Annotated in this window: 203 protein-coding genes, 2 tRNA genes and 1 other annotated feature; of the genes, 98 read left to right on the plus strand and 107 right to left on the minus strand. The window is 58.5% G+C overall.

The genetic code is table 11. The features are described 5' to 3' along the window. Window positions 1–211 precede the first annotated feature (211 nt). The 7 genes from ACP39K_RS12465 (at window position 212) to ACP39K_RS12495 (ending at window position 7,286) form a co-directional block, all read left to right on the plus strand. Window positions 212–1,741: a 3-hydroxyacyl-CoA dehydrogenase NAD-binding domain-containing protein gene (locus tag ACP39K_RS12465; RefSeq protein ID WP_497008546.1), complete on the plus strand. Its 1,530-nt coding sequence runs from the start codon at window positions 212–214 to the stop codon at window positions 1,739–1,741. A 9-nt stretch (window positions 1,742–1,750) separates the two neighbouring features. Further along, window positions 1,751–2,962: an acetyl-CoA C-acyltransferase gene (locus ACP39K_RS12470; protein WP_060444297.1), complete on the plus strand. Its 1,212-nt coding sequence runs from the start codon at window positions 1,751–1,753 to the stop codon at window positions 2,960–2,962. 15 nt (window positions 2,963–2,977) lie between these two features. Next, window positions 2,978–4,189 (plus strand): 5-aminolevulinate synthase, encoded by a 1,212-nt coding sequence (hemA, locus tag ACP39K_RS12475; RefSeq protein WP_015377390.1) that lies wholly within the window; start codon window positions 2,978–2,980, stop codon window positions 4,187–4,189. Continuing rightward, window positions 4,186–5,358 carry an MFS transporter gene (locus ACP39K_RS12480; RefSeq protein ID WP_261267224.1) on the plus strand — a complete coding sequence of 391 codons (1,173 nt, stop codon included), beginning with the start codon at window positions 4,186–4,188 and terminating at the stop codon, window positions 5,356–5,358. Before hemA ends, ACP39K_RS12480 begins: the two co-directional genes overlap by 4 nt. Further along, entirely contained in the window at window positions 5,351–6,070 is a 720-nt protein-coding gene (locus tag ACP39K_RS12485; RefSeq protein ID WP_016928259.1) for an enoyl-CoA hydratase-related protein, read from the plus strand. Before ACP39K_RS12480 ends, ACP39K_RS12485 begins: the two co-directional genes overlap by 8 nt. A gap of 123 nt (window positions 6,071–6,193) precedes the next feature. Then, the gene (locus tag ACP39K_RS12490; RefSeq protein ID WP_060444295.1) at window positions 6,194–6,760 is read left to right on the plus strand and encodes a GNAT family N-acetyltransferase; all 567 of its coding nucleotides are present in this window, start codon (window positions 6,194–6,196) and stop codon (window positions 6,758–6,760) included. After that, a complete protein-coding gene (locus ACP39K_RS12495) occupies window positions 6,744–7,286 on the plus strand; it encodes a hypothetical protein (RefSeq protein WP_115116610.1) in 543 nt (180 codons plus the stop codon). The genes ACP39K_RS12490 and ACP39K_RS12495 overlap by 17 nt, the downstream gene beginning before the upstream one ends. Before the next feature lie 127 nt (window positions 7,287–7,413). On the opposite strand, the gene ACP39K_RS12500 is transcribed toward ACP39K_RS12495, so the two are convergent. After that, the gene (locus ACP39K_RS12500; protein ID WP_048794581.1) at window positions 7,414–7,716 is read right to left on the minus strand and encodes a putative quinol monooxygenase; all 303 of its coding nucleotides are present in this window, start codon (window positions 7,714–7,716) and stop codon (window positions 7,414–7,416) included. Window positions 7,717–8,167: 451 nt separating this feature from the next. On the opposite strand from ACP39K_RS12500, the gene ACP39K_RS12505 reads away from it, so the two are divergent. Together ACP39K_RS12505 and ACP39K_RS12510 are read left to right on the plus strand one after the other, a co-directional pair. Beyond that, window positions 8,168–9,406, plus strand: coding sequence for an MFS transporter (locus ACP39K_RS12505; protein WP_405050733.1), 1,239 nt, complete (start codon window positions 8,168–8,170; stop codon window positions 9,404–9,406). A 74-nt stretch (window positions 9,407–9,480) separates the two neighbouring features. Next, window positions 9,481–9,990, plus strand: coding sequence for a DedA family protein (locus tag ACP39K_RS12510; protein ID WP_048794578.1), 510 nt, complete (start codon window positions 9,481–9,483; stop codon window positions 9,988–9,990). Window positions 9,991–10,205: 215 nt separating this feature from the next. Here ACP39K_RS12510 and ACP39K_RS12515 read toward each other — a convergent pair. Next, window positions 10,206–10,281: transfer RNA gene (locus tag ACP39K_RS12515), tRNA-Lys, on the minus strand. 349 nt (window positions 10,282–10,630) lie between these two features. Here ACP39K_RS12515 and cycA point away from each other — a divergent pair. Then, window positions 10,631–12,031 (plus strand): D-serine/D-alanine/glycine transporter, encoded by a 1,401-nt coding sequence (gene cycA, locus ACP39K_RS12520; RefSeq protein WP_028128006.1) that lies wholly within the window; start codon window positions 10,631–10,633, stop codon window positions 12,029–12,031. A 48-nt stretch (window positions 12,032–12,079) separates the two neighbouring features. Here the strand turns inward: cycA and ACP39K_RS12525 are convergent, their stop codons facing one another. After that, window positions 12,080–13,003 carry a DMT family transporter gene (locus ACP39K_RS12525; RefSeq protein WP_016928266.1) on the minus strand — a complete coding sequence of 308 codons (924 nt, stop codon included), beginning with the start codon at window positions 13,001–13,003 and terminating at the stop codon, window positions 12,080–12,082. Between the two features lie 67 nt (window positions 13,004–13,070). Here ACP39K_RS12525 and ACP39K_RS12530 point away from each other — a divergent pair, with 67 nt between their 5' ends. Continuing rightward, the gene (locus ACP39K_RS12530) at window positions 13,071–13,646 is read left to right on the plus strand and encodes a helix-turn-helix domain-containing protein (RefSeq protein ID WP_497008547.1); all 576 of its coding nucleotides are present in this window, start codon (window positions 13,071–13,073) and stop codon (window positions 13,644–13,646) included. A 117-nt stretch (window positions 13,647–13,763) separates the two neighbouring features. After that, the gene (locus tag ACP39K_RS12535; RefSeq protein WP_161544583.1) at window positions 13,764–14,234 is read left to right on the plus strand and encodes a helix-turn-helix domain-containing protein; all 471 of its coding nucleotides are present in this window, start codon (window positions 13,764–13,766) and stop codon (window positions 14,232–14,234) included. Here ACP39K_RS12535 and ACP39K_RS12540 read toward each other — a convergent pair. Beyond that, complete coding sequence (locus ACP39K_RS12540) at window positions 14,218–15,141, minus strand: LysR family transcriptional regulator (protein ID WP_033640781.1); 924 nt, start codon at window positions 15,139–15,141, stop codon at window positions 14,218–14,220. The genes ACP39K_RS12535 and ACP39K_RS12540 overlap by 17 nt on opposite strands. Before the next feature lie 68 nt (window positions 15,142–15,209). Here ACP39K_RS12540 and ACP39K_RS12545 point away from each other — a divergent pair, with 68 nt between their 5' ends. The 4 genes from ACP39K_RS12545 to ACP39K_RS12560 all read left to right on the plus strand — a co-directional run bounded on the left by ACP39K_RS12545 (window position 15,210) and on the right by ACP39K_RS12560 (window position 18,037). Then, window positions 15,210–15,827 (plus strand): LysE family translocator, encoded by a 618-nt coding sequence (locus ACP39K_RS12545; RefSeq protein ID WP_212562315.1) that lies wholly within the window; start codon window positions 15,210–15,212, stop codon window positions 15,825–15,827. A 70-nt stretch (window positions 15,828–15,897) separates the two neighbouring features. Further along, complete coding sequence (gene wrbA, locus ACP39K_RS12550; RefSeq protein WP_004928045.1) at window positions 15,898–16,497, plus strand: NAD(P)H:quinone oxidoreductase; 600 nt, start codon at window positions 15,898–15,900, stop codon at window positions 16,495–16,497. A 235-nt stretch (window positions 16,498–16,732) separates the two neighbouring features. Then, window positions 16,733–17,047 carry a hypothetical protein gene (locus tag ACP39K_RS12555; RefSeq protein WP_016928271.1) on the plus strand — a complete coding sequence of 105 codons (315 nt, stop codon included), beginning with the start codon at window positions 16,733–16,735 and terminating at the stop codon, window positions 17,045–17,047. 189 nt (window positions 17,048–17,236) lie between these two features. Beyond that, window positions 17,237–18,037: a DNA/RNA non-specific endonuclease gene (locus ACP39K_RS12560; protein ID WP_015377376.1), complete on the plus strand. Its 801-nt coding sequence runs from the start codon at window positions 17,237–17,239 to the stop codon at window positions 18,035–18,037. Between the two features lie 49 nt (window positions 18,038–18,086). Here ACP39K_RS12560 and ACP39K_RS12565 read toward each other — a convergent pair whose 3' ends face one another. Together ACP39K_RS12565 and ACP39K_RS12570 are read right to left on the minus strand one after the other, a co-directional pair. Continuing rightward, window positions 18,087–21,167 (minus strand): MexW/MexI family multidrug efflux RND transporter permease subunit, encoded by a 3,081-nt coding sequence (locus ACP39K_RS12565; RefSeq protein WP_048795981.1) that lies wholly within the window; start codon window positions 21,165–21,167, stop codon window positions 18,087–18,089. 10 nt (window positions 21,168–21,177) lie between these two features. After that, on the minus strand, window positions 21,178–22,263 hold the full coding sequence (locus ACP39K_RS12570; protein ID WP_048795980.1) for an efflux RND transporter periplasmic adaptor subunit: 1,086 nt from the start codon (window positions 22,261–22,263) through the stop codon (window positions 21,178–21,180). Between the two features lie 145 nt (window positions 22,264–22,408). Here ACP39K_RS12570 and soxR point away from each other — a divergent pair, with 145 nt between their 5' ends. Beyond that, window positions 22,409–22,882: a redox-sensitive transcriptional activator SoxR gene (soxR, locus tag ACP39K_RS12575; RefSeq protein ID WP_016928275.1), complete on the plus strand. Its 474-nt coding sequence runs from the start codon at window positions 22,409–22,411 to the stop codon at window positions 22,880–22,882. 35 nt (window positions 22,883–22,917) lie between these two features. Here soxR and ACP39K_RS12580 read toward each other — a convergent pair whose 3' ends face one another. From ACP39K_RS12580 to ACP39K_RS12595, 4 genes are all read right to left on the minus strand, one after another. Further along, window positions 22,918–23,421 (minus strand): fimbrial protein, encoded by a 504-nt coding sequence (locus tag ACP39K_RS12580; protein WP_228988414.1) that lies wholly within the window; start codon window positions 23,419–23,421, stop codon window positions 22,918–22,920. 31 nt (window positions 23,422–23,452) lie between these two features. Further along, entirely contained in the window at window positions 23,453–23,668 is a 216-nt protein-coding gene (locus ACP39K_RS12585) for a hypothetical protein (RefSeq protein ID WP_016928277.1), read from the minus strand. Window positions 23,669–23,896: 228 nt separating this feature from the next. After that, a tRNA-Ser gene (locus tag ACP39K_RS12590) sits at window positions 23,897–23,984 on the minus strand. Window positions 23,985–24,037: 53 nt separating this feature from the next. Beyond that, window positions 24,038–24,211: a hypothetical protein gene (locus ACP39K_RS12595; protein ID WP_154213934.1), complete on the minus strand. Its 174-nt coding sequence runs from the start codon at window positions 24,209–24,211 to the stop codon at window positions 24,038–24,040. Between the two features lies 1 nt (window position 24,212). On the opposite strand from ACP39K_RS12595, the gene yccA reads away from it, so the two are divergent. Both yccA and tusE read left to right on the plus strand, forming a co-directional pair. Continuing rightward, entirely contained in the window at window positions 24,213–24,872 is a 660-nt protein-coding gene (yccA, locus tag ACP39K_RS12600) for an FtsH protease modulator YccA (protein ID WP_004928091.1), read from the plus strand. Window positions 24,873–24,983: 111 nt separating this feature from the next. Then, window positions 24,984–25,313, plus strand: coding sequence for a sulfurtransferase TusE (gene tusE, locus ACP39K_RS12605; protein WP_004928095.1), 330 nt, complete (start codon window positions 24,984–24,986; stop codon window positions 25,311–25,313). Window positions 25,314–25,347: 34 nt separating this feature from the next. Here the strand turns inward: tusE and yccX are convergent, their stop codons facing one another. From yccX to ACP39K_RS12620, 3 genes are all read right to left on the minus strand, one after another. Next, window positions 25,348–25,626 (minus strand): acylphosphatase, encoded by a 279-nt coding sequence (gene yccX / locus ACP39K_RS12610; protein ID WP_004928098.1) that lies wholly within the window; start codon window positions 25,624–25,626, stop codon window positions 25,348–25,350. 158 nt (window positions 25,627–25,784) lie between these two features. Next, window positions 25,785–26,747 carry an acyltransferase family protein gene (locus ACP39K_RS12615; RefSeq protein WP_497008550.1) on the minus strand — a complete coding sequence of 321 codons (963 nt, stop codon included), beginning with the start codon at window positions 26,745–26,747 and terminating at the stop codon, window positions 25,785–25,787. Between the two features lie 371 nt (window positions 26,748–27,118). After that, window positions 27,119–27,496: a hypothetical protein gene (locus tag ACP39K_RS12620; protein ID WP_115115945.1), complete on the minus strand. Its 378-nt coding sequence runs from the start codon at window positions 27,494–27,496 to the stop codon at window positions 27,119–27,121. Between the two features lie 379 nt (window positions 27,497–27,875). On the opposite strand from ACP39K_RS12620, the gene rlmI reads away from it, so the two are divergent. After that, on the plus strand, window positions 27,876–29,060 hold the full coding sequence (gene rlmI, locus ACP39K_RS12625) for a 23S rRNA (cytosine(1962)-C(5))-methyltransferase RlmI (RefSeq protein ID WP_497008552.1): 1,185 nt from the start codon (window positions 27,876–27,878) through the stop codon (window positions 29,058–29,060). A 60-nt stretch (window positions 29,061–29,120) separates the two neighbouring features. Continuing rightward, complete coding sequence (hspQ, locus tag ACP39K_RS12630) at window positions 29,121–29,438, plus strand: heat shock protein HspQ (RefSeq protein ID WP_004928104.1); 318 nt, start codon at window positions 29,121–29,123, stop codon at window positions 29,436–29,438. 59 nt (window positions 29,439–29,497) lie between these two features. Here the strand turns inward: hspQ and ACP39K_RS12635 are convergent, their stop codons facing one another. Continuing rightward, window positions 29,498–29,911 (minus strand): CoA-binding protein, encoded by a 414-nt coding sequence (locus ACP39K_RS12635; RefSeq protein WP_033640793.1) that lies wholly within the window; start codon window positions 29,909–29,911, stop codon window positions 29,498–29,500. Window positions 29,912–30,166: 255 nt separating this feature from the next. On the opposite strand from ACP39K_RS12635, the gene ACP39K_RS12640 reads away from it, so the two are divergent. Next, complete coding sequence (locus ACP39K_RS12640; RefSeq protein ID WP_016928283.1) at window positions 30,167–30,832, plus strand: DUF2057 family protein; 666 nt, start codon at window positions 30,167–30,169, stop codon at window positions 30,830–30,832. Window positions 30,833–30,956: 124 nt separating this feature from the next. Beyond that, the gene (locus tag ACP39K_RS12645; RefSeq protein ID WP_016928284.1) at window positions 30,957–31,415 is read left to right on the plus strand and encodes a methylglyoxal synthase; all 459 of its coding nucleotides are present in this window, start codon (window positions 30,957–30,959) and stop codon (window positions 31,413–31,415) included. A 32-nt stretch (window positions 31,416–31,447) separates the two neighbouring features. Here the strand turns inward: ACP39K_RS12645 and helD are convergent, their stop codons facing one another. Next, entirely contained in the window at window positions 31,448–33,502 is a 2,055-nt protein-coding gene (gene helD / locus ACP39K_RS12650; protein WP_197817860.1) for a DNA helicase IV, read from the minus strand. A 166-nt stretch (window positions 33,503–33,668) separates the two neighbouring features. Between helD and ACP39K_RS12655 the strand changes: the two genes are divergently transcribed. Both ACP39K_RS12655 and yccS read left to right on the plus strand, forming a co-directional pair. Next, window positions 33,669–34,121 carry a YccF domain-containing protein gene (locus ACP39K_RS12655; protein WP_004928120.1) on the plus strand — a complete coding sequence of 151 codons (453 nt, stop codon included), beginning with the start codon at window positions 33,669–33,671 and terminating at the stop codon, window positions 34,119–34,121. Window positions 34,122–34,147: 26 nt separating this feature from the next. Continuing rightward, a complete protein-coding gene (gene yccS, locus ACP39K_RS12660; protein WP_089184431.1) occupies window positions 34,148–36,283 on the plus strand; it encodes a YccS family putative transporter in 2,136 nt (711 codons plus the stop codon). 4 nt (window positions 36,284–36,287) lie between these two features. Here yccS and ACP39K_RS12665 read toward each other — a convergent pair whose 3' ends face one another. Then, window positions 36,288–36,944 carry a TfoX/Sxy family DNA transformation protein gene (locus ACP39K_RS12665; protein WP_028128001.1) on the minus strand — a complete coding sequence of 219 codons (657 nt, stop codon included), beginning with the start codon at window positions 36,942–36,944 and terminating at the stop codon, window positions 36,288–36,290. A gap of 229 nt (window positions 36,945–37,173) precedes the next feature. On the opposite strand from ACP39K_RS12665, the gene sulA reads away from it, so the two are divergent. Next, on the plus strand, window positions 37,174–37,680 hold the full coding sequence (gene sulA, locus ACP39K_RS12670; RefSeq protein ID WP_015377359.1) for an SOS-induced cell division inhibitor SulA: 507 nt from the start codon (window positions 37,174–37,176) through the stop codon (window positions 37,678–37,680). A gap of 356 nt (window positions 37,681–38,036) precedes the next feature. After that, window positions 38,037–39,116, plus strand: coding sequence for a porin OmpA (gene ompA / locus ACP39K_RS12675; RefSeq protein WP_004928134.1), 1,080 nt, complete (start codon window positions 38,037–38,039; stop codon window positions 39,114–39,116). A 102-nt stretch (window positions 39,117–39,218) separates the two neighbouring features. Here the strand turns inward: ompA and matP are convergent, their stop codons facing one another. Next, on the minus strand, window positions 39,219–39,677 hold the full coding sequence (gene matP / locus ACP39K_RS12680; RefSeq protein ID WP_004928138.1) for a macrodomain Ter protein MatP: 459 nt from the start codon (window positions 39,675–39,677) through the stop codon (window positions 39,219–39,221). A gap of 210 nt (window positions 39,678–39,887) precedes the next feature. On the opposite strand from matP, the gene ACP39K_RS12685 reads away from it, so the two are divergent. From ACP39K_RS12685 to fabF, 4 genes are all read left to right on the plus strand, one after another. Beyond that, on the plus strand, window positions 39,888–41,636 hold the full coding sequence (locus tag ACP39K_RS12685; protein ID WP_033640797.1) for an AAA family ATPase: 1,749 nt from the start codon (window positions 39,888–39,890) through the stop codon (window positions 41,634–41,636). Window positions 41,637–41,704: 68 nt separating this feature from the next. Beyond that, window positions 41,705–42,223, plus strand: coding sequence for a bifunctional 3-hydroxydecanoyl-ACP dehydratase/trans-2-decenoyl-ACP isomerase (gene fabA / locus ACP39K_RS12690; RefSeq protein WP_004928144.1), 519 nt, complete (start codon window positions 41,705–41,707; stop codon window positions 42,221–42,223). 316 nt (window positions 42,224–42,539) lie between these two features. Then, entirely contained in the window at window positions 42,540–43,067 is a 528-nt protein-coding gene (locus ACP39K_RS12695) for a winged helix-turn-helix transcriptional regulator (RefSeq protein WP_028127999.1), read from the plus strand. Next, window positions 43,064–44,341 carry a beta-ketoacyl-ACP synthase II gene (gene fabF / locus ACP39K_RS12700; protein WP_497008553.1) on the plus strand — a complete coding sequence of 426 codons (1,278 nt, stop codon included), beginning with the start codon at window positions 43,064–43,066 and terminating at the stop codon, window positions 44,339–44,341. Before ACP39K_RS12695 ends, fabF begins: the two co-directional genes overlap by 4 nt. Before the next feature lie 63 nt (window positions 44,342–44,404). On the opposite strand, the gene rmf is transcribed toward fabF, so the two are convergent. The 6 genes from rmf to rlmKL form a co-directional block, all read right to left on the minus strand. Then, a complete protein-coding gene (gene rmf, locus ACP39K_RS12705; protein ID WP_004928150.1) occupies window positions 44,405–44,575 on the minus strand; it encodes a ribosome modulation factor in 171 nt (56 codons plus the stop codon). A 270-nt stretch (window positions 44,576–44,845) separates the two neighbouring features. Further along, window positions 44,846–45,406, minus strand: a complete 561-nt coding sequence (gene pqiC, locus ACP39K_RS12710; RefSeq protein WP_016928294.1) for a membrane integrity-associated transporter subunit PqiC — start codon at window positions 45,404–45,406, stop codon at window positions 44,846–44,848. Continuing rightward, window positions 45,403–47,049 carry an intermembrane transport protein PqiB gene (gene pqiB / locus ACP39K_RS12715; protein WP_016928295.1) on the minus strand — a complete coding sequence of 549 codons (1,647 nt, stop codon included), beginning with the start codon at window positions 47,047–47,049 and terminating at the stop codon, window positions 45,403–45,405. The genes pqiC and pqiB overlap by 4 nt, the downstream gene beginning before the upstream one ends. After that, the gene (gene pqiA / locus ACP39K_RS12720) at window positions 47,036–48,349 is read right to left on the minus strand and encodes a membrane integrity-associated transporter subunit PqiA (protein ID WP_373978911.1); all 1,314 of its coding nucleotides are present in this window, start codon (window positions 48,347–48,349) and stop codon (window positions 47,036–47,038) included. Before pqiA ends, pqiB begins: the two co-directional genes overlap by 14 nt. A gap of 76 nt (window positions 48,350–48,425) precedes the next feature. Further along, window positions 48,426–50,330 (minus strand): ABC transporter ATP-binding protein, encoded by a 1,905-nt coding sequence (locus ACP39K_RS12725; RefSeq protein WP_089184429.1) that lies wholly within the window; start codon window positions 50,328–50,330, stop codon window positions 48,426–48,428. A 5-nt stretch (window positions 50,331–50,335) separates the two neighbouring features. After that, complete coding sequence (gene rlmKL / locus ACP39K_RS12730) at window positions 50,336–52,462, minus strand: bifunctional 23S rRNA (guanine(2069)-N(7))-methyltransferase RlmK/23S rRNA (guanine(2445)-N(2))-methyltransferase RlmL (RefSeq protein WP_497008555.1); 2,127 nt, start codon at window positions 52,460–52,462, stop codon at window positions 50,336–50,338. 103 nt (window positions 52,463–52,565) lie between these two features. Between rlmKL and ACP39K_RS12735 the strand changes: the two genes are divergently transcribed. After that, on the plus strand, window positions 52,566–53,669 hold the full coding sequence (locus ACP39K_RS12735) for a YcbX family protein (protein ID WP_016928298.1): 1,104 nt from the start codon (window positions 52,566–52,568) through the stop codon (window positions 53,667–53,669). Window positions 53,670–53,675: 6 nt separating this feature from the next. Here ACP39K_RS12735 and ACP39K_RS12740 read toward each other — a convergent pair whose 3' ends face one another. Further along, complete coding sequence (locus tag ACP39K_RS12740; RefSeq protein WP_004928171.1) at window positions 53,676–54,224, minus strand: cell division protein ZapC; 549 nt, start codon at window positions 54,222–54,224, stop codon at window positions 53,676–53,678. Between the two features lie 176 nt (window positions 54,225–54,400). Further along, the gene (gene pyrD, locus ACP39K_RS12745) at window positions 54,401–55,411 is read right to left on the minus strand and encodes a quinone-dependent dihydroorotate dehydrogenase (protein ID WP_019454516.1); all 1,011 of its coding nucleotides are present in this window, start codon (window positions 55,409–55,411) and stop codon (window positions 54,401–54,403) included. A gap of 258 nt (window positions 55,412–55,669) precedes the next feature. Between pyrD and ssuE the strand changes: the two genes are divergently transcribed. Genes ssuE through ssuB form a run of 5 tightly spaced genes read left to right on the plus strand, consistent with a single transcriptional unit; the run spans window position 55,670 to window position 59,982 of the window. Continuing rightward, on the plus strand, window positions 55,670–56,248 hold the full coding sequence (ssuE, locus tag ACP39K_RS12750) for an NADPH-dependent FMN reductase (RefSeq protein ID WP_033640802.1): 579 nt from the start codon (window positions 55,670–55,672) through the stop codon (window positions 56,246–56,248). 24 nt (window positions 56,249–56,272) lie between these two features. Then, complete coding sequence (locus ACP39K_RS12755) at window positions 56,273–57,238, plus strand: sulfonate ABC transporter substrate-binding protein (RefSeq protein WP_015377347.1); 966 nt, start codon at window positions 56,273–56,275, stop codon at window positions 57,236–57,238. Between the two features lie 19 nt (window positions 57,239–57,257). Next, a complete protein-coding gene (gene ssuD, locus ACP39K_RS12760; RefSeq protein ID WP_016928301.1) occupies window positions 57,258–58,406 on the plus strand; it encodes an FMNH2-dependent alkanesulfonate monooxygenase in 1,149 nt (382 codons plus the stop codon). Window positions 58,407–58,417: 11 nt separating this feature from the next. Beyond that, complete coding sequence (gene ssuC / locus ACP39K_RS12765) at window positions 58,418–59,212, plus strand: aliphatic sulfonate ABC transporter permease SsuC (RefSeq protein ID WP_033640803.1); 795 nt, start codon at window positions 58,418–58,420, stop codon at window positions 59,210–59,212. Beyond that, window positions 59,209–59,982, plus strand: a complete 774-nt coding sequence (ssuB, locus tag ACP39K_RS12770; RefSeq protein ID WP_016928303.1) for an aliphatic sulfonates ABC transporter ATP-binding protein — start codon at window positions 59,209–59,211, stop codon at window positions 59,980–59,982. Before ssuC ends, ssuB begins: the two co-directional genes overlap by 4 nt. Before the next feature lie 57 nt (window positions 59,983–60,039). Here the strand turns inward: ssuB and pepN are convergent, their stop codons facing one another. Beyond that, window positions 60,040–62,658 (minus strand): aminopeptidase N, encoded by a 2,619-nt coding sequence (gene pepN / locus ACP39K_RS12775; protein WP_048796531.1) that lies wholly within the window; start codon window positions 62,656–62,658, stop codon window positions 60,040–60,042. Window positions 62,659–62,995: 337 nt separating this feature from the next. On the opposite strand from pepN, the gene ACP39K_RS12780 reads away from it, so the two are divergent. The 5 genes from ACP39K_RS12780 to ACP39K_RS12800 all read left to right on the plus strand — a co-directional run bounded on the left by ACP39K_RS12780 (window position 62,996) and on the right by ACP39K_RS12800 (window position 70,638). Continuing rightward, complete coding sequence (locus ACP39K_RS12780) at window positions 62,996–64,696, plus strand: GGDEF domain-containing protein (protein ID WP_033640805.1); 1,701 nt, start codon at window positions 62,996–62,998, stop codon at window positions 64,694–64,696. Window positions 64,697–64,951: 255 nt separating this feature from the next. Next, a complete protein-coding gene (pncB, locus tag ACP39K_RS12785; protein ID WP_028127363.1) occupies window positions 64,952–66,157 on the plus strand; it encodes a nicotinate phosphoribosyltransferase in 1,206 nt (401 codons plus the stop codon). Between the two features lie 215 nt (window positions 66,158–66,372). After that, window positions 66,373–67,773 (plus strand): asparagine--tRNA ligase, encoded by a 1,401-nt coding sequence (asnS, locus tag ACP39K_RS12790; RefSeq protein WP_004928205.1) that lies wholly within the window; start codon window positions 66,373–66,375, stop codon window positions 67,771–67,773. 301 nt (window positions 67,774–68,074) lie between these two features. Then, window positions 68,075–69,202, plus strand: coding sequence for a porin OmpC (ompC, locus tag ACP39K_RS12795; protein WP_015377340.1), 1,128 nt, complete (start codon window positions 68,075–68,077; stop codon window positions 69,200–69,202). 245 nt (window positions 69,203–69,447) lie between these two features. After that, window positions 69,448–70,638, plus strand: a complete 1,191-nt coding sequence (locus tag ACP39K_RS12800; RefSeq protein WP_033640808.1) for an amino acid aminotransferase — start codon at window positions 69,448–69,450, stop codon at window positions 70,636–70,638. A 76-nt stretch (window positions 70,639–70,714) separates the two neighbouring features. Here ACP39K_RS12800 and ACP39K_RS12805 read toward each other — a convergent pair whose 3' ends face one another. The 7 genes from ACP39K_RS12805 to cmoM all read right to left on the minus strand — a co-directional run bounded on the left by ACP39K_RS12805 (window position 70,715) and on the right by cmoM (window position 81,443). Further along, window positions 70,715–71,362: an MBL fold metallo-hydrolase gene (locus tag ACP39K_RS12805; RefSeq protein WP_048796528.1), complete on the minus strand. Its 648-nt coding sequence runs from the start codon at window positions 71,360–71,362 to the stop codon at window positions 70,715–70,717. A 64-nt stretch (window positions 71,363–71,426) separates the two neighbouring features. Next, window positions 71,427–71,975 (minus strand): peptidoglycan L,D-endopeptidase MepK, encoded by a 549-nt coding sequence (gene mepK / locus ACP39K_RS12810; protein WP_004928217.1) that lies wholly within the window; start codon window positions 71,973–71,975, stop codon window positions 71,427–71,429. 180 nt (window positions 71,976–72,155) lie between these two features. After that, window positions 72,156–73,964, minus strand: coding sequence for a L,D-transpeptidase (gene ldtD, locus ACP39K_RS12815; RefSeq protein ID WP_497008556.1), 1,809 nt, complete (start codon window positions 73,962–73,964; stop codon window positions 72,156–72,158). A 220-nt stretch (window positions 73,965–74,184) separates the two neighbouring features. Beyond that, on the minus strand, window positions 74,185–78,633 hold the full coding sequence (gene mukB / locus ACP39K_RS12820; protein ID WP_016928310.1) for a chromosome partition protein MukB: 4,449 nt from the start codon (window positions 78,631–78,633) through the stop codon (window positions 74,185–74,187). After that, window positions 78,630–79,358, minus strand: coding sequence for a chromosome partition protein MukE (mukE, locus tag ACP39K_RS12825; protein ID WP_004928226.1), 729 nt, complete (start codon window positions 79,356–79,358; stop codon window positions 78,630–78,632). The genes mukB and mukE overlap by 4 nt, the downstream gene beginning before the upstream one ends. Continuing rightward, window positions 79,339–80,661 carry a chromosome partition protein MukF gene (gene mukF, locus ACP39K_RS12830; RefSeq protein WP_004928228.1) on the minus strand — a complete coding sequence of 441 codons (1,323 nt, stop codon included), beginning with the start codon at window positions 80,659–80,661 and terminating at the stop codon, window positions 79,339–79,341. Before mukF ends, mukE begins: the two co-directional genes overlap by 20 nt. Next, window positions 80,658–81,443: a tRNA uridine 5-oxyacetic acid(34) methyltransferase CmoM gene (gene cmoM, locus ACP39K_RS12835; protein ID WP_015377334.1), complete on the minus strand. Its 786-nt coding sequence runs from the start codon at window positions 81,441–81,443 to the stop codon at window positions 80,658–80,660. Before cmoM ends, mukF begins: the two co-directional genes overlap by 4 nt. Window positions 81,444–81,595: 152 nt before the next feature. Between cmoM and elyC the strand changes: the two genes are divergently transcribed. Beyond that, window positions 81,596–82,369, plus strand: a complete 774-nt coding sequence (gene elyC / locus ACP39K_RS12840; RefSeq protein WP_497008557.1) for an envelope biogenesis factor ElyC — start codon at window positions 81,596–81,598, stop codon at window positions 82,367–82,369. A 7-nt stretch (window positions 82,370–82,376) separates the two neighbouring features. Here elyC and ACP39K_RS12845 read toward each other — a convergent pair whose 3' ends face one another. The 6 genes from ACP39K_RS12845 to cspE form a co-directional block, all read right to left on the minus strand. Then, window positions 82,377–83,273 (minus strand): YcbJ family phosphotransferase, encoded by an 897-nt coding sequence (locus tag ACP39K_RS12845; RefSeq protein ID WP_060444287.1) that lies wholly within the window; start codon window positions 83,271–83,273, stop codon window positions 82,377–82,379. 150 nt (window positions 83,274–83,423) lie between these two features. After that, entirely contained in the window at window positions 83,424–84,173 is a 750-nt protein-coding gene (gene kdsB, locus ACP39K_RS12850) for a 3-deoxy-manno-octulosonate cytidylyltransferase (RefSeq protein WP_497008558.1), read from the minus strand. Next, window positions 84,170–84,352 (minus strand): Trm112 family protein, encoded by a 183-nt coding sequence (locus tag ACP39K_RS12855; RefSeq protein ID WP_004928237.1) that lies wholly within the window; start codon window positions 84,350–84,352, stop codon window positions 84,170–84,172. Before ACP39K_RS12855 ends, kdsB begins: the two co-directional genes overlap by 4 nt. A gap of 296 nt (window positions 84,353–84,648) precedes the next feature. Continuing rightward, a complete protein-coding gene (locus tag ACP39K_RS12860; RefSeq protein WP_049300510.1) occupies window positions 84,649–85,875 on the minus strand; it encodes a winged helix-turn-helix domain-containing protein in 1,227 nt (408 codons plus the stop codon). Between the two features lie 113 nt (window positions 85,876–85,988). Beyond that, a complete protein-coding gene (locus ACP39K_RS12865) occupies window positions 85,989–86,210 on the minus strand; it encodes a cold-shock protein (protein ID WP_004928241.1) in 222 nt (73 codons plus the stop codon). Window positions 86,211–86,433: 223 nt separating this feature from the next. Further along, window positions 86,434–86,643, minus strand: coding sequence for a transcription antiterminator/RNA stability regulator CspE (cspE, locus tag ACP39K_RS12870; RefSeq protein WP_004928244.1), 210 nt, complete (start codon window positions 86,641–86,643; stop codon window positions 86,434–86,436). Between the two features lie 525 nt (window positions 86,644–87,168). Between cspE and hglS the strand changes: the two genes are divergently transcribed. Next, complete coding sequence (gene hglS / locus ACP39K_RS12875; protein ID WP_016928315.1) at window positions 87,169–88,575, plus strand: 2-oxoadipate dioxygenase/decarboxylase HglS; 1,407 nt, start codon at window positions 87,169–87,171, stop codon at window positions 88,573–88,575. 2 nt (window positions 88,576–88,577) lie between these two features. On the opposite strand, the gene lpxK is transcribed toward hglS, so the two are convergent. The 9 genes from lpxK to ansB form a co-directional block, all read right to left on the minus strand. Further along, entirely contained in the window at window positions 88,578–89,558 is a 981-nt protein-coding gene (gene lpxK / locus ACP39K_RS12880; RefSeq protein ID WP_016928316.1) for a tetraacyldisaccharide 4'-kinase, read from the minus strand. Next, on the minus strand, window positions 89,558–91,306 hold the full coding sequence (gene msbA, locus ACP39K_RS12885; protein WP_161544577.1) for a lipid A ABC transporter ATP-binding protein/permease MsbA: 1,749 nt from the start codon (window positions 91,304–91,306) through the stop codon (window positions 89,558–89,560). Before msbA ends, lpxK begins: the two co-directional genes overlap by 1 nt. Window positions 91,307–91,341: 35 nt before the next feature. After that, on the minus strand, window positions 91,342–93,612 hold the full coding sequence (locus tag ACP39K_RS12890) for a ComEC family protein (protein ID WP_082172236.1): 2,271 nt from the start codon (window positions 93,610–93,612) through the stop codon (window positions 91,342–91,344). Window positions 93,613–93,889: 277 nt separating this feature from the next. After that, entirely contained in the window at window positions 93,890–94,174 is a 285-nt protein-coding gene (gene ihfB / locus ACP39K_RS12895; RefSeq protein WP_004928264.1) for an integration host factor subunit beta, read from the minus strand. Window positions 94,175–94,236: 62 nt separating this feature from the next. Beyond that, on the minus strand, window positions 94,237–95,910 hold the full coding sequence (gene rpsA, locus ACP39K_RS12900) for a 30S ribosomal protein S1 (protein ID WP_004928267.1): 1,674 nt from the start codon (window positions 95,908–95,910) through the stop codon (window positions 94,237–94,239). Window positions 95,911–96,094: 184 nt separating this feature from the next. After that, entirely contained in the window at window positions 96,095–96,784 is a 690-nt protein-coding gene (cmk, locus tag ACP39K_RS12905; RefSeq protein ID WP_028127992.1) for a (d)CMP kinase, read from the minus strand. 262 nt (window positions 96,785–97,046) lie between these two features. Beyond that, window positions 97,047–98,333, minus strand: a complete 1,287-nt coding sequence (gene aroA, locus ACP39K_RS12910; RefSeq protein ID WP_243811095.1) for a 3-phosphoshikimate 1-carboxyvinyltransferase — start codon at window positions 98,331–98,333, stop codon at window positions 97,047–97,049. A gap of 113 nt (window positions 98,334–98,446) precedes the next feature. Then, a complete protein-coding gene (serC, locus tag ACP39K_RS12915) occupies window positions 98,447–99,532 on the minus strand; it encodes a 3-phosphoserine/phosphohydroxythreonine transaminase (protein ID WP_028127991.1) in 1,086 nt (361 codons plus the stop codon). 302 nt (window positions 99,533–99,834) lie between these two features. Continuing rightward, a complete protein-coding gene (ansB, locus tag ACP39K_RS12920) occupies window positions 99,835–100,881 on the minus strand; it encodes an L-asparaginase 2 (protein WP_497008559.1) in 1,047 nt (348 codons plus the stop codon). Window positions 100,882–101,029: 148 nt separating this feature from the next. Between ansB and ycaO the strand changes: the two genes are divergently transcribed. From ycaO to pflA, 4 genes are all read left to right on the plus strand, one after another. Next, complete coding sequence (gene ycaO / locus ACP39K_RS12925) at window positions 101,030–102,793, plus strand: 30S ribosomal protein S12 methylthiotransferase accessory factor YcaO (RefSeq protein WP_497008560.1); 1,764 nt, start codon at window positions 101,030–101,032, stop codon at window positions 102,791–102,793. A 461-nt stretch (window positions 102,794–103,254) separates the two neighbouring features. Then, the gene (focA, locus tag ACP39K_RS12930) at window positions 103,255–104,115 is read left to right on the plus strand and encodes a formate transporter FocA (protein WP_497008561.1); all 861 of its coding nucleotides are present in this window, start codon (window positions 103,255–103,257) and stop codon (window positions 104,113–104,115) included. Window positions 104,116–104,169: 54 nt separating this feature from the next. Then, a complete protein-coding gene (gene pflB / locus ACP39K_RS12935) occupies window positions 104,170–106,452 on the plus strand; it encodes a formate C-acetyltransferase (RefSeq protein ID WP_016928324.1) in 2,283 nt (760 codons plus the stop codon). A 281-nt stretch (window positions 106,453–106,733) separates the two neighbouring features. Then, complete coding sequence (pflA, locus tag ACP39K_RS12940) at window positions 106,734–107,474, plus strand: pyruvate formate lyase 1-activating protein (RefSeq protein ID WP_031299859.1); 741 nt, start codon at window positions 106,734–106,736, stop codon at window positions 107,472–107,474. Window positions 107,475–107,522: 48 nt separating this feature from the next. On the opposite strand, the gene ACP39K_RS12945 is transcribed toward pflA, so the two are convergent. Further along, window positions 107,523–108,674 (minus strand): MFS transporter, encoded by a 1,152-nt coding sequence (locus ACP39K_RS12945; RefSeq protein WP_028127990.1) that lies wholly within the window; start codon window positions 108,672–108,674, stop codon window positions 107,523–107,525. Window positions 108,675–108,837: 163 nt separating this feature from the next. Between ACP39K_RS12945 and ACP39K_RS12950 the strand changes: the two genes are divergently transcribed. Next, a complete protein-coding gene (locus tag ACP39K_RS12950) occupies window positions 108,838–109,203 on the plus strand; it encodes a DUF1801 domain-containing protein (RefSeq protein WP_089184424.1) in 366 nt (121 codons plus the stop codon). A 53-nt stretch (window positions 109,204–109,256) separates the two neighbouring features. Here the strand turns inward: ACP39K_RS12950 and serS are convergent, their stop codons facing one another. The 5 genes from serS to lrp form a co-directional block, all read right to left on the minus strand. Next, the gene (gene serS / locus ACP39K_RS12955; protein WP_016928328.1) at window positions 109,257–110,549 is read right to left on the minus strand and encodes a serine--tRNA ligase; all 1,293 of its coding nucleotides are present in this window, start codon (window positions 110,547–110,549) and stop codon (window positions 109,257–109,259) included. A 109-nt stretch (window positions 110,550–110,658) separates the two neighbouring features. Continuing rightward, window positions 110,659–111,945, minus strand: coding sequence for a replication-associated recombination protein A (locus tag ACP39K_RS12960; protein ID WP_048796507.1), 1,287 nt, complete (start codon window positions 111,943–111,945; stop codon window positions 110,659–110,661). Between the two features lie 67 nt (window positions 111,946–112,012). Beyond that, on the minus strand, window positions 112,013–112,624 hold the full coding sequence (gene lolA / locus ACP39K_RS12965) for an outer membrane lipoprotein periplasmic chaperone LolA (RefSeq protein WP_015377319.1): 612 nt from the start codon (window positions 112,622–112,624) through the stop codon (window positions 112,013–112,015). 198 nt (window positions 112,625–112,822) lie between these two features. After that, complete coding sequence (locus tag ACP39K_RS12970) at window positions 112,823–116,521, minus strand: DNA translocase FtsK 4TM domain-containing protein (RefSeq protein WP_342148932.1); 3,699 nt, start codon at window positions 116,519–116,521, stop codon at window positions 112,823–112,825. A gap of 120 nt (window positions 116,522–116,641) precedes the next feature. Beyond that, window positions 116,642–117,136, minus strand: a complete 495-nt coding sequence (gene lrp, locus ACP39K_RS12975) for a leucine-responsive transcriptional regulator Lrp (protein WP_004928318.1) — start codon at window positions 117,134–117,136, stop codon at window positions 116,642–116,644. Between the two features lie 654 nt (window positions 117,137–117,790). Between lrp and trxB the strand changes: the two genes are divergently transcribed. The 5 genes from trxB to infA all read left to right on the plus strand — a co-directional run bounded on the left by trxB (window position 117,791) and on the right by infA (window position 123,587). Beyond that, complete coding sequence (gene trxB, locus ACP39K_RS12980) at window positions 117,791–118,762, plus strand: thioredoxin-disulfide reductase (RefSeq protein ID WP_016928331.1); 972 nt, start codon at window positions 117,791–117,793, stop codon at window positions 118,760–118,762. Between the two features lie 237 nt (window positions 118,763–118,999). Further along, window positions 119,000–120,766: a heme ABC transporter permease/ATP-binding protein CydD gene (gene cydD, locus ACP39K_RS12985; RefSeq protein ID WP_197829191.1), complete on the plus strand. Its 1,767-nt coding sequence runs from the start codon at window positions 119,000–119,002 to the stop codon at window positions 120,764–120,766. A 2-nt stretch (window positions 120,767–120,768) separates the two neighbouring features. Beyond that, a complete protein-coding gene (cydC, locus tag ACP39K_RS12990; RefSeq protein ID WP_033640821.1) occupies window positions 120,769–122,508 on the plus strand; it encodes a heme ABC transporter ATP-binding protein/permease CydC in 1,740 nt (579 codons plus the stop codon). Between the two features lie 29 nt (window positions 122,509–122,537). After that, a complete protein-coding gene (gene aat, locus ACP39K_RS12995; RefSeq protein ID WP_033640822.1) occupies window positions 122,538–123,263 on the plus strand; it encodes a leucyl/phenylalanyl-tRNA--protein transferase in 726 nt (241 codons plus the stop codon). Between the two features lie 105 nt (window positions 123,264–123,368). Continuing rightward, a complete protein-coding gene (gene infA, locus ACP39K_RS13000) occupies window positions 123,369–123,587 on the plus strand; it encodes a translation initiation factor IF-1 (protein ID WP_002211347.1) in 219 nt (72 codons plus the stop codon). A gap of 205 nt (window positions 123,588–123,792) precedes the next feature. On the opposite strand, the gene clpA is transcribed toward infA, so the two are convergent. Together clpA and clpS are read right to left on the minus strand one after the other, a co-directional pair. Then, complete coding sequence (clpA, locus tag ACP39K_RS13005; protein WP_004928343.1) at window positions 123,793–126,072, minus strand: ATP-dependent Clp protease ATP-binding subunit ClpA; 2,280 nt, start codon at window positions 126,070–126,072, stop codon at window positions 123,793–123,795. A gap of 27 nt (window positions 126,073–126,099) precedes the next feature. After that, window positions 126,100–126,420, minus strand: coding sequence for an ATP-dependent Clp protease adapter ClpS (gene clpS, locus ACP39K_RS13010; RefSeq protein ID WP_004928347.1), 321 nt, complete (start codon window positions 126,418–126,420; stop codon window positions 126,100–126,102). Window positions 126,421–126,775: 355 nt separating this feature from the next. Here clpS and cspD point away from each other — a divergent pair, with 355 nt between their 5' ends. Next, window positions 126,776–126,997 carry a cold shock-like protein CspD gene (cspD, locus tag ACP39K_RS13015; RefSeq protein ID WP_004928349.1) on the plus strand — a complete coding sequence of 74 codons (222 nt, stop codon included), beginning with the start codon at window positions 126,776–126,778 and terminating at the stop codon, window positions 126,995–126,997. A gap of 87 nt (window positions 126,998–127,084) precedes the next feature. Here the strand turns inward: cspD and macB are convergent, their stop codons facing one another. Together macB and macA are read right to left on the minus strand one after the other, a co-directional pair. Beyond that, window positions 127,085–129,031, minus strand: coding sequence for a macrolide ABC transporter ATP-binding protein/permease MacB (gene macB / locus ACP39K_RS13020; protein ID WP_497008563.1), 1,947 nt, complete (start codon window positions 129,029–129,031; stop codon window positions 127,085–127,087). After that, on the minus strand, window positions 129,031–130,146 hold the full coding sequence (gene macA, locus ACP39K_RS13025) for a macrolide transporter subunit MacA (RefSeq protein ID WP_028127988.1): 1,116 nt from the start codon (window positions 130,144–130,146) through the stop codon (window positions 129,031–129,033). Before macA ends, macB begins: the two co-directional genes overlap by 1 nt. Before the next feature lie 194 nt (window positions 130,147–130,340). Between macA and ACP39K_RS13030 the strand changes: the two genes are divergently transcribed. Further along, on the plus strand, window positions 130,341–131,294 hold the full coding sequence (locus ACP39K_RS13030; protein WP_016928337.1) for a VirK/YbjX family protein: 954 nt from the start codon (window positions 130,341–130,343) through the stop codon (window positions 131,292–131,294). A gap of 14 nt (window positions 131,295–131,308) precedes the next feature. On the opposite strand, the gene ACP39K_RS13035 is transcribed toward ACP39K_RS13030, so the two are convergent. Then, a complete protein-coding gene (locus ACP39K_RS13035) occupies window positions 131,309–132,967 on the minus strand; it encodes an ATP-dependent endonuclease (protein ID WP_033640824.1) in 1,659 nt (552 codons plus the stop codon). Between the two features lie 187 nt (window positions 132,968–133,154). On the opposite strand from ACP39K_RS13035, the gene ACP39K_RS13040 reads away from it, so the two are divergent. The 5 genes from ACP39K_RS13040 to ltaE all read left to right on the plus strand — a co-directional run bounded on the left by ACP39K_RS13040 (window position 133,155) and on the right by ltaE (window position 139,950). After that, entirely contained in the window at window positions 133,155–134,051 is an 897-nt protein-coding gene (locus ACP39K_RS13040) for a LysO family transporter (protein WP_004928363.1), read from the plus strand. 179 nt (window positions 134,052–134,230) lie between these two features. Further along, the gene (hcp, locus tag ACP39K_RS13045) at window positions 134,231–135,880 is read left to right on the plus strand and encodes a hydroxylamine reductase (protein ID WP_048796500.1); all 1,650 of its coding nucleotides are present in this window, start codon (window positions 134,231–134,233) and stop codon (window positions 135,878–135,880) included. A 56-nt stretch (window positions 135,881–135,936) separates the two neighbouring features. Then, window positions 135,937–136,938: an NADH oxidoreductase gene (gene hcr / locus ACP39K_RS13050; protein ID WP_033640826.1), complete on the plus strand. Its 1,002-nt coding sequence runs from the start codon at window positions 135,937–135,939 to the stop codon at window positions 136,936–136,938. A 198-nt stretch (window positions 136,939–137,136) separates the two neighbouring features. After that, a complete protein-coding gene (poxB, locus tag ACP39K_RS13055) occupies window positions 137,137–138,858 on the plus strand; it encodes a ubiquinone-dependent pyruvate dehydrogenase (RefSeq protein ID WP_016928342.1) in 1,722 nt (573 codons plus the stop codon). A gap of 75 nt (window positions 138,859–138,933) precedes the next feature. After that, a complete protein-coding gene (gene ltaE / locus ACP39K_RS13060; protein WP_016928343.1) occupies window positions 138,934–139,950 on the plus strand; it encodes a low-specificity L-threonine aldolase in 1,017 nt (338 codons plus the stop codon). Window positions 139,951–139,979: 29 nt separating this feature from the next. Here ltaE and ACP39K_RS13065 read toward each other — a convergent pair whose 3' ends face one another. Continuing rightward, complete coding sequence (locus tag ACP39K_RS13065) at window positions 139,980–140,327, minus strand: DUF1294 domain-containing protein (protein WP_497008564.1); 348 nt, start codon at window positions 140,325–140,327, stop codon at window positions 139,980–139,982. 150 nt (window positions 140,328–140,477) lie between these two features. Between ACP39K_RS13065 and ACP39K_RS13070 the strand changes: the two genes are divergently transcribed. Together ACP39K_RS13070 and ACP39K_RS13075 are read left to right on the plus strand one after the other, a co-directional pair. After that, window positions 140,478–141,917, plus strand: a complete 1,440-nt coding sequence (locus ACP39K_RS13070; RefSeq protein WP_497008565.1) for a DUF2867 domain-containing protein — start codon at window positions 140,478–140,480, stop codon at window positions 141,915–141,917. A gap of 158 nt (window positions 141,918–142,075) precedes the next feature. After that, complete coding sequence (locus ACP39K_RS13075; RefSeq protein WP_004928393.1) at window positions 142,076–143,086, plus strand: 3-beta-hydroxysteroid dehydrogenase; 1,011 nt, start codon at window positions 142,076–142,078, stop codon at window positions 143,084–143,086. Here ACP39K_RS13075 and ACP39K_RS13080 read toward each other — a convergent pair whose 3' ends face one another. Next, window positions 143,087–143,923 (minus strand): N-acetylmuramoyl-L-alanine amidase, encoded by an 837-nt coding sequence (locus ACP39K_RS13080; protein ID WP_016928349.1) that lies wholly within the window; start codon window positions 143,921–143,923, stop codon window positions 143,087–143,089. Between the two features lie 187 nt (window positions 143,924–144,110). Here ACP39K_RS13080 and ACP39K_RS13085 point away from each other — a divergent pair, with 187 nt between their 5' ends. Next, window positions 144,111–145,592, plus strand: a complete 1,482-nt coding sequence (locus tag ACP39K_RS13085) for a DUF3300 domain-containing protein (RefSeq protein ID WP_497008566.1) — start codon at window positions 144,111–144,113, stop codon at window positions 145,590–145,592. Between the two features lie 49 nt (window positions 145,593–145,641). On the opposite strand, the gene ACP39K_RS13090 is transcribed toward ACP39K_RS13085, so the two are convergent. Beyond that, window positions 145,642–145,965, minus strand: coding sequence for a heavy metal-binding domain-containing protein (locus ACP39K_RS13090; protein ID WP_004928400.1), 324 nt, complete (start codon window positions 145,963–145,965; stop codon window positions 145,642–145,644). A gap of 159 nt (window positions 145,966–146,124) precedes the next feature. Here ACP39K_RS13090 and ACP39K_RS13095 point away from each other — a divergent pair, with 159 nt between their 5' ends. From ACP39K_RS13095 to artJ (ACP39K_RS13120), 6 genes are all read left to right on the plus strand, one after another. Then, window positions 146,125–146,667: a lipoprotein gene (locus ACP39K_RS13095; protein ID WP_033640830.1), complete on the plus strand. Its 543-nt coding sequence runs from the start codon at window positions 146,125–146,127 to the stop codon at window positions 146,665–146,667. Between the two features lie 262 nt (window positions 146,668–146,929). Next, window positions 146,930–147,658 (plus strand): arginine ABC transporter ATP-binding protein ArtP, encoded by a 729-nt coding sequence (gene artP, locus ACP39K_RS13100; RefSeq protein ID WP_142590589.1) that lies wholly within the window; start codon window positions 146,930–146,932, stop codon window positions 147,656–147,658. Between the two features lie 32 nt (window positions 147,659–147,690). Beyond that, window positions 147,691–148,422, plus strand: coding sequence for an arginine ABC transporter substrate-binding protein (gene artJ, locus ACP39K_RS13105; RefSeq protein ID WP_004928409.1), 732 nt, complete (start codon window positions 147,691–147,693; stop codon window positions 148,420–148,422). 9 nt (window positions 148,423–148,431) lie between these two features. Then, complete coding sequence (gene artQ, locus ACP39K_RS13110; RefSeq protein WP_028127976.1) at window positions 148,432–149,148, plus strand: arginine ABC transporter permease ArtQ; 717 nt, start codon at window positions 148,432–148,434, stop codon at window positions 149,146–149,148. Beyond that, window positions 149,148–149,816 (plus strand): arginine ABC transporter permease ArtM, encoded by a 669-nt coding sequence (gene artM / locus ACP39K_RS13115; RefSeq protein WP_033637817.1) that lies wholly within the window; start codon window positions 149,148–149,150, stop codon window positions 149,814–149,816. The genes artQ and artM overlap by 1 nt, the downstream gene beginning before the upstream one ends. A gap of 199 nt (window positions 149,817–150,015) precedes the next feature. Further along, on the plus strand, window positions 150,016–150,750 hold the full coding sequence (gene artJ, locus ACP39K_RS13120) for an arginine ABC transporter substrate-binding protein (protein ID WP_016928355.1): 735 nt from the start codon (window positions 150,016–150,018) through the stop codon (window positions 150,748–150,750). Between the two features lie 32 nt (window positions 150,751–150,782). Here artJ (ACP39K_RS13120) and rlmC read toward each other — a convergent pair whose 3' ends face one another. From rlmC to ACP39K_RS13165, 9 genes are all read right to left on the minus strand, one after another. Beyond that, a complete protein-coding gene (gene rlmC / locus ACP39K_RS13125; RefSeq protein ID WP_497008567.1) occupies window positions 150,783–151,913 on the minus strand; it encodes a 23S rRNA (uracil(747)-C(5))-methyltransferase RlmC in 1,131 nt (376 codons plus the stop codon). Between the two features lie 69 nt (window positions 151,914–151,982). Next, window positions 151,983–152,462 (minus strand): YbjO family protein, encoded by a 480-nt coding sequence (locus ACP39K_RS13130; protein WP_028127974.1) that lies wholly within the window; start codon window positions 152,460–152,462, stop codon window positions 151,983–151,985. A 104-nt stretch (window positions 152,463–152,566) separates the two neighbouring features. Next, a complete protein-coding gene (potI, locus tag ACP39K_RS13135) occupies window positions 152,567–153,412 on the minus strand; it encodes a putrescine ABC transporter permease PotI (RefSeq protein ID WP_016928360.1) in 846 nt (281 codons plus the stop codon). After that, window positions 153,409–154,371, minus strand: a complete 963-nt coding sequence (potH, locus tag ACP39K_RS13140; protein ID WP_016928361.1) for a putrescine ABC transporter permease PotH — start codon at window positions 154,369–154,371, stop codon at window positions 153,409–153,411. The genes potI and potH overlap by 4 nt, the downstream gene beginning before the upstream one ends. A gap of 24 nt (window positions 154,372–154,395) precedes the next feature. Further along, window positions 154,396–155,529 (minus strand): putrescine ABC transporter ATP-binding subunit PotG, encoded by a 1,134-nt coding sequence (gene potG, locus ACP39K_RS13145; RefSeq protein ID WP_033640832.1) that lies wholly within the window; start codon window positions 155,527–155,529, stop codon window positions 154,396–154,398. 123 nt (window positions 155,530–155,652) lie between these two features. Next, on the minus strand, window positions 155,653–156,762 hold the full coding sequence (gene potF / locus ACP39K_RS13150; RefSeq protein ID WP_015377292.1) for a spermidine/putrescine ABC transporter substrate-binding protein PotF: 1,110 nt from the start codon (window positions 156,760–156,762) through the stop codon (window positions 155,653–155,655). A gap of 404 nt (window positions 156,763–157,166) precedes the next feature. Further along, window positions 157,167–157,646 (minus strand): type III secretion system chaperone family protein, encoded by a 480-nt coding sequence (locus ACP39K_RS13155; protein WP_004938666.1) that lies wholly within the window; start codon window positions 157,644–157,646, stop codon window positions 157,167–157,169. 136 nt (window positions 157,647–157,782) lie between these two features. After that, window positions 157,783–158,685 carry a 30S ribosomal protein S6--L-glutamate ligase gene (gene rimK, locus ACP39K_RS13160; protein WP_016928363.1) on the minus strand — a complete coding sequence of 301 codons (903 nt, stop codon included), beginning with the start codon at window positions 158,683–158,685 and terminating at the stop codon, window positions 157,783–157,785. Between the two features lie 54 nt (window positions 158,686–158,739). Next, window positions 158,740–159,054 (minus strand): YbjC family protein, encoded by a 315-nt coding sequence (locus ACP39K_RS13165; RefSeq protein WP_015377290.1) that lies wholly within the window; start codon window positions 159,052–159,054, stop codon window positions 158,740–158,742. A 230-nt stretch (window positions 159,055–159,284) separates the two neighbouring features. On the opposite strand from ACP39K_RS13165, the gene ACP39K_RS13170 reads away from it, so the two are divergent. After that, complete coding sequence (locus ACP39K_RS13170) at window positions 159,285–159,548, plus strand: GrxA family glutaredoxin (protein ID WP_004938676.1); 264 nt, start codon at window positions 159,285–159,287, stop codon at window positions 159,546–159,548. Between the two features lie 39 nt (window positions 159,549–159,587). Here the strand turns inward: ACP39K_RS13170 and ACP39K_RS13175 are convergent, their stop codons facing one another. Continuing rightward, on the minus strand, window positions 159,588–159,977 hold the full coding sequence (locus tag ACP39K_RS13175) for an inner membrane protein YbjM (protein WP_004938679.1): 390 nt from the start codon (window positions 159,975–159,977) through the stop codon (window positions 159,588–159,590). Between the two features lie 294 nt (window positions 159,978–160,271). On the opposite strand from ACP39K_RS13175, the gene ACP39K_RS13180 reads away from it, so the two are divergent. Continuing rightward, a complete protein-coding gene (locus ACP39K_RS13180; RefSeq protein ID WP_004938680.1) occupies window positions 160,272–161,960 on the plus strand; it encodes an aspartate:alanine antiporter in 1,689 nt (562 codons plus the stop codon). Between the two features lie 456 nt (window positions 161,961–162,416). Here ACP39K_RS13180 and ACP39K_RS13185 read toward each other — a convergent pair whose 3' ends face one another. Then, entirely contained in the window at window positions 162,417–162,785 is a 369-nt protein-coding gene (locus ACP39K_RS13185; RefSeq protein ID WP_071796762.1) for a hypothetical protein, read from the minus strand. A gap of 471 nt (window positions 162,786–163,256) precedes the next feature. Continuing rightward, window positions 163,257–163,769: a serine protease inhibitor ecotin gene (gene eco, locus ACP39K_RS13190; RefSeq protein ID WP_016928367.1), complete on the minus strand. Its 513-nt coding sequence runs from the start codon at window positions 163,767–163,769 to the stop codon at window positions 163,257–163,259. Window positions 163,770–164,050: 281 nt separating this feature from the next. On the opposite strand from eco, the gene ACP39K_RS13195 reads away from it, so the two are divergent. Next, window positions 164,051–164,785 (plus strand): phosphatase PAP2 family protein, encoded by a 735-nt coding sequence (locus tag ACP39K_RS13195; RefSeq protein ID WP_033634209.1) that lies wholly within the window; start codon window positions 164,051–164,053, stop codon window positions 164,783–164,785. A gap of 5 nt (window positions 164,786–164,790) precedes the next feature. Beyond that, entirely contained in the window at window positions 164,791–165,396 is a 606-nt protein-coding gene (gene ybjG / locus ACP39K_RS13200) for an undecaprenyl-diphosphate phosphatase (RefSeq protein ID WP_028127970.1), read from the plus strand. Between the two features lie 36 nt (window positions 165,397–165,432). Here the strand turns inward: ybjG and ACP39K_RS13205 are convergent, their stop codons facing one another. Then, a complete protein-coding gene (locus tag ACP39K_RS13205) occupies window positions 165,433–166,266 on the minus strand; it encodes an aldose epimerase family protein (protein WP_261267188.1) in 834 nt (277 codons plus the stop codon). A 219-nt stretch (window positions 166,267–166,485) separates the two neighbouring features. Between ACP39K_RS13205 and deoC the strand changes: the two genes are divergently transcribed. From deoC to ACP39K_RS13225, 4 genes are all read left to right on the plus strand, one after another. Further along, on the plus strand, window positions 166,486–167,166 hold the full coding sequence (gene deoC / locus ACP39K_RS13210) for a deoxyribose-phosphate aldolase (RefSeq protein WP_016928371.1): 681 nt from the start codon (window positions 166,486–166,488) through the stop codon (window positions 167,164–167,166). Window positions 167,167–167,317: 151 nt separating this feature from the next. Then, window positions 167,318–168,082 carry a DNA-binding transcriptional repressor DeoR gene (gene deoR / locus ACP39K_RS13215; RefSeq protein WP_016928372.1) on the plus strand — a complete coding sequence of 255 codons (765 nt, stop codon included), beginning with the start codon at window positions 167,318–167,320 and terminating at the stop codon, window positions 168,080–168,082. Window positions 168,083–169,061: 979 nt separating this feature from the next. After that, window positions 169,062–170,360 carry an HAAAP family serine/threonine permease gene (locus ACP39K_RS13220; RefSeq protein ID WP_004938697.1) on the plus strand — a complete coding sequence of 433 codons (1,299 nt, stop codon included), beginning with the start codon at window positions 169,062–169,064 and terminating at the stop codon, window positions 170,358–170,360. A 93-nt stretch (window positions 170,361–170,453) separates the two neighbouring features. Continuing rightward, window positions 170,454–171,821 carry an L-serine ammonia-lyase gene (locus ACP39K_RS13225; RefSeq protein WP_048796783.1) on the plus strand — a complete coding sequence of 456 codons (1,368 nt, stop codon included), beginning with the start codon at window positions 170,454–170,456 and terminating at the stop codon, window positions 171,819–171,821. Window positions 171,822–171,838: 17 nt separating this feature from the next. Here the strand turns inward: ACP39K_RS13225 and ACP39K_RS13230 are convergent, their stop codons facing one another. The 9 genes from ACP39K_RS13230 to ACP39K_RS13270 form a co-directional block, all read right to left on the minus strand. Beyond that, window positions 171,839–172,540: a helix-turn-helix domain-containing protein gene (locus ACP39K_RS13230; RefSeq protein ID WP_102025902.1), complete on the minus strand. Its 702-nt coding sequence runs from the start codon at window positions 172,538–172,540 to the stop codon at window positions 171,839–171,841. Beyond that, window positions 172,537–173,925, minus strand: coding sequence for an FKBP-type peptidyl-prolyl cis-trans isomerase N-terminal domain-containing protein (locus ACP39K_RS13235; protein WP_048796784.1), 1,389 nt, complete (start codon window positions 173,923–173,925; stop codon window positions 172,537–172,539). The genes ACP39K_RS13230 and ACP39K_RS13235 overlap by 4 nt, the downstream gene beginning before the upstream one ends. Beyond that, window positions 173,922–174,344 carry a YuaE family lipoprotein gene (locus ACP39K_RS13240; protein WP_016928377.1) on the minus strand — a complete coding sequence of 141 codons (423 nt, stop codon included), beginning with the start codon at window positions 174,342–174,344 and terminating at the stop codon, window positions 173,922–173,924. The genes ACP39K_RS13235 and ACP39K_RS13240 overlap by 4 nt, the downstream gene beginning before the upstream one ends. 24 nt (window positions 174,345–174,368) lie before the next feature. Then, entirely contained in the window at window positions 174,369–174,923 is a 555-nt protein-coding gene (locus tag ACP39K_RS13245) for a fimbrial protein (RefSeq protein ID WP_497008568.1), read from the minus strand. Window positions 174,924–174,973: 50 nt separating this feature from the next. Continuing rightward, window positions 174,974–175,612, minus strand: a complete 639-nt coding sequence (locus ACP39K_RS13250) for a fimbrial protein (RefSeq protein ID WP_033640839.1) — start codon at window positions 175,610–175,612, stop codon at window positions 174,974–174,976. 71 nt (window positions 175,613–175,683) lie between these two features. Next, window positions 175,684–176,448, minus strand: coding sequence for a fimbria/pilus periplasmic chaperone (locus ACP39K_RS13255; RefSeq protein ID WP_079451001.1), 765 nt, complete (start codon window positions 176,446–176,448; stop codon window positions 175,684–175,686). Window positions 176,449–176,529: 81 nt separating this feature from the next. Further along, entirely contained in the window at window positions 176,530–179,064 is a 2,535-nt protein-coding gene (locus tag ACP39K_RS13260) for an outer membrane usher protein (protein ID WP_072270884.1), read from the minus strand. A 46-nt stretch (window positions 179,065–179,110) separates the two neighbouring features. Then, window positions 179,111–179,647, minus strand: a complete 537-nt coding sequence (locus ACP39K_RS13265; protein WP_016928382.1) for a fimbrial protein — start codon at window positions 179,645–179,647, stop codon at window positions 179,111–179,113. A gap of 78 nt (window positions 179,648–179,725) precedes the next feature. Continuing rightward, window positions 179,726–180,247, minus strand: a complete 522-nt coding sequence (locus ACP39K_RS13270) for a fimbrial protein (protein WP_004938731.1) — start codon at window positions 180,245–180,247, stop codon at window positions 179,726–179,728. A 664-nt stretch (window positions 180,248–180,911) separates the two neighbouring features. Between ACP39K_RS13270 and ACP39K_RS13275 the strand changes: the two genes are divergently transcribed. The 3 genes from ACP39K_RS13275 to ACP39K_RS13285 all read left to right on the plus strand — a co-directional run bounded on the left by ACP39K_RS13275 (window position 180,912) and on the right by ACP39K_RS13285 (window position 182,802). Next, entirely contained in the window at window positions 180,912–181,241 is a 330-nt protein-coding gene (locus tag ACP39K_RS13275) for a hypothetical protein (RefSeq protein ID WP_016928383.1), read from the plus strand. A gap of 114 nt (window positions 181,242–181,355) precedes the next feature. Then, window positions 181,356–182,291, plus strand: a complete 936-nt coding sequence (locus ACP39K_RS13280; protein ID WP_072009680.1) for a fimbrial protein — start codon at window positions 181,356–181,358, stop codon at window positions 182,289–182,291. Window positions 182,292–182,310: 19 nt separating this feature from the next. Continuing rightward, a complete protein-coding gene (locus ACP39K_RS13285; RefSeq protein WP_227944624.1) occupies window positions 182,311–182,802 on the plus strand; it encodes a fimbrial protein in 492 nt (163 codons plus the stop codon). Window positions 182,803–182,896: 94 nt separating this feature from the next. On the opposite strand, the gene ACP39K_RS13290 is transcribed toward ACP39K_RS13285, so the two are convergent. Then, entirely contained in the window at window positions 182,897–184,102 is a 1,206-nt protein-coding gene (locus ACP39K_RS13290) for a serine hydrolase (protein ID WP_015377270.1), read from the minus strand. A 467-nt stretch (window positions 184,103–184,569) separates the two neighbouring features. On the opposite strand from ACP39K_RS13290, the gene ACP39K_RS13295 reads away from it, so the two are divergent. After that, entirely contained in the window at window positions 184,570–185,937 is a 1,368-nt protein-coding gene (locus ACP39K_RS13295) for a pyridoxal-phosphate dependent enzyme (protein ID WP_497008569.1), read from the plus strand. 12 nt (window positions 185,938–185,949) lie between these two features. Next, window positions 185,950–187,095: a trans-sulfuration enzyme family protein gene (locus ACP39K_RS13300; protein ID WP_079450998.1), complete on the plus strand. Its 1,146-nt coding sequence runs from the start codon at window positions 185,950–185,952 to the stop codon at window positions 187,093–187,095. 59 nt (window positions 187,096–187,154) lie between these two features. Here ACP39K_RS13300 and ACP39K_RS13305 read toward each other — a convergent pair whose 3' ends face one another. Together ACP39K_RS13305 and ACP39K_RS13310 are read right to left on the minus strand one after the other, a co-directional pair. After that, window positions 187,155–188,177, minus strand: coding sequence for an isopenicillin N synthase family dioxygenase (locus tag ACP39K_RS13305; protein ID WP_497008578.1), 1,023 nt, complete (start codon window positions 188,175–188,177; stop codon window positions 187,155–187,157). Further along, entirely contained in the window at window positions 188,122–188,358 is a 237-nt protein-coding gene (locus tag ACP39K_RS13310; protein ID WP_100225598.1) for a hypothetical protein, read from the minus strand. The genes ACP39K_RS13305 and ACP39K_RS13310 overlap by 56 nt, the downstream gene beginning before the upstream one ends. A gap of 107 nt (window positions 188,359–188,465) precedes the next feature. Here ACP39K_RS13310 and ACP39K_RS13315 point away from each other — a divergent pair, with 107 nt between their 5' ends. Together ACP39K_RS13315 and ACP39K_RS13320 are read left to right on the plus strand one after the other, a co-directional pair. Beyond that, window positions 188,466–189,122, plus strand: a complete 657-nt coding sequence (locus ACP39K_RS13315; RefSeq protein ID WP_048796629.1) for an HAD family hydrolase — start codon at window positions 188,466–188,468, stop codon at window positions 189,120–189,122. Window positions 189,123–189,211: 89 nt separating this feature from the next. After that, the gene (locus ACP39K_RS13320) at window positions 189,212–189,832 is read left to right on the plus strand and encodes a glutathione S-transferase family protein (protein ID WP_033640845.1); all 621 of its coding nucleotides are present in this window, start codon (window positions 189,212–189,214) and stop codon (window positions 189,830–189,832) included. A gap of 13 nt (window positions 189,833–189,845) precedes the next feature. Here ACP39K_RS13320 and ACP39K_RS13325 read toward each other — a convergent pair whose 3' ends face one another. Further along, complete coding sequence (locus ACP39K_RS13325; protein ID WP_243811070.1) at window positions 189,846–190,946, minus strand: PQQ-dependent sugar dehydrogenase; 1,101 nt, start codon at window positions 190,944–190,946, stop codon at window positions 189,846–189,848. Window positions 190,947–191,077: 131 nt separating this feature from the next. On the opposite strand from ACP39K_RS13325, the gene ACP39K_RS13330 reads away from it, so the two are divergent. Beyond that, the gene (locus ACP39K_RS13330; protein ID WP_016928392.1) at window positions 191,078–191,497 is read left to right on the plus strand and encodes a GNAT family N-acetyltransferase; all 420 of its coding nucleotides are present in this window, start codon (window positions 191,078–191,080) and stop codon (window positions 191,495–191,497) included. 11 nt (window positions 191,498–191,508) lie between these two features. Beyond that, window positions 191,509–192,492 carry a magnesium and cobalt transport protein CorA gene (locus ACP39K_RS13335; protein ID WP_033640847.1) on the plus strand — a complete coding sequence of 328 codons (984 nt, stop codon included), beginning with the start codon at window positions 191,509–191,511 and terminating at the stop codon, window positions 192,490–192,492. Window positions 192,493–192,566: 74 nt separating this feature from the next. Here the strand turns inward: ACP39K_RS13335 and ACP39K_RS13340 are convergent, their stop codons facing one another. From ACP39K_RS13340 to speB, 4 genes are all read right to left on the minus strand, one after another. After that, window positions 192,567–193,379, minus strand: a complete 813-nt coding sequence (locus tag ACP39K_RS13340) for a nitrilase-related carbon-nitrogen hydrolase (protein ID WP_089184408.1) — start codon at window positions 193,377–193,379, stop codon at window positions 192,567–192,569. Beyond that, the gene (locus ACP39K_RS13345) at window positions 193,376–194,803 is read right to left on the minus strand and encodes a purine-cytosine permease family protein (protein WP_497008570.1); all 1,428 of its coding nucleotides are present in this window, start codon (window positions 194,801–194,803) and stop codon (window positions 193,376–193,378) included. Before ACP39K_RS13345 ends, ACP39K_RS13340 begins: the two co-directional genes overlap by 4 nt. A 16-nt stretch (window positions 194,804–194,819) precedes the next feature. Then, a complete protein-coding gene (locus tag ACP39K_RS13350) occupies window positions 194,820–196,205 on the minus strand; it encodes a sodium:solute symporter family protein (protein ID WP_033640850.1) in 1,386 nt (461 codons plus the stop codon). A gap of 78 nt (window positions 196,206–196,283) precedes the next feature. Continuing rightward, window positions 196,284–197,216, minus strand: coding sequence for an agmatinase (gene speB, locus ACP39K_RS13355; RefSeq protein WP_033640851.1), 933 nt, complete (start codon window positions 197,214–197,216; stop codon window positions 196,284–196,286). A 249-nt stretch (window positions 197,217–197,465) separates the two neighbouring features. On the opposite strand from speB, the gene ACP39K_RS13360 reads away from it, so the two are divergent. Further along, window positions 197,466–198,371 carry a LysR family transcriptional regulator gene (locus ACP39K_RS13360; protein WP_016928398.1) on the plus strand — a complete coding sequence of 302 codons (906 nt, stop codon included), beginning with the start codon at window positions 197,466–197,468 and terminating at the stop codon, window positions 198,369–198,371. Here the strand turns inward: ACP39K_RS13360 and ACP39K_RS13365 are convergent. Then, on the minus strand, window positions 198,362–199,552 hold the full coding sequence (locus tag ACP39K_RS13365; protein WP_048796634.1) for an MFS transporter: 1,191 nt from the start codon (window positions 199,550–199,552) through the stop codon (window positions 198,362–198,364). The genes ACP39K_RS13360 and ACP39K_RS13365 overlap by 10 nt on opposite strands. Window positions 199,553–199,689: 137 nt before the next feature. Here ACP39K_RS13365 and ACP39K_RS13370 point away from each other — a divergent pair, with 137 nt between their 5' ends. Beyond that, window positions 199,690–200,574 (plus strand): LysR family transcriptional regulator, encoded by an 885-nt coding sequence (locus tag ACP39K_RS13370; RefSeq protein ID WP_016928400.1) that lies wholly within the window; start codon window positions 199,690–199,692, stop codon window positions 200,572–200,574. Window positions 200,575–200,589: 15 nt separating this feature from the next. Here the strand turns inward: ACP39K_RS13370 and ACP39K_RS13375 are convergent, their stop codons facing one another. Next, entirely contained in the window at window positions 200,590–201,414 is an 825-nt protein-coding gene (locus ACP39K_RS13375) for an SDR family oxidoreductase (RefSeq protein ID WP_016928401.1), read from the minus strand. A 229-nt stretch (window positions 201,415–201,643) separates the two neighbouring features. Here ACP39K_RS13375 and hisL point away from each other — a divergent pair, with 229 nt between their 5' ends. The 9 genes from hisL (at window position 201,644) to hisIE (ending at window position 208,930) form a co-directional block, all read left to right on the plus strand. Then, window positions 201,644–201,691, plus strand: coding sequence for a his operon leader peptide (hisL, locus tag ACP39K_RS13380; RefSeq protein WP_100396937.1), 48 nt, complete (start codon window positions 201,644–201,646; stop codon window positions 201,689–201,691). Beyond that, window positions 201,667–201,793 (plus strand) — a sequence feature (His leader region). It overlaps the preceding gene by 25 nt. A gap of 71 nt (window positions 201,794–201,864) precedes the next feature. Beyond that, entirely contained in the window at window positions 201,865–202,764 is a 900-nt protein-coding gene (gene hisG / locus ACP39K_RS13385) for an ATP phosphoribosyltransferase (RefSeq protein ID WP_004938793.1), read from the plus strand. Window positions 202,765–202,768: 4 nt separating this feature from the next. Continuing rightward, window positions 202,769–204,076 (plus strand): histidinol dehydrogenase, encoded by a 1,308-nt coding sequence (hisD, locus tag ACP39K_RS13390; protein WP_033640853.1) that lies wholly within the window; start codon window positions 202,769–202,771, stop codon window positions 204,074–204,076. Then, on the plus strand, window positions 204,073–205,161 hold the full coding sequence (gene hisC / locus ACP39K_RS13395) for a histidinol-phosphate transaminase (RefSeq protein WP_033640854.1): 1,089 nt from the start codon (window positions 204,073–204,075) through the stop codon (window positions 205,159–205,161). Before hisD ends, hisC begins: the two co-directional genes overlap by 4 nt. Next, a complete protein-coding gene (hisB, locus tag ACP39K_RS13400; RefSeq protein ID WP_016928404.1) occupies window positions 205,158–206,225 on the plus strand; it encodes a bifunctional histidinol-phosphatase/imidazoleglycerol-phosphate dehydratase HisB in 1,068 nt (355 codons plus the stop codon). Before hisC ends, hisB begins: the two co-directional genes overlap by 4 nt. Next, window positions 206,225–206,815 carry an imidazole glycerol phosphate synthase subunit HisH gene (gene hisH / locus ACP39K_RS13405; protein ID WP_004938803.1) on the plus strand — a complete coding sequence of 197 codons (591 nt, stop codon included), beginning with the start codon at window positions 206,225–206,227 and terminating at the stop codon, window positions 206,813–206,815. Before hisB ends, hisH begins: the two co-directional genes overlap by 1 nt. Window positions 206,816–206,820: 5 nt before the next feature. After that, entirely contained in the window at window positions 206,821–207,558 is a 738-nt protein-coding gene (hisA, locus tag ACP39K_RS13410; protein ID WP_497008571.1) for a 1-(5-phosphoribosyl)-5-[(5-phosphoribosylamino)methylideneamino]imidazole-4-carboxamide isomerase, read from the plus strand. Beyond that, on the plus strand, window positions 207,540–208,316 hold the full coding sequence (gene hisF / locus ACP39K_RS13415) for an imidazole glycerol phosphate synthase subunit HisF (RefSeq protein ID WP_016928406.1): 777 nt from the start codon (window positions 207,540–207,542) through the stop codon (window positions 208,314–208,316). Before hisA ends, hisF begins: the two co-directional genes overlap by 19 nt. Then, window positions 208,310–208,930, plus strand: coding sequence for a bifunctional phosphoribosyl-AMP cyclohydrolase/phosphoribosyl-ATP diphosphatase HisIE (hisIE, locus tag ACP39K_RS13420; RefSeq protein WP_049299812.1), 621 nt, complete (start codon window positions 208,310–208,312; stop codon window positions 208,928–208,930). Before hisF ends, hisIE begins: the two co-directional genes overlap by 7 nt. Before the next feature lie 72 nt (window positions 208,931–209,002). Here the strand turns inward: hisIE and gnd are convergent, their stop codons facing one another. The 13 genes from gnd to ACP39K_RS13485 form a co-directional block, all read right to left on the minus strand. Next, the gene (gnd, locus tag ACP39K_RS13425) at window positions 209,003–210,409 is read right to left on the minus strand and encodes an NADP-dependent phosphogluconate dehydrogenase (RefSeq protein WP_004938815.1); all 1,407 of its coding nucleotides are present in this window, start codon (window positions 210,407–210,409) and stop codon (window positions 209,003–209,005) included. A 175-nt stretch (window positions 210,410–210,584) separates the two neighbouring features. Next, window positions 210,585–211,700 carry an acyltransferase family protein gene (locus ACP39K_RS13430; RefSeq protein ID WP_158523361.1) on the minus strand — a complete coding sequence of 372 codons (1,116 nt, stop codon included), beginning with the start codon at window positions 211,698–211,700 and terminating at the stop codon, window positions 210,585–210,587. Window positions 211,701–211,808: 108 nt separating this feature from the next. Next, entirely contained in the window at window positions 211,809–212,627 is an 819-nt protein-coding gene (locus ACP39K_RS13435) for a glycosyltransferase family 2 protein (protein WP_075202120.1), read from the minus strand. 304 nt (window positions 212,628–212,931) lie between these two features. Beyond that, the gene (locus tag ACP39K_RS13440; protein ID WP_089184405.1) at window positions 212,932–214,188 is read right to left on the minus strand and encodes a glycosyltransferase; all 1,257 of its coding nucleotides are present in this window, start codon (window positions 214,186–214,188) and stop codon (window positions 212,932–212,934) included. Window positions 214,189–214,195: 7 nt separating this feature from the next. Further along, a complete protein-coding gene (locus ACP39K_RS13445; RefSeq protein WP_048795782.1) occupies window positions 214,196–215,827 on the minus strand; it encodes a glycosyltransferase in 1,632 nt (543 codons plus the stop codon). A gap of 1 nt (window position 215,828) precedes the next feature. Continuing rightward, the gene (locus ACP39K_RS13450; protein ID WP_089184404.1) at window positions 215,829–217,730 is read right to left on the minus strand and encodes a class I SAM-dependent methyltransferase; all 1,902 of its coding nucleotides are present in this window, start codon (window positions 217,728–217,730) and stop codon (window positions 215,829–215,831) included. A 2-nt stretch (window positions 217,731–217,732) separates the two neighbouring features. Beyond that, window positions 217,733–219,088, minus strand: a complete 1,356-nt coding sequence (locus ACP39K_RS13455; RefSeq protein WP_048795785.1) for an ABC transporter ATP-binding protein — start codon at window positions 219,086–219,088, stop codon at window positions 217,733–217,735. Beyond that, window positions 219,078–219,899, minus strand: coding sequence for an ABC transporter permease (locus ACP39K_RS13460; RefSeq protein WP_048795786.1), 822 nt, complete (start codon window positions 219,897–219,899; stop codon window positions 219,078–219,080). The genes ACP39K_RS13455 and ACP39K_RS13460 overlap by 11 nt, the downstream gene beginning before the upstream one ends. Before the next feature lie 54 nt (window positions 219,900–219,953). Then, window positions 219,954–220,838 (minus strand): dTDP-4-dehydrorhamnose reductase, encoded by an 885-nt coding sequence (gene rfbD, locus ACP39K_RS13465; RefSeq protein WP_048795787.1) that lies wholly within the window; start codon window positions 220,836–220,838, stop codon window positions 219,954–219,956. A gap of 64 nt (window positions 220,839–220,902) precedes the next feature. Next, window positions 220,903–221,445, minus strand: coding sequence for a dTDP-4-dehydrorhamnose 3,5-epimerase (gene rfbC / locus ACP39K_RS13470; protein ID WP_089184402.1), 543 nt, complete (start codon window positions 221,443–221,445; stop codon window positions 220,903–220,905). 1,108 nt (window positions 221,446–222,553) lie between these two features. Beyond that, window positions 222,554–222,685: a dTDP-4-dehydrorhamnose 3,5-epimerase family protein gene (locus tag ACP39K_RS13475; RefSeq protein WP_314732675.1), complete on the minus strand. Its 132-nt coding sequence runs from the start codon at window positions 222,683–222,685 to the stop codon at window positions 222,554–222,556. Window positions 222,686–223,243: 558 nt separating this feature from the next. Next, complete coding sequence (galE, locus tag ACP39K_RS13480; RefSeq protein ID WP_049191335.1) at window positions 223,244–224,257, minus strand: UDP-glucose 4-epimerase GalE; 1,014 nt, start codon at window positions 224,255–224,257, stop codon at window positions 223,244–223,246. 457 nt (window positions 224,258–224,714) lie between these two features. Continuing rightward, on the minus strand, window positions 224,715–225,468 hold a 754-nt coding region (locus ACP39K_RS13485; RefSeq protein ID WP_497008572.1), incomplete at its 5' end, for a TolC family outer membrane protein.

Raw genomic sequence — 225,468 nt, forward strand, 5'->3', positions numbered from 1 at the left:
TATTCCCCTTTAAATAAGCCTTTTTATTGCGCCGAACAGGAAAACTACGCGAATAGCATACTCTCCTCGGCACGTAAACCTGTCATTTCTACCGTTAGACAGCCAGGACACCACCAATTACTTTCCAGACAGGCACCCAGTGCCGCCGTAAATCCAAAGAGATAATAAGCATTTGCGAATTTCGCATGGCATACAGTGACGGGGATTTTCTATGGCAGAAAGTAATGCGGCAATTCAATCGGCTGCGATTATCGGCGCGGGAACGATGGGCAGAGGCATCGCTTATCTTTTCGCGCAAAAAGGCATTCGCACGGTGCTTTATAATCGCAACAGCAATACCCTCAATCAGGCTCGCGAATATATCGCGCAAGACCTGAACAAGAAAGTCGAACAGGGCAAGATCGCGCTGCAGGATAAAGGCGCGGTGCTGGCCAATCTAATGTTCACTTCAGTGTTTGAGGCCATCGCCGACAGCGAGCTGGTGATAGAAACCATCGCCGAGCAAGAACAAACCAAACTTGAGGTGCTGGCGGCCATCGCCGCGGTGGTCAAGCCCGACACGCTGATCGCCACCAATACCTCCTCACTGTCGCTTAACAAGCTGGCTACTGCGGTGACGCACAGCGAACGCTTTATCGGTTTGCATTTTTTCAACCCCGCGCCGCTGATGAAGCTGATTGAAATCATTCCGGCCTACTTTACCGCGCACGCCACCACCGAACGCTGCCGCCAACTGGTGGCGGCGTTGGGGAAACACGATGTCGTCTGCCAGGCCACGCCGGGGTTCATCGTCAATCGCATGGCCCGCCCCTACTACCTGGAAGGGTTCCGCCTGTTGGAAGAACACGTGGCGCGCGCGGCGCAGATCGACCGCGCCCTCAAGGCCGGCGGACGCTTCCGCATGGGGCCGCTCGAGCTGACCGATTTTATCGGCCAAGACATCAACTATCAGGTCAGTCGGCAAATCTGGCAGGACATGCAATACGACCCGCGCTATACCCCCGGTCATCTGCAGCGTTCACTGGTCGATGCCGGTCTGTTGGGGAAAAAGAACGGCCGCTCCTATTTTGCCGCCGAAGAAACCGCCCCGCCGGTGACGGCCGCCAGCAATGCAGACGTCGAGACGCTGCGCGTTTACGGCGAGCACCCTTTTTTTACCCTGTTACAGCAGCGAGCCGCGCTTCAGTGGCCACAGCTGCGCGTGGAACAACGGCCGGCATTACCGGGGCTGGGGTCGGCCGTCCAGATCAATGACGCTTTCACCGTCAGCATCACCGATGGCCGCACGGCGAGCCAACTGGCCGAGCAGACGGCAGCGGATGCCTTTGTGGTCGATGTAGCCCTGAACTACGCCGACACGACGTATCTGGCGGCGGCGCACAGCCGCCACGCCTCTGCGGCCAATAAGGCGCTGTTTTTACGCCTGCTGCACACGGCAATCCCGCAGGTTGAATTTATCAAGGACTCTCCGGCGCTTATCGTCGCCCGCGTCCTCAGCAGCCTGATCAATGAGTCGGTGATCATGGTGGAAAGCGGCGTCTGCAGCCGGGAAGACATCGATGTCGCCGCCGTCGCGGGCGTTAACTACGCCGGCGGCATTTTCGACTGGCTCGGCAAACTGGGGGAGAAAAACGTCAGGACAACGCTGAGCAATCTGGCTCAGTTGCTGCACGCGGCGCGCTATGCGCCGCATTACACCCTTCTGCACGCCGCGCAACCGGCGCTGACGACCACGCCTTAAGGATCCATGATGAGCATTAACGATGACGGCGTTTATCTGATCGACGGCACGCGCACGGCGATCGGCGCCTATGGCGGCAGCCTGGCGCATACCCGTCCCGACGACATGGCGGCGACGATCATTCGCGGCCTGCTGCAGCGCCATCCCGCGGCGGAAGCAGATCTGGACGAAGTGGTTCTGGGCTGCGCCAACCAGTCCGGCGAAGACAACCGCAACGTCGCCCGCATGGCGACGCTGCTTTCCGGGTTGGATCCGTCGGTACCGGCCATCACCCTCAACCGCCTTTGCGCCTCCGGGTTGGATGCGGTGATCTACGCCGCGGCGAAAATCCGCAGCGGCCTCAGCGAACTGATTCTGGCCGGCGGTGTGGAAAGCATGAGCCGCGCGCCCTATGTGCTGAGCAAAGGCGAAACGCCGTTCGACAAGGGGGTAAAGCTGTACGACACCACGTTGGGGTGGCGCTTTGTTAACCCGCGGCTGGCGCAGCGCTACGGCAGCGATCCGCTGGGCATCACGGCGGAAAACGTGGCCCAACGGCAACATATCTCACGCGAGGAACAGGATCTGTTCGCGCTGGCCTCGCAGCAGAAGGCCCGCCGGGCGATCGACAGCGGCCGGCTGGCGCGGGAAATCACGCCCGTGGACGTGCCGGCGGATCGTAAAACTACCCGCACATTCGCGCAGGACGAATTCCCCCGGCTCAGCACGCTGCAACAGCTGCAGGCGCTGAAACCGGCGTTCTCCGCCGGCGGTTCGGTCACCGCAGGCAACGCTTCCGGCATCAACGACGGCGCCGCCGCGCTGCTATTAGCCTCCGGTCGCTACGTGAAACGCCAGGGGTGGCAACCGCTGGCGGAGATCGGCGACAGCGCGGCCGCCGGCGTTGAACCGGCGCTGATGGGGCTGGGGCCGATCGCCTCAACCGAGCGCTTGCTGCAGCGCGGCGGCTTCACCTTGAACGACTTCGACATCATCGAGATTAACGAAGCGTTCGCCTCACAGGTTCTGGCGGCGCTGAAACACTGGCGTATCGGCGCCAACGACGCGCGGGTCAACCCGAACGGCGGCGCCATCGCACTCGGTCATCCGCTGGGGATGTCCGGCGCGCGCCTGGTGCTGTCGGCGGCGCTGGAATTACGCGACCAACAGGCGAACAACGCATTGGTGACGATGTGCGTCGGCGTCGGTCAGGGGCTGTCATTAAACCTTAAAGCCGTTTAACACAAGGAACATACGATGAGCGTACTGAACATTCTTGAAGAAAAGCTGGCGGAAACCAAAAAACAGGGGCGTTTTCGCGAGTTCCTCAACCTTGAACGCGGCGTGCAGGACAAACCCTGGGCCACCAGCCACGGCCATCACGGTGAGCGCCGTCTCAACGTCTGGTGCTCGAACGACTATCTGGCGATGAGCCACCACCCCAAAGTGCTGCTGGCCACCACCGACGCGGTTAACCGGGTCGGGCTGGGCACCTGCGGCGCCCGCAGCATTTCCGGCACCTCGGTCTACCACAGCGAGCTGGAAACGCTGCTGGCCAGCGCCTACGGCAAAGAGTCGGCGCTGCTGTTCACCACCGGTTTCGGCGCCAACGACGCCACCTTGTCCACCCTGTGCGACGCCATTCCCGATCTGATCGTGTTCTCCGACGAGCTGAATCACGCCTCGATGATTTACGGGATACGCTACAGCAAGGCGGAGAAAAAAATCTTCCGCCATAACGACGTGGCGCACCTCGCCGAGCTGCTGCAGGCCGCCGATCCAGCGCGGCCAAAGCTGATCGCTTTCGAGTCGCTGTATTCCATGGACGGTGACTTCGCCCCCCTGGCGCAGATCGTGGCGCTGGCGGAGCAGTATCAGGCGCTGACCTATCTCGACGAGATCCACTCCGCCGGCGTCTATGGCGAACGGGGGCTGGGTTACGCCGAACAACTGGGCCTGCTGGATAAAATCACCATTATTCAGGGCGGGTTCGGCAAATCTTACGGTGCGGCGGGCGGCTATATCGCCGCGCCCCGCTCAGTGGTGGAGGCCGTGCGCAGTTGGGCTCCGGCATTCGTCTTCAGCACCTCGTCGCCGGCGCCGGTGGTGGCCGCCGCGCTGGCCAGTTTTAAATACAACCTCGAGCATGACACCCAACGCAAACACCTGCTGGCGATCGTCGATCACCTGAAAACCGGCCTGCGCGCCGCCGGCATCCCGCTGGTGTCGGCTGACAGCCATATCCTGCCGCTGCTGGTCGGCGATCCGCACCGCAACAAACACATCAGTAAAGTGCTGCTCGATGAGCACGATATTTACGTGCAACCGGTCAATGCCCCGACGGTGCCCGCAGGCAGCGAGCGGCTGCGGGTGACGCCGACCTCGGCGCACTCCCATGCCGACGTGGAGACCTTCCTGGCGGCGCTGGGACGAGTCTGGGCGGCGAACGATCTGCGGAGGGCGGGATGAAGTTAGCGGATTATAACGGCCATCTGATCACGCTCTGTCTGATGGCGACCGGTACCTTCGCTATCGGCACCGACGCCTTTATCGTCGCCGGCGTGCTCAGCGACATTTCCGATACCTTTGCCGTCAGCCCCGCGCAAGCGGGGCAATTGATATCGGTATTCGCGCTGGCTTATATGTTGTTCGCCCCCCTCACCGCCTGGCTGCTGGGCAACGTCAACCGCAAGCATATCCTGCAGTTGGCGCTGGTGCTGTTCATCGCCGGCAACCTGGCCTGCGCCTGGGCCACCAGCTACCTGCAGATCTCGTTCGGCAGAGTGCTGGCGGCATTGGGGGCGGCCTGTTACACGCCGCAGGCCGCCGCCGCCGCGGTGGGGCTGGTGGCGGAAAAACGCCGCGGCCTGGCCATTTCCATCGTCTATGGGGGCATGACGTTGGCTATTGCGCTCGGTATTCCGTTCGGCACCTTTCTCGCCAAACTGATCGGCTGGCGTGAAATCTTCCTGTTCATCTCCCTGCTGGGGGCGATTGCGCTGCTGGGCCTGTCGCTGGCGCTGCGGGCCATTGCGCCTCCGGGCAAGCATTCGCTGAAAGAGCGGCTCGCCCCGCTGAGACAAAAGGCGGTGCTGACCACGCTGCTGATCACCTTTTTTGCCGTTTGCTCGGAACACATCGTCTATAGCTACGTCAGCGTGTTGCTGAAAAACACCCAGTTCGGTCCGCAGGCGATCCTGCCCCTCGCGCTGCTGGTGTTCGGCATTGGCGCGGTGATCGGCAATTTTGCCTCCGGCGCGTTAACCGATGCCCTCGGCAGCAAGTTCGTGCTGCTGTTTTCCGTGGCGATCCAGACGCTGTCCCTGTTTCTGCTGGCCTTCTATGTCACTTCCCCCTGGTGGGTGCTGGCCATCTTTCTGGTCTGGGGCATCACCGGCTGGATGTATCTGGTGCCGATCCAGCATCACCTGTTGTCGCTATCGAAACGCTTTGGCGCGCTGACCGTATCGCTCAACAGCTCGGTACTGTACGCCGGCATCGCGGCGGGCGGCATGCTGGGCGGCCTGGCGCTCTACGCGCTGCCGGCCTATTACCTGCCGCTGTTTTCGCTGCCGCTCGGCGCCATCGCCCTGCTGCTGACGCTGATCTTTTTCCACGGGGAGGCCAGCGATGAGTGAATCACCGCCGGTGCTTTACGAACGTTATGGCGCGCAGGTTGCGGTCATCACCCTCAATCGGCCGGAGAAAAAAAACGCCATCAACCTGCAGATGGCCGAGCTGATCCGCACTTACCTGCGGCAGGCGGATAACGATGACTCGGTGCGAGCGATCGTCCTGGCCGGTCAACCGGCGGTATTTTCCGCCGGCATGGATATCAACGCCTTTCATCAGGGTGAACTGCCCATCGTCACGCCGGAGGGGTTTGGCGGGCTGATCCATGCACAGATCGCCAAGGTGATCATCGCCGCCGTTGACGGCATCGCGTTCGGGGGCGGATTTGAGCTGGCGCTGGCGTGCGATCTGATCGTCGCCGGCCAGAACGCGCGCTTCAGCTTCCCCGAAACCGGGCTCGGATTAGTCGCCGCACAAGGCGGGTGCGCGCGCTTGCCGGCGCGTATTTCCCCCTATGTCGCGCTCGACTGGCTGCTGACAGGCAGAACCGTCGGCGCACAGGAGGCGTTGTCACACGGCGCCATTTCTCGCATCAGCGAGGGGGCGGCCCGGGAAGAGGCGCTGCGCATCGCCGAACAGATCGCCGGAAAAGATCTTGCCGCCAGCCAGGCGGTTAAGGCCATTGTGCGCCAGGGGCTGGCACGGCAAGAAGCCCCCTCATTCGATTTTCAACAAGGCCCGGTCGAGCGCCTGCGTCAGGCCGCCGCCCGCCGATAATGCCCCTGCCGGTTCGCCTGAACCGGCATTTCCCGTTTGTCCTCCACCGCTCATTTTACACAGCCCGCCTCTCGGCGCTGGGCTACACTGCCGGTAGCCCTAATGCGCTGATAAGGAAAAACAATGCGCCACTTGCCTCTGCTGACCCCCAGACTGATCCTGCGCCCGTTCACCGCCGACGATCTGCCCCACTTTACCGCCTACCGCAGCCACCCTGACGTGGCGCGCTATCAAAGCTGGAGCGACTACAGCGCCGCCGAGGCACAGGCCTTTTTCGCACAGCAACGGCGGCTCGAATTCAACCGTGACGACAGCTGGTTTCAACTGGCGGTCGAACGCCGCGAGGACGGCGCGTTGCTCGGCGATATCGCGGTGCATTTCTTCGATGAGGGGCGCCAGGCTGAACTGGGCGTGACCTTCGCGCCCAGCCACCAGCGTCAAGGACTGGCGCGCGAAGCGATGACCGCCGTCATCGCTCTGCTGTTCGGGCCGCTGGCGAAGCACCGTATTACTGCGGTGGTGGACGCGCGTAATCTTGCCGCCGCCACGCTGTTCGGCAAACTGGGTTTTCGGCGCGAGGCCTATTGGCGGCAAAACGTGTTTTTCAAAGGCGCATGGGGCGACGAATTCGGTTTCGCCCTGCTGCAAAGTGAATGGCGGGAGAATGCAAGGCATGACGTTGCTGAATAAATACCTTGGGCAATACCAGTTCTCGGAACGGCATGCGATCGCCATCGCCGCGCCGCAGGCGAGGATCCTGGCGGCCGTGGCCGCCTACGATCCCAAGCACGATCGTTTCTTCCGCAGCATGATAGCGCTGCGCGAATTGCCTGCGCGGCTAATGCCGCGCCGAACGCCCACCCCGCCGCCGTTTGGCCTGCATAACTTTTGCCTGCTTGAGCAGGATGACAGCGCGTTGGTCTATGGCCTGATCGGCCGCTTTTGGCAGGCTGAATACGGTCTGGAGCAGGTCGCTGACGGGGCGGGCTTTCTGGCCTTCGCTCAGCCCGGCGTCGCCAAACTGGCGCTGGGTTATGTCGTGAGCCCCCCCGAGGGCGGGCGTTGTCGTCTGGTGACGGAAACGCGCATCTTCTGCCCCGACGACGCCAGCCGGCGGCGGTTTACCCCCTATTGGTATGCTATTCGCCTGGTGAGCGGGTTGATACGGCGCCGTATGTTGCGCGCCATTAAAACCGCCAGCGAAAGCAGGCGGTGAATCATTCACTAGATTGATTAATTTAAGAGCATTCTTAGAGAATGAAAATCATTATCAGCCTATTTTTTAATCACAACAAGATAGTGTGAGAAGCCATTAACCCCGCCCCCTGCGGGGATTTTTTCGCCTATTTATCACCTGTTTCAGGAAATGCCTGCATAAACAGGAAGGTGCAAGGCTTGCGTTGATACTGATTGATCTGCGGCACCAGCCGGGTGAAATGCTCGGTCTGACAATGCGCGTCCAGGGCGGCGCGATCCGGCCAGCTTTCGATAAAAATAAAATGCCCGGGATCCTGCTGGTCGATGCACAGTTCATAACTGATGTTCAGCGGCTCTTGACGGGTTTTCTCCACCAGCTCGCGATACCACGGCATAACGGTGTCAATGTGTTCCGGGTGGATAAAATCTTCAGCGATGACCTTCAGCATGTTGCGCTCCTGCATTCTGTTTTGCCGTGCCTCACCTTATCGCCCTCACTCCCGAGATGAAAGCGCCATACTCCAGGTCTATCGCCGGGTTGCCAATTCGGTGATAGCGCACACAGATCTCGATCAAAGCGCTTGAACGCGCCCTGGCCCTGTGTGAACGTCTGATTAACAAAAAAGCAACACACCATTCACCATGGTGATGTCTGCATTAACCTGCCGACCCGATATGCGGCATTTTTTTCATCCTTAAAGGCCTGACCATTAGACCTTTAAGGCTCACGAAGAAAGTCCGCTGTTACCGTCGTGTTGAGGGCAACGGCGCCAGGACGGTCCTTATGACCGACGCTTGTCATTCTCAGAAGAGAGGTTACCGCCAGTGAATCACGCCACCTATGCCGTTCCTGCGCTCAACGCCGCCATTCGCAAAACCTGGCGCAGACTGGTGCCCTTGATGTTCGCCATGTACTTCATCGCGTTTATCGATAGGGTTAACGTCGGCTTTGCCAAGGACGCGATGGCCATCGATATCGCACTGTCGCAATCCGCCTTTGCACTGGGCGCCGGAATATTTTTTGCCGCCTATGCGCTGTTTGGCATCCCGGCCAACCTGCTGATGAACCGCTGGGGGGCCAAACGCTGGCTCAGCGCCACCACCGCGCTGTGGGGGGCACTGTCGGCCTGCACCGGGCTGGTGACCAATGAACAGCAATTTATCGTTCTGCGGTTTCTGCTGGGGATCGCCGAAGCCGGCTTTTACCCCGGCATCCTGCTGCTGGCGTCGATCTATTTTCCCAATAAGGTGCGCGCCTCGGTTATTGGCATTTTCGTGCTTGGCGTGCCGGCGGCCCTGACGCTCGGCTCACCGCTGTCGGGGGCATTGCTGGAGATGCACGGCGTGTTGGGTAAACCCGGCTGGTTCTGGATGTTCGTGCTGGAAGGGCTGCCGGCCGTCGCCCTCGGCATCTTCGCCTTTTTCTATCTCGACGATAACCCACGGCAGGCCCGCTTTCTGACCGAGGAAGAACGCACGGCGCTGGTGACACAATTGGCCGATGAACAGCAGCAGACCGAAACCAGCAGCGTCAAAGCGGCGATGAGCAGCGGCACCGTTTGGCATCTGGCGTTGATCTACGGCACCCTGCAGATTGGCGTATACGGCCTGATGTTTTTCCTGCCGTCGCAGGTCGCTTCACTGATGGGCACCCATCTCGGCTTCAAGGCCTCGCTGGTGGCCGCCATCCCCTGGGCGTTCTCCGCACTGGGCGTCTATTTCCTGCCGCGCTATGCCGACAGAAACACCGCCAGAAGATTACCGATCGCCGTCGGGTGCATGGTCGCCGCGGCGCTGGGGTTGGTAGTGTCTTCCTATGCCGGCCCTCTGCTCGCCATCGTCGCCCTGAGCTGCTGCGCAGTCAGTTTCCTGGCGGTGCAGCCGATTTTCTGGACGTTTCCCGCGCAGGTGCTCACCGGCCCGGCGCTGGCGGCCGGCATCGGTTTTTGCACCACGCTCGGCGCCGCATTCAGCTTTTTAGCCCCGCTGATCCGCACGGAGGCGGAACAGCGTTTTCACAGCCCGCATGCCGGGCCATTGGTGCTGGCCGCCTTTTCGCTGCTGTGCGCCACGCTGTTGTGGACGCTCAGAAACCGGCGCGCCGACGTGAGCAAGCAAGACGCGGAGATTGCCGGATAGCGGCGCGTTATTTAACCCTTATTGAACCTGCGGATGGGACACTGGCTCTCAGCCCTCTCGCCCGCAGGTGTTAAATGGATGAATTGACGCACATTATCGCCAAATACAGTCCGGAACCGGGGATGTTGCTGCTGCTGATTTTCCTGTTCGCGCTAGGAAAATCCGTGATCGTGGTGTCTTCCGCCCTGCCGCCCGCCTCGGTGACGCTGCTGATGGGCATCGTTGCAGGCAAGCACGCGCTGCCCTTCGGCGCGGTTTGGGCGGCCATCGCCCTCGGCGCCGCGTTGGGCTCGATCCTGTCTTTCCACTGTGGCGCACGGCTGCACGGCCGCGATCTTGGCTGCCGGCTGCCGGCACGCTTTCACGCCCCGCTGCGCAAAGCGCAACGTTCCTTGCAAAAGCGCGGACTACCGCTGCTGTTCGCCTCGCGTTTTCTGGCGGTGATGCGTTACACCGTGCCGCTGATGGCCGGCATGCTGCAACTGCCGGCGCGGCGCGTCTATGCCACCGCCGCGCTCTCGGCCGCCGTCTGGGCGCTGCTTTTGATGTCGGCGGCGCATTTATTCCCCCGCTTCTTGACCTGAAAGATTCTTGGGCAAATGGCTCGCCCCTACGCCGACATTGCGCCAGCGCACAGCCTCTCTTGCCGTATAAACTGCGGTGCGACACCGCAGTTTGCGCCAGATCACCTTTCTGAACATCAGTCGAAAAATGCGAATTTTTTTGCAAAAAGCGCGCTTAAAACGGCGCAATGAGGGAACAAGCAAAGAAAAGCCTGAGCGTAACACGCTGATTTGGTTGGTGGGTGGTACAGGGTTCGAACCTGTGCCTCATTGATTAAGCGTCAACTGCTCTACCGACTGAGCTAATGACCCAACGCGGTAAGTTGCCCTCCTCGTCAGTGCCGCTGTCAAACGCTTCCACTCATTACTTTTTCTCATGCGAATTTTACAACCCTTTGTTTAATCAACGAGATAAGCCGCATAAGGTCTGTTAATCCCATCTTTTGAAGAGTAATCTTCCGCTCCCTGAACGTCCGATTTGCCTCCTCCGTGTAAAGATTGATCGACTTTTATCCCACGTATAAATGTTGTAAACATGTTGCACAAAGGTGGCGTTATTGCACTACCTTACTAAAGCCGGACCAACCGGATAAATGTATAAAAAAGAGCCACTTCAGAGCTCACGACTTCACTAATGACAGGTAAAACAGGACATCATCAGATGGTAGATCACTCTAAAATAGCGACTGACGCGACGCCCGCTTCAGAAGATCATCTACGGCGAAACCTCACTAACCGACATATTCAACTGATCGCCATCGGCGGCGCCATCGGCACCGGTCTGTTTATGGGCTCCGGTAAAACCATCAGCCTGGCCGGCCCTTCGATCATCTTCGTGTACATGATCATCGGCTTTATGCTGTTCTTCGTGATGCGCGCCATGGGCGAGCTGCTGCTGTCCAATCTGGAATACAAATCGTTCAGCGATTTCGCCGCGGATCTGCTCGGCCCGTGGGCCGGTTTCTTCACCGGCTGGACCTACTGGTTCTGCTGGGTGGTCACCGGCATCGCCGACGTCGTGGCGATCACCGCCTACGCCCAGTTCTGGTTCCCCGAGCTGTCGCAGTGGATCGCTTCACTGCTGTGCGTGCTGTTGCTGCTCGGCCTTAATCTGGCGACGGTGAAAATGTTCGGCGAAATGGAGTTTTGGTTTGCGATGATTAAAATCGTCGCCATCGTCGGGCTGATTGTCGCCGGGCTGGTGATGATCGCCATGCAGTTCCAGTCGCCGACCGGCACCGTGGCCTCATTCACCCATCTGTGGAATGACGGCGGCATGTTCCCGAAAGGCATCAGCGGCTTCTTCGCCGGCTTCCAGATCGCGGTATTCGCCTTCGTCGGCATTGAGCTGGTGGGCACCACCGCCGCGGAAACCAAGGATCCGGAGAAGTCGCTGCCGCGCGCCATCAACTCGATTCCGATCCGCATCATCATGTTCTACGTGTTCGCCCTGATCGTCATCATGTCGGTAACGCCGTGGAACTCCGTGGTGCCTGACAAGAGCCCGTTCGTTGAGCTGTTCGTGCTGATCGGCCTGCCGGCCGCGGCCAGCGTAATCAACTTCGTGGTGCTGACCTCCGCCGCCTCTTCCGCCAACAGCGGCGTGTTCTCCACCAGCCGCATGCTGTTCGGGCTGGCGCAGGAAGGCGACGCGCCGAAATCGTTCGCTAACCTGTCCAAGCGCGCAGTGCCGGCCAACGGCCTCACCTTCTCCTGCATCTGCCTGCTGGGCGGAGTGGTGTTGATTTACCTGATCCCGAACGTGATGACGGTCTTCACTCTGGTGACCACCGTATCGGCGATTCTGTTCATGTTCGTCTGGACCATCATCCTGTGCTCGTACCTGGTCTACCGTAAACGGCGCCCGGCGCTGCACCAGAAATCGATCTACAAGATGCCTGCCGGCAAACTGATGTGCTGGGTGTGCATGGCGTTCTTCGTGTTCGTGCTGGTGCTGCTGTCGCTGCGCGAAGACACCCGCCAGGCGTTGATCGTCACCCCGCTGTGGTTCATCGTGCTCGGCCTGTCTTACGTGTTCCTGCGCAAGAAGAAAACCGCGTGATGCAAAAAGGGGCGGATCTCTCCGCCCCTTTCTTTTTATGCCTCTGCGCTAATCCGCTTCCGTCGCCACCGCCGCTTTATCCTTGCGCCGCACGCGCAGCTCGCTGACCACCACCCCAATCACGATCAACGCGCCCCCCAATAACGCCACGCCCGGTAAACGCTCACCGGCGAGCCGCCCGACAATGCCCGCCCAGACCGGTTCACCGGCGTAGATCACCGTAGCGCGCGTGGGTGAAACGCTGCGCTGCGCCCAGTTCATGGTCAGCTGAATCAACGCGCTGGCCAGCCCCAGCCCTATGGCGCTGTACAGCAGGTAATCCGAATACGGCGGCGGCGACTCGCCGGTCGGCACCATCATCAAAAACGAGGCCAGGGAGGCGGTCGCCAGCTGTACTATGGTCACGCGGCGGATATTCACCTTGCCGGCGAAAGCGCCGATGAGGATGATCTCTGCCGCCATGCCCAGCGTGCCGGCCAGCGTCAGCATTTCGCCGAGGCTCAGCGTCATGTCGGTGCTGCTCGGCGCCGCCAGCAGCATCAGGCCGGTAAAAGCCAGCAGAATGCCGATCCACGACATGATGCCGGGGAAGCGCCCCAGCACCAGCCATTGCAACAGCGGCACGATCGGCACGTACATGGCGGTGATGAACGCCGATTGGCTGCTGCTAATCGTCTGCAGACCGACGGTTTGCATGCTGTAGCCGAACATGATCGCCAGCCCGATCAGGACGCCCGCCTTCAGTTCATACAGGGTCAGGCCGCGCAGCACGCGCAGCGAAAACAACGTCAACGCCAGCGTGGCGGTGGCGAAACGCAGGCCGACAAAAAAGAACGGCCCGCTGACTTGCATCGCGTGATGCACCGCCAAAAAGGTGCCGCCCCAGATCATCGTGATGAAAATCAACACCGCTTCCGGCAGCCTGATCTGCGGAACCACGGCGGAAATAAAGGATTTTTTTGCTGCTGACACCGGCTTGCCCTTCCTGCTGAGTGCAATATAATGCACAGATCCTGCCAGTATGAGATAAAGTCCGGCGATGAGCAATACGGCGCATAACGCGAAAACCGATTCCCCCAAAGTGCTGCAGTACCTGAGCAGCAATCTGCGCGGCTACCGCCAACAGGCGGGCCTGAGCCAGATGGCGCTGGCCGAGCTTTCCGGCGTCAGCCGCCGCATGCTGGCGGGCATCGAGGCCGGCGATCGCAACGTCAGCCTGGCGGTGCTCGACAAGATCGCCGCCGCCCTGGCGATTTCCTTTACCGATCTGATTCAGGCACCGGAGGCTCGCGGCAGCCATCTGGTGGGAGAGTTGGCCTGGCAAGGCGCACAGCCGGGCAGCCAGGCGCTGTTCGCCGCCAGCGTGCCGGCGCGCCAACGGGCCGAGCTGTGGGAATGGACGCTGATGCCGGGTGAGCGCTATGACTCGGCGCCGGACGCCGAAGGCTGGAGTGAAATGATCTACGTGATTGCCGGCACCCTGACGTTGGAACTGGAACAAGGCACGCTGACGCTCAGCGCCGGCGCCGCGCAAACCTTCAACAGCGATCAACGTTACGCTTACGCCAACCGCGGCGACCTCCCGCTGCGCTTTATCCGCAACGTTGCCTTCTGACTGCCCGCCGGCCCGCGCCGGCGGCGGATGTCGTGTCGCTGTCGTGCCGCTGTCGTGGCGCCGCCACCCCGCGCCTCCTACACTGGATGACAGTGACAGCGAACTCGGGAGTGCATCATGCTAAAGTACCGCATCAGGCCGTTGCGTCTGGAAAAAGGCTGGTCGCAGGAGCAGTTGGCGACCATAGCCGGCCTCAGCACCCGCACCGTACAGCGGATTGAAAACGGCGAACAGGCCAGCCTGGAAACCTTGACCGCGATCGCCGCCGCGCTGGGCGTGCAGGTCCGCGATCTCAACGCACAGCCGCAACAGACAATGGAGGAGAAGGCGCCTGACGAACAGCGCCTTCGTCGCCAGGTCGCGGCAGAAGGCAAACTGCTGAGCATGGCGGTGCGTTTCGCCGTGATTGGCGTGATGTTGTTCGCCATCAATTGGTTTACCCACCCGCACTATCTCTGGTCGCTGTGGGCGATCGGCGGCATGAGCCTCGCGCTGGTCATGCGGGCGGTGCGCACTCTGCTGCTGCGCAACGTCTTCAGCCGCTGGCAGGAACAGCGGCTGGCGCAAAAACTCAGGCGTCTGCCGTGAGCGTTAGCCACTCGGCCAGCCGGGCCAACGCACTGCCCGGTACGATCGCCTGCGGCGACAGCAGGTAATAGCCACTGCCGTCGGGCGTAAAACCGAACGGCGCGCTCAACAAACCGGCGGCCAGATCGTCTCGCACTTGCAACCACGGGCCGATCGCGATGCCAAGACCGGCGACCGCCGCCTGCAGGCTGAAATAGAAATGATCAAAGCGCTGCTCCGAATGCCCTGCCAACGTCATCCCCTGCTGCTGCGCCCAGTGCCGCCAGGCATCCGGCCGGGTGGCAGAATGCAGCAGTTTAGTGCCGGGCCGCAAACTCCGCAGGCTGCCCTTGGCGATCGTCATCCTTGCCAATGCCTCGGGTTGGCACACCGGCCCAACCTTTTCACTGAACAGCGCCAGGCTATGCACCTGCTTTCCCCAATCGAAGTCATTGCGCCTGATCGCCGCCGTAATGCCGTCATGGAACGAAAACGGCCCGCCACCGGCCACCAGTTGTAAGTTGATATCCGGGTGCGCCTGCTGAAAAGCCGGCAGGCGCGGGATCAGCCAACGCATCAATAAGGTCGGTTCGCAGGACAAGACCAGCGGCGCGTCGAGCGCCTGCTGACGCAGTTCCAGCGCGGTATGATCCAGAATGCCGAAGGCCTGCTGCGTCGCCTGAAACAGCTTGCGGCCCGCCGCCGTGAGCAGTACCCGCCGATGGCGGCGCTCAAACAACGCCACGCCCAGTTCCTCTTCCAGCGCCCGCACAGCCCGGCTGACGGCGCCATGCGTCAAATTCAGCCCCTGCGCCGCCTGCGTAAAACTTTCCAGCCGCGCGGCGGCCTCGAAGCAGCGCAGCCCGCCCAACGGCAACGGCCTGCCGGTTTTGCGTGAGTTTTTCTCACCGATATTGTCACTATTCATCGTTTGTCACCGAGAAAAATTACTCTTATAAATCAGTCACTCTATTGATAAACGCCGCAAGGATAACTATGACTGAACTCATCGCTGTCGTCACCATTACTTTACTCGCCGTGATAAGCCCGGGGCCGGACTTCGCCATGGTCTCGCGTAATAGCCTGTTGCTTTCGCGCCGCGCCGGCGTCTTGACCGCCTGCGGCATTGGCGCCGGGGTGCTGGTCCATGTCAGCTATACGCTGATTGGCGTCGGCGTGTTGATTCAACAGTCGCCCTGGTTGTTTAACCTGCTTAAAGCCATCGGCGCCGCCTACCTGATCTACCTCGGCGTTATGCTGCTGCGCAACGCGGCGCATCATGACGCAGCCCCCAGCACAGCGCCGGCCGCCATCAGCGATTTCGCCGCCTTGAAAACCGGTTTTTTCACCAACGCGTTAAACCCGAAAACCACCATCTTCATCGTCAGCCTGTTCATGCAGGTGGTTTCTCCGCACACCCCGCTCGGCGTGCAAATCGGCTATGGTCTTTTTATCGCCGCCGTCCATATCTTCTGGTTTGCCGCCGTCGCGCTGCTATTTTCCGCACCGGGCGTCAATGCGCGCTTTTTGCGTTTGCGCCGCGGCATCGACCGCACCTTTGGCGGGCTGCTGATCGCCTTTGGCGCCCTGCTGGCGATCGCCGGCATCAAGTAACGCCAAGTTCGCCATTCGCTTCTATGCTTATCAGGGGTTTTTGTTAATCATCTGAGCGGGAGTACGGAACATGACGAAACTGTTGGTGCTTTATTACTCAATGTACGGCCACATCGAACGCCTGGCGCAGGCGGTGGCCGAAGGGGCGAATCGGGTCGATAACGTGGACGTGACGATTAAACGCGTGCCGGAAACCATGACGCCGGAGGCCTTCGCCAAGGCCGGGGGCAAACAACATCAACAGGCGCCGGTCGCCACCCCGCAAGAGCTGGCGGACTATGACGGCATCATCTTCGGTACGCCGACCCGCTTCGGCAATATGGCCGGGCAAATGCGCACCTTCCTCGATCAGACCGGCGGCCTGTGGGCTTCCGGCGCGCTGTACGGCAAGGTAGGCAGCGTCTTCTCCTCCACCGGCACCGGCGGTGGCCAGGAACAGACCATCAGTTCGACCTGGACCACGTTGGCACACCACGGTTTCATCATCGTGCCGATCGGCTATGCGACGCAGGAGCTGTTTGACGTTTCACAGGTGCGCGGCGGCACCCCGTATGGCGCCACCACCATCGCCGGCGCCGACGGTTCGCGGCAGCCAAGCAACGAAGAGCTGACCATTGCCCGTTATCAGGGCGAACACGTGGCCAAAATCACCGCCAAGCTGAAAAGTTAAGCGCCCTCCAGCCTCGTGATCCTAAGGGCCGCGCATTCGCACGGCCCCATCTTGTTGCCGACCCGCCGCAAGGTTAGAATGCCCCTCCCCCGGCCATTCAGCGTCTGAAGGCCAGGCCCGAATTCGTTCTGCCCGTCGCTCATCCGCTTTCAGCCCGAGGACGGGCGTTCTGTTTTTTGCGCACAGCGAAGGGAATAAGTCAGTGTCTAAAGATTTTGATGAACTAATAAGAGACATGGATCTTATTATTGAAAATGTAGACAGCTTCAAGGCTCTGGCTCCGCGCGCGCCCGAGCCGGCTCCGGCCCCGCCGCCGCCGGTTCATCACTACGACTCGTTCTGCGAAAACATCGCGCTGAAAGTCGTCTTGAAGGTGCTGCTGTCTTCGGTGGACAAAATAGTCAAAGTGCAGATCGCCAACAAGGTCGAGCAGGAAATCGCCCAGATCGAACAGCAGGTGGTGCGCGCCGGCGGCGGCCCGGTATCACCGGACGATCTGGCGCAGATGACGCATTACGTTCGCCGCACGGTCAACGACCTGCTGGAATAATCCCCCCTTTGAAACGGCGTCTGTTGGACGCCGTTTTTATTTCCGCCGCATTTCACGTGCGGCGTGGCTGTACCATGACTGACACATTCACAACATGAATATGTTGCATTGTTGTATTCGTTTCACTGCGATAAGTTTAATTTACTGTAAATATATACAGTGTTTTTTTAACTTATTGAGGATATGAATATGCGCTTTAACAACAAGATGTTGGCCCTGGCCGCCCTGCTGTTCGCCGCACAGGCGTCGGCCGACACGCTCGAATCCATCGACAACTGCGCGGTCGGCTGCCCGACCGGCGGCAGCAGCAACGTGTCTATCGTGCGTCATGCTTATACGTTGAACAACAACAGCACCACCAAGTTCGCCAACTGGGTGGCTTATCACATCACCAAAGACACACCGGCCAGCGGCAAGACGCGCAACTGGAAAACCGATCCGGCGCTCAACCCGGCGGACACGTTGGCGCCCGCCGATTACACTGGCGCCAACGCGGCGCTGAAGGTCGATCGCGGTCATCAGGCGCCGCTGGCCTCGCTGGCGGGCGTCTCCGACTGGGAATCGCTGAATTACCTGTCCAACATCACGCCGCAAAAGTCCGATCTTAACCAGGGCGCCTGGGCGCGGCTGGAAGATCAGGAACGCAAGCTGATCGATCGCGCCGATATCTCCTCGGTCTATACCGTAACCGGGCCGCTGTATGAGCGTGATATGGGCAAACTGCCGGGCACCCAGAAAGCGCACACCATCCCCAGCGCCTACTGGAAGGTGATTTTCATCAACAACAGCCCGGCGGTGAACCACTATGCCGCTTTCCTGTTCGATCAAAACACGCCGAAGGGCGCCGATTTCTGCCAATTCCGCGTGACGGTGGACGAGATCGAGAAACGCACCGGCCTGATCATCTGGGCCGGTCTGCCGGACGACGTGCAGGCTTCGCTGAAGAGCAAACCCGGCGTCCTGCCGGAGTTGATGGGCTGCAAAAACTGACGAAAAAACCCGCCGAAGCGGGTTTATTTTTCACGCGGGCGCCGGCGGATTATTCCGTCAGCGCCTTTTGCGCGGCGGCCAACTCACGCTGACGGGGTGAGGCTACCGCGTGATCGCGCGCCAACAGCGTGTACACCGTCGGCAGCACGAACAGGGTAAACAGCGTGCCCACCAGCATGCCGGAGACGATCACCAGCCCCAGGCCGAAGCGGCTGGCAGCCCCGGCGCCGCTGGCGAACAGCAGCGGGATCAAACCGAACACCATCGCCCCGGTGGTCATCAGCACCGGCCGCAGACGAATTTGCGCCGCCTGCAAAATCGCGCCGCGCCGCGTCAGCCCCTGATGCATCTGCAGCTCATTGGCGAACTCCACCATCAGAATGCCGTGCTTGCTGATGAGCCCGATCAGGGTCACCAGCCCGACCTGGGTGTAGATATTCATCGTGGCGTAGCCCAGCGCCAGCGGCAGCAAGGCGCCGCAGATCGACAGCGGCACGGTGATGAGGATAATCAGCGGATCTTTCAGGCTCTCGTACTGCGCCGCCAGCACCAGGTAAATGATCACCAACGCCGCCAGGAATGCGAACGCCAGCGCGCTGCCCTCTTGGGTGTATTGGCGCGAATCCCCCTGCCAGTCGTGGCTAAATTCGGCCGGCAGCGCATTGGCCTGCCGTTCGAGGAAAGCCACCGCTTCGCCCATCGAAACGCCGGGCGCGGGAATGGCCTGCAGGGTGGCGGCGTTCTGCTGGTTGAACTGGGTCAGCTTGTTCGGTTCGACCTTAACGGCCACCGATACCACGGTGGAGAGCGGCACCAGCGTATTGTCCTGGGTGCGGACATATTGCCGCGCCAGCGCCTGCGGCGTCAGCCGTTGTTCGCGCAGGCTTTGCGGGATGACGTCATAAGCGCGCCCGTCCATGCCGAAGCGGTTGAGGTAGTTCTCTCCCACCAGCACCGCCAACGATTCACCGATGTCGCTCATGCGTATCCCCAGACTGTTGGCCTTGGCGCGATCGATGCGCACCTCCGCCAGCGGGTTGTTGTAGTCCAAATCGCTGTCCACCACCATAAACAGGCCGCTGTTTCTGGCGTTCTGCTTCACCTCCTCCAGGGTGCGGTACAGCTGCGGGTAGTCCTGCGGCGTACGCAGCACCATTTGCACCGGCAGCCCCCCGGTGGAGCCTGGCAAGGCGGGCAGCTGGAAGGCGAAAATGCTGGTGCCTTCAACATCGTTCACCGCCCGTTGCAGATCGGCCTGCACCGCCGACGCCGAGCGCTGGCGCGCCTGCCACAGCGTCAGGTTGATGCCGCCGATGCCGGACGCCGTGCCGTCGCTGCCGTTGATGATCCAGCGGCTTTCGGTTTCCGGCATGCGGTTGTAAACCTCATCCAGCTTGTAGGCAAAGCGTTCGACATAGTTCAGGTTGGCGTGCTGCGGCGCCTTGATGGCGGTCAGTACGATGGCCTGATCCTCGGTCGGCGCCAGCTCGCGCTGCGGCATCAGGTACAATAGCGGCAGACTGATCATCACCAGCAACGCCAGCATGCCGGTCACCCAACGGTGGTGCAGCGAGAAATCCAGCGCGCGCGCATAGCGCCGCGTCAGGCCGCCGAAGAACCACTCGGCGGCGTGCGCCACGCGTCCTTCGCTCTGTTTGGCCGGCAGCAGGAGCGAGCTCATCACCGGCGACAGCGTCAGCGCCACCACGCCGGACACCACTACCGCCCCGGCCAGCGTCAGTGCGAATTCGCGAAACAGCGCGCCGGTCAGCCCGCCCATCAGGCCGATCGGCGCATAGACCGCGGCCAGCGTCAGAGTCATGGCGATCACTGGCCCGGCCACCTCACGTGCGCCGATCATCGCCGCCGCCAGCGGCGTTTTCCCCTCTTCGATATGGCGATGCACGTTCTCCACCACCACGATGGCGTCGTCCACCACCAAACCGATCGCCAGGACCATCGCCAGCAGCGTCAGCAAATTGACGCTGAAGCCAAAGGCCAACATCAGCCCGGCAGCGCCAAGTATCGACAGCGGAATGGTCACCACCGGGATCAACACGGTGCGCAGCGACCCCAGACACAGGTAGATCACCGCCACAACGATCGCCAGCGCTTCGAGCAGGGTATGCACCACTTCATCGATCGAGGCCTGAATAAAACGCGCGGTTTCGAACGCCAGCGCCATCTTCACGCCCGGCGGCTGCATCTTGTCGATCGCCGGCATCAGGTGGCGAATGCCGTCGACGATCACCAGCGGGTTGCCGGTCGGCGTAGGGAAGACGCCGAGGAACACCGCCGGTTCGCCATCCATCAGGGCACTGGTTTCCGTGGCTGCGGCGCCCAGCTCCACGGTGCCGACGTCTTTCAGGCGCACCAGACCGTTGCCGTCGTTGCGCACCACCAGATTGCGGAACTCTTCCACGCTGGTGAGATCGGTATTCACCCGCACGTTGGCAACCACATACTGCCCTTTCACCTTGCCCGGCGCCGCCTGGTAGTTGTTGCGCCGCACCGCATCGGCCACATCGGCAGCGGTCAGACCGCGGCCGGCCAGCCGATCGCTGTCCAGCCACAGGCGCATCGCCATTTTTTGCCCGCCGAACACTTCAACCTTGGCGACGCCGTCGATGGTGGTGAACATCGGTTCCACCACCCGCGTCAGGTATTCGCTCAGCGCCGGCGTGGACAGCGTTTTACTGGAAAAACCGACATAGGCCACAGCGGTGGCTTCGCCGGCTGAGCGCTCAATCACCGGATCGTAAGCCTGTTCCGGCAGCTTGTAGCGCACCTGGTTGACCTTGGCCATCACTTCGGTCAGCGCCTGGGTGGAGTCGCGGTTCAGCGCCATGCGCACCGTCACCACGCTGCGCCCCTGCACCGAGGAGGAAGAAAGGTAGTCAACGCCCTCGACGGAGGACACTGCCTGGGCGATCGGCTGCGTAACAAAGCCCTGCATCAGCTCGGACGACGCGCCGGGATAGTCGGTGCTGATGGTGATGGTAGAGTTTTCCAGCAGCGGGTATTGGCGGATCGGCAGTTTGCTGAGCGCCAGCGCGCCGAACAGCAGGATCAGGGTGCTGACCACCAGCGCCAGCACCGGCCGGCGCACGAACAGATCGGTAAATGTCATCGGCCTCTCCTCAGGAACCGGCCGGAGCGGCGTTCAGGGTATCCTGCGCCACCGGCTCGGCCGCCATGCCGTCGCTCAGCTTGAGCTGGCCCGAAGTCACCACCCGATCGCCTTCCTGCAGGCCGCTGACGATCTCGACGCGCCCGTCGTTGCGCTCACCCACGGTGACCGAGGCGCGCTTGACCGTCATGCCCTTTTCACCCTGCTGGGCCAGAAACACGGTATCGCCGTACGCCGTATAGGTCAGCGCCGTTTCCGGCACCGTCAGCACCGCCACGCGTTGCCGCTGCGTGACGCGAATGCTGGCGTACATGCCAGCTTTCAGCAATCCTTGACGGTTGGCCAACGTCGCCTGCACCTGCACGGTGCGGGATTTGCCGATCATCGGGTCGATAGCGGTAATGGCGGCGGGGAAAGCGCGCTCGGGATAGGCCCCGACCTGCACCGACACCGCCTGCCCCAACGCCAGCCCGGCGCTGCTTTGTTCGTCCAGCGAGAAGTTGACGCGCAGCGTATCGGCGTCCACCAGGTTCGCCACCGCCTCGGCGGCGTTGAGGTATTGCCCTTCATGCACGCGGCGAATGCCGATGGTGCCGGAGAACGGCGCGCGGATCGCCTTTTGTGCGATTTTGGCCTGCGTTTCCTGCACCGCCCCGAACGCCATATCCCGTTCGGCCAGCGCATCGTCTAGCTGTTGTCGCGCGGTGGCGTTGAGGTTCATCAGCTTGCGCATGCGCGCCAACAGCAGATCGGCATTGCGCAATTGCGCCTGCAGGCGCACCAGCTCAGCCTGTTCGACCGCATCGTTGAGCTGCACCAGCAGTTGCCCCTGCCGCACCGTTTGGCCGGATTCGAACAGGATGCGCGTGATGCGGCCGCTGGTCTCTGCCGCCACTTCCACCTGGCTGGCCGCCTCCAGCTCGCCCACGCCGGCGTAACTGCGCGCCGCCTGTTCACGCAGTGCGGGCGCCAGCGCCACTTTCACCGGCGGATAGGCCGGCGCGCCTTCGCTTTGCCGCGCGGTGGATCGCATCGCTACCGCAGCGACGGCGAGCGCCGCCAGCAGCGCGGCAATAATGAGGTATCGTTTCATCATGTAACGGTTTCTTCCTGATTTTACAGCCAAAGCCATCCTTCCCCCGACGCAGCGCAGGCAGGTGACGAAAGATGCCGGTTGCCAAGCCCGGCTGGCTGCACTATAAAACCTCAGGTTAACTTGAGGTCAAGCTGAGGAACGTGGAATGGCAAGAAATGAACCGATTAACACCTATCGGCTATTGACCGTTGGAGAAGTGGCGAAGCGCAGCGGCGTAGCGGTATCCGCGTTGCACTTTTACGAAAGCAAGGGGCTGATTCAGGCAACGCGCAACGCCGGTAACCAGCGCCGCTACACGCCGGTGGTGTTGCGCTACATCGCGGTGATCAAGATCGCGCAAAGCGCGGGCATTCCACTGGAGGAGATCCGCGCCACGCTGGGCCGCTTTCCCAGCGGCAGCAAACTGACCTCAGAACAATGGGGGCTTTTGTCCTCCGCCTGGCGCAAAACGCTGGATGAACGTATTCAACGGCTAACGGTGCTGCGCGACCATCTCGACAGCTGCATCGGCTGCGGCTGCCTGTCGCTCGCCGACTGCCCGCTGCGCAACCCAAACGATATTTTGGGCCAACAGGGCGCCGGCGCGCATATTTTCGAACACCCGACGGAACACCGCTGAGCGAAACAGGTTGCGCACCGGTTCTCCCGGGCCTCTCAGGGATAGATGATGTTCAACGTGGCCGAGGTGTTGATTTCCCCCTGCGTCACGCCGTCGCGCTGATAAGGGTAATAATAAGCGCCCATGCCGATGATGAAGTGACTGTTCAGGCTGCCGCCGGCGGCGACGTGAAACAGTGAGGTGGCGCTGCCGCGATCGACGTTGGAAGGCGACAATACCACCGGCGAGCTCGGCATGTCGCGCTTGACCAGGCGCAGCCCCACTCCTTGCGCGCCGCCCGCATTGGCATTGGTCAACACGCTGGCGTCGGAGGCCAGCAGGTTATTGCTGGACAGGAACATCTCAACGGCGCGATCGGCGATGCCTTCCTGCTGCATGTTCTGGCAGCTGATGTTCAGCGAGAACGGCGTGTAGCCGGGTTGATTGTTATTCAGCACCTGCGCCATGCCCATTTTGGGCAACCTGACCGTCAGGCCGGCATTGAGGGAGGAGTAGAAAGACAGCGAAGAAACACAAGGGGGCGTGCTCTTGGCAAACACGCTCCAGATAGCGGTTGGGGAGGCGGGAGGATTATTTTACCGACATATCCGTGCGGACGATGCCATGGTTTTTCATCACCTCTTCCATGGTGAGGTTCTCATCGTACGGCGTATCATCCACCACGACGTCTTGCGGGCGGACATAAGGTTTGGTCGCGCGTTTGAACATCCACCACCATACGAACACCAGAAAAGCGCCGGACTTCAAAAAGATCATCGTCCATAAGGCGACTTGATACCAGTTCATCTCTGTCTCCATAAGAGCATTAAGCGAAATTGATAAGGCGGCGTTGCTTGTCGCACCGGTAACGCCTGGCAACAGCAGGCATCCGAGCGGCCGACCTTGATGGGTGCATAATCTCACCGACGCATGGCCCTTATCAATAGCCGATCGCGTTTCCTGCAGAAGCGCCCCGGTTTATCCGCACGCAAAAGCAAAAAACCCCGTGCTCAGAGAGCACGGGGTCAGAATGTATGGCGGAGGAGCAGAGATTCGAACTCTGGAACGGTTTCCCGTCGACGGTTTTCAAGACCGTTGCCTTCAGCCACTCGGCCACCCCTCCGCAACGACGCGCACTATAAACAGACCTTATTCGCTTGTAAAGCCCAAACGCGTTCAACCGCGCGAAAAATCGCCGCAGGCAAAGCAAGCGGCGATCAAACGAACACCTTCCCCGTTGTTGCCATAATGATAACTAAGGGTAAAGATTGGTAAACAAACTTTAATCAAGCGCTTGCGCTGCCTATCATCGGGATTATTTTGTGATGGCCTGATAAGAGAGAGCATCATTATGGACCGCATTGTCGTCTCATCTTCTTCGCGCGACTCGCTGCTCAGCACGCATAAAGTCCTGCGCAACACCTATTTCCTGTTATCCCTGACCCTGGCTTTCTCAGCCCTGACCGCGACCGCCAGTACGATGTTGGGTCTGCCTGCGCCAGGCTTGCTGCTGATGCTGGTCGGTTTCTACGGCCTGATGTTCCTGACCCATAAACTGGCCAACAGCCCGGCGGGCATTCTGGCGGCTTTCGCGCTGACCGGTTTTATGGGATACGCCCTCGGCCCGATCCTCAGTTCGTTCCTGAACGCCGGCGCGGGCGATCTGATCATGCTGGCGCTGGGCGGCACCGCCGCGGTGTTCTTCTGCTGCTCGGCGTATGTGCTGACCACCCGTAAAGACATGTCGTTCCTGTCCGGCATGATGATGGCCGGTTTTGTGGTGCTGCTGGTGGCGGTGATCGCCAACCTGTTCCTGCAGATCCCTGCTCTGCACCTGGCTATCAGCGCGCTGTTCATCCTGTTCTCCGCCGGCGCGATCCTGTGGGAAACCAGCAACATCATTCACGGCGGCGAGACCAACTACATTCGCGCCACCGTTAGCCTGTACGTGTCGCTCTACAACATGTTCATCAGCCTGTTGAGCATTCTGGGCTTCGCCCGCAGCAACTGATCGCGCGTTACGCATGCCTTCCAGGCCCCGCTCCGGCGGGGCTTTGTTTTTTGCGGCCGAAAAAATTTGCTAAACTGGCGGCCGTTCCGAATTATCCGTTATCGAGGCAGTATGTTGGAGTTTGAAGGTCAGGTTATCGACACTGACGCGCAGGGCTATCTGAAAAACAGCGCCGACTGGCATGAGGGCCTGGCGCCGCTGCTGGCCGCGCAGGAAGAGATCGTGCTCACCGAAGCACACTGGGAAGTGGTGCGCTTCGTGCGCGACTTCTATCAGGAATTCAATACTTCGCCGGCTATTCGCATGCTGGTCAAAGCCATGGCGCAGAAATACGGCGAAGAAAAAGGCAACAGCCGCTATCTGTATCGCCTGTTTCCGAAAGGGCCGGCCAAACAAGCCACCAAAATCGCCGGCTTGCCGAAACCGGTGAAATGCATCTGACCGCTCAGCCCGCAGCGCCGCTGCAGGCGAGCATTCAGTAGCGAATGCCAAACCCGGCGTAATCGGCCACCCCCTGCGGCTCCACCAGCACGCGTTCGACGCGCGCGCTGCGCGGGCCGCCCTGTTTCAACCACTCCACCAGCTTATCCACCTGCGCCTGTGTGCCGCAGGCCACCACCTGAACGCTGCCGTCATCGAGATTGCGCGCATAGCCGGTCACCCCCAACGCCTCGGCCTGCCGCTGAGTGGAATAGCGGAACCCTACCCCCTGCACCACGCCATACACATACGCAGCAATGCAAACTTGTGTCATAATCGCCCCACTGTTGTCTTGTCTAAAGAATAAGGATGTATTGAGTATAGAAACTCAATCAAAAGATAAAGAGACAGGGAGCCATAGGACAACAATTTGTCTAATGGAGGCTTACGTAAAAAGTAGACGGCCGAGTCCCCTCGGCCGGGACAGACGTTCTATTTTTCGGCGGGTAGCCAGTTGGCCCTTTCCCCGTAAAAGAAAGAGTCGATAAATCTGCTTTTGCCACGCAAGCGGATAAATATGATGACCAGGGCGAAAATAATGGCCGTTACGCTGAGATAAAAACCTGACGAATCCTTATCGACCATTGCTCCGACAAGCAAAATGGGTAACACATGCCAAAGATAAATAGGCAGAGATACCTGCCCCATTTTGACCACTAAGCCCTCAATTCTTAGCTTCAGGCGCTTACACAAACTCAGCATCAACAACAACAGCGCAGCATTAAATGCAAACCATGAGGCGGCATCCAGCAGTGCCCCTCTCGGTTCATAATACCCTAATATACCTACGGCCGACGCGATAGCGAACAATGCCAGCGGATTACCGTAAAAATTCTTATCCCCCACCAGGAAGCCTAATAAAAAGAAGGAGTAGTAATAATAGAAACGCTTATCACCAATGAATTTCAGCCAGGCATATTGGTTTTCCAGCGTGTCGGCGTAACAGTACCAGACAATAGACAATATGGCGGAAGTGAACAGAAAGAAACCGAGTAAGAAATTACTCTTGTAAATGACCATAGTATATAGCACAAATATGATCACTGCTGGGATATACCAAAGATGATAGTAGGGGTAGAGAAATAGACCGATGAGTTGCTTTAAGCCTACTTCTTCTGAGAAGTAAAGAGAATAAACACTGTAAACAACGAACGCCAACACATAAGGAATTATCATTCGCCACTGATACTTTTTCAGCACGCTAATCACGCCGCCATCAAGAAAATAGCGCCGAACAAAGTAGCCCGTCACCCCTAGAAAAAGCGGCATATGGAAATAATATATTGCCCCACGTAAACCAACATCAGCACTGCCAGGCAATACATGTCCCACAATGACGAGCAAGATAAGCAACCCTTTCAAAAAATCAAACGATAAGCTTCTTTCTTTAGTCATTTAAGAAAAATCCTAACATCTAAATAATAAATATCAGGTGCTCAATAACAGATTAAGTTAAGATTTTTGTCAATGCGAAAAAACCTAAAAATCACAAAAAACTTACAAAAAACTTACAAACCGTCGCCCGGAGGATAGGCTTTCCTCCGTGAGGCAAACGATAGTCTGAAGTCAATTACTACGACAATAAAATGATATCAATCAATTAATTAACAAATTACCCCCCCTTGAATGATAGGCTCTGCTTGCTCACAAGAAAGCGCACCGTCGACACGCCGTCGTTGTTACACTTACCGTCGGACAACCAAGCGGCAGCGCTATTCCTATTTCGAGTAAAGCCATCTGCTCCATTGACGATTATGTGAGAGGCGTCAATGATTTTTTTTCAAGTTATCGAGGGATGATGTAATATCAGAAAAATCAACCGACTTGCGAACGACTTTCGTTTTAAAACGATCATCATATTCAACCTGAGCATTTTTTACCTTTAATAACCTATCAATCATTCTGTCCGCTTGCTCGCCGTCGAATCCAAAATAACGGTTGCCGTAAAATCGCTCGCCGTTAATCAACACAGCACCTGAGTTTGGGTTCGCAGTGGGTGGAAATGAAATTTTATAATGCCCGGCCTGAACCGAAATCTTTAATACTCCATCACTTATAGTGTTTTCATCACCATGAAAAACCCACTCGTTAGCTAATACTGTGTTAGTCGTCATAAAAAAAATTAAAAACAAAAAAATCCTCACTGGTGCACTCCCTTCAATTCATATCTTAAAAACAATCAGCAACACTCTTAATTAAAATAAAACATTACTATTCAGCCTTATTTCCTATAAAGCATAATGCCTCAGACGAATATCGGCGCCTACAGGTAACGAGGCGCCTTCACACGCTGATCGACGTGCGTTCATCTCTACCTCGCTATAATACACCTATTTAAGCTGTCATTTCTTCAGTTTGAAGGCTGCACTTTCTCTCTCTTCGGTGTGACGTCAGCAGAGATAACGCGATACAATCCGAGCCAACGCGGTAGTGAACACCGTAAGATTCAGCTATGATGACGAACTTATTTTGGCAATTCTTCAAACCCGCCAATTAACCCATTGAATAAAAAGTAGTTTAACCATGCGCTTACATCTCGCCAAAGGACGTGAAAAGTCCTTACTCCGTCGCCACCCTTGGGTGTTCTCCGGCGCCGTTCAACGCGTTGAGGGTAAAGCCCTCTCCGGTGAAACCATCGATATCCTCGACAGCCAGGGCAAGTGGCTGGCGCGCGGCGCCTATTCGCCCGAGTCGCAGATCCGCGCACGCGTCTGGACTTTCCAACAGGATGAAGAGATTAACATCGATTTCTTCATTCGCCGCCTGCTGCAAGCGCAAAGCTGGCGTGATTGGGTCGCGCAGCGTGACGGTCTGGACGGATACCGCCTGATCGCCGGCGAGTCCGACGGCCTGCCGGGCATCACTATCGATCGCTTCCAGAATTTCCTGGTGCTGCAGCTGCTGTCCGCCGGTGCCGAATACCAGCGCCCGGCCCTGCTTTCCGCCCTGCAGCATTGCTACCCGGAATGTTCGATTTACGATCGCTCCGACGTTGCGGTGCGTAAAAAAGAAGGCCTGCCGCTGGCGCAGGGCCCGGTGCTGGGCGATCTGCCGCCGGAACTGCTGCCTATTACCGAGCACGGCATGAAGCTGCTGGTGGACATTCAGCAAGGGCACAAGACCGGTTTCTACCTCGACCAGCGCGACAGTCGCCTGGCGGCGCGGAACTACTCTGCCGGCCGCCGGGTGCTGAACTGCTTCTCCTACACCGGCGCCTTCGCCGTTTCCGCTCTGATGGGCGGCTGCGAGCAAGTGATCAGCGTGGATACCTCACAGGCGGCGCTGGACATCGCAAAACAGAATGTCGAGCTCAACAAGCTGGACCTGAGCAAGGCGGAGTTCGTTCGCGATGACGTGTTCCAACTGCTGCGCAACTACCGCGCTCAAGGCGAAAAATTCGATCTGATCATCATGGATCCGCCTAAGTTCGTCGAGAACAAGAATCAGTTGGCCAGCGCCTGCCGCGGCTACAAAGACATCAACATGCTGGCGCTGCAGTTGCTGAATCCAGGCGGCATTCTACTCAGCTTCTCCTGCTCCGGCCTGATGCCGACCGACCTGTTCCAGAAAATTTTGGCCGATGCCGCTGTCGATGCCGGACGTGATGTACAATTTATAGAGCAGTTCCGCCAGGCTGCCGATCACCCGGTGATCGCCACGTATCCTGAGGGGCTGTATCTGAAAGGCTTCGCTTGTCGGGTGATGTAACTTGAAATGCGCTGCCTTGCCCCCATATATGAGCAAGGCATTGTTTCTCAGGAGGTCATCATGATTGCCAGCAAATTCGGTATCGGACAACAGGTTAGGCATAAACTGCTGGGGTATTTGGGCGTCGTGATCGATATCGACCCGGAATACTCTTTAGAACAACCCAAAGCTGACGAGATAGCGGCGAACGACGAACTGCGTTCCGCCCCTTGGTACCACGTGGTGATGGAAGACGAGGAAGGCCAACCGGTGCACACCTATCTGGCGGAAGCGCAGCTGGATGGCGAGCCCCAGGAAGCGCACCCCGAGCAACCATCGCTGGATGAACTGGCGGAATCCATCCGTCACCAGTTACAGGCGCCACGTTTGCGCAATTGACCGCGCCAAGACCTGAGAAACTCCGAGAGGGCCCGGCATCGCGCCAGGCCCTTTTTTATTTAGCGCTCCAGCCCTAAACGCGGTATTTCTATTTTCGGGCAGCGATCCATCACCACGCGCAGCCCAGCCTGTTGCGCCAGCGCCGCCGCCTGATCGTTAATCACCCCTATCTGCAGCCACAGCGCCCTGGCGCCGATCGCTATCGCCTCTTGCGCCACGCCGTAAGCCGCCTCCGAATTGCGAAACACGTCAACCATATCCACCGGCTGTGGGATAGCGGCCAGCGTAGGGTAAACCGGCTGTCCCAGCAGCGTCTGCCCCGCCAGTTTTGGGCTGACCGGTATCACCTGATACCCTTGTGCCAACAGATACGCCATCACCCCATAGCTGGGCCGCGACGGGTTATCGCTGGCGCCGACCAGCGCGATAGTTTTCACTTGCTGCAACAGCTCAACAATCTCTTGATCTTGCATCTTCAACTCCCGTTTATGACTGCGTCACTTTCCATTTCGAGTGTAACCGATCGGCATTCGCTCAGTTAAACGCAACGCGAGGGAAACTTCACCGCAATCTTATGGTCAGAGGCTGTCGCGGTTCAGCTGCGCACGGTCGTGTCTAATCGCGATAAAATATGTAAAAATGTAAACAAAATGCCAGATTGAAAAATTTTGACACAACCTATGCCGTGTTCAACACTTAGAGCTACGTCACTTTATAAGGAGATAATGATGAAATTTGGTCTGGTGGTTGCGGCGTTGCTCAGCATCAGTATGCCTGCCGCGGCTACGACCCTGAAACTCTCCCCGGACATCGACCTGCTGGTGGTCGACGGCAAGAAAATGACAGGTTCGTTGTTAAAAGGTGCCGACAGCCTTGAACTGGACGGCGGGCAGCACCAGTTGCTGTTTAAAGTGACCAAAACCGTACGCTCCGGCCAGCATACACAGGCCTATACGTCCCTGCCGCTGGTTGCCACCTTCAATACGCAAAAGATCAGCCAAGTGGCGATCGAACTGCCGCGTATCGAGAACGATCGTGATGCGCAACGCTTTGACAGAACGTTAAATTATCTGGTGGTCGATAAAGACGGCAACGCCTTGCCATTCCGGCATGATGCGCTGCATCCCGACAGCGTCACCTTCAATACCGATTTGGAAAAGGTGATGACCGATTACAACCGCCAGAACCGCCCGGCCTCCGTTCCGGCCTTTGTGCAGGCGAACGCAGGCAATCCCTCAACCCTCGCGTTGGCCGGCGCGCCGCTGAATGCCCCGACGGTGACGTTGAAAGGTGAGAACGTGTCGGAACAGATGTTGCAATACTGGTTCCAACAGGCCGACAAGGAAACACAGAAGCGTTTTCTACGCTGGGCCAATAAACAACCGATTCGCTGATCCCTCCCGGCGTCTTTCCCCGCAAAGGCGCCTTTTCTTCGCATTTTCAGGCGCAAACGCTAGGCAGTGAAAAACAGTTTCAGTAATCTGTCGCACATCCCCCTGATTAGCGAAGGACACCGAGATGGAATTGACTACCCGCACTATCGCCGCGCGCAAACATATTGCGCTGGTGGCGCACGATCACCGCAAACAGGCCCTGTTGGAGTGGGTAGAAAGCCACAAGACCATTCTTGCGCAGCATCAGCTTTACGCCACCGGCACGACCGGTAATCTGATCCAGCGCGCCAGCGGCATTCCCGTCACCAGCATGCTGAGTGGCCCGATGGGCGGCGATCAGCAGGTTGGCGCACTGATTGCGGAAGGCAAGATAGACATGCTGATCTTCTTCTGGGATCCGCTGAACGCGGTGCCGCACGATCCGGACGTGAAGGCGCTGCTACGGCTGGCGACCGTATGGAATATTCCGGTGGCCACCAACCGCTCGACCGCAGACTTTCTGATCGACTCTCCGCTGTTCAAAAACGAGGTGGAGATCGCTATTCCCGACTATCAGCGCTACCTGCAAGACCGCCTGAAATAGTCCTCCCGGCCTGGCTGCCGCTAGGCCCGAGCTTACGGTTTTTTCTGCACCGGTACGCCAAGATCCTGCAGGTGTTCAACGAATACCGAAGGGCGTTCACGATCCTGCAACAGCCATACCTGATGTTTAGCTCGAGTTAACGCGACATACAGCAGACGGCGTTCTTCGGCATCCGGGAAATCCTCCGGCCGCGGCAGTAGCACCTCTTCCAACACCGACTCGCGCGCCACGGCGGGGAAGCCGTCACGCCCCTCATGCAAACCGGCAATGATGACGTATTCCGCCTGCTGCCCCTTGCTGGCATGGATGGTCATAAACTCCAGATTCAGTTTAGGCCAACGGGTGGCCGCTTTCGCCAGCGCTTCCGGTTGCAGATGGTGGTAACGCGCCAGCACCAAGATGCGCTCATCCGGCTTGGCATAGCCGCTCAGTTTATCCAGCAAGGGCTCCAGTTGTTCGTGCGGCAGGATCGCCACCGACTTTTTATTGCCCTTGCTCAGGCTGTTGAGCGGTTTTTTCAGCTGGTGCGGGTTTTGCTGCACAAACCGGTTGGCCACCTCGCCGATACGTTCATTGAAGCGATAGGTGGTATCCAGCGCGCACTGCGCGCCTTCGCCGAAGTTCGTGGCGAAGGCCGTGGTTAACGTCAATTCTGCGCCGCTGAAGCGATAAATCGCCTGCCAGTCATCCCCCACCGCAAACAGGCAGGTCTGCTTGTTCTGTCGGCGCAATGCCGCCAGCAACAGTGCACGCTGCGGTGAGATATCCTGAAACTCGTCGACCAGAATATGTTTCCACGGACTGACGAAGCGCCCCTTGTCGAGAATGTTGACTGCCTGATGGATCAGGCCGGAGAAGTCCACCGCCCCTTCCTCTTTCAAGGCGCTTTTCCAGGCTTTCAGCAGCGGCGCCATCAGCCGGATGCGTTTTGAAAACAGATCGCGGATTTCTTCATCCGCCTGCTCAATCATTTCCGCCTGGCTGCCGCCGTGCATGCGCATCAGCCCCAACCAGCGTTCCAACCGGCTTGCCAGGCGATCCGCCAGGCGCTTATCCTGCCAGAAGTCGCCTTCCGGCACTTCCCATTCCAGCTCTTCGGTCAACCATTGACGCCACCCCTTGGCCTGCGCTTTCTTCTCCGCGCACTGTTGGCGCCAATGGGTAATCAGCAGCTCTTTGCGCGCTTTGGCATCGGTTTCCAACCGGCTGATGGCCGGCGCTTTGCGGCTGCCTTGTTGAATGATTTGCAGCGCCAAGGCATGGAAGGTCTTGGCCTGAATGCCGACATCGCCCAAACGTTCTTTGATGCGGTCGTTCATCTCGCCGGCAGCCTGACGGCCGAACGCCAACAGCAAGATTTGCCCCGGTTCCGCCTCCTGACGGCGCAGCAGCCAGCCGGCGCGCGCCACCAGCACCGACGTTTTGCCACTGCCGGCGCCGGCCAACACCAGCACGGAATCCTCGCCATTGACCACCGCGCGGCTCTGGGAGTCATTGAGCGGTGAGCTTTCGACGGTCTGGAAGAAGTCGTGATGTTGCTCCAGCATGCGATCGGTCCACTGCCGGTTGCGTTGTTCAACGCTGCGTTGCCCCTGCTGCAGCCATTGCAGACACAGATGGTAATCGGCCCGGCAGTTATCGAATTCATCCAGGCGCGCTACCGGCATCGGCAGCGCGGAGAAAGCCTCACGGATTTGCTGTTGCAGCTTGCCCAGCTCAGACTTTTTGAACCATTTATCTTGCTGCTCTATGCGCTGAATCTGTGTCACCTGCTGTTGCAACACGCCGGCGCTGACCTCACTCATTTCAGCGCTCCACTGCTGCCACGCCTGCTGCAGATAGTGATAAAAACGCTGCGTTTCCTGCCATTCGGTACCGTGCAGCCGCACCACTTTTTCGTCCGGCAATTCAAATTCCAGCTCGCCCCAGACGATGCCGCGCTTGCACCTGACCTGAATCAGTTGATTGAAGGGGATCAGGTATTCATGTTTTTCCCCGCTCACCTCAACGCCGGCGTGCAGCAACCGCACGCGGTTATAAGGATGCTGAGCCAGGTGTTTCCCCAGCGATGTCGCTTTAAGTTCCATATCGTCGCGCCATGACTATGTTGAGAGTAAATAACGGATATCTGCCAGTTTACCTGCGATAAGCAGTGGCACTCTAGCGCTAAAAAAAGGGTAGAATAGATTTTGCGTTTTTATCGTGAATACGCCCGCATCGCGGTTTGGCTATCATTAGAGCAGAATGACGTCTATGCGTACTGTACTGAATATTCTTAATTTTGTGTTGGGCGGTTTCTTCACCACGCTAGGCTGGCTTATTGCTACGGTGTTCAGCGTGCTGCTGGTCATCACACTGCCGCTTACCCGCTCCTGTTGGGAAATCACCAAGCTGTCGCTGGTGCCGTTCGGCAACGAAGCGATACACGTCGATGAACTGTATCCGGAAAAAAGCAATGCGCTGCTCTCCGCCGGCGGCTCGCTGCTCAACATTATTTGGCTAGTGCTGTTCGGCTGGTGGCTGTGCCTGTCACACATCGCCGCCGGTATCGTGCAATGCGTTTCAATCATCGGCATTCCGGTCGGTATCGCCAATTTCAAAATAGCCGCCATCGCGCTGTGGCCGGTGGGGCGCCGCGTCGTCTCGGTAGAAATGGCTCAGCAAGCGCGTATTGAGAATGCTCGCCGCCACTATCATCAGCGTTAATTTTTTCTCCGTTTGAGGAGTTTTTCGTGCGCTCTTTTGCACCCGCAGTACGTCGTTATACCTACAACAGCAATCTGCTGTATCACCTGCGCATCCTTATTGCGCTGATCGGCACCACCGCCGTTCCCTGGTGGCTGGGCATTCCCAAGCTGACTATCCCGCTGACGCTGGGCGTGGTGGCAGCGGCACTGACCGATTTGGACGACCGCCTGGCCGGCAGGTTACGCAACCTGCTGATCACGCTGGTGTGCTTCTTTGTTGCCTCCGCGTCGATCGAGCTGCTGTTCCCTTATCCCTGGTTGTTCGCCCTTGGCTTAACCACGTCGACCTGCGGTTTTATCTTGCTGGGCGCCTTGGGGCAGCGTTACGCCACCATCGCCTTCGGCGCACTGCTGATCGCGGTTTACACCATGCTCGGCACCTCGATGTACGATGCCTGGTATCAGCAACCGCTGCTGCTGGTGATCGGCGCGCTGTGGTACAACCTGCTGACGCTGGCGGGCCACCTGCTGTTCCCTATCCGGCCGCTGCAAGAGAACCTGGCGCGCTGTTACGATCAACTGGCCAACTATCTGGATGCCAAGGCCAATCTGTTCGATCCCGACGCCGAACGCGCCGCCGACCTGCCATGGATGGATGTCGCGATGGCCAACAGCGCGTTGGTCGCGTTGCTGAACCAGACCAAAGCCTCGCTGCTGACGCGCCTGAAAGGCGATCGCGGCCAGCGCGGCACCCGCCGCACCTTGCACTACTATTTTGTCGCGCAGGATATCCACGAACGCGCCAGCTCTTCCCACGTTCAGTACCACGCGCTCAGCCGGCAATTCCGCCACAGCGATATTTTATTCCGCTTCCAGCGTTTGCTGAGCATGCAGGCGCGCGCCTGCCGCCAGTTGGCACAATCGATCCTGCTGCGGCAAAAATACCAGCACAACCCGCGTTTTGAGCCAGCCTTCAGCCGCATTCAGGAGGCCTTGGCGCGCATAGCCGAAACCCAGGGCAATTCAGAGCAAACCAAAGCGCTGGCGCACCTGCTGAAAAACCTGCATGCGATCGATGCGCAGCTGGCCAATATCGAGTCAGAGCAGACGCTGGCCAGCGGGCAGGCGGAAGAGAACAGCCTGGCCGACGATCGCTTAACCGGCTGGAGCGACATCCGACTGCGCATCAGCCGCCATTTGACGCCGCAGTCGGCCCTGTTCCGCCATGCCATCCGCATGTCGGCAGTGCTGTGCGTGGGTTACGCCTTCATCCAGCTCACCGGCATGCAGCACGGTTACTGGATCCTGTTGACCAGCCTGTTTGTCTGCCAACCGAACTACAACGCGACCCGCCGGCGCCTGGCGCTGCGCATCATCGGCACCCTGGCCGGTATCCTGATCGGCCTGCCAATCCTCTATTTTGTGCCTTCATTGGAAGGACAACTGGTGTTGATCGTCATCACCGGTGTCTTGTTCTTCGCTTTTCGCACCGTACAGTATGCCCATGCAACGATGTTCATCACGCTGCTTGTGTTGCTGTGCTTTAACCTGTTGGGTGAAGGTTTCGAAGTAGCAGCCCCGCGCGTTTACGATACCTTATTGGGTTGCGCCATCGCCTGGGCGGCGGTCAGCTTTATCTGGCCGGACTGGAAGTTCCGCCAACTGCCGGCGGTGGTGGATAAAACGCTGAATGCCAACTGTCGCTATCTGGACGCCATTCTGGTGCAATATCATCAGGGTAAGGATAACGGGCTCGCTTACCGCATCGCGCGGCGAGATGCCCACAACAGCGATGCCGAACTGGCTTCGGTCATCTCCAACATGTCCGCCGATCCCAAGGCCGACAAGGCGTTGCAGGAAGCCGCCTTCCGTCTGCTCTGCCTGAACCATACTCTCCTGAGTTATATCTCGGCGTTGGGGGCGCACCGCGAGCGGTTGAATACCCCTGCCACACTCGATCTGCTCAATGATGCCGTGTGTTACGTGGACGGCGCCTTGCATCAGGAAGAACGGAACAGCCAGCGCATTGCGCAAGCGCTGGAACAGCTGGCGGAGCGTATTCGCAAAGCCGTTCCAGAACCTGAAAGCAAAGAACAGTTGGTCTTGCAGCAGGTGGGGCTAATGCTCGAGCTGCTGCCGGAACTCACCGCACTCCATACCCAAATCAATAAGGCAACCTAATTATTCAGGGCCCGCTTGATGGGCCCTGAACTACTGGCTCATGGCCATGGCGACGCATAGCCATCGTATGATCGAACCAGCGCACCAGTTCGTTGCGCAATTCGGTAGGCAACGCCGCCTGATGATAACCGGCTATCGCGCCGCCCAGCGACAGCAGCACGCGCAGACCCAGATTGGTCTGCTGTTGCAGCAGGCGAAGATAGCTACGTTTAGCGCCATGCAGCCGCAGGTCATAGGCATTGCGAATACCCGCTCGCCATAGCAAGCGCTCCATGTTGACATCTATATTCGGCAACGCCTTCAATCTGCCGTGATCGCCGGCCTTGAGCCGCTGTTCTCGGCGCGCTTCCCTGATAGCCTGCCAGGCCAGCCCTACCAGCTCGTTGCGTTCCCGCCACAGCGACTCGTCAACCCAGTAATAGCGCAAGGTGATGGGCACACCGCGCTTGGAATAGACCATATTGACCATGCCCCGGGCGCGAAAGGCCGGTTCCATGCTCGCCGTAGCCCGCAAGTACAATTCACCTTCCGCTACCACCGCAAACATTACCCCTTCAGCCAGCAGCCCATAGCCGCCAAACTGTGATCGTGTGGTGATGGCGCCCAGCGCCGCAAAGCAATTTTTAGCCTGCGCGATTCTTCTCGTCGACATCCTTTTCATAGCGTTCCTCCTTTTTAGGTTCTGGCCGTATTATTTCTCTCATCAATGAAAAAAGTAACGTGAACAACTAATTAGAAAAATACGCACTATCCGCCCGCCTGCCAATCACAAAAATCGTCGGTACAAAAAATGATCGCAATTATGCGAGCCGCTACGAAAATTTGGGTTGATCTTATCCTAAATCAGGGATACTGTATAAACATACAGTAACACGACGGGCGGGAACTTTATGCGTACTCAATCACTCTACCAACCTCATTTCGGCCATGGCTCTTATACAACGCGCAATGTTGCGAAGAACACGGATATCGGCAAAGAGAATGGCTTGATCAGTGAACTTGTTTACAACGAGCGCCAGCCCGCAGTGGCTCAATTACTGTTGCCCCTGCTGCTGCAATTGGGCAAGCAGTCTCGCTGGCTTCTGTGGCTGACGCCGCAGCAAAAATTAAGCAAGCAATGGCTGCAGCAATCCGGCCTGCCTGTCGATAAAATGGTGCAATTGAGCCAAATCAGCCCGGTGAATACGGTTGAGGCGATGGAAAAAGCGCTGCAAACGGGAAATTACAGCGTGGTTCTCGGCTGGTTGCCCGAGCTAACGGAGGAGGATCGTCTAAAATTAAGACGTGCGGCAGAATTGGGTAATGCCTATGGGTTTATCATGCGCCCTCAACGTGACATTAGCCCGACTCACGGACACTGTTCCACCCTAAAAATTCACTCTTCTTTGTATCATTAAGTAAATTTAGGATTTTTCCCATCATTTTCGCACCCCCTAAGCGGAACCTTTGCGGGGGAAGGCAAAAAGCTAGTCCGGCTGCGGTTTGGCAGGCAAAAACGCGCGATGAATCGCCGTTTTTTTAGGCTGAGAATGTTAGCAAATATGTACGATTCCGCGTTTTTTTTTAGAGCCTTATCACATCACACTTGTAACTTTCGCGCCACGTTGTAGACTTTACATCGCCAAGGTTGCTCTATAACGTCAGAAAAACTGGCGAGTAACAAACGAGGGCTTAAACCTTGGCGAAGGAATTTAACCAAGGGCTTAAACAGCTTTAAAGCTCATTGCCTATTTGGATGATAACGAGGCGCAAAATGAAAAAGACAGCTATCGCATTAGCAGTGGCACTGGCAGGTTTCGCTACCGTAGCGCAAGCCGCTCCAAAAGATAACACCTGGTACACCGGTGCTAAACTGGGCTGGTCCCAGTACCATGACGTTGGCTTCTACGGCAACGGTTACCAGAACGGTATCGGCAACGGCCCAACCCATAAAGATCAGCTGGGTGCCGGCGCGTTCCTGGGCTACCAGGCAAACCAATACCTGGGCTTCGAGCTGGGCTATGACTGGCTCGGCCGCATGCCTTACAAAGGCAGCGTGAACAACGGTGCTTTCAAAGCGCAGGGCGTTCAACTGGCCGCTAAACTGAGCTACCCAATTGCTGACGATCTGGACATCTACACTCGTCTGGGTGGTATGGTATGGCGTGCAGACTCCAAAGCTAACTACGGCCGTACTGGTCAGCGTCTGAGCGACCACGACACCGGCGTTTCTCCGCTGGCTGCTGTTGGTGTTGAATACGCACTGACCAAAAACTGGGCTACCCGTCTGGATTACCAGTTCGTAAGCAACATCGGTGACGCAGGTACCGTTGGCGCACGTCCAGACAACACCATGCTGAGCCTGGGCGTTTCTTACCGCTTCGGTCAGGATGACGTAGTTGCTCCAGCACCAGCTCCGGCTCCAGCTCCAGTTGTTGAAACCAAGCGTTTCACTCTGAAGTCTGACGTGCTGTTCAACTTCAACAAATCTACTCTGAAAGCAGAAGGCCAGCAGGCTCTGGATCAGCTGTACACCCAGCTGAGCTCCATGGATCCTAAAGACGGCTCCGTAGTTGTTCTGGGTTACACCGACGCCGTTGGTTCTGACCAGTACAACCAGAAACTGTCTGAACAACGCGCACAGAGCGTTGTTGACTACCTGGTCTCCAAAGGCATCCCGTCAGACAAAATCTCTGCACGTGGTATGGGTGAAGCAGATGCAGTTACAGGCAACACCTGTGGCTACAAATCTGGCCGCGCTACCAAAGCTCAGATCGCTTGCCTGGCACCAGATCGTCGCGTAGAGATCGAAGTTAAAGGTATCAAAGACGTTGTAACTCAGCCTCAGGGCTAAGTTTACTCGCCTAATAAAAAACCCCGCCAATGCGGGGTTTTTTTTCGTCCTCTTGTTGCCAGAACATTCAATGCCTGGCGCCATAGAGGCGTTCTCACGCGCTTACTTGGGATCTTTGCCCAGAATCGCCTTCAAGTCTTCTTTCAACGACGACATCTGGTTCGCATACTTTTCTTTGCGTTCAGCGTCTTCGATAAGCTGCACGACGGTTTCCGACAGCGTAACGCCACGGCGGCGCGCCAGGGCAGCCAATCGTTGCCAAACCAAAAACTCCAGATCGATAGATTTTTTACGCGTATGCTGATGTTCTGCGTTAAAATGACGTTTGCGGCGGGCGCGGATCGTTTGTTTCATCCGGTTATCCAGTTCCGGATTCATATGAGCGGCAATCCATGCAAGTACCTTGACCGGCTCATTTTCCAGCTTCAGCAGCTCGTTAACCGCCTCCTGAGCAGCGCTGTTTTCAATGTAGCGGGTAATGAGTTCCCCTTCCCGGTGCTTCTTCACCAGGTACTTCCATTTCCAACCGCTCTCCAGATTTTCCAGTTGCTGATATTTCATCTTGAGCTCTTCAGTGACCGCGTAACTTCAAATAAGCATAACAGCTTTGCGCCGAATTTCCCCGGCAATTAAACCGTCTTTTAGACTGTTTTTTGCACAGTCACCGCGCGATGTCAAACTCCCTGATGCCAACTGGCACTCCGCATGTATCAAGCCGCCGTTATTCTTGTATAATCGCCCTTTCCCTTTTTAACGATTGCATCTAACACTTTGACCAATAACCGACTTGAATGGCAATCTTTATTGCCGGACGTAACGCCTTATCAGGCGATATTTGATACCGCCGCTCAGTTGGCACCCGTGCCCTTTTCCGCCATTCAGCCTCGGCTGGAAAATGCCCTGACGCTATTTTGCCACCCCCAATCGCCACCGCGTTTCATGCTGTTGAAAGCGCAAGAAACGCGTGAGTATCTGGAACTGATCGCTCACGCCGTCAAACCACTGCTGCCGAAAAATACGGCATGCCGCGGCAGCCACTATGTCATTCAGGATGGCAAGGTCAGCGTCGAGCCTGCCAGCCGTGGCGATGAACCTTTTGCCGCCGGCGGCGCTTGTCTGTTCCAGGAGTGGATTGAGCCGGAACAGCTGTTTGGCTGCGTACGGATCCACAATGGCGACATTACCCTGCAACCGGGTCTGGTGCACCAGGCCAACGGCGGCATTCTGATTCTGTCGGCGCGGGCGCTGCTTGCTCAGCCGTTGCTGTGGCTGCGGCTGAAACAGATGATCGGCCAGCGTCAGTTCCACTGGGTATCGCCAGACGAAACCCGCCCGCTGCCGGTAGCCATTCCACCGATGCCGCTGGATCTGCGGCTGATTGTAGTCGGCGACCGTCACGGCCTGGCCGATTTTCACGATATCGAGCCGGAACTGAGCGAACAAGCGATCTACGGTGAATTCGAAGACGATCTACAGCTGACTGAAGTTGATGATATGGCGCAGTGGTGCGGTTACGTCAACGGCGTGATTGCCGACCAGCAGTTGCCGATGCTGGCGACCGACGCCTGGCCGCCGCTGATCGTCCAGGCTGTGCGTTACAGTGGCGATCAGGGCATACTGCCACTCTCGCCGGTTTGGATTGGCCAGCAGCTATCCGAAGCCGCACTGTATGCCGAAGAAGATCGCATTACGGCCAAAGCGTTCGAGGCGGCGTTAAATGCCCGAGAATGGCGTGAAAGCTATCTGGCCGAGCGTATGCAGGATGAGATTGAGTTGGGTCAGATCCTGATTGAGACCGAGGGTGAAGTGGTCGGACAGATCAACGGTCTGTCAGTCCTGGATTATCCCGGTCATCCACGCAGCTTTGGCGAACCGTCGCGCATCAGTTGCGTTGTGCATCTCGGCGACGGCGAGTTCACCGACGTCGAGCGCAAAGCTGAACTGGGCGGCAACCTGCATGCTAAAGGCATGATGATCATGCAGGCGTTCCTGATCGCCGAACTGGATCTTGATCAGCAACTGCCCTTCTCCGCTTCCATCGTCTTTGAGCAATCTTATGGTGAAGTGGACGGTGACAGCGCCTCGCTGGCTGAGCTGTGCGCATTGATCAGCGCCCTGTCACAGCAACCGATCACCCAGCAGATCGCCGTCACCGGCTCTGTCGACCAATTCGGCAACGTACAGCCGATAGGTGGCGTTAACGAAAAGATCGAAGGTTTCTTCGAGGTTTGTGTACGCCGCGGTCTGACGGGCAAACAGGGCGTCGTATTGCCCGCGACCAACGTGCGCCACCTGTGCCTGCGCCAGGATATCGTCGACGCGGTACGCGAAGGGCAATTCCATCTGTGGGCGGTAGAGAGCGCGGCGGAAGCCTTGCCTTTGCTCACAGGTTGCCTCTACTCTGACGAACAACAGCCGAATTTGTTGGCGGCCATTCAGGAACGGATTGCGCAGGTGAGCCTGCAGGAACGCCGTCGTCCGTGGCCGCTGCGCTGGCTCAACTGGTTCAACCACGGCTGATCGGACTTGTTCAGCGTACACGTGTTAGCTAACCTGCGTCCTTCATTAAAATAAGGCTTACTGAGAACATGGTAGATAAACGCGATTCCTATACGAAAGAAGACCTCGAAGCATCCGGCCGTGGCGAGCTGTTCGGCGCCGGTGGCCCACCGTTGCCGGCAGGTAACATGTTGATGATGGACCGCGTGGTCAAGATGACCGAAGACGGCGGGACTCACAACAAAGGTTATGTGGAAGCGGAGCTGGATATTAATCCGGACCTATGGTTCTTCGGTTGCCACTTTATCGGCGATCCGGTCATGCCAGGCTGTCTGGGCCTGGATGCGATGTGGCAGTTGGTCGGTTTCTACCTCGGTTGGCTGGGTGGCGAAGGCAAAGGCCGCGCGCTGGGCGTTGGTGAAGTCAAGTTTACCGGCCAGGTGCTGCCAACCGCGAAAAAAGTGACCTACCGTATTAACTTCAAACGCGTCATCACCCGTAAGCTGATCATGGGCGTCGCCGATGGCGAAGTGCTGGTTGACGGTGAAGTGATCTATACCGCCACCGATCTGAAAGTGGGTCTGTTCAAGGATACCACAGCGTTCTAATCACGCAGACAAGAGGGCGGCCATCGTCTTCTTTGCTAATGCTCTTCGCATGCATGCCATCACGCCCAGCGTGATGGCATTTCTTTCTCTTACCGTTTAAAGACTACCCACCTCCTTTAATCGCCCGCTACCGAACCGGTTTATCCCGCATGTCTCTACCGAAACGGTCAAAGCCACAGGCCGCTTGAGCGCCCCCTCCCCACAGCCAGCTATCGACACGATAGCGGTTTTTGCGTCCGGTTATTTTCTTGCCCCTTAAAATCACCTAGTATAACCATCCACGTAACTACAATAAATGTACCGATAAAGGGCCGATATGCAAAAAACCCGCTTTAGCGATGCACCTTGCCCCGTCGCACGTTCATTAGATCGTGTCGGAGAATGGTGGAGCATCCTGATCCTGCGTGATGCCTTTCAGGGGTTGTCCAAATTCGACGAATTCCAACAAAGCCTGGGGATGTCACCGACTCTCCTGGCCCGACGCCTGAAGGATTTGGTGGCACACGGCATTCTGCATAAGCAACGTTATCAAACGCGGCCGGTCCGCTATCAGTATCTGCTCACCGAACGCGGCAACGATTTTCTCCCCGTGCTGGCAGCTCTCTCAGAATGGGGCAATCGCCATTTGATCGACGGTGACATTAGCGCCTTGTTAGTCGACAGCCGCACCGATCGGCCGATCCAGGTCCAGTTGGTCAATATCGATAGCCAACAACCGGTGCCGCCGCAGTTTATTACGCTGGCGCCAGGGCCTGCGGCAAATGAAGGCATACATCAACGCGCCGCACTGATGCGGCAACGGCGCCTCGCCGATTTATCCGAACTTACCAAGGAGTCGTCATGAGCAATCGTCGTATCGTTATTACCGGCATGGGTGCCGTTTCACCGTTAGGGTGCGACGTGGAGACCATCTGGCAACGTTTGTTAAAAGGAGAGTCCGGCATTCGGGCTTTACCTGACGAGATCGTTGCAGATTTACCGATCAAGGTCGGAGGTCAGGTTCCGGCGCTGGCGCAGGATGCTGAAGCGGGCTTCAATCCCGACGCTTCCGTCGCCCCCAAAGACCAAAAGAAAATGGATCGCTTTATCCTGTTTGCCATGGCGGCGGCGGATGAAGCCGTTCGTCAGGCCGGCTGGATAGCCGATACGGAGGAAAAACAAGAGCGCACCGCCACCGTCATCGCCTCGGGCATTGGCGGCTTTCCGGCGATTGCCCAGGCGGTACGCACCACCGACAACCGCGGCGCCAAGCGCCTGTCGCCCTTCACCATCCCCTCTTTCCTGGTCAATCTGGCGGCCGGCCATGTTTCCATCAAGCATCACTTCAAAGGCCCGATTGGCGCACCGGTCACCGCCTGTGCGGCCGGCGTGCAAGCCATTGGCGACGCCGTGCGTCTGATCCGCAATGATGAGGCCGATATCGCGCTGTGCGGCGGTACCGAAGCCGCTATCGACACCGTCAGCCTGGGCGGATTCGCCGCCGCGCGCGCTATGTCCACCGCACCGGCCGAGTTGGCAAGGCAGGCTTCTCGGCCTTTTGACAGCGCGCGAGACGGATTTGTCATGGGGGAAGGCGCCGGCATGCTGGTGATTGAAACGCTGGAACACGCGCGGGCGCGCGGCGCCACACCGCTCGCGGAAATCGTCGGTTATGGCACCAGCGCCGACGCCTACCACATGACCTCCGGTGCCGAAGACGGCAACGGTGCTTATCGGGCGATGAAAACCGCGTTGAAGCAGGCGAACGTCGCCCCAGAAGAGGTTCAGCATTTAAACGCGCACGCGACCTCAACGCCCGTGGGCGATCTGGGTGAAATCAATGCCATCAAACACCTGTTTGGCACGACAGGGAGCGTCGCGGTAACCTCGACAAAATCCGCCACCGGGCACCTACTCGGCGCCGCCGGCGGGCTGGAAACCATCTTTACCGCCTTGGCTCTGCGCGACCAGATCGCCCCGGCGACGCTGAATCTGGACAATCCCGATCCGGCGGCAGCAGGTTTGCACCTGGTCGCGAAACGGGCTGAATCGATGAGCATAACCTACGCCTTATCGAACGGCTTCGGCTTTGGCGGCGTGAATGCGAGTATTCTACTGAAACGCTGGCAGGACGAATAAACGGCACAAACAAAAACCTCCGCCAAGGGCGGAGGTTATTCCTTTTATTTGACAGGGAGCCGCTTAAGCGGTCACAGCCCTGTCTTCCATGGCTTCTCGCCAACCTCCCAGCCATTGAGACCGGGCGTCCACCGATGATTGGTAGGGACAATGTTCCCTGGAACGCCCTAAAATACCTGCCTGATACCCTCTCGAATGCGCCCTTTCCAGACGATCGCGTTTCTGTCTCTTCATGCCTCGTTTCCCTCATTTTGGTCTGGTGGAAAGAAAACAATGGCTGCTTTTTGCGCAGCCACGAGTAATCAATAGCGCTAAAAGAAGAGAAGATCAATGCGCAAAATTCACGCCAATGTCATATTTGTGAGCTACGCCCGAGGAAAATGCTAAGTGGCTGATCTGCCGAGAAAGGGTTTAACTGTTTGAAATAAAATATAAATCCCTGCCAGCGAGAAAAAACGGATTTTCACGCCGACAGGGATTAGACGATTTTAGACCAAATTATGACTAAATGCCGCCCATCTGTGCTGCGATAGCCTGAGCTTCCTGCTGCCATCCCTGCGCCAGGGTGCGCACCAGGGCATCATAGCCGTCTTCACCCTGTTTCAATTCCAGGCTGAAAGGCCGTTTGATCAAGCGCCCCTGGCGATTCAGCACCCACTCGCCGCGAATGATCGCCTTGCCGTCAAAACGGCCGTGGAAGCCGCTGATGGTCACGTTCAGTACATCCTGATCGCTGCTCATCGGCTGCGAAGAGACCACCCAGCCCGGCAGCGCGCTGCTCAGGTTGGTGACCAGCGTTTGCTGCAACTGCTGGTCGAGCGGGCTGGCCCACAGGTTGTTCTGGGCTATCACATACTGTACGTCGTTGGTCTGATACACCACGCCGTTCTGCGCCAGATAATCCGCCACGCTCACGTGTTCCAGCCACAGCTGGCGCGTGGAAGCGCCGCTGCTGCTGGCTGCAGCAGGCGCACCCAGCGCCGGCAACTGATAGTAAGTCTTCTGTGGCGAACTGCTGCAGGCGCTGAGTAACAGCGCCAGGGCTACCGGGATCCATTTCATCATTTCGTGGCCTTCTTCGGCTGAGGGTCAGTGCTGCCGGCGGCTTCAAACACCAGCGCGTTGCTCTTCTCATTCAGGGTGCGCAGCACCGGTTGCAGCTCACGCAATACCTGATCGAGGCGCTGCATGTCGCCCACCATCTTGTTGTAAGCCGGTGAACCAGGCTGGAGCCCTTTCATGCTGCGGTTCAGCTCCAGCAGCGTTTTCTGCATGTCCTGCGGCAGCGCCTGCATCTCTTTGCTGGCGATGATGTCGTTCAGCGACTTCATGGTCTGCTGCGTCGACTTCATGGTTTTCTGACTTTCTGCCAGCGTCTTGGTCGCTTCGTTGATCATCGGATTGATCGGCATCGAATTAATCTTATCCAACGTCTGCATCAGTTTCTGCTGGATCTGCGCCAGACCGCCGCTGGTGGTCGGCATCAGCGGATAACCGAACAGCTCGCGCGGCCCTTTCCACGGTTTTTCCTGCGGATAGAAGTCAAGATCGATGTACAGCGAACCGGTCAGCAGGTTGGCGGACTTCATCGAGGCGCGCATGCCGCGAGACTCCGCATCTTTCAGGTGCCCTTCAATATCGAAGTTGCCGCCCAGCTGTTTCTGGAAGCGATCCGGCTCGATGCGGATCAGCACCGGAATGCGGTAATCGTTATCCAGACGCTGCGCCATGCCGTCTTTATAGAACGGCACCTGCGCCACCGTACCCAGACGGATGCCGCGGAACTCGACCGGCGCGCCCGGCTGCAGGCCGCGTACCGAGTCGGAGAAGAACAGCAGGTAATCCTTATGCACGGTATACAGTGAATCCTGCGTGCTGCGCTGGTTGTCGAACAGCTGGTACTCCGCCTTCTCTTTCGCCTGTTCGCCACGATCCCAGCCGTCCGGCACGTCAAAACTGACCCCGCCGCTGAACAGCGTGGTCAACGAGCCCATCTCCACCCGCATGCCCTGCGCCGACATGTCAAACGCCACGCCGCTGTCTTTCCAGAAACGCACGTTGGTGGTGACCAACTGATCGTAAGGCGCGGTGATGAACAGCTGATAGCGCATAGCGCGTTCTTTAGGATCGAAGTAGCTGGTTTCCACCGACCCGACGCGATAACCGCGGAACAGCACCGGATCGCCGGCGTTGAGCTGGCCTGACTTCTCGCTGTCCAGCACGATGCGCAACCCTTTGGCATCCGGGGAGGCCAGCGGCGGCGCATCGAGCAACTGATAGTTGTCTTTGCCGTCTTTGCCTTTGTTGCCCGGCTGCAGTTCGATATAGGCGCCGGAGAGCAACGTGCCCAGCCCGGAGACGCCTTCACGGCCGATCTGCGGCTTCACCACCCAGAAAGCGGAATCCTGGCGCAGCAATTTTTCCATGCCGGAATTGAGGCGAGCCTGCACCATCACCTTGCTCAGGTCATCGCTCAACGTGACGGTTTCCACCACGCCGACGTCAACGCTGCGGCTTTTGATTTTGGTTTTACCCGCTTCCAGCCCTTCCGCCGTCGAGGTCACCAGCGTCACCACCGGCCCCTGATGGCTGAAGTGGTAAAACAGGATCCAGGCGCCGATCAGCGCGGTCACGATGGGAATGATCCACACCGGCGACCAGCGTTTGATCTTCTCGACGTCCGCGACGCTATGATTATTTTCCGTCACCTTGCGGCTCCTTGTTGATTGTTTCACTTGCGCGATCCCAGGTCAGCCGGGGATCAAATGTCATGGCGGCGAACATGGTGAGGATCACCACCAGCGCGAACAGCACGGCGCCCGTCGCGGGATAAATGCTCATCAACTGCCCCATTCGCACCAGCGCCGACAACACGGCTATCACAAACACGTCGATCATTGACCAACGGCCAACGAATTCGACCACTTCATAAATCAGATGCATACGCTCGCTGTCGGCGCGCGGTTTCTTCCTGCCGTTCGCATCCCAGCACAGCCAGCCGATCGCCAACATTTTCAGCGACGGCACCATGATACTGGCGATGAAAATCACCATCGCCACCGGATAAGAGCCGTCCCCCCACAGCAGGATCACCCCCGCCATGATGGTGGAGTTCATCTTGTTGCCCAACGCCTCGGTCACCATGATCGGCATCAGGTTGGCCGGAATATACAGCATGACAGAGGTCACCAGCAGCGCCAGCGTCCACTGCAGGCTGTGACGACGCCGCACGTAGCCCTTGGTGTGGCAGCGCGGACAGCGCACCTGATCGGCCGGCAAGATCGCCGTGCAGCACGCGCAAGAGCGCACGCCCTGGCGCATGCCGGTGCGCCCCACCGTCAGCGGGCGATTAAGTCGCGGCGCCGGTTCGATATCCTGCCACAACCAGCGCCGATCCACGCACTGGAAGGCGCGCACCTGCAGCAGGCAGAACAGGCAGTAAGGCACGAAGCTGCTGCCGATGCCGATATCGCCGTAGGCCATCAGCTTGACGAAGCTGACCAGCACCCCGGCGAGGAAAATCTCCACCATGCACCAGGTCTTGAACTGGAACAGCACCCGGGCCATCCATTCTTTGAGGCCCAGCGGCAAATGCACTCTGGCGCACAGCAGGATGATCGCCACCATGCAAAACGCCGGGATCAGCTGCACGAACACCATAAACAAGGTGGCCATGCTGGCGTAGTCTTCCGCCACCATGACTTCCGGGATTTGGATCAGCCGGATTTCGTTGCCGAGGCCGGCGACGCGCATGTTGATAAACGGGAAAATGTTGGCCAGCACCAGCATGAACAAGGCGCTGAGCGCGTAACCGATCGGCCGCTTGCGCGGCTCGTCCCAGCGGGCGCTGAGCGTGGTTTTGCAGCGCGGGCATACCGCTTTGCTGCCATAGGCCAGCGGCGGCAGCGCCACCAGCATGTCGCACTGCGGACACAGCATCAGGTTATCCTGTTGCGCCGCCGAGGGTGCGGAATGACTATGCTGCTGATGATTGTTGTGGGAACACACCATATTCCTCCTAAATAACGTTGCTCACCGGCACGTCGATGCCGCCCGCAGCAGCGCGCGGGCGGCATCGCAACGGTCAGCCGTTTTTCATCGCTTCCAGCTCTTCCCAACGGGCGAAGGCCTGCTCGAGCGCCTGCTCGGCGTTAGCCAACGCCGTCAGCACTTCTTGCGTTTCGCTATGCGGCCGCGTGAAGAAATCCGCGTCGCTCATCTGCGCCTGCAGCGCTTCGATTTCCGCTTCCAGCTGTTCGAGCCGCTGCGGCAACTGTTCCAGCTCACGCAGCAGGTTGTAACTCAGCTTGGCCGCCGTTTTCTTCGGCTGTTCGGCCTTTTTCTCCGCCGCCGGTTTGCTCGCGCTCGGCGCCGCCTGACGAATCGGTTTCGCCGTCGCGCGCTGGTGATGCGCATCGTAGTAACCGCCAACGAAGGCATTGATCACGCCGTTGCCTTCGAAGATCCAGCACTCGGTCACCGAGTTGTCGACGAACTGACGATCGTGGCTGACCAGCAGTACGGTACCCTGATAGCCGTCGATCAGCTCTTCCAGCAACTCCAGCGTTTCGACGTCGAGATCGTTGGTTGGTTCATCGAGGATCAGCAGATTGCTCGGTTTAAGAAACAGCTTAGCCAACAGCAGGCGGTTACGCTCACCGCCCGACAGCGCCTTCACCGGCGTCATCGCGCGTTTCGGGTGGAACAGGAAGTCCTGCAGATAGCCCAATACGTGGCGAGGACGGCCGTTGACCATCACTTCCTGCTTGCCTTCCGCCAGATTGTCCATCACCGTGCGTTCCGGATCGAGATCGGCGCGGTGCTGGTCGAAATAGGCCACTTCCAGCTTGGTGCCGCAGTGCACACGGCCGCTGTCGGCTTTCAGCTGACCGAGCATCAGTTTCAGCAGCGTGGTTTTGCCGCAGCCGTTCGGCCCCACCAGCGCAATCTTGTCGCCGCGCTGCACCTGGGCGGAGAAACCGCGCACCAGCACTTTTTCGCCAACCTGATAATTGACGTCTTCCAGCTCGAATACGATTTTGCCGGAGCGGGTCGCCTCTTCCACTTGCATCTTGGCGGTGCCCATCACTTCGCGGCGCTGCGAGCGCTCGACGCGCAGCGCCTTCAGCGCGCGCACGCGGCCCTCATTGCGGGTGCGGCGCGCCTTGATGCCCTGACGGATCCAGACCTCTTCCTGCGCCAGTTTGCGGTCGAACTCGGCGTTTTGCAGCTCTTCCACCCTCAGCGCTTCTTCTTTGCTCTGCAGATACAGATCGTAGTTGCCCGGCCAGGAAACCAGCTTGCCGCGATCCAGATCGACGATGCGCGTCGCCATGTTGCGGATAAACGAACGGTCGTGCGAGATGAAGACGATGCTGCCGTCGAACTCTTTCAGGAAACCTTCCAGCCAGTCGATAGTTTCGATATCCAGGTGGTTGGTCGGTTCGTCGAGCAGCAGCACGCGCGGCGAGCTCACCAGCGCGCGGCCCAGCGCCGCTTTACGCAGCCAGCCGCCGGACAGCGAGGAAAGTTCTGCGTCGCCGTTCAGCCCCAGCTGCAGCAGCACTTCGCTGATGCGGCTGTCGAGCTGCCACAGCCCCTGGTGATCGAGGATCTCCATGATTTGCGCCATGCGCGCCAGATTTTTCTCGCTCGGATCGCTCTCCACCAGGTGGGAAATCGCATGATACGCCTTCAGGTGTTCCGCCTGCTCCGCGACGCCTTCCGCCACAAAGTCGAACACGCTGCCGCCGATATTGCGCGGCGGATCCTGTTGCAGACGCGCCACGATCAGATCCTGTTCGTAGATCACCCGGCCGTCGTCCAGCGGGATCTCTTTGCCGAGGATCTTCAGCAGCGTGGATTTGCCGGCGCCGTTGCGCCCGACCAGACACACGCGCTCGTTGTCTTCGATATGAATTTCGGTGTTGTCTAACAATGGCGCATCGCTGAAAGAGAGCCAGGCGCCGGACATGCTGATTAACGACATAGTAATTATTTTCCTTCGCCGGCGTGAGTCACCAGCCAGCAGTTGTGGATCTGACGGTTACGGGCAAAATCCTGCGACAGCGTCTTGGCGGTGATCTCTTTCGCCTCCAGACCCAGCGCACTCAGCCCTGCCATATCCATTTGGAAACCGCGCTTGTTGTTCGAGAACATGATGGTCCCGTTGCGGCGCAGCAACCGTTTCAAATCTTTCATCAGCGCCAGGTGATCGCGCTGCACGTCAAAGGTGTTCTCCATCCGCTTGGAGTTGGAGAACGTCGGCGGATCGATGAAGATCACGTCGAACTGTTCATTGGCATTGCTCAGCCAAGACAGGCAATCGGCCTGGATCAGCCGATGCTGACGGCCGGTCAGGCCGTTGGCGCGCAGGTTCTTCTCCGCCCATTCCAGGTAAGTACGCGACATGTCCACCGTGGTGGTGCTGCGCGCGCCGCCCAGCCCGGCGTGCACGCTGGCGGTGCCGGTGTAGGCGAACAGGTTGAGGAAATCCTTGCCGCCGCTCATCTCGCCCAGCATACGGCGCGCGATGCGGTGATCGAGGAACAGACCGGTATCGAGATAGTCGGTCAGGTTGACCCACAGTTTGGCGTTATACTCTTCCACCAGCAGGAACTCGCCCTTCTGCGCCAGCTTCTCGTACTGGTTTTTGCCCTTCTGCCGCTCGCGGGTTTTCAGGATCAGCTGATTCGACGGCAGCTCCAGCACCGCCAGCGTCGCGTTGATCACATCGAACAGACGCTGACGTGCTTTCTGCGCATCGACGGTTTTCGGCGGCGCATATTCCTGCACCACCACCTTGCTGCCGTAGCGATCCACCGCAACGTTGTATTCTGGCAGATCGGCATCGTACAGGCGGTAGCATTCAATGCCCTGCTGTTTCGCCCACTTGTCGAGCTTCTTCAAATTCTTGCGCAGACGGTTGGCGAAATCTTCCGCCACCTGCACGCCGCCGGTGGCGCTACCGGCCGGGCTTGCCGCCAGCTGATAATTTTTCTGCACGCACTCCAGCGGGCCGTTCTTCGCCTTGAACTGGCGCTCGGCGCGCAGCTGCAGGCAGCTCAACAGCTCCGGCGAGGCGCTGAACAGCGACAGTTGCCAAGCGCCGAAGGCGCTTTTCATCACGCGGCCCAGCATGTTGTGCAGCGCGATCAGCGCCGGTTCGCTTTCCAGGCGTTCGCCGTACGGCGGGTTGCTGATCACCGTGCCGTGCGGGCCTTCCGGCAGCGGGTTGGTCAAGCGCGCAACGTCGCCGACGTTGAAGGTGATCAGCTCGGCGACGCCGGCGCGGCGGGCGTTGCCGCGCGCCATTTCAATCACCCGGCGATCGATATCGGAACCGAAGAAGCGAGAGGCGGTTTCCTGCAGGCCACGGCGCGCACGCACCTGCGCTTCGGTGGTGACTTCACGCCACAGTTCGGCGTTGTGGCCATTCCAGGCGCTGAAGCCCCAGTGTTGACGGTGCAGGCCTGGCGCGCGATCGGCAGCGATCATCGCCGCTTCGATCAACAGCGTGCCGGAGCCGCACATCGGATCAAGCATCGGCGTGCCCGGCTGCCAGCCGGAACGCAGCACGATGGCGGCCGCCAGGTTTTCCTTCAGCGGCGCCTGGCCGGTGAGATCGCGGTAGCCGCGCTGATGCAGACCTTCGCCGCTCAGATCGAGCGCCACGCTGGCCATATCGCGCTGCAGGAAGACGTTAACGCGAATGTCCGGCTGCTGTTTGGCGACCGTCGGGCGTTGGTCGAGTTTGCGGGTGAAGCTGTCGACGATGGCGTCTTTCACCTTCAGCGCGCCATATTGGCTGTTGCGGATCTCTTCGTTCACGCCGCTAAAATGCACGGCAAAGGTTTTATCCACGCCAAAAATGCTCGGCCAGTCGATCGCCTGCACCCCGAGGTACAGATCCAGATCGCTGTGCACGCGGAATTCGTTCAGCGGCAACAGAATGCGCGAAGCCAGGCGGCTCCACAGCAAGCTTTGGTACAGAAGACGATCGTCACCCTGAAAATGTACCCCGCCCTGCACCACTTTGCAGTCGTGAGCGCCAAGCGCTTCCAGCTCGCTTTTTAACAGTTCTTCCAATCCACGCGCCGTGCTGGCAAACAGAGAGTTCATATCGTACTTATCACCAAAAAGAAAATTGTTGCGCATTATAGCTAATCCGCACCGCTTGTCATAAAGTTGCTCCCTTCTATTTAATCATCGCACGGAGATAAGGGTGATCACGCTTTCCAAACTCTACGTCCATCCGGTTAAATCACTGCGCGGCCTGCAGCTTTCTTACGCCCAGGTCGGCAGCAGCGGTCTGGCCTTCGACCGCAACTTTATGATCACCGAGCCGGACGGCACCTTTATTACCGCGCGCCAATATCCGCAGATGGTGCTGTTCACGCCGGCGCTGCTGCCGGACGGGCTGTTCCTGACCGCGCCGGACGGCGAAAGCGCCGCCATTCGCTTCAGCGACTTCGCCGCCGCGCCGCAGCCGACCGAGGTATGGGGCAACCATTTCACCGCGCTGACTGCGCCAGATGAGATCAACCGTTGGCTGAGCGGCTATTTCCAGCGCGACGTGCAGCTGCGCTGGCTGGGGCCGGAGCTGACCCGCCGGGTCAAGAAGCACCCTGAAATCCCGCTGACGTTTGCCGACGGCTACCCTTATCTGCTGATTAACCAGGCTTCGTTCAACGATCTGCAGCAGCGTTGCCCCGGCAGCATCAAGCTGGAACAGTTCCGCCCCAATCTGGTGGTGAGCGGCGCTACCGCCTGGGCTGAAGACGGCTGGCAGGTGATCCGCGTCGGCGACGTCATGTTCGATCTGGTGAAACCCTGCAGCCGCTGCGTGCTTACCACCGTCAGCACCGAGCGTGGCCGCAAGCACCCGAGCGGCGAACCGCTCAGCACGCTGCAAAAATTCCGCTCCGCCGACAACGGCGACATCGATTTTGGCCAGAATATGATCGCGCGCAACAGCGGCATCATTCGCGTGGGCGATACGGTGGAAGTGCTGTCGACCAAGCCGCCGCGCCCTTATGGCGCCGGGAAAGTGGTGGAGAGCGTGCAGGCGCCACAAGACAGCGCGCACAGCGTCACGATCGAATATGAAGGCAAGGTGTTTACCGGCAATAACCAGCAGATCCTGCTCGAGCAGTTGGAACAGCAAGGCATCCGCGTACCTTACTCCTGCCGCGCCGGGATTTGCGGCAGCTGCCGCATTACGTTGTTGAGCGGTGAAGTCGCGCCCCTGAAGAAAAGCGCGCTGGGCGACAACGGCACCATCCTGTGCTGCAGCTGCATCCCGAAAAGTGATTTGACGTTGGCGTAATCCGCCTTATACCGCCCTGTCGTAAGCCGGGGCGGCGCTTTCATCCTGCGCGCAGGGTTTCAGCCGATCGTGCATCACCTTGATGGCGTCGCCCAATACCATGGTACGGCCGGCGACCGTCAGCTGATTTTGCGCCAGCAGGCACAGGCTGGCGTTATCCCCGGCCTCCACCACCAGCAAGCGCGCTTCCGCGCCGCTCTCCATCACTTTCACCGCCGCCAGCTCCCCGTTTTTCGGCTGCAGCGGGTAATGCTGCTGCGAGAAATGCCAGCTCTTTGGCATCAGCGGTTTCAGGAAGCGATAGGCGACCAGCGCATTCAACACCAGCTCGGCGCGCTGTTCATGGCTCAGCTTGACCTGCTTGCACTGTTCTTCATAGGTGAAATAAAGGGCGGCGTCATCCACGCAAAAAGCGCATTCATCAAAGGCGTCCGGCGTTAACATTTTGGCCGGGAAACGTGAACGAAAGATCATACCATTAGCTAAATCCAGCATTAGCCGATCGTGTTCGGCATCAAAATACCAACGCCAATTATCGTCAGGTTTTATCTTCATTTCGTATCCTTCTCGCTGCCTATGCCAACGCCGCACTCACCCTAAAAGGCGATTTTATCACCGATAAAATAGCTTAAACATCGGATAATTCCGCGAACGATATTTATGCTAACGAACAAAATATAGACGAGCCGGGGGCAGAAATAAACCCCCGGAATAAAATGAGAGGAAAAATATTAGATATGGGTAACGATATCTTTAATCAAACGCGGGCCGTGATAGATAAATCCGGAATAAATTTGCAGCAGGCTCGCGCCGGCCTCCATTTTTTCGCGCGCCGCCGTCAGCGAATCGATGCCGCCTACGCCGATAATCGGCAGGCGCCCCTGCAGTTCGGTGGAGAGACGACGGATCACTTCGGTGCTGCGTGATTGCAACGGACGCCCGCTTAACCCGCCCGCTTGTTCGCAATAATTCAACCCCTGGATCAATTTTCGATCCAACGTGGTATTGGTGGCGATCACGCCATCGATATTATGCCGCACCAGGCTATCGGCAATTTGGATCAATTCTTCTTCTGAAAGATCCGGCGCGATCTTTACCGCCACCGGCACATATTTGTGATGACGCGCATGTAATTCCTGCTGCTTATTTTTAATCGCAGCCAAAAGATCGTCCAGCGCTTCGCCATACTGTAAGGATCGTAACCCCGGCGTATTCGGTGAAGAGATGTTAATCGCGATATATCCGGCATACGGATAAACTTTATCCATGCAGATCAAATAATCGTCTTTGCCCTGCTCGACCGGCGTGTCTTTATTCTTGCCGATATTGATCCCAAGAATGCCGCCGAAATGGGATTTCTTAACGTTTTCAACCAGATTGTCCACGCCATGGTTATTGAACCCCATGCGGTTAATCAGGCCTTCCGCCTCAACCACGCGGAACAAGCGCGGCTTGTCGTTGCCCGGTTGCGGACGCGGCGTCACGGTGCCAACTTCCACATGGCCGAAGCCCATCGCGCCGAACGCATCGATGCATTCGCCGTTTTTATCCAGACCGGCGGCCAACCCCAGCGGGTTTTTAAACGACAGCCCCATGCAGCTGACCGGTTTGGTCGGCACGGACTGACGGACAAGAAACGCTAATGGGGTGCCGGTAATACGGCTGAGCTGACGAAAGGTCACTTCGTGCGCGCGCTCCGGATCGAGCTGGAACAACGCTTTCCTGATGAGGGGGTAGTACATGGACTCTCCTGATTTCCCGGTTGCAAACCGGGGGCGTATTATCCGGTATCCCCCGCCTAATTGGAATTGATTAAAGGCAAAAAAAGCCGTTTTTACGCAATCGTTTTCCCTCTTCGCCGCCAAATCGCTGCCAATCCGCTTTTGCGCATATCCAAATCAAAAAATGAGATTTAAAAAACGCGCCCGGTTACTGGTAGGTTTAAAACACTTCCCATTGATTTTCTAATTAAACCTAACTTTTAGTTATAAGGAGTGGCAATGCGCGTTATATCACTGGCCGGTAGCCCACGCATCCCATCACGTTCCGCCGCGCTGCTCTCGCTGAGTCAGAACTGGCTGCGGCAGCAAGGGGTGGAAGTGACGGCCTATACCCTGCACGACTTTGACGCCGAAGATCTGCTGTACGCCAACTTCAACAGTCCGGCGATCAAGGCGTTTGCCGAGCAGCTGGCGCAGGCCGACGGCCTGCTGATTTCCACGCCGGTTTATAAAGCGTCGTTCTCCGGCGCGCTGAAAACCCTGCTGGATCTGCTGCCGGAACGCGCTCTGGATCATAAGGTGGTGTTGCCGCTGGCGACCGGGGGGTCTGTCGGCCACATGCTGGCGGTGGACTATGCGTTGAAACCGGTGCTGGCGGCGCTGAAAGCGCAAGAGGTGCTGCACGGCGTGTTCGCCGACGACAGCCAGATCCAGTTGACCGACGAAGGCGCCACGCTCACCGACGCCGTGGCCGCCCGGCTGGAAGAGGCACTGGCCAGTTTCTATCTGGCGCTTGGCCGCCGTAAACCGCCTGCGCTGCGCGTCGCCTCGCCACTGGCGGCGCGTCAAACCGCCTGAAACGCCTGGAAAAGGAGAGCCTGAATGAAACAACGCATCGCTTTGCGGCGTTGGCTGAGCGCCGCCGCCTTCACCGGCCTGCTGTCGCTGGTTTGGGCCAACGCCGCCGTCGCTCAGGATCCGGCGCAATTCCGCATCGGCTACCAAAAAGGATCGGTCAGTCTGGTGCTGGCGAAGAGCCACCGGCTGCTGGAGGAACGTTTCCCCGCCACCCGCATCAGTTGGATCGAGTTTCCCGCCGGCCCGCAGATGCTGGAGGCCTTGAACGTCGGCAGCATCGATCTGGGCAGCACCGGCGATATTCCGCCGATCTTCGCGCAGGCCGCCGGGGCGGATCTGCTGTATGTCGGCGTTGAGCCGCCCAAACCGAAGGCGGAAGTGATCCTGGTGCCGGAAAACAGCCCGATCAAAACCGTCGCCGATCTGAAAGGCCATAAGGTCGCGTTCCAGAAAGGATCCAGCTCACATAACCTGCTGCTGCGATCGCTGCAAAAAGCCGGACTGAAATTTACGGATATCCAGCCTGCCTATTTAACGCCCGCTGATGCGCGCGCTGCATTCCAGCAGGGCAACGTCGATGCCTGGGCGATCTGGGATCCTTATTATTCCGCCGCGCTGCTGCAGGGCGGCGTGCGGGTGCTCGGCGACGGCACCGATCTGAATCAGACCGGTTCCTTCTATCTGGCGGCGCGCCCCTATGTCGAAGCTAATGGCGCCTTTATCAGCCAGGTCTTGACGGTGCTGACCCAGGCCGATGCGCTCACCCGCAGCGACCGGGCGCAAAGCGTGACCCTGCTGGCCAACGCCATGGGGCTGCCGGAACCGGTGATCGCCAGCTATCTGGATCACCGCCCTCCGACCGCCATCACACCGCTCGATGCGCATACGATCGCCGCACAGCAGCAAACCGCCGACCTGTTTTACGCCAACCGGTTGGTGCCGGTGAAGGTCGACATCTCGCAACGCATCTGGCGCCCAAGCGCACAATAAATACGGGGGAACATTGACGATGAGCCTGAACGTTTTCTGGTTTTTACCCACCCATGGCGACGGCCACTATCTTGGCAGCGCGCAGGGCGCTCGCAGCGTCGATCACGGTTACTTGCAGCAGATCGCCCAGGCGGCGGATCGGCTGGGATTCGGCGGCGTGCTGATCCCCACCGGTCGCTCTTGCGAAGACTCCTGGCTGGTGGCCGCCTCGCTGATCCCGGTCACCCAGCGGCTGAAATTTTTGGTCGCGTTGCGGCCGGGCATCATCTCCCCTACGCTGGCGGCGCGTCAGGCGGCGACGCTGGATCGCCTGTCCAACGGGCGCGCGCTGTTCAATCTGGTCACCGGCGGCGATCCGGAAGAGCTGGCGGCGGAGGGGTTACATCTCAGTCATGAAGAGCGTTACGAGGCCTCGACCGAGTTCACTCATATCTGGCGCCGGGTGCTGGAAGGGGAAACCGTCGATTTCCACGGCAAGCATATTCAGGTGAAAGGTGCCAAGCTGCTGTTCCCGCCGGTGCAGCAGCCGCGCCCGCCGCTCTATTTCGGCGGATCCTCCGCCGCCGCGCAGGATCTGGCCGCTGAACAGGTAGAAATGTACCTCACCTGGGGAGAGCCGCCGGCGCAGGTCAAAGAGAAGATCGAGGAAGTACGCGCCAAAGCGGCGGCGAAGGGCCGCCAGGTGCGTTTCGGCATCCGTCTGCACGTCATCGTGCGGGAAACCACCGAAGAGGCCTGGCGCGCCGCCGATCGGCTGATCGCGCACCTCGATGAGGAAACCATCGCCAACGCGCAGCAGGCCTTTGCGCGCTTCGACTCCGTCGGCCAACGGCGCATGGCGGCGCTGCACGGCGGCAAAAAGGATAACCTGGAGATCAGCCCGAACCTGTGGGCCGGCATCGGCCTGGTGCGCGGCGGCGCCGGCACCGCGCTGGTGGGCGATGGCCCGACGGTCGCGGCGCGCATGCAGGAATATGCCGATCTGGGCATCGACACCTTTATTCTCTCCGGCTATCCGCATCTGGAAGAGGCCTACCGCGTCGGCGAACTGCTGTTCCCGCACCTCGATCTGGCGCAGGAGGAAACGCCCGCTCGCCTTCAACCGGTGCGCCCGCAGGGCGAAGTGGTGGCCAACATCTATGTTCCGCAAAAAGTATCGCAGAGCTGAGGAGCGCCCCGATGGCAAATAACGTACAACGCATCCTGTATCGGCTGGCTCCCTGGGCGTTGCCGTTGGCGCTGGTGATCATCTGGCAGATCGCCGTCGAAACCGGCTGGCTGTCCAACCGCATTTTGCCGGCGCCGAGTGCGGTGCTGGCCGCCTTCTGGCGCCTGAGCCAAAGCGGCGAACTGTGGCAGCACCTGAGCATCAGCAGCCAGCGCGCGTTGATCGGCTTTGGCATCGGCGGCAGCATCGGACTGATACTCGGCTTTATTACCGGGCTGTCGCGCTGGGGTGAACGCCTGCTGGACAGCTCGGTGCAAATGATCCGCAACGTGCCGCATCTGGCGCTGATCCCGTTGGTGATCCTGTGGTTCGGCATCGATGAATCCGCCAAGATCTTTCTGGTGGCGCTCGGTACGCTGTTTCCGATTTATCTCAACACCTATCACGGCATCAAAAACATCGATCGCGGCCTGTTGGAGATGGCCCGCAGCTACGGCCTGAGCGGTTTCCGCCTGTTTACACAGGTGGTGCTGCCGGGCGCGCTGCCGTCGATTATGGTCGGCGTGCGTTTCGCTCTCGGCTTCATGTGGCTGACGCTGATCGTCGCCGAAACCATCTCGGCCAATTCGGGCATCGGCTACCTGGCGATGAACGCGCGTGAATTTCTGCAAACCGACGTGGTGGTGGTGGCGATCGTGCTGTACGCCCTGCTCGGCAAGCTGGCGGACGTGGGCGCGCAGCTGTTGGAGCGCGTCTGGTTGCGCTGGCATCCGGCCTATCAACTGAAACAGGGAGAAGCGCTATGACCCTTCCCGCTCGCCTTGCGCAAGGCACGCCGGTGACGCTGGAGTCCATCGGCAAACGTTACGGCAACCGCACGGTGCTGGACAATATTCAGCTGCGCATTTCCGCCGGGCAGTTCGTGGCGGTGGTCGGCCGCAGCGGCTGCGGCAAGAGCACCCTGCTGCGCCTGTTGGCCGGCCTGGAACAGGCCAGCAGTGGCGCGCTGCTCAGCGGCAACGCGCCGCTTGCCGCCGCTAAAGAGGATACCCGGTTGATGTTTCAGGATGCGCGCCTGTTGCCGTGGAAAACGGTGATCGACAACGTAGGTCTGGGGCTGCGCGGCCAGTGGCGCGACGCGGCGCTGCAGGCGCTGGACGCGGTCGGTTTGGCGGATCGCGCCCACGATTGGCCGGCGGCGCTGTCCGGTGGACAAAAACAGCGGGTCGCCCTGGCGCGCGCGCTGATCCACCGTCCCCGCCTGCTGCTGCTGGACGAACCGCTCGGAGCGCTGGATGCCCTGACGCGCATCGAGATGCAAGGGCTGATAGAAACGCTGTGGCAACAACACGGTTTTACCGTACTGCTGGTCACACATGACGTCAGCGAAGCCATCGCGCTGGCGGATCGGGTGATCCTGATCGAAGAGGGGCATATCGGGCTGGATCTGGCCATCGATCTGCCGCGGCCGCGCCGCAAAGGCTCGGCCAGGCTGGCGGAACTGGAGGCCGAAGTGCTGGAACGGGTGTTATCGCCGCCGGCCGCAGCGGACAGTACCCGCCGGGCGGTGAACTGAACGGATAAAAAAAGGGACGGCGCAGGCCGTCCCCCTTATCTATTCAGCGCGAAAAGATCAGGCGTCGAGCGCCTTGCTGATCTTCTCATACAGATCGCCGGACAGGTTTTCCAACCCTTTCAGCTGTTCCAACGCCTTGCGCATCAGCGCCTGACGGCCCGCGTCGTAACGCTTCAGGCGAATCAGCGGTTCAATCAGGCGCGCGGCGATCTGCGGGTTGCGCTGGTTGAGATCGCTGAGGATCTCCGCCAGGAACTGATAGCCGCTGCCGTCCGCGGCATGGAACGCCGCCGGGTTGCCGGAAGCGAAGCCGCCGATCAGCGAACGGGTGCGGTTCGGGTTGCTCAGGCTGAACGAACGGTGATGCAACAGTGCGCGCACCTTGCTCAACACATCTGCCGCCGGGCTGCTGCCCTGCAGCACGAACCACTTGTCCATCACCAGGCCATCCTGATGCCAGCGCTCGTCGAACGCCGCCAGCAGCGCATCGCGGCACGGCAGCTGGGCCGCGACCGCAGCAGACAGCGCCGCCAGCGAGTCGGTCATGTTGTCCGCCTGGCGATACTGTTCGCTCACCAGCTGGTCCGCCAGCGCCACATCTTCGCCGAACGCCAGATAGCCCAGGCACACATTACGCAAGGCGCGCTTGGCGATCTCGGCATGCTCCACGCGGTAGCCGTCGGTCTTGTTGGCGTGATACACCGCCAGCCACTCATCGGCCAACTCCCGCGCCAGACAGCGTACGATCGCTTCGTGCACCGCGGCGATCGCTTCCGGATCGATAGTGGCGAACAGCTCGGCGATTTCGTTCTCCGACGGCAGCGTCAGGATCTGCGCCGCCAGCGCCGGATCCAGTTTTTCGTCCAGCAGCACCGCGCGGAACGCATCGGCCACGTGCAGCGGCAGCGACAGCGGCTGCTTCTGCTGGTGCCGCGCCACGTTCAGCTTGATATAGGTCGCCAGCAGGCTCTGTGCCGCATCCCAACGCGCAAATTCATTGCGTGCGTGCTGCATCAGGAAGGTCAGTTGCTGATCGCTGTACGGATAGTCCAGCTTCACCGGCGCGGAGAATTCGCGCAGCAGCGACGGCACCGGCTTGTGCGCCACGCCGTCGAACACGAAAGTTTGCTCCGCTTCGGTGACGTTCAGCACGTTGTTGACCGGCAGGCCGCCTTTTTGCAATGGAATGACATTGCCTTCGCTGTCGTACAGTTCGATATCCAGCGGAATATGCAGCGGCAACTTCTCCGGCTGATCGGCGGTCGGCGCGGTCTTCTGGCTGACATGCAGGCGATACTGTTGGGTTTCCGCGTCGTACTCGTCGCGCACCGTCAACAGCGGCGTGCCGGACTGGCTATACCAACGGCGGAAGCGCGACAGATCGACGTTAGACGCATCCTCCATCGCCTGAACGAAATCGTCGCAGGTAGCGGCGCTGCCGTCGTGGCGTTCGAAATAGAGCTGCATCCCTTTCTGGAAGTTCTCCTCCCCCAACAGGGTATGCATCATGCGGATCACTTCGGAACCCTTTTCATACACCGTGAGGGTGTAGAAGTTGTTCATCTCGATGACTTTGTCCGGGCGGATGGCGTGCGCCATCGGGCTGGCGTCTTCGGCAAATTGCGCGCCGCGCATCACGCGCACATTGTCGATGCGGTTGACTGAACGCGATCCCAGATCGGAACTGAATTCCTGATCGCGGAACACCGTCAGCCCCTCTTTCAGACTGAGCTGGAACCAGTCGCGGCAGGTCACGCGGTTACCGGTCCAGTTGTGGAAGTATTCGTGGCCGATCACCGCTTCGATGTTCAGGTAATCCTTGTCGGTGGCGGTTTCCGCCTTCGCCAGCACATATTTGGAGTTAAAGATATTTAACCCTTTGTTCTCCATCGCGCCCATATTGAAGAAATCGACCGCCACGATCATATAAATGTCGAGATCGTATTCCAGGCCGAAGCGGGTCTCGTCCCACTTCATCGAGTTCTTCAGCGAAGTCATCGCCCAGTCGGCGCGATCCAGGTTGCCGCGATCGACGAACAGCTCCAGTGCGACCTTACGGCCGGAACGGGTGGTGAAGCTGTCGCGCAGCACGTCGAAGTCCCCCGCCACCAGCGCGAACAGGTAGCAAGGTTTCGGGAATGGATCCTGCCATTGCACCCAGTGGCGGCCATCGGCCAATTCGCCCTGGCCAATGCGGTTGCCGTTTGACAGCAGGAACGGATAGCGCGCCTTGTCGGCCACGATGCGGGTGGTAAAGCGCGCCAGCACGTCCGGGCGATCCTGGTAATAGGTAATGTGGTGGAAGCCTTCGGCTTCGCATTGCGTGCACAGCGCATCGCCGGACAGGTACAGCCCTTCCAGCGCGGTGTTCTTCGCCGGGTGAATATCGTTGACAATGGTCAGAGTGAATTGTGCCGGCAACTCTTCGATGATCAGCTGGTTATCCTGCTGACGGTAGGCGCTCCACGGTTGGCCGTCCACCTGAATGCTCACCAGCGTCAAATCTTCGCCATCCAGCACCAGCGGTGCACCGGCCGCCCCCTGACGTTTGATTTTACTGACGGCGGTCACGCGCGTGGTTTCCGCATCCAAACTGAAGTCCAAATCGATATCGGTCGTGGTGTAATCGGGCGCGCGATAATCGTGGCGGTATTTTGCCTGTGGCTGTTGTGTCATAAAAACCCTTAAACGTCTCAGTGAGTTATAGGTGCCAGGCTGCGCTTCTCCTTCGTACCGCAGCCGGTATGTTCCCCTGCGGCGCGCGGTGAGCCTGAATTGTGAATAAACTGTATCACAGCTGACCGAAAAGCCCAGAGCCGCAGGGCGACCAAGAGAGAGAAATCAGAGGCAAATCATAAATCGGCAGGCAGGCGGCAGTGCGGGTGACCAATGGCTAAATAAAAATCAGCATTTAATGCTAAAAAGCCGCCATCGCGGCGCGCCGGCATAGTTGAGGCGACACAGGCGGCATGGTGGTATAATTGCGGCATCAGGCTCAGGGATGACTCGCACTATGAAAATTAAATACGCAATCTATTTTTTTACCCTGTGCCTGATGACTTCCTTCTCTCTGTTCATCGTCGATGAGCTGCTCGAAGCCCATACCGATTACCGCGACAACCAGCTGAACCTGTACAAAATCGATCGCGCCAAAGAAATTTCCGAAGCCTTTCAGGCTGCGTTGCTGGCTCATCGCCTCAAACGATTGAGCCTGATCGATCCGCAAATCACCCGTGCGCAATGTTTAGCCGCCGATCGGGTGGCACGCGAGAGAATCACCCGGATCCGCGAACATCTGGACGATGAGGTCGCCAGACAGCTCGGGGTGCGGCAAAAAATCGCCGCGCTGTCGATGATCGCGTTGATGGAGCAGCTGCTGGATAATGACAACCTGCAGCTTTCGCAGGTCAATAACACCAACGCCAATCTGTTCAACATCAACAGCGCCTATTACATCTCGCAAACCAGCAAGAGTTATTACCGTTACACCTACGATACCCGGATGGTGGATACCGACTCCTTTATGTTTCTCGAGGCCATCCGTCTCAATAACCGGTTAAATATGTCATTGACGGAATTGAGCGATCAGATTATCGACGTCAACGTCAGCCAGCTCGTTCGCAAAGACGCCTATCTGAAGTCCATTCAGCTGACCGGCGTGCTGAACGCGCTGAGCACCCGATTGATCTTCATGAAGATCAACTACGACGATGGACAAATCACCAACATCGTCAATGCGTTGCTCGCCCAGGTGTCCGCTGAGCGCCTCCAGCAGATTACCAATGGGCTGTATACCGCTATCGATACCCATAAGCCCTACCCCACAGCGCTTATTTCTCGCTATGTCGACGATGTGAGCGGGCTTTCGCAGGCGCTGTATCAACGCAGTTTCGAATTGGAAACCCTCGCCTCGCGCCACAAGATTTACGACAGCCAGACGACCATTTACGGCATGATCGCACTCGCCGGCCTGGTGGTTTTGCTGTTCATTTTGCCGGCGTTGGTGTTCTGCACCAGCATCAACCGCTGGTTGACCAAGACCCACAACAATATCGTGCGGCTGTCGCGCGGCGAGATGAATATCGATCGCAACGACGCCTTCTACAGCCAGGAATTGATCGCCATCAGCGACGCCATTCAGCAGCTCAGGCAATACCAGCTGGACAAGGTCTCGCTGGAGAGCGAGAAACAACTGCTGATTAAAGAGCTCGAGGCCTCTTCCTTCCTCGATCCGCTCACCAATATCTACAACCGCCGTAAATTCTTCCTTGAATGTCAACTGCTGGGCAACGCCAGCTACCCGCAGGCCTTTTGCCTGATCGACATCGACAATTTCAAACAACTCAACGACAGCTACGGCCACGACGTGGGTGACCGGGCGCTGGTGGCATTCGGCCACTTGCTGCAACGCGCGTTCCGCGCCAGCGACATCTTCTGCCGCTATGGCGGCGAAGAGTTCGCGGTGCTGCTGGGCAACTGTTCGTTGGACAACGCGCGGGACATCATGGAGCAATTGCGCGCACGTACTCATCGCCTGACGCTAAATCTGGCCGACGGACGGCAAGTGCGTTTCACCACCAGCTGCGGCATCGCGCCGGTCAGCGCGTTCGCCGCGCTGCAGGCGGCAATCAAACAGGCGGACGAAGCGCTCTATTTTTGCAAAAAGAACGGCAAGGATCGGGTCAGCGTGCATACCCAGGCCGGCTTTATCTGATTCGTTGTTTAAAATAATTAACATTATAATTTTTATGACTAATTAGGCTAAGTCATTCACCTTACAGGCATATCTGGCTTTTTTTCCTCCCCGCCGCTATCCGGCCGCCATAAAGGCACGTTTAATCCTCGACCCGCTTCGGTGATTTATGGTGTGATGCAGCTTCAATAACAGGATAATCCGGGTATACTCCACCCCCACTTTTATGATTATCCGGATTTGGACACGCGCCTGACGAGGATGCTGTAACGCGCTATGACTCAATACGCTTCCCCGATTTTGACATCACTGCTTGATACCGATGCTTATAAGCTTCATATGCAGCAAGCAGTGTTCCATCGCTATCCCGCGATCAGCGTGGCGGCGGAATTCCGCTGCCGCGGCGACGAACTGCTGGGCGAATATGCCGACGAGATCCGCGCGCAGGTGGCGCTGATGAGCCGGCTGGCGCTAACCGACGCCGAATTCGCTTATCTTTCGGGCCTGCCCTTCTTCCGTCAAGATTACCTGAACTGGCTGCGAACGTTCCGCTACGATCCGCAGCAGGTCACCATCGACAACCGCGACGGCAAGCTGCACATCCGCATCGCCGGCCCCTGGCGTGAAGTGATCATGTGGGAAGTGCCGTTGCTGGCGGTGATCAGCGAAGTGGTGCACCGCCGGCGCTCGCCGCTGGCGACGCCGGAACAGGCGGTGGCGCATCTGCAAACCAAGCTGGCGCAGTTCAAGACGTTGGCGGGCGATCTGGATCTTTCACGCTTCAAGTTGATGGACTTCGGCACCCGCCGCCGTTTCTCTCAGGGCGTGCAACAGGCCATCGTCAGCACATTGCAGGCCGAATTCCCGTACCTGTCGGGCACCAGCAATTACGATCTGGCGCACCAGCTGGGTCTGGCGCCGGTCGGCACGCAGGCGCATGAGTGGTTCCAGGCGCATCAGCAGATAAGCCCGGTGCTGGCCAACAGCCAGCGCGCCGCATTGCAGGCCTGGCTGGATGAATATCCGGACCAGCTTGGCATAGCGCTCACCGACTGCATCACCATGGATGCCTTCCTGCGCGACTTCGGCCCGCAGTTCGCCGAGCGTTATCAGGGGCTTCGCCACGATTCGGGCGATCCCGTCGAGTGGGGTGAAAAGGCCATTGCCCACTATCAGAAACTGGGCATCGACCCACTGAGCAAAACGCTGGTGTTCTCGGACAACCTGGATCTGGAAAAAGCGCTGGCGCTCTATCGCCATTTCTACCAGCGCATTAATCTCGGCTTCGGCATCGGCACGCGCCTGACCTGCGATATTCCCGGCGTTAAGCCGTTAAATATCGTGATCAAGCTGGTCGAGTGCAAAGGCAAGCCGGTGGCCAAGCTCTCCGACAGCCCCGGCAAGACCATCTGCCAGGACCAGGCGTTCGTCAGGGCTCTGCGCAAGGCCTTCGATCTGCCGCTGGTGAAGAAAGCCAGCTGAGCCTTCTTTATATAAAGAGAGAAAGCCGGCCCGGTTCTCGCGCCGGCTTTTTTGTTTTTATCCCGACCGCCCTCTTTTCAGTCAGCCGCGATAAATGTTGCGCCAATCCGATGATTTCTGCTTGTGCTCTGCACCGCGGCAAGTAACATAGCCATTACCCCCATATTCTTGGGTTGTAAGCTATTTCTAAACCAAATTATTAAAGAGAGAAATCTATGAGCGTAGTGCCTGTAGTCGACGTACTGCAAGGTCGTGCTGCGGTTGACAGTGAAGTCACCGTACGCGGCTGGGTACGTACCCGGAGAGATTCAAAAGCTGGTATCTCCTTCCTGGCCGTCTATGACGGTTCCTGCTTTGATCCGTTACAGGCCGTCGTTAATAATTCTCTGCCGAATTATCAAGATGAAGTGCTGCACCTGACCACCGGCTGTTCGGTCGAAGTTACCGGCAAGGTCGTCGCTTCACCGGGCGAAGGCCAGAGCTTCGAGCTGCAGGCCACCGCGATCAAAGTGGTCGGCTGGGTCGACGATCCGGACACTTACCCGATGGCGGCCAAACGTCACAGCATCGAATACCTGCGCGAAGTGGCTCACCTGCGCCCGCGCACCAACCTGATCGGCGCCGTGGCGCGCGTGCGTCATACGCTGGCGCAGGCGATCCACCGCTTCTTCCATGAAAATGGCTATTTCTGGGTGTCCACCCCGCTGATCACCGCCTCCGACACCGAAGGCGCCGGCGAGATGTTCCGCGTGTCCACGCTGGACCTGGAAAACCTGCCGCGCACCGACAAGGGCGCTGTCGACTTCAGCGAAGACTTCTTCGGTAAGGAAGCCTTCCTTACCGTTTCCGGCCAGCTGAACGGCGAAACCTACGCCTGCGCGCTGTCGAAGGTTTACACCTTCGGCCCAACCTTCCGCGCCGAAAACTCCAACACCAGCCGCCACCTGGCGGAATTCTGGATGATCGAGCCGGAAGTGGCCTTCGCAACGCTGGACGACGTTGCCGGCCTGGCCGAAAGCATGCTGAAGTATGTGTTCCAGGCGGTGCTGGATGAACGCGCCGACGATCTGAAATTCTTCGCCGAGCGCGTGGATAAAGACGCTATCGCTCGTCTGGAGCGTTTCGTTTCTTCCGATTTCGCCCAGGTGGACTACACCGACGCCATTGAGATCCTGCTGGCCTCGGGCCAAACCTTCGAAAACCCGGTTTCCTGGGGTATCGATCTCTCTTCCGAACATGAACGTTACCTGGCGGAGAAACACTTCCAAGCGCCGGTGGTGGTGAAAAACTACCCGAAAGACATCAAGGCGTTCTATATGCGCATGAACGAAGACGGCAAAACCGTCGCGGCCATGGACGTGCTGGCGCCGGGCATCGGCGAAATCATCGGCGGCTCGCAGCGTGAAGAACGCCTCGACGTGCTCGATCAGCGTCTGGAAGAGATGGGTCTGAATAAAGAAGACTACTGGTGGTATCGCGATCTGCGCCGCTACGGCACCGTGCCGCATTCCGGTTTCGGCCTGGGCTTTGAACGTTTAATCGCCTATGTCACCGGCGTGCAAAACGTGCGCGATGTGATTCCATTCCCACGCACGCCACGTAACGCAAGCTTCTAATTTATACGATCACTCGTTTTTTAAACGATTTCGTTACAAAACAAAGGCCAGCCTCGCTGGCCTTTCGCATTTTTTAATATTGACGCACGTCACAAAGTTCCCGAAAAATTACATTTGGTTACACATACTTTCCTTTTGCAACCTCATTGCGACATTGGTATCATTTTCGTCCTAGATTAACCCGCCTGTGAATGGAACACTGCGTTCAGACACAGGACGACACCAATCTATCAACAATAGTTCCCAAGGAATTATTGGCGGCAGTGGCAAAGGTGTCCGAATAACACCAATGAGGGTAATAATGATGAAGCGCAACATTCTTGCAGTGGTTATCCCGGCTCTGTTGGCTGCTGGTGCAGCAAACGCAGCTGAAATCTACAACAAAGACGGCAACAAGCTGGATCTGTACGGCAAAGTTGACGGTCTGCACTACTTCTCCGACGACAAAGGTAACGACGGCGATCAGACCTATGTTCGTTTCGGCTTCAAAGGTGAAACTCAGATTACTGACCAACTGACCGGTTACGGCCAGTGGGAATACAACGTCCAGGCTAACCACTCCGAATCTCAGGGCACCGAAGGCACCAAAACCCGTCTGGGCTTCGCGGGTCTGAAATTCGCTGACTACGGCTCCTTCGACTACGGCCGTAACTACGGCGTACTGTACGACGTGGAAGGCTGGACCGATATGCTGCCAGAGTTCGGTGGCGATACTTACACCTACACCGACAACTTCATGACCGGCCGTACCAACGGCGTTGCGACCTATCGTAACAACAACTTCTTCGGTCTGGTTGACGGTCTGAACTTCGCCGTTCAGTACCAGGGCAAAAACCAGAACGACGGCCGTAACGTCAAGAAACAAAACGGCGACGGCTGGGGCATCTCCTCTACTTATGACATCGGCGAAGGCGTAAGCTTCGGCGCTGCATACGCGTCTTCTAACCGTACCGACGACCAGAAACTGCGTTCCAACGAGCGTGGCGACAAGGCTGACGCATGGACCGTAGGTGCGAAATACGACGCCAACAACGTTTACCTGGCGGCGATGTACGCAGAAACCCGTAACATGACTCCGTTCGGCGGCGGTAACTTCGGTGCAGGCTGTGCAGCTACCGATGACAAGTGCGGCGGCTTCGCGAGCAAAACTCAGAACTTCGAAGTGACTGCTCAGTACCAGTTCGACTTCGGTCTGCGTCCAGAAGTGTCTTACCTGCAATCTAAAGGTAAAAACCTGAACGTTCCTGGCGTGGGTTCTGACCAGGATCTGGTTAAATATGTTTCTGTTGGTACCACTTACTACTTCAACAAGAACATGTCCACCTACGTTGATTACAAAATCAACCTGCTGGATGACAACGAGTTCACCAAAGCAACCGGCACCGCTACCGACGATATCGTAGCTGTTGGTCTGGTATACCAGTTCTAAGTTGTCTCGCTTAACGGCGGTTCACCGTCGGCTAAGTTAAAAAAACAGGGCTTCGGCCCTGTTTTTATTTGTGTCTTCCGGTAACGTTTTATCCTGCAGATTTCCCCTTCCCCCTCATTTTTTCTGTCGAATCCTTCCCGTTCACAAGATCGCGGTGTTTTTATCGCAAACGGTTGGCAAAGCCGATAACTGGCGCTACCCTGATGCTTCTGTCTGCTTAACTCCGAGATTTGGAAGCACCTGACATGTTTGAAAAAATCACCGCCGCACCCGCCGACCCGATCCTGGGCCTGACCGACATTTTCCGCGCCGACGCCCGCCCGAATAAAATCAATTTAGGCATTGGCGTTTATAAAGACGAAACCGGCAAAACCCCGGTGCTGACCAGCGTAAAAAAAGCTGAACAGTATCTGCTGGAAAACGAGACCACCAAAAACTATCTCGGCATTGAAGGCATCCCGGCGTTTGCCAGCTGCACGCAAGAGCTGCTGTTCGGTAAAGAGAGCCCGATCGTCACCAATCGTCGCGCGCGCACCGCGCAGACGCCAGGCGGCACCGGCGGCCTGCGCGTGGCGGCAGACTTTATCGCCAACCAGACCAGCGCCAAGCGCATCTGGATCAGCAACCCAAGCTGGCCGAACCACAAGAACGTCTTTAGCGCCGTTGGCCTGGAAGTGCTGGAGTACGCCTACTACGACGCTGCCAACCACGCGCTGGATTTTGACGGCCTGCTGAACAGCCTGAAACAGGCTCAGGCCGGGGATGTCGTGTTGTTCCACGGCTGCTGCCATAACCCGACCGGTATCGATCCAACGGCGGAACAGTGGGCACAACTGGCTGAGCTTTCCGTCGCCAATGGCTGGCTGCCGCTGTTCGACTTCGCCTACCAGGGCTTCGCCAACGGTCTGGAAGAGGATGCGCAGGGTCTGCGTATTTTCGCCGCCAAACATCAAGAGCTGATCGTCGCCAGCTCCTACTCGAAAAACTTCGGCCTGTACAATGAGCGCGTCGGCGCTTGCACCATTGTAGCTGCCGATGCCGAAACCGCCGATCGCGCCTTCAGCCAAGTGAAGGCGGCCATTCGCGCCAACTACTCCAACCCGCCGTCACACGGCGCGGCCGTTGTCGCCACCATTCTGGGCAACGACGCCCTGCGCGCGATGTGGGAGCAGGAGCTGACCGACATGCGCCAGCGCATTCACCGAATGCGTCAGCTGTTCGTGAACACCCTGCAGGAGAAAGGCGCACAACAGGACTTCAGCTTCATCATCCAGCAGAATGGCATGTTCTCATTCAGCGGCCTGACCAAAGAACAGGTGCTGCGTCTGCGTGAAGAGTTCGGCGTATACGCCGTGAACTCGGGCCGGGTGAACGTGGCCGGCATGACCCCGGACAACATGGCGCCGCTGTGTGAAGCCATCGTCGCCGTGCTCTAAAAGCATCGACGCAGGTCATAAATCATAAAAAAGGGCGCTCTATGCGCCCTTGATTATTTCGGCCGGGAAATAATCGTTACCACACCGCCGGCTCTTCGCGCAGGAACGGGTTGGTCTGGCGCTCGTGGCCAAAGGTCGACATCGGGCCGTGGCCGGGAATAAAGCGCATATCGTCGCCCAATGGCAGCAGCTTGGTGCGAATCGAGGCGATCAACGCCTGATGATCACCGCGCGGGAAGTCGCTGCGCCCCACGCCGCCGTTAAACAGCACGTCGCCCACCAGCGCCAAACGCGCCTGCTCATTGATAAAGACAATGTGGCCTGGCGTGTGCCCGGGGCAGTGCAGCACCTTGAGCGTCATTTCGCCCACCTGCATCTCATCGCCTTCCGACAGCCAACGAGTCGGGGTCAGCGGCGCACACTCCTCCAGCCCGAACATCCGGCTCTGCGCCGGCAAACCATCCAGCCAAAAAGCGTCCTCTTTATCCGGGCCGTAAATCGGCACCTGATAATGGTCCGCCAGCTCCGCCGCCGCGCCGACGTGATCCAAATGGCCGTGCGTCAGCAAAATCTGCGTGATTGTCACACCCTGCTTCGCCACTTCCGCTTTGATTTTTTCCGCTTCGCCGCCGGGATCAACCAACGCCGCCTGCTGCGTGTTTTCACACCAGATCAGGCTGCAGTTCTGGCTAAAGGCGGTAACGGGAATAAGATGGTATTTCATAAGGCTCCAACGACAATAACGCCGCCTCTGCAAGGAGCAGCGTTATTCACTGAGGGCACCGCGATTACCAGCTCCGAACCGGGCCGGTATCGATGTGCACGAAGTTGCTACGTGGGTAATATCCTACACCACCGGCGCGCATTTTTAACGCCGCTTTACGGATATTACTCAATTGGATACCTTCAATGTGGAAATCCATCGCCTGGCCCTTGGTATGGTAGCTGTGCTTGGCCACGCCGCGGCTGTGCGCGCGCAATTCGTTGTTGGTATCTACGGAGCGGTAACCGGAGATCAGCTGCACCGGCTTGCTGGTGCCCAGCAGCCCCTGCAGGCGATAGAGGTGATCAAACAAGCTGGGATCGATCGATTTAACCTTGTTGGCGCGATAATCGCGGAACAGATGATTTAGCCGAACCAACTCTTCTTTATTGTAGCCTTTGCCGTCAAAGAACTCGGCTTTAATAGATTCACCGGTATTCAGGTTATTCAGCACTAAAATACGCGGTCGAGCGGTGGAAAGACTGGCAAATGCCTGCCCTGGAAGCAGCGCTATGCCCATAGCGGCGCCACCTAGCGCCAGCCATTTACGGCGATGATGATCAATTTTGTCCATGACTCTGTTAAACCCGGCAAGAATGTCAAAATAAATGCACAAAGCAGCGCACTGTCCGAACCATAACCGCCTGCGTAAGCTGAGTCAACCCGCGATACGCCTAGGTTTACAGGCCCCCGCCTACGAGGGCCTGCGGTATAGCCAAACATTCTGACCGTTATTTATTTATAATTACTGCATTTACTGCATTAATTTTTTGGCCTGAGCCAAAATTTGTGCGCCCGATCTCACCGTATTATCATAATTGTAAATATCTGTACGGAATTGCGGTTGGCCATCATCCGAAACCCAGGCGGTCAGATAATACAGTTTTACGGGAATACGCTGGCGAATATTCACATAAGTGGTATTGCCTTCTTTCAGCGTGGAGGAAACGCGGCTATTGTTCCAGCCGGCATCCTGCAGCAGCATATTCGCCAAATCGGAAGCCTTGTTCACCCGCACACAGCCGGAGCTGAGCGCGCGGATGTCTTTCTGGAACAGGCTGTGGTTCGGGGTATCGTGCAGGTAGATGGCATCCGAGCTCGGCATATTGAACTTGAAACGCCCCAACGAGTTGGTGGCCCCCGGCGCCTGACGGACGCGATACGGGAAATTGCGCGCGGAAACCATGCTCCAGTCGATCATCGCCGGGTTGATCACTTCCGCATCGTTGCTCCAGCCTGACAGCACGGTATAGCCGTGTTTCTGGAAATAGTTACCGTCGCGCATCGCCTTCGGCACAATATCCTCACGCACCAGAGTGGTCGGCACGTTCCAAGGCGGGTTGACCACCACGTTGTTCAATGCGCTGCTCATCAGCGGCGTCTTACGGCTCGGCCGCCCGACGATAACGCGGGAGGACAACACTTCGTTGCCGTTCTGATAGTAGGTCAGCGAGTAGTTGGGAATGTTCACCATAATGCCGGTGCCGACATGCCCCGGCAAAATGCGCAGGCGCTGGATATTCAGCGCCAACAGCGCGGCGCGGGTTTTCGGTGACACGTTGAGCCACTCGCGGGTGCGCACGCCGATCACGCCGTCCGCCGTCAACCCCTGCCATTTCTGGAAACGCTTGACGCCCTCCACCAGCTCGTTGGTATAGAGGTTGTCGCTCACCACGCTGCCGATCTGCGGCGGCGTCTGTTCCGCGGTCAAGTCCGTCACCGGCGCCGCCGATGGGCTCACCGTCACGCGGCTTTTCTCTTCATCTACCGTCAGCCCGCCGTCGTCGGGTTCATTGCTCTTCGCCGAAACCACCGCCGGTTCCGGCTCCGCTTCCGGCGCCGAGGCGGCCAGCATGCCGGTGCGCGTCAGGATCTCACGCAGCGCCGGGATATCGTTGCTCATTTGGCCAGGGCGCAGGCTCGGGCCACTGCCCACCTGCGGCCAGGGGCGGTTGTCCGCCAGCATGTCACGCAGCGCCTGATGCATCTTGGCATATTGCGGATGCTGCGGCGCGAGCGAATTTACGTAGCTCAGGGTTCGCGCCTGGCGCACCGCCAGCTGCCATTGATTGATCACCGCGGTGGGCGGCAAACCAAGCTTGTAGGGAATATTGCTGTACAGCCAGTTGTTGCCGTTGGCGCCGATGGCGGATACAAACTGCAAATAACCCAGCATCGCATCGGACAGCACCGCATCGCGGCCCGCTTCACTGAGCGCCGGATCGGTCAACATCTTCACCCACTGGGTGAACTGCGGCTGCACGCCGGACATCGCCAGTTCGGCCAGCTGCTGTTGAAACTGCTGAACGGCCTCGCGATCCTGCCACATCGGCTGCATATGATTCGCCGCATACAGCGGCGCCAGCGTGGAAAGGTAGTACAGATCCATACCGCGCGGCAACGCGGCCAGCAGTTCAGAACGACTCTGCGCAACGGACATGCCTGCTGTTGCCACCGGTAACGCCGTTACGGTGGCCAAGGCGGAAAACGACGACACAAGACTACAGGCGATAGCGCCACTCAGCGCCAAACGTCGTAGAGAGTTTCCCTTTTTAAGCAACATCCCTTGCCCCCTGTATGCTCACAAAAAAAACGTCAAAAATTGCATATAGTTTCAGTATACAAACAGAAAGGCCGTTTCGCCCTACGGGCGTCGAATAACTGTTTATCTGATTAAACTAACCGCTTTTCAACGGATAAAAAAGCAGGACTATCATCCACGCGCACAAAAAAATAGCCACCCTGCGGCGGCTATTTTCGGATTTTTAGGGCGTTTTTCTGCGTTATGGCGTTTCAACCGGCGCAGTGCCCAGCGCCGGCGGCTCGCCGGCGAAACCGCGCAGCCCCACCACGTGCACATGCTCGTGGTTCTGGAACACCTTACGCACCAGTTTATAGGTGGTGCCCTTCTCCGGACTGATGTTTTCCGGCGCCGCGATGATCAGCTGCATCTCCAGACGATCGCACAGTTCGAACAGCGTGGCGATCGACTTGGCATCCAGACGCGCCGCTTCATCGAGGAACAGCAGGCGACACGGCGAGATATCTTTACCGCGCAGGCGGCGGGATTCTTCTTCCCAGCTCTGCACCACCATCACCAGGATTGACATCCCGGTACCGATGGCTTCACCGGTAGACAACGCGCCACTTTCCGCACGCAGCCAGCCGTCGGAACCACGGTACACCTCAACTTCCATTTCCAGGTAGTTGCGGTAGTCCAGCAACTCCTCGCCGATGGTCTGCGGCGTGCGCTGCCCCATGTCGATCTGCGGATTCAGGCGCTGATACAGCTTGGCCAGCGCTTCGGAGAAGGTCAGGCGGTTGCTGTTGAACAGATCCTGATGCTGTTCCTGCTGCTCGGAGAGCACATCCAGCAGAGTGGCATGCGCTTCGCGCACATTGACGTTCAGACGGACGCTCTTCACCTGGCCGAAGGCAACGGCCTGCAGACCCTGGTTCAGCATGCGAATGCGGTTCTGTTCGCGCTGAATGGTTTTGCGAATGATGTTGGCCACGCTTTTCGAACTGATCGCCAGCTTCTGCTCGCGCGCGGTCAGCTCTTCGGTCAGACGGCCCAGCTCGATTTCCATCTGCTCGATGGCCTCGACCGGATCGTCGGTGCGGATGATGTCCTGACGGATACGCTCGCGCAGGTGTTGGTACACCGCGATATAGAATTGAATCTTACGCTCCGGCCGCTTCGGATCTTCCGACAGGCGCAGCACGTCGCGCAGGTGTTCGTTATCCGCCACCGCCAGACGCAGCGCGCCGAGCGCCTTATCCGACATCGAGCGCAGCTCGTCGCCATCCATATACGCCAGCTCGCGGCGGTGCAGGCGGCGTTCCACGCCGTTGTCTTTCACCAGGCGCATCACCGCGCACCACCCCGCCTTGGCGGTCACCACCTGCTCGCGCAGCTGATGATAGTCGCGTTCCAGCTTCCGCAGTTTCTTCTGCAGGCCGTCCATTTCGGCTTCGCAGAAGGTCAGCTGTTTCTCCAACTGATTGCGGCGAGCGCGGTTGTTGCTCAGCGCCGCATGCAGCTCGTCGCGACGCGCGCGCGCGCGCGCTTCCGCGTTGGCGTCGGCCTGCACGCCGATATCCACCAGCTCCTGGCTCAGCTCTTTCAGCATGTCGCGCTTGGCGTCATACGAGCTTTTCAGCGAGGCCAGCACCTGGCTGTATTGGGTGAACTGGGTTTGATACTGACGCAGCTGCTCACGGGCGCGGGCGCGTTCGGCTTCCGCCTGCTCCAGACGCTGACGCAGCTTGTCGTTGAGATCGTTGTTGGCATTCTGCATGCCGGCGGAGTCGGTATAGCTGAAGTGCGCGCGACGCTGCACCACTTCTGTCAACGCGAACGCCTGCTGTTTAGCCTGACGCTGCACGCTTTGCGCCTGCGCATAGTCCTGCTGCAGCTGTTCATGCTGCTGCGGATCGCTCTGCAGCACCGACAGCAGCGGCTCCAGTTTGGTTAGTGACACCCCGTGCTGTTGAATGTGGCGCGCGGCGTCCTGCGCTTCTTCCAGCTCTTCGCGGATCTCGTCGACGCGATCCTGGAGCGTTTCATCGTTCAGCAACGACACCAGCGGCATCAGGCGGTTGAGCGCGGAAATGCCCTCTTTGGCCTGGTCGTACTGCTGACGCTGCTGCTGATTCTGCGCTTCGTGATTGTTCAGCGCACGCTCGATCTCGCCACGACGGGCGTTCAGGCCGCGGATCTCCGCTTCCGGATCGGCGTCGAACGCCACCGCCAGATGGGTGCCGATAAAGCGGCTGAAAGCCTGGTGCGAGCGCTGAGTTTTCTGCACGTCGAACGACAGCGTGGCGTAACGCTCCGCCAGCGTTTCACGCTCGGCATGCAGCACCTCCAGCCGGTTTTCGCGCGCCGCACGGCCGAACAACGGCACTTCCGGGTAGCGGGAATAACGCCACTGGCGATCGGCGATCTTCACCACCACCGCTTTGTCCTGTTCTTCGACGGCAAATACGCTGTCATCGAACGACTGCGGATCCCCTTCGATCAGGTAAAGATCTTCCGGGCAATCTTCCAGCCCTTCCAGCATCTCGCGCACCAGCGACAGATCCGGCACCACGATGGCGTGGCGCGAAGGGCCATACAGCGCCGAGAAGTAAGGTGCGTCATCAATGGTGACGTCATCGTAAATTTCCGACAGCAGCACGCCGCCGAAACGTTCGGCCAAGGTGACCAGGCGTTGATCTTCCGCGCCGCCCGGCTGGCTGAGGCGCTCGATCTGCGCTTCCACTTCGCGCTTGCGGGCCGCCACTTCGTCGCGCTCGACGGTAGTTTCACGCTCGCGCTCCAGCAGTTGCTGCATGTATTCGGTCACCTGCTGGCTGTTTTCCAGCGGCTCCCCGCTCTGATCGCTAAGCTGGCTCAGGGCATCCTGCGCCGCCAGCCACACCGGGGCGCGCGCCGTCAGCTCACGGATGCGCTGCTGGATCTGTTCCAGCTCCTGGCGCATCTCCATGCGGCGTTCGCCGGCTTCGCTGACGTTCTGCGACAGCGCTTCCAGGCGCTCTTCCAGCTCCTGCTGCAGCATGTCGAGATCGTCCGGCTGGTACTCTTGGCCATGGCGTTTGCAAAACTCTTGCAGCAGGCGCTCGGCGTCCTGCTGCGAGCGCAAGCGCTGCTCCAGTTCGCTCAGGCGCAGGCGCAGCGGCTGAACGCGCTCGGCTAAGTGCTGCTGCGAAGGCCAGTCGCGCAGCAATTCGCGCGCGCACTGCCAGGCTTCGCTGCGGCTGACCTGACCGGCGATTTTACCCACCAGCTGATAGGCCTGTTCGAACTGGCCGTGCGCGGCGTCGGCCACGCTCAGCTTCTGTTCCAGCATCAGCAGCGCTTCGGTCGCCTCCTGCTCGCGGGCCTGGAAGGTATCCAACCACTGTTCGGCATTATCGGCAGTCAGGTCCGGCAGTTGGCACAGCGCGCGCGCGCGCTCCAGTGCCTGCAGCGCCTGCTGGTACTGAATGGCGCGGGTCTGCTGCACATCGAGCGCCTGCTGGTAGTCGGCCAACTGGCTCTTCAGCTCATCCACTTCCAGCTCGGCCGCTTCGGCGCGCGCTTCGTTTTCGGCCTGTTGCTCGCTCGCCTCGGCCACCACTTCGTTCTGCTCTTCCAGACGGTAGGTCAGCTCTTCCAGATCGGCTTCATAGCGTTCGATCTTCTCCTGCTGACGCATGGCCGTCTGCACCAGATTCAAGTGGTCGCTGGCGGCCTGGTAATCGGTTTCCAGATCGGATTCAGCGCCGCTCTGTTCGCTCAGCTCGCGCGCCATTTCCACATGGCGATACTGTTCGGCGGCCAGCTGCTTGCGGCTGCCCAACAGATCGCTGCGCAGCGCCAGCGCGCCGTCCAGATGGATTCGGCGTTCGTTGGCATGACGCATATAGTCCGCCGCCACATAGGAGGTGGCCTCGGAGATCAGATGCTTGAACAGGTCGCGATCCGACTGGGTGACGCGGATCGCTTCCAGCGTCATGCGGTTTTCGCGCAGCGCCGCTTCCATGTCCTGGAACGCCTTGCGCACGCCGCTGTTTTCCGGCAGCAGGTAATCGCGCAGCGAGCGGGTGATGGCGCTGGAGATACCGCCGTACAGCGACGCCTCAATCAGACGGTAGAACTTGCTGCGATCGGCGGACGAACGCAGACGTTTCGGGATCACGCCCAGATCGAACATCAGCGAGTGGTAATCGGTGATGGAGTTGAACTGCTTGAACTGCACGCCCTCCATCTCTTCCACGCGCTCTTTCAACTCTTGCAGCGACAGCACGCGCGCCTGGCGCTCACCCACGGTCTGGGTCAGCAATTCAGTCGGCTGTACCGCGGTCGGCAACCCCTGAATGGTGAACGGTTTGATATCGACCTTGCGATCGCGCCCCGCCACCTGCTGCAGACGCACGCCAACCACCACACGCTGGTGGCGTGAGTTGACGACGTCAAGGGTGGAGTAACACACGCCGGCGCGCAGCTTGCCGTGCAGGCCTTTGTCGCGTGAGCCGCTGGTGGCGCCCGCTTCGGTGGTGTTACGGAAGTGCAGCAGCGTCAGGTCGGGGATCAGTGCGGTGACGAAGGCCGCCATGGTGGTGGATTTCCCCGCCCCGTTACCGCCGGACAGCGTGGTCACCAGCTCATCCAGATCAAAGGTACGGGCGAAGAAGCCGTTCCAGTTAACCAGCGTCAACGAGCGAAATTTACCGCGTTCAATCATTCCTGTTCATCCTCTGCACCGTCAGGAGCGTTATCAACCTGCTGATCCTCAGCGTCATTCTCATCGTTCAGCGACAGGCTGGTTTCAACCGGCATCGCCTCGCCGTCGCGAATCATGCGCAGCTGCGCTTCACGCGGATCGTCGCCGCTGCGCACGTCGGCGCCGAAGCGGAACACCGCCTCGGTAATGCGGAACTTGCTGCTGTCATTGCCCATGAAATAGACCATGCCGAGGCGGCGCAGGCGGTTCAGGGAAGTGCGCACCTTTTCGTGCAGCTTCTGCCGATCGAGATCCGAACCGGTGGAGCGCTGGTTGACGAACTTCAGCAGCTTGTTCTCATCGGCCAGGCTCAGCAGCTCGTCGTACAGCTCCTGATGACTGAAAATGCCTTCGTGCGCCAGGCGCTCGGGGCTGAGATACAGGTAGCACAAGATCTTACCCACCATCATATCCAGCTCGGACAGCACCGAACGCGGGATCAGCGTGGTGGAGCGCGGGCGCAAATAGAAGAAGCCTTCCGGCGCCCGAATCAGCTCGACGCTGTAACGGTTGTAAAATTCTTCCAGCTCATCCTGGAAATCCATTAAAAAGGCGTGGTTGTCCAGCTCATCGATACCGATGTGACGACCCGCGCGCAGTTGGCTGTCCAACGCCGGAAACAGCGAGTTGGACAGCGCCTTGGCCAGCTTGACTGGCATTACTTGTTCAATATTTGTCGATGACATGGGCCTGGACCTTGGCTCCGTAATCATTGATTGCCTGCCATTCCGCCGGCAACCCTGAGAAATCTGCTTCAGCCACACCGAGGCGCACAGCCTGGTCGACCACTAAACGTGCCACGTCGAAATGACGCGCACGCGGATATTGCGCCAGGTAATCGCGCATCACCGCCGCAAGGTTGAGCGGCATCTGCTGTTCCTGGTACACCTTCAGCGCCTCTTCGATCATCGCCGCCAGCTGTTCGCGAATCTCGCTGAACTCTTCGAATTCCAGATCCGGCGGCAGTTCCCCGGTCACTTCCTCGCTGCGCAGCGCCAGTTCTTCGTCGCGCATGTCCAGCAGACGATCGGCATTGGCATGGGTCAGCGCCCACGGGTGGTCGAAATAGGTTTGCACCGACTGACGCAGGCGCTGGGCGAACACGCGGTTTTTGTCCATATCGATAGCGGTACGGATAAATTTATGCACGTGGCGATCGTAGCCGATCCACAGGTCGATCGCCTGCTGCCCCCAGCTGATGATGCGATCCAGCTTGCTTTGCAGATCGAACACCAGCTTGTCGACGAAACCCAGCTCCACGTTGCCGAGGGTTGCGTCCTGGATGCGCAGCAGGTTGGCCTGCAGCTTATCGCCCGCCGCATCCAGCGTATCCTGCAGCTCGCGCAGGGTGCCCGAGGTTTCCGACAACAGCATCTCGCAGCTGGAGATCGCCGCCCGCCAATCCTTGCTCAGCAGCGCCGCGATGTCGTTCTTCACGCTCTGCTGCTGCTCATCCATCACGCGTTGGGTCATGTCGATGCTGTCGAAGATTTCCGCCACCGAATATTTCAACGGCGCGAACACGTTGCGGTGCCAATGGAAATCGTCGCCGCCCTCGTCAGCGGCATCGGCGGCGCGTTTGAGTTCCTGCGCCACGATCGACAGCTGCATCGACAAACGCAGCGTGGAGAATTCGCGTTGGCGAATATAGTAATCGGTAATGCCGATACCCAGCGGCGTCAGGCGGTAAATCGCGTTGCCGTCCGCCAGCTCGCTGGTAAAACGGTTCAACAGGCGCTGGCGCACCATGTCGTTAATCGCATTGTTGGCGCGCATCGCCACCGTTTCATGCGTCTGTTCAAAACCCTTGCTGACATGGCGAAATGCATCAACCAGCTCACCTTCGCTCATCTCGCCATCCAGTCGTTCGCCGTTCAGGGTGGCGATGGCGAGCAGAAATGCGAGACGCTCCGTAGGGAGCGAAATAGAGAAATCATTTTTCCGTGCCCAGGCGACCAGTTCGGGTACTGTCTGGGAAAATTCACTCATAGTTCGTCCTTCAGGTTTGGTTTATGCGCCATGACGTGAATATAGCGCCCCAAACTCACGTACGGCTCCTGCCGGCAATAGTGCTGTTCAAGCGCCAGTAACTCTTCAAATTTTTGTGTTTGCAGCTGTCTGCTCTGCAGATAGTCGTGGAACACCCGCACGCCGGTTTTGCCGCCGATGCGCATGCCCAGCTGTTCCAACCAACCGTAGACCAATAGCGGATCGTGCGGATATTGCGGCGACAGCGAACGCTTGCGGCGCCGTCTGACCTCGGGATCCACCAGTTGGAAATTACCCAACACCACGTTGCGCATCAAGAGGCCGTTGGCGTTGAAGAACATCAGCGACAGCGCGCCGCCCGGCGTCAGGCAGTCATACAACGCCTGCAGCGCCGCTTCGGGCTCGGCGATCCATTCAAGCACTGCATGAAACAATATCAGATCAACCGGCTGTTCCAAATGTTGAGCGATATCCTGCGCAGAACTTTGTACAAATTGCATGTTCTGGCTCACACCTTTCTGCTCCGCCAGCTGCGCGGCGCGCTGGATCATCTCACCAGAAAGATCGCACAACAACACCTGATGTCCTAATTCTGCCAGTTGGCAGGCCATATGGCCTTCACCGCCCCCAGCGTCGAGAATGCGCAGCGGCCGCTGCGGCAACTGCGCCAGCAGCCCGGTCAGATCCTGCCAAACCACCGCCTGGCGGATTTTTCCTTTCGTGGTGCCGTAAATATTACGCGCAAATTTTTCAGCAATATCGTCAAAATTGCGATCCTGCATGGACAACGGCTCCGCTGATCTCAGTCTTGTCGGCGGCAAAGCGCACGCCCATTCAAACCTGCTATTTTGGCACAGACTGGCTTAGAATGTATCTTCTTGCGGCCTGTTTATACCTGGATGCCGATTTTTCACCCAAAAGGATCTGATTTTCGATGCTGTTCAACCTGAAAAAGTTCTTTGGCGCCCTGCTGATGCCACTGCCGCTGTTGATGCTGCTGATGGGGCTGGCGCTACTGCTGCTGTGGTTCACCCGCTGGCAAAAAAGCGGTAAGACGATTTTCACGCTGAGCTGGCTGTTTTTACTGCTTTTCAGCCTGCAACCGGTGGCCGACCGGCTGCTGCGGCCGATCGAAGCCGAATACCAGACTTATCGCGGTAACGATCCGGTCAGCTACATCGTCGTGTTGGGCGGGGGCTATACCTACAATCCCGATTGGGCGCCCAGTTCAAACCTGCTCGGCAACAGTCTGCCGCGCGTCACGGAAGGCGTGCGGCTCTACCTTGCACATCCCGGCGCCAGGATGGTGTTCACCGGCGCGTCCGCCGGCCCCATGCAAAGCAACGCTGCCACTGCGGCGCTGGTGGCCGAAAGCCTGGGCGTGTCGCGCAGTGATATGGTGATCTTGGGGGAACCGCGCGATACCGAGCAAGAGGCCGCTCAGGTCGCCAAGTTGGTCGGCGAGCAACCGTTCATTCTGGTGACCTCCGCCAACCATCTGCCGCGCGCCATGCGTTTCTTCAAGGCTAAGGGGCTGCACCCGATCCCGGCGCCGGCCAATCAGTTGGCTATCGACTCGCCGCTGAATATCTGGGATCGCGCCACACCGTCGTCAATGTTCCTCGGCCATACCGAGCGCGCCTGGTATGAAACGCTGGGTAGCCTGTGGCAATGGCTGAAGGGCGCAGATAGCGCCGGCGCAGAGTAAAGCCCGTTCAACCGGCCAGCCAGGGCAGCAGCTGTTGCGACGCATAGTCGAACGGCCGCCGCTCCAGCTTGCCGGTATGGATCAAACGCCCTACCGCTTCCCATACCGCATATAGCCAGCGCCGCGCCAGGAAAGCGTCGGCGACCGGCGCCCGCTGCAGATAGTTGAACAACAGCTGGCTGGGCATGCCCGCCTCGCAGAGGCGGAAAAGATCGTATTCGCGCGGCGCCCACAGCACTACGCCGGGGTTGAGCATCGCCAGCAGTTGATCGCTTTTGGGATCTTTCAGCATGCTGCGCAGCGATAAGTTACCGTGCACCAGAACACAGGGATCATCGAAGCCGACGAAGAAATGGGTCAGCGTTTCGCGCGTGCGGTACAGCAAACGCCGATCCGCCATGGTCAACTGCGGGGTGGTGAGATTGACCACCGTCGCCCACAACACTTCGACCCGCTGTTGATACCAGCAAAACCAGTCATTCTCCTGCGTGCTGTCAACGCTGCCGACGCTGCCGTGGCTGTCGATGCGGTGCCAGGCCAATATCCCGTCAACGATCTGCTCCATCAGCATATTCCAGCGATCCGGCGAGCGCGTCGGCGCCTCAGCCGACACGCCGCGCAGGCGCTCGATCAGCAGGATTTCGGTATACGGCGCCTGGTGGGTGCACACCACGCCATACACCGTAGGCAGGCGAATATCCCCGTCGCGCGCCAGCATCGACAGCTTGTACGCCTCCTGCTGGGCGATGCCCCGACAGATAAAGCTTTTCGCCATCAACGGGATCGCGTTGCCCTGCCGATCGTACAGCGAATACATATGCGCATAAGGCTGTTCGCTCACCCGCTCCAGCCGGCTGATGGACTCACCCAGCACAATGCTCAGTTCGGCGCGTAACTGCTCCATAAGGCATTCACCTCAGGCTAATTAGGGGGGATGCGTAACATCATCAAACGGCGAGCGGAAAAATTCTTCAACGCAGATCAACAAAACGGGGATCAATAATGGGGGTGTTGCATCGTCGGCGCGTTGCGCGGCGCGCCGACGAAATCAGGCTCAGGGTTGAATGCTGTCGCGCACGCGCTGGAGGTCTTCCGGCGTATCGACCCCCACGCTCGGGATCGCTTTCGCGACCGCCACGTGGATCTTTTCACCGTACCACAGCACGCGCAGCTGTTCCAACAGCTCGATCTGCTCCAGTTGGCTCGGCGCCCAGCTGACGTAGCGGCGCACGAAACCCGCTCGGTATGCGTATATGCCGATATGACGCAGCAGGCTGTCGCCGATGCTCTCTTTCGACGCGGCGAAACGCTCGCGATCCCACGGAATGGTGGCGCGTGAGAAATAGAGCGCGTAGCCCTGCGCGTCCATCACAACCTTCACCGCGTTGGGGTTGAAAGCCTCTTCGGCGCTCTCGATCGGCACCGCCAGCGTCGCCATGCCGGCCAGGCTGCCCGCCAGGTTCTCCGCCACCTGCCGCACGATCACCGGTGGGATCAGCGGTTCGTCGCCCTGCACGTTAACGATGATCTGATCGTCGGCAAAGCCGTAGTGCGCGATCACTTCCGCCAGACGCTCGGTGCCGGAATGGTGATCCGGGCTGGTCATGCACACTTCGCCGCCGGCGGCTTCCACCGCTTTGGCGACTTCAGGATGATCGGTCGCCACGATGACGCGGCTGGCGCCGGACTCACGGGCACGCTCCATCACGTGCACCACCATCGGCTTGCCGTGAATATCGGCCAGCGGTTTGCCCGGCAAACGGGTTGAGGCGTAGCGGGCGGGAATAATAGCGATAAAACTCATGCGTGCTTCTCATCCAGCGACAGCGCACGCGCTTCATTTTCCAACAGTACCGGAATGCCGTCACGCAGCGGGTAAGCCAACCCGTCCGCTTTGCACACCAGCTCCTGGTTTTCTTTATTGAAATAGAGTTTGCCGTTGCATACCGGGCAGGCAACGATTTCGAGTAAACGGTGGTCCATGCATCCTCCGCTAGGGGATAGGTCATCTGGGAAAGGCAGTGAGGATAGCATAACGCCCGGCCTCAGGTTAATCATCGGCAGCGCCAACCCGCCGATATTTCCTCACTGCGTCGGCGTGACAGCTTGAACTGCGGCGCATCCCGGCGTAGAATTTTGTGATACAAATCACAAAAAGGCAGTGATACGTGATCAAACGTCTGCATAAAATCATCGCTCTGTTCGCTAACTTCAGCCACTGAGCCCCTTTGTAACGAGCGACGCTTCACTTCGTTTTACCCCACCGACGGCGTCGCTCGTTATCCCACTTCCCAGCCGGCACCCCATTCAGCGGCCAACGCCGCCGGAATATCGCCCAGCGCGACCCGTTGCGCACCGTGCCATTTGGCCGTGCGCGCGATGGCCTGCCGGATATCCTGCGTTCGCTGTTTGCCGAAGCGCACCTGCGGCTCCGCATGGAAACTGATGATCTCGAAGATGCCCTGGCGACGGTGCGCCTTGGCGTCAATCCGCCCCACCAGCTCGCCCCGATGCAGCACCGGCAACGTGAAGTAACCGTAGCGGCGTTTTTCTTTCGGCGTGTAACACTCCAGCCGATAGTCAAAGTTGAACAGTTCGAGCGCCCGGCGGCGATCCCACACCACCGGATCAAAAGGCGACAGCAGGCTGGTGACCGTCGATTTCAATTTGCCCTGCTCCGCCAGCGGCAGCAGTTCCGCCAGTGATTCATGCACATAGAACTGCCCTTCCAGCCCCTCTACCTGCACCGGCGAAATTTCCCCCTGCGCCTGCAGCTCTGCCAGCAAGGCTTTTGGCGCCACGCGTTTCAGCCGATAATAATCCGCCAACCATTCGGCGCGAAAAATGCCCAGATAGCGGCAGGTGCGATGCAGCATCTGCCGGCGCGCCCGCTCCGCAGGCAGCGCATGACGCGCATCGTCCCAGGCCGGCAGCAGCCTTTCGGTCAGATCGTAAACCCGGTGGAAGTTGCGACGCTCGGCCACCATCAGCTTGCCGGCGGTAAACAGGATCTCCAGGTGCCGTTTCTCCGGTTTCCAATCCCACCACCCGCTGTTGCCTTTCTTCTCGGCGCTGAAATCGGCGGAACGCACCGGCCCCTGTTGTTCGATGTGCCGCAGCAGGTTGTCCATCGCGGCCTGGTGCTGCTGCACCCAGTCGGCCGAGTATTTCCAGCCCATATCATGCGGCGCCAGCATGCGGTGGCGCAGCAGACCAAAATCTTCGATCGGCAGGAAACAGGCCTCGTGCGCCCAATACTCGAACAGTTTGCGGCCGGCGAGCGCCTGCTCAAGCCACTCCGGCTGATAGGTTCCCAAACGGCTGAACAGCACCAGATACGGGCTGCGAGCGACGACGCTAATGGTATCGATTTGTAACAGCCCCATGCGCTGGATCGCGCTCACGACGTCATCGGGCCGAGCCTGGCGTTTAAGCGGAGAAAGCAGCCCCTGGGCGGCAAGGTGCAACGCGCGAGCGGCGGTAAGGGAAATGGTCGGGGTGGTCATCCTGATATCCGTGGCGAGTAGGCAATGGCCTGATAATAGTGGATATCGCGGGATTTATCTTCGCCAGTGCTTGCGGGTGGCGACACCGGCACTGGCGAGGAAGGAGGATGCGATCAGAACGCGATAACGTCTGCCGCGGACAGCCCATGCGAGCTGCGATAGATCGAGAACTCAACGTTCTGACCTTCGTTCAACGACTTATTTTTGGTGTTGGCGATAGCGTTGCGGTTGACATAGATTTCGTCGCTGCCATCTACCGGTGAAATAAAACCATAGCCTTCGGCCTGATTAAACCATTTCACACGACCCATTTTTAACACAGTATTTTTAAACATAACTTATATCCTTTTACTTGAGCATCCTTGACAACGTCATTTTTTATATTGTCTGGACGCTACCAGCCCATCCTAAAGTTTTTCGTAACAAACCTCTCGTGAGCAAAAAAATAAAAAACCCGCACTAAGGCGGGCTTGTTGAACTTAATATCTTCCGCATGACTCAGCGCTGAAGCGTCACCATGGTTGTATTAAGATCTCTTTATACGCGTTCCCTGTCTTCTTACAGAGCAACTACGTTGGCGGCAGCCGGCCCGCGCGGGCTGTCCTGGATGGTGTACTCGACACGCTGGCCTTCAGCCAGGGTCTTGAAACCGTCGGTCATGATTGCGGAGAAGTGTACAAATACATCTTTGCCGCCGTCGTGCTGCTCAATGAAACCAAAACCTTTGCTTTCGTTGAACCACTTAACTTGACCAGTCTTCTTAGACATTACTTTTACCTTTAAATATATTTACAAAACCTGCCATAAGAGGCAATTGCGGCCATTTCAGAAACATTACTTATGGGAGGTACTTAGAAGGTTCGTCTTTGAAGCGGAATCGGATGATAACGTTTTTGGAGGAACTGCTTAACTCTAAACTCGAACATAAATAGGTCTGGATTACAGGCCGACTTGCATTTACTCATAAAAATGGTGAATGCACAAGAGGTTTATTGCAATAAATTCATCATTACGCCGAATTTATTTTTATCCCCCTGAATATACATGACTTAATTTAACGCTCGCCGCGGCCGATCCACCGCGTTCCTCTCCTCACCGGAGCATCATTTGCCCATCTGAGCGCTGCAAATGAGAGCTAACGCATAAAACTCTAATATGCTTGACGCTGCTATAACAAATCCCAAATCAGATGGCTAAACTTGAGGGGAAAACAAGGCAGACGGCTTTTTCGCCAGCACTTTTGCCGCTAAAAACACGATTTTTCAGATTATGCTGAATCAAGGAGCTATGCGCATGACCGCCCAGCAGTTCGTTTCACCTAATGAAATCCGCGCCAGATTCTCTCACGCGATGTCGGACATGTATCAAAAAGAGGTACCGCTGTACGGCGATCTGCTGGAGCTGGTGGCGGAAACCAACCGACAGGTTCTGCGCGAAGATGCCGCACTGGCTCATCAACTGCAAATCACCGGCGAGATCGAACGCCTGGCCATGGAGCGCCACGGCGCGATCCGAGTCGGTACGGCGGACGAACTGGCCACCCTGCGCCGCCTGTTCCGGGTGATGGGCATGGCGCCGGTCGGTTACTATGACCTATCGGTGGCGGGCGTTCCGGTACACTCCACCGCTTTTCGCGCCATACACGAAGACGCGCTGCAGATCAGTCCTTTCCGCGTGTTCACCTCCCTGCTGCGCCTGGAACTGATAGAAGATCCCGCGCTGCGTGCGCTGGCCGAGCGCTTGCTGGCGCGCCGCCGTATCTTTACCGATCGCGCGCTGGAGCTGATCGCGCTGCAGGAAGCGCAAGGCGGGCTGAATGAAGTGCAGGCGCAAGAATTTGTCGAACAAGCGCTGGAAACCTTCCGCTGGCACAACCAGGCGACGGTCAGCGCCGAAGAATACCGGCAGCTGCACGATCAGCATCGCCTGATCGCCGACGTGGTGGCGTTTAAAGGACCGCATATCAACCACCTGACACCACGCACGCTGGACATCGATCGCGTTCAGCAAGCGATGCCCGGCCGCGGTATTACGCCCAAAGCGGTCATCGAGGGCCCGCCGCGCCGCCGCCGCGCGATCCTGCTCCGCCAAACCAGCTTCAAAGCGCTGGAAGAAAGCGTCGATTTCGTTGAGCACGACGGCCACGCCGTCGCCGGTCACCATACCGCGCGCTTCGGCGAGATCGAACAACGTGGCGTGGCGCTAACGCCTAAAGGACGCGAACTTTACGACCGTTTGCTGCAGGCGACCAACGATGCGTTGCAGGCGCCGCCGAGCGAGAAGAATGCCGAGCGCTACTATCAACTGCTGGAGGAAAACTTCCGGGCGTTTCCGGATGATTACGCCACGCTGCGTGAGCAACAGCTGGCCTGGTTCCGCTATTTCCCGACCGAATGCGGCCTGGCGGCCAAAGAGTCGCTGGATAAGCACAGCACCCTGGAACAACTGATCGAGAAAGAACACGTTCGCTTCCAGCCTCTGGTGTATGAAGATTTTCTGCCGGTCAGCGCGGCGGGGATTTTCCAGTCAAACCTGGGCGACAGCCGCCACGCGCAGTACAACGCCGCTTCCAGCCGGGCAGCGTTTGAACAAGCGTTGGGCAGTGAGGTGATCGACGAGCTGGCGCTGTATCAGCAAACCCAGCAGCGTTCGCTGGAAGCCTGCGCGCAAGCCTTGGGACTTGCCACGCTGGCATCCTGAGATTACTTAGTCAGCAGAGATTCGATATCCTGCAGCAATTGCTCAGCCTGAGCGGAAGGTAGCACCGCATCAACCGGCAAATACCACCAATTAGGCTGGGCAAAGGCGCGACACTTCACCGCGTCCTTCTCCGTCATCAACAGCGTTTGATCGGCTGCAACCAGCGCCGCCAGCTGTTCCTGCTGATATTCCTGATGATCGGCAAACGCCACTTCCTGTACGACTTCGACGTTCAACTTTTCCAACGTCGCGAAGAAACGCGGCGGATGGCCGATGCCGGCCATCGCCACCACGCGCGGCAGCTCAGCCGCCGGGCGACGTTCACCGCTCAGCAGGTTCACCGCATCACGCGCCTGCAGGCGCATGGCAATTTCCCCGGCCTGCGCCACGCCGCCATTGGCGACGCGCGCATCGACGCTGCCAAGCCGCGCGGCACGCTCGCGCATCGGCCCGGCCGGCAACCACCAGCCGTTGCCGAAACGACGCACGCCGTCGATGACCACCAGCTCGAAGTCACGCTGTAAAGCGTAATGCTGCAAACCGTCGTCGGTGATGATCACATCCAGCGGCTGTTGTTGCAGCAGGGCCTGCACCGCCTCGGCTCGCTTGGGCGCGATCGCCACAGGCGCACCGGTACGTTGATAAATCAGCACCGGCTCATCGCCCGCCTCGCGGGTCGACGTATTCTGACCGAGCACCAGCGGATAAACCGCCGACTTGCCGCCGTAGCCGCGTGACACCACGCCAACGCGATAGCCCCGCTGTTGCAGGTGTTCCACCAGCCAAATCACCATCGGCGTTTTGCCGTTGCCGCCGGCGGTGAGGTTACCCACCACCACTACCGGCACCGGCGAACGCCAACTTTTACGCAGTCCGCAGCGGTAACTGAGACGGATCAGCCAGCTGAACAAACCATAGAGCCACGAGAGCGGCAATAGCGCCAGATAAAGCAACGAACCGCCGGACCAGATACGCTCAATCATTATTGACCAAACTGCATGCGGTGCAGCTGCGCATAGGCGCCATGCCGCTCAAGCAACTCGGCGTGTTCACCGCGTTCGACGATGCGGCCGTCCTCCACCACCAGGATCTCGTCCGCCTTCTCAATGGTCGACAGACGGTGCGCGATCACCAGTGAAGTGCGGTCTTTCTGCAGCTCGTCCAGCGCGGCCTGAATGGCACGCTCGGACTCGGTATCCAGCGCAGACGTCGCCTCATCCAAGATCAGGATCGGGCAATCGCGCAGCAAAGCACGCGCGATGGCAATGCGCTGGCGTTGGCCGCCGGACAGCATCACGCCATTTTCACCGATCACCGTATCCAGGCCGTTTTCCATCTTGTTGATGAAGTCCATCGCGTACGCCATTTCCGCCGCTTTCTCAATCTGCTCGCGGCTGTATTCGCTCTCGCGCGCATAGGCGATGTTGTTGGCGATAGTGTCGTTGAACAGGTGCACGTTTTGCGAGACCAAGGCCACCTGATTGCGCAGCGAGGCCAGGGTATATTCACGCAGATCGTGACCATCCATCAGGATTTCACCTTCCTGAATATCGTAGAAGCGCGTCAGCAGGTTGGCGATGGTGGATTTACCCGAACCGGAACGGCCCACCAACGCGACGGTTTTGCCCTCGGCGATTTTCAGGTTGATATCACGCAGCGCCGGCGTTTCTTTGGCCGGGTAGTAGAAGGTGACGTTGCGGAATTCGATATCGCCTTTCGCACGCTTCACTTCGCGGGTGCCGGTGTCTTTTTCCTGTTCCATATCCAAAATGGAGAACAGCGTCTGACAGGCCGCCATCCCTCGCTGGAACTGGGCATTGACGTTGGTCAGCGACTTCAGCGGACGCATCAGCGCGATCATCGACGAGAACACCACGGTAATGGTGCCGGCGGTCAGGGTTTCCATCACGCTTGGGAAGCTGGCGGCAAACAGCACGAACGCCAGGGCCAGCGAAGCAATCAGTTGAATGATCGGATCGGAAATGGAAGACGCGGAGACCAGTTTCATGCCCTGTTGGCGCATGCGGTTGCTCACCGAGTTAAAACGCTCGGTTTCTACCTGCTGGCCACCGAAAATCAGCACTTCTTTATGGCCTTTCAGCATCTGTTCGGCGCTGGTGGTCACCTGCCCCATGGTGTTCTGCATGTTCTTGCTGATGTTGCGGAAACGCTTGGACACCAGGCGAATGGCGATGGAGACGATCGGTGCCAGCACGATCAGGATCACCGACAGCTGCCAGCTGTAGTAGAACATCATGATGAACAGGCCAATGATCGAGGCTCCTTCACGCACCACGGTCACCAGCGCGCTGGAAGAGGAGGAAGCCACCTGCTCGGAATCATAGGTAATGCGCGACAGTAAAGTCCCGGTGGACTGCTGATCGAAGAAGGCCACCGGCATTCTCATCATGTGGCCAAACAGGCGGCGGCGCATTTGCATCACCACCATGCCGGAAACCCAGGAAATGCAGTAGCTTGAAACAAAGCTGGTCACGCCGCGCATCAGCATCAGCGCAATCACCGCCAGCGGCATCCACACCAGCACGCTGCTGTCGGTTTTTCCAAACCCATCGTCCAATAACGGTTTAAGCAGAGACAGCATCAGCGTGTCCCCCGCTGCGTTCATAATCAACGCAATGGCGGCCACAATCAGCCCGGTCTTAAAAGGAGTGATCATCGGCCAGAGTCGACGGAACGTCTGCCAGGTCGAGAGATCTTTATCATTCATCATGCAAATACCAGCATCGGAAGAAATAGCGGCCTATTTTACTCATTATCACCCTCTACGCCAAACCGCTGATGGTACCAACGGGGCATTAATTGTTCGCGAAAGCCTTTAATTTGCCAATCGTTGTCGAAAAAAAGTACCGATAACTGACCGGAGCGCGTCGTATCGCGCCATTGAATGCCATTTGCCCGGTATCTGGCGACCACTTTCCGCGCCGGCAATCGCCATTTGTTGTAACGCGATGCGGACGCCAGCGCCGCTTCGGGATTGACCGCGCGCAGAAACGGCGGCGTAGAAGACGTCTTGCTGCCGTGATGCCCCACCTGCAACACCGTGGCAGCCAAACGATCGCGCCGCAACCGTAACAGCTGCTCCTCCGCCTTCTTTTCCGCATCGCCGGTGAGCAGCAAACTGTATTGCCCATCGTCGATGCGGATCACACAGGAGTCGTCATTGACCGGCCTTTTGCGCGTTTTCGGTGGCCACAGCACCTCGAATTGCAGCGATTGCCAGCGCCAACGCTCACCGGCGACGCAGGGCAAGTGTCCTTCCCCGCGTATCGGGCTGCGCACCGTCGCCTGAGGAAACGCCCGCCGCATCACCGGCAGACCGCCGATATGATCGAGGTGAATATGGCTGATAATGATCTGCTCCAGTTCAATATTCCGCCAGTTCAGCATCGGTAAGATATGCCGTTCGGCGGCGCTGCCCGCGGGCCAACGATCGCCGGTATCGTACAGTATCCCCTTGCCGTTTTGCTCGATAACCACCGCCAACCCGTGCCCGACATCAAGCATATCGACGCGCCAGCGATAGTCCGGCGCTTTGCCACGCCACAACACACAGCATACCGCCACCGCCGCCAGCCCCGGCGCATAGCGCCACCACCAATGAAAACGCCAGCAGATAACGATAAGCCATCCCGCTATGCTGGCCAGCAGCGAGGCGGCTCCCAAATCCACCCAACCGCGTTGCAGGTAATGCAGCGGCACAAACACCCCGCTCAACGTGAAATCTGCCAACCACCAAAGCCCGTAACTTAGCGAGGGGAGGACGCCGCCGATCACCGCCAGCAAAATCAACGGCACCGTCACCAATGAGACGATGGGCACCGCCCAAAGATTGGCGGGCAGCGAGGTCAGCGTCAGACCTAAGAACAGCGCGACCTGCATCGGCACCAGCAACAACGTCATGCCCAGCTGAATATGCAGCCAGCGCACCGGCGCCCAATACCAGGCCGACCGGAATCGCTCACCGAGCGGCGCCCATTCAAACCAAAAAATCAAACACCCCACCGCCAGCACCGACAGCCAGAAACTGTCTGACAAAACCGCCAACGGATCGCACAGCAAAATCAGCCCGATACACCACAACCACACTTGCCAGGAAGAACAATGAACGCCGCGCAAGCGCAGCAGCATCCACAGCGTCATCGCCAACGCGGTACGCACCGCCGGCGGCTGGGCGCCCACCAACCAAACATAGATCAGCGTCGCCACCCAGCCTGCGACCAATGGAAAGCGATAGCCAATCAAATGGGCGGGCAGAAAAAACTGCAGCGCGCGCAACGCGGCCCAGAACAAAATGGCGACCATCGCCACATGCAACCCTGAAATGGCCATCAGATGAGCGATGCCGGTTTTCAGCATCAGCGTGCGCAAAGCCTGCTCCAGCGCGGTTCGTTCCCCAAACGCCAGCGCCAGCAATACCGCCTTGTAACGCAATTCACCGATGTTGGTTTCCGCATGGCTGATGATGCGCTGGCGCAGCCCGCAATCGCCATCCAGCAAACGAGCCTGCCTGACCCGGCCCGTCAACGGCTGGCGCTGGGCGATCGCCCAACGTTGGCTGTCAAATCCGCCTTCATTGAGCTTGCCATGTACCGGCCGCAGGCGCAGTTTCAATTGCCAACGCTGCCCAGCGCATAGCCGCTGCTGTTCGGGAGCCCACGTCGTGGTAAACGCCAGCGCAGGCGCCAACCAATGACCGTCGACCCGCTCGATGCGCATCAGCGTCTGTTTACTGGCGGCGGGCTCCAGCGCGACGCTGCTCACCTGCACCACCGCCGTCACGTCCGGCATGCGAGTTAAGCGATCCATTTGCCCGATCAGGCTGCCGGCGTTGAAAACCGCCCATATGAATCCCAATCCCAGGCAGGCCAAATAGCGGCAGAATGGCCTGCGCGTGCGCAGCAGTAAACAGACAACAAGCACGAGCGGCCACAGCTGCCATTGCTCAGGCAACTGCGGTAAAACCAACAGCGGCAGGATGCCGCAGATAACGGCGAATATCGCCAGATCCAGCGAAATTTTGATCGCTCTTCTCCCATCGGCTCCGCCATGAGCAAAAGCGCATCACGGCAAGCAAGCAGGATCATTCAGGCGACATGTCACCGCCAGCGGGCTTTAACGAAGATGCGGTGAACATGGCAGGATAAGAGAGATCTATGCAGGAGCCACATCGTAAATGCGGCGTAGTACGCAACTCGCGAGCATATCGCGGAGAAGTGCAGGCGAAAAAAAAACGGCGCCTTACAGGCACCGTTTTATATTCTTTTCAAGCAACAACGCTATGATCAGTCAGCGACTAGCCATAGATATTGGCGCGGTCACGCAACTCTTTGCCTGGTTTGAAGTGAGGAACGTATTTGCCGTCCAGCTCTACTTTGTCACCGGTTTTCGGGTTGCGGCCTACACGCGGGGCACGGTAGTGAAGAGAAAAACTGCCGAATCCGCGGATCTCAATGCGTTCGCCCTCGGCCAGCGTTGCGGCCATGTGCTCAAGCATCTCTTTCACTGCATCCTCAACGGCCTTCGCCGGAATATGAGATTGCTGGCCAGCAAGTCTTTCAATAAGTTCAGACTTGGTCATAGTACCTCCAAGCTTTGCAGCTAAACTACCGTATCGGGGCGGTCAGCGACCGCCCCCCGTCATTACTCGCCTTTAGCCGCTTTGAAAGCTTCAGCCATTGCGTTAGAGAAGTTGCCTTCTTCCTGTTTGTTGTTAACAGTTGCGATGGCGTCTTTCTCGTCAGCTTCGTCCTTAGCACGTACGGACAGGCTTACAACGCGGTTCTTACGGTCAACGCCGGTGAATTTAGCTTCAACTTCGTCACCTACGTTCAGAACCAGAGTTGCATCTTCAATGCGGTCGCGAGAGGCTTCAGATGCACGCAGGTAACCTTCTACGCCGCCTGCCAATTCAACTGTAGCACCTTTGGCGTCAACTGCAGTGACTTTACCAGTAACAATAGCACCTTTCTTGTTCATAGACAGGTAGTTATTGAACGGGTCTTCAGCCAGTTGCTTCACGCCCAGGGAGATACGCTCGCGCTCTGCGTCAACTTGCAGAACAACCGCAGCGATTTCGTCGCCTTTCTTGTATTCACGTACTGCTTCTTCGCCTGCAACGTTCCAGGAGATGTCAGACAGGTGAACCAGGCCGTCGATGCCGCCGTCCAGGCCGATGAAGATACCGAAGTCAGTGATAGACTTGATTTTACCTTCAACGCGGTCGCCCTTGTTGTGGGTTTCTGCGAACTGCTGCCATGGGTTGGATTTGCACTGCTTCAGGCCCAGGGAGATACGACGACGTTCTTCATCGATGTCCAGAACCATCACTTCCACTACGTCGCCCACGTTAACAACTTTGGACGGATGGATGTTTTTGTTGGTCCAATCCATTTCAGAAACGTGTACCAGACCTTCAACGCCTTCTTCGATTTCTACGAAGCAGCCGTAATCAGTCAGGTTGGTTACACGGCCAGTCAGCTTGGTGCCTTCTGGGTAACGTTTCGCGATAGCAACCCATGGATCTTCGCCCAGCTGTTTCAGGCCCAGGGATACACGAGTACGCTCGCGGTCGAACTTCAGCACTTTAACAGTGATTTCATCGCCAACATTGACGATTTCGCTTGGGTGCTTAACGCGTTTCCAAGCCATGTCAGTGATGTGCAGCAGGCCGTCTACGCCGCCCAGATCAACGAATGCACCGTAGTCAGTGAGGTTCTTAACGATACCTTTAACTTCCATGCCTTCCTGCAGGTTTTCCAGCAGTTGATCGCGCTCAGCGCTGTTCTCGGATTCGATAACCGCACGGCGAGAAACGACAACGTTGTTGCGCTTCTGATCCAGCTTGATGACTTTGAACTCAAGCTCTTTGCCTTCCAGGTGCAGAGTGTCACGTACCGGACGCACGTCAACCAGGGAACCTGGCAGGAACGCGCGGATGCCGTTCAGCTCGACGGTGAAGCCACCCTTCACTTTGCCGTTGATAACACCGGTTACAGTCTCAGCTTCTTCGTAGGCTTTTTCCAGCGTGATCCAAGCTTCGTGACGCTTAGCTTTCTCACGGGACAGCAGGGTTTCACCGAAGCCGTCTTCAACAGCATCCAGAGCAACGTCAACTTCGTCACCAACCTGGATTTCCAGCTCGCCCTGGGCGTTTTTGAATTGCTCAGCCGGGATGGCAGACTCAGATTTCAGACCGGCGTCAACCAGTACGATATCTTTGTCGATAGCAACAACGACGCCACGAACGATGGAACCCGGGCGGGTTTCGATTTCTTTTAAGGATTCTTCAAAGAGTTGAGCGAAAGATTCAGTCATGTTGTTAATCTTCAGGGTTCTTTAGTTTAACGTCCATTTAGCGTCCCGCCGAATGGGGTTGTTTCACATACCCCGCCATTGGCTCCATGCCGACAGGGTTTAAGGTTACAGGGGTAAAATTTTACCCGATATATTGCGATACCGCTATGACAAATATGACAAAAAGCCAATAGCGCCGCCGCGCTTATTGCTGCGGCAACGCCAACACTTTCTGTGCATACGTCAACGCCTGCTGGATCACTTCCTCTATCGACATGCTGGTAGAATCCAGCACGAGGGCGTCAGAAGCGGGCACCAGAGGCGCGATAGGCCGATTACGGTCACGGTCGTCCCGTTCCTTTATCTCGGCTAAAAGACGTTCAAAGTTAACATTAAAGCCCTTCTCCTGCAACTGCAGCATGCGGCGGTGCGCGCGCTCCTCCGAGCTGGCGTCGAGGAAAATCTTGACCGGCGCGTCCGGGAACACCACCGTGCCCATGTCGCGGCCATCGGCAATCAGGCCGGGCGCCTCGCGAAACGCGCGCTGGCGGCGCAGCAACGCCTCGCGCACGCGCGGAAACGCCGCCGCTTGCGACGCGGTGTTGCCGACGGTTTCGGTGCGGATCTCATTGCTGACGTCCTCACCTTCCAAAATCACCTGCAGCTTGCCGTCCTGGGCAACGAAGCGAACATCGAGATGTGCGGCCAGCGGAACCAGCGCTTCCTCAGAAGTGATATCCACCTGATGATGCAACGCCGCCAGCGCCAGCACGCGGTAGATCGCGCCGGAATCCAGCAAACGCCAACCAAGGGACTCGGCCAACGCTTTACACAGCGTGCCTTTGCCTGCGCCACTTGGTCCATCAACGGTTATCACCGGGGCTGTAGCCGTCATTTCTCTCTCCTTCAGGTAGAAAACCTCACAGAGACACGGCGCGCTTCGACTCGAAGCCCGTGCGCTCTGCCACCTGCCCAATCAGGGGCAAATACGGTGGCGTATTATACGCTGCCCTACGGCAATCTGTTACCCTGGAACTGTCCGGTTGTTGAAAATAAGCGCACAACCGCGAAAAAGTATAGAAGAAACGCCGGTCGCCGAAGGTTAAAAACGATAAAGGCCCACAAAGGGGCCTTAAAAGAAACGATTTGACGGGTTACTACGCCGGCTGGCTGATGCGCGCCAACTGCTCGAAATAATCCGGGAAGGTTTTCGCGGTGCATTTCGGATCGAGAATGGTGACCGGCGTATCCGACAGCGCCACCAGCGAGAAGCACATCGCCATGCGGTGATCGTTGTAGGTGCCGATCTCGGCGAACTGCAGTTTGGCCGGCGGCACGACGTGAATGTAGTCTTCGCCTTCGTCCACTTCCGCCCCCACTTTACGCAACTCGGTAGCCATCGCCGCCAGACGGTCGGTCTCCTTCACCCGCCAGTTGTAGATATTGCGGATGGTGGTCGGCCCCTCGGCGAACAGCGCCGCGGTGGCGATGGTCATCGCCGCGTCCGGAATGTGGTTCATGTCCATGTCGATGCCGCGCAGTTCACCGCGGCTGCACTCGATGAAATCGTCGCCCCAGGTGATGCGCGCGCCCATTTTCTCCAGCACGTCGGCGAACTTGGTGTCGCCCTGCACGCTTTTGCGGCCGATGCCGGTCACGCGCACGGTGCCGCCCTTGATCGCCGCCGCCGCCAGGAAGTAAGAGGCGGAAGAAGCGTCGCCCTCAACCAGGTAGTCGCCCGGCGCGATATACGTCTGGCACCCCTGGATATGGAATACCCGGTAGTTGTCGTGGCTCACCGATACGCCGAAGGTGCGCATCAGATGCAGCGTGATGTCGATGTAGGGCTTGGAAACCAGCTCGCCCTTGATGTGGATCTGCGTATCCTGCGGCGCCAGGGGCGCGGTCATCAGCAACGCAGTCAGGAACTGGCTGGAGACGCTGCCGTCAACGGTGACGTCGCCGCCCTGGAAACCGCCGCGCAGGCGAATCGGCGGGTAATCAGTCTGCTCGAGGTAATCAATCTGCGCCCCGCCCTGGCGCAACGCGTCCACCAGATGGCCGATCGGGCGTTCTTTCATGCGGGGTTCCCCGGTCAGCACCACATCACCTTCACCAAGGCACAGCGCCGCCGCCAGTGGGCGCATCGCGGTGCCGGCATTGCCGAGGAACAGTTCCAGCGGTTGGTTGGCCACCAACGGCCCGGCCACGCCGGTCACTTCACACACGGTGCGGTCGGCGGAAAGCCGGTAGTTCACGCCCAACGCCTGCAGCGCATTCAGCATATGACGCACATCGTCGCTGTCCAGCAGGTTGGTCAGCCGGGTCGTTCCCTCCGCCAGCGCCGCCAGCAGCAGAGCGCGGTTAGAAACGCTCTTCGAGCCGGGTAAGTTGACGGTGCCATTGACCAGGGCGACCGGTTGTAACGTCAGGGAATCCACCATGTGAACAAAACTCTCCAATTCTGATAAACGAAACGGCTCCGGAATAATGCCGGAGCCGCTTTAATGCAAAAGGACAACAGCCTGAGCAGCCCGCGCCTGGCGGGCTGACGGAATCAACCGTGACGACGTTCGAAGTCGGTCATGAAGTCGGTCAGCGCCTGCACGCCGGCCAGCGGCATGGCATTGTAAATAGAAGCACGCATGCCGCCAACTACCCGGTGGCCTTTCAGCGCCTGCAGGCCGATGGCCTCGGCTTCGCTGAGGAACACCTTGTCCAGCGCCGCATCGGCCAGCTGGAACGGCACGTTCATCCAGGAACGGTTGGCGATCGCCACCTGGCTGCGGTAGAAGTCGGATTTATCGATGGTCGCGTACAGCAGCTCGGCCTTGGCCTGATTGCGTTTTTGCATCTCCACCAGGCCGCCCTGCTCTTTCAGCCATTTGAACACCAGCCCGGACAAGTACCAGGCGAAGGTTGGCGGGGTGTTGAACATCGAGTCGTTCTCGGCCAGCACGGTGTAATCGAGGATAGACGGCACTTCTTTGCGCGCCTTGCCCAGCAGATCGTCGCGCACGATCACCAGCGTCAGGCCGGCCGGGCCGATATTTTTCTGCGCGCCGGCGTAAATCACGCCGAAGCGGCTGACGTCGAGCGGGCGGGACAGAATGGTCGAGGAGTAATCGCCGATCACCACTTTGTCGCCGAAGTCCGGCGTTTCATCGATGGCCACGCCGTCGATGGTTTCATTCGGGCAATAATGCACGTAAGCCGCGTCGTTGCTCAGCTGCCACTCTTTCATCGGCTTGATGCCGCTCAGGCCGTCGATGCGGGTTTTCACGTCGATGACGTTCGGGGTGCAATACTTTTCCGCTTCCTTGATGGCGCTGTGCGCCCAATAACCGCCGTCGATATAGTCGGCGGTGGCCTTGTCGCCCAGCAGGTTCAGCGGCAGCGCGGCGAATTGTGCGCGGGCGCCGCCGTGGCAAAACAGCACTTTATAGTTGGAGGGGACTTTCAGCAGATCGCGCAGATCCTGTTCCGCCTGCTCGGCAACGGCGATGAATTCTTTGCTGCGGTGACTGATCTCCATCACTGACGTGCCCAGGCCGTGCCAATTGCACAGTTCCTGTTCCGCACGACGCAACACTTCCACCGGCAGCATCGCCGGGCCAGAGCTAAAATTATAAACCTGAGTCATTTCCCCTCACCACATTCACTGTTCGCCGCAGAAAAGCGACCTGTCGAAAAGATGCCCGAAGCTAACGCTCGCGTTAACCAACCCATCGGTTTTATCACTCACGCCCCATGGCTGCAACGCTTATTCGCCCGTCGGCGGCAAACGGTCGCGCCGGGTGATGACAGGCTCTGCGGCCGTCGCGATTGTTTGGACGATAAAACCCTGCGACATGGGGAAATTCAGCGGGTTAACGCGGTGTTTTATGCTGTATTCAGCCGAGATGGCTGCGGGAGCCCGGACGGCCCCCGCAGGAGAGAAAACGATCAGTACTGATTGAACATCTGCTGGATCTGCTTCGCGTCTTTGGTTTGCGTCAGCGCCAGCTGCAGCAGAATGCGCGCTTTTTGCGGATTCAACGTGCCGGCGGCCACGAAGCCGTATTTGGCGTCGTCCACTTCCGCATCCTCGGTGGTCGCGCCGGTCGGCACGCGCGAAGAACGCACCACCGCCACGCCGTTGTGCGCCGCCGTCGCCAAGGTGTCGAACACGGTTTTATACAGGTTACCGTTGCCGACCCCGGCGCTGACGATGCCCTGATATCCTTCGGCGATCAGCGCCTTGGCCGGCGCATCGGAGGCGTTGGCGTAGTTGTAGACGATGCCGACCTTCGGCAGCTCGTTCAGCTTGCTGACGTCGAACGGCGTCTCCCGGGTATGCTTGCGCTGCGGCGAACGCTGGTAATCGATCTTGCCGTTGTGGATGTACCCCAGCGGGCCGAAGTTCGGCGACTGGAAGGTCTGCACGGCGGTGGTATTGGTCTTGGTGACGTCGCGCGCGTCCAGCACGGTGTCGTTCATCGCCACCAGCACCCCGCGGTTGGCCGATTGCGGATCCGCCGCCGTCACCACCGCGTTATACAGGTTGAACGGGCCGTCGGCGCTCATCGCCGTCGCCGGCCGCATCGCCCCGACCAGCACCACCGGCTTGTCGCACTTCACCGTCAGATCGAGGAAATAGGCCGTCTCTTCCAGCGTATCGGTACCGTGGGTGATGACGAAGCCGTCGGTTTTGCCGCAGTCGGCGTCAATTTTCTTCACCAGCGTCAGCCAGACCTGATCGCTCATGTCCTGCGAGCCGATGTTCACCACCTGCTCCCCCCGCACGTTGGCGATGTTTTTCAACGCCGGCACCGCATCGACCAGCGCCTCGACGCCCAGCTTGCCCGCGGTATAGTTGGACTTCGTCGCCGAATCGCCGCCGCCGGCAATGGTGCCGCCGGTCGCCAGCAGGGTGATGTTGGGCAGCGCCAGCGCCGAAGCGCTGACGCCGGTCAACAAGAGGGTTAACACGCTGAGTTTCACTGATTTCATTAGATTTCTCCGTGACAGATAACTCGCTGAATTATGGCCTTTATCCTTAAAAAAACTGTGACTTTGCCACCGCTTTAGGAATACGTGGAGCTCCAGCGTAAAACCCCGTATCATTGCGCGTTTTTAGTACGCGCAAAAAGTGAAGACAATGACGCAAACTTTTATCCCCGGTAAAGACGCCGCCCTGGAAGACTCCATCGCCCGTTTCCAGCAGAAACTGAGCGACCTCGGTTTCAACATCGAAGAAGCCTCCTGGCTGAACCCGGTGCCGCACGTGTGGTCGGTGCACATTCGCGATCGCGATTGCCCGCTGTGCTTCACCAACGGCAAAGGCGCCAGCAAAAAAGCCGCGCTGGCCTCCGCGCTGGGTGAATATTTCGAGCGCCTGTCCACCAACTACTTCTTTGCCGATTTCTATCTGGGCCGGCAGATCGCCGAAGGCGACTTCGTGCACTACCCGAATGAGAAATGGTTCCCGATCCCTGAAGACGACGCGCTGCCGGCCGGCATCCTCGACGAACGCCTGCACGCCTTCTACGATCCGCAGCAAGAGCTGAGCGCCAGCGATCTGGTCGATCTGCAGTCCGGCAACGCCGATCGCGGCGTGTGCGCGCTGCCGTTTACCCGTCAGTCCGACCAGCAAACCGTGTACATCCCGATGAATATCATCGGCAACCTGTATGTTTCCAACGGCATGTCCGCCGGCAACACCGCCAACGAAGCGCGCGTGCAGGGCCTGTCGGAAGTGTTCGAGCGTTATGTGAAAAACCGCATCATCGCCGAATCCATCAGCCTGCCGGCGATCCCGGACGAAGTGCTGAACCGCTACCCGAGCGTGGTGGAAGCCATCGCCAAGTTGGAAGAGGAAGGTTTCCCGATCCTCTCCTATGACGCCTCGCTGGGCGGCAACTACCCGGTGATCTGCGTGGTGCTGTTCAACCCGACCAACGGCACCTGCTTCGCTTCATTCGGCGCGCATCCTGACTTCGGCGTAGCGCTGGAGCGCACGGTAACCGAACTGCTGCAGGGCCGCAGCCTGAAAGATCTCGACGTGTTCACCGCGCCGACCTTCGATGACGAAGAAGTGGCGGAACACACCAACCTGGAAACGCACTTCATCGACTCCAGCGGCCTGATCTCCTGGGATCTGTTCAAACAGGATGCCGATTACCCGTTCGTTGACTGGAACTTCAGCGGCAGCACGCAGGAAGAGTTCGCCACCCTGATGAGCATCTTCGACAAGGAAGACGCGGAAGTGTACATCGCCGACTACGAGCACCTGGGCGTCTATGCTTGCCGCATCATCGTGCCGGGCATGTCCGATATCTACCCGGCGGAAGACCTGCTGCTGGCCAACAACAGCATGGGCGCGCACCTGCGCGATACGCTGCTGGCGCTGCCGGGCAGCGAGTGGGAGCCGGAAGAATACCTGGCGCTGATCGAGCAGCTGGACGACGAAGGGCTGGACGATTTCACCCGCGTACGCGAACTGCTGGGCATTGCCAGCGGCAAAGACAACGCCTGGCATACCCTGCGCGTGGGCGAGCTGAAGTCGATGCTGGCGCTGGCGGGCGGCGATCTGGATCAGGCGCTGATCTGGACCGAATGGACGCAGGACTTCAACGCCTCGGTGCTGAGCCCGGCGCGCAGCAACTACTACCGCTGCCTGCAAACGCTGCTGCTGCTGGCGCAGGAGCCTGAACGCGAAGCGGCGCAATACTATACCGCGTTCGTGAAAATGTACGGCCAGGAAGCGGTCGACGCCGCCTCCGCCGCCATCAGCGGTGAAGAGCGCTTCAACGGGCTGTTCGCCGTCGATGCCGATCTGAAGGCGCTGCCGGCGCATCAGGCGCTGCTGGCGGCTTACGAGAAGCTGCAGGCGGCCAAACGCCGCCACTGGGCCAAGGCCTAAGCATCATCAGGGGGTGCCACCACTTTGGGAGTACCCCTGTTGCCAAACGCCGCACTCCGTTGCGGCGTTTTCATTTTTGCGGTTTATTTCAACGCATTCGGTTTTATTTTTTCGCCGGGAAATAGGCGGTTAAACGGCCATAAAAATAAATAAACCGTCAATTGTTGCCGGACGGTGAAATAATAATTAACCGATAATTAAACTTTCAGCGCCGCGCGGCGACAAAACGCCTAAAAATTTAACTTTACTCTACGCCGACCATTCGGTGGATTCAAAAAAATTTGCAAACATTAAAAAAATGTTTTTGATTAAAAATCAATAAATTAACCACAAAAACCACACAAAAAACACGCCATTTCGCCGCTCTACTTCCCCGCCTTATGATCCAAATCAAATTTTCCCCTATACTGCTTTGCTAGTATCTCATTGCGTTGTTTTAACCCTTAAGAGCGAGAGTTAGTTTGAAAACTGACAGCCCCTTCGATCTGATTTTACCTGCGGCAACGGCGAAAATCGCTGAAGATGCCGGCGTGTATAAAGCCACCAAACATCCGCTGAAAACGTTTTATTTGGCGATCACCGCCGGTGTCTTCATTTCCATCGCCTTCGTCTTCTACATCACGGCGACCACCGGCACCGCCGGCGTGCCTTTCGGGCTGGCGAAACTGGTCGGCGGCATCTGCTTCTCTCTCGGGTTAATGCTGGTGGTGGTGTCGGGCGCCGACCTGTTCACTTCTACCGTGCTTATCGTCATCGCCAAGGCCAGCGGCCGCATCAGTTGGGGCCAGCTGGGCGCCAACTGGCTGAACGTTTATCTCGGCAACCTGGTCGGCGCGCTGTTCTTCGTGGCGCTGATCTGGTTCTCCGGCGAGTATATGGTCGCCAACGGCCAGTGGGGCCTGAATGCCCTGCAAACTGCAGACCATAAGCTGCATCACACCTTCATCGAAGCCGTCTGCCTCGGCATTCTGGCTAACCTGATGGTCTGCCTGGCGGTCTGGATGAGCTACTCCGGCCGTACCCTGACCGACAAGATGCTCGCCATGGTGCTGCCGGTCGGTATGTTTGTCGCCAGCGGCTTCGAACACAGCATCGCCAACATGTTTATGATCCCTATGGGCATCGTGGTCAAACACTTCGCCACGCCGGAATTCTGGCAAGCCGTAGGGGCGGTACCTGAGCAATTCGCTCATCTGACAGTAAGCAACTTCATCATCGACAACCTGATTCCGGTCACCCTCGGTAACATCATCGGCGGCGGTCTGCTGGTTGGGTTGACTTACTGGGTAATTTATCTGCGCGGGGGCCGCGAACAGCACTAAGCTGTGAGTTACCGCGTGCAGAGTTAGAAATCCACAATCAAAGGTAGGTGTACAATGACCGAACTTAACGAGAAATTAGCCAACGCTTGGGAAGGTTTCAGCAAGGGTGACTGGCAGAATGAAGTCAACGTTCGTGACTTCATCCAGAAAAACTACACGCCTTATGAAGGTGACGAATCCTTCCTGGCTGGCGCAACTCAAGCCACCACCACCTTGTGGGACAAGGTTATGGAAGGGATCAAACTGGAAAACCGCACTCATGCGCCGGTTGATTTCGACACCAACGTTGCTTCAACCATCATTTCTCACGACGCGGGTTACATCGCCAAAGAGCTGGAAACCATCGTGGGTCTGCAGACCGACGCCCCTCTGAAACGCGCGCTGATCCCGTTCGGCGGCATCAAAATGGTCGAAGGTTCGTGCAAAGTGTACGGCCGCGAGCTGGATCCGCAGCTGAAAAAAGTGTTCACCGAATACCGTAAAACCCACAACCAGGGCGTATTCGACGTTTACACCAAAGACATCCTGAACTGCCGTAAATCCGGTGTGCTGACCGGTCTGCCAGACGCCTACGGCCGCGGCCGCATCATCGGCGACTACCGCCGCGTGGCGCTGTACGGCATCGACTTCCTGATGGCCGACAAACTGAACCAGTTCAAATCGCTGCAGGAAAAACTGGAAAACGGCGAAGACCTGGAAATGACCATCCAGCTGCGCGAAGAGATCGCTGAACAGCACCGCGCTCTGGCTCAGATCAAAGAGATGGCCGCCAAATACGGCTACGACATCTCCGGCCCGGCCACCAGCGCGCAAGAAGCGGTGCAGTGGACCTACTTCGGCTACCTGGCCGCGGTGAAATCCCAGAACGGCGCCGCCATGTCCTTCGGCCGCGTGTCCACCTTCCTCGACGTGTTCATCGAACGCGACATCAAGGCGGGCAAACTGACCGAAGAACAAGCGCAGGAACTGATCGACCACCTGGTGATGAAACTGCGTATGGTGCGCTTCCTGCGTACCCCTGAGTACGATGAGCTGTTCTCCGGCGACCCAATCTGGGCGACTGAGTCCCTGGCCGGTATGGGCGTCGACGGCCGTACCCTGGTCACCAAAAACAGCTTCCGCTTCCTGAACACCCTGTACACCATGGGGCCGTCGCCGGAGCCGAACATGACCATCCTGTGGTCTGAGAAGCTGCCGCTGAACTTCAAGAAATTCGCGGCGAAAGTGTCCATCGACACCTCTTCCGTTCAGTACGAAAACGACGACCTGATGCGTCCTGACTTCAACAACGATGACTATGCCATCGCTTGCTGCGTCAGCCCGATGATCGTCGGCAAACAAATGCAGTTCTTCGGCGCCCGCGCCAACCTGGCGAAAACCATGCTGTACGCCATCAACGGCGGCGTTGACGAAAAACTGAAAATGCAGGTCGGCCCGAAAGAAGCGCCGATGATGGACGAAGTGCTGGACTATGACAAAGTCATGGCGCGCATGGACCACTTTATGGATTGGCTGGCCAAGCAGTACGTGACCGCGCTGAACATCATTCACTACATGCACGACAAGTACAGCTACGAAGCTGCGCTGATGGCGCTGCATGACCGTGACGTTTATCGCACCATGGCTTGCGGCATCGCCGGTCTGTCCGTTGCGGCCGACTCCCTGTCCGCCATCAAGTACGCGAAAGTCACCACCATTCGCGACGAAGACGGCCTGGCTATCGACTTCAAAGTGGAAGGCGAGTATCCGCAGTTCGGTAACAACGACGCCCGCGTCGATGACATCGCCTGCGACCTGGTGGAACGTTTCATGAAGAAAATTCAGAAACTGCGCACCTACCGCAACGCGGTACCGACTCAGTCCGTACTGACCATCACCTCCAACGTGGTGTACGGCAAGAAAACCGGTAACACCCCGGATGGCCGCCGCGCCGGCGCACCGTTCGGCCCAGGCGCCAACCCGATGCACGGCCGCGACCAGAAAGGCGCAGTAGCCTCCCTGACCTCGGTAGCCAAACTGCCGTTTGCCTACGCGAAAGACGGGATCTCCTACACCTTCTCCATCGTGCCTAACGCGCTGGGTAAAGACGACGACGTGCGTAAAGCCAACCTGGCGGGCCTGATGGATGGTTACTTCCACCATGAAGCCTCCATCGAAGGCGGCCAGCACCTGAACGTCAACGTAATGAACCGCGAAATGCTGCTGGACGCGATGGAAAACCCTGAGAAATACCCTCAGCTGACCATCCGCGTCTCCGGTTACGCCGTGCGCTTCAACTCGCTGACCAAAGAGCAACAGCAGGACGTCATTACTCGTACCTTCACTCAAACGATGTAATAACGCCGACCGGGCGGGAAACCGCCCGGTGCCAACGTCAGGGCCGGTTCTGCCGGCCCTTTTCTCCCACCGCTCTCCCCTGACTCTGTACGAGTCTGTTTTGCCGGACATCTATACTTAAATGGATAGCCGGCAAAACAGTTATCCGGCAACTGACCGGCCGACAGGCATCATTACCCCCGGTGGCGGATCCCCCGCCGCTGCATCGCAGATACCTGGCCGGCGGCCACGCGCCTATTTTTAGACTGCGTTTGACAGTCCATATTGGAGAAAACCCCGCAATGTCAGTAACTGGTCGCATCCACTCCTTCGAATCCTGCGGCACCGTCGATGGGCCCGGGATCCGCTTTATCGTCTTCTTCCAGGGCTGCCTGATGCGCTGCCTCTATTGCCATAACCGTGACACCTGGGACACCCACGGCGGCAAAGAAGTGACCGTCGAAGAGCTGATGAAAGACGCGGTGGCCTACCGCCACTTCATGAACGCTTCCGGCGGTGGCGTGACCGCGTCCGGCGGCGAGGCGATCCTGCAGGCTGAATTCGTGCGCGACTGGTTCCGCGCCTGCCATGCCGAAGGCATCAACACCTGCCTGGACACCAATGGCTTCGTGCGCCGCTACGATCCGGTGATCGACGAATTGCTGGACACCACCGATCTGGTGATGCTGGATCTGAAACAGATGAACGACGAGATCCACCAGAATCTGGTCGGCGTCTCCAACCACCGCACGCTGGAATTCGCCCGCTATCTGGCGAAACGCAACCAGCGCACCTGGATCCGTTACGTGGTGGTGCCGGGCTGGTCAGACGACGATAAATCGGCGCACCTGCTGGGCGAGTTCACCAAAGACATGACCAACATCGAGAAAATCGAGCTGCTGCCTTACCACGAGCTGGGCAAGCACAAATGGATAGCGATGGGGGAAGAGTACAAACTGGACGGCGTACATCCGCCGAAGGCCGAGACCATGGATCGCGTCAAAGGCATCCTGGAAAGCTACGGCCACAAAGTGATTTACTGATTGGCGCACGCCAAAAGAAAAACCGGCTCATGGCCGGTTTTTTTATGCTCAGGCGGCGGCGAACGGCGTGTGGTGGCGATCCGGCTTCTGCTTTTTCAGCAGCATCAGCAGGTAAACCAGCGCCACGGCGGCGATCATCACGAACAGCACGCGATCGGAGTAGTTTTGCATCAGCAGCGCCGTCATCGATGGGCCCAGCAGGCTGCCGATGGTGTAACTCATCAGCAGCGCCTGGTTCATCGCCACCAGTTCGTGCGGCATTGCCTTCTCGCAGGCCCAGGACATCGCCACCGGGTAAAGGGTAAAGCCAGCGCAGCCGAGGATGAACAACGAAGGCGCCATGGCGTAGTTGCCGAGCATCGCCACGCTGGCGAGGATCACCACGAACACCTGAATGCGCAGCACCAGCAGGCGCCCGTAACGATCGGCCAGGCGCCCGACCGGCCATTGCCCGACGATGCCGGAGCTGACCAGCAGCGCCATCCAGTAACCCACGTTGGCGTCACTCATGCCCTGATGGGAGAGATACAGCGGCATCAGGCCATACAGCGAACCGAGCACGATGCCGGAGATGATGCAGCCGTTGATGCCGAGGCGCGCGCTGCGGCGTCTCAACATTGTCCATACTGCCGCCTGCTGCGGCTCGTCTTCATGGCGGTTGACCCGCGCGAACAGCATTGGCAACATCGCGCTGATCACAATGGCGGTCACCCACGGCACCACGTGCAGCAATTCGGTCGAGGTCATGCTCAACAGCAATTGGCCGGTCACCGTACCGAGGTAATAGACTATCATATAGGCCGCCAGCAGCTGGCCACGGTTGCTCAGGTTACCGCTGCGCAACAGCGCGCTCTCCACGATCACCCAGATCCAGGCGCAACCGACGCCGGCGAAGAAGCGCCAGCCCAGCCAGCTCCAGAAATCGATCGACAGCACCATGCCGGCGGTCGCCGCGGCGAACACCAGACAAGAAAGATGATAGCTGCGGGTAAAGCCGACGCGCTGGATCAGTCTGCCCGCCACCAACGTGCCCAACAGGTTACCGCTGAAATAAGAGGAACTGACCATGCCCACCTGCCAGGTTGACAGCTGGGCATGGGTTAACCAAAGCGGCACTAACGTATTCAAAACGGCAATGGATACCGTGAGCAGCAAAAGGCCGCAGAGCAATAGGAGCACTGGGCGGGAGTATGCGGACATAGTGAAATTGTGACCGAACGCGCAATGAGAGTGCGCGCATCATGCCACTGGCGATAAAAAAGTCAATCGCCTCTTATCATTCCAGCGCACGATTTGTTTCCGGCTAATCGGCTGGAAAAGCGCTATGCTCAGCGCAGAGCGAATTTAACGACGGAGAAGCGAGATGAGTCAGGCAAATAATGCGGCGGTAGAGACCCTGCTGGCGGACATCGGCAGCACGCACGATGAGCTGCTGGCCATTGTGCAGCAGGTACGTCGGATCGCCGCGACAAGCGGCAGTGGCGTCACCGAATCGGTCAAATACGGCGGCATCATGTTCTCGCATACTCAATTTTTCTGCGGCGTTTTCGCCTACCGCAGTCACGTCACGGTGGAATTCGGCCAAGGGCACCGACTGGAAGATCGCTATCAGCAACTTGAAGGCAACGGCCAATATCGGCGGCACATCAAGCTCCACTCGCTCGCCGAGGTGAAAAGCAAGCATCTGGCGGACTACATTAAACAGGCCTACGCGCTGGCGACAGACTGAATTCTCGACATAAAAAAAGCGCCCGCAGGCGCTTTTTTCTCGTAGCTTGCCGTTTAGCCGATGTATTCCAGGCCGCCCATATAAGGACGCAGCACTTCAGGCACCTGAATGCGACCGTCGGCCTGCTGGTAGTTTTCCAGCACCGCCACCAGCGTACGGCCGACCGCCAGGCCGGAGCCGTTCAGCGTGTGAACCAGACGCGGCTTCTTGTCGGCCTTGCTGCGGCAACGCGCCTGCATGCGACGCGCCTGGAAGTCCCACATGTTGGAGCAGGACGAGATCTCGCGATAGGTGTTCTGCGCCGGCAGCCACACTTCCAGATCGTAGGTCTTGCATGCGCCGAAGCCCATATCGCCGGTGCACAGCAGCACCTTGCGGTAAGGCAGGTTCAGCAGCTGCAGCACTTTTTCCGCGTGGCCGGTCAGCTCTTCCAGGGCATCCATCGAATCTTCCGGACGGACGATCTGCACCATCTCGACCTTGTCGAACTGGTGCATGCGGATCAAACCGCGGGTATCGCGACCGTAAGAACCGGCTTCCGCACGGAAGCATGGCGTGTGCGCGGTCATCTTCAGCGGCAGAGTTTCCTCTTCCACGATCTCGTCGCGCACCAGGTTGGTCAGCGGCACTTCCGCCGTTGGGATCAGCGCGTAGTTGCTGCTGTCGGCTTCTTCTTCCAGCGGGCGGGTATGGAACAGATCTTCGCCGAACTTCGGCAGTTGGCCGGTGCCATACAGCGTGGCGTGGTTGACCAGATAAGGTACGTAGGCCTCCAGGTAGCCGTGCTGCTCGGTGTGCAGATCCAGCATGAACTGGGACAGCGCGCGGTGCATGCGGGCGATTTGCCCTTTCATGACCACGAAACGCGAACCGGTCAGCTTAACCGCGGCGGCAAAATCAAGCCCGCCGGCCATTTCGCCCAGATCGACGTGATCGCGCACCGCGAAGTCGTACTGGCGCGGTTCGCCCCAGCGGGTGACTTCCAGGTTTTCGCTGTCGTCTTTACCATCCGGCACCGCGTCGTCCGGCAGGTTAGGCAGCGTCAGAGCGTAATCGCGGATCTCGCTTTGCAGCGCATCCAGCGCCGCCTTGGCGGCATCCAGCTTGTCACCCAGCTCGTTCACTTCGCGACGCAGCGGCTCGATGTCTTCCCCACGCGCTTTGGCCGCGCCGATGGATTTCGATCGGGAGTTGCGTTCCGCTTGCAGCGTTTCAGTTTCTACCTGCAGAACTTTGCGGCGTTCTTCCTGCGAACGCAGCAGATCCAGATCGAGTTTAAAGCCTCGGCGAGCCAGTTTGACGGCGACTGCGTCTAGCTCATTACGCAGCAGATTGGGATCGAGCATGCTAATCCTGTGCTTGTTGTTATTGAAAGAAGTGTTGTTGTTCTATGCGGCTGATTTATAGCCGCATAAAAGAAGAGTGATACCCGCTAACCTTACCGCAACGGCCACGCTAGCGGTAGCGTTTTGTCGGGCTATTTTGATCCTGCTCAGCCAGCCATGCCAACTTTTCGCCGATTTTCCCTTCCAGCCCGCGCGAGGTCGGTTGGTAGTAGCGCGTATGGGCCATTTCGGGCGGGAAATAGTTCTCACCGGCGGCGTAGGCGTTGGGTTCGTCGTGGGCGTAACGGTATTCCGCCCCCAGCCCCATCTCCTTCATCAGCTTGGTCGGCGCGTTGCGCAGGTGCTCCGGCACGTCATAATCGGCCTGCTCTTTGGCATCGCGCATGGCGGCCTTGAACGCGGTGTAAACCGCATTGCTTTTCGGCGCGCAGGCCAGGTAAACAATCGCCTGCGCGATGGCGCGTTCGCCCTCGGCCGGCCCCACGCGGGTGAAGCAATCCCAGGCGGCGATCGCCACCTGCATGCCGCGCGGATCGGCGTTGCCCACGTCTTCAGAGGCAATCGCCAACAGACGGCGCGCCACATAGAGCGGATCGCCGCCGGCGGTAATGATGCGCGCATACCAGTACAGCGCGGCGTCCGGCGCCGAACCGCGCACTGATTTATGCAGCGCGGAAATCAGGTCGTAATAACGGTCGCCCTTGTTGTCGAAGCGCGCGCTGCGCTCGCCCGACACCTCTTTCAGCAACTCCGGCGTCAGCACCCGCACGCCTTTGGCATCGATCTCCGCCATGTCCGCCATCATTTCCAGGCTGTTCAGCGCCCGGCGCGCATCGCCGCCCACCAACTCCGACAGCAGGCGGCGCGTTTCCGCGGGCAGCTCGACGTTCTGATTGCCAAAGCCGCGCGCCTTGTCGCTCATCGCCTGATCCAGCACCTGGCCGATATCTTCGGCGGTCAGCGCCTTCAGCAGGTAAACGCGGGCGCGGGACAACAGCGCCGAGTTCAGTTCGAACGACGGGTTTTCGGTGGTGGCGCCGATAAAGGTGATGGTGCCGTCTTCGATATGCGGCAGGAAAGCGTCCTGCTGGCTTTTGTTAAAGCGGTGCACTTCGTCGACGAACAGGATGGTGCGGCGGCCGGCGTCGCGGTTTTGCCGCGCCCGCTCAATCGCCTCGCGGATCTCCTTGATGCCGGAGGTCACGGCAGAGATCCGTTCGACATCCGCCTGGCCATAACGGCCGATCAGCTCTGCCAACGTCGTCTTCCCGGTGCCCGGCGGCCCCCATAAAATCATCGAGTGCAGTTGCCCGGCCTCAATGGCGCGCGGCAGCGGCTTGCCGGCGGCCAGCAGGTGTTGCTGGCCGATATACTGCGCCAGCGTGGTCGGCCGCATGCGCGCGGCCAACGGCTGGAACTCGTTCTGGGAAAAATCGAGCGACAGATTATTACTCACTTGCACCTCACTGGCGCTGGTCGTCCAGCGTCACCCCCTTCGGCGGGGTAAATTTGAATTTGGCCGGATCGGCGGCGACGTTCTGCTGGCTTTTCAGCGTATAAGCACTACGCTGGCCATCCTGCTCCACCGCGGCGAAGCTGCGGATGGTGCCGCTGTTGGTCACGCTGATGGCGAATTGCTTCAGGTTGCCGCTGGCGGATTTTGGCGTTAATTCAAAATCATCGCCCTTTTGCTTCACGTTGTACTGTTTCCAGTCGCTGGCGTTATTGCGGGTGATCAGCATAAACGGCGTATTGCCGGTGGCGTTCTTCAGCCAGGTCGCCGTCACCTGCTCGACGAACGGATTGTAAAACCACAGGGTTTGACCATCGGAGACCAGCACGCTCTCATCGGGTGACGTCATGTGCCAGTTGAACAGGTTCGGCCGCTTCACCCACAGCTCGCCTTCACCCTGTTGCACCGCGGCGCCTTCGGCGCTGGTCACGGTTTGCGAGAAGCTGGCGTGGAAACTGTTCACCTTCGCCAGGCGACTTTGCAGATCCTGTGCGGCGTCGGCCAGCACGGAGGTAGAAGCGAATCCCGAAAGCAGACAGCAGGCAACTAACAGTTTTTTCATTATTCCAGATACCTTATGAAATGCGTTAACCGCAGGGCGACGCCGTGCGGGCCAATCAACCCTTTACTCCCGTTACTTTACCTGAAGCCAGCGATCGGCCGGTAGGCCAATGTTCCGAGAAGAAACGGGTTTACGCTTCTTTGCACAAGGGCCGCTTAAGCGGCCCTTTCTTATTAAATTGCAATGGCTAAACGACCATCAATCGTGCCGCGGCGGCGCCAGCACCTCGCGGTTGCCGTTATGCCCCTGCTCGCTGACGATGCCCTGCGCCTCCATCTGTTCGATGATGCGCGCCGCGCGGTTATAGCCGATGCGGAACTGGCGCTGTACGCCGGAGATGGAGGCGCGGCGTTTATCCACCACGAAATCCACCGCCTGGTCAAACAGCGGATCCAGCTCTTCGTCGCCGTCCATGCCGCCGCCGGCACCGCCCTCGCCGTCTTCGCCGCCGCTGAGAATGCCCTCTTTATATTGGGGCCGCTCGCGCGCTTTCCAATCCTTGACCACCGCGTGCACTTCCTGATCGCGCACGAATGCGCCATGCACGCGCACCGGGATCGAGGAGTTCGGCGCCAGATAGAGCATGTCACCCATGCCCAGCAAGGACTCGGCGCCCCCCTGATCGAGGATGGTGCGGGAGTCGATCTTGCTCGACACGGTAAAGGCGATGCGCGTCGGAATGTTGGCCTTGATCAGGCCGGTGATCACATCCACCGACGGACGCTGGGTCGCCAGCACCAGGTGGATACCCGCCGCACGCGCTTTTTGCGCCAGGCGAGCGATCAGCTCTTCGACCTTCTTGCCGACCGTCATGATCAGATCGGCGAATTCGTCGACCATCACTACGATGTACGGCTCTTTCTCCAACACCGGTGGCGTGATGTCCATGCTGTCGGTCGGCTTCCAGAATGGATCCGGGATCGGGCGCCCCATCGCTTCGGCCTGATCGACGCGCTCGTTGTAGCCGGCCAGGTTACGCACGCCCAGGGCAGACATCAGCTTGTAGCGGCGTTCCATTTCACCCACGCACCAGCGCAGCGCGTTGGCGGCGTCTTTCATGTCGGTGACCACGTCGGTCAACAGGTGTGGAATGCCTTCGTAAACCGACAGTTCCAGCATTTTCGGGTCGATCATGATAAAGCGCACCTCTTTCGGCGTGGCCTTATACAAGATGCTCAGGATCATGGCGTTGACCCCGACCGACTTACCGGAACCGGTGGTACCGGCAACCAGCAAGTGCGGCATTTTGCCCAGATCGGCCACGACCGGTTCGCCGGAGATGTCTTTACCCAATACGATGGACAGCGGCGACGGATTGTCACGGAAAGCCGGGCAATCCAGCACTTCACGCAGATACACCGTTTGCCGTTTGGCGTTCGGCAGCTCCAGACCGACATAAGGCTTGCCGGGGATCACTTCCACCACGCGCACCGCCGAAGTCGACAGCGAGCGCGCCAGATCGCGCGACAGGTTGGAAATGCGCGCCGCTTTAACGCCCGGCGCCAGATCCAGCTCGAAGCGGGTGATGACCGGCCCCGGCAGGATGTCCACCACGTCGGCTTTCACGCGGTAATCGGCCAGGCTGGCCTCCACCAGGCGCGCCTTCTGTTCCAGCGCGAAGGAATCGACCGGCTCCACCTCTTTCGGCGCCTCGGTCAACAGATCCAGCGTCGGCAGCGGCGTGGTCGGCTTCTGCAGCGGCTGATCGTTGCGCATCAGGAACGGGTGAATCAGACTGTCCATCGCAGGATGTTGCTCTGCCTGAGCTTGCTGAGGCTGCTGCTGCGCCGGTTGCTGTGGCTGCTGATATTGCTGCTGCGACGGCTGTTGATATTGCTGTTGCTGCGGCTGCTGATATTGCTGCGGCGACGGCTGTTGATACTGCTGTTGCTGCGGCTGCTGGTATTGTTGAGGCTGCGGGTGCGATTGCTGAGGTTGGGCAGCCGGCGCCGCCTGCTCAAACTGACCGAACGGCACATCGTCCTCTTGCTCGCTTTGCTGTTCAATGCGCTCTTCAAGCTGCGGGGACAGCGTGAACATCGGCTCGCTCGGGCCATCGTCCACCAGATCCGCCATCGGCGAGAAGCTGAAAGCATTGCGGGTATCGATCGGGCTGGCGGCCGGCGCCTGCGGAGCAGATGCTTGCTGGCCGTAGCGCGCCTGCTGCTGCTCGGCAAACGCCTGACGCAGCGCGGCCTCTTGCCGCGCCTCTTCGTCGTCCTGCTGATCTTCGCCGTAACGCTGGCTCTGTTGCTCGGCGAACGCTTTGCTCAGCTCAGCCTCCTGCTGAGCCTGTTCATCATCCTGCTCCGGCGCGTAGCTTTCGCCATAGCGCTGGCTTTGCTGCTCGGCAAACGCCTGACGCAGCGCGGCTTCCTGTAGCGCCTCTTCATCCTGCGGGTTCACCGCCGCCGGCTGCTGAGGCTCCGCCTCTGTCTGGCGCTGTTCCTGTTCGGCCGCACGCTGCGAAGGCAGCTTGATGCCGTAGGAAGCCAGTTCGCGACGGGTCGGGATGCGCACCGGATTCGGCCGCGGCAGTTCAGGGCCGATGCCCTGCTTAACCTGCGGATTGCCGTCACTGGTCGCCGTGAAGGCCGGCATAAAGGTCGCCGCTGCGACGCCCGCAGCAGCAGCGGCTGCCGCCGTATCCGGCTGCGGTTTGGCGCCGGTGGCGCTGAAACCGTTCGAACTGCCGATGTCGACGCTGTCACGCTGTGCGGCGGTAAAATCAAAGGGAGAACGCGCCGGCGGTTGCGGCGCGGCCGGCTCTTGCCAGTTGCCGAGGCGCGGCTCATCGTCATCCTGATAAGGATCGACAGGACGCGTCGCCTTAGGCGCAGGCGTTTCTTCCGGGATCTCGAAGGAATACAGCGGCGGCGTAGCGTCTTGCGCCGGGGCGCTCACCGGGTGCTGATTGACAGAGGCCGGCGCGGCCGGCGCCACCGTTACCGACGGAGCCTGTGTGGCGATCGGCGCTGCAACGGGCTCGTGGATCTCTGCCTTCACCGCCGGTGCAGGCGAAGCCGCCGGCGCGATGGGTGCGGCTTCCGCTTCAAGCTCGCCATCGTCGGCGCGCAGGCCGCTGAGCAACGGATCGGCGGCATCTTCTTCTGCCGCTTTGGCGCTTTCGGTGACCGAAGGCGCGGAGAACAGCACGTCGTCATCGGCGGCCGCGGCTCCGGCGGCGGTCGCGGCAACCGCTGCGGCGGCACCCTTCCCTGCCTGCTCAGGCTCGTCGTCAACGTAACGCTCGTCATCCTCAAAATAGCGCTCTTCGCGACGTGAGCGATTGGTCATCACCGTCGCGACGCCCAGCACCGCCCCGCCGATCTTCTCGGCGATCACCAGCCAGGACCAGCCGGTAAACAGCGTCAACCCCGCCGCCCATACGCACAACAGCGCCAGCGTAGCGCCGATGCCGTTGAACCACGGCAACATGGCGTTGCTCAGCAGGCTGCCGATCACGCCGCCGGAAGCGAAGTAATAGAGATCGTCGACGTTCAGCGCCGCCAGCCCGCAGGAGGTGAGCACTAACGCCAGGGTGCCGATCAGGCGCAGGGAAAGCGCGAAATAGTCGATGTAGTCTCTGTTGCTGCGTTGGCGATAAGCCGCCCAGCACAAGACCAGCATGATCGGCGGTATCGCGTAGGCGAGCACCCCGAAGGTGAAGAACAGCGTATCGGCCAACCAGGCCCCGACACCGCCGCCCAGATTGTGAATCGGCTCATGCCACGCGGTCTGCGACCAGCTTGGGTCAGACGGATTGAAACTGACCAGCGCAGCCATGAGGTAAACGGCAAAAATCGCTACCACGATAAGCACAGCTTCCAGCAAACGCCGGCCACTGCTGAGTCTTTTCAGGGTAACTTCTTTATCTTCTGTATATTCCTGGCTCAAGAAAGGCTCTCCAGGTTCCTGTTAGCTGACATAGCAACAGCGCCGAGAAACTGCCCCGGCGCCGAAACTGTATGAATAAACAGGAGTGTAACCAATTTAATCAGGTTTTGCACCTGCACCTTACCGTGTTTTGATAACCAGACGGTTACTCTGTTTCACTTCTTCCATCACTACGTAGGTACGGGTGTCGTTAACCCCCGGCAAACGCAGCAAGGTTTCGCCCAGCAATTTGCGGTAAGCCGACATATCCGGTACGCGGGTTTTCAACAGGTAGTCGAAATCGCCGGAAACCAGATGACACTCCTGAATCTCTTCAAGCTTCTGCACTGCCGAGTTGAATTGCTCAAACACATCCGGCGCGCCGCGGTTCAGCGTGATCTCCACGAAAACCAGCAGGGACGCATCCAGATAATGCGGGTTAAGCAATGCGGTATAGCCATGAATGAAACCCTGGCGCTCAAGACGGCGCACGCGTTCCAAACATGGTGTCGGGGATAACCCCACGCGCTTCGAAAGCTCGACGTTCGAAATACGCCCATCCTTCTGCAGCTCATTCAGGATGTTGCGGTCGATACGGTCAAGATCTTTACCCGGGCGTTTCTTGTTGTCTGCCATTATTATTGTCTCTCTTATTTTCTTCCGTGCACTTGCCACACCCTAGCCAACGTCAATGTGTAAGGGTTCGTTCCAAGCGAAGACCCGATGCCTGTCATATGCTTCTTCACTACCATCATTCCACGCCGCGCAGCCTGTCTGTCCAACCCCGCGCGACGCAGGTAACGACGTTTAGGTCGAGAAAAAATCAGCAAACGCTTGCGCGCTCTGCTCCGCACACCCATCGCGCATTGCCGCCTCGCGGCGCAAATACGTACGATTTGCTGGTGTTACGGGGATAATTTCTTCTTCCTATGATGTTTTCGCAAATGCGCAGCGGATTGTCAAAGTAAAAGAAGCAAAATCAGAACAACGTACCGTCACGAAAAGTCTGCATCCCATTTTTGGTTATGAATCGCTGGCAGATAAACCCCGGCGGGGAGCGGCTGAAGCCGCAGAATGCGCCGTTTTTGCGCGGTTGGCGATTCGGCGGCCGAATGCAGCTTTGATAAGGTAAATTTCTGCGTTCGGCGTACGATTTGCCGACAGCGGGTGCATTAATAGGCGACAACTATCATACAAATCGTTAACAACGTCGCCCGGCGCTTTTTTTACTGCGCCATTTTCCCTACAATCGGCTTCATTGTCCGCCATTGTGGAATAAAGAGGTTATTCATGGGCACGGCTAAACATAGCAAATTACTGATTCTGGGCTCCGGCCCGGCCGGTTACACCGCCGCCGTCTACGCGGCGCGCGCCAACCTGAATCCGGTGCTGATCACCGGTCTGGAACAAGGCGGCCAGCTGACCACCACCACCGAAGTGGAAAACTGGCCGGGCGACGCCGACGGCCTGACCGGTCCGGCGCTGATGGAGCGCATGCGCGAGCACGCGGAGAAGTTCCAAACTGAAATCGTCTTCGATCATATCAACAGCGTCGATCTGCAGCAGCGTCCGTTCCGCCTGTTCGGCGACAGCGGCGAATACAGCTGCGATGCGCTGATCATCGCGACCGGCGCCTCCGCCCGCTACCTTGGCCTGCCTTCCGAAGACGCCTTCAAGGGCAAAGGCGTTTCCGCCTGCGCGACCTGCGACGGTTTCTTCTACCGCAACCAGAAAGTCGCGGTGGTCGGCGGCGGCAACACCGCCGTTGAAGAAGCGCTGTACCTGTCCAACATCGCCGCCGAGGTTCACCTGATCCACCGTCGCGACAGCTTCCGCTCAGAAAAGATACTGATCGACCGGCTGATGGAAAAAGTGAAAAGCGGCAACATCGTGTTGCACACCGACCATACGCTGGACGAAGTGCTGGGCGATGAAATGGGCGTGACCGGCGTGCGCATCCGCAGCACCAAAGCGGAAAACGAAACCCGTGAACTGGAACTGGCCGGCGTGTTCATCGCTATCGGCCACAGCCCGAACACCGGCATCTTCGGCGGCCAGCTGGAGCTGGAAAACGGCTACATCAAGGTACAGTCCGGCATTCACGGCAATGCGACCCAGACCACTATCCCCGGCGTCTTCGCCGCAGGCGACGTGATGGATCACGTCTACCGCCAGGCGATCACTTCCGCCGGCACCGGCTGTATGGCGGCGCTGGACGCAGAACGTTACCTGGACGGCATCGCCGGCGCAGAAGTCTGCTAAGACGTTTTCATCATCGGCAAAAAGCGGCTCTTGAGCCGCTTTTTTTGTTTCCCCCCTCCGCCCCCTTCTCGCGTCTGTTATAGCCACATTTGCCCGCTTTATTATTTTCAGTCTGCCGGGTGACGAGGTAACATGGGACCTCGCTTGTTTGTCGCCGATTGCGCCAAACACTATTATTTAACAGTACGTTAACCCAGCCCGTAACAAACGGGCGCCGGCGACGCAGACGCATATCTGATGAAAAAAACCAGACAGCAACAGTTAACCCGTTGGCTTAAAACCCAGAGTTCGTTGGCGCAGCGTTGGCTGCGCCTTTCCATGCTGTTGGGGCTGTTCAGCGGCCTGCTGATCGTGGCGCAGGCGTGGCTGCTGGCCAGCCTGCTGCACGCCCTGATCATCGAACATACCCCACGCGAACAGCTGCTCCCTTCGTTTATCTGGCTGGCCGCCGCATTCGCATTGCGGGCGCTGTTGAGCTGGCTGCGGGAGCGGGTCGGTTTCCTGTGTGGCCAAGTGATCCGTCAGCGCATGCGCCAGCAGGTGCTGGATAAGCTGCAGCAGCTCGGCCCGGCCTGGATCCAGGGCAAACCGGCGGGCAGTTGGGCCAGCATCATCGTCGAGCAGATCGAGGATATGCAGGACTATTACTCGCGCTATCTGCCGCAGATGTATCTGGCGGTCTTCATCCCGCTGCTGATCCTGATCGCCGTCTTCCCGATCAATTGGGCCGCCGGTTTGATTCTGTTGGCGACCGCGCCGCTGATCCCGCTGTTCATGGCGCTGGTCGGTATGGGGGCCGCCGACGCCAACCGCCGCAACTTCGTGGCGCTGGCGCGATTGAGCGGCAACTTTCTCGACCGCCTGCGCGGCCTGGACACCCTGCGGCTGTTCGACCGCGCGCAAGCCGAAACCGCGCAGATCGCCAAATCCTCCGAAGACTTCCGCAGCCGCACCATGGAAGTGCTGCGCATGGCCTTCCTCTCTTCCGGCGTGCTGGAATTCTTCGCTTCGATTTCCATCGCCGTGGTGGCGGTGTACTTTGGCTTTTCTTACCTCGGCGAACTCAATTTCGGCAGCTACGGCCTCGGCGTAACGCTGTTTTCCGGTTTTCTGGTGCTGATTCTGGCGCCGGAGTTTTTCCAACCGCTGCGCGATCTCGGCACCTTCTACCATGCCAAAGCGCAGGCGGTCGGTGCGGCGGAAGCGCTGGAAACCTTCCTCAGCGCCGAAGGCGAGCAGATGGGCAACGGCACGCGGCAGCTGCCCGCCGATCAACCGCTGACGCTGCAGGCGAACGCGTTGGAAATCCTGTCGCCGAACGGCGTGTTGCTGGCCGGGCCGCTGAGTTTCACCCTGCAACCGCAGCAGCGCGTAGCGCTGGTCGGGCTGAGCGGCGCCGGCAAAAGTTCGCTGCTCAATCTGCTGCTCGGTTTCCTGCCCTACCGCGGCTCGTTGACCGTCAACGGCGTCGAGCTGCGTGAACTGTCCGCAGAAAACTGGAGGCAACAGTTGAGCTGGGTAGGGCAAAACCCGCACCTGCCGGCGCAAACCTTGCGCGCCAATATTCTGCTGGGCTGCCCGCAGGCCGACGAAGCGCAGCTGCAGCAGGCGGTAGAGCTCGCCTACGTCAGCGAACTGTTGCCGTATCTGCCGCAGGGGCTCGACACCGAAGTGGGCGACAACGCCGCCCGCCTGTCGGTCGGCCAGGCGCAGCGCGTGGCGGTTGCCCGGGCGCTGATCGGCCCGCGCCGCTTGCTGCTGCTGGATGAACCGGCCGCCAGCCTCGATGCCCATAGCGAACAACGGGTGATGCAGGCGTTGAATGCCGCTTCGCATCAGCAAACCACCCTGCTGGTGACGCACCAGTTGGAAGATACCGAAAACTACGATCAGATTTGGGTGATGGATAACGGGCGCATCGTGCAACAGGGCGATTACGCCACCCTCAGCGCCCAGCCGGGCCTGTTCGCCACTCTGATCGCCCACCGCCGCGGGGAGCTTTAATCATGCGCGTTTTGCTGCCGTTTTTGGCGTTGTATCGCCGCCATAGCCTGCTGATTAGCCTGGGCATCCTTTTGGCGATCGTCACTCTGCTGGCCAGCATCGGCCTGCTGGCGCTCTCCGGCTGGTTCCTGGCCGCCTCTTCGCTGGCCGGATTGGCGGGCCTGCTGACCTTCAACTATATGCTGCCGGCCGCCGGCGTGCGCGGCGCGGCGATCTTCCGCACCGCCGGGCGCTACGCCGAGCGCGTGGTCAGCCACGACGCCACCTTCCGCGTGCTGTCGCACCTGCGGGTGTTCACCTTCAGCAAGATCCTGCCGCTGACGCCGGGCGGCATCGCCCGTTTCCGCCAGGCCGACCTGCTCAACCGCCTGGTGGCGGACGTGGACACGCTGGATCACCTTTATCTGCGGGTGATCTCGCCGCTGATCAGCGCGGCGGTGGTGATCTTGGTGGTCACCTACGGCCTGAGCTGGCTGGATCCTGCGCTCGCCCTGACGTTGGGCGGCATTCTGTTGCTGCTGTTGCTGCTGGTGCCGCCGGTGTTCTACCGCGCCGGCAAACCGATCGGCGGCCAACTCACCGCGCTGCGCGGCCAATACCGTACCGACCTGACCGCCTGGCTGCAGGGGCAGGCGGAGCTGGTGGTGTTCGGCGCCGTCAACGACTTCCGCCAGACGCTGAACGCCACCGAACAGCGGTGGCAACGCCGCCAGTGGCAGCAAGCCTCGCTGAGCGGCAAGGCGCAGGCGCTGATGATCCTCGCCAGCGGGCTGACGGTGACGCTGCTGCTGTGGCTGACCGCCGCCGGCATCGGCGGCGATACCCAACCCGGCGCGCTGATCGCGCTGTTTGTCTTCGCCGCGCTGGCGTCGTTCGAAGCGCTGATGCCGGTGGCCGGCGCCTTCCAGCACCTCGGCCAGGTGATCGCCTCCGCCACGCGGGTCAAACAGATCATCGATCGCCAGCCGGAAGTCACCTTCCCCGCCGCCGGTCCGGCCGCCGCCGACCGGGCTCAGCTTAGCCTGCGGCAGTTGAGTTTCACCTACCCCGATCAGCCGCAGCCGGTACTGCGCGACGTCACGCTCGAAGTCGCGGCCGGCGAACACATCGCCTTGCTCGGCCGCACCGGCTGCGGCAAGTCCACCCTGCTGCAGCTGCTGACCCGCGCCTGGCGCACCGACGGCGGAAAAATTCTGCTCAACGGCGAACCGCTGGAAGATTATGATGAAACCACCCTGCGTCGAATGACCACGGTCGTCAGCCAGCGAGTGCATATCTTCAGCGATACGCTGCGGGAAAACCTGCGGCTGGCCGCACCGGATGCCGGCGACGCTCGCCTGAGTGACGTGCTGCAGCAGGTGGGGCTCGGCAAATTGCTGGACAGCGACGGCGGGCTGAACGCCTGGCTGGGGGAAGGCGGCCGGCAGCTGTCCGGCGGCGAACAGCGCCGGCTGGGCATCGCCCGCGCGCTGCTGCACCCTGCCCCGCTGCTGTTGCTTGACGAACCGACCGAAGGGCTGGACGCCGAGACCGAGCAGCAGATCCTGGCGCTGCTGCGCCGGCATTGTCAGGGCAAGACGCTGATCCTGGTGACGCACCGCCTGTACGGCCTGGAGCATCTCGATCGCATTTGCGTAATGGATGACGGCCAAATTGTCGAACAGGGCGATCACGCCGCCCTAATGCGCCAGCAGGGCCGCTATGCCCGCTTTCGCAACCGTATCAGCAACCTGGCGCCGTAATCGGCCCGTAGAGGACGCAGAAACCCTGTATGCGCATCGTTAAGCTTTCCCCCCAGTCGCTGGCGTTTCCCTCGCCTGAGGGCGCCCTGCGCGATCCCAATGGCCTGCTGGCGATCGGCGGCGACCTGACGGCGCCGCGGCTGCTGGCAGCCTACGAGCGCGGCATCTTCCCCTGGTACTCGCCGGGGGAAGCGATTCTGTGGTGGTCACCCGATCCGCGTGCGGTGCTGTTCCCAGCCGAGTTTCATCTCAACCGCAGCCTGAAACGCTTTCTTCGCCACGATCCGTTTCGCATCACGCTTAATCACGACTTCGCCGCGGTGATCGCCGCCTGCGCCCACCGGCCGAATGAAGGCACCTGGATCGGCCCGGAGGTACAGCGTGCCTATCAACATCTTCATCGCCTCGGCTACGCGCACTCGGTGGAGGTATGGCAGGATGATCAACTGGTCGGCGGCATGTACGGTGTGGCGCAGGGCGCGTTGTTCTGCGGCGAATCGATGTTCAGCCGCGTCACCAACGCCTCAAAATGCGCATTGATGGCCTTTTGCCGCCATTTTGCCGCTTATGGCGGGGAATTGATTGACTGCCAGGTGCTGAACGCTCACACTGCCCGCCTTGGCGCGCGTGAAATTCCGCGCCGTCAATTTTTGCAGCAGCTCAGCACCCTTCAACGGCGGCCTTTGGCACCGGCGTGCTGGGCGCCGCAAGTCATATCCCCACAGCCGGTTGAACCGCCCTCCCCAGCAAACTAATTGGTGGAAACGGTGCAATGTTCACCGACACATCTTTACATAATGGGGGTTTTTCGGCATTATCTTGCCGGTTAAAAACTAAGGTAGTTAGACCTAGAGGATTCGATGGCCAAAGAAGACAATATTGAAATGCAGGGCACCGTTCTTGATACGCTGCCGAACACCATGTTCCGCGTTGAATTGGAAAACGGGCACGTGGTAACCGCACACATCTCCGGTAAAATGCGTAAAAACTATATCCGCATCCTGACGGGCGACAAAGTCACTGTAGAGCTGACCCCGTACGACCTGAGCAAAGGCCGCATTGTCTTCCGTAGCCGTTAATCGGCTCACCGCGCGCCACACGCTGGCGGCATCGAGGATGTAATCCCTCGGGAGCCCTTTCCGTTTACCCCCGCAGCGACGTTACATAACGGGTTGCAGGTGCGCAGGTAAACTGAGAGGGCTCACTCGTTTCTGTTGTACGGTGAATCTCACCCATAAAAAAAGCGATGCCGAAGCATCGCTTTTTCTTTGCCTGAAGGCGGCCTTAGTGCACCGCGCCCTCGTCCGCTTTGCGCTTGGCGGCGCTGAGGAAGTGGTAAGTCAGCTGTTTCTTGTCCTTGTCCAGCTCGACCTTCACGGAACCGCCGTCCACCAGCGAACCGAACAGCAACTCGTTGGCCAACGGTTTCTTCAGGTTTTCCTGCATGACTCGCGCCATCGGACGAGCGCCCATCGCACGGTCGTAACCCTTCACCGACAGCCAATCGCGCGCTTCGTCGCTCACTTCCAGCGAGACCCCCTTCGCATCCAGTTGCGCCTGCAGTTCGACGATAAACTTGTCGACCACCTGCTGGATCACCTCGGTAGACAGATGGTTGAACCAGATGATGTTGTCCAGACGGTTGCGGAACTCCGGCGTAAACACCTTCTTGATCTCTTCCATCGCGTCGGTGCTGTTGTCCTGTTGCACCAGACCAATCGACTTGCGTTCGGTTTCCCGCACCCCGGCGTTGGTGGTCATCACCAGGATCACATTGCGAAAATCCGCCTTGCGGCCGTTGTTGTCGGTCAGCGTGCCGTTGTCCATCACCTGCAGCAGCAGGTTGAACACGTCCGGATGCGCCTTCTCGATCTCATCGAGCAGCACCACCGCATGCGGATGCTTGATCACCGCATCGGTCAGCAGCCCGCCCTGATCGTAACCGACGTAGCCCGGAGGCGCGCCGATCAGGCGGCTGACGGTATGCCGCTCCATGTACTCGGACATGTCGAAACGCAGCAGCTCGATATCCATCGCCTTGGCCAACTGAACGGTGACCTCGGTTTTCCCGACCCCGGTCGGCCCGGCGAACAGGAAGGAACCGACCGGCTTGCGCTCGTGGCCCAGACCGGCGCGGCTCATCTTGATCGCTTCGGTCAGCGCTTCGATCGCCTGATCCTGGCCGAATACCAGCATCTTCAAGCGATCGCCCAGGTTTCTCAGCACGTCGCGATCGCTGGCCGACACGGTTTTCTCCGGGATGCGCGCGATGCGCGCCACCACGGATTCGATATCGGCCACGTTGACGGTTTTCTTGCGCTTGCTGGCCGGCATCAACCGGCTGCGGGCGCCCGCCTCGTCGATCACATCGATCGCCTTGTCCGGCAGATGACGATCGTTGATGTATTTCACCGACAGCTCCACCGCGGCGCGGATTGCCTTGGCGGTATAACGCACGTCGTGGTGCGCCTCATACTTGGCCTTCAGGCCGTTGATGATCTGAACGGTCTCTTCCGCCGTCGGTTCGGTGATATCGATCTTCTGGAAGCGGCGCGCCAAAGCGCGATCCTTTTCGAAGATGTTGCTGAATTCCTGGTAGGTGGTCGAGCCGATCACCCGGATCTTGCCGCTCGACAGCAGCGGTTTGATCAGGTTGGCGGCATCCACTTGCCCACCGGAAGCCGCACCGGCGCCGATGATGGTATGAATTTCATCGATGAACAGGATGCTGTTCTGATCCTGCTCCAGCTGCTTGAGCAGCGCCTTGAAGCGTTTCTCGAAGTCGCCGCGGTATTTGGTGCCGGCCAGCAGTGAACCGATATCCAGCGAATACAGCGTGCAGTCCGCCATCACTTCCGGCACGTCGCCCTGCACGATACGCCAGGCCAGACCTTCGGCGATGGCGGTCTTGCCCACGCCGGATTCGCCGACCAGCAGCGGGTTGTTTTTACGACGGCGGCACAGCACCTGAATCGCGCGCTCCAGCTCACGATCGCGGCCGATCAACGGATCGATGCCGCCCACACGGGCCAACTGATTGAGGTTGGTGGTGAAGTTTTCCATACGGTCTTCCCCTCCGGACTGCTCTTCGTTCACCGGGTTTTCCGCATTCGGCGCTTGGCCCGGCTCGTCTTTACGCGTGCCATGTGAAATGAAGTTCACCACGTCGAGACGGCTGACGTCGTGCTTGCGCAGCAGATAAGCCGCCTGCGACTCCTGCTCGCTGAAGATGGCCACCAACACGTTGGCGCCGGACACTTCGCTGCGGCCGGAAGATTGCACATGGAAGACCGCGCGCTGCAACACGCGCTGGAAGCTGAGCGTCGGCTGAGTGTCGCGCTCTTCTTCGCCGGCGGGCAGCGTCGGTGTAGTTTGTTCGATGAAGGCTTCCAGCTCCTGGCGCAACGCGGCCAGATCCACCGTACATGCCTCGAGCGCTTCTCGCGCGGCAGGGTTGCTCAGCAACGCCAGCAACAGGTGCTCCACGGTCATAAACTCGTGTCTGTGCTCACGCGCCCTGGCGAAAGCCATGTTGAGACTGAGTTCCAGTTCTTGATTGAGCATAAGCACCTCCCCAATAGATTGCCTTATTCAGGCTTTTTCCAGCGTACAAAGCAACGGATGCTCGTTCTCCCTTGCGTACCGGTTCACATGGACGACTTTGGTTTCCGCCACCTCGGCGGTAAAAACACCACAGATCGCCTTACCTTGATAGTGGACCGTGAGCATCAGTTGCGTTGCGCGTTCAATATCATAAGAAAAGAACTTTTGCAGAACGTCAATCACAAATTCCATCGGTGTGTAATCGTCGTTGTTAAGTATAACTTTATACATAGACGGCGGTTTTACCGCATCGATTTGTTTTTCTTCGGCCAAGTGTTCAAAGTTTAGCCAGTCGTTGTTATTGCCCATCGCTGCTCATCTTCTCTGCTCTGCCCTCTGATATGGGGGCAGGTTTCGGTTATTCAAAGTGGGGATAGTTACTATTTTATCATCTTCGGCATCGTCCCGCCGCACTGTAACGTGCGCAAAAAAACGGGCCAATTGTGACTGAATCGTGGCAATAGCGTTACCTGCTTCAAACTTTGGTGAACTGCTCCCCGCCGACAAAAGCCGATCCCTTGACGCCCCGATCATTTGCTCTAGAGTGTAAATTCGTGGCTGGTGGTCTTTTAACCACCCCTTGTCCACCCTGCTACCCGCCCACGGCGGGTGCGAATTCAGTTATTCATCTCACTTAAAATAGCGTTGCGAGGGATGTAAAAGCATGGAGACGGGTACTGTTAAATGGTTTAACAACGCCAAAGGCTTTGGCTTCATCTGCCCAGCCGGCGGCGGCGAAGATATTTTCGCGCATTATTCCACCATCAAGATGGATGGTTACAGAACGTTGAAGGCGGGCCAGCAGGTCAGCTTCGACGTGCATCAAGGGCCGAAAGGGAACCATGCCAGTCTTATTGTGCCGGTGGAAAGCGAGGCGCTGTCCTGAACGCTTCCGGCAGCGTCGCGCTGCCTTGCCCCTGACTGCGATAAAAATGCCAGCCGCCGTGTGACTGGCATTTTTTATGCCCTTTACTTACTCGCGCGCTAGCGCATCGATCGGATTCAGTCGCGCGGCATTGCGCGCCGGCAGATAGCCGAACACCACGCCGATGCCGGTAGAACAGAGAAACGCGCTCAGCAACGCCGCCGGCGGGAAACTGATCTGCCAACCCGGCAACACCAACTGCACCGCCAGGCCGATGGCGAACGACAGCGTAATCCCCAGCGCGCCCCCCACCAGGCAGACCAATACCGCCTCGATCAGGAACTGCTGCAACACGTCGCCGGAACGCGCGCCCACCGCCATGCGGATGCCGATCTCGCGCGTGCGCTCGGTTACCGACACCAGCATGATGTTCATCACGCCGATGCCGCCGACCACCAGTGATATCACCGCCACCAGCGTCAGGAACAGCTGCAGCGTGCGGGTGGTTTTCTCCGCGGTTTGCACCAGGCTGTCCATGTTATAGGTGAAGAAGTCCTTTTTACCGTGGCGCAGCGTCAACAGGCGCGACAGTTGCTGCTCCGCTTCCTTGCTGTCGTAACCGTCGCGGATGCGCACGGTGATCGAGTCGAAATAGCTGTTGCCCATCAGCCGGTTGGCCATGGTGCTGTACGGCACCCACACGTTCAGCGTCTTGCTGCTGCCGAACATCGACTGCTTCTCCTTGGCCACGCCGACCACCGTCGCCGGCATGTTGCCCACCAGGATAACTTCCCCCACCACGTTCTTCTGGTGCGGGAACAGCCGCCGTTGGGTATTGGCGTCAATCACCACCGTCTGCGCCTGCGACTGTACCTGCATCGGATCGATGCCGACGCCTTGGGTAAAGCTCATGCCGTACACGCGGAAGAACTGCTCGCTGACGCCGTTGACGTTGGCCGCCGCATCGACGTTGCCCAAGCGCAGCCGCATGCTGCTGCTGATGCTCGGCGACAGCGCGCTGATGTACGGCTGTTCGCGCAGCGCGTCGAGATCGCCGTATTTCAACGATTGCCGATAGGTCGGATCGTCGTCGCCGAAATCCTTGCCGGGATAGATATCGACAGTATTGGTGCCGATGGATTTGATGTCCGCCAGCACCATCTGCTTGGCGGCGTCGCCGATCACCAGGATCGACACCACCGAGGCGATGCCGATAATGATGCCGAGCATGGTCAGCGCGGTGCGCATCTTGTTGGCCGCCATCGCGCGCCAGGCCATGATCAGCGCCTCGCGGAAACGGCCGCCCATCTGCCGCCAGGAAGGCGCCGTTGCGGCCAGCGCCAGCGGCTTGGCCTGGGTATCCTCCGGCGGCGCCGGGCGCGAGTCGGCGATGATCTCGCCGTCGCGGATCTCGATGATTCGCTCCGCCTGGCGCGCCACCGCCGGATCGTGAGTCACCAGGATCACCGTGTGCCCCTGGGCGCACAGCTGTTTAAGGATCGCCATCACCTCTTCGCCGGAGTAGCTGTCCAGCGCGCCGGTCGGCTCATCCGCCAGGATCACCTGCCCGCCGTTCATCAACGCGCGGGCGATACTGACGCGCTGCTGCTGGCCGCCAGAAAGCTGGCTCGGCCGATAGTTGACGCGCTCCCCCAGCCCCAACCGCCGCAACAGCGCCTCCGCCCGTTCGCGCCGCGCCGCTTTGCCCAGCCCGGCGTACACCGCCGGCACCTCGACGTTGTGCGCCGCGCTCAGGTGCGGCAGCAGATGGTAGCGTTGAAAGATAAAGCCGAAATGCTCGCGCCGCAGCTGCGCCAGCGCATCGTCGCTCAGCGTCGCCACATCTTGCCCGGCCACCCGATACACGCCGGCGCTCGGCTTGTCCAGACAGCCGAGAATGTTCATCAGCGTCGATTTGCCGGAGCCGGAAGCCCCCATGATCGCCACCATTTCACCGGCGTCGATGCTCAGACTGATCCCCTTCAGCACCTCGACCGTCTGCTCGCCGGAACGGTAGCTGCGGCGAATGCCGCTCAGCTGCAACAGCGCCGCCATCAGCCGGCCTCCACGCCGCCGCGGCTGACGATCACCTCATCGCCCGCCTCAAGCCCGCGGAGGATCTGCACGTCGATATTGTTGCGCAGGCCGATAGCCACCTCGCGCTTCTCTTCCTTGCCCTGTTTCAACACCGAGACGTGGTAGCGATTGTCGGCGATCTGATCGCCCAGCGCCGCCAGCGGGATCACCAGCGCCTGCTGGACGCCGGCCAGCTGAATATGCACCTGCGCCGTCATTTGCAAGCGCAGCAACCTTTCCGGGTTGGGCACTTCGAAACGCGCATAATAGAAGATGGCGTTGTTGACCTTTTCCGGCGTCGGCTGAATGTCTTTCAGCACGCCGTCGAAGCGCCGGGTCGGATCGCCCAGCACCGTGAACCAGGCCTTCTGACCTGGCTTGAGGTTAATGACGTCGGCCTCCGACACCTGCGCCTTCACCAGCATGGTGCCGAGATCCGCCAGCGTCAGAATGTTCGGCGCCTGCTGCGCCGCGATCACCGTCTGGCCCTGCAGCGTGGTGATCTGCACCACGTCGCCATCCATCGGCGCTTCGATGCGGGTGTAGGCCAGGTTGATCTTGGCGGTGTCCAGGCTGGCCTGATTCCGCGCGATCTGCGCATTGATGGTGCCCACCTGCGCCTTCTTCACCGCCAACTGCGTCGCCGCCTGGTCCAGATCCTGACGCGACACCGCCTGCAGCCTGGCCAGCGCCTGGTTGCGCTGCAGCGTGACCGCCGCCAGTTGCTGTTCGGCCTGCGCCTGCAGCAGTTGCGCATGCAGTTCGCGCAGCGTCGCCTCGCCTTCGCGGATGCTGTTCTGCGCCTGTTGCGGATCGATAACCCCCAGCAACTGGCCTTTTTTCACCTTGTCGCCGATCTCGACATACAGTTTTTCCAACTGCCCGCTGACCTGCGCGCCGACGTCAACCTTGCGCACCGCGTCCAGCTGGCCGGTCGCCAACACGTTCTGCTGCAGATCGCGCTTGGTGACCTTCACCGTTTTGAAATCGGTCGGCGCCGGATGGCGGAAGTGCCAAACGGCCGCCGCGGCAATCGCCGCAATCACCGCCAGAACGAGTATCCAGCGGCGTTTATGTCCTTTAAACCCTGTCAAAATGGACCTGCCTGTGCTTGTGAATATCAACCGCCCATTGCGGCGGCGGAGCTAAATTAGCATGCAACGTAGGGAATAACTAAACCTTAGCTCAACACAATGTGGAGACACGTCTGGTTACAGTTCAGCATTGAACTCCCGTTTAGTGAAACCTTGATGAAATAACGCCATTCAACACAGCCAAGGATTTCATCATGTCACAGCTCAGCTACCCACTCGCCTCCGCCCGGCCGCTTAACGGCTGGCAACTGATGACGGCGCTGATCAATGGCGAAAAGGCACCGAGCAACGCCTGGAAAAAAACCTCGTTTCGCCTGAAGTTTCTCGGCCGTTCGCTGCTCAACTGGCGCACCACCAGCGGCCTGCTCAGCACCCTGGCCAGCAACCCGCTGCGGGAGGAGATCCTGAGCGCGCAGCCGAACCTGCCGTGCAAGCTGCATCGCCCCTACCTGGCGGCCAACATGAGCAAGATCGAATGCCTGTTCGCCCTGCGCGATCATTACGATCTCATCGTGCAGCGCATGCCGCTGAAGATGCGTCTCGGCCACCTCGGCCCACAGCCTTTCGTGCTGGCCCGCGCGATGGGCAAAAACGAAGCGCCGATCGCGCTGGAACTGGCGGCGATCGACAAACTGAATAAGGAAGGGGAAGCCACGCTGCTGCTGCGCAACGCCAACGGTGTGATGCTGGCGGAAATCACCTTTGCGCTGATGCATTATCAGCAGCAACCGACGCTGTTCATCGGCGGCCTGCAGGGCGCGAACCATGAGGTGCCGCACGCCGAGATCCAGCACACCACCAAGGAGTGTCACGGTCTGTTCCCTAAACGGCTGGTGCTGGAAGGCATTTGCACGCTGGCGCGGCATCTCGGCATCCGCCAGATCGTAGCCGTCGGCAATGCCACCCATATCTATCAAAACTGGCGTTACCAGAGTAAGAAGAAGGGCCAACTGCACGCCGATTACGATCAGTTCTGGCTGTCGATGGGCGCCAAACCGCTCGACAGCGGCTATTTCCTGCTGCCCGAGCGCATCGCCCGCAAACCTATCGAAGAGATTGCCAGCAAGAAGCGCGCCGAGTATCGCCGTCGCTATCAGCTGCTGGACGCGCTGGAACAGGAATTGGCGGCACATTTCTGCGCCCGATGACGCCCGGCGGGCTGTCAGTCCGCCCGGCCGCGCGCCAGCCAGATTACCCGTGAGAACATTTTCTTCAGCAGCGGCGGCACCGAGTCCGTGCCCCATTCGCCGGCCTGCATAGCGACCTCAATCGCCAGATCCGGTTTCGACGAGTGATGAACCGCTTTCAGGATCACCTTGCGCACCGGCATCTGCGCGTTGATCGGCACCGACGCCATTCGGTGATAGACCGGGGCGAACCCTTCACGGAACATGAAGTGTTCCATGTCCGGCGCCGGCAGCGCGGTCAGCCGATCGCGTTCGTTGTCTTCATGATTGTCCAGCAGGCTGCGCACGGTGTTGGCGTACTTTTTGCCTGCCTCGTCGCCGTCCACCAGCGCATGCCACTCGATGCCCATGCGGCGGGCGAAGCGCAGCAGCGGCTTCAGGCCGCACTGGGCGAATTCGATGACCCTCACCCCTTCCGCCTCGAAATGATAGCCGCACTGGCGCGCCAGCTCGTTCAGCAGCCACACTTCGGTCTCGCCTTCCACCAGCAGCCAGCAGCGCGCGAACAGCGACGACGGCCGGTTGAAACGAATGTGAAACGCGATGCGCCGCCCGTCTTCGGCGCTCAGCCCGCGCGGCCCGAGACGGTAGGTCGCAACCCGCCCCGACTCGCGCACCAGCCGGCAGACGTGCTCCACCGGCACCAGCGACACCAGTTCGCTGGAGTTGGTGGTGGTGATGCGCTGCAGCGGCAGCTGATTGAGCAGCCCCCAGGCCACCGACAGCATGATCGGGTGCAGGCGAGTTTCCGGGTCCTCCACCAGCAACAGCGGCCGGGCATGGGGATCCAGCTTGACGTCGCCCTTGGCCTGCAGCAGGGTGGAAAACATGCCCAGCAGGATCAGGCGCATGCTGCGGCTGTTCGGCTCGGCCACCATGCGGTTGATGCCGTCCAGCGCGCGCCAGGCGTCCTGCTCCGGTTCACCGCCGCGGCGGCGCGGCCGCGTCACCTGCGAACTCTGCTCGGCGAAATAGTGCTCCAGCAGCTGCTGCATCGCCGCCAGCCCCTGGCGCAGCTCACCGTTGGTCAGCTTCTGCGGATTGCGCACCAGCTCGCGCGTCAGCTGATCCAACTGTTGCGCCAACGCCTGGGTATCGGGTTTGCGTTCATCGCCGAGGCTGCTGGGGCGCAGGCGACGAATAAAGCGCGCGTCGCGCAGGCGCAATACCGGATGAATGCGGATAATGGCGTGGGCCAGTTGTTCGATATGGTGCAGTTGAAAGGCGTTGCCGTCGGCGTCGAGAAAACCGCGCCAGGTGCACACCGTGCCGTCGTCGGCCAGCTCGCCCTCGCAGCGGTAATGAATGCGGCTCAGGCCATCTTCGCCCTTGACCCACAGCGGCGTCAGGTGGCGATAGCGCGGCAGGTGCGCATGGCCGATGTCTTTTTCGCAGAAGGTGAACACCACCTGCAGGTGGCGCTCTTTGGCTGACTCTTCACCGGGGGGGAAATGGAAATCGTGCGCTTCAAACCGATACAGCTTCTGCTCCGGCGCCAGCAGCAGCGTCAGCGCATCCAGCAGGCTGGATTTACCCCAGGCGTTTTCGCCGAGCAACAGCGTGTTGTCGTCCAGCATCAGCGACAGCCGATTAATGCCGCGAAAACCTACAATTTCGATACGCTCCAAGAACATCCGCCGCCTCCCGTGCGCGCCGTCGCCTCTTCAATGAGGCGACCTTCACAGAGCATGGTCAAAAAACCCCTTGCAGGTCAAGCGGCCAGCGTCAAATCTGCCGCTTTACTCCGGCCGGGCTTTTGGTTAGCGTGTGCTCCTCGCCACCGTTCGGCGCGCCTCAAAACTCAAGGACACAAGCTGCACCATGTACTCAGGACTGTTGATTATTCTGTTACCGCTGATTGTCGGTTACCTCATTCCCTTACGCCATCGCCCGCTGCTGGTGCTGATCAACCGGCTGCTCAGCTGGATGGTGTACGTGATCCTGTTTTTCATGGGCATCAGCCTGGCGTTTATGGAAGATCTCAGCAGCAATCTGGTGCTGATCTTCCAGTACAGCGCGGTGTTCTTCTTCTGCATTCTCTGCGCCAATCTGCTGTTGCTGGCGCTGCTGGAGCGGCGCATGCCGTGGCGCAGCAGCCATAAACAGGAAAAGCTGCCTTCGCGCGTGCACATGGCGCTGGAGTCGCTCAAGCTGTGCGGCGTGGTGCTCGGCGGCTTCCTGCTCGGCCTGACGCAGTGGCAATGGCTGCAGTTCGCCCATAAAGGCAGCGAATATGCGCTGATCTTCCTGCTGTTGCTGGTCGGCATTCAGCTGCGCAACAGCGGCATGACGCTGCGCCAGATCGTGCTCAACCGCCGCGGCACGCTGGTGGCGTTGGTGGTGACCGTCGCGTCGCTGGCCGGCGGCGCGCTGGCGGCGCAGCTGCTGGGGTTGCCGGTCAAGGCCGGGCTGGCGATGGCCTCCGGCTTCGGCTGGTACTCGCTGTCCGGCATTCTGATCACCGACGCCTATGGCCCGGTGATGGGCAGCGCCGCGTTCTTCAACGATCTGGCGCGCGAGCTGGTGGCGATCATGCTGATCCCGACGCTGGTGCGCCGCAGCCGCTCCACCGCCCTCGGCCTGTGCGGCGCCACCTCGATGGACTTCACCCTGCCGGTGCTGCAGCGCAGCGGCGGGCTGGACATGGTGCCCCCCGCCATCGTCCACGGCTTCCTGCTGAGCCTGCTGGCGCCGGTGCTGATCGCCCTGTTCTCCTGATCCTTTCCCCTGGGGGCCGCCCGGCCCCCAAAGCGTAATAATTCCCATCCGCACGGCAAAATTGCGCTAAATCAAACTTGCCCGCAGTAGTCGCACAAAAGCCTTTTGCAACCCCGATCGCCGATCTATGCTTTTAAACAAGCATTACAAATGCAACTTTAAAATAAAAGGAAGCGACTATGTTCTGTGTGCAATGTGAACAAACCATCCGTACCCCGGCAGGCAACGGCTGCGCGTATGCTCAGGGCATGTGCGGCAAAACGGCGGAAACCTCCGACCTGCAGGATCTGCTGGTGGCGGCGCTGCAGGGCCTCTCCGCCTGGGCGCTGCAGGCGCGTTCGCTGGGCATCGTCGACCACGAGATCGACAGCTTCGCCCCGCGTGCCTTCTTCTCCACCCTGACCAACGTCAACTTCGATTCCCAGCGCATCATCGGCTACGCGCGGGAAACTCTGCTGCTGCGCGACTCGCTGGCCGCCCGTTGCCGGTTGCTGGATGCCGGCGTGCGCGTCGATCACCCGATGGCGGCCCTGCAGTTGGCCGGTGACGATATGCCTGCGCTGCTGCAACAGGCGGCGCAGTTTGCCCTCAACAGCGACAAGGCCGAGGTCGGCGACGACGTACACGGTTTGCGCCTGCTGTGCCTGTATGGCCTGAAAGGCGCGGCGGCCTATATGGAACACGCGCACGTGCTCGGCCAGTTCGACGAGCAACTCTATGCCGACTACCACGCCTTTATGGCCTGGCTCGGCACCCGGCCGCGCGACGTCGATACCCTGCTGAACAACGCCATGGGCATCGGCAAGATGAACTTCAACGTGATGGCGATCCTCGATCGCGGTGAAACCCAGGCCTACGGCGATCCGCAGCCCAGCGCGGTCAACGTGCGCCCGGTGGCCGGGAAAGCCATCCTGATCTCCGGGCACGATCTGAAAGATCTGCGCATGCTGCTCGAGCAAACCGAAGGACAAAACGTCAACGTCTACACCCACGGTGAAATGCTGCCGGCGCACGGCTATCCGGAACTGAAAAAATTCAAGCATCTGGTGGGCAACTACGGCAGCGGCTGGCAGAACCAGCAGACGGAATTCGCCAAATTCCCCGGCCCGATCGTGATGACCTCCAACTGCATCATCGATCCTAACGTCGGCAACTACGGCGATCGCATCTGGACCCGCAGCATCGTCGGCTGGCCGGGCGTCAACCATCTGGAAGGCGACGACTTCGGCGCCGTGATCCGCCAGGCCCAGGGCATGAACGGTTTCCCTTATACCGAGATCGAGCACCTGATCACCGTCGGCTTCGGCCGCCAGACGCTGCTGAACGCCGCCGATACGGTGATCGATCTGGTGTCGCAGAAAAAACTGCGCCACGTCTTCCTGGTCGGCGGCTGCGACGGCAGCCGCGACGAGCGCAGCTACTTCACCGACTTCGCCCGCAGCGTACCGCAAGACTGCCTGATCATGACGCTGGCCTGCGGCAAGTACCGTTTCAACAAGCTGGACTTCGGCACGCTGGAGGGGTTGCCGCGCCTGCTGGACGTCGGCCAGTGCAACGACGCCTACTCCGCCATCATGCTGGCGGTCAAGCTGGCGGACACGCTCGGCTGCAGCGTCAACGAGCTGCCGCTCAGTCTGGTGCTGTCGTGGTTTGAACAGAAGGCGATCGTCATACTGCTGACGCTGCTGTCGCTGGGGGTGAAAAACATCGTCACCGGCCCGACCGCGCCGGGCTTCCTGACCGACAACCTGATGGCGATCCTCAACGAGAAATTCGGCCTGCGTCCGATCACCACCGTGGAGCAGGATATCGCAGCGCTGCTCGCCTGATGCCATTACGTTATGGGGCCGCCTGCGCCGGCCCCTGTGTTTTTTGAGGTGCCCCGATGACTCAACCCACTCCGCTTTGCCCGAACCGCATGCAGGTGCATTCCATCCAGCGTGAAACCGCCGACGTCTGGACGCTGAACCTGATCTGCGACGTTTTCTATCCTTACCAGGCCGGCCAGTTCGCGCTGGTCAGCATTCGCAACAGCGAGGAGACGTTGCGCGCCTATACGCTCTCCTCCTCGCCCGGCCAGAGCCGCTTTCTCAGCATCAGCGTGCGTTGCCTGCCGGACGGCGTCGGGTCGCGCTGGCTGACGCAAGAGGTCAAGCCCGGCAACACGCTGTGGCTGTCCGACGCGCAGGGCGAATTCAGCTGCGAGCGCCACCCGGCCGATCGTTATCTGATGCTGGCGGCCGGCTGCGGCGTGACGCCGATCGTCTCGATGTGCCGCTGGCTGACCGCCAACCGTCCAACCTGTGATATCGCCGCGATCGTTAACGTGCGCACACCCGCCGACACGATTTTCGCCGATCAGTGGCGCGCGCTGTGCGCCGCCCATCCGCAGCTGCGCCTGACGCTGATGGCCGAGCAGGATCTGCAACTCGGCTACCTCAGCGGCCGCATCGATGAACAGACGCTGCGGCAGGCCGCGCCGGATATCGCCGAACGCACGGTGATGACCTGCGGCCCCGCGCCCTACATGGACCACGTGGAGCAGCTGTGTCGCCGGCTCGGCGTGCCGGCCGAGCGTTTCCATAAGGAGCAGTTCCACACGCCGACGGCGCAGGCCGATGCCACCGAAGGGCTGACGCTGCGCGCCGCCCGCCCGCTGCGCGAATTCCGCGTGCCGGTCGGCAGCACCCTGCTGGCGGCGATGGAGGCCAATGCCCTGCCGGTCAACGCCGCCTGCCGCGCCGGGGTGTGCGGCTCGTGCAAAACCCGCCTCCTCGAGGGCGACTACACCACCACCAGCACCATGACGCTAAGCGCGGAAGAAATCGCGCAGGGCTACGTGCTGGCCTGCAGTTGCCAGCTAAAGGGCGACGTCACGCTGGCGTGATCCCTGGCCCCATCGCCGCGATGGGGCATTTATCGGCAAGTTCCCCGTGGCCAGCCCGGTTACACTTTTCCCCGTCCTACGCTCTTTACCCTTCCTGACCGCATCTCGTCCACAGCCGGTAAGCTATGCTTGCAGTTGTTCTGCTGCCACTCACCGGATCGAGTCCACATCGTTTTTCAAACCATGTTTGGGGGAACCATGAAGCAAACCGTAGCCACACTGATCGCCAAAACGCTGGATCAAGCCGGCGTAAAACGCATTTGGGGCGTGACCGGCGATTCGCTCAACGGCCTCAGCGACAGCCTGCACCGCATGGGCACCATCGAATGGCTGGGCACCCGTCATGAAGAGGTGGCCGCCTTCGCCGCCGGCGCCGAAGCCCAGCTTACCGGCCAGTTGGCGGTGTGCGCTGGTTCCTGCGGCCCCGGCAACCTGCACCTGATCAACGGCCTGTTCGACTGCCACCGCAACCATGTGCCGGTGCTGGCGATCGCCGCACACATCCCTTCCAGCGAAATCGGCAGCGGCTACTTCCAGGAAACCCATCCGCAGGAGCTGTTCCGCGAATGCAGCCACTATTGCGAACTGGTCTCCAACCCGGAACAGCTGCCGCGCGTACTGGAGATCGCCATGCGCAAGGCGATCCTCAATCGCGGCGTCTCGGTGGTCGTCTTGCCGGGCGACGTGGCGCTGCGCATGGCGCCGGAAGACGCGACGCTGACCTGGCATACCCCGGCGCTGCCGCTGGTGCAGCCGCCGATGAGCGAGTTGAACAAGCTGGCGGAAACGCTGAACAAGGCGAAGAACATCACCCTGATGTGCGGCAGCGGCTGCGCCGGCGCGCACGATGAAGTGGTCAAGCTGGCCGAGCTGCTGCAAGCGCCGGTGGTGCACGCGCTGCGCGGCAAAGAACATATCGAGTGGGATAACCCCTACAGCGTCGGCATGACCGGGCTGATCGGTTTCTCTTCCGGCTACCACGCGATGATGAACGCCGACACGCTGGTGCTGCTCGGCACCCAGTTCCCCTATCGCGCGTTCTACCCCACCAACGCCAACATCATTCAGATCGACATCAACCCCGGCAGCATCGGCGCGCACTGCCCGGTCAATATGGCGCTGGTGGGCGATATCCACACCACCCTCACCGCCCTGCTGCCGCAGCTGGAGCCCAAGCGCGACCGGGCGTTCCTCGACAAGGCGCTGGAGCATTATCGCAACGCGCGCAAGGATCTCGACGGGCTGGCGACCGCCAACGACGACCAGCCGATCCACCCGCAGTATCTGGCGCAGCAGCTCAGCCACTATGCCAGCGACGACGCCATCTTCACCTGCGACGTCGGCACGCCGACGGTGTGGGCCGCCCGCTACGTGAAAATGAACGGCAAGCGCCGCCTGCTCGGTTCGTTCAACCACGGTTCGATGGCCAACGCCATGCCGCAGGCGATCGGCGCTCAGGCCACCGCGCCGGATAAACAGGTGATCGCCATGTGCGGCGACGGCGGCTTCACCATGCTGATGGGGGACTTCCTGTCGCTGGCGCAGCTCAAATTGCCGGTGAAAATCGTGGTGTTCAACAACAGCGTGCTGGGGTTCGTGGCGATGGAGATGAAGGCAGGCGGCTACCTGACCGACGGCACCGATCTGCATAATCCGGACTTCGCGGCGATCGCCAACGCCGCCGGCATCAAGGGCATCCGCGTGGAAAAAGCCTCCGATCTGGACGGCGCGCTGCAGGAGATGTTGGCGCACCCCGGCCCGGCGCTGCTGGATGTGGTCACCGCCAAGCAAGAGCTGGCGATGCCGCCGCAGATCAAGTTCGAACAGGCGAAAGGCTTCAGCCTGTACATGCTGCGCGCCATCATCAACGGCCGCGGCGACGAAGTGGTCGAGCTGGCGAAAACCAACTGGCTGCGCTAAGCAAGCTGCCCCGGTGAAATAAAGGGTATATGATGCCATGTACCCTTTTCCTCTCCCTTATATTCCAGGAACCCTATGCTTATCGATCTACGCAGCGACACCGTTACCCGCCCCAGCGCCGCCATGCGCCAGGCGATGGCTCAGGCAGAGGTCGGCGACGACGTCTACGGCGATGACCCGACGGTCAACGCGCTGGAGGCCGAGGCGGTGCGCCTGTCAGGCAAAGAAGCGGCATTGTTTCTGCCCAGCGGCACCCAGGCCAACCTGGTGGCGCTGCTGAGCCACTGCCAGCGCGGCGATGAATACCTGGTCGGCCAGCAGGCGCACAACTACAAATACGAAGCCGGCGGCGCAGCGGTGCTGGGCAGCATTCAGCCGCAGCCGATCGAGGCTGACGCCGACGGCACGCTGCCGCTGGACAAGCTCGCCGCCGCCATCAAACCCGACGATATCCACTTCGCCCGCACCCGGCTGCTGAGCCTGGAAAACACCATCAGCGGCCGAGTCCTGCCGCAGGCCTACCTGCAGCAGGCGTGGCAGTTTACCCGCGAGCGGCAGCTGGCGCTGCATATCGACGGCGCGCGCATCTTCAACGCCGCCGTGGCGCTGAACCTGCCGCTGAAAGAGATCGTGCAATACTGCGACACTTTCACCATTTGCCTGTCGAAAGGGTTGGGCGCGCCGGTCGGATCGCTGCTGTGCGGCAGCGAAGCCTTCATTCAGCGCGCGCTGCGCTGGCGCAAGATGACCGGCGGCGGGCTGCGTCAGGCCGGCATCCTGGCGGCGGCCGGTCTCTACGCGCTGGAGCATAACGTTGCGCGGCTGCGCGAAGACCATGACAACGCGGTCTGGCTGGAGCAACAGCTGCGGCAGATCGGCGTGGAGATCGCCGCTCCCGGCGCGCAGACCAACGTGCTGTACCTGCGCCAACCGCCGGCGCTGGCGGCCAAATTCGGTCCGTGGATGCGCGAACGCGGCGTGCTGATCAGCAGTGGCCCGCTGACGCGCATTCTGACCCACCTCGACGTCAGCCGTCAGGATCTGCAGCGGGTGGTCGAACTGTGGCGGGAGTTTCTTCAGCAGCACGCCTGATCGCCAGGGGCGCAGGCCGCGCCCCGCAATCAGAAGATCCAGCGGCCGTAAACCCAGTACCACAGCCCCAGCACCGCCGCCAGATTGAGCGCCACGCTGAGGATGAACCAGGTTTTAAACGGCTGCTTCTGGGTTTTGTGGCGAAACAGCTGCTGCGCCAGCAGCGCGCCCAACCAGCCGCCCAGCGAGCCGAACAGCAACAGCGTCGCCTCCGGCACCCGTCGCCACCCTTTGCGCGCCGCCAGCTTATCGCCGCCGTAGATCAGAAACGTCAGCAGGTTGGCCAGCAACAACCACATCCACACCGGATGCGGCGAGAACAAACTGGCGATCAGCGCCAGACCCAGCAGGGCGTAACAAATCACATTGAGCTTCATGGCATCCGGTTTTTCGTGCGATAAGGGGCGCGTAGTGTGAACCTGCGTCAGGATGGATGCAACCGACTTATACCCATACAAAATGTGCATTTAAACCCTGAATTTGGCATCCTGTCGTTCTGCCAATCCTCTACCGCACAAGGCGGCCCGATGACACCCCAACGCGTACTGGTTCTTGGAGCCAGCGGCTATATAGGCCAGAACCTGATCCCGCACCTGATCGAACAGGGGCACCAGATTACCGCCGCCGCACGGCGCATCGAGTGGCTGCAGGAGCAGAACTGGCCGCAGGTCAACTGCCTGTATGTCGATCTGTACCGCCCGGACACCCTGAGCGCGGCGCTGTGGGAAATCGATACGCTTTACTATCTGGTGCACGCGATGGGCGACGGCGACGACTTTATCGAGAAGGAACGCCAGGCGGCGGAAAACCTGCGCGACGCGCTACGCAATGCCGGCGTCAAACAGGTGATCTTTCTCGGCGCGCTGCAGCCGAACGACGACAGTTCGCCGCACCTGGCGGCCCGCCGTCTGACCGGCGAGATCCTGCGCCAGAGCGGTGTGCCGGTGACCGAGCTGCGCGCCGGCATCATCGTCGGCCCCGGTTCGGCGGCGTTCGAAGTGATGCGCGACATGGTCTATAACCTGCCGGTGCTGACGCCGCCGCGCTGGGTGCGCTCGAAGTCGTCGCCGGTGGCGCTGGAGAACCTGCTGGTTTACCTTGCCGATCTGCTGGCGCACCCGGCGGAGGAACACCGCATCTTCGACGTCGCCGGGCCTGAATACCTCAGCTATCAGGACATGTTCCAACGCTTTATCGCCATCAGCGGCAAGCGGCGCTGGCTGATCCCGATCCCCTTGCCGACGCGACTGATTTCAGTGTGGTTCATCAGCCTGATCACCTCGGTGCCGACGCCGATCGCGCGCGCGCTGATCCAGGGCCTGAAGCACGATCTGCCCGCCGACGGCAAACCGTTGCAGGCCCTGATCCCGCAACGTCTGCACACCTTCGATCAGGCGGTCACCGCCACGCTGCAGCGCGAACTGGAGGTGGTCGATTCCGCCGACTGGGGCTACGATCCGGCGGCGCGGGCCCGCTGGCGCCCCGGCTACGGCTACTACCCGAAACAGGCCGGTTGCGCGCTGAATACCGCCGCCAGCAGCCAGGCGCTGTGGCAAACGGTGCAGCAACTGGGAGGTGAAGAAGGCTATTTCTACGCCAATATCCTGTGGCGGGTCCGCGCCCGCATGGACGACATGATCGGCAACGGCGTGGTCTATGGCCGCCCGGCGCGCGCGACCCTGGCGCTGGGTGACGAAATCGACGGCTGGAAAGTCATCACGCTGAAACCGCTGCGGCAACTGGCGCTGCTGTTCGGCATGAAGGCGCCAGGGCTGGGGCGATTGAGCTTCACCATTACCGATCGCGGCGATCGCCGCACGCTGGACGTGCGCGCCTGGTGGCATCCGGCCGGCTTCAGCGGGCTGCTGTATTGGTTCGCCATGATGCCCGCGCATCTGTTCATTTTCCGCGGCATGGCGAAGCGCATCGCCGAGCTTGCCGAGAACCTGGACCGCCAACAGCGCTGAACGCCGTTCATTTGTCGATCAACCGCACAGTTTGCCGCTGTGCTTCGGGGCTTTCCGATTGCATAGCGCACGAAATCACGGAAGAATGGCATCTTATTTGCTGGGAGCGCCGCAAGCGCCCGCCGGTATTCCGATTTTGGGTGAGAATAGAGTCCGTTATGAAGGTATTGGTCACCGGTGCCACCAGTGGGTTAGGCCGTAACGCCGTTGAATATCTGCGCCGTCAGGGCATCAAAGTGCGCGCCACCGGCCGCAACCAGGCGATGGGCGGCCTGCTGGAAAAAATGGGCGCGGAGTTCATTCATGCCGATCTCACCAACCTGATCTCTTCGCAGGCCAAGGCGATGCTGGCGGACGTCGACGTGCTGTGGCACTGTTCCAGCTTTACCTCGCCCTGGGGCACCGAAGAAGCCTTCGAACTGGCCAACGTCCGCGCCACCCGCCGCCTCGGCGAATGGGCGGCGGCCTATGGCGTGGCGCAGTTCATTCACATCTCTTCCCCGGCGATCTATTTTGATTACCACCATCACCGCAACGTAACCGAAGACTTCCGCCCGCAGCGCTACGCCAATGAGTTCGCGCGCAGCAAGGCCGCCGGCGAGCAAGTGATCCAGCAGTTGGCGCTGTCCAATCCGCAGACCCATTTCACCATTCTGCGCCCGCAGGGATTGTTCGGGCCGCACGACAAGGTGATGCTGCCGCGGCTGCTGCAAATGATCAAACGCTACGGCAACCTGCTGCTGCCGCGCGGCGGCGCGGCGATGGTGGACATGACCTATCTGGAGAACGCGGTGCACGCCATGTGGCTGGCGACGCTAAAAGAAGACACGCCGTCCGGCCGCGCCTACAACATCACCAACCAGCAGCCGCGTCCGCTTCGCACCGTGGTGCAGCAGCTGATCGACGATTTGGGCATGAAGTGTCGCATCCGCTCCGTCCCCTACCCGATGCTCGACATGATGGCGCGCGGCATGGAGCGCCTGGGCAGCAAAAGCGAAAAGGAGCCGGTGTTGACCCACTACGGCGTCGCCAAACTCAACTTCGACCTCACGCTCGATACCACCCGCGCGCAGCAAGAGCTGGGCTATCAGCCGATCGTCTCGCTGGAAGAAGGCATCGCACGCACCGCCCGCTGGCTGAAAGATCACGGCAAACTGCACGGCCTGTAATCAACGCCACGCGCCGTACTTCACCAGCAGCGCATCGATAATCGCCTCACTCTCTGCATCCGGCTCACCGCGCACATCGTCGGGCCGGAAATGCATCTGAAACGCCGCCAGCACATTGCGCTGCTGCCGCGCATCCCATGACGCATCAACCGCGTAGCCGTAACGCGCCAGCTTATCGAGCAGCGGCGTCATCGGCACCGGCGCATGGCGATCGCGCCCCGCCAGCAAACGCTGCACGTCTCGTTCGTCCGGCCAGGCGCCGATGCCGGCCTGCGCCAACTGCCGCCAGGGGAACAGCGGGCCGGGATCCTGTTTGCGCTGCGGCGCGATGTCGCTGTGCCCCACCACGTCCTGCGGCTGGATGCCATAGCGTTGGATGATGTCGCGGCTCAGCGGGATCAGCACGGCGATCTGCTCCGCCGTATAAGGCTGCCAATGGGTGAACAGCATGCTGCGGGTGAACCCCTTGTTGACGATTTCGATGCCGATCGAGGTGTCGTTGAGGTTGCTGCGGCCGCGCCAGGCGCTGGCGCCGGCATGCCAGGCGCGCATCGCTTCCGGCACCAGCCGGTACACCGTCGGTTTGCCGTGTTCGCGCTGCGGATGCGCCGGCAACAGGTAGTGCGCGCTGACGTGTTCATCGGTCAGCGTTTTCAGCGATGAATGAAAGTCTTCCGCCGTATAGTGCATCACCAGAAAGCGAATGCGCCGATCGGCGCCCTGCGCCTGGTGCAGCGTCTCGAGCTGGTAAGCGCCGCGATCGACGAGCGTGTCCTGTTGCGGATTTTGGCACCCCGCCAACAGCGCGGCGGCGATGATCCCTGGCCAAATTTTCACTTATCCTCCTGATTGGCGTCCGTGAGAGATGTAACGCGACGCGATTGACCTGTATCCAATCATCACGTTCGTCGAGAAATAATGACAGACAACGCCGATGTGCAAGCGAGTGTTGCTCCCGACTGGCGGCCTTTCCCGCCCATGATAGTCTCAAAGTATCATCTGCGCCGAAAGAGCGGAGTCGAACATGTTCACGCCACGCTATCTGTCCTGGTTGCTCTGTGCCGCCATGCTGCCGCTAAGCGGCTGCGATCGGCAAAAAGTCGCTGACGCGATGGGCGCAAGCGCACCGCCCTCGGCTGCATCCGCCGCCAATGTGAGCGCGCCGGCCTATACGCCGCTGACCGCCGACCAGCTGTACCAGTTGGTCAGCCCGGTGGCGCTGTTCCCCGACAAGCTGCTGGCGCAGGTGTTGGCCGGCGCGGGTTATCCTGACCAAATCAGCGCCGCGGATGCCTGGCTGGCGCAAAACCGCGGGTTGCAACCGGCGGCGCTCAGCTCAGCGGCCGACGCTCAGCCTTGGGATCCCAGCGTGCGCGGCCTGGTGCAATTCCCCGACGTGCTCGATCAAATGGCGAAAAACATCCCCTGGACCACCGCCCTGGGCAGCGCCTACCTGAACGATCCCACCGACGTGATGAACGCCATTCAGGTGATGCGTCAACGGGCGGCCAGCCAAGGCACGCTGAAAAACACCCCGCAGCAGCGCATCGTCGTGGCCCCCACCACCCGTTACGTTGAGCAGCAGCCCTATCGCCAGCGCGTGGTGGCGGCGCCGGGCGAAACCATCGTCATCGAACCCAGCCAGCCGGATACGGTTTACGTCCCGCATTACGATCCCTGGGTGGCCTACGGCACGCCGATCCCAGCTTATCCGAGCTATCGGTATCAACCTTCGGGCTACAGCGGCGGCGACATGTTGGCGGCCGGCGTGATCAGCTTCGGTGTCGGCATTGCGGTCGCCTCATTGTTCAATCAGCACAACAGCGGCTGGCACAACTGGGATATGCGCTGGGACGATCGACGCCAACCGGTGGTCTACCGCGATGCGCCTTACATATCGCATTCCACCACCGTGGTGAATCGCGTCACCAACATCAACCAATATAACAACGTGAACAATGTGAATCGCAGCATCCATACAGTGAATAACTACAACAATACGACCGACGCGCCGACGCCGCATTTCAACCCGCCGACGCCTAACGCGCAGCCGCGTGTCGCGCCTGCGGCCCATGCGCCGATGACCCTGCCGACCTTTGCGCACACCCAGCCGGTAGCGGCCGCGCCGCACGTGCAACAGTCGGTCAACGCGCCCCATGAGCAACAGCCGAGGAGCATGCCGACGTTCACGCATACCGCGCCGGCGGCGCCCCACGCGCAGGAGCCGATGGCCGTGCATGCTGCGCCGGTGCATCCATCCGCCGTGCACCCCCAGGTTCAGATAGTGCCGCACGTCGTTCAGCCGGGGGCGCGCGAACCGGCCGCAACGCTGCATCCGGCGTTAGTGCGCCCGGCACCTGTGCCGCAAGCGCGCATCATGCCGCATCCTGCCCCGGCGCCGCAGATCCACCAGCCGTCCGTTCAGCCGATGCCGCATCGCCAAGCGCCGGCGCCGGTGAAACCGCAGGAACACCGCCCGATCGTCGAGCAGCACAAGGTGGGATGAACCTACAGGATGTCGCCCCGGCGAAACGGCCGGGGCGCGGAGAATGGCGTTAGCGGCTGACTTTCACCGCGGTGCCGCTGACGGTCACCATCAGCATGCTGCCGTCTTTGCCAACGGTTTCATAATCGATATCAATGCCGACCACCGCGTTGGCGCCCAGCTCTTTTGCCTGATCTTCTAGCTCTTCGAACGCAATCAAGCGCGCCTTGCGCAACTCTTTCTCATAAGCGCCCGAGCGGCCGCCGACGATATCGCGCACGCCGGCGAAGAAATCACGAAAAATGTTGGCGCCGAGGATCGCTTCGCCGGTGACGACGCCGCAGTATTCGGTAATGGTGAACCCTTCCAGGGTCGGGGTAGTTGAAAGCTGCATCAGAATTCCTTGTTTGATTAATTCAACGTATCTATGACCAGAAGATTGGCGTTATGTTCGCTTAATCAATGGCACGCAGTACGAATGCAAGGCCAAAAAACGCATTTATACTGTAAGCTATCGGTCTTCATGGTAGAGACTTTCACATAAGGTAATAAGATGAAAACAAAAACGATTGCGGCTGTTTTACCCTTAGCGCTGTTGCTGAGTGCCTGTACCACGGTGGAACCGGCATACAAGGATATCGGCACCCGCAGCGGCAGCTGTGTGGAAGGCGGCCCGGATACGGTCGCGCAAAAGTTCTATGACCTGCGCATCCAGCAGGGCGCCGGCCTGCCGGACAGCAACCGCCTGGCGCAGCTGCAGCCCTATCTGAGCAAAGTGCTGTATCAGGATCTGGCCAGCGCCGCTCAAAACCCGGGCAAGCACCGGATAACCGGCGATCTGTTCTCCGGCAATGCGCAAGGGCCAAGCAACGCCTCCGTCGCCAGCGCCTCGACCATTCCTAACACCGATGCGAAGAACATCCCGCTGCGCGTTGATCTGAGCTACCAGAAAGACGCCAACAGCACCGTGAACTGGCAAGACGAAGTGCTGATGGTGCGCGAAGGCACCTGCTGGGTGGTTGATGATATTCGCTACCTGAATGTTCCAGCGCACGCCACCAACGGCAGCGTGCGCCAGGTGCTGGAAAACCAGTAACCCGCCTTCCCCGGCCGACGCGGGCTTGCCGCGTCGGTCATCCCCGCTGTCCGCCGCCGCTCAAATTTCGTCCAATAGAAAAAATTTCGCTACCGATATCACAGCCTGCGCCACAAATCCCCTCCCTCGGCTTGAGTCGCGGTATCTTGTGCTAATCTTTTACTGTCCCGCCGCACACTCATAAATTTTAACGCACAAAGATTGCATAAGTATTCTGTGGAAGTTAACATTTGCGGCATCAATGTCTATTCAATTCTGGCGCATGAGTATTCAACTTAACGGTATCAATTGCTATTACGGCGCTCACCAGGCGCTGTTTGACATCACGCTGGATTGTCCAGCCGGGGAAACCCTGGTGCTGCTTGGCCCAAGCGGCGCCGGGAAAAGCTCATTGCTGCGGGTGCTGAACCTGCTGGAAATGCCGCGTTCGGGCCAACTACAGATCGCCGGCAACCAATTCGACTTCAAACAGGCGCCGGGCGAGAAAGCCATTCGCGAACTGCGTCAAAACGTCGGCATGGTCTTCCAGCAATACAACCTGTGGCCTCACCTCACTGTGGTTCAGAACCTGATCGAGGCGCCTTGCCGCGTGCTGGGTCTGACCAAGGCTCAGGCGATGGAGCGCGCCGACAAGCTGCTCAAGCGTCTGCGCCTGACCGACTTCGCCGATCGCTTCCCGCTGCACCTTTCCGGCGGCCAGCAGCAGCGCGTGGCGATCGCCCGCGCCCTGATGATGGAACCTCAGGTGCTGCTGTTCGATGAACCGACCGCGGCGCTGGATCCGGAAATCACCGCTCAGATCGTCAGCATCATTCGCGAACTGGCCGGCACCGGCATCACGCAGGTGATCGTCACCCACGAAGTGGAAGTGGCGCGCAAGACCGCCAGCCGCGTGGTGTACATGGAAAACGGCCACGTGGTGGAGCAAGGCGACAGCAGCCACTTTGCGCAGCCACAGACCACCGAGTTTGCCAACTACTTATCACACTAACAATTAACTTGCTGTAATTTGGGGATTTTGCGATGAAAAAACTAATAATCGCCGCCGTTCTGGCCGGCATCAGCGTTTCCGCCTCCGCAGCCGAAACCATCCGTTTCGCTACCGAAGCCTCCTATCCTCCATTTGAATTTATTGACGCCGGCAACAAAATTCAGGGTTTTGATGTCGATCTGGCCAACGCGCTGTGCAAAGAGATGCAGGCCGAGTGCACCTTCACCAACCAGGCGTTCGACAGCCTGATCCCGAGCCTGAAGTTCAAGCGTTTCGATGCGGTGATGGCCGGCATGGACATTACGCCGGAGCGTGAGAAGCAGGTGCTGTTCACCAAGCCTTACTACGATAACTCGGCGCTGTTCATCGCGCAGAAAGGCAAAATCGCCGACGTGGCGGCGCTGAAAGGCAAGAAAGTGGGCGTGCAAAACGGCACCACCCACCAAAAATACCTGACCGACAAGCACCCGGAAATCACCACCGTGCCTTACGACAGCTACCAGAACGCCATTTTGGATCTGAAGAACGGCCGCGTTGATGCGGTGTTCGGCGATACCGCGGTGGTCAACGAGTGGCTGAAGCAGAATGACGCGCTGGCGGCAGTGGGCGCCAAAGTGACCGACAAAGACTACTTCGGCACCGGCCTCGGCATCGCGGTGCGCCAGAAGAACACCGATCTGCAGGGCAAGTTCAACGCCGCTCTGGACAAGATCAAGCAGGATGGGACCTATGAAACCATCTACAAAAAATGGTTCCAGCAGTAATACGCCCAAATGAATGAATTACAACCTTTAGCAAGCGCCGCCGGCATGACCGTCGGCCTTGCCGTTTGCGCCCTGATCCTCGGGCTGATTCTGGCGATGCTGTTCGCCGTATGGGAATCGTCCCGCTGGAAAGCGGTCAGCTGGCTCGGCACCGCCTGGGTGACCGTGTTGCGCGGCCTGCCGGAAATCCTGGTGGTGCTGTTTATCTATTTCGGCTCGTCGCAGCTGCTGCTGATGCTCTCCGACGGCTTTACCCTCAACCTCGGTCTGTTCCAACTGCCGATTCAGCTGGCGATCGACAATTTCGAAGTCAGCCCGTTCCTGTGCGGGGTGATCGCCCTGGCCTTGCTCTATTCCGCCTACGCCTCGCAGACGCTGCGCGGCGCGCTCAAAGCGGTACCGCAGGGGCAGTGGGAATCCGGTCAAGCGCTTGGACTGAGTAAGGCGGCGATCTTCTTTCGCCTGATCATGCCGCAGATGTGGCGCCACGCCCTGCCCGGCCTCGGCAATCAGTGGCTGGTGTTGTTGAAAGACACCGCGCTGGTGTCGCTGATCAGCGTGAACGATCTGATGTTGCAAACCAAGAGCATCGCCACCCGCACCCAGGAGCCTTTTACCTGGTATGTGATCGCGGCGGCCATCTACCTGCTGGTGACGCTGTTCAGCCAATACGTCATCAAACGCATTGAGCTGCGCGCCACGCGCTTTGAGCGGGGGCCGGTCTGATGATTGAGTATTTGCCGGAAATCCTCAAAGGGCTGCATACCAGCCTGACGCTGACCGTCGCCGCGCTGATCGTCGCGCTGGTGCTGTCGCTGCTGCTGACGGTGATCCTGACGCTGAAAACGCCAATCCTGACGCCGCTGGTCAAGATCTACGTGACGCTGTTCACCGGCACGCCGCTGCTGGTGCAGATCTTCCTGATCTACTACGGCCCCGGTCAGTTTCCGGCGATCCGCGACTATCCGTGGCTGTGGAACCTGCTGTCGCAGCCCTGGCTGTGCGCGATGATAGCGCTGGCGCTGAACAGCGCGGCCTACACCACACAGCTGTTCTACGGCGCGGTGCGCGCCATTCCGGCCGGGCAATGGCAGTCGTGCGAAGCGCTGGGTATGTCGCGCCGGCAGACGCTGCGTATCCTGCTGCCGTTTGCCTTCAAACGCGCGCTGTCGTCTTATTCCAACGAAGTGGTGCTGGTGTTCAAAAGCACCTCGCTGGCCTATACCATCACGCTGATGGAAGTGATGGGCTACAGCCAGCTGATGTATGGCCGCACCTACGACGTGATGGTGTTCGGCGCCGCCGGCCTGGTGTACCTGTGCGTCAATGGCCTGCTGACGCTGCTGATGCGGCTGGTGGAGCGCCGCGCGCTGGCGTTTGAGCGCCGTAACTGAGGGCGCCGCCCCCATGAGCCCCGCCATTGTGCGGGGCTTTTTTTACCCCTCAATGCAATACTTAATCATTTATATTGCATTTTAATTCACTCAATGGCAGGGTTAACAACAGGCATTCGCACAAAAACCTCTGGCGATTACCAGTAAAAACAAACGATAGCGAATAATCACTTTCAGGATCCAGACAGGAGCTCTACGCATGAAAAAACTGCTGCTTGCCGCGACGATGTTGGCCGGGATGACCTTTAACGCCGCCGCTGCCGAGACTATCCGCTTCGCCGCCTCCGCCACCTACCCGCCGTTCGAATCACTCGACGCCAACAACCAGATCGTCGGTTTCGATATCGATCTGGCCAACGCGCTGTGCAAGCAGATGCAGGCGCAGTGCACCTTCACCAACCAGGCGTTCGACAGCCTGATCGCCGCGCTGAAATTCAAGAAATACGATGCGGTGATTTCCGGGATGGATATCACGCCGGAACGCAGCAAACAGGTCGCTTTCACCCAGCCTTACTACGCCAACTCGGCAATCGTGATCGCGCAAAAAGGCAAGTTCAGCTCGCTGGCGGATCTGAAAGGCAAAAAGCTCGGCATGGAAAACGGCACCACCCACCAGAAATACATGCAGGACAAGCACCCGGAGATTAACACCGTTTCTTACGACAGCTACCAGAACGCCATTCTGGAGCTGAAAAACGGCCGTATCGACGGCGTGTTCGGCGACACCGCCGTGGTGAACGAGTGGCTGAAAACCAACCCGCAGCTGGCGCCAGTCGGCGAGCACATCACCGATGCGCAATACTTCGGCACCGGTCTCGGCATCGCGGTGCGCCCGGACAACCAGGCGCTGCTGGCCAAGCTGAACGCCGCGCTGGACGCCATCAAGGCCGATGGCACCTACAAAGCCATCAACGACAAATGGTTCCCGCAGTAAGCAATAAGGCCCGGATAACCGGGCCTTATGTTTTATAAACGCCGCACCAGCAGCGTCAACACTTCGTAGTGCGCGGTATGCGGGAACATGTCGAACAGCTGCACCCGTTCGATGCGGTACCCCGGCAACGCCTCGATATCTTTCGCCATGCTCTCGGCGTTGCAGCTGGAATAGAGAATATAGTCCGGCGCCATCCGGCTCAGGTAGTCGCACAGCGCCTGGCCAATGCCGCGCCGCGGCGGGTTAACCAGCACCAGCTGCGGCACCTGGCCTTCGGCGGTGGCGAAGCGGGTGGAGTCGAGCGCCTGAAAATCTACCTGCAATAGCCCTAACCGCTGCGCCGACTGGCGCGCGCAGGCGATCGCTTCCGCGCTGATTTCGATGCCGGTCAGCCGCGTTTGCGGCTGCGCGCAGTGCAGGCCGAAACCGCCGACGCCGCAGAACAGATCCCACATGCTGTCGATACCCAGCGCGCGCACCCAGTCGCGGGCGGTGGCATACAGTTCGGCGGCCACCTGCGGGTTGGTTTGGAAGAAGCTTTGCGGACGGATGAACAGCGGCACCTGATTGAACTGTTCCTCCAGCGCCTGCTGTTCGGTCAGCGCGATCTCGCGCTCCCCTTCCATGATCGCCATGTGCACCGGCTGAATATTGGCGGAGATCACCTTGAGCTGCGGCAGCTGCAGCTGCAGCCATGGCAGCGCGGCGCGCAGCTGCGCCAGCTTGGTTTCCGAGCGCAGCACGAAGCGCAGCATCACGCCGCCGTCGAGCGTGCTTTCGGTCAGCAGCAGGTATTTCAGCTCGCCGCGTTTGCGCGCCACGTTATACGGCGTCAGGCCGGCGCGGGCGATGAAGCTTTTCAGCACCGCAAACATCGGCGCAAAGCCGGCGGGATACAGCGGGCAATCGCTCAGGTCGACCGGCGTGCCGTCGCGGTGCAGCATGCCGAGCAGCGGGCGCTCCACGCTGCCGCTGACCACCATCTTGGCTTTATTGCGAAATGCGCTCAGTTCCCCCGCCGCCGGCTGCAGCCACTGCGCGACGTCGCGCCCGGCCAGCAGCGAGTGCAGGTGATGCTGTTTGTCGGCCAGTTGCTGCGGATAGGGCTTTTCCAGCCACTGACAGGAACGGCAGGTGCCCGCCGTATACAAAGCGCAATGCATGAAGATTACCGTGAAGTTCAGGATGACGAATTAAGGGCGCAGAGTTTACCACTCCGCGCGCCTAAAATCTCACTTGCGCGCGGTGAAGAAGCGGCGGCTGGCGGCAGGAACGAACAGCAACGCCAGGATCACCGCGTCGGGGATCTTTTGCAGGATCAGAACGTGCAGGATTTGGCCGCTGGTTTCCCCCTCCACGGTGAACACCTCGGGGAAGACGCTGCCGATGGTGGCCAACAGCAGATAAAGCACCACGATGCACTGGCAGGCCACATAGCCCCAGCGCCCCCAATTGCGGCCGCGCATCACCGCAAAGCCGCAGCTGATTTGCAGGCACAGCAGCATCAGGCCGGCCAGAAAGATAAAGGTGGAATCCCACGCCTGCGCGCTGGTGTTGACGAATTCCTGCGCGCCGTCAACGCCCAGCTCGCCCAGCAGCAGCACCACGCTGATACACTTGATCGCCACCATGGCGGTGCCCGCCACCATCACCGGCACCGGCGCATCCGAAGTCGATCCCATTCCCTGCCCGCTTTTCAGCATGTCTGACATATCCGTGTTCCGCTACGACGCGCCACCTATACAGGTGGCGCATGTAAAGTCAGGTAGTTAGTTGCAATACTTATTGATTGCAAAAATAGCAGGTTTGTTACGATTCAGCTACGGGCCGCCCGCTGCAATTCACGCGATCGTTGTTTTTCCGAGCGCGCCATAAACCACCAGGCGATCAGGCCGAGGATGCCCACCACCAGCAGGATCAGACTGGCCAGCGCATTGATTTCCGGATTCACCCCCATGCGCACGCTGGAGAACACCAGCATCGGCAACGTGGTGGCGCCCGGGCCGGAGACGAAACTGGCGATCACCAGATCGTCCAGCGACAGGGTAAACGCCAGCATCCAGCCGGAGATCAGCGCCGGCGCAATCATCGGCAAGGTGATGACGAAGAACACCTTCAGCGGCGGCGCCCCCAGATCCATTGCCGCCTCTTCAATCGAGCGATCCACCTCGCGCAGACGTGAGCTGATGACCACCGCCACATAAGCGGTACAGAAGGTGACATGCGCCAGCCAGATGGTAAACATGCCGCGCTCCGACGGCCAGCCGAAGGCATGCCCCATCGCCACGAACAGCAGCAGCAGCGACAGACCGGTGATCACGTCCGGCATCACCAGCGGCGCGGTCAGCATAAACGCGAAGCCGGTCGAACCGCGAAAGCGGCCGAATCGCACCATCACCACGGCGGCGATGGCCCCCAGTACCACCGCGGCGGTGGCGGAGGCGGCAGCGATGGTCAGGCTGAGCCCCACCGCGCTGATCATCGCCGAATCGTGGAACAGTTCGGTATACCAGCGCGTGGACCAACCGGCCCACACCGTCACCAGCTTGGAGCTGTTGAAGGAGTAGATCACCAGCATCAGCATCGGCGCATACAGGAAGGTAAAACCGATCGTCAGGATGGCGATGCGCCACGGTGAACGCACTACCGGCAAGTTGTTCATTCCTGCCCCCCTATTTCCTTGTTCTGGTGTTTGTGGAACCACAAAATTGGCACGATCAGCAACAGCAGCATGATGGTGGCGACCGCCGAGGCCACCGGCCAGTCGCGGTTATTGAAGAACTCCTGCCACAGCACGCGGCCGATCATGATGCTGTCCGGCCCACCGAGCAGTTCCGGGATCACGAACTCCCCCACCGCCGGAATGAATACCAGCATCGAACCGGCGATGATGCCGCCGCGCGTCAGCGGCACGATCACGCTGAAGAAGGTTTTCAGCGGCCGCGCCCCCAGATCCAGCGACGCCTCCACCAGCGAGTAATCCAGCCGGATCAGCGCCGTGTAAATCGGCAACACCATAAACGGCAGATAGGAATAAACGATGCCGATATACACCGCCAGGTTGGTGTGCAGGATCACCAGCGGTTGGTCGATCACCCCTAGCCACATCAGAAAGTTATTCAGCGTGCCGTTGTTTTTCAGGATCCCCATCCAGGCGTAAACGCGGATCAGGAACGAAGTCCAGGAAGGCAGGATCACCAGCAACAGCAGAATGTTGCGGGTCGACGCTTTGCTGTGAGCCACCGCCCAGGCCAGCGGATAGCCGATGATCAGGCAGCACAGCGTCGAGACCGCCGCCACGCGCAGCGACTGCAGGTAGGCATCGATATACAACGGATCGTCGGTCAGCTGCAGATAGTTGGCGAAGTTGAGCGCAATGTTCAGCTTACCGTCCACCCAGCTCATCAGCTCGGTGTAAGGCGGCACCGCCAACGCCAGCTCCGCCAGGCTGATCTTGAACACGATCAGGAACGGCAGCATAAACAGCAGCGTCAGCCATAAATACGGCAATGCGATTACCAGCTTGCGGCCGTGAGCCATCAGCAGGCGATGGAACAAGGCCTTGAGGGTGGCCGGCGTTTTGGCCGGCGGTTCCGGCGTGCGTTCAGAAAGCAGGGACATACGGGTTACTCCTCACCAGCTCCACTACACCGTCAACACGACACAGCTGTCGGTTTCCCAACATAGACGCACTTCATCGCCCCAGGTGGGCATCCCCTTGCGGAAACGATGGCCGTTTTGCAGCTGGGCGCTGATGATCTGCCCGCTGTGCAGCTTCACGTGGTAGATGGACAGATCGCCCAGATAGGAAATGTGCGCCACTTCCCCCACCGCGAAGTTGCAGCCGTCTTCCGGCACCTGTTCGCACAGCAGGATCTTTTCCGGCCGCAGCGCGACCTGGATCGGCACGCCATCCACCACCGAGGCGTCCGGATCCACTTTGATCGCATGGCGCAGCCCCGGGCTTTGCAGGATCAGCGCATCGTCGTGGCGCTCTTGCAGCACGCAGTCGAAGACGTTGACCGAACCGATAAATTCGGCGCTGAAGCGGCTGTTCGGATGCTCGTAGATCTCTTCCGGCTCGCCGATCTGCACGAACTTGCCGCGGTTCATGATGGCGATGCGCCCCGCCATGGTCATCGCCTCCTCCTGATCGTGCGTCACCATCACGCAGGTCACGCCGACGCGCTCGAGAATGTCGGTCACTTCCAGCTGCATGCGATCGCGCAGCTTCTTGTCCAGCGCGCCCATCGGTTCATCCAACAGCAGCAACTTCGGCCGCTTGGCCAGGCTGCGCGCCAGCGCCACCCGCTGCCGCTGGCCGCCGGAAAGCTGGTGCGGTTTGCGTTTGGCGAACTCCTGCATGTGCACCAGCGCCAGCATTTCCGCCACCCGTTCGGCGATCTCCGCCCGCGGCATTTTGTCCTGCTTCAGGCCGAACGCGATGTTTTGCTCCACGGTCATGTGCGGGAACAGCGCGTACGACTGAAACATCATGTTGATCGGCCGCTGGTACGGCGGCACATGCGACATATCCTGCCCATCGAGTACGATCTGCCCTTCCGTCGGCTGTTCAAAGCCGGCCAGCATGCGCAGCAAGGTGGACTTGCCGCAGCCGGACGGGCCAAGCAGCGCAAAGATCTCGCCCTTGTAGATGGTGAGGCTGACGTCTTCGACCGCATTCTGCCCGTCGAAGGTTTTGGTGAGGTTACGGATTTCCAGCAGAGGGGTGAAGACCTTCTGCGACTTGGCTTGAGGACGAGGGATGGCGTCGTTCAATCGGGGTGCTCTCCGGCGTAAAGCGGCACAAAACCACGGCGAGCGCCGTGGCCCAAAACGGCAATGCAGGCGGGGAGCCCCCGCCTGCCGGTTTACCGACGATCGGGGGTATCCCCCCCATCATCACTTCCCGCTTTTAACTTTAGTCCATGCGCGGGTAATGACACGGTCCAGCTTCGGCGACTGCACGTTGAGCGTGAACAGCTTGGCGCGCAGATCGGCCGGCGGATAGACGTTCGGGTTCTCGCGCACTTCGGCGTTCACCAGCGGCGTGGAATCTTTCACCGCATTGGCGTAATAGACATAGTTGCTGATGCCCGCCATCACGTCAGGTTTCATCAGGAAGTTCAGGAACTGGTACGCGGCGTCTTTGTTCTTGGCGTCCGCCGGCATGGCGAACATGTCAAAGTAGGTCAGCGCCCCCTCTTTCGGGATCGCGTAGGCCACGTTCACGCCGTTCTTCGCCTCTTTGGCGCGGTTGGCCGCCTGCATCACGTCGCCAGACCAGCCGATCGCCACGCAGATATCACCGTTAGCCAGATCGTTGATGTACTGAGAAGAGTGGAAGTAACGAATGTTCGGCCGCAGTTTCAGCAGCAGATCGTTGGCCGCGCCGGTGTAGTCCGCCGCATTGGTGCTGTTGGGATCCTTGCCCAGGTAGTGCAGCACGGTGGCGTAAACCTCGCTCGGCGCATCGAGGAAGGAGACGCCGCAGCTTTTCAACTTCTCGAGGTTTTCCGGCTTGAGGATCAGATCCCAACTGTCGACAGGCGCGTCTTTGCCCAATGCCGCCTTCACCTTGTCGACGTTATAGCCGATGCCGGTGGTCACCATCAGGTATGGGATGCCGTATTTGTTGTCTTTGTCATTGTGTGCAACCAGCTTCAGCATCTCGGGATCGAGATTCTTGTAGTTGGGCATTTTGCTCTTGTCGAGCGGTTCGAAGATGCCGGCCTGAGACTGGCGCTCGAGGAAGTTGGATGAAGGAACCACCAGATCATAACCGGTGCTGCCCGCCATCAGTTTGCCTTCCAACACTTCGTTGGAGTCAAAGACGTCGTACACCACTTTGATGCCGGTTTCTTTCTGGAAATTAGCCAAAGTGTCCGGCGCGATATAATCGGACCAGTTATACACGTGCAGCGTTTTCTCTTCGGCTGACGCATTGACGGACGCGGCCATCAACAGGCCGGCAACCACACCCGATAACCACTTTTTACGTTGGGTGACCATCCGTAACTTCCTCCAAAACAGGGTGAATCATAGAATTGAACTTGTATCTGCAGCGATACAAAACCTTTCCTGATTGAGCGCAATCGTTGCAACCGCGAACTGAATGGCTATGCATATGATTGCATGCGCCTTTTTCACTGCCCTGCTCGCGTGGTCACAAGGGGAATCGCAAGCCCTTTGCAGAATCAGCAGCATAGCCGCTGCCATCGCAACCCGCCAGCCCCCAGGGTAAAAAACGCCTTTTATCGATTTTTTATGCAGTTTTCTCTATGTGATACGCCATTAACGGCGCAAAAGGCGAGAAAGATCGGGCGGTAAAGGCCAAAGTGCAGAATATTTTATTGCGGAGAGGCGTCACGGCAGCATGCCGCCGGAGCGACGGCATGCTTAAGGTATGGCGAGGATCAGTGCAGCATCGGTTGACGCACGGCGCCAGCGGGGATCTCTTCTTCGTCACCCATAAACAGCAGATCGTTCGCCCGCGCCTCAAGGATCACCATCGAGACCTGCTCTTCGCCCTGCTGCATGAAGTGGGTGAACTGCTCGTAGGTGATGCCGACCGCCACGCTCAGCGACTGGCAGACGATCAGCTTCGGCAGGTTGTCGTCCTGAATATCGACAAACGCCTTGATGGTCAGCGAGCTGGCGTTGATCTGGCTCAGGTCCGCCACCAGCGGGATCAGCGCGGTCGGCTTCACTTCGGCCAGCGCGGAGAACAGAATGACGTTGTCCACCAGATCTATCTTGGCGTCGAACACGCCGTCGAAGTTCTGCATGTGCGGCAGGTGCAGCGCCTGGCAGGAATCGCACTCAAAGAAAGAAATGCCCGACTGATCCAGCCAGCGCCGCAACAGCGCCAAATCGGGGACAATGAGTGAATCCATAATAACCAGCCTCACAATATTCAATACGCGAAAAGGCGCATAGCTTACGGAATATTCACCCGATACGCCACGATCAATGCGGCTTAATTCACTAATTCAGATATTGCACGGCGGGAAATGCGCTCCGCCCACCCCGTTAACCGCCGGATTTCAGGCGGAAGCCCGGCCGGCCGCGCTGCTCAATGTATTCGATCATCATGCCGGCGATGTCCAGCCCGGTGGTGGTTTCCACCCCTTCCAGCCCCGGCGACGCGTTGACCTCCATCACCAGCGGGCCGCGCTCGGCGCGCAGGATATCCACCCCGGCGACGTCCAGCCCCAGCGTGCTCGCCGCTTTCACCGCGATCGCCCGCTCCCTGGCGGTGATGGTCACCTTGCGGGCGGTGCCGCCGCGGTGCAGGTTGGAGCGAAACTCACCGGGCTTGGCCTGCCGTTCGATGGCGGCCACCACCCGGCCGCCCACCACCAGACAGCGCACGTCGCGCCCCTGCGCCTCGCGCACGTACTCCTGCACCAGGATGTGGGCATTCAGCCCGCGAAAGGCGTCAATCACGCTTTCCGCCGCCTGACGGGTTTCCGCCAGCACCACGCCGATGCCCTGCGTGCCTTCCACCAGTTTGACCACCAGCGGCGCGCCGCCGACCAGCTCGATCAAATCGCCAGTGTCGTCCGGCGAATGGGCAAATCCGGTGATCGGCAGATCGATGCCCTGCCGCGCCAGCAACTGCAGCGAACGCAGCTTGTCGCGGGCGCGGGTAATGGCCACGGATTCGTTTAGCGGATAGCTGCCGAGCAGCTCGAACTGGCGCAGCACCGCGGTGCCGTAAAAGGTGATGGCGGAGCCGATGCGCGGGATCACCGCATCGTAACGTTCCAGCTGACGGCCGCGATAATGAATGGTCGGCGCCGCCGGATTGATGTTCATATAGCAGGAGAGCGGATCGATGATATCGATGCTGTGCCCGCGATCTTCCGCCGCTTCACGCAGCCGCTTACATGAATAGAGCGATCCGTCGCGAGAAAGAATGGCAATTTTCACTCGTCACCCCAAAAGCCAACGCCTGCCCGGCAGGCGGGTTAGCGGCCGCGGCGCTCAGGCGCGCGGATCGCGATCCTGATTATCTTTCGATGCGTCTGCATCTTGCGGTTTGCGGCGATCGTTTTCCGGCGGCAACCCGCCGCGCATCAGCGGCCCGAAGCCCTGCACCACGCGCCATACCAGAAACGCCGCCGCCGGCACCATCAGCGCCACGCCGAGGAAAATCATGCCGACCGCCGCCTGCTGCGACGCCAGCCAACCCGGCAGTTGCAGGTGGCCGTGAATGCTGAGGTAGGCCAGCACCAGCATCACGATGCCCAGCCCTTCCAACACCAGCACCGGGCGCGGTAAGTCACCGAATGAACGCATATTTTTCCTCTCCAGAAGATCTGCCCCCAGTGTAGTGAATTCCCGCCGATGGCGACAGCCCCGGCAGACTAATTGGTTACATGAATCAGATTAACAGGTAATTCCTGCTTTTTTTTCACCGCCTCAACGGGCATAGTAGGCGCCATCTGACGCAGGTAATGACTTTTTCGGTGACGGGATGTCGTTGCAATCGCGAATAATTTATCGAAAATCCAATTAAGGAGCGTTGCATGTTTGCAGTAATCTTCGGGCGTCCTGGCTGTCCTTATTGTGTCCGCGCTAAAGAACTGGCGGAAAAACTGACTGAAGAACGCGACGATTTCAACTTCCGTTACGTTGACATCCACGCGGAAGGCATCACCAAGGCCGATCTGGAAAAAACCGTCGGCAAACCGGTTGAAACCGTGCCGCAGATCTTCCTGGACGAGAAGCACATCGGCGGTTGCACCGATTTCGAAGCTTACGCTAAAGAACACCTGAACCTGTTCCAGTAAGTTTTTGAACGACAAAAAAGGCGCTTAACGCGCCTTTTTTTATTGCCGCTGCCGCCGGTGCAGCTGCTGCAGCGTGTGCAACAGACCGAGGGCGAACAGCATCAGCATCGCGCCGAACACGCACCAGAACACCGCGCTGGTGGCGTAAGCCAGCTCCTGCCAGAACGAATAGGACGGCGTCAGCCAGAAGTGGCGGATCAGCAGGCACAGCGGCAATGCATACAGCGCGCCAAGCAACGGGCAAAGCAGCCGCTTGCGGCTCGACAGATAGCTGGCGATTGCGCCGGGGATCACAAACAGCAGCAGGCCGGTTTCACCGTGGTGCTCATGATCCGTGCTGCCGAACAGGCCGGTTTGCTGGCCGAGAAACACCAGGCTGAACAACAGAAAACAGCTGAGAATGCCCAGCCAATATCGATAACTCGTCATGCGAATTCTCCCCCGCCCAATTACCGCATCAATAGAAATCGGCCCGATCACCCGTGCGGTGACGCTGAACCGAATTTTTTCCTTGGTCAAAAGAGAGTTAAATGCGCCCGGCGGCGCAGGAAATCAGCTTTCTGTGCTGGCTGTCATCGGTCATAGCGTCTAGAATGAACGCCGCCGAACGATGGTTCGCTTCGCCTTGCGCTGGTGGTGATTCATGATGTCGTTTTAAGGCTGAATTTATCTCTTATAGTTATCTATATCAAGCACTTACTGGTAAACAATAAGTTATCCTCCGTGAACATAAACGTCGCTAGTTTGTTAAACGGTAACTACATTCTGTTACTGTTCGTGGTACTCGCACTGGGGCTATGCCTCGGTAAACTCCGTCTTGGCTCCGTCCAACTCGGTAATTCCATTGGCGTTTTAGTGGTTTCTCTGCTGCTCGGCCAGCAACACTTCGCCATTAACACCGAGGCGCTGAATCTTGGCTTCATGCTGTTTATTTTCTGCGTCGGGGTGGAAGCCGGGCCTAACTTTTTCTCGATTTTCTTCCGCGACGGCAAGAATTACCTGATGCTCGCGCTGGTGATGGTCGGTTCGGCAATGGTGATCGCCATCGGCCTCGGCAAGCTGTTCCACTGGGACATCGGCCTGACCGCCGGCATGCTGGCCGGCTCGATGACCTCGACGCCGGTGCTGGTGGGCGCCGGCGATACGCTGCGCAACACCATCGTCAACGGCCCGGCGCTGCTAGCGGCGCAGGATCATCTGAGCCTCGGCTACGCCCTCACCTACCTGATCGGCTTGGTCAGCCTGATTTTCGGCGCGCGCTACCTGCCGAAGCTGCAGCACCAGGATCTGTCCACCTCCGCCCAGCAGATCGCCCGCGAACGCGGCCTGGACACCGACAGCCAGCGCAAGGTCTACCTGCCGGTGATCCGCGCCTACCGCGTCGGCCCCGAGCTGGTGGCCTGGGCCGACGGCAAGAACCTGCGCGAACTGGGCATCTACCGCCAGACCGGCTGCTACATCGAACGCATCCGCCGCAACGGCATTCTGGCCAACCCGGACGGTGACGCCGTGCTGCAGGTGGGCGACGAGATCTCGCTGGTCGGTTATCCGGACGCCCACGCGCGGCTGGATCCGAGCTTCCGCAACGGTAAGGAAGTGTTCGATCGCGATCTGCTCGACATGCGCATCGTGACCGAAGAGATCGTGGTGAAGAACAGCAACGCGGTGAACAAACGCCTGAGCCAGCTGAAGCTGACCGACCACGGTTGCTTCCTCAACCGCGTGATCCGCAGCCAGATCGAAATGCCGATCGACGACAGCATCGTGCTCAACAAGGGCGACGTGCTGCAGGTAAGCGGCGACGCGCGCCGGGTGAAGAGCGTGGCGGAGAAGATTGGCTTTATCTCGATCCACAGCCAGGTGACCGATCTGCTGGCGTTCTGCGCCTTCTTCATCATCGGCCTGCTGATCGGCCAGATCACCATTCAGTTCAGCAACTTCTCGTTCGGCATCGGCAACGCCGCCGGCCTGTTGATGTCCGGCATCATGCTCGGCTTCCTGCGCGCCAACCACCCGACCTTCGGTTATATTCCGCAGGGCGCGCTGAACATGGTGAAAGAATTCGGCCTGATGGTGTTTATGGCGGGCGTAGGCCTGAGCGCCGGCGCCGGCATCGGCCACAGCCTGGGCGCGGTCGGCGGCCAAATGCTGATCGCCGGGCTTATCGTCAGCCTGGTGCCGGTGATTATCTGCTTCCTGTTCGGCGCCTACGTGCTGCGCATGAACCGCGCCCTGCTGTTCGGCGCCATCATGGGCGCCCGCACCTGCGCGCCGGCGATGGAGATCATCAGCGACACCGCGCGCAGCAACATCCCGGCGCTGGGCTATGCCGGCACCTACGCCATCGCTAACGTGCTGTTAACGCTGGCGGGTTCTCTCATCGTGGTGCTATGGCCAGGCATACTCGGCTGATCGATTAGCGGGAGAGATGGATCGGCGATAAAAATATTTTGATTTTTTTGTCGCCGGCCAGAACTTTCGTTGGGGGCCGCAGTCTGAATTAGTGCCACTGCTTTTCTTTGATGTCCCCATTTTGTGGAGCCCGATAATCCCGCCTTTTAGGTTCAAGATTATCGGGTTTTTTGTTGCCTGCACGCCGCCGCCCGCGGGACCGCCATCAGATGGCAGCAATACCTCAACTGACGACGTACAGCGCGTCCGCTCCTTCCTGAAACATCGTTTCTCTTAACGTTTAGTGTCGGGCGGTCGGCTATCAACCAATGCATTTCCCAAGGTTTGATTGCAGAAAGAGTGAGAACGGAGTGACTGTATTAATTAACAATTGGGTCTGAACCCAACAACGGCCTTATCAATATCTTAATATCAAAAAAAGCAAGACATCTAAGGTGCCTTGCTTTTCTTTTTACATTAACAAGCGCCAAAAAGAACGACAGAGAACAGAACGGAGCCGTTCAGATAAATAGTGGCCTTCAACCCCGTAGGAATAAAGGAACCACAGGTCTCTGCGCACACTTTAAGCTGCCCACCAATGGGAATTGGAATAGGCGAAGAAACGCAAAAGTCACCGTAGATAGGAATGGTAAAACAAATTTGGTTGTTTGCTGGGTTATAACTGGCCCCAACGCAAACCGAAAGTTTAAGCGCCAATACCCCCTGCTGCTTAAGGTCTACAGGTACCGGCGCCGGTGTTTTTTGCGAAAATCCAACCGCAGTAAAATCAGCAACATGTTCATTTTGAGCATGCGGATCTTGTTCATTGCATTTACAATCAGCCATTGGAATATCCTCGTAAGTTTTTTTAGATATTAATTAGCGAACAATGTAATTGCCGTGGAGCTAATTACATTGATGAATCTAGCAGCACAATAATTAATTTCCATCCCTTTGCCATTAAATAAAATCAATAAAACAACAATAAAATGATTAATAAGAATATTTTTATTTATGTAACTGAAACGGTTTGTTATTAGCCAAATAATTGCAATTCACAACAATATAATCAGAGATAAAGGGGGGTAAAAATGAGGATATTGCGAGTGAGAATTAAAAAAACGCCCTTAAACCAAGGATATTAACCTTGTTAGCTTGAGTCACTTTCTATTTTCCCTCTGTAGGTTGAAAAAATTTGGCTAAGCACTCGGCTTTCCTGACTGAAAATAAAAAACCGCCTGAAGAGCCGCATATAATTGCAAAATGCTCTTCAAACGGCTTGGTACAAGATCATGTATTCACAGCGCTAATCGCGGATTACTTTGATTCAGCCTGGCTTACGGTATCTTCGGCTTTCCAGATGCGGTATTTCACTTCCGCGTCTTTCGGCGCATACACCACGATCGGCAGGCGGCTGTTGTAACGCTGCATCGCGGCGTCGCCCAGGTTGGCGGCGATGAATTGCTTGGTCTTGGTGTTGTCCGGGCAGGCCATCATGGTCGAGGCCGGTTCAGACAGCTTCTCCAGCACCAGGTAGTCGTAACCCCAGCCGGACAGGGTTTTGGTCTCCAGCGTGCCGCCGATCATATGGCGGTTGCAGTCCACTTCCAGCGTCTTGCCGATCAGCAGTTCGACCTTGTAGTTCTCTTCGTGCTCTTGCTTCGGCAGGTAGATCACCTGGCGATTCATGCCCTTCTCGGCTTTCGGGTAAGGCGCGACTTTTTCCAACGGCTGTTTGCTCATGTCAGCGTCATCGCCAGAGGTCGCCGCCATAGCGCCGGCGGAAACGGCCATCAGCAGGCCGGAAAATACAACGGATGCCTTGTTCATGTTTTATCCCTACACTTTTTGTCAAATAATCCGCCTATAAACTAATACACTACCGCCATGCTCGCCACAAGTTTAATCTTCTTTACAATAGGCGATAAACAGTGACAATCGCCTGATATAACCCATTAACCGGAGCAATACCCCAAAAAACCGCCGATTAAGACGAGAGAAACACGCGCTGACCGGTGCCCAAGCGGAGGGTTCTCTTGCCGCAGGACTAAGGTTTTCTTAAGACAGAATTATTACAGTGGCGCTATTCAATCCTGTCACCGAGCCTGCGCGTGAATCCAGAATCGTCATTAAATCAATCCTCAACGGCACAGCAAATTAAGACAACCGCCCTTTACTCCCTGCCGACATCCTTTTACCGTTGGCAAGTTTTTGGCCTGCTGATCAGCGGTTTGGTATTCCTGTGGCTCTCCCGCAACGAACAGCTGGACTGGGCGATCAGCAATTATTGGTACGATGCCGCCAGCGGGCATTTCCCGTGGCAAAACAACTATTGGCTGGATCTGATCAATCACCGTCTGTTGAAGCAGATAGTGATCGTGGGAGCGGTGCTCACGCTGTTTTGGGGCATCTATCGCCGCAGCGCGCGCCTGATTGTCAGCATGCTGCTTCTCGGCATCGGCCCGCTGGTGGTGGGCATTCTCAAGGCCACCAGCGCGCACTCCTGTCCGTGGGATCTGATCGAGTACGGCGGCAAGGCGATGTCCTTCCCTTTATTCGGCGCGGTACCGGCGCTGCCGGGCCCCGGTCGCTGTTTCCCCGGCGGGCACGCCTCGAGCGGTTTCGCGGTCATGGCGTTATTTTTCCTGTTTTATCCGCAGCGCCCGCGCCTGGCCTGGTGCTGCTGGTGCGGCGGCATTGCGCTCGGCATGTTGATGGGCTTTGGTCAGATCATGCGCGGCGCACATTTTCTTACCCATAACCTGTGGGCGGGTTGGTGGGTTTGGTTAAGCCAGTTGGCTATTTATTGGATGATTAGCGGCTATTGGCGCCGCAAGATGAGGTAACGGTTATGGAGCAGTTAAACCATGTTCTTTTCGCCTGGATCAATGCGACCCCGGCATCTCCCGAATGGATGATCGATTTCGCCACCTTTTTGGCGCGCGATCTTATCATTATCGTGCCGCTGCTGATCGTCGGCCTGTGGCTGTGGGGGCCGCGAAGCCAGCTGGTTTCACAGCGCGAAGTGGTGGCGAAAACCACGATCGCGCTGCTGTTCGCCATGCTTGCCGCCTCCGCTATCGGCGCGCTGCTGCCGCATGAGCGTCCGTTCGTCGCCGGCGTGGGTTATACCTTCCTGGCGCACGCGCCGGACAGCTCGTTCCCCAGCGATCACGGCACCGCCATCTTTACCTTTGCACTGGCGTTCCTGTTCTGGCACCGGGTCTGGTCCGGCGCGCTGCTGATGATTGTCGCCGTCGGCATCGCCTGGTCACGCGTTTACCTCGGCGTGCACTGGCCGCTGGATATGGTCGGCGGTTTCCTGCTCGGCCTGGTCGGCTGCCTGTTCGCTCAGCTGGTATGGAATCTGTTCGGTGATGTCCTCGCCGACAAGCTGTCGCGTCTGTATCGCTTCCTGTTTGCCTTCGCCATTCGCCGCGGCTGGGTGAAAGAATAACCGCATAACATGACAGGGGCGTTACCGCCCCTGCTTTCACACCACGCCGGTGGTCACGCAAAACGCCCGCGTTTTTCCCGCTCCCAGCATCACCCCCTCACCCTCTGGCGCATTCGGGCGGCAGTTCGCCGGCTGGATAAAAGCCAGCAGCCGCCTGTTGCCCTGGACAGCGATGCGCCGCAGGCCATAGTTGAATTGCCCGGTGGCAAAACGCGTCACATAGCGCCGGCCTTGCGGCGCCAGCATAAAGAACTCGGCCTGATCCACGTAGCGCGTCAGATCGTCGGAGCACAGCAGTTCCTGCCCGATCGTATCCCCTGACAAAGCCGGCGTCGGCAGGTTCTGGCGGAATACCGCGTCGGGAATGCAATCATAGTTGAGGCGGCAAACATAGCGCAGCGGCTGCGGCCGCTCGCCCAGGTTGGTAATCTTCATCTCTATGGCGAACTGCGCGCTCTGGGCCGCCAGACGCAGCGCCGGGCCGATGCGCCAACGCTCGCCCAACCGCTCGCCTTCACCGTGCAACGTCAGCTCATCGCCCGCCAGCTGCAGCCACACGCGTTGCATCTGGATCGGCGCGCCGTCGTGACCCGGCCAGGCGGGACAGAACGCGGCGTCGTCAGCGCGCTTTCTTCCGGCGCCCCGCGCACTGCGGCGGCCCGATTTCAGCGAATGACCGTCAAACTCGGCGTCCCAGATCGCGAGACCCTGATACGGTAAAACCCTCAGCGCGCCACGGCGATTCGCCAGCGTCAGCATCAGCCCGCGTTCTGCGCAGCGATGCGCGCTCACCGCGAAATCCGCGTTGCGGAACAGTTCCTGCCGATGCGTCCCGAAAGCTTCAGGAGCCAGATCGATGTTGATCTCCATCTTTTTTCCCCTCGACGTTTCGCCCGTGCAGGCCGCGAGCAGCCACTGAAAATGTTATTAAAATAACAAATAATCCACCCCTAAGTTATACAGATAACAGTGAAGTAACTATGATCTCGTCGACATTTTTCAAATCCCGCTAGGTTTATCGATGTTGAAATGTTATTATTTTCACATTACCTATCCATGCTCTTTTCTCAACTTCACTAAGGAACCGCGATGACCACCGAAAGCATCGATTACGCCAGCTATGTTGACCACACCCTGCTGGCCATGGACGCCACCGAAATGCAGATCGCCAAACTGTGCGAAGAAGCGCAGCAGCACAACTTCTATGCGGTATGTGTCAACTCCGGCTATGTGCCGCTGGCGGCCCAGCTGCTGCAGGAAAGCACCGTGAAAGTCTGCTCGGTGATCGGTTTCCCGCTGGGCGCCGGCCTGACCGTCGCCAAAGCCTTTGAAGCCAAAGCGGCGATCGCCGCCGGCGCGCAAGAGATCGACATGGTGATCAACGTCGGCTGGTTGAAAAGCGGCCTGCTGGACGAAGTGAAAGCCGACATCGCCGCCGTGCGCGAGGTTTGCGCGGCGATCCCGTTGAAGGTAATATTGGAAACCTGCCTGCTCAGCGATGCGCAGATCGTCCAGGTTTGTGAAATGTGTCGCGAACTCGATGTCGCCTTCGTGAAAACCTCCACCGGCTTCAGCACCGGCGGCGCTCGGGAAGAGCACGTCAAACTGATGCGCGAGACCGTGGGCAGCGAAATGGGCGTGAAAGCTTCCGGCGCCGTGCGCGATCGCGCCACCGCCGAGAAGATGATCAAAGCCGGCGCCACGCGTATCGGCACCAGCTCCGGCGTCGCCATCGTCTCCGGCGCCCAGCCGGCGGCGGGCAGCTACTGATCGTCGGCTCGCCCTGACGGGCATGGCCATACACTCCGATGCGGGACAATACGGGCGGCTGATGCGGCCCGATATTGCCCCGCATCGTTGTGTTTAGCGTCGGAAATGCCGGCTCGCCTTTTATCTCTATTACCTGTGGGAAGACGGATCTATGGAAACGCGGCGCGAAGAACGTATCAACCGGTTAGTTCAGGCGTTAAAACGCGCTGACAAGATCCACCTGAAAGAAGCCGCCGCGCTGCTGGGGGTCTCGGAGATGACCATTCGCCGCGATCTGAGCGCCGAACCGGCGGCCGTGGTGTTGCTCGGCGGCTACGTGGTGACCGATCCGCGCAGCAACGGCGTGACCAACTACTTCGTTTCCGATCAAAAAGCCAAACAGGTCACGGAGAAACGGCGCATCGGACTGCTGGCAGCGCCGCTGATCAATGAAAACGACACGGTGTTTTTTGACTGCGGCACCACCACCCCGGCGATCATCGACGCCATCGCCGACGAGTTGGCTTTCACCGCCGTGTGTCATTCGCTGAACACCTTCCTGGCGCTGCAGGACAAACCGAACTGCAAGGTGGTTCTGTGCGGCGGCGAGTTCAAGCCGAACAACTACATCTTTTCCAGCGTCGGCGGCCGCAACGAGCTCGATCACATCTGCCCGAACATCGCCTTTATCTCCGCCGCCGGCCTCAGCCTGCAGCACGGCGCCACCTGCTTCAACTTCGACGAGCTGGAGATGAAGCATCGCGCCATGGCGATGGCGCAGCAAAAGATCCTGGTGGCAGACCACAGCAAGTTCGGCAAAACCAAGCCGGCCTGCATCGGCCCGCTGACGCAGTTCGATCGGGTGATCACCGATCGCCAGCCGGGCGCCGACTTCCTGGCGTTCTTCAACGACAACGCCATCGCTATCCGCTATTAATTCGCCTTCAGCGCCGTCATAACCGACGGCGCACCGCGTCGATATCCCTCTTTCCCCACCGGAAAATGAACAAATAATGCGCAATCAATTCACGTTTTTCGCTTATCCGCACGCAACATCAGGTTAATAAAATGCAACAGCTCACCCGAGTGATTATTTTTTCGCAGGCTAAACACGCGGTCGGCTGGGTGAATTAACGGCTATTTATGGCTTTTATATGATAAATCGTGCCAAAGGCCAGGAAGTTTAAATAAACGGCGGTTTACGCGATTGCAGCAAATCTCACCAATACCTGTTAGGTATCTGTTATTTATATGATGAATGGTTACGCATTTTTATCCGCTAACCACGTAAGTAATTCCCCTTCGTTACTAGCGGTGAATTTTAAATAAAAATCATTAAAAACAAAAAGATAAATTCAATTTACCTTAAAAACACAATGTGATCCACATCACTAAAACTGCTTAATCCGGGTTTTTAGCTAGATCCAAAACCACGCATAAAATATATTGCTCGGCTTGCTGCTGGGCACAGCGCTTTATCCGGCTAATTATTGTACAAGCCACATAATCGCAGAAATTTTTATGAGAGCGTTCTCAGCACAAAATCTTACACAAATGTGCAACAAATGCGCGAAAAATCGATGAAAAAGCAGATAACTGCACATATTACGCATTTGAGAGCAGGATCACGGTTGTTTCTACTGTAAATCGTTATCTTGCCGCCAACAAAAATCGACAGGCAATGACCTGTCGGCAGCGGTAACGACTTTTATCACCCGTGAAGGTGAAAAGTCTTTAGTGAATTACCCGGCGCTGTGCCTTGGTAATGAACGCAATAAACAACCAGGGGGACGCCAAAACATCCCCGCAAGCAACACCTGATTCTTACCGCAAGCGTTGCCTGAATAGGACGTTTGACGGTTTAACCTTAAGTTTTGCCTTTTAATTTTAAATTCGTGTTCACTTCGGAGATATTTATGGACACTACACAGACCGGCACAATTGCCTCTGCGGCCTCGGGCTCCAGCAGTACCTGGCGTAAAACGGATACCATGTGGATGTTGGGCCTGTACGGCACCGCCATCGGCGCAGGCGTCCTGTTCTTGCCCATCAACGCCGGCATCGGCGGTTTGATTCCTCTGATCATCATGGCCATCATCGCTTTCCCGATGACCTTCTTTGCCCACCGCGGCCTGTGCCGTTTCGTTCTGTCCGGCAAAAATCCCGGTGAAGACATCACCGCCGTGGTGGAAGAGCACTTCGGCATCACCGCCGGTAAACTGATCACCCTGCTGTACTTCTTCGCCATCTACCCGATTCTGTTGGTTTACAGCGTGGCGATCACCAATACCGTCGACAGCTTCATCACCCACCAGTTGGGCATGACGTCGCCGCCGCGCGCCATCCTGTCGCTGATCCTGATCGTCGGCCTGATGACCATCGTGCGCTTCGGTGAGCAGGCCATCGTGAAAACCATGAGCATCCTGGTCTTCCCGTTCGTAGCGGTGCTGATGCTGCTGGCGGTATACCTGATCCCTAACTGGACCGGCGCCATCTTCGAAAACGTGTCGCTGTCCGGCAGCGGTACCGGCATGGGTCACGGCCTGATCATGACTCTGTGGCTGGCGATCCCGGTGATGGTGTTCTCCTTCAACCACTCGCCGATCATCTCCGCCTTCGCCGTCGCCAAACGCGAAGAGTACGGCGCGGACGCCGAGAAGAAATGCTCCCGCATTCTGGCTTACGCGCACATCATGATGGTGCTGACCGTGATGTTCTTCGTGTTCAGCTGCGTGCTGAGCCTGACGCCGGAAAACCTGGCGGAAGCCAAGGCGCAGAACATCTCGATTCTGTCTTACCTGGCTAACCACTTTAACAACCCGATGATCGAGTACATCGCGCCGGTTATCGCCTTCGTCGCCATCACCAAATCGTTCCTGGGCCACTACCTGGGCGCCCGTGAAGGCTTCAACGGCCTGGTTGCCAAGTCAATGAAGAGCCGCGGAAAAACCGTCAGCACCGCCAAGCTGAACCGCATGACCGCTATCTTCATGCTGGTGACCACCTGGATCGTCGCCACCCTGAACCCGAGCATCCTGGGCATGATCGAAACCCTGGGTGGCCCAATCATCGCCATGCTGCTGTTCCTGATGCCGATGTACGCCATCCGTAAAGTGCCTGCCATGCGCAAGTACAGCGGCCACATCAGCAACGTATTTGTGGTTGTGATGGGTCTGATCGCCATCTCTGCTATCGTGTTCAGCCTGCTCGGCTAATCACGTCCGGCCGGCGCCGCTGCGCGCCGGCCCTCCCGCACTGCCCCCATTTCCCGTATTCACCGCCTGAAACCTGAAGAAGGAGGCGAGACCATGGTCAGCGTTTTCGATATTTTCAAAATTGGCATTGGCCCATCCAGTTCTCACACCGTTGGTCCGATGAAAGCCGGCAAACAGTTCATTGACGATCTGATCGCCCACCAGCAGCTGCAGGACACCACCCGCGTGGTGGTCGACGTGTACGGTTCGCTGTCGTTGACCGGTAAAGGCCACCATACCGATATCGCCATCATCATGGGCCTGGCCGGCAACCTGCCGCACGACGTGGACATCGACAGCATTCCGGGCTTTATCCGCGACGTCGAACAGCGCGGCCGCCTGCCGCTGGCCAACGGCCACCACGAGGTGGATTTCCCGCAGCATGGCGGCATGAATTTCCACGGCGATAACCTGCCGCTGCACGAAAACGGCATGCGCATCCGCGCCTTCGCCGGTGAACGCTTGCTGCACAGCAAAACCTATTACTCGATCGGCGGCGGTTTCATCGTCGACGAAGAGCACTTCGGCCAGTCCGCCGAGGGCGCAACGCCGGTGCCCTACCCGTTCAAATCGGCGCACGATTTGCAGCAGCATTGCAAAGAGACCGGGCTGTCGTTGTCCGGCCTGGTGATGCAGAACGAGCTGGCGCTGCGCAGCAAAGCGGATATCGACGCGCACTTCGCCGACGTCTGGCAGGTGATGAGCGCCGGTATTGAGCGCGGCATCAACACCGAAGGCCTGCTGCCCGGCCCGATGAAGGTGCCGCGCCGCGCCGCCGCGCTGCGCCGCATTCTGGTGACCGGAGACAAGAACAATATCGACCCGATGAACGTGGTCGATTGGATCAACATGTTCGCGCTGGCGGTCAACGAAGAGAACGCCGCCGGTGGCCGCGTGGTTACCGCCCCGACTAACGGCGCCTGCGGCATCATCCCTGCGGTGCTGGCCTACTACGACAAGTTCATCCGCCCGGTGAACGCCAATTCCTACACCCGCTACTTCCTGGCGTCCGGCGTGATTGGCGCGCTGTACAAGATGAACGCCTCGATCTCCGGCGCCGAAGTGGGTTGCCAGGGGGAAGTGGGCGTCGCCTGCTCGATGGCGGCGGCCGGGTTGACCGAGCTGCTGGGCGGCAGCCCGGCGCAGGTGTGCATCGCGGCGGAGATCGCCATGGAGCACCATTTGGGACTGACCTGCGATCCGCTCGCCGGCCAGGTTCAGGTGCCTTGCATCGAACGCAACGCCATTTCCGCCGTCAAGGCAGTCAATGCCGCGCGCATGGCGATGCGCCGCACCAGCGAACCGCGGGTTTGTCTGGATAAGGTCATCGAAACCATGTACGAAACCGGCAAAGACATGAACGCCAAATACCGCGAAACCTCACAGGGCGGGCTGGCGATCAAGGTCGTGGCCTGCAACTGATCGCCACGGCAAGGCACTTAAGGCGCCGGCCGGTCCGATTTGGCCGGCGCCGTCTCAATGCCGTTCCTTCCCTGCCGCAACGCCCGGCTGAATGCCGGTTCGAGCCCCATGGCGCCGGGACGGGCGCTGTGTCGCAGCCACCCATAAAGCTCGGCATTACGCCGGAATCCCATTTTGCGCATAACGCTCATCTTGTGGTTGCTGACGGTTTTCACGCTGATGTCCAGCATCCGTGCGATTTGCGTCACCCCCATCTCCCGCGTCATACAGCGCATGATCTCCTGTTCGCGCAGCGTCAGGCCGCGGTGCTGGCATATGCAGTTCCTGCCACAACCCGGCCTGCCCGGCCATTTGCTGCGCCGTTCCAGCTCGGCGCTCACCTGATACAGCGCCGAGACCAACGGCGTATCGTGGTAGATAACACCGGCCTCCAGCGCGCAACGGTTCCCAACGGTGCGCTTATGCCGCCCCTCCGGCGTTCGCAACGAGAAATACAGCGTTTTGCGCCCCGCGGTCTGCGTCTCAAAGAAGTGACAAAAACAGCTTTGCACGCCGGGAGGAAAATAGCAGAACACCAGATCGGCTTCGTGAACCTGCTGCGCATCCAGTAACAGCGTGCGCTTGCCGTAAGTGCTGAAGTGCAGCGCCAGAGCCTCCTGCCAGCCGGCGCTGAAGTAACGGTTTTCATCAAATAGCGCGATTTTTATCATCGTGTTCATCCCTGCCCTCCCGCCGTTCCGGCTTCCCGTTTAACCGCCTGGGCGCCCTTTGCCGGCGCCTGACTGTTGTCGATGCGTAATTCATAAATCATGGTGGCGTTAGGTGGCACTTTCGGCGGGTAGCCGGTTTCGCCGTAGGCCAGCGCCGGCGGCACAACCATCGTCAGCGAACCGTGGTTGTGCAGATGGCTTATCGCCTCCCTGAACAGTGGCGGATACTCGGACAGCGGTTGCGACAGCACCTTGCCGCTCAGTTCCATATCCTGGATCACCGTACCGTCGGTCAACTTCTCCTTCACGACCACATCGACCACCGCCGTTGGTGCCAGCGCGCCCTCCCCGGCGTAATCCACCCGATACCAAAAGCCCATCGCCGACTGCTTTACGCCCTTTTGTTGACTGAATCGCGCCAGGTAATCTTCATCACGCCGCCGCTGTTCGTTAACGCGTTTCTCACGCGCGGCCACGGCGGCGGCATCCGCCTGCGCCGTCAGCGCATCCAGTTCATCCGGCGGCAGCCGCAAACGCCCCGAGACGCTATCGATGACGCCCGCCAACAGGCTGTCGCGGTCCACCGGTACGCCCCAGCTTTGACGCGCCGCCACTACCCCCTGAATGTCCCGCCCCAGCGCACTGCCCGCCGCATAGGACAAACGCTTGCGTTCATCCTTCAACTGCTCCGGCGTCACTTCCCATTGCAGCCGCTTATGCAGCGCCAATAGCGCTTCGCGCGTCTGCTGGGTCACTTTCTGCTCAGCGGCCCGCTTCTGCTCGCTCTCTTCCAACGCGGCGCGCAGAGCGTGCAACGCCTCCTGGTGCTCGCGTTGGCGTTGTGCAAGCGTCTGTGCCGATGCCTGCGCGGCAGATTCCAGCTCGGTAACGCGCCGTTCGGCCTGCGCCGCCGCCGCTCTGCTTTTGGCGGTTTCCTGCGTCGCCTGACGCAACAGCGCCTCGGCGCGCTGCGCATCGGGCGAACCGCGCCAGGCGGCGCCCAGCCCGGCGATCCACTGCTGAAGCGTTGACGAGTCCGGCAACGTCGCGACGGATGGCGTCGCTTTCTCCGCCCGCAACGCGGCGAGTTCCTGGCGCAACATCGTCAGTTCCATTCGCTGACGCGCCAGCTGTTGATCACGCGCCAATAATTCCTGGGTCAGCGTAAAAGCTTTGGCCGATGAAGCAGGCTGGTTGGCGCCCGACGTGCGCTTTGCCGGCTCAGGCCTTTTTTGTCCCGCCCCGCGGTCGGCTGGCGCCGCTTTTTCGTTCGTCGGCACGGTGTTTTGCCGTTGATACTGCTCGGCAAACTGCAGCAGCGCCGGCACGCCGTCGTCCGCCAGCGCGACGCCGGAGAACAGCAGAGCGACGCAGCCCAGCAGGCGCAGCCTCATTTAATCTGCTCCCCGCGATCCGCCAAGCCGGTCAACACCGCCTGATTCACCCCGGCGCACAGATAGTTGACCTTGTAGCGATACAGCGCATCCACCGTCGCCTGCGTGTCGCCGTTTACCCTGGCGCGCAGGCTGGCGTACTGCGAAGCGCCGCTCATCAGGCTGTCGAAGGCCTGCTTATAGCGCTGATACTGTTTCTCGTCGATCGCGCGCAATGCCCCCAGTTGCTGCTGGCACTGCTGCAGCTGCTCGGCCTCACGCTGCTTGCGCAAAGCCTCTTCTGACGGAGGTTGCACAACCTGATTTTTAGTATTCACGGCGGGCTTGCCCGACTTTTGGCTTTGGCAAGCGGCGGCGCTCAACGCCAACAGGCACAGCAGCCCCATGCGCAGGGCGTGATTGACGTGCTTTCTCATCATTGCGTTTCTTGTCCTTGTAGACGCTTATTCGTATTCCAACGTAAAAGTGGCCACCGCGCTGAAAGTGCCGCGGCCGATGGACTTCGTCTGGATAGCCTCCGGCTCCCCTTGCACATAGGCCTGCAGCGCAAGCGTGGTGTTGCCGGCATTCAGGCGGAATTTATCGCTGGCGCGATTGAGCGGCAGCGCCTTGCCGCTGCTGTCCTCCAGCCCGATGCCGATCCCCGACGCCAGGCTGCCGGCATCCAACGCCAACAGGCCGGGCAGTTTGGCGTTCTCGGTGCCGGTAAACGTGATAGCCACCGTATTGCCTAGGCTGAGATCGCACTCGGTCAGGTGCAACGCGAAGGTTTGGCTGTGGGAGCGGGTGTTCAGATACAGGTATTTGTCGACGATGGTGCCGAAATCCAGCGGAATGTCCTCATCCCCTGGCTGAATGACGCACGGCTCGGCCACCAGCGTGCCGTGAAAGCGCATGTTTTCCGCCGCAGTCGCCGACTGCGCCATTATGCCGGCCGCCATGACCATGCCAGCCCCCAACAGCGCGCTCCGGCGCCGGTTCGTCTCTGTCGCGCGCATGACGCCACTCCCTTTGGTTGCGCTTGCGCCGACCGGGCGCAAGCGGCGTATTAGTCGTAGTAAAGCCGGAAATCGATCGCCGCACGGTAAGCGCCGGCGCTCAGCGTCGCCGGGGTGCGCACCGGCGTCACCGTGTACATCAGGGTGTTTTGTCCCGGCGTCAGCAATACCGGTTTGTTACGCGCGCCGAGGCGCACAGGCAGGCCGGTGGCATCTGCCAACTGCAACCCCAATCCGGTAACGCCGGCGACCCTGACCAACCCCGGCGCGTCGTCATCCGTCGGCGCGGCAAACGCCACGGACACCGCAGGCTGGCTGCCGCTCCAGGCCAGCACTCCGGTCCAGGCGTCGCGGTTGCTCGCCGGCGCCCGCAGACAGTCTTTCAGCGTCAGCTCGAACGCCACCGGCGTGCCGCGATCGCCCGGGCGCTGGAAGTGCGCCGTTCCCGTCTCACCCAACCACACTTCCTGACGAGCGGTGGTCATTTCCAGGCTGCAGGCGCTTTCCGTCAACGCGCCGTAGACGTGGAGCGTGCCGTTCGCGCCCTCCACGTCCCAATTGTCTACCGCGCGGGCCGGCGGCATCAGCATCAGCATCGCGCCCGCCGTCAGCGGCACCATCAGCGCGGCCAATACCGTCAGGCCGATAGTGCGTCGCTGATGACGCTCATAGGCCTTTCCCAACAGCATGGGGATCTTTCTTTGCATGATTCGTTCACTCCGCTGTGTTCACTCTGTCTTTCCTGCCTGCGCGCGGCTCGTCATTTGGCGGCCGGCACGGCCTGGCAGGCATTGCCGGCGCAGCGGAAGTTCAACTGCGGCCGCCCGCCGTAATCGTTGATGTACGCCAGCGACGGCGCGTTGCCGAGGCTCGCGGCGGAGACGTTCAGCGGGGCATTGGCCTTCGGCGCCACCATCAACGGTTCAAAGCCCGCCGCCCCTTTCCCGCCCTTGCCGGCGCTCGCCTCAACGATCGTCACGTAATACGGGGTCGGGTTGTTCACCACGTACTTGTCACCCTGCCGGGTCAGGGTCAGCTGCTCCTGCCACGGCGCCGCATTCTTCTTCGGGGCGAGCGCCGCCGGGCGATAAAACATTTTGATGCGCGTCTGCAACGCTATCTGCAGCGTATTCGGCTTGTTGCTGCGCGGTGGGATTTCACGCAGGTTGAAGTAATACAGCGTCTCCCTGTCCTGCGGCAGCTGACGCGCGGCCGGCAGCGACTGGATCTTCACCTGGCTCGGTTTGCCCGGCTCCACCCGCTGCACCGGCGGCAACACGGTGAAAGGGCTTTGGATTTTGTTGCCGCGATCGTCTTCGATCCACCCCTGCGCCAGATACGGCAACTGTTTGTTCTGGTTACTGATGTTGAGACTGACCGTTTTCAGGTCGCCGTCGAAAATCACGCGCGTGCGATCCAACGCGATAGCCGCATGAGCGGGCAGGCCGACCGCGCCGAGCGTCAATGCGGCGGCGAGCGGGCCCACAAGGGAAACGGTCTTTCTGGTCATAGTCAGATTCATCATGTCTTCACGGTTCCAGTCGGCCGAAGGCGGGCAATCCCGCTCCGGCGGTTTAGCGGCGGAGCGCACTCCGCCGGGTATAAGTCAGTTGGCGTCAGCCGCCGGCTTGTTGCCGGCAAGAGGACGGCAAGGCAGCAGCAGCGTGTTCATCAGCATTTCGGCCGGCAACGGCGCCGGCAGCTGGATTTCACACTGCGCCGCGCCGTTCCAATGCACGCTCATGCGCTCGCCGGGGTTGAGGCCGGACAGGTAAACGCTGCCGCCGTCATTGATGATGCCGGTCTCCTGTTTACGGGCATTCAACACCGTGGCGCCGAATGGAGGCTCGCTGCCGTCCGCCAGTTTGACGATCGCCATCGCCTTCTCGCCGGCAATCACCTCAAACTTGCGGTAGCCGATGGCTCCCTCGGTCAACGTGGCCTGCACCACGGAACGCGTCGCCTCGACGTTGTCGCTCAGGCTGTTGAGATCAATGCTGGCCTTATTGCGGTAGTAGCTGTTTACATCCGCCACCACCGCTTTACCGTAACGGTTGGTCAGCACCGTACTGCCGTAGCCGCGTACCGGCACGCCGGCGACGCCTTCGGTATCGAGCAGCAAGCGTGTGCCGCCCGGCGTATTGACACGGTGCAGCACCGCCCCTTCCGCCGCCATCGTCAGGCCGCCCTGCGCGCCGATGCCGACGGCGCTATAGCGGCCGGCCTGGTAGCTGGCGTTGGCGTTGATCTGCGCCATATCGCCCTGATGGCTGTAATAGCCGCTGGCCGTCGCCCCGCTGCGTGCGGCGCCGGCGCTGATCTGATAGTTGTTGTGTTCATCGACCCGGTTGTAGTAACCGACCCGGTGGGCGTTCTCTTCGCGATCGAGCGTCATGTTGTAACTGAGCGTGCCCGCGCTGCCCCAGGGCAGCGACAGCGACAGATACATCCCGTCGTCATTGCGTTCGTTATAGCGGTTGCGGTAGGCCGACAGCGACACGCTGACGCTCTTGAAATCGCCGATATCGAAGTAGCGCGATACCATCAGGTTGTAACGATCGTTCGGCGCCCGATCCCAGTAGGTTTGGTGGCTGTAGTTGAGATAGGTGCTCAACCCCAGATCGCGGAACTGTTTGTTGAAGGTGATGGTGTACATTTCCTTGCTCTTGCCGCTGCGTCCTCCTTCGTAACGCGCATCGAGGTAGTCCCCCATGCTCATGAAGTCCTCCTGGGAGAAGCGGTAGCCGGCGAAGGTGATCTGGCTGTCGTACTGGTCGAAGTTCTTCGAATAGCTCAACCGGTACGAACCGCCGGTCAGAGCGCCCTCCTGCGGCAAGCGCGCACGCGACTGCGTGGCATCGAATGATAACGCCCCCAGCGCCATCAGATCGCGCCCGATCCCCAGCGACAGCGCGTTGTAATCGCCGCCGGCGATGCCCCCGCCGTACAGCGACCAGCCGTTGCTGATGCCCCAGGAGAACTCACCGGTGCCGAACATCGGCCCGCGCAGGTGATGCCCCCATTCCGACGGCTTGCCCGTCGCCAGCTTGTAACGCACCGTACCCGGTCGCGTCAGATAAGGGATGTTGGCGGTGTTCATCTTGAACTCCTGCACGCTGCCGTCTTGCTCTTCGACGCGTACGTCCAGCTCGCCGGAAACCGCGTCGTTGATGTCCTGAATGCGGAATGGCCCCGCCGCCACCTGCGTCTCATACAGCACGCGCCCCTGTTGGCTGACCACCACCTTGGCGTTGGTTTTCGCCACGCCCGTCACTTCCGGCGCATAGCCGCGCAGGTTGGGCGGCAGCATGCTGTCGTCGGATCGCAGACTGACGCCGGTAAAACGCAGGCTGTCGAAAATGTCGGAGTTCAGATAATCCTCCCCCATCGTCAGCCGCGAGCGCAGCGCCGGAATAGCCCGATAGGCGTAATAGCGGCTCCAGTCGAACTGTTTGTCGGTCGACTGAGAAGAACCGGTCTGATGGTTGAGATTAGCCTGCCAATCGGCGCGTAGACGCCAGGCGCCCAGATTGGCGCCGCCGGTGCCGTTGCCGCTCAGGCTGTAACTGCTGCCGCCTTTCTGATGTTTTTGCGTTTGAGCATTGACGTTATAGTCAAACAGCAACCCGGGAATACCGTCATCCCAGCGCGAAGGCGGGTCCCAGTTTTCCGAGCTGTATTCCAGATAGGCCTGAGGAATATTGAGGTACAGCGAGGAGCTGGCAAGATCGCCGCGGGCTTCCATCCCAGCCAGGCTGGAGGCGTCAAGGCAACGGCCGCCGTGCGTCCAGTTCAGCGTGCTCAACAGTTTTTCTTTCAGCCCCAGTTGGTTGACCAACTCCGGCGAAAGACAGGCTTCGCTGCCTTTAGGATCGTTCTCGGGCGCCATAAACGTCACCGGCTGTTCCGGCAGGTCGTTCTTATTGACGTGCACCACCATGGTATAAACGCCCGGCATGATGTAGCCGCTGCGCGTAAATTGGCTCAGATCGATATTTTTACGATCGTTAATGTCCAAGACGTCAGTATTGAATTGAATAACGTCGGCGGCATAAACCAACGCGATCGGATTTCCCAGAGAAAGGGCGACACAGAGCCCCAAGGCCTGAAGACGAAATAACTTCCCTGCCGGTGAAAGCATAATAAAGTCCTTTCAATAACGAATTAACCGTCAGTACGAGAAAAAATCAAAAATAATCCAGCTTAAAACGCACTGTGGAAAAATACGCTCCCACCTTCAACGGCTGGTGATTCGGCATTAACGTCATGGAATAATTCAGCACTCGGCTCCCCGGTATTATTCCCTCCATCGGCAACGGTTCCCCTGGAATAACCGGCCTGCCGCGGCTGTCTTTTATCTTCAATGCGATGCCGCGCGCATCACCCTGTACGCCAAACAAAACGCCTTCCGCCAAACCGTCAAACGTGACCTGAAAGAATTTCCAATCAGGCTTGTTTTCCGGACGTTCCAAAATGCAATTAACCAATTCAATACTGAAAGGTTTAGTCATCCCCTGGCCGTCACGAATGATCTGTCCGATAGGAAGCGTGTCCATATCGATAGTCTGATCGCGGCTGCCGGCGGCAATGGCGCAGGCAGTGTCGATAATGGCGCCGTGCATACTGACTTTGCCCCACCCCTGTGCGGCGGAAATTGCACTGCCGGGCGCAAACGCCAACGACGCCAAAAGAACGGCACCCGCTCGATTCCTTGAAAAAAACATCGCGACATTCCTTTGACACAGAGAGTCACCAGGCATGCGGCGTACCCCATGCCTGGTTGATTAAGCCTGCTGTCTCACTTACTGATAAGCCAGAGTGAAGTCGGCTACGGCGGTGAAATCGCCCGGAACGATGGCTGCGGAAGCGCCTTCACCCTGCAGGTAAGCGGCGAAGTTCAGGCTGTTGTTGCCAGTATTCAGCGTCTGTGCCGCAGTCGCCTGACCCAGTTTGATCGGCTGGCCGCCATAAGTGATTGCTACGCCGGCGCCGCTGGCGGTCCCCGCGATACCCAACAGATCCTTGTTGGTTGACGATGCAATGCCGCTGAAGGTGGTTTTAACGGTTTTCAGCGTAGTGGTATCACACTGCTCCAGCTTGATTTCAAATGGACGCGGGTTGGATTTGCCGCCGTTTTTCAACGCCACGTTAGAAACCTGGCCCAGATCTACGGTCTGATCGATAGACTCGGGTGCAATAGAGCATGGCGCATCAATAATAGAACCCGTGAAGGTCACTTTACCGTGTCCCTGATCGGCTGCCTGTGCAAAAGAACTTGCGCCAAATGCAATCACTGCAGCCATCATGATTTTGTTAAGTTTCATAGAACCTATATTCCTTATAAGAAAAAATGCATATTCCAATCAAGAAAAAGAGCAACAGGAAATCTGCTCGCGCTTATATATGCGCAGCCCTGATTCTTTAGCATCTTGCTGGTTGGTTAACTGCCAAAACCCAAAAATACCGACAATAAACACGTCGATAACGGCAAGTCTGCAGCGGCCCGCCCATTAATGAACTCGTCATATAAAAATAAACGAAATCACAACAAGCAGAGACCAATACTTTCTAACTCGCCCTTCTTGTCTGGCGATGAATATTCTGGCAAATGCCCACCAGCAAAAAAAGTCTTTTTTTGATCAAGACGAACATTCGCAATTTATTTCCTAATTAAAGTTAATTTAGTGTTATTTTTAGGCTCATAGATCGTAAAAAATACTTTTATAGTGCAATATCCTGTTTTTCTCTGTTTCACAATTAATCAGATCGCAAAGCAGCTCTTTGTGAATATAATAAACCAAAACTTTAGGTTTCTGCGTGACACTCCCCCAGCCTGCAAACAGGTAAGAACGGAGTGGGAAACCCCTTTTTTTCAATCCTGATAAATAGATAGGATTTTTCTTGATTCGCGATTTACCTCGTTATTGGTAGGCAGTGAAACTTTGTTTTTTCTTAGGAATACAGCAATCGAAATACAGAGGAAGTGCTATGGAAGCGTTATCTCCAAAACAAAAGGAAATACGGCAATTGCAGCACGATCTGCTGCAAACACTATTCGCGCAGTCGCCCCGTCAATGTCCCGACACCGGACTGCCACCTCAGCATCTGTGGTTGTCTACCCGGCAACTGGCCAACGCCGTCAACGTCGGTGTTTACCGCGCCCGGCTACTGCTGTTGGAACTCGTCGCCAAACAAGAAGTGCTCGTAACAGACGGCTCCATCAACAACTCGTTGAGGTGGTACCCCACCGCCCTACTGCCAGCTGGCAACAAGGAGATACCAGGAATAGATGCGCCTTATTCTCGTTTAACGGAATAACGCCGGCACAGTCAGCCTAATTAGCGCTATTTCATGGCGGCACCTAACCAAATGACACTATATAATCGGGATATTAATGTGAGAAAAACAACCATCCTATTTTTACAACACTGCCTGGCATTATCTTTTTTCGTACTCATTGGAAACGCCAATGCATTTACCTGTAAAACCTCCGACGGCGGGAGCATTGGTCAGGGGGGGTCAATGACGCCGGTCGACGTCAGGGTAAAGATAGGCCCTGAATTGTCCATCGGGAAAAATGAAATCGTCAACGTCAGCCAGGTGACCTGTAAAAACGACGTCGCCAGCTGGAAAGATATTTTACTCACCGGCAGCCCGGCGTTGACGATGAACACCGCCATTTTCGGTACGCTTGCCAACGGCATGACAATCAACGGCACCGACTACTTATCCCCGATCCAATCAGGTATCCAGGTGATGACGATTACTGGCCTAAACAGTGCCAGCATTTCCATCAGGGTTTACATCGTGCTCAACCGTTCGCCGACGCAGGATATCAAGGTGAACAAGGGCGACGTCATCGGCCAAATCAACTTTGAACAAAAAAATGACCAGTCAGGTTGCCCAAAGTGTGGGCCTTACCGGTGGCGCCTGATCGCCGACAACGACGCCTACTTCGTCACCACCAGTTGCACTATCAACAACGGCCAGCAGATTAACGTCGACTTTGGGCAGATCCGCCAGGACTTCCTCACGCAGAGCGCCAGCGACGCCCAACTCAAACAGGACAAGGCGCTCAGCTACCGGTGTGACGATCAGAGCGCGACACAAGACATTTTGGTTCGCATGGTCAGCGATGCCAGCGGCTTCTCCAGCGATTTCATCAAGACCTCCAATCCTAATGTCGGCGTAGCCATGGTGCACAATGGCGCGGTGGTGAAACCCAACAATACGTTCAGAACGCGCATCGTCAACGGGCTGGGCAACGACACCGTCACCTTTGTGCCAGTGAAGAACAATGTGCCTTACACCAGTATCGCCACCGGTCCGATGTCAGGCTCGGCCACGCTGATCTTCAGCGCACCTTGAGACGGGAACCCGAATGAACATGATGAGGAAAACGCGCTGCGCTCTGCTGTTTACGCTGGGTGTGATCAGCGCCGCCCCCCAGGCCGCCGACCAGGGCACCAAGGTCAGTATCACCGCCACCGTGGTGGCGCCTCCGCCTTGCGTGATCAACGACGGGCGCACCATCGATATCGACTTCGGCAAGGTCGGCATCAAACGTATCGACGGCAATCGCTATATGCAACGCATCGATTACAGCATCAAGTGTGAGTTTCTGGATAACAGCCGCCAGTTGAAAATGAAGATCATGGGCAGCGCGGCGGCCTTTGACAGCAGCGTGTTGAACAGCAGCGTCAATGGGCTGGGCATCAAACTGCTGGCCAACGGCAAGGCTTTCGCCATCAATACGCCGCTGAACATCGACTATACCAATCTGCCGACGCTTGATGCGGTGCCGGTGAAAAACAGCGCCGTCACCCTGGCGGAAGGTGACTTCTCCAGCGGAGCCACCATGCTGGTGGACTATTTCTGAAACGCCACGGATGCTGAAAATGAAAAAGCCGCAACGGAAGGTTGCGGCTTTTTCAGGAACCGCACGCGACGATGCGGCAGCGGTGTCAGAGCATTCAGCCGAAGATCCCGCCGAACCACTGGCTCAGCTTCATCATCACCATATCCCAGATGCGGCTGAAGAAGTTGCCCTCTTTCACCTCTTGCATCGCCACCAGCGGGTGCTGCTCGATGGTCTTGCCGTCCAGCTGGAAATCGATGGTGCCGACCACCTGGTTTTTCGCCAGCGGCGCTTCCAGCGTCGGTTGGGTCAGCTTGTAGCTGGCCTTCAGGTTTTTCATCTGCCCTTTCGGAATGGTGACCGAGGCGTCTTTCGCCACGCCGAGCGGCACTTCGCTGACGTCGCCGAACCACACTTTCTGGGTGACGAACGGTTTATCGGCCTTGATCGGCGTCGCGGTTTCATAGAAGCGGAAGCCCCAGGTCAGCAGCTTTTCGCTCTCGCTAAAGCGCACGCGATCGCTCGGCGCGCCCAGCACCACCGAGATCAGACGCATCGGGCCGTCGGTGGCGGACGCCACCAGGTTGTGACCGGCGCCGCTGGTGTAGCCGGTCTTGATGCCGTCGACGTTCAGGTTGCTGCTCCACAGCAGACGGTTGCGGTTAATCTGGCGGATCTTGTTGAAGGTGAACTCTTTCTCTTTATGCAGCGCGTATTCGTCCGGCACGTCGCGGATCAGCGCCTGGCTCAGCAGCGCCATGTCGCGCGCGGTGCTGTACTGCCCTTCCGCATCCAGACCATGCACCGTCAGGAAGTGGGTATTCTGCAGCCCCAGAGATTTGGCGTAGTTGTTCATCAGGCCGACGAACGAATCCTGGCTGCCCGCCACGTAGTCCGCCAGCGCGATGCTGGCGTCGTTGCCAGACTGGATCACGATGCCTTTATTCAGTTCCAGCACCGGCACCTGATCGCCGGGCTTGATAAACATCAGCGAAGAACCGCGCAGCGCCGGGTTACCCGGCGCCCAGGCGTCTTTGCCGACGGTGACCATGTCTTCCGGCTTGATCTTGCCGGCCTTGATCGCCTGGCCGATCACGTAGCTGGACATGATCTTGGTCAGGCTGGCGGGATCGAGACGGGTGTCGGCATTGCCTTCGGTCAGCACCTTGCCGCTGTTGTAGTCCATCAGAATGAAGGCCTTGGCGTCTACCTGCGGCGGCGCCGGCGGCTCAGCCGCGTGCACGGCCGGGGCGGCCAGCAACAGGATGCCTACGCTGAAGGTCAGTTTTTTCAGGGAAGTGGATAAGTTTTTTTTCATCATGACGTCGCCAGAGTGTCCATTCAAAACCATTGAAATAGCGTTAACTTTCAAACATGTTCACGTTTTAAGCCAACCAGCGAGAGTGGCCCGGTGCGCGCGTGCCGGCCGCAACCCCTTGCGGCGCCCGTAGCGGGTAACACAACGCACCGAAAATGCCCTTGCTGTGAGTTTATGTGATTTATCTTATTTTTGCAGGGTTTAGCGTGAATTTTCAGCATTTTTACATAACTGTACGCAGCCCCTCGCTTATCGTTCAAAAAAGCATCGCGACGCGCATTTTTGCATCCGCCCACGGCTACACGGCCAAGCATCTGCACCGCTAAACATCTGCGCATCTATACGTCTAAAAAAGATTAATATATTCCATAATGGCATATAGAACCGTTATTTGTTCTTTTTAAAGCGCTTATCCTCAGCGCTATCATCCGCACAAAGACTTTTATACCGAATAATCCTGGAGATGAGTCATGGCGATCCCCCATTCCGTCATCGAGATGATTGGCAATACCCCGATGCTGGAACTGACCCAGTTCGATACCGGCCCATGCCGGCTGTTCGTCAAGCTGGAGAACCAAAACCCCGGCGGTTCGATCAAAGACCGCGTGGCGCTGTCGATGATCGAACAGGCCGAGCGCGACGGCAAACTGCAGCCGGGCGGCACTATCATCGAAGCCACCGCCGGCAATACCGGCCTGGGGTTGGCGCTGGTGGCGGCGCTGAAAGGCTATAAGCTGCTGTTGGTGGTGCCGGACAAGATGAGCCGCGAGAAGATCTTCCACCTGCGCGCGCTGGGCGTGGAAGTGCTGCTGACCCGCTCGGACGTCGGCAAAGGGCACCCGGCTTATTATCAGGATTACGCTAAACGCCTGGCCGGGGAGATCCCCGGTGCCTTTTATATCGATCAGTTCAACAACCCGGCCAACCCGGCGGCCCATACCACCACCACCGCGCCCGAACTGTGGCGGCAAATGGAGCATGACGTGGACGCCATCGTGGTCGGCGTCGGCTCCGGAGGCACGCTGGGCGGGCTGAGCCACTATTTCGCCGAGGTTTCGCCGCAGACGGAATTCGTGCTGGCCGACCCTGCCGGCTCAATACTGGCGGACTATCTCGACAACGGCCACATCGGCGAAGCGGGCAGTTGGCTGGTGGAAGGCATCGGCGAAGACTTCGTCCCGCCGCTCAGCGACTTTGACCAGGTCCGCAATGCTTACCGCATCGGCGACGCCGAAGCCTTCACCACCGCGCGCGAGCTGCTGCGCAAGGAAGGCGTGCTGGCGGGCTCCTCCACCGGCACCCTGCTGGCCGCCGCATTGCGTTATTGCCGCGCGCAAACCGAACCCAAGCGGGTGGTGACCTTCGTCTGCGACAGCGGCAACAAATACCTGTCTAAAATGTATAACGACCACTGGATGCTGGAACAGGGTCTGCTGAGCAAACCGCAGCACGGCGATCTGCGCGATCTGATCGCCTACCGCCACGACGAAGGCGCCGCCGTTTCCTCCGCGCCGGACGATACGTTGGCGATCGTGCACGCCCGCATGCGGCTGTACGACATCTCTCAGCTGCCGGTGCTGGAAGGCGATCGGGTGGTCGGTCTGATCGATGAGTGGGATCTGCTGAACGCCGTCCAGGCCGACGCCACCCACTTCAGCCTGACGGCCGGCAGCGCGATGACCAAACAGGTCCATACGCTGCAAAAGGAAGCCGGCTACGAGGAATTACAGGCCACCTTCAACCATGGCCACGTCGCGGTGGTGCTCGACGGCGAGCGCTTCCTCGGCCTGATTACCCGCACAGACGTGCTTAACGCCTGGCGCCAAAAATTACGTTAATAAGGACCCATTATGGCCAAGTTTGATACGTTGACCGTTCACGCCGGTTACACCCCGGACGCGACCGGCGCAGTGATGCCGGCGATTTACGCCACCTCCACCTACGCCCAACCGGCGCCGGGCGAACATACCGGCTATGAATATTCCCGCAGCGCCAACCCGACGCGCACCGCGCTGGAAAGCGCCATCGCCGAACTGGAAGGCGGCAGCCGCGGCTACGCCTTCGCCTCCGGCCTGGCGGCCTGCTCCACGGTGCTGGAGCTGCTCGATAAAGACAGCCACCTGATCGCGGTGGACGACCTGTACGGCGGCACCTATCGCCTGCTGGAAAAAGTGCGCAGCCGCACCGCCGGCCTGCGCGTCACCTACGTGGCGCCGGCGGATCTCGCCGGGCTGGAACAGGCGATCGAGCCGGATACCAAAATGATCTGGGTCGAAACGCCGACCAACCCGCTGCTCAAGCTGGCGGATCTGAGCGCCATCGCCGCGATCGCCAAAAAGCATCAGCTCATCAGCGTGGCGGACAACACCTTCGCCTCGCCGTATCTGCAACGTCCGCTGGATCTGGGCTTTGACGTGGTGGTGCACTCCGCCACCAAATACCTTAACGGCCACTCCGATGTGGTGGCGGGCGTCGCGGCAGTGGGGGATAACCCGGCGCTGGCGGAACAGCTCGGTTTCCTGCAAAACGCCGTCGGCGGCATTCTCGATCCGTTCAGCAGCTTCCTGACGCTGCGCGGCATTCGCACTCTGGCCCTGCGCATGCAGCGCCACAGCGACAGCGCGCTGCGCATCGCCCAGTGGCTGGAGAGCCAGCCGCAGGTGGAAAACGTCTACTACCCCGGCCTGCCGAGCCATCCGCAGCATGCGCTGGCGGCACGCCAGATGACGCGCTTCGGCGGCATGATCTCGGTACGGTTGAAAGGCGACGACGCCTATGCGCGCCGGGTCATCCAGCGTTCGCGCCTGTTCACCCTGGCGGAAAGCCTGGGCGGCGTGGAAAGCCTGATCAGCCAGCCGTTCAGCATGACGCACGCCTCCATTCCGCTGGAACAGCGCCTGGCAACCGGCATCACGCCGCAGCTGGTGCGCCTGTCGGTGGGGATAGAGGATGTGGAAGATCTGATCGCCGATCTGCAGCAGGCGCTGGCGGAATAATCGCCGCATCAGCGCACGATCAGCCCGGCCGGCGCGCCGGGCTTTTTTACGCCCGTCGTTCAGACGCCGATGACGTCCTGATAAAAACGGTGCGCCACATCGGGATGGGAGCGGATGCGGCCTTTCAGGTAGTTATACCCCACGTCGCGCAGCAGCGGGTTGAGCGGATCGCTGGCCGGGCCGCGCGCCTGCGCCGCCAACTGCGGCGGCAATTGATACAGCGGCACCACCGCGTCCAGCCGTGCGCCGAGGAAGAACGCGATCGACAGCCTGTCGCGCCCCGCCGGCGGCGTTTCCACCCGGTGCACCGTGGCGCGCAGATAGCCGTTGGTCGCCAGTTCCAGCAGCTCGCCGATGTTCACCACGAAAGTGTCTTCACGCGGTTGGGCGTCGATCCACCGCCCTTCGCTCACCTCCACCTGCAGCCCTTTTTGCGCGTCCTGCAGCAGGAAGCTGAGAAACCCGGAGTCCTTGTGCGCGCCGACGCCCTGTGCGCTGCCGGTGACGTCCCGCCCCGGATAGCGGATCAGTTTGATGTGCTCGTTGGGCTTCTCGCCGTACAAGCGATCGAACGCCTGCTCCGGCAGCGACAGCGCCAAAGCGAAAGCGCGCAGCAGCCGCAGCGACATGGCGGTCATCGCCTGTTGCCACTCCAGCAGCAGCGGTTTCAGCGCCGGCAGCGCCGCCGGCCACTGATTTGGCCCCTGCAGACGCGCCCAGCGCGGCGTGTCATCAGCCAGCGTCAGCGCCGGGCGTTCGGCGCCGATATCGAACTGTTCGCGCCAGTCAGGCTGCCCGCGCGTGAGCTCCGCCGCCGCCCGGTTGTAACCGCGAAAGTGCGGCGAATGCACCATCTGCACCGCCAGTTTGTCGGCTTCCGGCAGGGCGAAAAATTGCCGCGCGGCGTGCTGCAGTCGCGCATTCAACGCGCCGTCCACGCCGTGCCCGCGCAGATAGAAAAAACCGACGTCGCGGGCCGCCGCGCGCAAATCGTCGAGAAAGGCGCGCCGCTGGCGCGCATCGCCGTCAAGCTGCGAAAGATCCAGCAGCGGCAACGTCTTCAGCGTCGTCAGGTGCGTCATCATGCGGTTCCTCTTCTTCCCCGATCACGATCGGGCTGCCGTACAGGCGAATAATCAACATTGTCACTCCCTGGCGGGTAGCTGCATTTGCCCCATAGTTACCATCGCGCTCGCCGGGACGGCCAATATTGTTGCGTTCTAAGTTATGCAAACGTTCAACAAACTGTCGCAAAACCGTCATCAATGTTTCTTATGCTCTGCGCAATTTCGCCGACGCCGCTGGCTGGCGACGTGCGCTATCCGCTATCCTGTAAACGACCTCATACCCTGCCTGCCGGAGAAATACTGATGGATTTAGCCTTATTCGACCTGGATGAAACCCTGATTGACGATGACAGCGCCAGCCTGTGGATCCGCTGGCTGGTCGGCCAGGGCTTCGCGCCGGCGGAGCTGGAACTGCAGGAGCAGCAGCTGATGCAGCTCTATTATCAGGGCAAGCTGTCGATGGAGGACTACATGCAGGCCACGCTGGCGCCGCTGACCGGCCTGAGCGTGCAAACCGTGGCCGGCTGGGTGCAACGCTACATCCGGCGCGACATCCTGCCGCGCGTCTATCCCGCCGCCCGTGAACGCCTGCAGTGGCACCGCGAACGCGGCGACTGCATCCTGGTGATCTCCGCCACCGGCGAACACCTGGTGGCGCCGATCGCCGAACAGCTCGGCGCCGACGATGCGCTGGCGATCGGCGTGGAAATCAGCGACGGCCGCTTCACCGGCCACACCTACGGCACCATGACCTACCAACAGGGCAAGGTGATCCGCCTGCAGCACTGGCTGGCGCAGCATCAGCACCTGAAATTCGAGCACAGCCACGGCTACAGCGACTCCCTCAACGACAAGGCGATGCTGCAATTCGTCGACAGCGCCACGGTGATCAACCCCGACAGCGAGTTGAGCGCGCTGGCGGCGGAGCGCGGCTGGGAAGTGTGCCGCTGGGAGCGTTGATCGGCAGACAAAAAATGCCCTGCGGTGTGACAAAAAGCGCGTTGTGGCGTAGGTATTAAGGGTCTTTCATCCGCTAACGGAGTTATCCCATGCTGACCATTTGGGGTCGTGAGAATTCGAACAACGTCAGGAAGGTGCTGTGGTGCGCCGCCGAACTGGGGCTGAGCTATACCCACATCAACGCCGGCGGCGCGTTCGGCAAGGTCAACGAAGAGAGTTACCGCGCGTTGAACCCGAACGGCCTGGTGCCGCTGCTGCAGGACGATGACTTCGTGCTGTGGGAGTCCAACACCATCGTGCGCTACCTGGCGGCGAAATTCGGCGACGCGGCGTTCTATCCGCAAGATCTGCAGGCGCGCGCCGCCGCCGAGAAATGGATGGACTGGACCACCTCGACCATCGTTCCGGCCTTCACCATCGTCTTTTGGGGCCTGATCCGCACCGCGCCGGAGCAACGCGACATGGCGAAAATCGAAGCGGCGATCGCCACGCTGGAAAAACACTTCGACGTCATTGAACAGACGCTGGCGCACCAGCCCTACCTCTCCGGCGACGCATTCGGCTTCGGCGATATCCCGCTCGGCAGCTTCGCCTACGGCTGGTTCGAGATGCCGATCGCCCGCCGCCCGCGGCCGAACATGGAGCGCTGGTATCAGCAGCTGCGCGCTCGCCCGGCCTATCAACGCGGCGTGATGAGCGAGCTCACCTGACGCGTGCGGGGCGTTACGACGCCCCGACCTTCAGCAGCTTGCCGTCCCGTTCGTCCGTCAGCAGATACAAATAGCCATCCGGCCCGCTGCGCACCTCGCGGATGCGTTCGCCGCGATCGCCCAGCAGCCGCTCTTCCGCCACCACTTTATCACCCTCCAGCGTCAGGCGAATCAGTGCCTTTTGCGCCAGCGCGCCGATGAACAGCGAGTGACGCCAGGCGGGGAAACGCTGCCCGTCATAGAACGCCATGCCGCTGAGGCCGGGCGAAACCCGCCAATAGTGCAGCGGTTGTTCGGTGCCGGGCACCCGCTCCCCTTTGGCCTCCGGGATCGGCTGGCCGGAATAGTTGATGCCGTAGGTGGCCAACGGCCAGCCGTAGTTTTTACCCGGCAGCGGGATATTGAGCTCATCGCCGCCGCGCGGGCCGTGCTCGTGTTCCCAGATCGCGCCGCTCCACGGGTTCAGCGCCAGCCCCTGGGGATTACGGTGGCCGTAAGACCAGACCTCCGGGCGTTTACCTGCCTGGCCGACCCAGGGATTATCCGGTGGTATCGTGCCCTCGGCGGTCAGCCGCACCAGCTTGCCCTGCAGCTTGTCGGTCTCCTGCGCCGTCGGCCGCTGGTTGTTTTCGCCCAGCGCGATAAACAGGTAGCCCTGCCGATCGAACGCCAGCTTGCCGCCAAAGTGATTGCCGACCGACAGCTTGGGCTGCTGACGGAAGATCACCTTAAAGTTTTCCAGCCGCGCGCCGTCGTCACTCAGGCGGCCATAGCCGACCGCCGTACCGGCTTTGCCGCCCTCGCCCGATTCGGCGAAGCTCAGGTACACCCGGCGGCTGGCGGCGAAGTCGGGCGCCGGCAACACCTCCAGCAGGCCGCCCTGTCCTTCGGCGTAGACCTGCGGCACGCCGGCGATCGGCGGCGACAGGCCTTTGCCTTGCTGCCACAGCCGCAGCCGGCCGGGCCGTTCGGTGATAAGCAGGCCTTGTTCCGCCGGCAAGAAGGCCAGCGACCACGGGTGTTCCAGGCCGTCCTGCAATTGGCTGACCGTCGGCGCGGCGTGCAGCAGGCCGCTGCACAGCAGCAAACCGGCCAGCAGAGTCAATCGGGGCATGGCGTCCTCCTGAAGATGAAATGACCCGTTTAGTGTAGTCCAGCCCATCGGAATGGGTGTTTACATTACATTTCAACGGGTTGCCTTTTAGCCGCAGTGTGCTTAAGTTAATCCATAACCCAGGAGGAAAAATGGACATTACCGTTACCGACGCGATTGACGAACATACCCTCGATGCGATCAGGCAAGGCCTGCGCGCTTACAACCTGCCGCATATCGACGCCAGCCACCGCAAGCCGCTCAGCGTCTATGCGCGCGACGAAGCCGGCACGGTGATCGGCGGCCTGACCGCCGAAACCTGGGGCAACTGGCTGAGCGTCGAGTGGCTGTGGGTGGCGGATACCCAGCGCGGCAGCGGCCTCGGCGGCCGGCTGATGCGCGCCGCCGAGCACGAGGCGCAGGCGCGCGGCTGCCGTTACGCCCGTCTCGACACCTTCAGCTTCCAGGCGCGGCCGTTCTACGAAAAGCTCGGCTATCAGTTGCAAATGACGCTGAAAGAGTATCCGGTGGAACACGAGTGCTATTTTCTTACCAAAACCCTGACTGATTGATGGATGGACAGATGGACAACAAAAGCATGGTGGTGAACTGTGTGGCGTACAAAGCCGGCCAACGGCTGGGCGAAGTGACCATCGACGATATCAGCGAGGTGGTCAAACAGCCGGACACCTTCGTCTGGCTGGGGTTGCGGCAGCCGGAGCCGGCGTTTATGCGCAAGGTGCAGGAGGAGTTCGGCCTGCACGATTTGGCGATCGAAGACGCGCTGTGCGCGCACCAGCGGCCGAAGCTGGAGACCTACGGCGACTCGCTGTTCATCGTGGTGAAAACCGCCCAGTGGGGCGAGCACGACGAAATCGAATACGGCGAAACCCACTTCTTCGTCGGCAAAAACTTTCTGGTGACGGTGCGCCACGGCGCCTCGCCCAGTTACGCGCCGATCCGCGCCAAAGCGGAAGAGAACCACAAGCAGATGTGCCGCGGGCCGGGCTTCGCCCTCTATTCGGTGTTGGACTTCGTGGTGGATAACTACCGCAGCGTGGTGACGCGCTTCGAGAGCACCATCGAGAACATCGAAGCCAACATGTTCCAGTCGGAGTTCGATCAGGCGGCGATCGAGAACGTCTATACCCTGCGCCGCCACCTGTTGGCGCTGCGCAACGCCGCGCTGCCGATGGATGAAATCTGCAACCAGCTGATCCGCCTGCACGAAGAGGTGATCCCGAAAGAGCTGCGCGCCTACGTGCGCGACGTGCAGGATCACGCGCATCAGGTGGTCAGCAACATCGACGACATGCGCGAAATGCTGACCAACGCCATGCACGTCAACCTGGCGCTGGTGACGGTCAAACAAAACGAAGTGGTGAAACGGCTGGCGGGTTGGGGGGCGATTTTGGCCATCCCGACGGTGATCTTCAGCCTGTACGGCATGAACTTCGCCGACATGCCGGAGTTGAAATTCCCATGGGCCTATCACGCCACGCTGGGGGCGACCGCCGTCGGCTGTATTTTCCTGTATCAGAAGCTGAAGAAATCGGGCTGGCTGTAAGCACCAAAACGGCGGATTTTCCCGCCGGAGAAACGATCGGCGGGGCAGCCGGATCCGCCGACCGCCCCGCCGCTTCAATACAGCATCGGCCGCCGATCGCGATGCACGTGATTGTGGCGGCCGATGTGTTTGTCATCGGCCTCGCCGATATCCATCGATGCCAGCACCATGCCTTCGCCTGTCAGGCTCTGCGTCAACGGATAGCCATCGGCGTCGACGATCACCGATCCGCCGATCCACGCAACGCCGCGTTCCGTTTCGCAACGATCGCACACCGCGATGAACAGCCGATTGACGGCGGCGTTGGCCTGCGCCTTCACCATCTCCGCCGGCCGTTCGCCCTGTGGGCGCGGCGCCAGCGGCCAGTTGACCGGTGCGCACAGCAGCTGAGCGCCGGCCAGCGCCGGCAGCCGCACCCATTCGGGGAATTCAAGATCGTAGCAGATCATCACCGCCAACCGACCAAAGCGCGTCTCGACGACCGGCGGCGGCCGATCGCCAGGGGTAAAGATCGTGCTCTCCTCATGCCACAGGTGGGCCTTGCGGTAAATCGCCCTCACGCCCTGCGCATCGATCAACGCCGCGCTGTTGGCCACCCCGCCATCGGGCAGCCGCTCGCAGAAACCGGCGACGATCGCCACATCCAACTCGCGCGCCAGGGTCCCCCACAGGCTGAGGCTAGGCCCGTCCTCGGCTTCGGCCAACGCCAGCGCCTCCGCCTTATCGCGCAGCACGTAGCCGCTGTTCACCAACTCCGGCAACACGATGACGTTGGCGCCGCGCTGCGCCGCCCGGCGAATAGCCTGGGCGGACAGCGCCCGATTGTGATCCGCTTCCCCTACCCGCAACGCTAACTGGCAGCATGCGACGCTGATTTTTTCCTTCACTCCTGTTCTCCTTCCAATAACCCCTCGCAGCGCAACGCCACCCGCCGTTCGGCTTCGAGATCGAGCTTCCGGCACATTACGACATAAACGCTCCCGGCCACCAGCAGGCCGATCAGAAAAGCGATATCCGCGCCGCCCAGTAAAACAGCAAAGGGACCGGTGTAAAAGCCCAACGTCATGAACGGCACCATCGCCAGCAGGCCGATCGCGTAGGCCGTCAGACCGGAGCCGCCCCAGCGGCCGTAGATCCCCGCCGGGTTGAAGATTTCACCAATCGCGTAATGCCCGCCGCGCACCACGTAAAAGTCCATCAGGTTCACCGCCGTCCAAGGCACCAGGAAATACAGCATCAGCAGCACGAAGGTATTGAAGCTGGCGAGATAGCTCGCCGGGATGGCCAACGCCACCGCAAACACCGTCATAGCGACGACGCCAATGCCGGTCATGCGTAATTTTAACGTCGGCGTCACTTTACGGAACGCGTCAATCGCGCTGAGGCTGGTCAGCATCGCGCCATAACAGTTGACCGCCATGATACCGACCAGCGAGGGCACGGCGATCAGCACAGCCAACGTGCCAAACCCAGGATAGACGGCATTCCCCACCGCCTGTACGCTGCCGATCGCATCGGGGGCCGGTAAGGCTGAAGCCAGAAACGCGCCCAGCGACATCAGCCAAAGCGCCGATCCGGCCGCCCCCAGGTAGGTCCAAAAGATCACGTTGGCAGACGGCGTTTCATGCGGTAAATAACGCGAGTAGTCGGAAACGTACACTGCGTAGCTGATTTGATAGCCAGCGGCGGCCGACAGCTGAATCAAAAAGGCCGCCCACGAGAAATGCCCGGCGCCGACAACGGCGTCCATCCGCAGCGACGACACGGCGCCGACCGTCAGCACACCGAACACCGCCATCATCACATAGGTCAGCCAGCGCTGCACCGCATGCAGCATATCGTGGCCGACGATCGCCAACAGCACGGCCACCGCGATCAGCAACGCATACCAAGGCAGACGGTGCCCCGGCAACACCGTGTTGATCGCATCGGTCGCGAGAATAACGTTGAACACGTTGAAACCGATGTAAACAAACACCACGGCGGCAAAGGGAACGATGGCGCCACGCAGGCCGAATTGGGCCCGCGACTGGATCATCTGCGGCAGCCCCATGCGCGGCCCCTGATTGGCATGACACGCCATGAAGAACGTGCCGAACCCCACGCCGACGGCAATGGCCAGCATCGAATAAAGCGCGCCCAACCCCAACGCCGGGCCGGTGAAACCGACCACCATCGTCGTCAAAACGAAATTACCGGTAAACCAAAACGGCGCCTGATGCCAAACCTTGCCATGCCGCTCGTGACGGGGCACATAGTCTATCGAGCGCACTTCAATTTTTGGGCGTGGCGCCACATTGCGATTGTTCATGTCCCACCTCGTCCTTTCAACGCTCGGTTTGCGGCTGCAGCTGCGCTGCCGGGCGGCTCAGCAAGCTGCCCAACACGAAGGCGACGCCGCCGCCCAGCAGACCGCCGTAGATCGGGCTGTTGGCGTCGATGCCGTGCCAGATCATCAGCCCCACCACGCACAGGCTGCCGGTCAGCATGCTGGCGATGGCCCCGGCGCTGGTGGCGCGCGGCCAAAAGATCGCCCCCACCAGCGGGATCAGCATGCCGCCCACCAACAGGTTGTAAGCCAGCGTCAGCGCCGCCAGCACGTCGCGCACCACAAACGCCAGCCCCAGCATGACCGCGCCCATGAAAAGCGTGGTGAAGCGCCCGGCGGCCAGCCCGCCGGAAGGTTTACGGCGGATGGCCGGCAGCACGTCCTCCAGCGCGATGGTCGAAGACGCCAGCAAACAAGCGCTGGCGGTGGACATCAGCGCCGCCAGGGCCGCGGCGGCCACCAGCCCGCTGACGCCGACCGGCAACACCGCCTGCGCGATGGCGGCGAAGGCGCCGTCGGTGTTGCTGAGCGACGGCAGCACGATCTTGCCGGCCATGCCGATCAGCGCGCCCGTCACGCCGTACAGCACGCAATAGACGCCCGCCCCCAGCCCGGCGAAGCGCGCCACGTTGGCGCTGCGGGCGGTGAACACCCGCTGCCAGATGTCCTGGCCGATCAGAATGCCGAAGAAGTAGATCAGGAAGAACACCAGAATGGTGTCCAGCCCGATCGACGACAGTTGGTAGTAACCGGCGGGCAGCAGGCTGGTGAACGCCTCCCAGCCGCCGGCCTTGACGATGCTCATCGGCATCAGCACCAGCATCATGCCGACGGTCATGATGATGAACTGAATGATGTCGGTCAGCGTCAGCGACCACATACCGCCCAGCGTCGAATACAGCACCACCAGCCCGCCGCCGAGCAGGATGGATGCGCTGAACGACAGGCCGAACATCACCTGCATCACGCTGCCGATGGCGATGATCGAGGTCACCGCCACCATCAGGTCATACGCCAGCATGATCGCGCCGCTGGTGACCCGCGCCGCCGGGTGATAGCGCCGCGACAGCACCTGGCTGACGGTATACAGCTTCAGCTTGAGCAGCGGCTTGGCCAGCACCAGGCTCAGCACCACGATGCCCATCCCCAACGCGCCGCACAGCCAGACGCCGGAGATACCGTAGGTGTAACCGAGTTTGACGCTGCCGATGGTCGACGCGCCGCCGAGCACCACCGCCGACAGCGTGCCCAGATACAGCCCCGGCCCCAGGTTGCGCCCGGCCACCAGATACGCCTCTTTGGAATTGGCGCGGCGAATGCCCATCCATCCCACCGCGCCTATCACCAGAAAGTAAAACACCACGACCAGCAGATCGAGATTCATGGGTACCTCCACTCCGTAGTTATTGTTATCAGGGGCCCCCGACGCAACCGCTCCGCCGGTAGAGTCAGTGCGCCGGCCTCAACGGGCCGGCAGCACGCACAACATTTCAAACAGCAGGTTGGCGGCCAGCAGCGCGGTGTTGCCGGAGCGATCGTAAGGCGGCGACACTTCCACCACGTCGCCGCCGACCAGGTTCAGCCCACGGCAGCCGCGCACGATCTCCAGACCTTGCCAAACCGACAGCCCGCCGACCTCCGGCGTGCCGGTGCCCGGTGCGAAGGCCGGATCCAGCCCGTCGATATCGAAACTGAGATAAACCGGCGCTTCGCCCATCTGCTCTCGGATCTCCGCCATCAGCGGCGTCAGCGACCGGTGCCAGCAGGCCTCGGCCGGCACCACACGAAAGCCCTGACGGCGTGACCAGTCGAAGTCGTCCGCCGCATAGCCACTGCCGCGCAGGCCAATCTGCACCACCTTTTCCGGCGTCAGCAGCCCCTCCTCGAACGCGCGGCGGAAAGTGGTGCCGTGCGCCAGTTGTTCGCCGAACATCTCCTCGTTGGTATCGGAATGCGCATCGACGTGGATCAGCCCGACCGGACCATGACGACGGGCAATGGCGCGCAGCACCGGCAGCGTCAGGGTGTGATCGCCGCCGAGCGTCAACGGCGTGCAACCGTGCGCCAGGATCTCGTGGTAAGCCGCCTCGATGCGCTGCACGCTGTCCGCCAGGCTGTAGGGGTTGATGGCGACATCCCCCAGATCGGCCACCTGCAGCCGTTCGAACGGCGCAGAGCCGGTGCCCATGTTGTAGGGGCGGATCATCACCGATTCCTGGCGGATCTGGCGCGGGCCATAGCGAGTGCCGCTGCGGTTGGAGGTGCCGATATCGAGCGGAACGCCGACGAAGGCGGCGTCCAGACCGCGCGCCTGTTCGGCCGCGGGCAGGCGCATCATGGTGGGGAGGCCGGCAAAGCGCGGCATATCGTTACCGCTTTGGGGTTGGTTCAGCATGGCGTTTCCTTGTCTTTATCTGCGATGGATTGAAACATTTGAGCAACATTCGCAGGCTACCCCGTTGGCCACCTCAGCTACCATTCCCGCTTTTGCATGTAAACATCGAAAAACGCGATGCAACTAACTTATTGAAGTATTGATTTTTATTTAAAATTCATGCCATAAGGAAGGCCATATCTTCAGCGCCGCACCTATTTCTTCGATGTTAAAAATGGGTTAACCGGCCGACGTTCTGCGGAGGGGGCGATGCTCACCAACCTAAGCGATATCGATCTGAAACTGCTGCGGGTGTTCGTCGCAGTGGCGGAAGCCCAGGGCGTCAGCGCCGCGCAGGAAGCGCTGCTGATGAACCAATCCACCATCAGCACCCATCTGGCCTCGTTGGAAACCCGGCTGGGTTTTCGCCTGTGTCAGCGCGGGCGCTCCGGCTTCCGGCTGACGCCCAAGGGCGAACGCATGCTGATCGCCTGCCGCTCGCTGTTCAACGCCGCCCGCGACTTCACCCGGGTCAGCCAGTCGCTGAACGGCCTGCTGACCGGCGATCTGCAAATCGGTCTGGTGGATAACCTGGTTTCGCTGCCGGGCAATCCGTTCAGCCAGGCCATCAAACACTTCCAGCGCCGACATCAGGACGTGCAATTGCAGTGCCGCATCTGTTCGCCGAACGAGATTGAGCAAGGGCTGCTGCACCGGCAGCTCGATCTGGGCATCGGCTACTTCGGCCAACAGCTGGAAGCGTTGCGTTATCAGCCGTGGCTGGAGGAGACGCAGGCGATCTATTGCAGTGAGGATCACCCGCTGTTCGCGGTGGAAGAACCGGAGCGCGAGCAGATTGAAAACGCGCGCTGGGTCAAGCGCGGCTACCTGCTGGCGCAGCAGCTGTGCCCGATCGCGCCGCCGCATCTGGCGGCGGTGGCTCACCATATGGAAAGCGTCGCCCATCTGGTGCTGAGCGGCACCTGTCTTGGCTATCTGCCCACCCACTACGCGGCGCGCTGGGTGGAACAGGGGCTGCTGCGGCAGTTGGGCGGCGCGGCGCTCTCTTACCGCGCCACGCTCAGCCTGGTCAGCCGCCCCGTGCAGCCCGACGAGGCGTTGAACGCGCTGCTGGAGGATTTGGCGCGCGCCGCACGCCCATCACCTCATCGCTGAGAGGCCAGCGCCCGATTCATGGCAAACAGCGTGCCGGTTAAAGACAGGACGAGGAACCCGATGATGGCCCAGGCGAAAGAGGCCGTCCCGCTCCTGTCGAGCACCATGCCGCCGACCGCGCCACCGGCGGCCACGGCGGTATTCCAGCCCGTCGTATACATGGACTGCGCCACGTCGGCCGCGCGGCCGGAAAGCCGTGACAATGCCGTCTGCGTGAGGGTGGCGAAACCGCCGAAAGCCACGCCCCACAATGCGACGGAGAGATAGACAATCGGGGCCGCCCGTCCCCCACTCCCCAGCAGCACGGCGGCGAGAGCAAAGATGACGATACTCATCACCGTAAGAGATTGGACTCGCCGATCGACCAACATCCCGGCAATGCCTAATCCGGCAATCGCGCCCAGCCCGAAGATAAACAGAACGATATCGACCCGCTCGGATAACCCCGACGGCTTGAGGAAAGGCTCCAGGTAGATATACAGAATGTTGTGGGCAACGATGAAGGTGAACACCACGAACAGCACGGCGCGGATCCCGCACTGCAAGAAGACGCCGCTCAGAGACGGGCGATGCGCCTTAGCCTGGCCGGGGAAATCCGGCACAATGGCGATGATCCACGCCACGAGCGCGAGCGCCATCAACGTCATCAGGCCAAAGGCGCCCTGCCAACCGATGGCTCGCCCAAGCAACGTGCCAAGCGGTACGCCGAGCACCAACGCCAGGGTGGCGCCGGCGCCGGAGATCGCAATAGCGCGGCCGCCAAGATGAGCCGGTGACATGCGCACGGCGTAACCGGCCAGCAAAGACCAAACGATGCCGCCGAAAACGCCGGCGAAAAAACGCGTCGCCAATGAGACATGGTAATCATGCGACAGCGCCGTGACGAGGTTGACGATGGCAAAACCGCAAATCGCGCTCAACAGCAAGGGGCGGCGCCGCATGCCTTGCGTTAATGCGGTCAGCGGAATGGCGGCGACCAACGCGCCCACCGCATAGGCGGTGATGAATTGCCCCGCCAGGCTTTCAGACACGTTCAAATCACCCGCGATCGAAGAAAGCACGCCCGCCGGCATGATCTCGGTCAGCAGCGTGATGAAAGCGGCCATCGCCAATGCCAGCAGGCCGCCCAGCGGCAACCGCTCGATGCTCCCGGCAGGCGCAGATATCGTCGTTTGATTCATCAATCACTCCCCATTCAAAGATGTTTCCGCCCATCGCGGATGACGGTTGCATCATGCTGCCCACTCGCCGATAAAAGAAAAATAGGCTAAAGTGAACAACACTCATGACTCAAAAGTCATTAATAGAATGGAAGCCTATGGAAAGCTTGGGTTCTCTCGACGTTTTCGTCCGGGTCAGTGAAAGCCGCAGTTTCACGGCGGCCGGGCAACAGCTGGGGATCTCCGCCTCGGCGGTCAGCAAAACCATCGCCCGGCTGGAGGAACGGCTCAGCGTGCGCCTGTTTCACCGTTCCACCCGCACGGTCAACCTGACGCCGGAAGGGGCCTTGTTCCTGGAAAGGTGTCGGCGCATTTTGAGTGAGGTGAAAGAGGCGGAAGCCGAGCTGTTGCAAACGCGGGGAACGCCTCAGGGCAAGCTGCGCATCAGCCTCCCGTCGCTGGGCACGCTCTTCATGCCAAAACTGGGAGACTTCAAGCGCCGCTATCCTGAGATCGAGCTGGATATTGATTATTCAGATCGGCTGGTTGACGTGATTGAGGAAGGTTTCGATGCCGTTATCCGCAGCGGAACCCCGAGTGACTCACGGCTGGTTGCCCGCCGGCTGGGTACCTGCCGCAAGGTTTTCGTTGGCGCGCCGGGTTATTTCAGCAAAGCGGGTATGCCGCGCAAGCCAGAAGATCTGACAAGCCATGCCCGTTTGCATTATCGCTTTCCCAGCACCGGCAAACTGGATATCTGGCCGCTGGGGGACAAGACGGAGATGCTCCCCGAACGGCCGGCCAGCATGGTGACAAATACCCTCGATCCGCAGGTGTGTTTCGCGGAACAAGGGCTGGGCATTGCTTATTTGCCGGAGATCGCCGTGCGCAGACAGCTGGAACAGGGCAGCCTGGTGACGGTTTTGGATGAATACCACCGCGAGAACATGGTCTTTCATGTCCTCTGGCCGTCGGGCCGCCACCTGTCAGTCAAAATCAGGCTGTTCGTCGACTTTGTGACGAGCCATCTGTTCCCGCTTTAAACGACATATACCGTCTTAACTGACCGGCATGCGCGCCGGATCGGGATGCTGGTACTCGAAACCCAGCTCGTTGCAGATGCGGTTGCCGTCCACCAGTCGCTCATCCTGCTCCGCCTCGTCGGCGAACTGCGGCGGCTCCAGGTGCAACTGCTCGGCCAGCGCCGGATAAAATTCGCGTTTGGCCGGATGACGCGGCGCGCACAGGTTGTACACGTGGCCTCCCTTCGGCAGCTTCAGCAACAGTTGGATGGCGGCGATGACGTCGTCCTGGTGCACCAGATTTACCCCCTGCGAACCGCCCTTCACGTCGAGTTTTCCCGCCAGGAAGCGGCCGGGGTGACGATCGGCGCCCACCAGCCCCGCCAGGCGCAGAATGTCCACCGAGGTATTCGGCAATTCATGCAACCAACGTTCGAGCTCGGCCAACACCCGGCCCGACGGCGAGACCGGCCGCAGCGGCGACTCTTCGCGCAGCGTGCCGGCGGTTTCGCCGTACACCGAGGTGGAACTGGTGAAGATCACCCGCGGCACGCCAAAGGCCATCGCGCTGTCCACCAGCATGCGCACCGCATTGAAATAGTTTTCGCTGCCTTCGACGGTGCGGCGAGCGGGCAGTGTCACCACCAGCGCATCCACACGCAGCAGCGATTCCAGATCGTCCGGATCGCACACCAGCTCCGGCGTCAGCTCCAGTTGGTAGCACTCGATGCCGCTCATGCGCGCGGCCTCGACGCCGTCCGGCGTGGTTTTGCTGCCGACCACGTCATACCCGCGCCCCATCAGCGACAGCGCCAACGGCATGCCCAGCCAACCCAAACCAATAATGGCTACCTTTTTCATCCTCTTCCTCTCCTGAAGATCGCAGCGCCCTACCCCTAAGGCTACGCCACTGCGCACGGCGATACAATCTGCACGGCTTAAGGTCAGGTAAAGCCGTCTGTGGCTAATAACCTAACCTGTTTCAATAAATTAAATTTATGACGTTAAAAAAGGGTTGCGCGGTGGACAGCGGATAGTTTAGCTTAATTGGCATACGGTTTTTACCGGCTTTTGATTAGAGAAAAACACCATGACACGCGTTCAGTTCAACCACCATCATCACCATCACCCTGACTAGTCTTTCAGGCGATGAGTGCTGGAAGACGGTTTGTTAATCTTCCAGTGGCGCGCAGAACGCAAGAGAGAGCCCTCGGAAGATTTCTTCCGAGGGTTTTTTTTTGGCTCCGGACAGACAGAAAAGAATAGTTTTTACAATAAATTCATAAAATTACAGATTAAACAGAGGTTACCATGCTGGACAAGACACGTTTACGGATCGCAATGCAGAAGTCGGGCCGCCTGAGCGATGAATCCCAGGAACTGCTGGCGCGCTGCGGCATCAAGATCAACCTGCAGCAACAGCGTCTGATCGCCTTCGCGGAAAACATGCCGATCGATATCCTGCGCGTGCGCGACGACGATATTCCGGGCCTGGTGATGGACGGCGTGGTCGATCTCGGCATCATCGGCGAAAACGTGCTGGAAGAAGAGCTGCTCAGCCGCCGCGCCCAGGGCGAAGACCCGCGTTACTTCACCCTGCGCCGCCTCGATTTCGGCGGCTGCCGCCTGTCGCTGGCCACCCCGCTCGACGCCGAATACACCGGCCCGCAAAGCCTGCAGGACGCCCGCATCGCCACCTCTTACCCGCACCTGCTGAAGCAATACCTCGACAAGCAGGGCGTGCGCTTCAAATCTTGCCTGCTGAACGGCTCGGTGGAAGTGGCGCCGCGCGCCGGCCTGGCCGACGCCATCTGCGATCTGGTCTCTACCGGCGCCACGCTGGAGGCCAACGGCCTGCGCGAAGTGGAGGTGATCTACCGCTCCAAGGCCTGCCTGATCCAGCGCGACGGCGAAATGCCGGAAGCCAAACAGCAGCTGATCGATCGCCTGATGACCCGCATTCAGGGCGTGATCCAGGCGCGTGAATCCAAATACATCATGCTGCACGCGCCGAGCGAGAAACTGGACGAGATCGTCGCGCTGCTGCCGGGCGCCGAGCGCCCGACCATTCTGCCGCTGGCCGGCGCGCAGAACCGCGTGGCGATGCACATGGTGAGCAGCGAAACCCTGTTCTGGGAAACCATGGAAAAACTGAAAGCGCTCGGCGCCAGCTCGATTCTGGTGCTGCCGATTGAAAAGATGATGGAGTAACGCCATGTCGACCTTCAACACGCCGATCGATTGGGCGACCAGCAGCGCCGAACGCCAGACCGAGCTGCTGATGCGCCCGGCAATCGCCGCCTCCGACAGCATCACCCGCACGGTGAGCGAGATCCTCGACAACGTGAAGGCCAACGGCGATCGGGCGCTGCGCGACTACAGCGCCCGTTTCGACAAGGCGGAAGTCTCGGCGCTGCGCGTCAGCGCCGAGCAGATCGCCGCCGCCGCCGCGCGGTTGGGCGACGACATCAAACAGGCGATGGCGGTGGCCGTCGCCAACGTGGAAACCTTCCACAACGCGCAGCGACTGCCGCCGGTGGACGTCGAAACGCAACCGGGCGTGCGCTGTCAACAGGTGACCCGCCCTATCGACTCGGTGGGTCTGTATATTCCCGGCGGATCGGCGCCGCTGTTCTCCACCGTGCTGATGCTGGCGACGCCGGCGCGCATCGCCGGCTGCCGCCGGGTGGTGCTGTGCTCGCCGCCGCCGATCGCCGATGAGATCCTGTATGCAGCGCAACTGTGCGGCGTGCAGGAAGTGTTTCAGGTCGGGGGCGCGCAGGCGATCGCCGCCCTGGCGTTCGGCACCGAGAGCGTGCCGCGCGTGGCGAAGATCTTCGGGCCGGGCAACGCCTTCGTGACCGAAGCCAAGCGGCAGGTCAGCCAGCGCCTCGACGGCGCGGCCATCGACATGCCTGCCGGCCCTTCGGAGGTGCTGGTGATCGCCGACGCCGGCGCCACCCCGGCATTCGTCGCTTCCGATCTGCTGTCGCAGGCCGAACACGGCCCGGATTCGCAGGTGATCCTGCTGACGCCGGACGCGGCGATGGCGCAGGCGGTGGCCGACGCGGTGGAAAGCCAGCTGGCCGAGCTGCCGCGTGCCGAGACCGCCCGTCAGGCGCTGGCGAGCAGCCGCCTGATCGTAGCGCGCGATCTGTCCGAGTGCGTGGCGATCAGCAACCGCTACGGCCCGGAGCACCTGATTATTCAGACCCGCAATGCGCGTGAACTGGTGGACGGCATCACCAGCGCCGGTTCGGTGTTCCTCGGCGACTGGTCGCCGGAGTCCGCCGGCGATTACGCCTCCGGCACCAACCACGTGCTGCCGACCTACGGCTACACCGCCACCTGCTCCAGCCTGGGGCTGGCCGATTTTCAAAAACGCATGACGGTGCAGGAACTGACGCCGCAGGGCTTCAGCAACCTGGCCGCCACCATCGAGACGCTGGCTGCCGCCGAACAGTTGATCGCCCACAAGAATGCCGTGACCCTGCGCGTCGCCGCCCTGAAGGAGCAAGCATGAGCATCGAAAAACTGGCGCGCGCCAACGTTCGCGAGCTGACCCCTTATCAATCGGCGCGCCGCCTCGGCGGCAAGGGCGACGTGTGGTTGAACGCCAACGAATACCCGATCGCGCCCGAGTTCCAGCTGACCGCGCAAACCTTCAACCGCTATCCGGAATGCCAGCCGGCGCAGGTGATCGAACGCTACGCCGCCTACGCCGGGGTGAAGAAAGAGCAGGTGCTGGTCAGCCGCGGCGCCGATGAAGGCATCGAGCTGCTGATCCGCGCCTTCTGCGAGCCGGGCAAAGACGCCATTCTGTTCTGCCCGCCGACCTACGGCATGTACGCCGTCAGCGCCGAAACCTTCGGCGTGGAGCGCCGCACCGTGGCCGCCAAAGAAGACTGGCAGTTGGATCTGCCGGCCATCGCGGACAGCCTGGACAATGTAAAGCTGATCTACGTCTGCAGCCCGAACAACCCAACCGGCAACCTGATCGATCCGGACGATCTACGCAGCCTGCTGGAGCTGGCCAAAGGCAAGGCGATCGTCGCGGTGGACGAAGCCTATATCGAGTTTTGCCCGCAGGCTTCGGTGGCCGGCTGGCTGAGTGACTACCCGCACCTGGCTATTCTGCGCACGCTGTCGAAGGCCTTTGCGCTGGCCGGCCTGCGCTGCGGCTTTACGCTCGCCAATGAAGATCTGATTGCCCTGCTGCTGAAGGTGATCGCGCCTTACCCGCTCTCGACGCCGGTGGCGGATATCGCCGCGCAGGCGCTGAGCGAAGAAGGTATCCGCACCATGCGCCAGCGCGTCACCGACATCGCAGCCACCCGCAGCTGGCTGCAGCAACAGTTGGAGAAATGCGCCTGCGTCGAGCAGGTTTTCGCCAGCGACAGCAATTACCTGCTGGCCCGCTTCACCGCATCAAGTAATGTGTTTAAAAGCTTGTGGGATCAGGGCATTATCTTACGAGACCAAAACAAACAGCCCGGGTTGTCCGGCTGCCTGCGCATCACCATAGGCACCCGCGACGAATGTCAACGCGTGGTGGACGCCTTGTCCGCCCTGCCCGGCGCCAACCAGACTCGCCAGGAGCCAATGTGAGCCAAAAAATCCTCTTTATCGATCGTGACGGCACGCTGATCGCCGAGCCACCGGAAGATTTCCAGGTTGACCGCCTGGACAAGCTGGCGCTCGAGCCAGACGTGATCCCTTCCCTGCTGGCGCTGCAACAGGCGGGGTATCAGCTGGTGATGATCACCAATCAGGATGGGCTCGGCACCGCCAGTTTCCCGCAGGAAACCTTCGATCCGCCGCACAACCTGATGATGCAGATCCTCAGCTCCCAGGGCATTCAGTTCACCGATGTGCTGATCTGCCCGCACCTGCCGGCGGACAACTGCGACTGCCGCAAGCCGAAAACCGCGCTGGTGAAGGGCTACCTGGAACCCGGCGTGCTCGATACCGCACACAGCTACGTGATCGGCGATCGGCCGACCGATGTGCAGCTGGCGGAAAACATGGGCATCCAGGGGCTGCGTTACCAGCGCGGCGTGCTGGGTTGGAAAGAGATCGTGCGCCAGCTGACCCTGCGTGACCGTCACGCGCGGGTTAACCGCGTGACCAAAGAGACGCAGATCGACGTCAACGTGTGGCTGGATCGCGAAGGCGGCAGCAAGATCAAAACCGGCGTCGGCTTCTTCGACCACATGCTGGATCAGATCGCCACCCACGGCGGTTTCCGCATGGAGATCGACGTCAAAGGCGACCTGTATATCGACGATCACCACACGGTGGAAGACACCGGCCTGGCGCTGGGTGAAGCCCTGAACAAGGCGCTCGGCGACAAGCGCGGCATCGCTCGCTTCGGCTTCGTGCTGCCGATGGACGAATGTCTGGCGCGCTGTGCGCTGGATATCTCCGGCCGCCCGCACCTGGAGTACAAGGCCGAGTTCAACTATCAGCGCGTCGGCGATCTCAGCACCGAAATGGTCGAGCACTTCTTCCGTTCGCTCTCTTACACCATGGGCTGCACGCTGCACCTGAAGACCAAGGGCAAAAACGACCACCACCGGGTCGAGAGCCTGTTCAAAGTGTTTGGCCGCACGCTGCGCCAGGCGATCCGCGTCGAGGGCAATACCCTGCCGAGTTCGAAAGGAGTGCTGTGATGAACGTGGTGATTTTGGATACCGGCTGCGCCAACCTGGCCTCCGTCACCTACGCGGTGCGGCGCCTGGGCTATCAGCCGGAGGTGAGCCGCGATCCGGAGATCGTGCTGCGCGCCGACAAGCTGTTCCTGCCGGGCGTCGGCACCGCGCAGGCGGCGATGGATCAGCTGCGCGAGCGCGATTTGATCGAACTGATCAGGGCCTGCACGCAGCCGGTGCTGGGCATTTGCCTCGGCATGCAGCTGCTGGCGGCCAGCAGCGAAGAGAACGGCGGTGTGACCACGCTCGGCCTCATCGATACGCCGGTGAAGCAGATGACCGACTTCGGCCTGCCGCTGCCGCACATGGGCTGGAACCAGGTGTCCGCGCAGGCGGGCCACCATCTGTTCCGCGGCATCGATGACGGCGCCTACTTCTATTTCGTACACAGCTATGCGATGCCGATATGCCCCAGCACCATCGCCCAGGCGAACTACGGCGAGCCCTTCACCGCCGCCGTGCAAAAAGACAATTTCTTCGGCGTGCAGTTTCATCCAGAACGATCTGGAGCGGCCGGCGCGCAACTGTTGAAAAACTTTCTGGAGATGTAGGCAGCATGATTATTCCGGCTTTGGATTTGATCGACGGCAACGTGGTGCGTTTGCATCAGGGCGATTACGGCCAGCAGCGCGACTACGGCAACGATCCGCTGCTGCGTCTGCAGGACTATCAACAACAGGGCGCGCAGGTGCTGCATCTGGTCGATCTGACCGGCGCCAAGGATCCGGCGGCGCGCCAGATCCCGCTGCTGCGCAAGCTGCTGGCGGGGGTTAACGTGCCGGTGCAGGTCGGCGGCGGCATCCGCAACGAACAAGACGTCAGCGCCCTGCTGGAGGCCGGCGCCACGCGCGTGGTGATCGGCTCCACCGCGGTGAAACAGCCGCAGTTGGTGCAGAGCTGGTTCGAGCGCTACGGCGCCGACGCGCTGGTGCTGGCGCTGGACGTGCGCATCGACGCGCAGGGCGTAAAACGCGTGGCCATCAGCGGCTGGCAGGAAGATTCCGACGCCACGCTGGAACAGGTGGTGGAGCAGTTCCTGCCCTACGGGCTCAAGCACGTGCTGTGCACCGATATTTCGCGCGACGGCACGCTGGCCGGTTCCAACGTGGCGCTGTATCACGAAATCAGCCGCCGTTATCCGCAGGTGGCCTTCCAGGCCTCGGGCGGCATCGGCAATCTGGACGACATCGCCCAGCTGCGCGGCAGCGGCGTTGCCGGCGTGATCGTGGGGCGCGCCCTGCTGGAAGGTAAATTTAGCGTTGAGGAGGCGATCGCATGCTGGCAAAACGGATAATCCCGTGCCTGGATGTTAAAGACGGGCAAGTGGTGAAAGGCGTGCAGTTCCGCAACCACGAAATCATCGGCGACATCGTGCCGTTGGCGCAGCGCTATGCGCAAGAAGGCGCGGACGAGCTGGTATTTTACGATATCACCGCCTCGAGCGACGGCCGGGTGGTGGACAAAAGCTGGGTGTCGCGCGTGGCGGAGGTGATTGATATTCCGTTCTGCGTCGCCGGCGGCATTAAAAGCGCCGAGGACGCCAGCCAGATCCTGTCTTTCGGCGCCGACAAGATTTCGATCAACTCGCCGGCGCTGGCCGATCCTGAGCTGATTAGCCGCCTGGCTGAACGCTTTGGCGTGCAGTGCATCGTGGTGGGCATTGACACCTGGTTCGACAGTGAAACCGGCAAGTATCACGTCAACCAATATACCGGCGACGAGAGCCGCACCCGCATCACCCAGTGGGAAACCCTCGACTGGGTGCAGGAAGTGCAGCGCCGCGGCGCCGGTGAGATCGTGCTGAACATGATGAACCAGGACGGCGTGCGCAACGGTTACGATCTGCAGCAGCTGCGCCGGGTGCGCGAGGCCTGCAAGGTGCCGCTGATCGCCTCCGGCGGCGCGGGCACCATGGCGCACTTCCTGGAAGCGTTCCGCGATGCGGACGTCGACGGCGCGCTGGCGGCATCGGTGTTCCACAAACAAATCATCAATATCGGCGAACTGAAAAGGTTCCTGGTTGAACAAGGCGTGGAGATTCGCGTGTGCTGACAGAACAACAGAGAAACCAGCTGGACTGGGAAAAAACCGACGGCCTGATGCCGGCCATCGTACAGCACGCCGTTTCCGGTGAAGTGCTGATGCTGGGTTACATGACGCCGGAAGCGCTGGCGACCACCGAGCAAAGCGGCAACGTCACCTTCTTCTCGCGCACCAAGCAGCGCCTGTGGACCAAGGGTGAAAGCTCCGGCCACTTCCTCAAGGTGGTCAGCATCACGCCGGACTGCGATAACGACACGCTGCTGATATTGGCCACCCCGATCGGCCCGACCTGCCACCTCGGCAACAGCAGCTGCTTCCACCCGGCCGCCAGCGACTGGACGTTCCTCTATCAGTTGGAACAGCTGTTGGCGGAGCGCAAGCACGCCAGCCCGGACAGCTCGTACACCGCCAGCCTGTACGCCAGCGGCACCAAGCGCATCGCGCAGAAGGTCGGGGAGGAAGGCGTGGAAACCGCGCTGGCCGCCACGGTCAACGATCGCGAAGAGCTGACCAACGAAGCTTCGGACCTGATCTATCACCTGCTGGTGCTGCTGCAGGACCAGGATTTGGATATGAGCGCGGTGATCGGCCGGCTGCGCGAAAGGCATCAGAAAAAAGCGTGACGTTAAATCACGCGCAATAAAAAAGCCGCCGGGCTAACCTCGGCGGCTTTTTTTATCGCTCAACGGGCGGGATTATTCCATCCATTCGGTATGGAACACGCCTTCCTTGTCGATACGTTTATAGGTGTGCGCACCGAAGTAGTCGCGCTGCGCCTGGATCAGGTTCGCCGGCAGCACCGCAGAACGGTAGCTGTCGTAGTAGGCGATCGCGGCGGAGAAGGTTGGCGTAGGAATGCCGTTCTGCACGGCGTAAGCCACCACGTCACGCAGCGCCTGCTGGTACTCGTCGGCGATTTGCTTGAAGTATGGCGCCAGCAGCAGGTTGGCGATATCGGCGTCCGCCGCGTAAGCGTCGGTGATCTTCTGCAGGAACTGGGCGCGGATGATGCAGCCGGCGCGGAAGATCTTGGCGATTTCGCCGTAGTGCAGATCCCAGTTGTTTTCTTTAGACGCGGCTTTCAGCTGAGAGAAGCCCTGCGCGTAGGACACGATCTTGCCCAGATACAGCGCGCGACGCACTTTCTCGATGAATTCAGCTTTGTCGCCGGTGAACGGCGCCACTTTCGGGCCGGTCAGCACTTTAGACGCGGCAACGCGCTGATCTTTCAGCGAGGACAGGTAGCGCGCGAACACCGATTCGGTGATCAGCGACAGCGGTTCGCCCAGATCCAGCGAGCTCTGGCTGGTCCACTTGCCGGTGCCTTTGTTGGCAGCTTCGTCCAGGATCACATCGACCAGGTATTTACCCTCTTCGTCTTTCTTGGTGAAGATGTCTTTGGTGATGTCGATCAGGTAGCTGTTCAGTTCGCCCTTGTTCCACTCGGCGAAGGTTTCGGCCAGCTGCTCGTTGCTCAGATTCAGCGCCTGTTTCAGCAGAGAATAGGCTTCGGCAATCAGCTGCATGTCGCCGTATTCGATGCCGTTGTGCACCATCTTCACATAGTGGCCGGCACCGTCTGCGCCAATGTAGGTCACGCAAGGCTCGCCTTCCGCAACCGCAGCGATTTTCTCCAGGATCGGCGCCACCAGCTCGTAAGCTTCTTTCTGGCCGCCAGGCATGATGGAAGGCCCTTTCAGCGCGCCCTCTTCACCGCCGGAAACGCCGGTACCGATGAAATTGAAGCCCTGGTCGGACAGTTCGCGGTTACGGCGGATGGTGTCCTGATAGTAGGTGTTGCCGCCGTCGATCAAGATATCGCCCTTGTCCAGGTGCGGAGTCAGCGAGGCAATGGTTTTATCCGTTGCTTCGCCCGCTTTCACCATCAGCAGGATGCGGCGCGGTTTTTCCAGCGATTCGACAAACTCTTCAACGGTGTAATACGGCGCCAGGTTTTTGCCCGGGTTCTCAGCGATCACTTCGTCAGTTTTGTCGCCAGAACGGTTGAAAATGGAAACGGTGTAACCACGGCTCTCGATGTTCAGCGCGAGGTTGCGGCCCATTACCGCCATGCCGACAACGCCGATTTGTTGCTTGGACATTTAGGAACTCCTGTCTGAGGATGACCCTGCCGGCAACGTCGGCCAGCAGGTTTTGTGATGTGGCACACATGTTAACTCAGGATTGAGCCGCGTGGGTAGTGATTGGTGCGATAGGTCACATAATTGTCTTCTAGTCAGACGGTTAAATGTGCTACCACGGTGCAATGGCTGAAACTTACTTCTTGATGAAATGTTTTTCAAAGAAGTGCCACGATAATGATGCCATTAGCAACGTTAGCGCCAATACAAGTGCAAGTGATTGGCCATGGGTTAACCAATCCAATTTCTTGATAGAAAGCAAGATCGGTAGATGCCATAAATAGATACCATAAGAAATCGTTCCGCAATAGTAAAGCGGATACAATATTCTTTTTAGGAATGGTGTAATCTTAAGTGAGCATAGTGTCAAAACAATCATGCCGAACGCCGTCGCCAGTAATGTCCGGAAGAATATAACCATCAAAGGATAGTTCCAGAAAGATGCGTACTTCAGGTATATATACATTGCACCTGTCGTGAGTGCGACGGCCGCACACATTAAAGAAACTGTAGAGTACTTTCTGTTGGAAACCAATCTATGGCCAAATTCAGACGTGAGCAACCTGGCAAGTAAAATACCCACAGCGAATTCGTCTAACATACCTGGAAGCTGAGTTGCGCTGACAAATAATTTGAAAACGCCTAGTGGTTGCTGTATATCGACGAGATACACTGCAGCCAAGCGCCATGCATATGAAATGCCCAACGAGCAGAGTAACAACACCCACCATTTAACATGCTTTAACCAATGTGCGGTGAGCGCAATAAGTATATAAAATTGCATCTCAACACCGAGCGACCAGTTGCTTCCATTAATCGCACCGTGCAAGTCATAACTAAGGTTATGTATAAATAGTAAATGAGAGGTCAGGTTTATTGCAAAATGATTAAAGAGAAGATAAGGAGAGATAAAAATAACAAAAACAGCCAGCGTCAAATAATGAAGAGGTATGATTCTATTGATACGACGCTTCATAAAAGGGAAAAAGAATTTGTCTTTTCCGCTTCTATCCAGTTGATTAAAGGCTGACATAGCGATAACAAAACCGGAAATAACGAAGAACATATCAACCCCCATCCAACCAAAGCGAAACCACAACCACGGCCAATTGGTAGGGAAAGAGGTCCAGTTAAAATGCTCTATGACATGATAAACAACGACAGATATCGCGGCAAAGCCTCTGAGGATATCAATTGAATCAAAGTGATATTTAACGTTCTGAATTTTTGTTTTTTGCTGTATTGGTTGCATCGCTATCTTGCCCTTAATAAGACAAATCATTTAGATACAAGCTCAAAAGTCATTCACGACTTGATCTTGAAAATTCCATAGTTAAATTGTAATTAATTTTATTCTTACTTACGGATTAACCTGTTTTCTTGGCAACTGACTCAGGCAGCTCTGATTAAGGAATTCTTTATCTCTGTCGAAGAACCATCCCCATTTATTAAAGTACTTTATTGCAGAAACGATATGGTATACAAGAAAACGCTTATCTTGATAAGAGCGACGCTGAGATTCGTGAACAACCAAGGACTCAGGGAAATAACGTGTCTTATGCTTTAAACAAATTCTTCGTGAAAGATCGACATCTTCAAGATACAGAAAAAAACGAGTATCAAAATATCCGACATCCTGAATTGCCTGATTGCTCACCAACATAAAACAACCGGAAAGAGACGGCGCGAAGAAAGGCTTAGTATAATCTGCGCAATGCAATTCATACCGCTGATTTAAAGAACGTGAGAAACGGGAAACAAATCGACGAGCAAAAAGTTGATAAGGCGAAGGTAACAATTTACAACCATGCTGCAGCCGTCCATCTGGATAGACGATTTTAGGAATGGCCAATCCAAGGTTCTCCAATTGACTGAATCGGAAGAGTTTATCTACCTCTCCCTTCTCAAAGGCGATATCTGGATTGCAAATCAAAAAATAATCAGCGAGATTCTTAAATTTTTCAAAAACAGCATTATGGCCAGCACCAAACCCCGCATTATCTTTCATTCGAATGATCTCGAGCTTTGGCTCATTAAAATTTATAAGCCAATCACAATAACTGCCATTGTCAACGATGACCAGTTTAGAAATACTTTCCTCTGCCAGAAGAGAATCCAATGTCTTCTGAACAGATTTATATTCATGTCGGTACAATACAAGAGATGCAATTATTTTCACTTAACATACCAAGGTTTAAAATACAGCCAGGGGGAAAATAAACTTCCTGAAGAGTTCTAGATGAATCATTGACACAGCTAAATCTGCCAGCACATTTTTCATCATAAAGCAGTACGCTTTAACACTGGCTAAACGCTGGAAATATTATTTTCATCGTTCACCACTAACCTATGCGCTAAAGATATTCACCGTTCTAAATTTCATATCTAAAACCTCAAGGCTAATTTTAGAGATGAACTACGTTAAAAAGCCCCGTACATAACTATGGCTATGTACAGGGCCTACAGCGAGCAACAGGACGAATTTAGTTCAGAAAGCGACGTTTAATACCTTTGATGCCTTCATTCTTTAATACTTCCCATCCTTTCTTGCCCATTGTGACGCCAGTGCGGGGGTTGGAAAGCGAACGTTTAACAATGCCAATAAAACGATCTTTATCAAATTCTGCATTGCCGCCACGGAATCCAGGAGTAAGCACCGTGCTGAACTGACGCAATGCATCATCTTTACTGCCATCATCGAACAGCTCAGGGTATTCTTTTGGACCTTGCTGCAGCCACCACTGGTTATAGGTATTCGCATCAAACGGCGTAGGGAAAGCTTTTTGCAAATCAATACGCTCACGGTAAACCAGACGTTGCGCCTTTGAAATGGCAGAGCCATCGGAATGCAGGCCATAAGCCCAGACCACTTTGGCTAAAGGATCCTGCGCAAGATTCTTCGTCTGATCGTCATACCAATCAATCAGTTTGTGCACATCAGAATTATCCCCGGCATTTTTAGAAGCCATGATTCGATGAGCGCCGCTGTCGAAGCCGGTGAAGTGATAGAAGCCTAACGGTTCACCATCAACAAAATAATTTCCTTTTTCGTCAACGGTAAAATCACGGGTTGTTAAATTCCAGGTGGCCACGTTGTGGCGACTGGAACGCATGATCGCCACGTCGTTGAAGAAGGCGGGAACCAGATCGATCCAACGTTGGTCGGTGAACAGGCCGTTTGGAATATCTGCACGGCAGAAATGATAAATGCGCTCTCCCCACCATTTTGCAAAAGAGAGGCCAACATCGGTTGCTGCTACCGCGCAGAAACCCAGATTATAAACGCCATGCTTCAGACTGCAGATCTCATTATCCATCACGGCGGATAGAGAGGTTTCAGGTTTTGTCTGGTGCGGTGTCAGCACGACATTCGCAGAGTCCAATGCCTCCAAAATGTCATCGAGACGAGAAAAGATCACCGTATCTGGATCAAGATAGATCACCTTTTTGCAGCCTGGCAGTTGCAGCAAACGAGCCAGCATAAAAGGTTTAATCGCCGTCGCAAGTTCCACGATGGTGTGGCAATATGCCCAACCTTTCCAGTCCGGGATGTCTAATTCAGAAACGGAGACGACTTCGTCAAATGGTTCATTGCTAAGATCAATTTCGGGCCTTTTCTCATCGGCCAAGGCGAGGTGAATTGTCCATTCAGGGTGATATTTACGAATAGACTGAAACAGCATTCTCACTTTCGGAATATAGTTAAACGCTGCACTAGTAAAAACATGAATCTCAGACATACCTGCCTCACTGGATTGTATAAATTTTTCGGTGGAATTTTATCAACTCTTGCAAGACGTTGCCAGCAGACATTGAGGACAAAATCAAACCGTTTGGATAATTCTTAAGTCGTTCAGCAGGTGCTCCCAGATTAAAGCAAGCGACGGGATAACCAAGTTCAACCATTTCCTGTACGACATAGGAAAACGTCTCAGGCCAGATAGAAGGGAATAAAATAACATTCACCCCTTTATCCTCAAGTAAATCTGGCAATTCACTCTGCTTATAAGGACCTGTCTGAGTCACAATATCTGATGGACATGAGGCTTCAATAGCACCGATAATCACAATGTCCACCGGACAACCCGTTTTTTTTATTTCGAGAGCTAACTCTTTAACGAACTCAGCACCTTTGTGGTACCCAATTTGCCCTACGACTCCAATGCGTAATCTCTCTTTCTGTTGAACTTCTGCCTTTCGAGGCAGATAGCTCACAACATGTGGAGCGACCACCGTTTTTTCTGGCTGTATTTGATGATAAACACGTCGGTAAATATCCAACGTATTTTGAGAAAAAGTAATAAACTTATCTGAAGCGATAATCAACCCGCCCCACTGATCGCGCCACTCATTGATATCACCGGACTCAAATAATGTTGTAAACCCGTATGTGTTATTTTTTAAGCATGAGCGACAAACTTGAGGATCAGGTATATCACAATATTTTCCTTTGTCATTAATTAGAAAATGCGAAGGGCAAATAGGGAAAAGATCGTGAGCCAATGTCGTCAATGTAGCATTAGTTTTAAGCTTCAGATCGAGCAAGAAACTCGGAATGGTTTCAGGATTTACAAATGAGACCCCGGTATTATAGACGATCTCCTGAACTTTCAGATAATTCAGGAGTTCGAAAACAAACCCTTCATCCGGAATTTTATAATGCTTATCGACCAGCTCGCTTTTGACAATCAATTTGTAAGACAAGGTTCTGATATTGAAAGCAAGAACCAATGCAGAAAACCCATCGCTGATCTTGTCTTGTATCAGTCGATTTCTATAATGATTAGCACCTCCGCCCAGATCATGATCCAGGAAAAAGATAACTTTCTCACGCTCTTTCTGACTTAAAACTTTAGAAATATCACTCGCGACATTTAATCCTGTCGTGGGTTCGTGACGCTTATATCGCTTTATTTTATTATAAAGCAGGGAGATATTCCCACCTTTAAGCAACATCAAAGCACGTTTAACGAGCACAAGCATTTGCTTTAAAACAACTTTTTTATGTATAGCCGTTTCGTTATTTTCATTGCCTGCGTGGATATAATGGCTTTCTGGAACATCAATGCTTTCCGTCGTACCGTCTTCGTAGGTGCAAAGCAGTTTTAAACCATGTTGTGCGACAGCAGCACTGAATGAACCATAAACAATATATCCCGAATGAGCAGCTTGCTCGAATTCAGAAAAATAGGAGCCTACATCCTCCCGACTTTTCCCATAATCCACGTTAATGCTAGATAACAAACCACTTTTATCAACTTGGAGTAATGCAAGCTGCTTAATACGCTTAGTTTCACTAAATATCCAGCCATAGCTGAATACCGTCGTGCCTCTTTTGACCATAGAGTCAATTGACCAATGAAGCGTCTCACTGCTCATATCAATTCCTTTTGCCTCTGAATAGTCTGGATATCCGCCAAAGGGTACTAGACTTAATATTGCTTAACTCCAGCTTGAGTTTATCAATCTCATCCATTCGTTCAAATGCTAATTTCTCAGCATAGTCTTTAGACTTCAACAGTTCATTATAAGCATGTTTTTTATCTTTTAATGCCGACTCTGTTTCAAGACGCTCAGCTTCCCTGCTCTCAACTTCATCCAATGCATGTAAGCCAGGCAACACATGCTCAGGATACCAGGTATCAAGTTTATTCTTATCGGATCCTGATGAGAAAACCTGCAATTCTGATTCAAGAACCAGGTATTGCTCAAAGAGCGAACTATCTGCAGAGAATGCCAAAGCTTCGAAGAGTTGCTTAATAAACTCTCCTCGAGTTAATGAACGTCCATTGGCAGGCGGTGCGAAAGAGGATATTTTCCCAAGCAACGACAACGCCGCTCTGAATGTCAAGTTACCCAGCGTAATCCCTTTTTTCGCCAACCACTCGCGTTCAAAATAGCGCGGCTGCCTATCGGCATCTATCAAGATATTTGAAGGAATTGCATCTAAATAGGTGGACGGGAGCATAGTGTGTTGGGTAAATTCATCATAGTGTATTCCTTCTCCTTTTAAGCAGATCTCCAGGCACTCGATGTAATAACGAAAATAACCAGCAACTTGCTCAATATCCCACCCAGGTGTCGTCACGATTTTGATGAACTCTATGGGTAGAGGAACGCCTTTTATATATTTTTCAAAACCATCTAATTTAAAATCAACAAAATCATTCTCAATCGCTCCACCAGGACTCAGCAAATGACGTTTGACCTTAATTTCCCCATTCTCGTCTTTGTTGAATACCGTTTCCTTATAGAACGGCGAGTAACGCTCGCTACCATAATGGATAGCAAGTAAGTCCTTATCAATAAACTCACTCGACTCGTCACTTGCCACCATCAAGAAAGAGTTGCTGAGTTCGCAAGCTAAATTGTTTTTAAAAATAATTGGCCAAGCCAACTCGAGTACAAAATTTAACTTCTCCGGCAATTGCATATCAGCACGCACAGATTGCGCAGCAAAAACAGAAGCATCAAAGTTTGGGTCGCTAGCGCCGTTAGATGTCACAACGGAAACGGGGAGTTTATAATCAGGGAACGGCAACAATGTTTCGACCGTCTGCAAACCAACGCTTACGAGTTTCTGCTTCAGGATGTGGTGCCCGAAAGTTTCTGCCTGTTCTTTCGTATAACGCCCTTCAATACCATACATCACCTGGCCCAGGTGATCTTCTCGTGCTCCGGAGAAATATTTCAAGCCAAGCTGGTTTTCTATCGCAATGATCAACTTTCCGCCGGGTTTAAGGCGCTTTTTGATTTTTTCAAGCATGCTTACTGCGCTGTCTTCACCTTGACTGAACAGGTTGGAATACTCGAGCACGCCAATCAAAGTGATCACATCAAAGAGCACATTACTCTCGAAATCATCAAATCGTTCGCTGACTACGGTAACATTGTCCAAGCCAGCCGTCCTGGTTCTGGCAATCGCGGCGCGTCGCAAGCTTCCCTCTAATGCGACCACCTCGCACCCCATTTCGCCTAAAAACCGCGTGATAGCCCCGCAACCTGCACCGACTTCCAAAACCTTAGCACCTGGTTGAAGGATGGATTTTAGCGGCCGTAACAGATTCGAACGCAAACTAGAGAAATGGTAAGTCGTTACCCAATCTGTGCATTGAGCTTTGAGTTCCGCAGAAGATACACTTCGATCTTGCGTATTTTGTATAATGCTCAATAACAAATTTTCCTGAGTATCTCCATCACTGTAGGGGATACCTGCATAATCTGGCTTTGCCCAAATGCCCGTGTTTTCACGGAAAGCATAAATATTTTTATCTAAAAGCATAGTTATCTACCGGAAGGTGGGTTAATGTCAAAACTCAACTCTAAATCTGCAATGCCCGAAAAAGAATCAACGGAGGGCACCAAAAAGTGAATGACATCATATCTTCGATCATGTGGAATGACTTCGTTACTCATCATTGAGGCAATGCCGAGAGAAATGAAATAATCTCCTGCACCTAACTTATTTGAAAATTCGAATTCTACGACGGAATAGCTCCCAGCAGCCCCATGCTTCAAGGTGTTTTCATTATTCAAAAGATGGGAGTTTGTATTATAAACAGTTTGACCTTCTTTCGTCTTAATGGCAAAACCAATAATAGGATTATGGACATCCCGCTCAAAACGCATTGAGCATCTGATCTTTACTTTTTCTGCGGAGTAAATTGTCGTCGGATTCAATCGTTCTCCAACACAAACTTGGTAATCAAGCCAAGCCGCTGCTCCATCACCCCAACGATATTCATTCTTATTATAATTGCTTTTATCGCTGAACTTGTCGCATTCGAAATTAAGCGTTTCTTCCGTAGCCAGCGGAGTTTCAACAGCGTTTCCAACTGAGGGGATGACTACGCCATTCTGCGCACTTTGCTGACTCTTGCCAAAAAGAATATCCATGTATTTATTGACTGCAATCTTCGGCGTTCCCTGATACAGTTTTTCACCGGAGTTCAATAACACAGCGCGATCGCAGTGAGTGACGATTTGTTCTCCGGAGTGCGTCACCAACAGAATGCTGGTTCCGTTATCTTTTAACTGGCGTAGACGATCAAAACATTTTGCCTGAAACTTGGCATCCCCCACAGCCAACGCCTCATCGACAATCAAGATATCTGGATCCACCTGTGCCTGAACTGCGAAGGCCAATCGCACTACCATTCCGCTGGAATAGGTTTTTACCGGCTGATGGATAAATTCACCGATATCAGCAAATGCAGCGATTGCATCTAATTTACTCTCGGTTTCTTCCTTGCCAAGGCCCAAAATCGCCGCATTGAGATAAATATTCTCTAGCCCGGTAAACTCCGGATTAAAGCCTGAGCCGAGTTCCAATAGAGCGGCAATACGCCCTTTCGTACTTATTGCTCCGCTGGTCGGTGTCAAGGTACCGCAAATGATTTGTAATAATGTCGATTTCCCGCTGCCATTTTTACCAATCAAACCAACAGTTTCCCCTTTGTTAACCTCAAAGGAGACACCTTTTAATGCCCAAAATTCTTTGTAATAATTATTTTGTTCACGCCCGAACATATGATTTATTCTTGGCAAAATGAACTGCTTCAGTCTGTCATGTGGGTTATTGTAAACATAAAAACATTTTTTTATGTCCTGAATGCTTATGGCAACGTTATCAGAGGACATCAGCAAATCCCTTTCTTGTTTTTTGGAAAACAACGAACCCAAACCATGCGAATACAGCACATCCTATAAGATAGCTAACGTACACGCTTAATGAAGGAATTGTCCCCCAATAAAAGATCTCTCTAAACTGCGAAATCGCAGGAGCCAGTGGGTTAATATTCAATAATGGTCTATATTTCTCTGGGATTGCTGTTATGGGATAAAATATAGGGGATAAAAACATCAACGCAGTGACAAAAATAGAGATCATTTGCCCGACATCTCGCAAAAAAACGCCTAATGCAGACAATAACCAACCGACCCCGAGCACAAAGGCGAATAAGGGGAGAATAAATATTGGAAATAGCAACACCGTCGGGTGTGGTAAACCGACCTCTATAAGATAAAAAATCAGCCATACAATGATGCTGATACAAGCATGAAATAATGCAGAGGCTGCATTGACGATCGGTAATATCTCTAAAGGAAATATTACCTTCTTAACATAGTTGACGTTAGACAGTATCGTTCCAGGTGCCTTAATCGCGCATTCACTGAAAAAATTGAACACAATAAGTCCAGCGAACAAAACTAGCGCAAATTCAGCCTTTGATGTGCTTTCTACACTCCAGCGTGCATTAAATATAAAGCTAAAAACGAATGTATAAACTATGAGCATGAAGATAGGGTTGAAGAAAGACCATAAGATGCCAAATAGAGACCCCTTATAGCGCCCAGTAATTTCTCGTTTCGTCAAGTTAAATATCAGCTTGCGGTGTCGAAAGAAAGTCGCTGCAATCTCCCGCGGTGATGAGCTAAACGAATTTTGCATCAAAAAACCTATTTAATTTTCTTATCTATAACGCTTCGCTACCCAAGCGTTGTCTCATTCCTTCGCGGCATAACTGACAATGTCATTTAATGCTGCCTGCCAATCGCTTGGCACGATGCCAAAGATTTCGTGGATTTTATCGCAGTTGAGCATAGAATTGGCTGGCCTTTTGGCCGGTGTTGGGTAATCACTGCTGGGGATCGGATTGATTTTAGTCAGATGAGAGGTGATACCGCACACATATGCCCGTTGCATGATTTGCTCAGCAAATCCCGCCCAATTGATATAGGGAGCGCCAGTAAAGTGATAGACTCCCCAGGCAGAGAAATTCTTGTCGCAAACTTTCCCCGCGATGAGTAATAAAGCTTCCGCAATATCGCCCGCATAGGTTGGCCCACCAAATTGGTCGCCAACAACGTTGAGCTCAGTTCTATCCTGTGCGAGACGAATCATCGTCTTCACGAAATTGCCCCCATGAGCACCAAATACCCAGGCTGTTCGCAAAATGATATGTTTCGGGCAGGCCTCTGCAGCCGCTATTTCGCCGGCAAGCTTACTGGCACCATACACCCCCGTTGGTCCCGTTTCATCCCGTTCGCAATAGGCAGCTTCCTGCTCCCCCTGAAAAACATAATCTGTTGATATATGTAAAAATTTTGAATTAAATGTCTGAGAGGCACGGGCTAGATTCGCAACACCGTCACGATTTATCTTGTAGGCCTGATCGCTATCCATCTCTGCACGATCAACTGCAGTGTAGGCAGCGGCATTGATAATCACATGGGGAATAAATGAATTAACGACTTTTTCTACCTGCTCCATGCAAGTGATATCAAGCGCTTGACGATCCAGAGCTAAAACTTCCCACGTTTTCGGTGCTCGCAGAACCAGTTCTTTACCAACCTGCCCCGCACTACCCACTATCAAAATTTTCATCATGATGACCTGATAAATTTGCTCACTGTGACATTGATATGGCCGCAAATCACGGCGCAATAAAATATTATTTGCTTTGCTGAAGATCCATTAGGTATTTTCCTAGTTTATCTTTCTCAGAGAGCAAAGGCGTCTCAATCGGCCATTCGATTCCCACAGTCGGATCATTCCAAATCAGACAACCTTCTGATGCCGGATCGTAATAGTCCGTACACTTATATTCAAAATCGGCGATATCTGATAGAACGACAAAACCGTGCGCCAAGCCTGGCGGCACCCAAAACTGGGTTTTGTTTTCTTCAGACAAAATGACACCCTCCCACTGACCAAATGTCGGCGAGCCGGGACGAATGTCGACAGCGACGTCAAAAACCTCGCCGCGCACAACACGGACCAGTTTCCCCTGAGGGTTCTGCGTCTGGAAGTGTAAGCCTCGTAACACACCTTTCGAAGACCGCGAATGATTATCCTGAACAAAATCCAGGTCAATATCGAGCATCTCCTGATAACGTTTTTTCTCGAATGTTTCTAAAAAGAATCCTCGAGCATCGCCGAATACTTTTGGGAGGATTGTTTTGACACCTGCAATTTTACTAGAAATAACATTCATTTTTACTAATCCAATAGCTTAATAGATATTAATATATCTTAACATTTTTCCATTATCTGTGTGAGTAGCTATCCTACCCCGCCTATCGCCGATGACATCATTGCGAGTCAGACTCGCCGCCTATGACAGGCATACATTGTTACCCGAGAAAGCAAGCTATCAGGAATGCCAAAAGAAGACAGACAAATAATTTATTTTCATTTAAAATCAATAGGATAGAAAAATCACCCTCGCCAAAGCACGCTACCGCCCTTGGCTCACAGCAACCAATAGCTGAATTGCACCACTCGCAATACCCCCCAAGCTTAAGCCGGGCAGCCTTAACAGATACTAAACCACACTTTTTGTCCAAGCCTAATGTACGGCACCCAAAGCACATTCGGCAAAAAAACTCGGCCCATATGGTATCATCATCTGTCCGAAAAGGCCCTCAGATTATCTGCCTTCTTAGCATGACATTAAAGTGATTGCTTAATAAATATTCATATAATACATATGGTTGATGATTATAAGAAAATGTGAGTCGGTAAATGTTTAGGCATGTGGAACTCGGAAAGTAGCCTACATCTTACAGAAATACTGAATCTGTTCATTGAACACACTAACGGGCACGCCATCTGGCAGGATGAATGTCTTTGCAATCATCTCCTACCTGGCATCGCAATGGTAGCCCACTCTGCCTTTACTACCTCGCCTCGCCCCCCCCCCCCAACATAACCGCCTCTAAAGGCTTATAACTCACCAACGTTCTCGTGGTCTGCGTTCTGTAAAGGCAAACGGAGACGTTTCCGACTTTTGAATATCACTTATTTCAATTCACCGAAGCGGTCGCCATGCTTATCTTTTTCAGGTAATGCTGGGTCATCAAACGGCTATTCAATCCCCACCTCAGGCTCGTTTCACAGTAAGCCCCCTCCATGATCATGATTATAATATCTCGTGCATTTATATATGAAATCAGCAAAATCTGAGAGCTCAAGGAGGCTATGAGCCAAACCGGGAGGAGCCAGAGTTTACTTCGGAAAACCCACTCTCATGCAGCATAGGTAGGTGAGTCTTCACGAAGACCCGCTACAACAGCAAATGCCCCACCGCGAACGATACAGACTCACTTTCCCTGAGGATTTTTCTTTTGAAAATGCAAACCACTCAGCATGCCTTTTGAAAAGCGCAAGTGATTATCCTGAGCAAAATCGAAATCAATATCCAATGCGTCTTGGTAGACTTTCTTTTCGTACACCCCCGAGAAAAAAATGCGGCATCGCAAAATACCTGGGCTGGACAATCCTTATGCCATGTTTAACAGTTAACACATTGAGATACATTCTCTATCTTCCCGTCACTCTCCTTTACAGACTAATAATCTTTGGCCATTATTCTGTGAATAACTTGTTTATTGTTACAAAATTCATGCTCAACACGTATATTGAGAGTGGCTGAATCCTCATTTTTATTTTAGTCAACGACAACTATTATATTATTACATCGCATTACATGATCTACCGAATGCACGGGCCTGTAATCAAACTCAGATAGCAACGCGATGATAAAATAGAATTAATGAAAAAATGTTAATAAAAGAAGATTCGCCTCACATTCATTACTTGTCATTCAAGCAAAGAGATAGTGGAACAGCGAAAAATATTTCACGTGAATAACAATATAACTCCCGGTAAAAAATGAGAGCCATGTCTAGGCCTTATAAAAATGAGGATAGGGGCTGTAAATTCTACATCCCCCATCGCTTTTAATTAGCCGTTCATAACTTTTTATCACTACCAAGACATATCACTCAAGGTTAGCGATAACCATGTGGATTTTTCTTCTGCCAGTTCCAGGTATCGCGCATCATGTCATCGATACCCCGACTCACTTTCCACCCCAGCTCCTGATAAGCCAGATCGGCGTTCGCCCAGAAGGCAGGCAGATCGCCTTCGCGACGCGGTAATATTTGGTAAGGGATCGTGACCCCCGACGCTTTTTCGAATGCCTGAACCATCGCCAGTACCGAGTGCCCTACACCAGCCCCAAGGTTATAGGCCTTAAATCCGCTGAGCTTCGGCAGATGATCCATCGCTTTCAGGTGGCCTTCGGCCAGATCCATGACATGGATGTAGTCGCGCTCTCCCGTCCCATCGGTCGTCGGATAATCCCCGCCGAAAATACCCAGCTTTTCCAGTTTGCCGATGGCCACCTGCGAGATGTAGGGCAACAGGTTATTGGGAATACCGTTAGGATCCTCACCGATCAACCCCGACTCATGGGCGCCTACCGGATTAAAGTAGCGCAAGGCAATAATCGAAAATTGCGGCTCAGCCTTGGCGACATCTTGCAGGATCTGCTCCACCATCAGCTTCGACGTGCCATAAGGGCTTGTCGTGCCGCCGATCGGTGTCGTCTCGACATAAGGCACCGGTGAATGGGCGCCATAAACGGTAGCGGACGAACTAAAGATAAACGCATACACGCCGGCGCGGCGCATAGCGTCCAGTAACACCAACGTTCCGGTGACATTATTCTGGTAGTATTCCAGCGGCTTACGCGTAGATTCCCCTACTGCCTTAAGACCGGCGAAGTGGATCACGCCGGTAATCGAGTGCGCTTCAAAGATGCGATGCAAGCATTCCGCATCCTGAACATCACCTTGGTAAAACACGGCGGCTTTTCCCGTCAGTTTCTCTACGCGGTGTAAAGACTCCGCTGACGAGTTCGACAGATTGTCCAATACCACCACCTCTTCACCGCGCTCCAACAGCATCAAAACTGTATGTGAACCGATGTAGCCGGCTCCGCCAGTAACTAAAACCGCCATACAAACCCCTCACTCGCGCCCAACGCGCTCAAGAAAAACAGCCGTCTAAAGCCATAGGCTTATTTTAAATAAAACGTAGAATCACGCATCCTTTTCGATCATCAAAGGTTTACGGCTCATCGACCGTAAAGCACCATAAACGGCAACGGTCGCGCTCTCTCGTCGCGTCATGACTCTGGCAGCTGAGAGCCGTTCAGGCCGAACTCAGCCATCACTGCGTGCTGAAAAATACGGATTAAAACCGCTAGCACGCCGCGCGCTCTGCGTTATCACACAGCTTAACTGCGCCGGAGGCAGCGATTGAATACAACCGGTTGATACAGCGCCATCGCCCCTCTGGCAAACGAACGAAAATCAGGCCAGCGGCCACCGACCGATAACATAACGCAACAAAACAAAAAGAGCAGCTTTACGCTGCTCCCTTTCAGATAAATACTCGCCTCATCGCAAAACCGGACTAGCGACTGCGGGCAAAATACTGCGCGACCCGCATAACATCTTTTTCATCCAACGTACCGGAATCGCTCAGCAAGGTGATCCATGATTTGATGTAGGCGTACTTGGCGGAAGCCAGATCGCGCTGGGCGCTATAGAGCTGCTGTTCGGCGTTGAGCACATCGACGTTGACGCGTTGCCCGGCCAGTACGCTCTGCCGAGTCGCCGTCACCTGTGTAGTAGCCGATTGTACCGCCAACTCGTAGGCCGCCACCTTGGCGCGGCTGCTGATGCACAAATTGTATTGCTTGCGCAGATCGTTGAGCGTGGTGCCCGTCTGTGCATCCATTTCATACATCGCCTGGCCATAGCGCGCCGCCGCCTGCCGGGTCGACGCCGAAACGCCGCCGCCGGAATAAATAGGCATGCTGACCTGCACGCCGATGCTGTCGGTACGGTATTTCTGGTTAACCGTATTATCGCTGCTGGAGTCGTTTTCCGAATGCGAAGCATACAGCTGAACCTGAGGCATAAAGCCCGCACGATTCCTTTCGACATCATACTTGGCGGCGTCCACGCCATGACGTGACGCGGCCAACACCGGGTTGTTCTCCAGCGCGATCTTTTGCCACTCTTCGAACTTGGACGGGATCAGCGGCGCCACCTTAAACTTGCCCGGACGCAAAACCTGCAATTCATCCAGTTGGTTCAGCGGCATGCCGATAATCACTTCCAATTCGCGCTGGGCGGCGTCCAGCGCATCGCGCGCTTCGATT

The organism is Serratia sp. EC4, assembly GCF_059652115.1.

Excerpts from the sequence above, each read along its gene's own strand:
- ACP39K_RS12465 (WP_497008546.1), top strand. The coding sequence starts at position 212 with ATGGCAGAAAGTAATGCGGCAATTCAATCGGCTGCGATTATCGGCGCG.
- ACP39K_RS12470 (WP_060444297.1), top strand. The coding sequence starts at position 1,751 with ATGAGCATTAACGATGACGGCGTTTATCTGATCGACGGCACGCGCACG.
- hemA (WP_015377390.1), top strand. The coding sequence starts at position 2,978 with ATGAGCGTACTGAACATTCTTGAAGAAAAGCTGGCGGAAACCAAAAAA.
- ACP39K_RS12480 (WP_261267224.1), top strand. The coding sequence starts at position 4,186 with ATGAAGTTAGCGGATTATAACGGCCATCTGATCACGCTCTGTCTGATG.
- ACP39K_RS12485 (WP_016928259.1), top strand. The coding sequence starts at position 5,351 with ATGAGTGAATCACCGCCGGTGCTTTACGAACGTTATGGCGCGCAGGTT.
- ACP39K_RS12490 (WP_060444295.1), top strand. The coding sequence starts at position 6,194 with ATGCGCCACTTGCCTCTGCTGACCCCCAGACTGATCCTGCGCCCGTTC.
- ACP39K_RS12495 (WP_115116610.1), top strand. The coding sequence starts at position 6,744 with ATGACGTTGCTGAATAAATACCTTGGGCAATACCAGTTCTCGGAACGG.
- ACP39K_RS12500 (WP_048794581.1), bottom strand. The coding sequence starts at position 7,716 with ATGCTGAAGGTCATCGCTGAAGATTTTATCCACCCGGAACACATTGAC.
- ACP39K_RS12505 (WP_405050733.1), top strand. The coding sequence starts at position 8,168 with ATGTTCGCCATGTACTTCATCGCGTTTATCGATAGGGTTAACGTCGGC.
- ACP39K_RS12510 (WP_048794578.1), top strand. The coding sequence starts at position 9,481 with ATGGATGAATTGACGCACATTATCGCCAAATACAGTCCGGAACCGGGG.
- cycA (WP_028128006.1), top strand. The coding sequence starts at position 10,631 with ATGGTAGATCACTCTAAAATAGCGACTGACGCGACGCCCGCTTCAGAA.
- ACP39K_RS12530 (WP_497008547.1), top strand. The coding sequence starts at position 13,071 with ATGAGCAATACGGCGCATAACGCGAAAACCGATTCCCCCAAAGTGCTG.
- ACP39K_RS12535 (WP_161544583.1), top strand. The coding sequence starts at position 13,764 with ATGCTAAAGTACCGCATCAGGCCGTTGCGTCTGGAAAAAGGCTGGTCG.
- ACP39K_RS12540 (WP_033640781.1), bottom strand. The coding sequence starts at position 15,141 with ATGAATAGTGACAATATCGGTGAGAAAAACTCACGCAAAACCGGCAGG.
- ACP39K_RS12545 (WP_212562315.1), top strand. The coding sequence starts at position 15,210 with ATGACTGAACTCATCGCTGTCGTCACCATTACTTTACTCGCCGTGATA.
- wrbA (WP_004928045.1), top strand. The coding sequence starts at position 15,898 with ATGACGAAACTGTTGGTGCTTTATTACTCAATGTACGGCCACATCGAA.
- ACP39K_RS12555 (WP_016928271.1), top strand. The coding sequence starts at position 16,733 with ATGGATCTTATTATTGAAAATGTAGACAGCTTCAAGGCTCTGGCTCCG.
- ACP39K_RS12560 (WP_015377376.1), top strand. The coding sequence starts at position 17,237 with ATGCGCTTTAACAACAAGATGTTGGCCCTGGCCGCCCTGCTGTTCGCC.
- ACP39K_RS12565 (WP_048795981.1), bottom strand. The coding sequence starts at position 21,167 with ATGACATTTACCGATCTGTTCGTGCGCCGGCCGGTGCTGGCGCTGGTG.
- ACP39K_RS12570 (WP_048795980.1), bottom strand. The coding sequence starts at position 22,263 with ATGATGAAACGATACCTCATTATTGCCGCGCTGCTGGCGGCGCTCGCC.
- soxR (WP_016928275.1), top strand. The coding sequence starts at position 22,409 with ATGGCAAGAAATGAACCGATTAACACCTATCGGCTATTGACCGTTGGA.
- ACP39K_RS12585 (WP_016928277.1), bottom strand. The coding sequence starts at position 23,668 with ATGAACTGGTATCAAGTCGCCTTATGGACGATGATCTTTTTGAAGTCC.
- ACP39K_RS12595 (WP_154213934.1), bottom strand. The coding sequence starts at position 24,211 with ATGATGCTCTCTCTTATCAGGCCATCACAAAATAATCCCGATGATAGG.
- yccA (WP_004928091.1), top strand. The coding sequence starts at position 24,213 with ATGGACCGCATTGTCGTCTCATCTTCTTCGCGCGACTCGCTGCTCAGC.
- tusE (WP_004928095.1), top strand. The coding sequence starts at position 24,984 with ATGTTGGAGTTTGAAGGTCAGGTTATCGACACTGACGCGCAGGGCTAT.
- yccX (WP_004928098.1), bottom strand. The coding sequence starts at position 25,626 with ATGACACAAGTTTGCATTGCTGCGTATGTGTATGGCGTGGTGCAGGGG.
- ACP39K_RS12615 (WP_497008550.1), bottom strand. The coding sequence starts at position 26,747 with ATGACTAAAGAAAGAAGCTTATCGTTTGATTTTTTGAAAGGGTTGCTT.
- rlmI (WP_497008552.1), top strand. The coding sequence starts at position 27,876 with ATGCGCTTACATCTCGCCAAAGGACGTGAAAAGTCCTTACTCCGTCGC.
- hspQ (WP_004928104.1), top strand. The coding sequence starts at position 29,121 with ATGATTGCCAGCAAATTCGGTATCGGACAACAGGTTAGGCATAAACTG.
- ACP39K_RS12635 (WP_033640793.1), bottom strand. The coding sequence starts at position 29,911 with ATGCAAGATCAAGAGATTGTTGAGCTGTTGCAGCAAGTGAAAACTATC.
- ACP39K_RS12640 (WP_016928283.1), top strand. The coding sequence starts at position 30,167 with ATGAAATTTGGTCTGGTGGTTGCGGCGTTGCTCAGCATCAGTATGCCT.
- ACP39K_RS12645 (WP_016928284.1), top strand. The coding sequence starts at position 30,957 with ATGGAATTGACTACCCGCACTATCGCCGCGCGCAAACATATTGCGCTG.
- helD (WP_197817860.1), bottom strand. The coding sequence starts at position 33,502 with ATGGAACTTAAAGCGACATCGCTGGGGAAACACCTGGCTCAGCATCCT.
- ACP39K_RS12655 (WP_004928120.1), top strand. The coding sequence starts at position 33,669 with ATGCGTACTGTACTGAATATTCTTAATTTTGTGTTGGGCGGTTTCTTC.
- ACP39K_RS12665 (WP_028128001.1), bottom strand. The coding sequence starts at position 36,944 with ATGAAAAGGATGTCGACGAGAAGAATCGCGCAGGCTAAAAATTGCTTT.
- sulA (WP_015377359.1), top strand. The coding sequence starts at position 37,174 with ATGCGTACTCAATCACTCTACCAACCTCATTTCGGCCATGGCTCTTAT.
- ompA (WP_004928134.1), top strand. The coding sequence starts at position 38,037 with ATGAAAAAGACAGCTATCGCATTAGCAGTGGCACTGGCAGGTTTCGCT.
- matP (WP_004928138.1), bottom strand. The coding sequence starts at position 39,677 with ATGAAATATCAGCAACTGGAAAATCTGGAGAGCGGTTGGAAATGGAAG.
- fabA (WP_004928144.1), top strand. The coding sequence starts at position 41,705 with ATGGTAGATAAACGCGATTCCTATACGAAAGAAGACCTCGAAGCATCC.
- ACP39K_RS12695 (WP_028127999.1), top strand. The coding sequence starts at position 42,540 with ATGCAAAAAACCCGCTTTAGCGATGCACCTTGCCCCGTCGCACGTTCA.
- fabF (WP_497008553.1), top strand. The coding sequence starts at position 43,064 with ATGAGCAATCGTCGTATCGTTATTACCGGCATGGGTGCCGTTTCACCG.
- rmf (WP_004928150.1), bottom strand. The coding sequence starts at position 44,575 with ATGAAGAGACAGAAACGCGATCGTCTGGAAAGGGCGCATTCGAGAGGG.
- pqiC (WP_016928294.1), bottom strand. The coding sequence starts at position 45,406 with ATGATGAAATGGATCCCGGTAGCCCTGGCGCTGTTACTCAGCGCCTGC.
- ACP39K_RS12725 (WP_089184429.1), bottom strand. The coding sequence starts at position 50,330 with ATGTCGTTAATCAGCATGTCCGGCGCCTGGCTCTCTTTCAGCGATGCG.
- rlmKL (WP_497008555.1), bottom strand. The coding sequence starts at position 52,462 with ATGAACTCTCTGTTTGCCAGCACGGCGCGTGGATTGGAAGAACTGTTA.
- ACP39K_RS12740 (WP_004928171.1), bottom strand. The coding sequence starts at position 54,224 with ATGAAGATAAAACCTGACGATAATTGGCGTTGGTATTTTGATGCCGAA.
- pyrD (WP_019454516.1), bottom strand. The coding sequence starts at position 55,411 with ATGTACTACCCCCTCATCAGGAAAGCGTTGTTCCAGCTCGATCCGGAG.
- ssuE (WP_033640802.1), top strand. The coding sequence starts at position 55,670 with ATGCGCGTTATATCACTGGCCGGTAGCCCACGCATCCCATCACGTTCC.
- ACP39K_RS12755 (WP_015377347.1), top strand. The coding sequence starts at position 56,273 with ATGAAACAACGCATCGCTTTGCGGCGTTGGCTGAGCGCCGCCGCCTTC.
- ssuD (WP_016928301.1), top strand. The coding sequence starts at position 57,258 with ATGAGCCTGAACGTTTTCTGGTTTTTACCCACCCATGGCGACGGCCAC.
- ssuC (WP_033640803.1), top strand. The coding sequence starts at position 58,418 with ATGGCAAATAACGTACAACGCATCCTGTATCGGCTGGCTCCCTGGGCG.
- ssuB (WP_016928303.1), top strand. The coding sequence starts at position 59,209 with ATGACCCTTCCCGCTCGCCTTGCGCAAGGCACGCCGGTGACGCTGGAG.
- pepN (WP_048796531.1), bottom strand. The coding sequence starts at position 62,658 with ATGACACAACAGCCACAGGCAAAATACCGCCACGATTATCGCGCGCCC.
- ACP39K_RS12780 (WP_033640805.1), top strand. The coding sequence starts at position 62,996 with ATGAAAATTAAATACGCAATCTATTTTTTTACCCTGTGCCTGATGACT.
- pncB (WP_028127363.1), top strand. The coding sequence starts at position 64,952 with ATGACTCAATACGCTTCCCCGATTTTGACATCACTGCTTGATACCGAT.
- asnS (WP_004928205.1), top strand. The coding sequence starts at position 66,373 with ATGAGCGTAGTGCCTGTAGTCGACGTACTGCAAGGTCGTGCTGCGGTT.
- ompC (WP_015377340.1), top strand. The coding sequence starts at position 68,075 with ATGATGAAGCGCAACATTCTTGCAGTGGTTATCCCGGCTCTGTTGGCT.
- ACP39K_RS12800 (WP_033640808.1), top strand. The coding sequence starts at position 69,448 with ATGTTTGAAAAAATCACCGCCGCACCCGCCGACCCGATCCTGGGCCTG.
- ACP39K_RS12805 (WP_048796528.1), bottom strand. The coding sequence starts at position 71,362 with ATGAAATACCATCTTATTCCCGTTACCGCCTTTAGCCAGAACTGCAGC.
- mepK (WP_004928217.1), bottom strand. The coding sequence starts at position 71,975 with ATGGACAAAATTGATCATCATCGCCGTAAATGGCTGGCGCTAGGTGGC.
- ldtD (WP_497008556.1), bottom strand. The coding sequence starts at position 73,964 with ATGTTGCTTAAAAAGGGAAACTCTCTACGACGTTTGGCGCTGAGTGGC.
- mukB (WP_016928310.1), bottom strand. The coding sequence starts at position 78,633 with ATGATTGAACGCGGTAAATTTCGCTCGTTGACGCTGGTTAACTGGAAC.
- mukE (WP_004928226.1), bottom strand. The coding sequence starts at position 79,358 with ATGTCATCGACAAATATTGAACAAGTAATGCCAGTCAAGCTGGCCAAG.
- mukF (WP_004928228.1), bottom strand. The coding sequence starts at position 80,661 with ATGAGTGAATTTTCCCAGACAGTACCCGAACTGGTCGCCTGGGCACGG.
- cmoM (WP_015377334.1), bottom strand. The coding sequence starts at position 81,443 with ATGCAGGATCGCAATTTTGACGATATTGCTGAAAAATTTGCGCGTAAT.
- elyC (WP_497008557.1), top strand. The coding sequence starts at position 81,596 with ATGCTGTTCAACCTGAAAAAGTTCTTTGGCGCCCTGCTGATGCCACTG.
- ACP39K_RS12845 (WP_060444287.1), bottom strand. The coding sequence starts at position 83,273 with ATGGAGCAGTTACGCGCCGAACTGAGCATTGTGCTGGGTGAGTCCATC.
- kdsB (WP_497008558.1), bottom strand. The coding sequence starts at position 84,173 with ATGAGTTTTATCGCTATTATTCCCGCCCGCTACGCCTCAACCCGTTTG.
- ACP39K_RS12855 (WP_004928237.1), bottom strand. The coding sequence starts at position 84,352 with ATGGACCACCGTTTACTCGAAATCGTTGCCTGCCCGGTATGCAACGGC.
- ACP39K_RS12860 (WP_049300510.1), bottom strand. The coding sequence starts at position 85,875 with ATGACCACCCCGACCATTTCCCTTACCGCCGCTCGCGCGTTGCACCTT.
- ACP39K_RS12865 (WP_004928241.1), bottom strand. The coding sequence starts at position 86,210 with ATGTTTAAAAATACTGTGTTAAAAATGGGTCGTGTGAAATGGTTTAAT.
- cspE (WP_004928244.1), bottom strand. The coding sequence starts at position 86,643 with ATGTCTAAGAAGACTGGTCAAGTTAAGTGGTTCAACGAAAGCAAAGGT.
- hglS (WP_016928315.1), top strand. The coding sequence starts at position 87,169 with ATGACCGCCCAGCAGTTCGTTTCACCTAATGAAATCCGCGCCAGATTC.
- lpxK (WP_016928316.1), bottom strand. The coding sequence starts at position 89,558 with ATGATTGAGCGTATCTGGTCCGGCGGTTCGTTGCTTTATCTGGCGCTA.
- msbA (WP_161544577.1), bottom strand. The coding sequence starts at position 91,306 with ATGATGAATGATAAAGATCTCTCGACCTGGCAGACGTTCCGTCGACTC.
- ihfB (WP_004928264.1), bottom strand. The coding sequence starts at position 94,174 with ATGACCAAGTCTGAACTTATTGAAAGACTTGCTGGCCAGCAATCTCAT.
- rpsA (WP_004928267.1), bottom strand. The coding sequence starts at position 95,910 with ATGACTGAATCTTTCGCTCAACTCTTTGAAGAATCCTTAAAAGAAATC.
- cmk (WP_028127992.1), bottom strand. The coding sequence starts at position 96,784 with ATGACGGCTACAGCCCCGGTGATAACCGTTGATGGACCAAGTGGCGCA.
- aroA (WP_243811095.1), bottom strand. The coding sequence starts at position 98,333 with ATGGTGGATTCCCTGACGTTACAACCGGTCGCCCTGGTCAATGGCACC.
- serC (WP_028127991.1), bottom strand. The coding sequence starts at position 99,532 with ATGACTCAGGTTTATAATTTTAGCTCTGGCCCGGCGATGCTGCCGGTG.
- ansB (WP_497008559.1), bottom strand. The coding sequence starts at position 100,881 with ATGAAATCAGTGAAACTCAGCGTGTTAACCCTCTTGTTGACCGGCGTC.
- ycaO (WP_497008560.1), top strand. The coding sequence starts at position 101,030 with ATGACGCAAACTTTTATCCCCGGTAAAGACGCCGCCCTGGAAGACTCC.
- pflB (WP_016928324.1), top strand. The coding sequence starts at position 104,170 with ATGACCGAACTTAACGAGAAATTAGCCAACGCTTGGGAAGGTTTCAGC.
- pflA (WP_031299859.1), top strand. The coding sequence starts at position 106,734 with ATGTCAGTAACTGGTCGCATCCACTCCTTCGAATCCTGCGGCACCGTC.
- ACP39K_RS12945 (WP_028127990.1), bottom strand. The coding sequence starts at position 108,674 with ATGTCCGCATACTCCCGCCCAGTGCTCCTATTGCTCTGCGGCCTTTTG.
- ACP39K_RS12950 (WP_089184424.1), top strand. The coding sequence starts at position 108,838 with ATGAGTCAGGCAAATAATGCGGCGGTAGAGACCCTGCTGGCGGACATC.
- serS (WP_016928328.1), bottom strand. The coding sequence starts at position 110,549 with ATGCTCGATCCCAATCTGCTGCGTAATGAGCTAGACGCAGTCGCCGTC.
- ACP39K_RS12960 (WP_048796507.1), bottom strand. The coding sequence starts at position 111,945 with ATGCGGCCGACCACGCTGGCGCAGTATATCGGCCAGCAACACCTGCTG.
- lolA (WP_015377319.1), bottom strand. The coding sequence starts at position 112,624 with ATGAAAAAACTGTTAGTTGCCTGCTGTCTGCTTTCGGGATTCGCTTCT.
- lrp (WP_004928318.1), bottom strand. The coding sequence starts at position 117,136 with ATGGCAGACAACAAGAAACGCCCGGGTAAAGATCTTGACCGTATCGAC.
- trxB (WP_016928331.1), top strand. The coding sequence starts at position 117,791 with ATGGGCACGGCTAAACATAGCAAATTACTGATTCTGGGCTCCGGCCCG.
- cydD (WP_197829191.1), top strand. The coding sequence starts at position 119,000 with ATGAAAAAAACCAGACAGCAACAGTTAACCCGTTGGCTTAAAACCCAG.
- cydC (WP_033640821.1), top strand. The coding sequence starts at position 120,769 with ATGCGCGTTTTGCTGCCGTTTTTGGCGTTGTATCGCCGCCATAGCCTG.
- aat (WP_033640822.1), top strand. The coding sequence starts at position 122,538 with ATGCGCATCGTTAAGCTTTCCCCCCAGTCGCTGGCGTTTCCCTCGCCT.
- infA (WP_002211347.1), top strand. The coding sequence starts at position 123,369 with ATGGCCAAAGAAGACAATATTGAAATGCAGGGCACCGTTCTTGATACG.
- clpA (WP_004928343.1), bottom strand. The coding sequence starts at position 126,072 with ATGCTCAATCAAGAACTGGAACTCAGTCTCAACATGGCTTTCGCCAGG.
- clpS (WP_004928347.1), bottom strand. The coding sequence starts at position 126,420 with ATGGGCAATAACAACGACTGGCTAAACTTTGAACACTTGGCCGAAGAA.
- cspD (WP_004928349.1), top strand. The coding sequence starts at position 126,776 with ATGGAGACGGGTACTGTTAAATGGTTTAACAACGCCAAAGGCTTTGGC.
- macB (WP_497008563.1), bottom strand. The coding sequence starts at position 129,031 with ATGGCGGCGCTGTTGCAGCTGAGCGGCATTCGCCGCAGCTACCGTTCC.
- ACP39K_RS13030 (WP_016928337.1), top strand. The coding sequence starts at position 130,341 with ATGTCACAGCTCAGCTACCCACTCGCCTCCGCCCGGCCGCTTAACGGC.
- ACP39K_RS13035 (WP_033640824.1), bottom strand. The coding sequence starts at position 132,967 with ATGTTCTTGGAGCGTATCGAAATTGTAGGTTTTCGCGGCATTAATCGG.
- ACP39K_RS13040 (WP_004928363.1), top strand. The coding sequence starts at position 133,155 with ATGTACTCAGGACTGTTGATTATTCTGTTACCGCTGATTGTCGGTTAC.
- hcp (WP_048796500.1), top strand. The coding sequence starts at position 134,231 with ATGTTCTGTGTGCAATGTGAACAAACCATCCGTACCCCGGCAGGCAAC.
- hcr (WP_033640826.1), top strand. The coding sequence starts at position 135,937 with ATGACTCAACCCACTCCGCTTTGCCCGAACCGCATGCAGGTGCATTCC.
- poxB (WP_016928342.1), top strand. The coding sequence starts at position 137,137 with ATGAAGCAAACCGTAGCCACACTGATCGCCAAAACGCTGGATCAAGCC.
- ltaE (WP_016928343.1), top strand. The coding sequence starts at position 138,934 with ATGCTTATCGATCTACGCAGCGACACCGTTACCCGCCCCAGCGCCGCC.
- ACP39K_RS13065 (WP_497008564.1), bottom strand. The coding sequence starts at position 140,327 with ATGAAGCTCAATGTGATTTGTTACGCCCTGCTGGGTCTGGCGCTGATC.
- ACP39K_RS13070 (WP_497008565.1), top strand. The coding sequence starts at position 140,478 with ATGACACCCCAACGCGTACTGGTTCTTGGAGCCAGCGGCTATATAGGC.
- ACP39K_RS13075 (WP_004928393.1), top strand. The coding sequence starts at position 142,076 with ATGAAGGTATTGGTCACCGGTGCCACCAGTGGGTTAGGCCGTAACGCC.
- ACP39K_RS13085 (WP_497008566.1), top strand. The coding sequence starts at position 144,111 with ATGTTCACGCCACGCTATCTGTCCTGGTTGCTCTGTGCCGCCATGCTG.
- ACP39K_RS13090 (WP_004928400.1), bottom strand. The coding sequence starts at position 145,965 with ATGCAGCTTTCAACTACCCCGACCCTGGAAGGGTTCACCATTACCGAA.
- ACP39K_RS13095 (WP_033640830.1), top strand. The coding sequence starts at position 146,125 with ATGAAAACAAAAACGATTGCGGCTGTTTTACCCTTAGCGCTGTTGCTG.
- artP (WP_142590589.1), top strand. The coding sequence starts at position 146,930 with ATGAGTATTCAACTTAACGGTATCAATTGCTATTACGGCGCTCACCAG.
- artJ (WP_004928409.1), top strand. The coding sequence starts at position 147,691 with ATGAAAAAACTAATAATCGCCGCCGTTCTGGCCGGCATCAGCGTTTCC.
- artQ (WP_028127976.1), top strand. The coding sequence starts at position 148,432 with ATGAATGAATTACAACCTTTAGCAAGCGCCGCCGGCATGACCGTCGGC.
- artM (WP_033637817.1), top strand. The coding sequence starts at position 149,148 with ATGATTGAGTATTTGCCGGAAATCCTCAAAGGGCTGCATACCAGCCTG.
- artJ (WP_016928355.1), top strand. The coding sequence starts at position 150,016 with ATGAAAAAACTGCTGCTTGCCGCGACGATGTTGGCCGGGATGACCTTT.
- rlmC (WP_497008567.1), bottom strand. The coding sequence starts at position 151,913 with ATGCATTGCGCTTTGTATACGGCGGGCACCTGCCGTTCCTGTCAGTGG.
- ACP39K_RS13130 (WP_028127974.1), bottom strand. The coding sequence starts at position 152,462 with ATGTCAGACATGCTGAAAAGCGGGCAGGGAATGGGATCGACTTCGGAT.
- potI (WP_016928360.1), bottom strand. The coding sequence starts at position 153,412 with ATGAACAACTTGCCGGTAGTGCGTTCACCGTGGCGCATCGCCATCCTG.
- potH (WP_016928361.1), bottom strand. The coding sequence starts at position 154,371 with ATGTCCCTGCTTTCTGAACGCACGCCGGAACCGCCGGCCAAAACGCCG.
- potF (WP_015377292.1), bottom strand. The coding sequence starts at position 156,762 with ATGGTCACCCAACGTAAAAAGTGGTTATCGGGTGTGGTTGCCGGCCTG.
- ACP39K_RS13155 (WP_004938666.1), bottom strand. The coding sequence starts at position 157,646 with ATGGATTCACTCATTGTCCCCGATTTGGCGCTGTTGCGGCGCTGGCTG.
- ACP39K_RS13165 (WP_015377290.1), bottom strand. The coding sequence starts at position 159,054 with ATGCGTTCATTCGGTGACTTACCGCGCCCGGTGCTGGTGTTGGAAGGG.
- ACP39K_RS13170 (WP_004938676.1), top strand. The coding sequence starts at position 159,285 with ATGTTTGCAGTAATCTTCGGGCGTCCTGGCTGTCCTTATTGTGTCCGC.
- ACP39K_RS13175 (WP_004938679.1), bottom strand. The coding sequence starts at position 159,977 with ATGACGAGTTATCGATATTGGCTGGGCATTCTCAGCTGTTTTCTGTTG.
- ACP39K_RS13185 (WP_071796762.1), bottom strand. The coding sequence starts at position 162,785 with ATGGCTGATTGTAAATGCAATGAACAAGATCCGCATGCTCAAAATGAA.
- eco (WP_016928367.1), bottom strand. The coding sequence starts at position 163,769 with ATGAACAAGGCATCCGTTGTATTTTCCGGCCTGCTGATGGCCGTTTCC.
- ybjG (WP_028127970.1), top strand. The coding sequence starts at position 164,791 with ATGGAGCAGTTAAACCATGTTCTTTTCGCCTGGATCAATGCGACCCCG.
- ACP39K_RS13205 (WP_261267188.1), bottom strand. The coding sequence starts at position 166,266 with ATGGAGATCAACATCGATCTGGCTCCTGAAGCTTTCGGGACGCATCGG.
- deoC (WP_016928371.1), top strand. The coding sequence starts at position 166,486 with ATGACCACCGAAAGCATCGATTACGCCAGCTATGTTGACCACACCCTG.
- deoR (WP_016928372.1), top strand. The coding sequence starts at position 167,318 with ATGGAAACGCGGCGCGAAGAACGTATCAACCGGTTAGTTCAGGCGTTA.
- ACP39K_RS13220 (WP_004938697.1), top strand. The coding sequence starts at position 169,062 with ATGGACACTACACAGACCGGCACAATTGCCTCTGCGGCCTCGGGCTCC.
- ACP39K_RS13225 (WP_048796783.1), top strand. The coding sequence starts at position 170,454 with ATGGTCAGCGTTTTCGATATTTTCAAAATTGGCATTGGCCCATCCAGT.
- ACP39K_RS13230 (WP_102025902.1), bottom strand. The coding sequence starts at position 172,540 with ATGAACACGATGATAAAAATCGCGCTATTTGATGAAAACCGTTACTTC.
- ACP39K_RS13235 (WP_048796784.1), bottom strand. The coding sequence starts at position 173,925 with ATGAGGCTGCGCCTGCTGGGCTGCGTCGCTCTGCTGTTCTCCGGCGTC.
- ACP39K_RS13240 (WP_016928377.1), bottom strand. The coding sequence starts at position 174,344 with ATGATGAGAAAGCACGTCAATCACGCCCTGCGCATGGGGCTGCTGTGC.
- ACP39K_RS13245 (WP_497008568.1), bottom strand. The coding sequence starts at position 174,923 with ATGCGCGCGACAGAGACGAACCGGCGCCGGAGCGCGCTGTTGGGGGCT.
- ACP39K_RS13250 (WP_033640839.1), bottom strand. The coding sequence starts at position 175,612 with ATGCTGTTGGGAAAGGCCTATGAGCGTCATCAGCGACGCACTATCGGC.
- ACP39K_RS13255 (WP_079451001.1), bottom strand. The coding sequence starts at position 176,448 with ATGATGAATCTGACTATGACCAGAAAGACCGTTTCCCTTGTGGGCCCG.
- ACP39K_RS13260 (WP_072270884.1), bottom strand. The coding sequence starts at position 179,064 with ATGCTTTCACCGGCAGGGAAGTTATTTCGTCTTCAGGCCTTGGGGCTC.
- ACP39K_RS13265 (WP_016928382.1), bottom strand. The coding sequence starts at position 179,647 with ATGTTTTTTTCAAGGAATCGAGCGGGTGCCGTTCTTTTGGCGTCGTTG.
- ACP39K_RS13270 (WP_004938731.1), bottom strand. The coding sequence starts at position 180,247 with ATGAAACTTAACAAAATCATGATGGCTGCAGTGATTGCATTTGGCGCA.
- ACP39K_RS13275 (WP_016928383.1), top strand. The coding sequence starts at position 180,912 with ATGGAAGCGTTATCTCCAAAACAAAAGGAAATACGGCAATTGCAGCAC.
- ACP39K_RS13285 (WP_227944624.1), top strand. The coding sequence starts at position 182,311 with ATGATGAGGAAAACGCGCTGCGCTCTGCTGTTTACGCTGGGTGTGATC.
- ACP39K_RS13290 (WP_015377270.1), bottom strand. The coding sequence starts at position 184,102 with ATGATGAAAAAAAACTTATCCACTTCCCTGAAAAAACTGACCTTCAGC.
- ACP39K_RS13295 (WP_497008569.1), top strand. The coding sequence starts at position 184,570 with ATGGCGATCCCCCATTCCGTCATCGAGATGATTGGCAATACCCCGATG.
- ACP39K_RS13300 (WP_079450998.1), top strand. The coding sequence starts at position 185,950 with ATGGCCAAGTTTGATACGTTGACCGTTCACGCCGGTTACACCCCGGAC.
- ACP39K_RS13305 (WP_497008578.1), bottom strand. The coding sequence starts at position 188,177 with ATGACGCACCTGACGACGCTGAAGACGTTGCCGCTGCTGGATCTTTCG.
- ACP39K_RS13310 (WP_100225598.1), bottom strand. The coding sequence starts at position 188,358 with ATGACGGTTTTGCGACAGTTTGTTGAACGTTTGCATAACTTAGAACGC.
- ACP39K_RS13315 (WP_048796629.1), top strand. The coding sequence starts at position 188,466 with ATGGATTTAGCCTTATTCGACCTGGATGAAACCCTGATTGACGATGAC.
- ACP39K_RS13320 (WP_033640845.1), top strand. The coding sequence starts at position 189,212 with ATGCTGACCATTTGGGGTCGTGAGAATTCGAACAACGTCAGGAAGGTG.
- ACP39K_RS13325 (WP_243811070.1), bottom strand. The coding sequence starts at position 190,946 with ATGCCCCGATTGACTCTGCTGGCCGGTTTGCTGCTGTGCAGCGGCCTG.
- ACP39K_RS13330 (WP_016928392.1), top strand. The coding sequence starts at position 191,078 with ATGGACATTACCGTTACCGACGCGATTGACGAACATACCCTCGATGCG.
- ACP39K_RS13335 (WP_033640847.1), top strand. The coding sequence starts at position 191,509 with ATGGACAACAAAAGCATGGTGGTGAACTGTGTGGCGTACAAAGCCGGC.
- ACP39K_RS13345 (WP_497008570.1), bottom strand. The coding sequence starts at position 194,803 with ATGAACAATCGCAATGTGGCGCCACGCCCAAAAATTGAAGTGCGCTCG.
- ACP39K_RS13350 (WP_033640850.1), bottom strand. The coding sequence starts at position 196,205 with ATGAATCTCGATCTGCTGGTCGTGGTGTTTTACTTTCTGGTGATAGGC.
- speB (WP_033640851.1), bottom strand. The coding sequence starts at position 197,216 with ATGCTGAACCAACCCCAAAGCGGTAACGATATGCCGCGCTTTGCCGGC.
- ACP39K_RS13360 (WP_016928398.1), top strand. The coding sequence starts at position 197,466 with ATGCTCACCAACCTAAGCGATATCGATCTGAAACTGCTGCGGGTGTTC.
- ACP39K_RS13365 (WP_048796634.1), bottom strand. The coding sequence starts at position 199,552 with ATGAATCAAACGACGATATCTGCGCCTGCCGGGAGCATCGAGCGGTTG.
- ACP39K_RS13370 (WP_016928400.1), top strand. The coding sequence starts at position 199,690 with ATGGAAAGCTTGGGTTCTCTCGACGTTTTCGTCCGGGTCAGTGAAAGC.
- ACP39K_RS13375 (WP_016928401.1), bottom strand. The coding sequence starts at position 201,414 with ATGAAAAAGGTAGCCATTATTGGTTTGGGTTGGCTGGGCATGCCGTTG.
- hisG (WP_004938793.1), top strand. The coding sequence starts at position 201,865 with ATGCTGGACAAGACACGTTTACGGATCGCAATGCAGAAGTCGGGCCGC.
- hisD (WP_033640853.1), top strand. The coding sequence starts at position 202,769 with ATGTCGACCTTCAACACGCCGATCGATTGGGCGACCAGCAGCGCCGAA.
- hisC (WP_033640854.1), top strand. The coding sequence starts at position 204,073 with ATGAGCATCGAAAAACTGGCGCGCGCCAACGTTCGCGAGCTGACCCCT.
- hisH (WP_004938803.1), top strand. The coding sequence starts at position 206,225 with ATGAACGTGGTGATTTTGGATACCGGCTGCGCCAACCTGGCCTCCGTC.
- hisA (WP_497008571.1), top strand. The coding sequence starts at position 206,821 with ATGATTATTCCGGCTTTGGATTTGATCGACGGCAACGTGGTGCGTTTG.
- hisF (WP_016928406.1), top strand. The coding sequence starts at position 207,540 with ATGCTGGCAAAACGGATAATCCCGTGCCTGGATGTTAAAGACGGGCAA.
- gnd (WP_004938815.1), bottom strand. The coding sequence starts at position 210,409 with ATGTCCAAGCAACAAATCGGCGTTGTCGGCATGGCGGTAATGGGCCGC.
- ACP39K_RS13430 (WP_158523361.1), bottom strand. The coding sequence starts at position 211,700 with ATGCAACCAATACAGCAAAAAACAAAAATTCAGAACGTTAAATATCAC.
- ACP39K_RS13440 (WP_089184405.1), bottom strand. The coding sequence starts at position 214,188 with ATGTCTGAGATTCATGTTTTTACTAGTGCAGCGTTTAACTATATTCCG.
- ACP39K_RS13445 (WP_048795782.1), bottom strand. The coding sequence starts at position 215,827 with ATGAGCAGTGAGACGCTTCATTGGTCAATTGACTCTATGGTCAAAAGA.
- ACP39K_RS13450 (WP_089184404.1), bottom strand. The coding sequence starts at position 217,730 with ATGCTTTTAGATAAAAATATTTATGCTTTCCGTGAAAACACGGGCATT.
- ACP39K_RS13455 (WP_048795785.1), bottom strand. The coding sequence starts at position 219,088 with ATGTCCTCTGATAACGTTGCCATAAGCATTCAGGACATAAAAAAATGT.
- ACP39K_RS13460 (WP_048795786.1), bottom strand. The coding sequence starts at position 219,899 with ATGCAAAATTCGTTTAGCTCATCACCGCGGGAGATTGCAGCGACTTTC.
- rfbD (WP_048795787.1), bottom strand. The coding sequence starts at position 220,838 with ATGATGAAAATTTTGATAGTGGGTAGTGCGGGGCAGGTTGGTAAAGAA.
- rfbC (WP_089184402.1), bottom strand. The coding sequence starts at position 221,445 with ATGAATGTTATTTCTAGTAAAATTGCAGGTGTCAAAACAATCCTCCCA.
- galE (WP_049191335.1), bottom strand. The coding sequence starts at position 224,257 with ATGGCGGTTTTAGTTACTGGCGGAGCCGGCTACATCGGTTCACATACA.